Source organism: Streptomyces sp. NPDC027663, assembly GCF_055566415.1.
In genome coordinates, this window is sequence record NZ_JBVHSK010000013.1 from 1 (window position 1) to 223619 (window position 223619).

206 protein-coding genes, 5 pseudogenes and 1 riboswitch (1 of these 212 running past the window's edge) are annotated in these 223619 nt (G+C 72.7%); of the genes and pseudogenes, 122 read left to right on the forward strand and 89 right to left on the reverse strand.

All coding sequences use genetic code 11. The features are described from left to right. The 3 genes from ACZ4SF_RS28395 to ACZ4SF_RS28405 form a co-directional block, all read right to left on the reverse strand. Positions 1-773 (reverse strand): amidohydrolase family protein (locus ACZ4SF_RS28395; RefSeq protein ID WP_468389512.1); only part of this gene is annotated, 773 nt, incomplete at its 3' end. Beyond that, positions 770-1660 (reverse strand): NAD(P)-dependent oxidoreductase, encoded by an 891-nt coding sequence (locus tag ACZ4SF_RS28400; protein WP_468389515.1) that lies wholly within the window; start codon positions 1658-1660, stop codon positions 770-772. The genes ACZ4SF_RS28400 and ACZ4SF_RS28395, both read right to left, overlap by 4 nt. Further along, positions 1657-1995 carry an antibiotic biosynthesis monooxygenase family protein gene (locus ACZ4SF_RS28405; protein ID WP_468389518.1) on the reverse strand — a complete coding sequence of 113 codons (339 nt, stop codon included), beginning with the start codon at positions 1993-1995 and terminating at the stop codon, positions 1657-1659. The genes ACZ4SF_RS28400 and ACZ4SF_RS28405 overlap by 4 nt, the downstream gene beginning before the upstream one ends. Before the next feature lie 502 nt (positions 1996-2497). Beyond that, positions 2498-2711, forward strand: a riboswitch (cobalamin riboswitch). Positions 2712-2766: 55 nt separating this feature from the next. On the opposite strand from ACZ4SF_RS28405, the gene ACZ4SF_RS28410 reads away from it, so the two are divergent. The 4 genes from ACZ4SF_RS28410 (at position 2767) to ACZ4SF_RS28425 (ending at position 5151) form a co-directional block, all read left to right on the forward strand. Further along, positions 2767-3150 carry a (2Fe-2S) ferredoxin domain-containing protein gene (locus tag ACZ4SF_RS28410; protein ID WP_468390104.1) on the forward strand — a complete coding sequence of 128 codons (384 nt, stop codon included), beginning with the start codon at positions 2767-2769 and terminating at the stop codon, positions 3148-3150. A gap of 512 nt (positions 3151-3662) precedes the next feature. Next, the gene (locus ACZ4SF_RS28415) at positions 3663-3884 is read left to right on the forward strand and encodes a CbtB domain-containing protein (RefSeq protein ID WP_468389521.1); all 222 of its coding nucleotides are present in this window, start codon (positions 3663-3665) and stop codon (positions 3882-3884) included. Between the two features lie 21 nt (positions 3885-3905). Continuing rightward, positions 3906-4658: a CbtA family protein gene (locus ACZ4SF_RS28420; protein WP_468389524.1), complete on the forward strand. Its 753-nt coding sequence runs from the start codon at positions 3906-3908 to the stop codon at positions 4656-4658. Between the two features lie 145 nt (positions 4659-4803). Then, positions 4804-5151 (forward strand): hypothetical protein, encoded by a 348-nt coding sequence (locus ACZ4SF_RS28425; protein WP_468389527.1) that lies wholly within the window; start codon positions 4804-4806, stop codon positions 5149-5151. 15 nt (positions 5152-5166) lie between these two features. Here ACZ4SF_RS28425 and ACZ4SF_RS28430 read toward each other — a convergent pair whose 3' ends face one another. Next, complete coding sequence (locus tag ACZ4SF_RS28430) at positions 5167-5751, reverse strand: histidine phosphatase family protein (RefSeq protein WP_468389529.1); 585 nt, start codon at positions 5749-5751, stop codon at positions 5167-5169. Positions 5752-6023: 272 nt separating this feature from the next. Between ACZ4SF_RS28430 and ACZ4SF_RS28435 the strand changes: the two genes are divergently transcribed. Continuing rightward, positions 6024-8246 carry an FUSC family protein gene (locus tag ACZ4SF_RS28435; RefSeq protein ID WP_468390107.1) on the forward strand — a complete coding sequence of 741 codons (2223 nt, stop codon included), beginning with the start codon at positions 6024-6026 and terminating at the stop codon, positions 8244-8246. Between the two features lie 35 nt (positions 8247-8281). Here the strand turns inward: ACZ4SF_RS28435 and ACZ4SF_RS28440 are convergent, their stop codons facing one another. The 4 genes from ACZ4SF_RS28440 to ACZ4SF_RS28455 form a co-directional block, all read right to left on the reverse strand. Beyond that, complete coding sequence (locus ACZ4SF_RS28440; RefSeq protein WP_468389532.1) at positions 8282-9265, reverse strand: trypsin-like serine peptidase; 984 nt, start codon at positions 9263-9265, stop codon at positions 8282-8284. A 174-nt stretch (positions 9266-9439) separates the two neighbouring features. Further along, the gene (locus ACZ4SF_RS28445; RefSeq protein ID WP_468389535.1) at positions 9440-10408 is read right to left on the reverse strand and encodes a threo-3-hydroxy-L-aspartate ammonia-lyase; all 969 of its coding nucleotides are present in this window, start codon (positions 10406-10408) and stop codon (positions 9440-9442) included. Between the two features lie 52 nt (positions 10409-10460). Continuing rightward, a complete protein-coding gene (locus tag ACZ4SF_RS28450) occupies positions 10461-11642 on the reverse strand; it encodes an alanine racemase (protein ID WP_468389538.1) in 1182 nt (393 codons plus the stop codon). Positions 11643-11656: 14 nt separating this feature from the next. Beyond that, positions 11657-12427, reverse strand: a complete 771-nt coding sequence (locus ACZ4SF_RS28455) for a helix-turn-helix transcriptional regulator (protein ID WP_468389541.1) — start codon at positions 12425-12427, stop codon at positions 11657-11659. Between the two features lie 176 nt (positions 12428-12603). Between ACZ4SF_RS28455 and ACZ4SF_RS28460 the strand changes: the two genes are divergently transcribed. Then, the gene (locus ACZ4SF_RS28460; protein WP_468389544.1) at positions 12604-13383 is read left to right on the forward strand and encodes a thioesterase II family protein; all 780 of its coding nucleotides are present in this window, start codon (positions 12604-12606) and stop codon (positions 13381-13383) included. 106 nt (positions 13384-13489) lie between these two features. Here ACZ4SF_RS28460 and ACZ4SF_RS28465 read toward each other — a convergent pair whose 3' ends face one another. Next, entirely contained in the window at positions 13490-13990 is a 501-nt protein-coding gene (locus ACZ4SF_RS28465) for a peptidylprolyl isomerase (protein ID WP_468389547.1), read from the reverse strand. 872 nt (positions 13991-14862) lie between these two features. On the opposite strand from ACZ4SF_RS28465, the gene ACZ4SF_RS28470 reads away from it, so the two are divergent. Then, a complete protein-coding gene (locus ACZ4SF_RS28470) occupies positions 14863-15480 on the forward strand; it encodes a chloramphenicol phosphotransferase CPT family protein (RefSeq protein WP_468389550.1) in 618 nt (205 codons plus the stop codon). Between the two features lie 6 nt (positions 15481-15486). On the opposite strand, the gene ACZ4SF_RS28475 is transcribed toward ACZ4SF_RS28470, so the two are convergent. Continuing rightward, the gene (locus ACZ4SF_RS28475) at positions 15487-16560 is read right to left on the reverse strand and encodes an NAD(+)/NADH kinase (protein ID WP_468389553.1); all 1074 of its coding nucleotides are present in this window, start codon (positions 16558-16560) and stop codon (positions 15487-15489) included. Positions 16561-16981: 421 nt separating this feature from the next. Here ACZ4SF_RS28475 and ACZ4SF_RS28480 point away from each other — a divergent pair, with 421 nt between their 5' ends. Together ACZ4SF_RS28480 and ACZ4SF_RS28485 are read left to right on the forward strand one after the other, a co-directional pair. Beyond that, positions 16982-17701: a DUF4232 domain-containing protein gene (locus ACZ4SF_RS28480; RefSeq protein ID WP_468389556.1), complete on the forward strand. Its 720-nt coding sequence runs from the start codon at positions 16982-16984 to the stop codon at positions 17699-17701. A 197-nt stretch (positions 17702-17898) separates the two neighbouring features. Beyond that, a complete protein-coding gene (locus ACZ4SF_RS28485; RefSeq protein ID WP_468389559.1) occupies positions 17899-19728 on the forward strand; it encodes a sigma-70 family RNA polymerase sigma factor in 1830 nt (609 codons plus the stop codon). A gap of 235 nt (positions 19729-19963) precedes the next feature. On the opposite strand, the gene ACZ4SF_RS28490 is transcribed toward ACZ4SF_RS28485, so the two are convergent. Next, positions 19964-20158, reverse strand: a complete 195-nt coding sequence (locus tag ACZ4SF_RS28490; protein WP_468389562.1) for a DUF2795 domain-containing protein — start codon at positions 20156-20158, stop codon at positions 19964-19966. A 177-nt stretch (positions 20159-20335) separates the two neighbouring features. On the opposite strand from ACZ4SF_RS28490, the gene ACZ4SF_RS28495 reads away from it, so the two are divergent. The 7 genes from ACZ4SF_RS28495 to ACZ4SF_RS28525 all read left to right on the forward strand — a co-directional run bounded on the left by ACZ4SF_RS28495 (position 20336) and on the right by ACZ4SF_RS28525 (position 25819). Beyond that, a complete protein-coding gene (locus tag ACZ4SF_RS28495) occupies positions 20336-20623 on the forward strand; it encodes a DUF2795 domain-containing protein (protein WP_468389565.1) in 288 nt (95 codons plus the stop codon). Positions 20624-20867: 244 nt separating this feature from the next. Next, positions 20868-22370, forward strand: coding sequence for a purine-cytosine permease family protein (locus ACZ4SF_RS28500; protein ID WP_468389568.1), 1503 nt, complete (start codon positions 20868-20870; stop codon positions 22368-22370). 355 nt (positions 22371-22725) lie between these two features. Continuing rightward, entirely contained in the window at positions 22726-23124 is a 399-nt protein-coding gene (locus ACZ4SF_RS28505; RefSeq protein WP_201838029.1) for an SseB family protein, read from the forward strand. A gap of 73 nt (positions 23125-23197) precedes the next feature. After that, positions 23198-23503 (forward strand): hypothetical protein, encoded by a 306-nt coding sequence (locus tag ACZ4SF_RS28510; protein WP_468389571.1) that lies wholly within the window; start codon positions 23198-23200, stop codon positions 23501-23503. A gap of 8 nt (positions 23504-23511) precedes the next feature. Further along, positions 23512-24408 carry a pyrroloquinoline quinone biosynthesis protein PqqB gene (gene pqqB, locus ACZ4SF_RS28515; RefSeq protein WP_468389574.1) on the forward strand — a complete coding sequence of 299 codons (897 nt, stop codon included), beginning with the start codon at positions 23512-23514 and terminating at the stop codon, positions 24406-24408. A gap of 171 nt (positions 24409-24579) precedes the next feature. After that, a complete protein-coding gene (locus tag ACZ4SF_RS28520) occupies positions 24580-25215 on the forward strand; it encodes a ClpP family protease (protein ID WP_468389576.1) in 636 nt (211 codons plus the stop codon). Between the two features lies 1 nt (position 25216). Then, on the forward strand, positions 25217-25819 hold the full coding sequence (locus tag ACZ4SF_RS28525) for a ClpP family protease (protein WP_468389579.1): 603 nt from the start codon (positions 25217-25219) through the stop codon (positions 25817-25819). Between the two features lie 26 nt (positions 25820-25845). Here the strand turns inward: ACZ4SF_RS28525 and ACZ4SF_RS28530 are convergent, their stop codons facing one another. Continuing rightward, the gene (locus ACZ4SF_RS28530) at positions 25846-26244 is read right to left on the reverse strand and encodes a MarR family winged helix-turn-helix transcriptional regulator (protein WP_468389582.1); all 399 of its coding nucleotides are present in this window, start codon (positions 26242-26244) and stop codon (positions 25846-25848) included. 76 nt (positions 26245-26320) lie between these two features. Next, the gene (locus ACZ4SF_RS28535; RefSeq protein ID WP_468389584.1) at positions 26321-26671 is read right to left on the reverse strand and encodes a VOC family protein; all 351 of its coding nucleotides are present in this window, start codon (positions 26669-26671) and stop codon (positions 26321-26323) included. A 256-nt stretch (positions 26672-26927) separates the two neighbouring features. Here ACZ4SF_RS28535 and ACZ4SF_RS28540 point away from each other — a divergent pair, with 256 nt between their 5' ends. From ACZ4SF_RS28540 to ACZ4SF_RS28600, 13 genes are all read left to right on the forward strand, one after another. Next, positions 26928-27215 carry an ArsR family transcriptional regulator gene (locus ACZ4SF_RS28540; protein ID WP_468389586.1) on the forward strand — a complete coding sequence of 96 codons (288 nt, stop codon included), beginning with the start codon at positions 26928-26930 and terminating at the stop codon, positions 27213-27215. 384 nt (positions 27216-27599) lie between these two features. Continuing rightward, entirely contained in the window at positions 27600-28559 is a 960-nt protein-coding gene (locus ACZ4SF_RS28545) for an SMP-30/gluconolactonase/LRE family protein (protein ID WP_468389588.1), read from the forward strand. A 69-nt stretch (positions 28560-28628) separates the two neighbouring features. Then, on the forward strand, positions 28629-29090 hold the full coding sequence (crcB, locus tag ACZ4SF_RS28550; RefSeq protein WP_468389591.1) for a fluoride efflux transporter CrcB: 462 nt from the start codon (positions 28629-28631) through the stop codon (positions 29088-29090). Continuing rightward, complete coding sequence (locus ACZ4SF_RS28555) at positions 29087-29467, forward strand: DUF190 domain-containing protein (RefSeq protein ID WP_468389594.1); 381 nt, start codon at positions 29087-29089, stop codon at positions 29465-29467. The genes crcB (ACZ4SF_RS28550) and ACZ4SF_RS28555 overlap by 4 nt, the downstream gene beginning before the upstream one ends. Further along, positions 29464-29838, forward strand: a complete 375-nt coding sequence (gene crcB / locus ACZ4SF_RS28560; RefSeq protein ID WP_468389597.1) for a fluoride efflux transporter CrcB — start codon at positions 29464-29466, stop codon at positions 29836-29838. Before ACZ4SF_RS28555 ends, crcB (ACZ4SF_RS28560) begins: the two co-directional genes overlap by 4 nt. A 73-nt stretch (positions 29839-29911) precedes the next feature. Then, complete coding sequence (locus ACZ4SF_RS28565) at positions 29912-30748, forward strand: undecaprenyl-diphosphate phosphatase (protein WP_468389600.1); 837 nt, start codon at positions 29912-29914, stop codon at positions 30746-30748. A gap of 171 nt (positions 30749-30919) precedes the next feature. Beyond that, the gene (locus ACZ4SF_RS28570) at positions 30920-31597 is read left to right on the forward strand and encodes a FadR/GntR family transcriptional regulator (RefSeq protein WP_468390109.1); all 678 of its coding nucleotides are present in this window, start codon (positions 30920-30922) and stop codon (positions 31595-31597) included. After that, a complete protein-coding gene (locus ACZ4SF_RS28575; protein ID WP_468390130.1) occupies positions 31594-31740 on the forward strand; it encodes a hypothetical protein in 147 nt (48 codons plus the stop codon). Before ACZ4SF_RS28570 ends, ACZ4SF_RS28575 begins: the two co-directional genes overlap by 4 nt. Before the next feature lie 41 nt (positions 31741-31781). Then, a complete protein-coding gene (locus ACZ4SF_RS28580) occupies positions 31782-32798 on the forward strand; it encodes an asparaginase (RefSeq protein WP_468389603.1) in 1017 nt (338 codons plus the stop codon). 128 nt (positions 32799-32926) lie between these two features. Then, positions 32927-34336 (forward strand): aspartate ammonia-lyase, encoded by a 1410-nt coding sequence (gene aspA, locus ACZ4SF_RS28585; RefSeq protein WP_468389605.1) that lies wholly within the window; start codon positions 32927-32929, stop codon positions 34334-34336. 50 nt (positions 34337-34386) lie between these two features. Beyond that, positions 34387-35325 (forward strand): glutaminase, encoded by a 939-nt coding sequence (locus ACZ4SF_RS28590; RefSeq protein WP_468389608.1) that lies wholly within the window; start codon positions 34387-34389, stop codon positions 35323-35325. A 217-nt stretch (positions 35326-35542) separates the two neighbouring features. After that, entirely contained in the window at positions 35543-36937 is a 1395-nt protein-coding gene (mptB, locus tag ACZ4SF_RS28595) for a polyprenol phosphomannose-dependent alpha 1,6 mannosyltransferase MptB (protein ID WP_468389611.1), read from the forward strand. Continuing rightward, positions 36934-38352, forward strand: coding sequence for a glycosyltransferase 87 family protein (locus ACZ4SF_RS28600; protein ID WP_468389614.1), 1419 nt, complete (start codon positions 36934-36936; stop codon positions 38350-38352). The genes mptB and ACZ4SF_RS28600 overlap by 4 nt, the downstream gene beginning before the upstream one ends. A 59-nt stretch (positions 38353-38411) precedes the next feature. On the opposite strand, the pseudogene ACZ4SF_RS28605 reads toward ACZ4SF_RS28600, so the two are convergent. Further along, positions 38412-39245: pseudogene (locus ACZ4SF_RS28605) on the reverse strand (D-alanyl-D-alanine carboxypeptidase family protein); the annotation flags it as partial. Positions 39246-39349: 104 nt separating this feature from the next. Then, positions 39350-40498: a transcription termination factor Rho gene (gene rho / locus ACZ4SF_RS28610; protein WP_468389617.1), complete on the reverse strand. Its 1149-nt coding sequence runs from the start codon at positions 40496-40498 to the stop codon at positions 39350-39352. A gap of 436 nt (positions 40499-40934) precedes the next feature. On the opposite strand from rho, the gene ACZ4SF_RS28615 reads away from it, so the two are divergent. Both ACZ4SF_RS28615 and ACZ4SF_RS28620 read left to right on the forward strand, forming a co-directional pair. Beyond that, complete coding sequence (locus tag ACZ4SF_RS28615) at positions 40935-42188, forward strand: cytochrome P450 family protein (RefSeq protein WP_468389619.1); 1254 nt, start codon at positions 40935-40937, stop codon at positions 42186-42188. 100 nt (positions 42189-42288) lie between these two features. Continuing rightward, positions 42289-43176: a hypothetical protein gene (locus tag ACZ4SF_RS28620; protein WP_468389622.1), complete on the forward strand. Its 888-nt coding sequence runs from the start codon at positions 42289-42291 to the stop codon at positions 43174-43176. Positions 43177-43206: 30 nt separating this feature from the next. Here ACZ4SF_RS28620 and ACZ4SF_RS28625 read toward each other — a convergent pair whose 3' ends face one another. Continuing rightward, a complete protein-coding gene (locus ACZ4SF_RS28625) occupies positions 43207-43605 on the reverse strand; it encodes a nuclear transport factor 2 family protein (RefSeq protein ID WP_468389625.1) in 399 nt (132 codons plus the stop codon). A gap of 73 nt (positions 43606-43678) precedes the next feature. Here ACZ4SF_RS28625 and ACZ4SF_RS28630 point away from each other — a divergent pair, with 73 nt between their 5' ends. From ACZ4SF_RS28630 to ACZ4SF_RS28640, 3 genes are all read left to right on the forward strand, one after another. Then, complete coding sequence (locus ACZ4SF_RS28630) at positions 43679-44272, forward strand: PadR family transcriptional regulator (protein WP_468389628.1); 594 nt, start codon at positions 43679-43681, stop codon at positions 44270-44272. A gap of 283 nt (positions 44273-44555) precedes the next feature. Then, positions 44556-45017 (forward strand): hypothetical protein, encoded by a 462-nt coding sequence (locus tag ACZ4SF_RS28635; protein ID WP_468389631.1) that lies wholly within the window; start codon positions 44556-44558, stop codon positions 45015-45017. 153 nt (positions 45018-45170) lie between these two features. Further along, complete coding sequence (locus ACZ4SF_RS28640; protein ID WP_468389634.1) at positions 45171-46016, forward strand: class I SAM-dependent methyltransferase; 846 nt, start codon at positions 45171-45173, stop codon at positions 46014-46016. On the opposite strand, the gene ACZ4SF_RS28645 is transcribed toward ACZ4SF_RS28640, so the two are convergent. The 6 genes from ACZ4SF_RS28645 to ACZ4SF_RS28670 form a co-directional block, all read right to left on the reverse strand. Further along, a complete protein-coding gene (locus ACZ4SF_RS28645; protein ID WP_468389637.1) occupies positions 45994-46737 on the reverse strand; it encodes a GntR family transcriptional regulator in 744 nt (247 codons plus the stop codon). The genes ACZ4SF_RS28640 and ACZ4SF_RS28645 overlap by 23 nt on opposite strands. A gap of 152 nt (positions 46738-46889) precedes the next feature. Further along, entirely contained in the window at positions 46890-48080 is a 1191-nt protein-coding gene (locus tag ACZ4SF_RS28650) for a serine hydrolase domain-containing protein (protein WP_468389640.1), read from the reverse strand. A 142-nt stretch (positions 48081-48222) separates the two neighbouring features. Continuing rightward, a complete protein-coding gene (locus ACZ4SF_RS28655; RefSeq protein WP_468389643.1) occupies positions 48223-49191 on the reverse strand; it encodes an acetylxylan esterase in 969 nt (322 codons plus the stop codon). 204 nt (positions 49192-49395) lie between these two features. Continuing rightward, a complete protein-coding gene (locus ACZ4SF_RS28660; protein WP_468389646.1) occupies positions 49396-49980 on the reverse strand; it encodes an Rv1733c family protein in 585 nt (194 codons plus the stop codon). A gap of 451 nt (positions 49981-50431) precedes the next feature. After that, positions 50432-51187, reverse strand: a complete 756-nt coding sequence (locus tag ACZ4SF_RS28665; protein WP_468389649.1) for a ferredoxin reductase — start codon at positions 51185-51187, stop codon at positions 50432-50434. Then, positions 51180-51785 (reverse strand): sulfite oxidase-like oxidoreductase, encoded by a 606-nt coding sequence (locus tag ACZ4SF_RS28670; protein WP_468389652.1) that lies wholly within the window; start codon positions 51783-51785, stop codon positions 51180-51182. Before ACZ4SF_RS28670 ends, ACZ4SF_RS28665 begins: the two co-directional genes overlap by 8 nt. Before the next feature lie 213 nt (positions 51786-51998). On the opposite strand from ACZ4SF_RS28670, the gene ACZ4SF_RS28675 reads away from it, so the two are divergent. After that, positions 51999-52760: a GNAT family N-acetyltransferase gene (locus ACZ4SF_RS28675; RefSeq protein WP_468389655.1), complete on the forward strand. Its 762-nt coding sequence runs from the start codon at positions 51999-52001 to the stop codon at positions 52758-52760. A 12-nt stretch (positions 52761-52772) separates the two neighbouring features. Here the strand turns inward: ACZ4SF_RS28675 and ACZ4SF_RS28680 are convergent, their stop codons facing one another. After that, complete coding sequence (locus ACZ4SF_RS28680; RefSeq protein ID WP_468390111.1) at positions 52773-53168, reverse strand: MarR family winged helix-turn-helix transcriptional regulator; 396 nt, start codon at positions 53166-53168, stop codon at positions 52773-52775. A gap of 125 nt (positions 53169-53293) precedes the next feature. Here ACZ4SF_RS28680 and ACZ4SF_RS28685 point away from each other — a divergent pair, with 125 nt between their 5' ends. Beyond that, positions 53294-54394 (forward strand): hypothetical protein, encoded by a 1101-nt coding sequence (locus tag ACZ4SF_RS28685; protein ID WP_468389658.1) that lies wholly within the window; start codon positions 53294-53296, stop codon positions 54392-54394. A 106-nt stretch (positions 54395-54500) separates the two neighbouring features. Here the strand turns inward: ACZ4SF_RS28685 and ACZ4SF_RS28690 are convergent, their stop codons facing one another. Further along, positions 54501-55088, reverse strand: coding sequence for a YceI family protein (locus ACZ4SF_RS28690; RefSeq protein ID WP_468389661.1), 588 nt, complete (start codon positions 55086-55088; stop codon positions 54501-54503). A 154-nt stretch (positions 55089-55242) separates the two neighbouring features. On the opposite strand from ACZ4SF_RS28690, the gene ACZ4SF_RS28695 reads away from it, so the two are divergent. Continuing rightward, positions 55243-56160 (forward strand): RNA polymerase sigma-70 factor, encoded by a 918-nt coding sequence (locus ACZ4SF_RS28695; protein ID WP_468389664.1) that lies wholly within the window; start codon positions 55243-55245, stop codon positions 56158-56160. Between the two features lie 30 nt (positions 56161-56190). On the opposite strand, the gene ACZ4SF_RS28700 is transcribed toward ACZ4SF_RS28695, so the two are convergent. After that, positions 56191-58269, reverse strand: a complete 2079-nt coding sequence (locus ACZ4SF_RS28700; protein WP_468389665.1) for a SpoIIE family protein phosphatase — start codon at positions 58267-58269, stop codon at positions 56191-56193. Positions 58270-58742: 473 nt separating this feature from the next. On the opposite strand from ACZ4SF_RS28700, the gene ACZ4SF_RS28705 reads away from it, so the two are divergent. The 4 genes from ACZ4SF_RS28705 to ACZ4SF_RS28720 all read left to right on the forward strand — a co-directional run bounded on the left by ACZ4SF_RS28705 (position 58743) and on the right by ACZ4SF_RS28720 (position 63018). Further along, positions 58743-59621 (forward strand): hypothetical protein, encoded by an 879-nt coding sequence (locus tag ACZ4SF_RS28705; RefSeq protein ID WP_468389668.1) that lies wholly within the window; start codon positions 58743-58745, stop codon positions 59619-59621. Between the two features lie 95 nt (positions 59622-59716). Beyond that, on the forward strand, positions 59717-60088 hold the full coding sequence (locus tag ACZ4SF_RS28710; protein WP_468389670.1) for a hypothetical protein: 372 nt from the start codon (positions 59717-59719) through the stop codon (positions 60086-60088). 294 nt (positions 60089-60382) lie between these two features. Then, positions 60383-62398 (forward strand): NADPH-dependent 2,4-dienoyl-CoA reductase, encoded by a 2016-nt coding sequence (locus tag ACZ4SF_RS28715; protein ID WP_468389673.1) that lies wholly within the window; start codon positions 60383-60385, stop codon positions 62396-62398. 68 nt (positions 62399-62466) lie between these two features. Next, positions 62467-63018, forward strand: a complete 552-nt coding sequence (locus ACZ4SF_RS28720; RefSeq protein ID WP_468389674.1) for a PadR family transcriptional regulator — start codon at positions 62467-62469, stop codon at positions 63016-63018. A 19-nt stretch (positions 63019-63037) separates the two neighbouring features. Here ACZ4SF_RS28720 and ACZ4SF_RS28725 read toward each other — a convergent pair whose 3' ends face one another. Both ACZ4SF_RS28725 and ACZ4SF_RS28730 read right to left on the reverse strand, forming a co-directional pair. After that, on the reverse strand, positions 63038-63577 hold the full coding sequence (locus tag ACZ4SF_RS28725; RefSeq protein ID WP_468389677.1) for a hypothetical protein: 540 nt from the start codon (positions 63575-63577) through the stop codon (positions 63038-63040). A gap of 263 nt (positions 63578-63840) precedes the next feature. Next, a complete protein-coding gene (locus ACZ4SF_RS28730; protein WP_468389680.1) occupies positions 63841-64812 on the reverse strand; it encodes a fibronectin type III domain-containing protein in 972 nt (323 codons plus the stop codon). A gap of 416 nt (positions 64813-65228) precedes the next feature. Between ACZ4SF_RS28730 and ACZ4SF_RS28735 the strand changes: the two genes are divergently transcribed. Next, entirely contained in the window at positions 65229-65930 is a 702-nt protein-coding gene (locus ACZ4SF_RS28735) for a glycoside hydrolase family 75 protein (protein ID WP_468389683.1), read from the forward strand. Between the two features lie 31 nt (positions 65931-65961). Here the strand turns inward: ACZ4SF_RS28735 and ACZ4SF_RS28740 are convergent, their stop codons facing one another. From ACZ4SF_RS28740 to dhaK, 3 genes are all read right to left on the reverse strand, one after another. Further along, positions 65962-66372: a PTS-dependent dihydroxyacetone kinase phosphotransferase subunit DhaM gene (locus ACZ4SF_RS28740; RefSeq protein WP_468389686.1), complete on the reverse strand. Its 411-nt coding sequence runs from the start codon at positions 66370-66372 to the stop codon at positions 65962-65964. Then, the gene (gene dhaL / locus ACZ4SF_RS28745; protein ID WP_468389689.1) at positions 66365-66973 is read right to left on the reverse strand and encodes a dihydroxyacetone kinase subunit DhaL; all 609 of its coding nucleotides are present in this window, start codon (positions 66971-66973) and stop codon (positions 66365-66367) included. Before dhaL ends, ACZ4SF_RS28740 begins: the two co-directional genes overlap by 8 nt. 66 nt (positions 66974-67039) lie before the next feature. Continuing rightward, complete coding sequence (gene dhaK, locus ACZ4SF_RS28750; RefSeq protein ID WP_468389692.1) at positions 67040-68032, reverse strand: dihydroxyacetone kinase subunit DhaK; 993 nt, start codon at positions 68030-68032, stop codon at positions 67040-67042. 542 nt (positions 68033-68574) lie between these two features. On the opposite strand from dhaK, the gene ACZ4SF_RS28755 reads away from it, so the two are divergent. Further along, a complete protein-coding gene (locus tag ACZ4SF_RS28755; RefSeq protein WP_468389694.1) occupies positions 68575-68919 on the forward strand; it encodes a DUF3040 domain-containing protein in 345 nt (114 codons plus the stop codon). A 121-nt stretch (positions 68920-69040) separates the two neighbouring features. On the opposite strand, the gene ACZ4SF_RS28760 is transcribed toward ACZ4SF_RS28755, so the two are convergent. After that, a complete protein-coding gene (locus ACZ4SF_RS28760; protein ID WP_468389696.1) occupies positions 69041-69604 on the reverse strand; it encodes a hemerythrin domain-containing protein in 564 nt (187 codons plus the stop codon). Between the two features lie 685 nt (positions 69605-70289). On the opposite strand from ACZ4SF_RS28760, the gene ACZ4SF_RS28765 reads away from it, so the two are divergent. The 13 genes from ACZ4SF_RS28765 (at position 70290) to ACZ4SF_RS28825 (ending at position 83905) form a co-directional block, all read left to right on the forward strand. Then, complete coding sequence (locus ACZ4SF_RS28765; RefSeq protein ID WP_468389699.1) at positions 70290-71297, forward strand: NAD-dependent epimerase/dehydratase family protein; 1008 nt, start codon at positions 70290-70292, stop codon at positions 71295-71297. Positions 71298-71329: 32 nt separating this feature from the next. Further along, positions 71330-72967, forward strand: a complete 1638-nt coding sequence (locus tag ACZ4SF_RS28770; protein ID WP_468389702.1) for a carbamoyltransferase family protein — start codon at positions 71330-71332, stop codon at positions 72965-72967. Beyond that, positions 72964-73959 (forward strand): glycosyltransferase family 2 protein, encoded by a 996-nt coding sequence (locus tag ACZ4SF_RS28775; protein ID WP_468389705.1) that lies wholly within the window; start codon positions 72964-72966, stop codon positions 73957-73959. The genes ACZ4SF_RS28770 and ACZ4SF_RS28775 overlap by 4 nt, the downstream gene beginning before the upstream one ends. Before the next feature lie 5 nt (positions 73960-73964). Next, positions 73965-74729, forward strand: coding sequence for a D-glycero-alpha-D-manno-heptose-1,7-bisphosphate 7-phosphatase (locus ACZ4SF_RS28780; RefSeq protein WP_468390114.1), 765 nt, complete (start codon positions 73965-73967; stop codon positions 74727-74729). Then, complete coding sequence (locus ACZ4SF_RS28785) at positions 74726-75736, forward strand: glycosyltransferase family 9 protein (protein WP_468389708.1); 1011 nt, start codon at positions 74726-74728, stop codon at positions 75734-75736. The genes ACZ4SF_RS28780 and ACZ4SF_RS28785 overlap by 4 nt, the downstream gene beginning before the upstream one ends. Next, positions 75733-76695, forward strand: a complete 963-nt coding sequence (locus ACZ4SF_RS28790; protein WP_468389711.1) for a glycosyltransferase — start codon at positions 75733-75735, stop codon at positions 76693-76695. Before ACZ4SF_RS28785 ends, ACZ4SF_RS28790 begins: the two co-directional genes overlap by 4 nt. Next, on the forward strand, positions 76692-77924 hold the full coding sequence (locus ACZ4SF_RS28795) for a glycosyltransferase (RefSeq protein ID WP_468389714.1): 1233 nt from the start codon (positions 76692-76694) through the stop codon (positions 77922-77924). Before ACZ4SF_RS28790 ends, ACZ4SF_RS28795 begins: the two co-directional genes overlap by 4 nt. Next, a complete protein-coding gene (locus ACZ4SF_RS28800) occupies positions 77921-78772 on the forward strand; it encodes a D-sedoheptulose-7-phosphate isomerase (RefSeq protein ID WP_468389716.1) in 852 nt (283 codons plus the stop codon). The genes ACZ4SF_RS28795 and ACZ4SF_RS28800 overlap by 4 nt, the downstream gene beginning before the upstream one ends. After that, entirely contained in the window at positions 78769-80196 is a 1428-nt protein-coding gene (locus tag ACZ4SF_RS28805; RefSeq protein ID WP_468389719.1) for a PfkB family carbohydrate kinase, read from the forward strand. The genes ACZ4SF_RS28800 and ACZ4SF_RS28805 overlap by 4 nt, the downstream gene beginning before the upstream one ends. A 136-nt stretch (positions 80197-80332) precedes the next feature. Continuing rightward, a complete protein-coding gene (locus ACZ4SF_RS28810; protein WP_468389721.1) occupies positions 80333-81382 on the forward strand; it encodes a glycosyltransferase family 9 protein in 1050 nt (349 codons plus the stop codon). Between the two features lie 182 nt (positions 81383-81564). After that, entirely contained in the window at positions 81565-82863 is a 1299-nt protein-coding gene (locus ACZ4SF_RS28815; RefSeq protein ID WP_468389724.1) for an ANTAR domain-containing protein, read from the forward strand. 206 nt (positions 82864-83069) lie between these two features. Continuing rightward, on the forward strand, positions 83070-83264 hold the full coding sequence (locus ACZ4SF_RS28820; RefSeq protein ID WP_468389726.1) for a hypothetical protein: 195 nt from the start codon (positions 83070-83072) through the stop codon (positions 83262-83264). Between the two features lie 185 nt (positions 83265-83449). After that, positions 83450-83905 (forward strand): RpiB/LacA/LacB family sugar-phosphate isomerase, encoded by a 456-nt coding sequence (locus tag ACZ4SF_RS28825; protein ID WP_468389729.1) that lies wholly within the window; start codon positions 83450-83452, stop codon positions 83903-83905. Between the two features lie 249 nt (positions 83906-84154). Here the strand turns inward: ACZ4SF_RS28825 and ACZ4SF_RS28830 are convergent, their stop codons facing one another. Beyond that, entirely contained in the window at positions 84155-84520 is a 366-nt protein-coding gene (locus tag ACZ4SF_RS28830) for a DUF6479 family protein (protein WP_468389732.1), read from the reverse strand. 162 nt (positions 84521-84682) lie between these two features. Between ACZ4SF_RS28830 and ACZ4SF_RS28835 the strand changes: the two genes are divergently transcribed. Both ACZ4SF_RS28835 and ACZ4SF_RS28840 read left to right on the forward strand, forming a co-directional pair. Next, positions 84683-85057, forward strand: coding sequence for a four-helix bundle copper-binding protein (locus ACZ4SF_RS28835; protein WP_468389735.1), 375 nt, complete (start codon positions 84683-84685; stop codon positions 85055-85057). A gap of 204 nt (positions 85058-85261) precedes the next feature. Next, positions 85262-86440, forward strand: a complete 1179-nt coding sequence (locus tag ACZ4SF_RS28840) for an acyl-CoA dehydrogenase family protein (protein ID WP_468389738.1) — start codon at positions 85262-85264, stop codon at positions 86438-86440. A 265-nt stretch (positions 86441-86705) separates the two neighbouring features. On the opposite strand, the gene ACZ4SF_RS28845 is transcribed toward ACZ4SF_RS28840, so the two are convergent. The 3 genes from ACZ4SF_RS28845 to ACZ4SF_RS28855 all read right to left on the reverse strand — a co-directional run bounded on the left by ACZ4SF_RS28845 (position 86706) and on the right by ACZ4SF_RS28855 (position 90966). Beyond that, positions 86706-88973, reverse strand: a complete 2268-nt coding sequence (locus tag ACZ4SF_RS28845) for an ATP-binding protein (protein WP_468389741.1) — start codon at positions 88971-88973, stop codon at positions 86706-86708. A 470-nt stretch (positions 88974-89443) separates the two neighbouring features. After that, on the reverse strand, positions 89444-90259 hold the full coding sequence (locus tag ACZ4SF_RS28850) for an intradiol ring-cleavage dioxygenase (RefSeq protein WP_468389743.1): 816 nt from the start codon (positions 90257-90259) through the stop codon (positions 89444-89446). 374 nt (positions 90260-90633) lie between these two features. Further along, a complete protein-coding gene (locus tag ACZ4SF_RS28855; protein ID WP_468389746.1) occupies positions 90634-90966 on the reverse strand; it encodes a putative quinol monooxygenase in 333 nt (110 codons plus the stop codon). A gap of 128 nt (positions 90967-91094) precedes the next feature. On the opposite strand from ACZ4SF_RS28855, the gene ACZ4SF_RS28860 reads away from it, so the two are divergent. Beyond that, a complete protein-coding gene (locus tag ACZ4SF_RS28860; RefSeq protein WP_468389749.1) occupies positions 91095-91253 on the forward strand; it encodes a hypothetical protein in 159 nt (52 codons plus the stop codon). Here the strand turns inward: ACZ4SF_RS28860 and ACZ4SF_RS28865 are convergent. The 4 genes from ACZ4SF_RS28865 to ACZ4SF_RS28880 all read right to left on the reverse strand — a co-directional run bounded on the left by ACZ4SF_RS28865 (position 91237) and on the right by ACZ4SF_RS28880 (position 94648). Continuing rightward, positions 91237-92199 carry an alpha/beta fold hydrolase gene (locus ACZ4SF_RS28865; protein WP_468389753.1) on the reverse strand — a complete coding sequence of 321 codons (963 nt, stop codon included), beginning with the start codon at positions 92197-92199 and terminating at the stop codon, positions 91237-91239. The genes ACZ4SF_RS28860 and ACZ4SF_RS28865 overlap by 17 nt on opposite strands. Positions 92200-92520: 321 nt before the next feature. Beyond that, positions 92521-93609, reverse strand: coding sequence for an ABC transporter ATP-binding protein (locus ACZ4SF_RS28870; RefSeq protein ID WP_468389756.1), 1089 nt, complete (start codon positions 93607-93609; stop codon positions 92521-92523). Continuing rightward, positions 93606-94454 (reverse strand): molybdate ABC transporter permease subunit, encoded by an 849-nt coding sequence (gene modB / locus ACZ4SF_RS28875; protein WP_468389759.1) that lies wholly within the window; start codon positions 94452-94454, stop codon positions 93606-93608. Before modB ends, ACZ4SF_RS28870 begins: the two co-directional genes overlap by 4 nt. Beyond that, complete coding sequence (locus ACZ4SF_RS28880) at positions 94451-94648, reverse strand: hypothetical protein (RefSeq protein ID WP_468389763.1); 198 nt, start codon at positions 94646-94648, stop codon at positions 94451-94453. Before ACZ4SF_RS28880 ends, modB begins: the two co-directional genes overlap by 4 nt. A 568-nt stretch (positions 94649-95216) precedes the next feature. Between ACZ4SF_RS28880 and ACZ4SF_RS28885 the strand changes: the two genes are divergently transcribed. Together ACZ4SF_RS28885 and ACZ4SF_RS28890 are read left to right on the forward strand one after the other, a co-directional pair. Continuing rightward, complete coding sequence (locus ACZ4SF_RS28885) at positions 95217-96068, forward strand: oxygenase MpaB family protein (RefSeq protein WP_468390116.1); 852 nt, start codon at positions 95217-95219, stop codon at positions 96066-96068. 54 nt (positions 96069-96122) lie between these two features. Further along, entirely contained in the window at positions 96123-97691 is a 1569-nt protein-coding gene (locus tag ACZ4SF_RS28890; RefSeq protein ID WP_468389766.1) for a phytoene desaturase family protein, read from the forward strand. Positions 97692-97957: 266 nt separating this feature from the next. Here the strand turns inward: ACZ4SF_RS28890 and ACZ4SF_RS28895 are convergent, their stop codons facing one another. Beyond that, positions 97958-99790, reverse strand: a complete 1833-nt coding sequence (locus tag ACZ4SF_RS28895; RefSeq protein WP_468389769.1) for a serine hydrolase domain-containing protein — start codon at positions 99788-99790, stop codon at positions 97958-97960. A 182-nt stretch (positions 99791-99972) separates the two neighbouring features. Here ACZ4SF_RS28895 and ACZ4SF_RS28900 point away from each other — a divergent pair, with 182 nt between their 5' ends. The 3 genes from ACZ4SF_RS28900 (at position 99973) to ACZ4SF_RS28910 (ending at position 104384) form a co-directional block, all read left to right on the forward strand. After that, complete coding sequence (locus ACZ4SF_RS28900) at positions 99973-101100, forward strand: nitronate monooxygenase (protein ID WP_468389773.1); 1128 nt, start codon at positions 99973-99975, stop codon at positions 101098-101100. Positions 101101-101108: 8 nt separating this feature from the next. After that, entirely contained in the window at positions 101109-102659 is a 1551-nt protein-coding gene (locus ACZ4SF_RS28905; RefSeq protein WP_468390119.1) for an acyl-CoA synthetase, read from the forward strand. 228 nt (positions 102660-102887) lie between these two features. Beyond that, the gene (locus ACZ4SF_RS28910; protein ID WP_468389776.1) at positions 102888-104384 is read left to right on the forward strand and encodes an acyl-CoA synthetase; all 1497 of its coding nucleotides are present in this window, start codon (positions 102888-102890) and stop codon (positions 104382-104384) included. 67 nt (positions 104385-104451) lie between these two features. On the opposite strand, the gene paaK is transcribed toward ACZ4SF_RS28910, so the two are convergent. Continuing rightward, on the reverse strand, positions 104452-105756 hold the full coding sequence (gene paaK, locus ACZ4SF_RS28915) for a phenylacetate--CoA ligase PaaK (RefSeq protein ID WP_468389778.1): 1305 nt from the start codon (positions 105754-105756) through the stop codon (positions 104452-104454). A gap of 225 nt (positions 105757-105981) precedes the next feature. On the opposite strand from paaK, the gene ACZ4SF_RS28920 reads away from it, so the two are divergent. Beyond that, positions 105982-106839 (forward strand): alpha/beta fold hydrolase, encoded by an 858-nt coding sequence (locus ACZ4SF_RS28920; protein ID WP_468389781.1) that lies wholly within the window; start codon positions 105982-105984, stop codon positions 106837-106839. A gap of 77 nt (positions 106840-106916) precedes the next feature. Here ACZ4SF_RS28920 and ACZ4SF_RS28925 read toward each other — a convergent pair whose 3' ends face one another. Further along, on the reverse strand, positions 106917-108536 hold the full coding sequence (locus tag ACZ4SF_RS28925; RefSeq protein ID WP_468389784.1) for an acyl-CoA synthetase: 1620 nt from the start codon (positions 108534-108536) through the stop codon (positions 106917-106919). A 189-nt stretch (positions 108537-108725) separates the two neighbouring features. Here ACZ4SF_RS28925 and ACZ4SF_RS28930 point away from each other — a divergent pair, with 189 nt between their 5' ends. From ACZ4SF_RS28930 to ACZ4SF_RS28980, 11 genes and pseudogenes are all read left to right on the forward strand, one after another. Continuing rightward, entirely contained in the window at positions 108726-109526 is an 801-nt protein-coding gene (locus tag ACZ4SF_RS28930; protein ID WP_468389786.1) for a crotonase/enoyl-CoA hydratase family protein, read from the forward strand. Positions 109527-109541: 15 nt separating this feature from the next. After that, the gene (locus tag ACZ4SF_RS28935) at positions 109542-110492 is read left to right on the forward strand and encodes a Zn-ribbon domain-containing OB-fold protein (RefSeq protein ID WP_468389789.1); all 951 of its coding nucleotides are present in this window, start codon (positions 109542-109544) and stop codon (positions 110490-110492) included. Beyond that, complete coding sequence (locus tag ACZ4SF_RS28940; RefSeq protein WP_468389791.1) at positions 110489-111559, forward strand: thiolase domain-containing protein; 1071 nt, start codon at positions 110489-110491, stop codon at positions 111557-111559. The genes ACZ4SF_RS28935 and ACZ4SF_RS28940 overlap by 4 nt, the downstream gene beginning before the upstream one ends. Beyond that, complete coding sequence (locus ACZ4SF_RS28945; RefSeq protein ID WP_468389794.1) at positions 111556-112722, forward strand: thiolase domain-containing protein; 1167 nt, start codon at positions 111556-111558, stop codon at positions 112720-112722. The genes ACZ4SF_RS28940 and ACZ4SF_RS28945 overlap by 4 nt, the downstream gene beginning before the upstream one ends. Before the next feature lie 117 nt (positions 112723-112839). Further along, on the forward strand, positions 112840-113082 hold the full coding sequence (locus ACZ4SF_RS28950) for a DUF397 domain-containing protein (RefSeq protein ID WP_468389796.1): 243 nt from the start codon (positions 112840-112842) through the stop codon (positions 113080-113082). A gap of 140 nt (positions 113083-113222) precedes the next feature. Continuing rightward, the gene (locus ACZ4SF_RS28955) at positions 113223-114125 is read left to right on the forward strand and encodes a universal stress protein (RefSeq protein WP_468389799.1); all 903 of its coding nucleotides are present in this window, start codon (positions 113223-113225) and stop codon (positions 114123-114125) included. Between the two features lie 196 nt (positions 114126-114321). After that, complete coding sequence (locus ACZ4SF_RS28960) at positions 114322-115563, forward strand: extracellular catalytic domain type 1 short-chain-length polyhydroxyalkanoate depolymerase (protein ID WP_468389801.1); 1242 nt, start codon at positions 114322-114324, stop codon at positions 115561-115563. A gap of 160 nt (positions 115564-115723) precedes the next feature. Continuing rightward, positions 115724-117166 (forward strand): 3-hydroxybutyrate oligomer hydrolase family protein, encoded by a 1443-nt coding sequence (locus tag ACZ4SF_RS28965; RefSeq protein ID WP_468389803.1) that lies wholly within the window; start codon positions 115724-115726, stop codon positions 117164-117166. A gap of 91 nt (positions 117167-117257) precedes the next feature. After that, positions 117258-117755, forward strand: coding sequence for a hypothetical protein (locus ACZ4SF_RS28970; RefSeq protein WP_468389805.1), 498 nt, complete (start codon positions 117258-117260; stop codon positions 117753-117755). A gap of 158 nt (positions 117756-117913) precedes the next feature. Then, positions 117914-118027, forward strand: a pseudogene (locus ACZ4SF_RS28975) (dihydrofolate reductase family protein); the annotation flags it as partial. 61 nt (positions 118028-118088) lie between these two features. Further along, the gene (locus tag ACZ4SF_RS28980) at positions 118089-118982 is read left to right on the forward strand and encodes an alpha/beta fold hydrolase (RefSeq protein ID WP_468389807.1); all 894 of its coding nucleotides are present in this window, start codon (positions 118089-118091) and stop codon (positions 118980-118982) included. A gap of 10 nt (positions 118983-118992) precedes the next feature. On the opposite strand, the gene ACZ4SF_RS28985 is transcribed toward ACZ4SF_RS28980, so the two are convergent. Further along, entirely contained in the window at positions 118993-120963 is a 1971-nt protein-coding gene (locus ACZ4SF_RS28985) for an N-acetylmuramoyl-L-alanine amidase (protein ID WP_468389808.1), read from the reverse strand. A gap of 275 nt (positions 120964-121238) precedes the next feature. Next, positions 121239-122384 carry an aminoglycoside phosphotransferase family protein gene (locus tag ACZ4SF_RS28990; protein WP_468389810.1) on the reverse strand — a complete coding sequence of 382 codons (1146 nt, stop codon included), beginning with the start codon at positions 122382-122384 and terminating at the stop codon, positions 121239-121241. Positions 122385-122717: 333 nt separating this feature from the next. Between ACZ4SF_RS28990 and ACZ4SF_RS28995 the strand changes: the two genes are divergently transcribed. Next, complete coding sequence (locus tag ACZ4SF_RS28995; RefSeq protein WP_468389811.1) at positions 122718-124208, forward strand: DNA-binding protein NsdB; 1491 nt, start codon at positions 122718-122720, stop codon at positions 124206-124208. Positions 124209-124345: 137 nt separating this feature from the next. Here the strand turns inward: ACZ4SF_RS28995 and ACZ4SF_RS29000 are convergent, their stop codons facing one another. Further along, positions 124346-125776, reverse strand: coding sequence for a PP2C family protein-serine/threonine phosphatase (locus tag ACZ4SF_RS29000; protein WP_468389813.1), 1431 nt, complete (start codon positions 125774-125776; stop codon positions 124346-124348). A gap of 349 nt (positions 125777-126125) precedes the next feature. Between ACZ4SF_RS29000 and ACZ4SF_RS29005 the strand changes: the two genes are divergently transcribed. Together ACZ4SF_RS29005 and ACZ4SF_RS29010 are read left to right on the forward strand one after the other, a co-directional pair. Then, entirely contained in the window at positions 126126-126539 is a 414-nt protein-coding gene (locus tag ACZ4SF_RS29005; RefSeq protein ID WP_468389815.1) for an SsgA family sporulation/cell division regulator, read from the forward strand. A gap of 151 nt (positions 126540-126690) precedes the next feature. Next, positions 126691-128709 (forward strand): phosphocholine-specific phospholipase C, encoded by a 2019-nt coding sequence (locus ACZ4SF_RS29010; protein WP_468389818.1) that lies wholly within the window; start codon positions 126691-126693, stop codon positions 128707-128709. Here ACZ4SF_RS29010 and ACZ4SF_RS29015 read toward each other — a convergent pair. Together ACZ4SF_RS29015 and ACZ4SF_RS29020 are read right to left on the reverse strand one after the other, a co-directional pair. Further along, on the reverse strand, positions 128699-129721 hold the full coding sequence (locus ACZ4SF_RS29015; RefSeq protein ID WP_468389821.1) for a Gfo/Idh/MocA family protein: 1023 nt from the start codon (positions 129719-129721) through the stop codon (positions 128699-128701). The two genes, ACZ4SF_RS29010 and ACZ4SF_RS29015, sit on opposite strands and share 11 nt — an antisense overlap. A 304-nt stretch (positions 129722-130025) precedes the next feature. After that, positions 130026-131120 (reverse strand): baeRF3 domain-containing protein, encoded by a 1095-nt coding sequence (locus ACZ4SF_RS29020; protein WP_468389824.1) that lies wholly within the window; start codon positions 131118-131120, stop codon positions 130026-130028. 156 nt (positions 131121-131276) lie between these two features. On the opposite strand from ACZ4SF_RS29020, the gene ACZ4SF_RS29025 reads away from it, so the two are divergent. Next, entirely contained in the window at positions 131277-132056 is a 780-nt protein-coding gene (locus ACZ4SF_RS29025; RefSeq protein WP_468389827.1) for an alpha/beta fold hydrolase, read from the forward strand. Positions 132057-132329: 273 nt separating this feature from the next. Continuing rightward, a complete protein-coding gene (asnB, locus tag ACZ4SF_RS29030; protein ID WP_468389830.1) occupies positions 132330-134171 on the forward strand; it encodes an asparagine synthase (glutamine-hydrolyzing) in 1842 nt (613 codons plus the stop codon). 269 nt (positions 134172-134440) lie between these two features. Here the strand turns inward: asnB and ACZ4SF_RS29035 are convergent, their stop codons facing one another. Further along, positions 134441-134965 carry a DUF4232 domain-containing protein gene (locus ACZ4SF_RS29035; RefSeq protein ID WP_468389833.1) on the reverse strand — a complete coding sequence of 175 codons (525 nt, stop codon included), beginning with the start codon at positions 134963-134965 and terminating at the stop codon, positions 134441-134443. A gap of 337 nt (positions 134966-135302) precedes the next feature. Further along, positions 135303-136907 (reverse strand): alpha/beta hydrolase, encoded by a 1605-nt coding sequence (locus ACZ4SF_RS29040; RefSeq protein ID WP_468389835.1) that lies wholly within the window; start codon positions 136905-136907, stop codon positions 135303-135305. A gap of 310 nt (positions 136908-137217) precedes the next feature. Here ACZ4SF_RS29040 and ACZ4SF_RS29045 point away from each other — a divergent pair, with 310 nt between their 5' ends. Then, positions 137218-137850, forward strand: a complete 633-nt coding sequence (locus tag ACZ4SF_RS29045) for a chaplin (protein WP_468389837.1) — start codon at positions 137218-137220, stop codon at positions 137848-137850. 410 nt (positions 137851-138260) lie between these two features. Further along, positions 138261-139115, forward strand: a complete 855-nt coding sequence (locus tag ACZ4SF_RS29050) for a GNAT family N-acetyltransferase (protein ID WP_468389840.1) — start codon at positions 138261-138263, stop codon at positions 139113-139115. Here the strand turns inward: ACZ4SF_RS29050 and ACZ4SF_RS29055 are convergent. Then, a complete protein-coding gene (locus ACZ4SF_RS29055) occupies positions 139093-140322 on the reverse strand; it encodes an MFS transporter (RefSeq protein WP_468389842.1) in 1230 nt (409 codons plus the stop codon). The two genes, ACZ4SF_RS29050 and ACZ4SF_RS29055, sit on opposite strands and share 23 nt — an antisense overlap. Positions 140323-140381: 59 nt before the next feature. Here ACZ4SF_RS29055 and ACZ4SF_RS29060 point away from each other — a divergent pair, with 59 nt between their 5' ends. Next, a complete protein-coding gene (locus tag ACZ4SF_RS29060; RefSeq protein ID WP_468389845.1) occupies positions 140382-140768 on the forward strand; it encodes a MerR family transcriptional regulator in 387 nt (128 codons plus the stop codon). A gap of 40 nt (positions 140769-140808) precedes the next feature. Further along, the gene (locus ACZ4SF_RS29065; RefSeq protein WP_468389848.1) at positions 140809-141585 is read left to right on the forward strand and encodes a GNAT family N-acetyltransferase; all 777 of its coding nucleotides are present in this window, start codon (positions 140809-140811) and stop codon (positions 141583-141585) included. 1 nt (position 141586) lies between these two features. Here the strand turns inward: ACZ4SF_RS29065 and ACZ4SF_RS29070 are convergent, their stop codons facing one another. Beyond that, positions 141587-141850, reverse strand: a complete 264-nt coding sequence (locus ACZ4SF_RS29070; RefSeq protein ID WP_468389851.1) for a GlsB/YeaQ/YmgE family stress response membrane protein — start codon at positions 141848-141850, stop codon at positions 141587-141589. Between the two features lie 84 nt (positions 141851-141934). On the opposite strand from ACZ4SF_RS29070, the pseudogene ACZ4SF_RS29075 reads away from it, so the two are divergent. Continuing rightward, positions 141935-142469 (forward strand): annotated as a pseudogene (locus tag ACZ4SF_RS29075) (hydrolase); the annotation flags it as partial. A gap of 58 nt (positions 142470-142527) precedes the next feature. On the opposite strand, the gene ACZ4SF_RS29080 reads toward ACZ4SF_RS29075, so the two are convergent. Both ACZ4SF_RS29080 and ACZ4SF_RS29085 read right to left on the reverse strand, forming a co-directional pair. Beyond that, a complete protein-coding gene (locus tag ACZ4SF_RS29080; protein WP_468389854.1) occupies positions 142528-145239 on the reverse strand; it encodes a glycoside hydrolase family 2 protein in 2712 nt (903 codons plus the stop codon). Positions 145240-145345: 106 nt separating this feature from the next. Beyond that, a complete protein-coding gene (locus tag ACZ4SF_RS29085; RefSeq protein ID WP_468389857.1) occupies positions 145346-146530 on the reverse strand; it encodes an ROK family protein in 1185 nt (394 codons plus the stop codon). Positions 146531-146648: 118 nt separating this feature from the next. On the opposite strand from ACZ4SF_RS29085, the gene ACZ4SF_RS29090 reads away from it, so the two are divergent. Continuing rightward, a complete protein-coding gene (locus tag ACZ4SF_RS29090) occupies positions 146649-148082 on the forward strand; it encodes an APC family permease (RefSeq protein WP_468389860.1) in 1434 nt (477 codons plus the stop codon). A 184-nt stretch (positions 148083-148266) separates the two neighbouring features. Here ACZ4SF_RS29090 and ACZ4SF_RS29095 read toward each other — a convergent pair whose 3' ends face one another. Further along, on the reverse strand, positions 148267-148701 hold the full coding sequence (locus tag ACZ4SF_RS29095) for an SPW repeat protein (RefSeq protein WP_468389863.1): 435 nt from the start codon (positions 148699-148701) through the stop codon (positions 148267-148269). A gap of 89 nt (positions 148702-148790) precedes the next feature. After that, positions 148791-149471 carry a sigma-70 family RNA polymerase sigma factor gene (locus tag ACZ4SF_RS29100; protein WP_468389865.1) on the reverse strand — a complete coding sequence of 227 codons (681 nt, stop codon included), beginning with the start codon at positions 149469-149471 and terminating at the stop codon, positions 148791-148793. A 179-nt stretch (positions 149472-149650) separates the two neighbouring features. On the opposite strand from ACZ4SF_RS29100, the gene ACZ4SF_RS29105 reads away from it, so the two are divergent. Next, positions 149651-150682: a MerR family transcriptional regulator gene (locus tag ACZ4SF_RS29105; RefSeq protein WP_468389868.1), complete on the forward strand. Its 1032-nt coding sequence runs from the start codon at positions 149651-149653 to the stop codon at positions 150680-150682. Positions 150683-150727: 45 nt separating this feature from the next. On the opposite strand, the gene ACZ4SF_RS29110 is transcribed toward ACZ4SF_RS29105, so the two are convergent. Both ACZ4SF_RS29110 and ACZ4SF_RS29115 read right to left on the reverse strand, forming a co-directional pair. Then, positions 150728-150853, reverse strand: coding sequence for a hypothetical protein (locus ACZ4SF_RS29110; protein ID WP_468389870.1), 126 nt, complete (start codon positions 150851-150853; stop codon positions 150728-150730). Continuing rightward, positions 150850-152220, reverse strand: a complete 1371-nt coding sequence (locus ACZ4SF_RS29115; RefSeq protein WP_468389873.1) for a cryptochrome/photolyase family protein — start codon at positions 152218-152220, stop codon at positions 150850-150852. Before ACZ4SF_RS29115 ends, ACZ4SF_RS29110 begins: the two co-directional genes overlap by 4 nt. A gap of 167 nt (positions 152221-152387) precedes the next feature. Here ACZ4SF_RS29115 and ACZ4SF_RS29120 point away from each other — a divergent pair, with 167 nt between their 5' ends. Together ACZ4SF_RS29120 and ACZ4SF_RS29125 are read left to right on the forward strand one after the other, a co-directional pair. Further along, positions 152388-152555: a hypothetical protein gene (locus ACZ4SF_RS29120; RefSeq protein WP_468389876.1), complete on the forward strand. Its 168-nt coding sequence runs from the start codon at positions 152388-152390 to the stop codon at positions 152553-152555. A 257-nt stretch (positions 152556-152812) separates the two neighbouring features. After that, on the forward strand, positions 152813-153349 hold the full coding sequence (locus ACZ4SF_RS29125) for an HXXEE domain-containing protein (RefSeq protein WP_468389877.1): 537 nt from the start codon (positions 152813-152815) through the stop codon (positions 153347-153349). A 183-nt stretch (positions 153350-153532) separates the two neighbouring features. Here ACZ4SF_RS29125 and ACZ4SF_RS29130 read toward each other — a convergent pair whose 3' ends face one another. Continuing rightward, positions 153533-154597, reverse strand: coding sequence for an acyl-CoA dehydrogenase family protein (locus tag ACZ4SF_RS29130; RefSeq protein ID WP_468389880.1), 1065 nt, complete (start codon positions 154595-154597; stop codon positions 153533-153535). A gap of 186 nt (positions 154598-154783) precedes the next feature. Between ACZ4SF_RS29130 and ACZ4SF_RS29135 the strand changes: the two genes are divergently transcribed. The 5 genes from ACZ4SF_RS29135 (at position 154784) to ACZ4SF_RS29155 (ending at position 159920) form a co-directional block, all read left to right on the forward strand. Further along, positions 154784-156106 carry an aldehyde dehydrogenase family protein gene (locus ACZ4SF_RS29135; protein WP_468389882.1) on the forward strand — a complete coding sequence of 441 codons (1323 nt, stop codon included), beginning with the start codon at positions 154784-154786 and terminating at the stop codon, positions 156104-156106. Positions 156107-156359: 253 nt separating this feature from the next. Next, on the forward strand, positions 156360-157067 hold the full coding sequence (locus ACZ4SF_RS29140; protein ID WP_468389885.1) for a chitinase: 708 nt from the start codon (positions 156360-156362) through the stop codon (positions 157065-157067). 35 nt (positions 157068-157102) lie between these two features. After that, positions 157103-158011, forward strand: coding sequence for an aldo/keto reductase (locus ACZ4SF_RS29145; protein WP_468389888.1), 909 nt, complete (start codon positions 157103-157105; stop codon positions 158009-158011). A 402-nt stretch (positions 158012-158413) separates the two neighbouring features. Then, positions 158414-158806: a VOC family protein gene (locus tag ACZ4SF_RS29150; protein WP_468389891.1), complete on the forward strand. Its 393-nt coding sequence runs from the start codon at positions 158414-158416 to the stop codon at positions 158804-158806. A 34-nt stretch (positions 158807-158840) separates the two neighbouring features. Next, positions 158841-159920 carry an adenosine deaminase gene (locus tag ACZ4SF_RS29155; protein WP_468389893.1) on the forward strand — a complete coding sequence of 360 codons (1080 nt, stop codon included), beginning with the start codon at positions 158841-158843 and terminating at the stop codon, positions 159918-159920. Here ACZ4SF_RS29155 and ACZ4SF_RS29160 read toward each other — a convergent pair. Beyond that, positions 159902-160417, reverse strand: coding sequence for a mycothiol transferase (locus tag ACZ4SF_RS29160; protein WP_468389896.1), 516 nt, complete (start codon positions 160415-160417; stop codon positions 159902-159904). The genes ACZ4SF_RS29155 and ACZ4SF_RS29160 overlap by 19 nt on opposite strands. Before the next feature lie 118 nt (positions 160418-160535). Continuing rightward, positions 160536-161474 (reverse strand): LysR family transcriptional regulator, encoded by a 939-nt coding sequence (locus tag ACZ4SF_RS29165; RefSeq protein WP_468389899.1) that lies wholly within the window; start codon positions 161472-161474, stop codon positions 160536-160538. A 112-nt stretch (positions 161475-161586) separates the two neighbouring features. Between ACZ4SF_RS29165 and mgrA the strand changes: the two genes are divergently transcribed. After that, a complete protein-coding gene (gene mgrA / locus ACZ4SF_RS29170; protein WP_468389902.1) occupies positions 161587-162579 on the forward strand; it encodes an L-glyceraldehyde 3-phosphate reductase in 993 nt (330 codons plus the stop codon). A 29-nt stretch (positions 162580-162608) separates the two neighbouring features. Here mgrA and ACZ4SF_RS29175 read toward each other — a convergent pair whose 3' ends face one another. Continuing rightward, positions 162609-162992: a nuclear transport factor 2 family protein gene (locus ACZ4SF_RS29175; protein ID WP_468389905.1), complete on the reverse strand. Its 384-nt coding sequence runs from the start codon at positions 162990-162992 to the stop codon at positions 162609-162611. 322 nt (positions 162993-163314) lie between these two features. On the opposite strand from ACZ4SF_RS29175, the gene ACZ4SF_RS29180 reads away from it, so the two are divergent. The 4 genes from ACZ4SF_RS29180 (at position 163315) to ACZ4SF_RS29195 (ending at position 167662) form a co-directional block, all read left to right on the forward strand. Continuing rightward, positions 163315-163725 (forward strand): hypothetical protein, encoded by a 411-nt coding sequence (locus tag ACZ4SF_RS29180; RefSeq protein WP_468389908.1) that lies wholly within the window; start codon positions 163315-163317, stop codon positions 163723-163725. Between the two features lie 70 nt (positions 163726-163795). Then, complete coding sequence (locus ACZ4SF_RS29185) at positions 163796-166135, forward strand: ABC transporter ATP-binding protein/permease (protein WP_468389911.1); 2340 nt, start codon at positions 163796-163798, stop codon at positions 166133-166135. Between the two features lie 7 nt (positions 166136-166142). After that, on the forward strand, positions 166143-166685 hold the full coding sequence (locus ACZ4SF_RS29190; protein ID WP_468389914.1) for a hypothetical protein: 543 nt from the start codon (positions 166143-166145) through the stop codon (positions 166683-166685). Next, on the forward strand, positions 166685-167662 hold the full coding sequence (locus tag ACZ4SF_RS29195) for a serine/threonine-protein kinase (protein WP_468389916.1): 978 nt from the start codon (positions 166685-166687) through the stop codon (positions 167660-167662). The genes ACZ4SF_RS29190 and ACZ4SF_RS29195 overlap by 1 nt, the downstream gene beginning before the upstream one ends. On the opposite strand, the gene ACZ4SF_RS29200 is transcribed toward ACZ4SF_RS29195, so the two are convergent. Beyond that, the gene (locus ACZ4SF_RS29200; RefSeq protein WP_468389919.1) at positions 167659-168981 is read right to left on the reverse strand and encodes a streptophobe family protein; all 1323 of its coding nucleotides are present in this window, start codon (positions 168979-168981) and stop codon (positions 167659-167661) included. The two genes, ACZ4SF_RS29195 and ACZ4SF_RS29200, sit on opposite strands and share 4 nt — an antisense overlap. A gap of 180 nt (positions 168982-169161) precedes the next feature. On the opposite strand from ACZ4SF_RS29200, the pseudogene ACZ4SF_RS29205 reads away from it, so the two are divergent. Then, positions 169162-170304: pseudogene (locus tag ACZ4SF_RS29205) on the forward strand (DUF6777 domain-containing protein); the annotation flags it as partial. A 723-nt stretch (positions 170305-171027) separates the two neighbouring features. After that, a complete protein-coding gene (locus ACZ4SF_RS29210) occupies positions 171028-171480 on the forward strand; it encodes an ATP-binding protein (protein ID WP_468389922.1) in 453 nt (150 codons plus the stop codon). Between the two features lie 76 nt (positions 171481-171556). Here ACZ4SF_RS29210 and ACZ4SF_RS29215 read toward each other — a convergent pair whose 3' ends face one another. Next, on the reverse strand, positions 171557-172444 hold the full coding sequence (locus tag ACZ4SF_RS29215; protein WP_468390121.1) for an RNA polymerase sigma factor SigF: 888 nt from the start codon (positions 172442-172444) through the stop codon (positions 171557-171559). 278 nt (positions 172445-172722) lie between these two features. Between ACZ4SF_RS29215 and ACZ4SF_RS29220 the strand changes: the two genes are divergently transcribed. Both ACZ4SF_RS29220 and ACZ4SF_RS29225 read left to right on the forward strand, forming a co-directional pair. Beyond that, a complete protein-coding gene (locus tag ACZ4SF_RS29220; RefSeq protein ID WP_468389925.1) occupies positions 172723-173115 on the forward strand; it encodes a helix-turn-helix domain-containing protein in 393 nt (130 codons plus the stop codon). A gap of 176 nt (positions 173116-173291) precedes the next feature. Beyond that, positions 173292-173774, forward strand: coding sequence for a VOC family protein (locus ACZ4SF_RS29225; protein ID WP_468389928.1), 483 nt, complete (start codon positions 173292-173294; stop codon positions 173772-173774). Between the two features lie 22 nt (positions 173775-173796). On the opposite strand, the gene ACZ4SF_RS29230 is transcribed toward ACZ4SF_RS29225, so the two are convergent. The 5 genes from ACZ4SF_RS29230 to ACZ4SF_RS29250 all read right to left on the reverse strand — a co-directional run bounded on the left by ACZ4SF_RS29230 (position 173797) and on the right by ACZ4SF_RS29250 (position 179448). Continuing rightward, positions 173797-174702: an aminoglycoside phosphotransferase family protein gene (locus ACZ4SF_RS29230; protein ID WP_468389931.1), complete on the reverse strand. Its 906-nt coding sequence runs from the start codon at positions 174700-174702 to the stop codon at positions 173797-173799. Positions 174703-174764: 62 nt separating this feature from the next. Then, complete coding sequence (locus ACZ4SF_RS29235) at positions 174765-175649, reverse strand: geranyl diphosphate 2-C-methyltransferase (RefSeq protein ID WP_468389934.1); 885 nt, start codon at positions 175647-175649, stop codon at positions 174765-174767. Between the two features lie 49 nt (positions 175650-175698). Then, a complete protein-coding gene (locus ACZ4SF_RS29240) occupies positions 175699-176751 on the reverse strand; it encodes a family 2 encapsulin nanocompartment cargo protein terpene cyclase (RefSeq protein ID WP_468389937.1) in 1053 nt (350 codons plus the stop codon). A 17-nt stretch (positions 176752-176768) separates the two neighbouring features. After that, entirely contained in the window at positions 176769-178211 is a 1443-nt protein-coding gene (locus ACZ4SF_RS29245; protein ID WP_468389940.1) for a family 2B encapsulin nanocompartment shell protein, read from the reverse strand. A 214-nt stretch (positions 178212-178425) separates the two neighbouring features. Next, the gene (locus ACZ4SF_RS29250; protein ID WP_468390124.1) at positions 178426-179448 is read right to left on the reverse strand and encodes a zinc-binding alcohol dehydrogenase family protein; all 1023 of its coding nucleotides are present in this window, start codon (positions 179446-179448) and stop codon (positions 178426-178428) included. A 171-nt stretch (positions 179449-179619) separates the two neighbouring features. On the opposite strand from ACZ4SF_RS29250, the gene ACZ4SF_RS29255 reads away from it, so the two are divergent. Both ACZ4SF_RS29255 and ACZ4SF_RS29260 read left to right on the forward strand, forming a co-directional pair. After that, a complete protein-coding gene (locus tag ACZ4SF_RS29255; protein ID WP_468389942.1) occupies positions 179620-180414 on the forward strand; it encodes a VOC family protein in 795 nt (264 codons plus the stop codon). Between the two features lie 32 nt (positions 180415-180446). Then, positions 180447-181139: a ribonuclease H family protein gene (locus ACZ4SF_RS29260; RefSeq protein WP_468389945.1), complete on the forward strand. Its 693-nt coding sequence runs from the start codon at positions 180447-180449 to the stop codon at positions 181137-181139. Here the strand turns inward: ACZ4SF_RS29260 and melC2 are convergent, their stop codons facing one another. Both melC2 and melC1 read right to left on the reverse strand, forming a co-directional pair. Then, complete coding sequence (gene melC2 / locus ACZ4SF_RS29265) at positions 181140-181961, reverse strand: tyrosinase MelC2 (RefSeq protein ID WP_468389948.1); 822 nt, start codon at positions 181959-181961, stop codon at positions 181140-181142. A gap of 39 nt (positions 181962-182000) precedes the next feature. Next, complete coding sequence (melC1, locus tag ACZ4SF_RS29270; protein ID WP_468389951.1) at positions 182001-182378, reverse strand: apotyrosinase chaperone MelC1; 378 nt, start codon at positions 182376-182378, stop codon at positions 182001-182003. Between the two features lie 334 nt (positions 182379-182712). Here melC1 and ACZ4SF_RS29275 point away from each other — a divergent pair, with 334 nt between their 5' ends. The 5 genes from ACZ4SF_RS29275 (at position 182713) to ACZ4SF_RS29295 (ending at position 188031) form a co-directional block, all read left to right on the forward strand. Next, complete coding sequence (locus ACZ4SF_RS29275; protein WP_468389954.1) at positions 182713-183903, forward strand: FAD-dependent monooxygenase; 1191 nt, start codon at positions 182713-182715, stop codon at positions 183901-183903. A gap of 267 nt (positions 183904-184170) precedes the next feature. Further along, positions 184171-185664, forward strand: coding sequence for an MFS transporter (locus tag ACZ4SF_RS29280; protein WP_468389957.1), 1494 nt, complete (start codon positions 184171-184173; stop codon positions 185662-185664). After that, positions 185661-186254, forward strand: a complete 594-nt coding sequence (locus ACZ4SF_RS29285) for a TetR/AcrR family transcriptional regulator (protein ID WP_468389960.1) — start codon at positions 185661-185663, stop codon at positions 186252-186254. The genes ACZ4SF_RS29280 and ACZ4SF_RS29285 overlap by 4 nt, the downstream gene beginning before the upstream one ends. A gap of 206 nt (positions 186255-186460) precedes the next feature. Continuing rightward, a complete protein-coding gene (locus tag ACZ4SF_RS29290) occupies positions 186461-187444 on the forward strand; it encodes an aldo/keto reductase (protein WP_468389963.1) in 984 nt (327 codons plus the stop codon). 53 nt (positions 187445-187497) lie between these two features. Further along, a complete protein-coding gene (locus ACZ4SF_RS29295; RefSeq protein WP_468389966.1) occupies positions 187498-188031 on the forward strand; it encodes a DUF6328 family protein in 534 nt (177 codons plus the stop codon). A gap of 39 nt (positions 188032-188070) precedes the next feature. On the opposite strand, the gene ACZ4SF_RS29300 is transcribed toward ACZ4SF_RS29295, so the two are convergent. Then, positions 188071-189054: an aldo/keto reductase gene (locus ACZ4SF_RS29300; RefSeq protein ID WP_468389968.1), complete on the reverse strand. Its 984-nt coding sequence runs from the start codon at positions 189052-189054 to the stop codon at positions 188071-188073. A gap of 98 nt (positions 189055-189152) precedes the next feature. Between ACZ4SF_RS29300 and ACZ4SF_RS29305 the strand changes: the two genes are divergently transcribed. After that, positions 189153-189740 (forward strand): TetR/AcrR family transcriptional regulator, encoded by a 588-nt coding sequence (locus tag ACZ4SF_RS29305; protein WP_468389971.1) that lies wholly within the window; start codon positions 189153-189155, stop codon positions 189738-189740. 10 nt (positions 189741-189750) lie between these two features. On the opposite strand, the gene ACZ4SF_RS29310 is transcribed toward ACZ4SF_RS29305, so the two are convergent. The 9 genes from ACZ4SF_RS29310 to ACZ4SF_RS29350 all read right to left on the reverse strand — a co-directional run bounded on the left by ACZ4SF_RS29310 (position 189751) and on the right by ACZ4SF_RS29350 (position 198658). Then, positions 189751-190374 (reverse strand): DUF2238 domain-containing protein, encoded by a 624-nt coding sequence (locus ACZ4SF_RS29310; protein ID WP_468390127.1) that lies wholly within the window; start codon positions 190372-190374, stop codon positions 189751-189753. A gap of 120 nt (positions 190375-190494) precedes the next feature. Further along, positions 190495-190920, reverse strand: coding sequence for an SsgA family sporulation/cell division regulator (locus tag ACZ4SF_RS29315; protein WP_468389974.1), 426 nt, complete (start codon positions 190918-190920; stop codon positions 190495-190497). Positions 190921-191077: 157 nt separating this feature from the next. Next, positions 191078-192049: an LLM class F420-dependent oxidoreductase gene (locus tag ACZ4SF_RS29320; RefSeq protein WP_468389976.1), complete on the reverse strand. Its 972-nt coding sequence runs from the start codon at positions 192047-192049 to the stop codon at positions 191078-191080. A 50-nt stretch (positions 192050-192099) separates the two neighbouring features. Beyond that, the gene (locus ACZ4SF_RS29325) at positions 192100-193674 is read right to left on the reverse strand and encodes a serine/threonine protein kinase (RefSeq protein ID WP_468389978.1); all 1575 of its coding nucleotides are present in this window, start codon (positions 193672-193674) and stop codon (positions 192100-192102) included. A gap of 191 nt (positions 193675-193865) precedes the next feature. Next, positions 193866-194825, reverse strand: coding sequence for a threonine/serine dehydratase (locus ACZ4SF_RS29330; protein ID WP_468389981.1), 960 nt, complete (start codon positions 194823-194825; stop codon positions 193866-193868). A 112-nt stretch (positions 194826-194937) separates the two neighbouring features. Beyond that, entirely contained in the window at positions 194938-195963 is a 1026-nt protein-coding gene (locus ACZ4SF_RS29335) for a polyprenyl synthetase family protein (RefSeq protein WP_468389984.1), read from the reverse strand. Next, positions 195960-197000 (reverse strand): tetratricopeptide repeat protein, encoded by a 1041-nt coding sequence (locus tag ACZ4SF_RS29340; RefSeq protein ID WP_468389987.1) that lies wholly within the window; start codon positions 196998-197000, stop codon positions 195960-195962. The genes ACZ4SF_RS29335 and ACZ4SF_RS29340 overlap by 4 nt, the downstream gene beginning before the upstream one ends. Positions 197001-197185: 185 nt before the next feature. After that, on the reverse strand, positions 197186-197863 hold the full coding sequence (locus ACZ4SF_RS29345) for an AIM24 family protein (protein ID WP_468389990.1): 678 nt from the start codon (positions 197861-197863) through the stop codon (positions 197186-197188). Positions 197864-198019: 156 nt separating this feature from the next. After that, on the reverse strand, positions 198020-198658 hold the full coding sequence (locus tag ACZ4SF_RS29350) for a TetR/AcrR family transcriptional regulator (protein ID WP_468389993.1): 639 nt from the start codon (positions 198656-198658) through the stop codon (positions 198020-198022). 91 nt (positions 198659-198749) lie between these two features. On the opposite strand from ACZ4SF_RS29350, the gene ACZ4SF_RS29355 reads away from it, so the two are divergent. Both ACZ4SF_RS29355 and ACZ4SF_RS29360 read left to right on the forward strand, forming a co-directional pair. Continuing rightward, complete coding sequence (locus ACZ4SF_RS29355; protein WP_468389996.1) at positions 198750-199457, forward strand: LmeA family phospholipid-binding protein; 708 nt, start codon at positions 198750-198752, stop codon at positions 199455-199457. A 100-nt stretch (positions 199458-199557) separates the two neighbouring features. Then, the gene (locus tag ACZ4SF_RS29360; RefSeq protein WP_468389999.1) at positions 199558-201798 is read left to right on the forward strand and encodes an MMPL family transporter; all 2241 of its coding nucleotides are present in this window, start codon (positions 199558-199560) and stop codon (positions 201796-201798) included. Here the strand turns inward: ACZ4SF_RS29360 and ACZ4SF_RS29365 are convergent. Beyond that, positions 201790-202974, reverse strand: coding sequence for a serine hydrolase domain-containing protein (locus ACZ4SF_RS29365; RefSeq protein ID WP_468390000.1), 1185 nt, complete (start codon positions 202972-202974; stop codon positions 201790-201792). The genes ACZ4SF_RS29360 and ACZ4SF_RS29365 overlap by 9 nt on opposite strands. 310 nt (positions 202975-203284) lie before the next feature. Between ACZ4SF_RS29365 and ACZ4SF_RS29370 the strand changes: the two genes are divergently transcribed. The 5 genes and pseudogenes from ACZ4SF_RS29370 to ACZ4SF_RS29390 all read left to right on the forward strand — a co-directional run bounded on the left by ACZ4SF_RS29370 (position 203285) and on the right by ACZ4SF_RS29390 (position 211103). Further along, positions 203285-205069, forward strand: coding sequence for a M4 family metallopeptidase (locus tag ACZ4SF_RS29370; RefSeq protein WP_468390003.1), 1785 nt, complete (start codon positions 203285-203287; stop codon positions 205067-205069). Positions 205070-205284: 215 nt separating this feature from the next. After that, positions 205285-206490 (forward strand): ROK family protein, encoded by a 1206-nt coding sequence (locus ACZ4SF_RS29375; RefSeq protein WP_468390005.1) that lies wholly within the window; start codon positions 205285-205287, stop codon positions 206488-206490. A gap of 37 nt (positions 206491-206527) precedes the next feature. After that, positions 206528-208342 carry an alpha-galactosidase D gene (locus ACZ4SF_RS29380; protein WP_468390008.1) on the forward strand — a complete coding sequence of 605 codons (1815 nt, stop codon included), beginning with the start codon at positions 206528-206530 and terminating at the stop codon, positions 208340-208342. Between the two features lie 12 nt (positions 208343-208354). Beyond that, positions 208355-209892: pseudogene (locus tag ACZ4SF_RS29385) on the forward strand (glycosyl hydrolase family 95 catalytic domain-containing protein). Then, the gene (locus ACZ4SF_RS29390) at positions 209889-211103 is read left to right on the forward strand and encodes an SGNH/GDSL hydrolase family protein (protein WP_468390011.1); all 1215 of its coding nucleotides are present in this window, start codon (positions 209889-209891) and stop codon (positions 211101-211103) included. The pseudogene ACZ4SF_RS29385 and the gene ACZ4SF_RS29390 overlap by 4 nt, the downstream one beginning before the upstream one ends. A 16-nt stretch (positions 211104-211119) precedes the next feature. Here ACZ4SF_RS29390 and ACZ4SF_RS29395 read toward each other — a convergent pair whose 3' ends face one another. The 5 genes from ACZ4SF_RS29395 to ACZ4SF_RS29415 all read right to left on the reverse strand — a co-directional run bounded on the left by ACZ4SF_RS29395 (position 211120) and on the right by ACZ4SF_RS29415 (position 218330). After that, a complete protein-coding gene (locus ACZ4SF_RS29395) occupies positions 211120-214083 on the reverse strand; it encodes a helix-turn-helix transcriptional regulator (RefSeq protein ID WP_468390014.1) in 2964 nt (987 codons plus the stop codon). 302 nt (positions 214084-214385) lie between these two features. Further along, the gene (locus tag ACZ4SF_RS29400) at positions 214386-214736 is read right to left on the reverse strand and encodes a UBP-type zinc finger domain-containing protein (protein ID WP_468390017.1); all 351 of its coding nucleotides are present in this window, start codon (positions 214734-214736) and stop codon (positions 214386-214388) included. Beyond that, positions 214733-216184: an ATP-binding protein gene (locus ACZ4SF_RS29405; protein ID WP_468390019.1), complete on the reverse strand. Its 1452-nt coding sequence runs from the start codon at positions 216182-216184 to the stop codon at positions 214733-214735. Before ACZ4SF_RS29405 ends, ACZ4SF_RS29400 begins: the two co-directional genes overlap by 4 nt. Beyond that, a complete protein-coding gene (locus ACZ4SF_RS29410) occupies positions 216181-217857 on the reverse strand; it encodes an NAD(P)/FAD-dependent oxidoreductase (RefSeq protein ID WP_468390022.1) in 1677 nt (558 codons plus the stop codon). The genes ACZ4SF_RS29405 and ACZ4SF_RS29410 overlap by 4 nt, the downstream gene beginning before the upstream one ends. Positions 217858-217976: 119 nt before the next feature. Then, positions 217977-218330, reverse strand: a complete 354-nt coding sequence (locus tag ACZ4SF_RS29415; RefSeq protein WP_468390025.1) for a VOC family protein — start codon at positions 218328-218330, stop codon at positions 217977-217979. A 59-nt stretch (positions 218331-218389) separates the two neighbouring features. Between ACZ4SF_RS29415 and ACZ4SF_RS29420 the strand changes: the two genes are divergently transcribed. Beyond that, positions 218390-219256: a universal stress protein gene (locus ACZ4SF_RS29420; protein WP_468390028.1), complete on the forward strand. Its 867-nt coding sequence runs from the start codon at positions 218390-218392 to the stop codon at positions 219254-219256. 205 nt (positions 219257-219461) lie between these two features. Here ACZ4SF_RS29420 and ACZ4SF_RS29425 read toward each other — a convergent pair whose 3' ends face one another. Then, the gene (locus ACZ4SF_RS29425; protein ID WP_468390031.1) at positions 219462-220208 is read right to left on the reverse strand and encodes an MBL fold metallo-hydrolase; all 747 of its coding nucleotides are present in this window, start codon (positions 220206-220208) and stop codon (positions 219462-219464) included. Between the two features lie 84 nt (positions 220209-220292). Then, complete coding sequence (locus ACZ4SF_RS29430) at positions 220293-220922, reverse strand: alpha-ketoglutarate-dependent dioxygenase AlkB (protein WP_468390034.1); 630 nt, start codon at positions 220920-220922, stop codon at positions 220293-220295. 311 nt (positions 220923-221233) lie between these two features. Between ACZ4SF_RS29430 and ACZ4SF_RS29435 the strand changes: the two genes are divergently transcribed. Together ACZ4SF_RS29435 and ACZ4SF_RS29440 are read left to right on the forward strand one after the other, a co-directional pair. After that, on the forward strand, positions 221234-221854 hold the full coding sequence (locus ACZ4SF_RS29435) for a TetR/AcrR family transcriptional regulator (RefSeq protein ID WP_468390037.1): 621 nt from the start codon (positions 221234-221236) through the stop codon (positions 221852-221854). 26 nt (positions 221855-221880) lie between these two features. Then, entirely contained in the window at positions 221881-223554 is a 1674-nt protein-coding gene (locus ACZ4SF_RS29440; protein WP_468390040.1) for an FAD-binding dehydrogenase, read from the forward strand. A gap of 2 nt (positions 223555-223556) precedes the next feature. Here the strand turns inward: ACZ4SF_RS29440 and ACZ4SF_RS29445 are convergent, their stop codons facing one another. Continuing rightward, a protein-coding gene (locus ACZ4SF_RS29445) for a DUF488 domain-containing protein (RefSeq protein WP_468390043.1) crosses the window boundary here: on the reverse strand, positions 223557-223619 show its 3' portion. Its footprint extends 288 nt past the window's final position; 63 of the gene's 351 nt are visible here — the last part of the coding sequence; the start codon falls outside the window, past its right edge; it ends in the stop codon at positions 223557-223559.

Consider the following 223619-nt stretch of genomic DNA (forward strand, 5'->3'; position numbering starts at 1 on the left):
TGCGCGCATCTACTCATACTCCTCCCTCTCTTCTCACCCCACCCCCCCTCGCCTCCACCCCCCCCCTCCCCCCCCCCACCCCCCCCCCCACCTCCCCCCCCCCCCCCCCCTCCCCCCCCCCCCGCCGCCGTCTGCAGGCGCTCCGGCAGCAGCGCCATCGCGCCGCCGCCGGTTGCGCCGATCAACCGCAGCCCCGGGTACTTGTCCAGCCACCCCGCGAACGCGATCATGGCCATGCCCATCGTGACGTCACCGAACCGGCCGATCTGCTCGACGAAGCCGATCTCGTCGACCCGTTCCGTGCCGACCGGTTCGGCCGGCGCGTGCACCAGGACCGGCACCCCCGCCTCCGCGGCCAGCGCGAAGAAGGAGTCGGCCCGCTGCGAGCCGAGCAGCTCCCCGTGAACGCTGGACGTCGTGATCAGGCCGACGAAGGCGGGGTCCGCGAGGGTCTCCCGCACTCCTTCGAGGTGATCGTCGTCCCCGAACGGGTTGGCGTACACGTAGCCGCGCAACTGGTCCGGGAACCTGCGGATCAGGCCTGCCATCCAGGCGTGGAAGCCGCGCAGCCGGTCGCGTGGTTGCGCGTAGTTGTCGACGCCCGGAACCCGCGCCATCGCGCCGGCCCCGACGGGGCTGCCGATGATGGTGAGGTCGATTCCGGCCTCGGCGCGAGCGGCGAGCATGCCGTCGACGTCGGTGAGGCTCGGGGGCATGGGGAAGCGCTTGGCCGCCTCCGGTGGGGACAGGTGCCCGTGAATGTCGATGATCACGTGTCGGTTTCCGGTTTCGGTGCGAGTGCGCGGACGACCGCGGCACAGTCCTGGTCGCCCAGTCCTCGCTCGGTGGCGCGGACGTGGGTCTCCGCCGCGGCGGACGCCAGCGGCAGACTCAGGCCGACTGCTGCTGCCTGCTTGGTAGCGAGCATGAGGTCTTTCGCCATCAGCCGCAGCCGGAAGTCCGGCTCCTCGAAGCGGCCGGCGGCTATGCGCCTCGACTTGAACGCCATGACCGGCGAGGCGAAACCGCTGCCCGCGATCGTCTTCAGGACCAGCTGACGGTCGAGGCCGCAGGCCGCCGCCAGCTCACTGGCCTCGGCCAGCGCCTGCACCTCGATGCCCATCAGCAGGTTGAGGAGCAGCTTCATCCGCATGCCGGAACCGAGTGCGCCCAGATGGACGACCTCCTTGGCCAGCAACTGCAGCACAGGGCGGACGGCGTGGAACGCCTTCTCCTCGCCGCCGGCGAACAACCGCAGTTCACCGTCGCGGGCGTGGTCCCGGTTGCCGAGCATGCCGACGTCCAGGACCGAGGGGACGTCCCCCGCGATCTGGACGACCTCGTCGGGGGAGACGGTGCTGGCGCAGATGAGGACGCCCGGGTAGGGGCCCTTGGCCAGCACGCCGTCCGGGCCGCGGAGCACGTCGCCGAGGGCTTCGCCGTCGGCGACGACACAGATGGCGGCGCTCGTACCCGCGACGGCGTCGGCGGGATGTGCGGCGGCGTGGGCGCCCGCCTCGGCAAGCGGCGCGATCCGCTCCGCGGTACGGTTCCAGACCCGGACCTTGATTCCCTGGTCGAGGAGGCGACCGGCCAGGCCGGCACCCATTGCGCCGAGCCCGAGCACGGCGACCGGGCCGTTGGTGGTGTGTGGCGTCATGACGCCACCCCCTTGGTCTCCTTGATCACCCGGAACCGCAGCGACTGCCGCTGGTCGACCCACTCGCGCAGCGGCGCCACCAGCTCGCGGTGCTCCTCGCTCTGCTGCCAGGCGAAGAACTGCTCGGCGGACTCCCACTCGCTGGTGATGACCCACTGACGGGAGTCGTCGGCGGGTTCACCGAGCCGCTCGACGATGTGACCGGGGCTGCTCGCCACGGACTTCCTGAGGTGCTCGTACAGGTCCAGGAACCCCTGCTCGCCGCCCTCGATCACACGGACCGCGAAAACGACGCTCAGCTTGTCGGCCGGTCGGCCTTCATGGTTCATGCCCATGTCTCCTCCTGATGATGAGATCCGGCAGGACACGCATCCCACGGACTCATGTCCCCCGTACGGCTGCAACTCCGAATGGGGGACAAGCCAGTCGGCACAAGGGGTTCACGTTCCGTCATTAGACAATTCGGGTGAGTGGCGGGCGGTTTTGCCGGGGGAAACGGGCGAAGTCACCGGCCGCGAGGTTTACCGGCCCGGCGGGCGGCGGTCGGGCCGAGCGGTCCGGCACCGGGCGCGAGGACCAGGACGCCGGAGCCGGGCCTGGCTTCAGGTGGGGAGCCACCGGACCGCGGCGCGCGGGAACTCGAAGCACGGATCGACGGCGCGGTCGGCCGTAGTGCGTGACGGGTCGGGGTTTCCCGGCGTCAGCCGTGACGGCGCGGTCGGCCGTGGTGCGGGGTTCGGGCTTTCCCGGCGTCAGCCGTGGCGGCGCGGTCGGCCGTAGTGCTGCCATGGGAGGTGTGGTGGGGGGAGGGCCGGCCTGCCGGACCCGGTGGTGACGGACCGTGGCATGGTTTCTCGTCGCCGGTGATGGAATGATGATCGGCGACATAAGGCGACGGCGGTCCGAGGAAGCCGGTGTGAATCCGGCGCGGTCCCGCCACTGTGACCGGTGAGCGAGTTCCGGCATGCCACCGCCCCGGGGCCCGGGGCGGGAAGGCGGGGCGAAGCGATGACCCGGGAGCCAGGAGACTCACGCGGTCGCCTCCTCACGGAACACCGGGGCGGATCTCCCCGGGAGGGGAGTGGCGCGGCGTGCCCGAGAAGTCGGTGGACGAGGCAGCGAACGGGGCTGTGGTACGGAGTGGTTCGGCGCCGTGCCGGGTCGTCGTGTGCCGGGACTGCTGCTGCGGCAGTCCCAAGGTGACCGGTGTCGATCACGCGGCGCAGACCGCGCGCCTGCGGGCGGAGGTGCCGGTGCGCGTCTCCGAGTGTCTCGACGTGTGCGATCAGGCAAACGTCATCGTCGTACAGCCGTCCGCCGCGGGCCGGGCCGCCGGTGCGCGGCCGGTCTGGCTGGGGCTCGTCAACGATGCCGACGCGACCGAGGACATCGTCACCTGGGTGCATGCCGGCGGCCCGGGCGTGGCTCCCCTGCCGGACATCCTCGACCTGTACGCCTTCACGCCACCGCGGCGTCGTGTCGGTTCCTGACGGGCCGTGGACGTGCGCGGGCGGTAAGGCCCTGTACATGTGGGGGGCTTGGGCCGTGTATGTGTGGTGGCTTGGGCTGCGGACGTGTGGGGGCCGTGTGGTGGCTTGGGCCGTGGACGTGTGGGTTCCTACGCCGTGGCCGTAAGGGTTCCTACGACCGTGGTGGGGGTGAGGCCGCACGGTGAGCCGGCAGGTCCGGCCCGGCGACCTCGCTCGTGCGGCAGTGAACTCGGCATGCACCCGGCAAAGTTCCGCCACCGGTGACCCACGCGCCCCGGGCCCCTCTGCCCCGCGGGAGAGGAAGATCACGCCTGATGGGTGCGGTCTTGGCCGTGCGCGTGTCACGCGGTACGGTCTGTGCGATATCGACGACGGCGAGACGGAAGCCGGTGGGAATCCGGCACGGTCGCGCCACTGTATGCGGGCTCCGGAAGGTGCTCGTGAGTCAGACCCGTGGCCGTCGTCCTGTGCACCACCGAGATGGGACGCGAACTCCCAGAGGAGGTTCTGCCATGGCGCAGACCGTCGCCCAGCCGACAGCCACCAACCCCGCCGTTCCCGCGACGCTGCCGCTGAAGGCGATAGCTCCCTGGGCGGTCTTCTTCGGCATCCTGATGCTGGTCCTGCTGTACTTCGTCGGCGCCGAGCAGGGCGCCACCTCGGTGTTCAGCGGCACGGACGTGCACGAATGGGTGCACGACGGCCGGCACCTGCTCGGCTTCCCCTGCCACTGACGCGAGGGACTCCGTACGCTCATGAACTCCGCAACGGTAAGAAACCTTCTCGTGCGGGGCATGCTCGCCGGCCTCGCCGCCGGTGTGCTCGCCCTGATCGTGGCCTACTTCCTCGGTGAGCCGAGCGTCGACAAGGCGATCAGCTTCGAGGACGCCCACTCACACGAGCACGAGATGGAAGTCGTCTCCCGCTCCGTGCAGTCCACGGCCGGCCTCGCCACCGGTGTCCTCGTCTACGGGGTCGCCTTCGGCGGTATCGCCGCGCTCGCGTTCTGCTTCGCCCTGGGCCGTGTCGGCCGTTTCGGCCCGCGGGCCACAGCACTGCTGCTGTCGGGCAGCGCGCTGCTGGCCGTCTATGTGGTGCCGTTCATGAAGTACCCGGCCAACCCGCCGTCGGTGGGCGACCCGGACACCATCGGCAAGCGGACCACCCTGTACTTCCTGATGATGGTGCTCAGTGTGCTGCTGGCGGTCGCCGCGACCATCCTGGGCAAGCGCCTGGCGCCTGCTCTGGGCACGTGGTGGGCGACCGTGGTGGCGGTGGCGGCGTTCGTCGTCGTGGTCGGGCTGGCGTACGAGTTCCTGCCGGTCATCAACGAGGTGCCGAAGGACTTCCCGGCCGCCCTGCTGTGGCGGTTCCGCCTGTCCGCGCTGGCCATCCAGGCCGTGCTGTGGACCGGATTCGGGCTCGCCTTCGGTGAGTTGGCCGAGCGTCTGCTGAACCCCAAGCCGGCGACGGCCGCGTCCGGGCAGACGGTTCCGGCCGCGCGCTGATTCCTTCCGGACAACAGAGGGCCCCTCGGAACCATCCGGGGGCCCTCTGGCGTTCCCCGGACACCGATGCGCACGGGATCACCGCCATGGCACAGGACCCGGCTGATCCGACGCGATCCACCCCGGCGAGGAGCGGAGGAACCGAGTGGCCAGACACCCCCAGCCGCGCCGCATCACCCTCGGTGGGCGCGAGGCGGTCGCCCTCACCGTCCAGGAGTACGAGCAACTCGTCGCCAGCCGACGGCAGATAGGCGGCCAGAGCGCCCGGGTGCGCGTGCTCGCCCAGCAGGCGAAGCGGACCGAACGGCTCCTGGAGGAGTTGCAGACCCTGGTCGAGGCCCCGGCGGACTGCGGTGAACGGAACACCACGGTGCCGTCCCCATGCCCGGCGTCCTGCCCCGCGCACCGAGCGGCAGAGGCCGACGCAGGCACCGACTGCCTGCGCTGCGCCGTCGCGGCCCTGCTGCACCGGCACCGGCACGGGGCCGCCTGACGGCGGGGACCGCACTCAGGGGCTGGTGCCCGGCCCGGCCAAGGGCTGTCCGAGGCGCAGATTCCACCGCCCGGCCCGTCCGCTGAGTTCCGTTGCCGTCAGCGGGGGTACGTCGAGCCGCCAGAAGGCGGCAGCGGGCAGGTCCAGCACCTGGACGACCGCGGCCCGTACGACCTCCGGCTCGACCACGGCGAGCGTACGGCCGTCCCGGTCCCGCATGCCGTCCAGCCAGCGCCCGACCCGCTCGCACACGTGCTGGACCGACTCCCCGCCGTGTGCCGCCCAGCCGGGATCGGTGAGCCACCGGCCCACCGCCTCCGGTTCCGCGGCTCCCACGTCCTCCAAGGTGCGGCCCCGCCACCGGCCCACATCCAGAGCTCTCAAGTCGGCCGTCTCCACGGCGTCGAGGCCGAGCGCCGCCGCCGTCTCCCGGCAGCGCGCGCTCGGGGAAGCGGCCGCCCGGGCAGCGGTCGGCAGCGAACCGGCCGCCGAGCGGGCGCGGGCCGCGCCGATGGCGTCGATCGAGTCACCGCCGTAGAAGCGGGCCTGCCGCAGTGACGGGCTCGTCGCGGGCGAGACGAAGACGACTCGGCTGGTCACGTGGCTCCTCGGAGAAGTTTCCGGTGGTCGCCGGGCCATGAGTACGTCCCCTCGTCCCGTCGGCCTCGGCGGCGAACATAGCATCCGCAGACCTCGCGGTTCCCGCAGATTCGCAGGTCAGCGAAGGCGGGAGCGCAGCTGGGGGCCGGCCCGCGGTGCCCGGGGAAGGTGCCGGGGGCCAGGCGGTGGGTGATTCTGGAGGGGTGTGGGGTGTCCTAGTGAGCCGGCTGCCGGCGGCCTACGCCGCCTCCGCTCGTCGCGCCCTGCGCGTGATGCTCGCTGCCGCAACCGGCTTCTACCTCTTCCGCTACGGCTTCGGCCTCCCCGTGGCGGCGACCTACGCGCTGTTCACCGCGATCGCACTGGGCGGCCTGTCCAGGATCCCCGGCACCGGCCCGCAGCGCTCCGCGCTGATCCTGCGCCTGCTGCCGGTGTGCTGGCTGCTCGTGACCGTCGGCACCTACCTGTCCGTACGGACCTGGAGCGCGGTGACCGGCATGCTGGTGATCGGCTTCGCGCTGGCCTTCTCCGCCGTGGGCGGACCGCGCCCGGCAGGGGCGGCGCCGGGGCTGCAACTGCTCTACATCCTGCCGTCGTTCCCGCCGTACGATCCCGGCTCGCTCGCCGAGCGGCTGATCGGCACGACCACCGGGGCGGTCCTGCTGATCGCCGCGGAGGCGCTCCTCTTCCCCGAGCCCCGCCCGCCGACGTACCGGGAACGGGCGGCCCGCGGCGCGCTGACCGCGCAACGGTGCGCGCGGCTGCTGGCCGCACCCCCCTACGCCCTGACCGCCGCGGACATCCAGGCGGAGCACCGGGCGAGCCAGGCGCTGCGTGACCGCAACCAGCCGGAGGCCGAGCGGCCGGCGGGGCCCGGGGTGCGCGATCGGGCACTCACCCACACCGGCCTCACCACCCGAACCCTGCTCAGCCGGCTGGTGCAGCTGCCCGCCACGCCGGGGGAGGAGCCGGACCGCGAGGTGACCGCCGTACTGGACGCCGTGGCGCGACTGGCGGCGGCGACCGCGGCCTGCCTGCGGGCCGGGCCACCCCCCACGGCGGAGTACGCGGACCTGGTCGCGGCCCGCGCACACCTGTCCGACCGCTCCGAGGGCGCTCCTCCCGCCGGGACGGACGCCGGCCACCCGGCAGCCGAGGCGAGCGCCGGTCACGCGTCCGCCGGGGCCGGCGTCGGCCGCGGTCCGGAGGGGGCGGTCGTCGGCCACCCGCCCGACGGGTCCGGTCCCGTCGCCGGTCTGGCGCCCGCCGTGCTGCGCCGTCACGCCGCCGTGCTGGAGATCGCCGACGCGGCGCTGGCCATGGCCACGGCGGCCGATCTGGCGGTACGGGGCCGGCACACCTCGATGGAGACGGCGCCCGGCCGCTTCTGGTACGCGACGGTCCCGGCTCCGGTCCTGTGGTGGCACCGGCTGCGCGGCCATGCCGGGCGGCGGTCGGTGTTCTTCCAGAACGCGGTGCGTATCGCGCTGGCCCTGACGGCGGTCCGGCTGGTGGCCGGGGTGGACACCCTGCCCCACGGGTTCTGGGCCATGCTGGCGACGCTCACCCTCGTCCGTACCACCGTGGACCAGACGTGGAGCACCATCCGCGTGGCACTCGCGGGCACACTGGCCGGGGCCCTGGTGACCGCCGGCATACTGATCGGCGTCGGTCCGCACACCGTCGTCTACGCCGTCATGCTCCCGCTGTGGATGCTGTTCGCCTTCACGGTGGGTCCCGTGCGGGGCGTCGGCTGGGCCCAGGGCCTCTTCACCGTCCTCGTGGCCCTGGTCTTCGCCCAGCTGGCGCCGCCGACCTGGCGGCTGGCCGAGGTCCGGATGCTCGACGTGCTGATCGGCAGTGCGATCGGCGCCGTCTTCGGTGTGCTGGCCTGGCCCCGCGGTGCCCATGACGAACTGCGCTACGCGGCGGCGGAACTGATGCGCAGAGCCGCGGAGATCGTCGTCGCGACCAGTGCCACGGTCGCCGGCGGGGCGGCGGGGGCCACCCAGCAGGGGCCGTCCGGTCACCGGTCGCTGCAACGTGCCGTCATCCTCGCGGAGTCGGCTTATGCGCAGTACCAGAGCGAGCCGCCGCGGATGGAGCCCCAGAGGCACAGGACCGAGCTGCCCGACATGGACTGGCAGGCCACGCTGATCACCGGGCACCACACCCTCTGGGGGTCCGCACGGTTGCTGGAGCCGCCGCGGACCACGCTGAGCCCACCGTCGGCCGAGTCGGCAGGCGTGCTGGGGGAGCGCGTGGCCGGGCGGATGCTGCTGGTCTCGGCGGCGCTGGACCCGGGAGACGACACCCCGGCTTCGGTACCGATGATGGACCCGGCCCTCGCAGGCTTCGCAGCCGAGCCGCCCGGCGCCCCGCGACGCTACTACGCGACCGTCTCCTGGCTGGCCTCGCTCATGACCGACCTGGCCCGGATCGCGCACACCGGCCGCGCCGCCGCTGACGACGGCGGCGCGACCGCGGACGAGTGACGTGGTTCGGCGGGCAGAGCGGTCGACGGACGGTGCTAGGAGGCCTGGGCCTTGTCGTACAGGGCCTTGGCCACGTCCCCGAAGTAGGGACCGAACATACGGTTCGGCAGGAACGTGTAGCCGAAGCTGTTCACGGAGACCTGCAGACCGGTGCCGGTCGCCTCGTTGAAGCCGGTGAACCAGGGGCCACCGCTGGATCCGCCCGTCATGTTGCAGGCGAGGCTGTGATCCTGCGTGAAGAGGAAGTCCTTCGAGCTGTTGCCGCTGCAGTAGATCAGCTTCGTGCCGTCGTACGGCGACGCGGCCGGGAAGCCGAAGGAGTACATCGGCTTGTTGTAGCCGCCGTTGAACTGGATGCCTTGTGCACCGACGACCGAGGTGAGCGTCCTGCCGTTCAGGGGGCTGACGACCGCGGCGCCGACGTCGTTGTTGATGTCCTCGCTCGCTTCCCATTGCGGGGTCGTCAGCGTCTTGGCGGCGGTCCACTGGCCGTACGGTGCATTGCCGTTGTTGTAGCCCGGCACGAACACCCAGTTGGTGTGCCAGCTGCCCTGGTACTTCACACAGTGGCCGGCCGTGATGACGGTGCTGGCGTTCTGGCTGGTCACGGCGTTGCCGGTGCAGGATGCGGTGCGGCCCTGGAAGGTGAAGAACACCCGTCCCGAGGTCGGGACGACGGCACCGCCGCCGGTCCATGCGCCACCGGCCTGCGGGAAGGAGGCGAGGGCGGCGGTCGGTGCCACGGTGGTCGAACGGCCGTGGGTCACCGGGGCCTTGACGGTCCCCGCGGCCTGCTTGGTCAGTAGCAGGTCGAGGGGGGTGGCGCTGCGCATGCGCTCGGCTGTCCAGAACGTGCGGGCCTTGTGCTGTTCGGCTGTCGAGGCGGTGCGGGCGGCGGCCGACGGCCCGGACGGCGCCGCGTCCGGTGCCGCTTCGGCGGCGCCGGCGTAACCGAGGCCGCCGGTGAACAGGGCTCCTACGGCCAGCAGTATGCCCGTGGCAGTGCGATGGCGTCTCACGCAGGTCTCCTTCTGCCGTGCCGGGACTGGTCGGGTCCGGGCAGGGTGGGGGAACGAAGAGCAGTGCGAACAGACGTGCGTGAGGCAGCGTGCCACGGAATACCTGAATTGTCAGGGGCACGTAAAGATGTTTCGGTGGCGGCGCGGTCGGCCGCCGGCGCGGGCCGGGAGCGGTCAGTCGGCGACGAGTTCGCAGAAGCGACGCGTATCGATGTTGCCGCCGGACGCGATGACGCCGATCCGCCGCGGCGGGTTGTCGACACGGCCGGCCAGGAGGGCCGCCAGGGGCGTGGCGCCGCTGGGTTCGAGGACGATCTTCAGGCGTTCGAAGGCGAATCGCAGGGCGCTGACGATCTCGGCGTCGCCGACCAGGGCGATACCGTCGACCAGGCGCTGGTTGATCGGGAAGGTGATCTCGCCCGGGGTGGGCAGAGCCTGTCCGTCGGCGATCGTACGGGGCACCGGGACGGTCACGCGTGCGCCGCTCTCCAGGGAGCGCTTGGTGTCGTCACCGGCCTCCGGCTCGACGCCGATGACACGGATGCCGGGGTGCAGCGCCGTGGCCGCGACGGCGCTGCCGGCGATGAGGCCGCCGCCTCCCACGGGTACCACGAGCGCGTCCAACGGGCCCGCCTCCTCGAGGAGTTCGAGGGCGGCCGTGCCCTGGCCGGCGATGACGTGCGGGTGGTCGTAGGGCGGGATCAGGGCCAGGCCGCGATCCTCGGCCAAGGCGTGGCCGAGCGCGGTGCGGTCCTCGGTGTAGCGGTCGTACGTGACGATCTCCGCGCCGTACCCGGCGGTCGCCGCCAGCTTGGAGCGGGGCGCGTCCTCGGGCATCAGGATGACGGCCCTGGTGCCCAGCTCGCGGGCGGCCAGTGCGGTGGCCTGGGCGTGGTTGCCGGAGGAGTAGGCCGCGATGCCCTTCGCCCGCTGCTCGGGCGACAGCTGGGCTGCGGCGTTGTACGCACCGCGGAACTTGAATGCCCCGACCCGCTGGAAGTTCTCGGCCTTGATGAACACCTGTGCACCGACGAGGGAGTTCAGGGTGCGGGAGGTGAGGACGGGGGTGCGGTGGGCGACACCATTGAGGCGTGCGGCGGCCTCGCGGACGTCGTCGAAGGATACGGGCAGTGCGGCAGCCATGAGGGTCCTTTGGCGTAGTGGGGCGCGGTGGCGGGACGAAGGGGGGGGCGGCTCACCAGCCGGTGACCCGGGGCCAGAAGGCTTCGATCGTGGGGGCGGCAGCGGTGTCCTGGGAACCGTCGACGACGTGGTAGCCGTGGTGCTGGGCGGCGGTGGCGCAGGCGTGGTTGGGGAGGATGCGCAGGCGGGTGCCGATGGGCAGGTCCGGCAGAGTGCCGCCGTCGCGGGCGGTGAGGGTGCCGTGCTCCTGACTCGCGGCCGTCATGACCAGGCCGGGGATCAGGGTGCCGTGCAGATCGGCGACCAGGCCGTAGCCCTGGTCCTGCGCCTGGGCGGCGGTGCCGCGGTCGCGGGACATCGCCATCCAGCCGCCGTCGGTGACGATCCACCCGTACTCGGGGCGGTGGCCGATGACGGTGACGACGACCGACAGCGCGAGGTCGTCGAGGGCACAGACGCCGAGGCCCGCCATGACCAGGTCGAAGAAGACGTAGTTGCCGGCGCGGAGTTCGGTGACCCCGGTGAGGTCATCGGCGGCATGGGCGGTCGGCGTGGAGCCCACACTGACGGTCCGCACCGGCAGGCCCTCGGCGCGGAGCCGTTCGGCCGCGGACACGGCGGCGTCGCGTTCGTTCTTCGCGGCCAGCCGCTGTTCCTCGGGGCCACGTGCGAAGTACGACTCGCCCGCATGGGTCAGCACACCGTCCAGGCACCCCGCCTCGTGCAGGAGGCAGCCGATCCCGGGAAGCCCGGGCGCGTCGGGCTTCAGTCCGCCGCGGTGGCCGTCGCAGTCGATCTCGATCAGGGCCGGGACGGCGATGCGGGCCTCGCGTGCGGCAGCGGCGACGAACGTGGCCTGCTCGGTGCTGTCGAGCAGCACGCGCAGGGTGACACCACGACGCAACAAGGCGATGACGCGCGGAAGTTTGTGCGGGGCGATACCGACGGCGTAGGTGATGTCGGTGTGGCCGGCGTCGGCGAACGCCTCGGCCTCGGCGAGGGTGGAGACGGTGACGGGACCGGGAGCGCCGTCGTGCAGAAGGGCGGCGGCGTCGAGACTCTTGGCCGTCTTCACATGGGGGCGCAGGGCGACCCTGAGCCGGCCGGCCCTGGCCCGCAGCCGTGCGACGTTGCGCCGCGTCCGGTGCACGTCGACCACGGCGAATGGGGTGTCCGGTCCGGCCAGGGTGCGGGCGGCGGCGGAAGAGGGGGAGGGGGAGGGGGTGTTGGTCATGAGCGAGCGGCCCTTCACTTCGCGTAGTTGTAGACCGTCGCCCGGGACACGCCGAGCAGGTCGGCGATGGTCTGCGCGGCGTCGCGCGAGTCGAAGTAGCCGTCGCGCTGCAATTGGCGTACCAATGCCTTCTTGTCCTCCCGGCTCAGCGACCTGGGCGTTGCGGCACGCTCGGCGGCATGGGTCTCGACGGCCTGGCGCAGCTCGCGCGCGGTACGGTCGCGCAGGGTCTCCAGAGGCTGGTCGCGGTGCTCGGTGTCCGTCGCCACGAGGTTGGACAGCGCGAGGGTCACCGGCGACAGGACGGACACGTCCAGGTTCAGGCACAGCGCCGCGACATACTCGCCCGCGGCGTTCTTGATGCCGATGGACGTGCTCTTCGCCGGGCGGCCGTCGGGAAACCGGTTGGGGTAGTTCTGTACGACGCTCGGATAGTGCGGGTCGGCGATCCGGGCCAGGCCCAACTCCGTTGCCGCGTCGCCTACCTGACGGCCGGACAGGTTGTTCTCGATGGCCCGGATCGCGTGGCCTGGGTTCCGCAGGTCGTGCAGCACCACCTCGCACAGCCCCGGGAACATGCGGCCCAGCGCCACGGCGATCTTCTCGGCCTCCCGGATGAGGTGCTCGTCGGCGTCGGTGACGGTGGTGGCGCCGCCGTCGATGTGGGTGGTTGCCAGGGTCCCCGCGCACTCGTCGGTCTCCGCGCACTCGTCGCGGCTTTGCGTGTCGTCCGCGCGGTGGTCCATGGGCACCCTCGTCCACTCGGTGTTCGACTTTCTGTCCATCTCTGGACGATAAGGCTAGGCAGTCGTGGGGTCGCTGTCCAGCGTCCTCAGGCCGGTCGCGCACTTCCCGGCCTTGCGCCCAGGCGCCCTGCGACTGGCGCCGACCACCCAAGTACCGTGCGTACAAGCACGTATCGCACACAGCACGATCGAGAACGTTCCGCCGAGGGGGACACATGGCCGACCGGTACAGGGCACAACACACGCCGTGGCTGCGCAGCTTCCATCAGCCGGCACCGGGAGCGCCCCGGCTGCTCTGTCTGCCGCACGCCGGCGGCTCCGCGAGCTTCTTCTTCCCCGTTTCCAAAGCGCTGTCGCCGGCGGTGGACGTGCGTGCGGTGCAGTACCCCGGCCGCCAGGACCGCCAGCACGAGAACCCGGCCCGTTCCATCCAGGAACTCGCGCAGGGGGTGTTCGATGCGCTGGACGACGCGGAGGACACGCCGCTGGTGCTGTTCGGGCACAGCATGGGGGCTGTGGTCGGATTCGAGCTGGCCCGTCTCCTGGAGAACGCGGGGCGGCCGCCCGCGGTACTGATCGTGTCCGGCCGCCGGGGCCCGGCCATCGAGCGGATCGACACCGTCCACAAGGGCGACGACGCGTCGGTGCTCGCGGAGGTGGCCAAGCTCGACGGCACCGATTCCGCACTGCTCCAGGACGAGGAGATTCAGCGGATCATCCTGCCCGTGCTGCGTGCCGACTACTATGCGATCGAGACCTACCGGCGTACGCCCGGACCGCGGTTGGGCTGCCCCTTCGTCGTGATGACGGGGGACGCCGACCCCCGGGTGACGCCGGACGAGGCCCGCGTCTGGGCCGAGGAGACCGAGGGCGGGTTCGAGCTGGAGGTCTATCCCGGCGGGCACTTCTTCGTGGTGGCACAGCAGGAGGCCGTGGTGGCACGGATCGACGCCGTGCTGCGGGGGCTCGGTTCCGGCACGGGAGCGGTGGCCTGAGGCATCCGGGCGGATCGGTGCCGCGGCGCCGCAGCGGTCGGCTGCGCGAGCCGGGCGGCTTGGCGCAGGGCGGCACCGGCTGCCGGCGCCGCCCTTGCGGGGTGCGTCAGCCGAGCACCTTGGCGGACTCGATGACCACGGGCTCGTTGGGGACGTCCCCGTGGCCCTGCCGGTTGCCGGTCTTGACGCCCTTGATGGAGTCGACGACGTCCTGGCCCTCGATGACCCGGCCGAACACGGCGTAGCCCCAGCCGTTCGGGGTCTTCGACGAGTAGTTGAGGAAGGCGTTGTCCGAAACGTTGATGAAGAACTGGGCCGTTGCGGAGTGCGGGTCGCTCGTCCGCGCCATCGCCACGGTGTAGGCGTTGTTCTTCAGCCCGTTGTCGGCCTCATTCTGGATCGGGCCCTTGGTGGGCTTCTGCTGCATGTCCGGGGTGAAACCGCCGCCCTGGACCATAAAGCCGTTGATTACCCGATGGAAAATCGTGCCGTCGTAGTGGCCGTTGCCCACGTACGCCAGGAAGTTCTCGACGGTCTTGGGCGCCTCGGCGTCGTTGAGTTCCAGCACGATGCGGCCGAAGTTGGTGTTCAGCTCGACTGTCGACATCACAATCTCCTTATTCCGGTGGGGCTTGCCCACGCCTACGGTATACGGCCCTGGCGGCCGTTCTCCGGTGCGGTCGAGGGCCACGACGGCCTGCCGCTCGAGCGCACCAGGGAATATATGACCACAGGGGGCACGCGCGGCGCGGCAGCGCCCCGGGCATCGAACGGCCATCCGGGTCACCGCCGGTGCCGGCCGACCGCCCACGGATGCTTTTCGCCGGACATTCGTCATCCGAACGGCCCTCGGCCGGATGCGACTTCCGCGTCGACGGCAGTGGACCGCGACTCGGCCCGGTCGGCACGTACGCGCGGCGATGCGGGCGGTCCGGATCGGTGGCGACGGCGCTCCAGCACGTGATGGCCGGTCAGGGGGCACAGCCGTTCGCCGAGAACCGTGCCGAGAACCGTACGGAGACGGCCCGGCTCCTGCGCCGACCGGCCGGAACGTACGTGTCCGCGGGCCGCCTGCCGCAGCGCCGGCAGGCTTCACCGGTCGCCCACCACCGCGAAACCCGGCGGTCCCGCACGCGGCGTCGGTCACACGCCGTGGGCTCATCGCCGCACTCCAGGTGCGGGCGGGGTGAGGAAGCCGTTGGCGGACCGCCACCCCGACACAGTAGGTTCCTTTCCGGAACGCAGTGAACGCCGAAAGGGAACCTACTGGTCTCACCGGCCGAGCCGGAGCGGACGGAGACGACGGACACCCCGATTCCAGGGCGTTCCAGTGGCGATCCCCGGAAAGCCCGATTGCCGGGGCGTCCCCGGGTCGATCCCCGGATAACCCGATTCCCTGGGCGTCCCCCGAAACGATCCCCGCAAAGCCGGTCCCCGAGGCGCTGCCCGGATCGGTCGCCGGGAAGAAAGGACGACGAGATGACGGCCGCAGCGGCTGTGAAGCCGGACGACCCGGATCACGCGCGCATCCCCGACACGCCCGCCAAGGGCACGGTGATCCTGCTCAACGGCACCTCCAGCTCCGGCAAGTCCAGCATCGCCCGGGCCCTGCTCGACACCCTCGACGGCATCTGGTTCCACATACCCGTCGACGCCTTCCACTCGATGCGCGGTGGCACGCCCATTGCCGACGAGGACCTCCAGGCCGAGATCGACCGCACGGCCAAGGGCTTCCACCGTGCCGTCGCCGGAATGGCCGCGGCGGGCAACAACCTCGTCGTGGACCATCCGCTGACCCGCCGCTGGCGGCTGCTGGACCTCCTCGGTCTGCTGGAGCCGCAGGACACACTCCTGGTCGCGGTCCGCTGCCCGCTGCCCGAGCTGGAACGCCGGGAACGGATACGCGGTGACCGGCAGCCCGGGCTGGCCGCCCTGCAGTACGGGCAGGTCCATGCGCACGGCCCGCACGACCTGGACGTCGACACCGGCGTGCTGTCCCCGCAGGAGTGCGCCCTGCGCATCCGTGACCTGCTGCGGCAGCGCCCTCGCCCCACCGCCTTCGAGCAGCTCCGGCGGACCGTGCCCGTCCCGGGCTGAACTCTCTCAGGACAGCCCGGGCGCGTCACCGGGCGCCGCGGGCAACGCCAGGTGGGCCAGATCGTCCGGCGGGGGAGTGGTCACCGGCCACAGCGGAGCGGCGCCCCCGTCGGCGAGCGCGGCCGGTGCGTCGGTGAGGTTCATGCGCTCTCGCAGCCGGCCGTAGAAGTCCGTCGGACCGAGCCGCACCGCCTTGAGCCGGCGTGGAGCGGCGTACACACCGATCCAGTCCCCGGGGCTCAGCACGCCGCGCAACTGGCCGTCGATGCTGACCGCGGCCTGGCCCGACCGTTCGAGGACCCGTAGCGCGACGGCCTCGTCGGGTGCGGCCACGACCGAGCGGTTGAACACCATGTGCGGGGCGACCGGTGTGAAGACGAGGCCCTCCGCGCGGGGCGAGACCACCGGGCCGCCCGCGGCGAAGCTGTACGCGGTGGACCCCGTGGGCGTGGCCACCAGCAGTGCGTCGGCCGAGTAGGAGGCCAGCAGCTGCCCGGACAGATACACCGCGACCGACACCTGCCGGTCCCGGGCCAGCTTCTCCAGGACCACGTCGTTCAGCGCGGTGACGTTGAGCGCGACCCCCCAGTCCCCGCCCGCCTCGCACTCGGTGCGCACCCGGGGCGGGGGCAGCATCGGCCCGCGGCCGTACCGCAGCAGCGCCTCCATCTGTGTCGGCACCTCCAGCCGGCAGGACGCACGCAAGGTCAGAAGCATCCGGCTCTCGACGCGGATCCGCCCCTCCCGTACGGCGTCCAGCGCCTCGCGCACCGCCGCGGCCGGGACCTCCGTCAGAAAGCCGACGCGGCCCAGGTCGACGCCGAGCACCAGGGCGTCGTTCTCGGCAGCCAGCCGGGCACCGCGCAGGAACGTGCCGTCGCCGCCCAGGGTGACGATGAGATCCGGATCGTGCGCCGCGTCGACCTCCTCGCGGGCGCTGTGCCGCGCGCCCTGCCGCCACACGTCGATGTCGGTACACCCCACCGCGTGCTCGGCGCACCACGCGCGCACGGCCCGCGCGACGGCCACGGCCTCGGCACGCCCACTGTGCACGACCAGGCCGACCTGCTGCACCGTCATACCCGCACACCGCCTCTCCGCCGGCTCCGTCCGCAGGCCATCCTCGCCGTCGGCCGGCCCGCCCCGCCGCGCGCCACGCCGCCCGGCGGGTGCCCGCGGGTCTTCTTCCCGCCGCCCGGGCCGCAGCCCTGGCCGCTGCGCGCAGTCGGCTACGACGGTGCGGGACGGCCAGTGTTGCCGCCGCCCTGGCCGCTGCGCGCAGTCGGCTGTGGCGGCGTGGGACGGCGCTTCTCTCCACCGGGGTCGGCGGCTGTGCCGTACCGGGGTCGGCGGCTGTGTCGAATCGGCCATGGTCATGTCACCGCCATGTCACAGCGCGGGCCCGGGGGAACGCCATGACCCGCCGCTCTGTCTGTCCCGGTGAGCACCGGCTCCACGCCGGTCGAAGAGACCACGACCACCACACACATCGGGGGACCCCATGCAGCACCGTCACACCGGCCGCATCACCGCGGCAGCCCTGGCCGCGATCGCCGCCACCCTCTCGCTGACGGCCTGTCAGTCGGGGAGCGGCACGTCGCAAGCCGAGCCGTCGGCCACCAAGGCCCCTTCGTCCAGCGCCCCCGCCACGCAGGCCCCGGCTTCCGCGAGCCCCCGCCCCGCCGACGGCACCCGGTCCGCTTCGCCCACCCACGCTTCTCCGGCCCCTGACTCTCCCGCCTCCGCGTCCCCGGCCTCCGACACATCGGGCGGCAGCGGAAAGGCGTGCACGGCGAAGGCGCTGGAGGCGACGGCGTACCAGGCGGCCGACCGTCCCTCGGGTACCGGCACCGGAGCCGCGATCGTGGAGTTCACCAACGTCTCGGCGACGGCGTGCGTGCTGCAGGGCCACCCGACGGTGGCCGGGGCCGGCAACGGCTCGCCCCAGCACTCCGTTCCACTGAAGGTGACCCGCACGGGCGCAGCCCCCGCCGTGCCGGTCGCGCCGGGCGGCAAGGCATGGGTGAAGCTCACCTTCGTACAGGTGCAGGGCGAGGCGGACGGGTACTGCGTGTCCGGCGCGACGCCCACCGTGTACCCGACGCTGGTGGTCGGTCTGCCCGGCGCCGGTGCGCACCAAGTCGCCTTGACGGACGGCCAGTTCGCCGAGTGCGACAACAAAGTCACCGTGACCGCGGTGACGGCGGCGAAGCCGTCCTGACCCGCGCCGATCCCCGGCCGTGACCCCCGCGCGGGGGTCACGGAACCGCCCGCGTGTGATCTCCTCCATTGCGGTGGTCCGCCGTCCCTGTGAATCTCCCCTCGAACGATTTTCCGAAGAACTGTTATCGGCACCGCACCGAGCGGTCTCCCAGGTAACGGACAGCATCGTTCGGCGTCGAGGACAGGGAAGTTCTGATGAGCACACAGCACACGGTGGACACGGCGGCACTGGTGAACGCCGCCCGAGCGGGGGACCCGGCGGCCCAGGACGCCCTGGTCAGTGCCTACCTTCCGCTGGTGTACAACATCGTGGGGCGGGCGCTGAACGGTTCCGTCGACGTCGACGACGTGGTTCAGGACACCATGCTCCGGGCCCTGGGCTCGCTCGGCGACCTGAGATCCCCCGAGAGCTTCCGCTCCTGGCTCGTGGCCATCGCGATGAACCGGGTGCGCGCGCACTGGCAGGACCGGCAGCTCACCCAGGGAGCCGTCGAGGAGGAGACCGGCGACCTCGCCGATCCCGGCGCCGACTTCGTGGACCTGACCATCGTCCGGCTCCAGCTGTCCGGCCAGCGCCAGGAGACCGCGCGCGCCACGCGCTGGCTGGAGCCGGAGGACCGGGAGGTGCTGTCGCTGTGGTGGCTGGAGTGCGCCGGTGAGCTGACCCGGGGCGAGGTCGCCGCGGCCCTCGGGGTGTCGCCGCAGCACACAGCGGTACGGGTGCAGCGGATGAAGGCGCGGCTGGAGGCGGCCCGCGTGGTGGTACGGGCGCTCGACACACGGCCGGCGTGCGAGGAACTGCGCGGTGTGCTGGCCTCCTGGGACGGCCGCCCCTCCGCGCTCTGGCGCAAGCGCATAGCCCGGCACGCCCGCGACTGCGCGCGCTGCAGCGGGCTGTGGAGCGGCCTGCTGCCCGCGGAGGGTCTGTTGGCCGGCCTGGCCCTGGTCGGGATCTCGTCGGCGCTGCTCGCGACGACCCGTTCCGGGGCGACCGGCATCACCGCGGCCGGCTCCACCGCCCCGGTCCCGTCGTACGACCTGACGGCCGCCCACCCGGTCGACGGCAGCTCCGGCGCGGGTCACGGGGAGGCGAACGGGGGTCATGGGGGAGCGGACACGGACCACTTCGGGGCGGACACGGGCCACTCCGGGGCGGACACGGGCCACTCCGGGGCGGACACGGGCCGCTTCGAGGCGGATGCGGGTGACTTCGGGCCGGAGGACCACGGCCTCGGCTCCGACGCGCCGGTCGGGCTCCGCGCCTCCCGCCGGCGGGCCACGGCCCGGGACGAGGCGCGGCGCCGGCGACGGAACCAGCGCCGGGCCGTCGGCGGCGCCGTGGTGGCCGCCTGTGTGGCGGGCGGCGGCTTCTGGTGGTTCGGGGCCGACTCCGGACCGGAGAGCAGGGAGGTGACCGCCAGGCACACCGCCGGCGCTCCCGTCGTGGACCTTTCCGAACCCAGCGCCGCCGCGACCTCCTCGTCACCCTCGGCCTCCGCCTCGCCGTCCCCGTCGCACTCGAAGAAGGCGAGCCCCTCCAAGAGCCCCAGCCCCACCCGCAAGAGCACGGCACCCAAGCCCGAGCGGGCCGCGCCCACGACTCCGCGCGCCACCCCCACCGTCCAGGCCCAGTCGGCGCCCACCGGCACGGTGGCGCAGGTGATCGCGCTGGTGAACAAGGAGCGGGCGGCGGCCGGGTGCGGTCCGGTCACCGGGGATCCGCAACTGGACAAGGCCGCCCAGGGACTCTCCGACGACATGGCCGCCCGCGGCTTCTTCGACCACACGGACCCGGACGGCAACGGCCCCGGCGAGCGCATCACCGCAGCGGGCTACCGCTGGTCCACGTACGGCGAGAACATCGCCCGGGGGCAGCAGACCCCGCAGGCCGTGATGGACTCCTGGATGAACAGCCCCGGCCACCGCGCCAACATCCTCAACTGCTCGTTCAAGAACCTCGGGGTCGGCGTCCACAACGGCTCCGGCGGCCCGTGGTGGACCCAGGACTTCGGCGCCAAGCTCTGAGCCGCGCCGTCCGGGGCGCGGGCTCCGGGTCACGGTCGTGCACGTCCGTGGGCCCGGGTGTCGTACGGCCAGGCGTCGTACGGCCGGGCGTCGTACGGCCGTACGCGTGCGCCGGTCCGGGCGTGCCGCTTCCGCGGCCTGCCGGAGCCCGGCGCAGCGCGACGCCTGCCCTGTGACGACGCGGCGACCGGAGCCTTGGGCGTCCGGTCGCCGCGCGGCCTGTGTGGGGTCGCCGTCACTCGTTCCGGAAGACGGCCTTGCTGACCTCGGCGGGGTTCTGGAACTCCTTCTTCCCGAGGTGGGAGATCCGCTCGGTGATCTCCTTGGACGCGTGGTTCTCCTCGGCGACCTTCCGAAGCTGGTCGGAACTGGCCGGGTACTCCGCGCCCGACAGGGCTTTCTGCAGATCGGTGGGCCTGACACCCGCCATGGCTCCTCCAGGCGGTGAGGTGGTGCACGTCCTGTCACCGGCGCCGCATGCTGCGCCGGACTGACCAGGTACCCACCGGCCGGAAGCGGATTCAGGAATTCTGCCGGGTCATGGTCGCCGCCGCCCACGGGTACTCGGGGCCCCGGAACCGGCACGCGCCGCATCCGGGAGGACCCGATGAGTGAGAGCACCCCCTCGCAGGCCGAGGGCGACGAAGAGGCGGACGCCCCCGAGAGGGAACAGCCGCCGCGCACGACACCGTCTCAGGCGGAGGGACCGGACCCCGCCGAGGAGTACGCCGGCCGTGAGGACGTGGCGCGGTCGGTCCGCGCGGACCCCGGACCGGACCTCGGCCTCGACGCCGACCAGCCGGTGGAACAGGCACGGCACGGCGGCAAGCCGGGCCTCTCCCGGCACCTGCGGGAGGAACCGAAGACCCCGATCCAGGAGGAGTTCGACCGTTGAGCAGAGGAGTTCGACCGTTGAACACCTGACACCGGGGTGAGGTCCCGACCGCCGAACACCCGGCCGTCCAGATGTGGTCCGGTCGCTGAGCACCTCAAAGTCCCGGACGCACCGATCACCGAGCAACCCGGGGCGGCCGGGCCGCCGGGCGCTCGGCGGCCCGGGGCCGTCCGCCTTGACGCCCCTGATGCCCCGACCTAGCGTGATCGCACACGTCCGGTCAGTTAGGGCAGGGGGCTCGGCGATGACGGACCCGCAGGTCCCGCTCGGCAGCAGATCCACCGGCCGCCCCGTCCAGATGGAGACGCACGGACTCGACGTGATCGGGGACGCGGAGCGCAGGGGCACCCCGCGCACGCTGTTCTGGCCCTGGTTCGGCGCGAACGTCTCCGTTCTCGGTCTGAGCTACGGCGCCTTCGCGTTCGGCTTCGGCATCTCCTTCCCACAGGCCCTCACGGCCGGAGTGCTCGGCATCGTCGGCTCGTTCCTGCTGTGCGGCTTCATCGCGGTCGCCGGCAAGCGCGGCTCCGCGCCGACCATGGTGCTCAGCCGGGCCGCGTACGGCGTGCGCGGCAACCGGCTGCCCTCCGTCGTCTCCTGGATGCTCACCGTCGGCTGGGAGACCGTCCTCATCGCGCTCGCCACGATGGCCACCGCCACCGTCTTCAGCAGCCTCGGCTGGGGCGGCGGCACCGAGACCAAGGTGGTCGGCCTGCTGGTGGTGGCCGCGCTGACCGTGGTCGGCGGGGTCATGGGATTCGACCTGATCATGCGGCTGCAGACCTGGATCACCCTGATCACCGGCGTCCTCACGATCATCTACATCGCCCTCGTCGCCGACCACGTCGACTGGGGCTCGGTCGACGCCGTCCCGGCGGGTTCGGCTCAGCAGTTCATCGGCGCGCTGGTGTTCATGATGACGGGCTTCGGGCTCGGCTGGGTCAACGCCGCCGCCGACTACTCCCGCTATCTGCCCCGGAATTCCTCCAGCCGGGGCGTGATCGGCTGGACCGCCTTCGGCGCCTCCCTGGCCCCACTGCTCCTGCTGGTCTTCGGGCTGCTGCTGGCCGGCTCCTCCGCGGAGCTGAGCAAGGCGATCGCGGCCGACCCGATCGGCGCGCTCACGACGATCCTGCCGACCTGGTTCCTGGTGCCGTTCGCCGTGGTCGCCGTCCTCGGTCTGGTCGGCGGCGCCGTCCTCGACATCTACTCCTCGGGCCTGGCCCTGCTCTCGGCCGGTGTACGGGTCCCGCGCTACCTGGCCGCGCTCTTCGACGGCGTCCTGATGATTGCCGGCGCGATCTACATCGTCTTCTTCGCCGACGACTTCCTCGGCCAGTTCATGGGCTTCCTGACCACACTCGGCGTGCCCATCGCCGCCTGGGCCGGTGTCATGCTCGCCGATCTGGCCCTGCGCCGCCGTGACTACGACGAGGCCGACCTGTACCGCCCGCAGGGCCGCTACGGCGACATCCCCCTGCTGCCCCTCACCCTGACCCTCGCCGCCACGGCGGTCGGCTGGGGTCTGGTCACCAACAGTGCCGCGAGCTGGCTGACCTGGCAGGGATACCTCCTGGAGCCGTTCGGCCTCGACGGCAGGACCGGTGCCTGGGCCCATGCCAACCTGGGCGTCCTCGTCGCCCTCGCGCTGGGCTTCCTGGGCACGCTGACGACGGCCCGGGGCCGGGTGCGGGACCAGGAGACCCGGGCGCCGAGCACGACGCCCGGCGAGGGGGTGCACGCTTGAGCGCCGGACATCTCGCCGTCATCGGCAGGCGGCGCGTCTTCGCCGATCCGGTGAGCCCCTGAGCCGCTCCCCGCTCCGGCACCGGAGGCTCAGCCGGATCCCCGCACGGGAGGCCCTCGCCGGCAGCCGCCCGGCCGGCGAGGGAGGACGGGCGGCGATCACCACGACCGCACCCCGGCAGATGTGAGACGACCAGCGGGGTGATCACCGGTGCCTCTCGTTGCCCGTCCGTCACCGGACCTCCCGCCGATCCCCACGCATGCCCCGGACCCCACCGGGTACGCGAGGCGGGAGCCCGCCCGGGCACCAGCCTGCCCGAGCGGCCCGTACCACCACCGCTACCTGGGGACCTGCCATGGAGACACCCGCACACGACGACCTGCCGACGCCCGCCCAGCAGGCACTGGACGCGCTGGCCGTGAACGCCGAGGACCAGGCCGCCCTGGACACCCTCGCCCACAGCGACGTGCTCGTGCCGGTGCCGGACGACGCCATAGACGGGGAGGGCGCCGACGCCACGACGGTGGCCCTGCCCATCCTGGAACAGCCGGGAGGCGACCCCGTCGTCCCGGTGTTCACCTCGGAGGGCGAGATGGCCGAGCTGCTGCCGTTCGTCTCGCGCTACCGCCTGATCCCGCTCGGCGCCCTCGCCTCGCAGTGGCCCGAGGAGGATCTCTCCCTCGCCATCGACGGCAGCTCCTCCCACGGGCTGACGCTCACGTCCCAGGGAGTGCGCACCCTCCTGGCCCGCTGACCGCGTCACCACGCGCCCGGGGGCCCGCCCGCGCAACCGGTCATCCGATCCCTACGGGCGCCGGAATGAGCCCATGCAGTACATCGCGGGCGCGGCCGGGGCCCTCGTCCTCGGGCTGGTCCTCAGCAGCATCCTCCGCACCCTCGTGGTGCCACGGGGCCTGTACTCCGCGCTGGTGTTCCGCCTGTGGAGGGCGCTGCGCCCGCTGCTGCGGCTCACCGCGCTCCGCCGCGGCGGCCACGATGCCATCGACCGGTCACTCCAGCTCGCCCCGGACCGGCGGCCCGACGCAGGTCGGCCGGAACTGCCCCTGCCGCTGGGTGGTCACCGGCCTTCCGGAAGGGAAGATCCCTACGGGACGAAGGTCCGGCTAGCGTAAAGGAGCCGATGGTCGTGAGGGTCGTCCTGCTGGGCACCGCCGCCGGGGGCGGCTTCCCGCAGTGGAACTGCGCCTGCGCACTGTGTACCGCCGCCCGGGACGGGAAGCTGCCCTCCCGCACGCAGGAGTGTGCCGCCGTCACCGGCAACGGACGCGACTGGTGGCTGCTGAACGCCTCCCCCGACCTGCGGACACAGCTCGCCGCCACCCCCGCACTGTGGCCGGGACCCGGACTCCGGCAGACCCCGCTGCGCGGAGTGCTGCTCACCGACGCCGAGGCCGACCACGCCGGCGGACTGTCCGAGCTGCGCGGCGCCGCAGGACTGAAGGTCTACGCCACCTCACCGGTGCGCGCCGCCCTCGCCCCGGTCCGCGCCGCACTCGGCCGTTATGCGCCCTGGGAGTGGGCCGACAGCCTGGCCGACGGCGGCTTCGTGCTGGCCGGCGGGCTGGTCGTGACCGCCCACCCGGTGAGCGGGAAGGCACCGAAGTACATACCGGCGCAGCCCCCGGCTCCCGTCGGCCCCTGGGTGACGGCGTACCGCATCGAGAACCTGGCCAGCGGGGGAGTGCTGGTCTACGCGCCCTGCGTCGGCGCCTGGAGTCCCGCCCTGGACGACCTGTGCGCGGAGGCCGACTGCGTGCTGCTGGACGGCACGTTCTTCGCGGCCGACGAGACGGGCACGGCGGTGCGGCCGGGCCCCGGGCGGGCCGCCATGGGCCATCTGCCGGTCACCGGTCCGGGCGGGTCCCTCGCCGAGCTGGCCCGCCATCCCGCGGTGCGCCGGATCTACACCCACCTGAACGACACCAACCCGCTGCTCGACCCCGCCTCACCGGCACGCGCGCGTGTCGCCGAGCACGGCGTCGAGGTCCTGGCGGACGGGGCCGAACTCGTCGTCTAGCGCTGTGACCGCACCGGTTCGCCGCGGGCCGTCTCCCGCCTGCTGCGCAAGGCGGGCCGGGCCGTCGGCTCTGCCCGCGGCGAATCTGCGGCCGGCAGAGAAACGGCATCCGGGTGTCTGGCGGGGCCAAGAGTGAGTCGACGGCATCCCTGCCTCGACCGAGGAGACCAGATGACTCCACTCACCACCCTCCCGCCTCGTGCGGAGGACGGCACACCCCACAGCCGCTTCGACGACCAGCTGGCGGCACAACTGCTCGCCCAGCGGATCGTCCTGCTCGGCACACAGGTCGACGACGTGTCGGCCAACCGGGTGTGCGCGCAGTTGCTGCTGCTGTCGGCGGAGGACCCGCGCACCGACATCAGCCTGTACATCAACAGTCCCGGCGGGTCGGTCACCGCGGGTCTCGCCGTCTACGACACCATGCGGCTCATCCCGAACGACGTCTCGACACTGGCGATGGGGTTCGCCGCCAGCATGGGCCAGTTCCTGCTCACCGTGGGGGCGCCCGGCAAGCGGTCGGCGCTGCCGAACGCACGGATCATGATGCACCAGCCCTCGGCGGGCATCGGTGGCACCACCGCCGACATCGAGATCCAGGCGGAGAACCTGCAGTTCACCAAGAAGGCCGTCGAGCGGATCACCGCCGAGCACACCGGGCAGAGCGAGGAGACGATCGCGCGGGACGGCGACCGGGACCGCTGGTTCACGGCCGAGCAGGCCAGGGAGTACGGGATGGTGGACCGGGTGGTGGAGTCGCTCGCCGACATCCGCCCGGCCGCGTCGCGCCGACGGATGGGGCTGTGACATGGCGTCGTACGCGGTTCCCTACGTCATCGAGCGGACCGCGCAGGGTGAGCGGTCCTACGACGTCTTCAGCCGGCTGCTGAACGAGCGGATCGTCTTCCTCGGCACCGAGATCGACGACGGAGTCGCCAATGTGGTCATCGCGCAACTCCTGCACCTGGAGTCGGCGAACCCGGAGCACGAGATCTCGGTCTATCTCAACTCGCCCGGCGGATCGTTCACTTCGCTGATGGCCATCTACGACACGATGACGTTCGTGCAGTCCCCGATCTCCACGTTCTGCGTCGGTCAGGCGGCGTCGACGGCGGCGGTGCTGCTGGCCGGCGGTGATCCCGGGCGACGGTTCGTGCTCCGGCACGCGCGGGTGCTGCTCGGCCAGCCGGCCGGCGGCGGCCGGCAGGGGACGGTCTCCGACCTCAGCCTCGCGGCCAAGGAGATGGTCCGTATCCGCTCGCAGGTGGAGGAGGTCCTGTCCCGGCACACGCATCACGACGTGGCGACGCTGCGCGCGGACATGGACCGGGACAAGGTGCTCACCGCCGAGGAGGCCGTCGCCTACGGGCTCGCCGACGAGGTGCTGAGCCGACGGCTCGCGTTCGTCTGACGGCCCGGGCCGGCCGGAACGATCCCTCAGCTCTCCTGCTCGGCCAGCATCCGCTGGAGCACGGCCCGTTGCAGCGGCAGCACCTCGGTGTGCAGCGCGCGGCCCTTGGGGGTGAGGGCGACCCACACCCCGCGCCGGTCCTCCGCGCACACCGAGCGCTCCACCAGGCCGTCCTTTTCCAGCCGGCCGATCAGCCGGGACAGCGCGCTCTGGCTGAGGTGGACCCGGCCGACCAGGTTCTGCACCCGGCACTGCTCGCCCTGCTCGGGCCGTTCCGTGGCCAGCAGGTCCAGCACCTCGAAGTCGCTGGCACCCAGGCCGTGCGGATGCAGGACGCGGTCTATCTCACACATCGTGCGCGCGTGCACCGCGAGGATGCCCCGCCAGCGTTCTTCGAGCCGGGTCTCGGCCGTCGTGACTGCCATACCGGCACCGTAGCACCGATCCAGCCAATAGTTGAGTGTGCAACTAGCAGTCTGGGCGGGCGGCCCGGGGCACCCCTCAGGCCGCCGCGTCCTGGAGCAGCCCCACCAGGTTGCCGTCGGTGTCCTTGACCGAGGCGATGAGCCTGCCGCCACCGACGTCCTGCGCGTCCTGGAGCAGTTCGGCACCCGCCTCCAGCAGGGCCGCGAGCCGCGCCTTCAGGTCCGTCACGTGCCAGTACGGCACCGGTCCGGTCATGCCCTTGGCGTGCCCGTTCGGGTCGAGACCGATGTCCTGTCCGGCGGCCTTGAAACCGACGTAGTACGGCTCGTCCGCGTATGGCTCGACGCCCAGCAGGGAGCTGAACAGCGGCTTGGCCTTCGCCAGGTCCGTCACGGGGTAGATGATCGTCTGCACGCCGGCGGTCATGGAACTCACTCCTTCTGAGACACGGGGCCCGACGGCTTTCCCGTCGGTGCTCTCACGCTAGAGGCGGGGAGCCCACGGTGGCTTCTCCGATCCTGACCGCTTGCGGGCGCCCCGGGCAGTCACTTCTGCGGGGGCCGCCCCTCGGCCGCACGGCCGCGCGGTACCGGACAACGGGCGCCGAGTGCCGGACGTGACGGAGTCGCCCGGGCCACAGTGGGAACACTGCGTACGTGGGCGGGGGACGGAGGGCAGACGGATGACGGGAACTCCCTCGGGCCGGATGCGGCAGGCCATCCTGGAATGGCTCAAGGACCCGGCGGCCCATTTTCCCGCCCCGCCGCGCCGCGACCCCGCCGAGACGGGTGTCACCGCGCGGGCCCTCGCCGGAAAGCTGGGCGTCCCCCGCCGTACCGCCCGCGCCCACCTCGACCTCCTCACCCGCCTCGGTCTTCTGCGTACCCGCCGGATCCGCTGCCGCACCTACTACCGGCGTGACGAGATCCGCATCGCCGAGGTGGCTCGGTTCTTCGAGAAGGGGTGGTGAGGAGAACGGCGAACGGCTGTGAGCCGAGGAGGGGCCGTCCGGCCGGCGGCGGCGAGCATCCGCACGTCCGTGTCTCCGGCCCTGGGCGGGGCGGTGAGGGACGGCAAGGTGTTCAGGCGGCGGGTTCCGGCCCTGGGCGGGGTGGTGGGGGACGGCAAGGTGTTCAGGCGGCGTGCTCCGGCCCCGGGCAGGGCGGTGAGGGACGGCAAGGTGATCAGGCGGCGTGCTCCGGCCCTGGGCGGGGTGGTGGGGGACGGCAAGGTGATCAGGTGACGGGTTTCGGCCCCCGGCAAGGTAGTTGCGGACCACGGTGACCAGGCGACGTGCCGGTGCGGAGCGGCAGGCTGTCATCATGGGCCGACCCCGACGGTGAAGGGATCGCAGATGGACCGACCCACCGCACTCGTCCCGCTCCACCACGTCTCCCTGGGCGCCCGCGGCCCCGAGGACGTCGTGGCCGACCCGCACGGGCGTGTGCTGACGGGAGTGGAGGACGGCCGCATCCTCCGCCTCCACCACCCGGGCGACCGGCTCAGGGCCCGCGTGGAGGTGCTGGCCGAGACCGGCGGCCGTCCGCTGGGGCTCGAACTCCTGCCGGACTCGGACGTGTTGGTGTGCGACGCGGAGCGCGGCCTGCTGCGCGTCGGCACGGACGACGGCGCCGTCCACGTTCTCGCGGACTCGGTGGCGGGGGAGCGGCTCCGCTTCTGCAGCAATGCCGTCGCGCTGTCCGACGGCACCGTGTACTTCACCGTCTCCAGCCGCCGCTACCCCCTCGGCCAGTGGATCGGCGACATCGTCGAACACACCGGTACCGGCCGGCTCCTCCGGCTCGCCCCCGGCGACCGGGAACCCGAAGTCCTGCTGGACGGGCTCCAGTTCGCCAACGGACTCGCGCCGAGCGCCGACGGCTCGTTCCTGGTGGTCGCCGAGACCGGTTCCTGCCGCCTCATCCGTTACCGGCTCACCGGCCCCCGTGCCGGACACACCGAGCCCTTCGCCGACCTCCCCGGCATGCCGGACAACCTCTGGCGCGAGGGCCCCGACGGCCCCGTATGGGTCGCCCTGGCCGGTCCCCGCGTCCCGCCGCTCGACCTGTTGCACCGCACCGCGCCGGCCGTTCGCCGTGCGGCCGCCTGTGCCGCCGTACACGCGCCGTACCGCCCGAGCGGGACCATCGCGGTCGTGGCACTCGACGACCAGGGCCGGACGGTCCACCACCTCACCCGCCGCGGCTCCGGCTTCCGCATGGTCACCAGCGTGTGCGCGACCGGCGACCACCTGGTGCTCGGCAGCATCTGGGAGCCCGGCGTGGCGGTCTGCGCCCGGCCCGCCCCGCGCTGACGCGGCGGTAGGCTGGTTCCGGCCGTGATCACCCGTCGGGGCAGGGGCCGAAACAGGAGACGCACCAGCATGACAGCCCCGGAGACGGAGACCCGCGGCGTCCGCCCCGCACCGGGGCGGCGGTCCGAGTGGCGCACGCAGGCGCCCGTCGTCGCGGTCGTGGCCCTCGGCGGCGCACTCGGCGCAGTGGCCCGCTACGCGCTCACCCTCGCCTGGCCCACGCCCGGCGGCGGGTTTCCCTGGGCGATCTTCTGGACCAACGTCTCCGGCTGCGCGGTCATGGGAGTCTTCATGGTCCTCGTCACCGAGGTGTGGGCCGCCCACCGCCTCCTGCGGCCCTTCTTCGGCACCGGCGTCCTCGGCGGCTACACCACCTTCTCCACCTACGCGGTCGACGTCCGCGAGCTGGTCGGCGCCGGCCGCCCCGGGCCTGGCCTGGCCTATCTCACCACGACGCTGTGCGCGGCCCTCACCGCGGTGTGGCTCGCCTCGGCCGCCACCCGCCGTGTGCTGACCAGGAGGCAGCGATGACGTCGCTCACCGGCCGGGCCCTCCGGCTGACCGTGTACATCGGCGAGGACGACACCTGGCACCACAAGCCGCTCTACTCGGAGATCGTGCACCGCGCGCACGCCGCCGGGCTCGCCGGGGCCAGTGTCTTCCGGGGGATCGAGGGCTTCGGCGCCTCCTCCCGCATCCACACCTCCCGCCTGCTGTCCCTGTGCGAGGACCTGCCGGTCGCGGTGGTCGTCGTGGACACCGAGGAGCGGGTCCGGACGTTCCTGCCGCAGCTCGACGAACTGGTCGGAGAGGGTCTCGTGACCCTGGAGGAGTGCGAGGTCGTCCGGTACGCGGGGCGTCCGCCCGGCCCGGACGGCGGCGAACCGGAAGGTAAGAAGTCGTTGTGAACTGGCTGCTGGTCGTCGCGGGGGCCATGATCGGCGCACCCCTGCGCTACCTGACGGACCGCGCCCTGCAGGCCCGCCACGACTCGTTGTTCCCCTGGGGCACCTTCGTGGTGAACGTGGCCGGCAGCCTGGTCCTCGGTCTGCTCACGGGCGCCGCCTCCGCCGGGGCGGCCGGGCCTCATCTGCAGCTCCTGCTCGGCACCGGGCTGTGCGGGGCGCTGACGACGTACTCGACCTTCTCGTACGAGACCCTGCGGCTGTGCGAGGCCGGCTCCGGCCTCTACGCTGCCGTGAACGTCGTGGCAAGCGTGGCGGCGGGGCTCGCGGCGGCCTTTACCGGGGTCTCACTCGCCGGCGCCCTGTGGGCCTAGGCGCTTGCCGCCCGGCCGAGCACAGCAAGTACTGTCCACAGCACTGTCGACCAACTCCTCAGAACTGGATCCCATGAGCGCCATCTCCGTCGGTCAGGCCGTCGTCCTCGGGGTAGTCGAGGGGGTGACCGAGTTCCTCCCGGTGTCCTCCACGGGACACCTCAAGATCGCCGAGGGGCTCATGGACATCCCCGTCGACGACAAGTCCGTCGTCGGCTTCTCCGCCGTCATCCAGGTCGGCGCCATCGCCGCCGTGCTCGTGTACTTCTTCAAGGACATCAAGCGGATCGTCTCCGCCTGGTTCCGCGGTCTGACCAACCGCGAGGAGCGCTACCACCACGACTACAAGTTCGCCTGGTGGGTGATCGCCGCCACCGTTCCGATCGTGGTGGTGGGCCTGGCCGCGAAGCCGCTGATCGACGGCCCGCTCGCCTCGCTGTGGGTGGTCGCGGGCTCACTGATCGCCGGCTCGGGCGTGATGTGGGCCGCCGACCAGATGGGCCGGCACAAGCGCGGTGAGGACGACACCTCGTTCAAGGACGCCATGTGGGTCGGCTGCTCGCAGATCCTCGCGCTGCTCTTCCCCGGCTTCTCCCGCTCCGGCGCCACCATGTCCACCGCGCTCATCCTCGACCTGGACCGCGTCGCCGCCACCCGCCTGTCCTTCTTCCTGGGCATCCCGGCCCTGACCGGCGCGGGCCTGTACGAGCTGAAGGACGCCCTGGGCGCGGGCGTGGGCGCGGCCCCGCTGGCCGTGGGCACGATCGTGTCGTTCGTGGTCGCCTACGCCTCCATCGCCTGGCTGCTGAAGTTCGTCGCGAAGCACTCCTTCAACGCCTTCGTGATCTACCGGATCGCGATCGGCGTGCTGCTCCTCGGTCTGCTCGGCACCGGCACGCTCAGCAGCTGAGCGAACACGCTGCTCACCCACGGGGTGCGGTGCCCGCACCCGGGCGCCGCACCCCGTGACATGTGTCCTCGCTCGCCGTCTTGACACTTTCCACCCGCAACCCGCAGGATCGCACCCGTGAACCTGTCAGACAGCCAGACAGGTGGCCGGGCCCCCCGGCGCGTGAGCGCCATGGAAGCGGTCCTCGCCCACCTCCGCGGCGCCATCGAAAGCGGCGAGTACGCCATAGGCGACAAGCTCCCCTCCGAGGCGGAGCTGTGCCGCACCCTCGAAGTGTCGCGGCCCGTGCTCCGCGAGGCGCTGCGCGCCCTGCAGACGATGGGCCTCACGGTCTCCCGGACCGGCAAGGGCACCTTCGTCGTGGCCAGTGCCGTCGAGGACCCGACCTTCGGCGACTACGCGGCGAGCGACCTGCTCGAAGTGCGCCGCCACATCGAGATCCCGGTCGCCGGATACGCGGCCCTGCGCCGCACCCCGGAGAACCTGGATCACCTGGCCCACCTGCTCGACCGCATGGAGCGGGAGACGGACACCACCGCCTGGGTCGCGATGGACACCCTCTTCCACCTCGCCGTGGCCGAGGCCGCGCAGAATCCGGTCTTCCGCCGGGTCATCGAGGAGATCCGGGACGCACTGGCGCGTCAGTCGGCCTTCCTCAACGAGCTGGGCGGACGCCGTGAGCAGTCCAACCGCGAGCACCGGGCGATCGTCGAGGCGCTGGCCGACGGTTCCGAACTCGACGCGGTGGAGGCCATGAGCCACCACCTGGACCGCGTCGAGACGACCCTCACCGACATCGTGCGTCCCCAGCGGTCGGACGCCCCCGCGGAAGGCGGACCCGAGCGGTGAGCGAGCAGCAGCGCAGGTACGCCGACGGCGGCGCCGGACGCACCACCGTGCCCTGTCCGCCGCTGACCGTCGCAGCACCGGACGCAGGCCTGTACGGCATCCGCGCCCGCATATCCCGCACATCCACCGGCGGCGACGCGTGATCCGCGTACCGGCCGACCCCGACCCCATGATTCAGGCAGTGATGTACAGCAGTTCCCCCGTCGAGGCACCCCTCGTCCGCGAACCCCTCCACGCTCCCGTCGCCCACCTCATCCGCGGCGGGGTCGTCGAAGGCATCCACCACGGCTCCGTCGTCGTACTCGACGCGGACGGCCGTGTGCAGTTCCAGCTCGGCGACATCGAGGCGGCCTTCCTCCCGCGCTCCGCCCTCAAGCCCGTCCAGGCCGTGGCCATGCTGCGGGCCGGGCTGCCGCTCGACGGCGAACTGCTGTCGCTGGCCGCCGCGAGCCACTCCGGCGAAGAGCGCCACCTCGCCGGCACCCGGCGCATCCTCGAACTCGCCGGCCTCACCGAGGACGACCTGCGCAACGTGCCCGACATGCCGTTCGGTGCGGCCGTCCGGGACACCTGGATCCGCGCGGGCCGGCTGCCCTCCCGCCTCGCCCAGAACTGCTCCGGCAAGCATGCGGCCATGCTGTGGACCGCCAAGCTCAACGGCTGGAGCCTGGACGACTACCTCGACCCGGCGCACCCCCTCCAGCAGGCCGTCGCCGAGATCGTCGAGGACCTCACCGGCCAGCGTGTCGCCCGGGTCACCGTCGACGGCTGCGGCGCCCCGCTGTTCTCGGTCTCCCTGCACGGACTCGCCCGCGCCGTCTCCCGGATCGCCTCCGCGGCGCCGGGCACCCCCGAGGCCCGCGTCGCCGACGCGATGCGCGGGCACGCCGAGATGGCCTCCGGCGCCGGCCGGGATGTCGCCGCGCTCATGCGGGCCGTACCCGGACTGCTCGCCAAGGACGGCTTCGAGGGCGTGCAGGTGGCCGCGCTGCCCGACGGTACGGCTGTCGCCGTGAAGATCGCCGACGGGGCCGACCGGGCCCGGATTCCGGTTGCGGCGGCCGCGCTGGCGCGCGCGGGCGTGGACCCCGAGCTGCTGACCGGGTTCGCCGGGGAGACGCTTCTCGGGGGAGGGGAGCCGGTGGGGTGCGTTCGGCCGGTGCGGGCGCTCGACCCGGTACCGCTCACAGCCTGCGTGTAGAAGCGCCGACGGCCGACGGGGCTGCCGGCCGTCACCGGTCCACGGGCCGTTCGTGACCGGCGCAACTCCCCGCGCCCCTGTTCGGGGCGCTCTCACCTCCGTACCTCAGAAAGAGGACCCCTACCCCCATGACCGCCGCCACTCGCTGCGAACACGACCTGCTCGGCGACCGCGACGTCCCCGCCGACGCGTACTGGGGCATCCACACCCTGCGCGCGAGCGAGAACTTCCCCATCACCGGCACCCCGATCTCCGCCTACCCGCACCTGATCGACGCCCTGGCCGCCGTCAAGGAGGCCGCCGCCCTCGCCAACGAGGAACTCGGTCTGCTGCAGCCGGAGAAGGCCGCCGCGATCGTCGCCGCCTGCCGGGAGATCCGGGCCGGCAAGCTGCACGACCAGTTCGTCGTGGACGTGATCCAGGGCGGTGCCGGCACCTCCACGAACATGAACGCCAACGAGGTCGTGGCGAACCGCGCGCTGGAACTGCTCGGCCATGCCAAGGGCGAGTACGCCCATCTGCACCCCAACGAGGACGTCAATCTCGGCCAGTCGACCAACGACGTCTACCCGACCGCCGTCAAGGTGGCGACGGTGTTCGCGGTACGTGGACTGCTCAGGGCGATGTCCGTACTGCAGGACTCCTTCGCCGGTAAGGCCGTCGAGTTCCGTGACGTGCTCAAGATGGGCCGTACACAGTTGCAGGATGCGGTACCGATGACGCTCGGTCAGGAGTTCTCCGCATTCGCCGTCATGATCGAGGAGGACCGCAGCCGTCTTGCCGAGGCCGTCGAGCTGATCCATGAGATCAACCTCGGCGCCACGGCCATCGGTACCGGCCTCAACGCGCCCGCCGGCTACGCCGAGGCCGCTCGCCGCCACCTGTCCGCCATCACCGGACTGCACCTGGTGACGGCCGCCAACCTGGTCGAGGCCACCCAGGACTGCGGTGCCTTCGTGCAGATGTCCGGCGTGCTCAAGCGGATCGCGGTCAAGCTCTCCAAGAGCTGCAACGACCTGCGGCTGCTGTCCTCCGGTCCGCGCGCGGGCCTCGGCGAGATCAACCTGCCGCCCGTGCAGGCCGGTTCGTCGATCATGCCGGGCAAGGTCAACCCGGTCATCCCTGAGGTGGTCAACCAGGTCGCCTTCGAGGTGATCGGCAACGACGTCGCCATCACGATGGCCGCCGAGGCCGGGCAGCTCCAGCTCAACGCGTTCGAGCCGATCATCCTGCACTCCCTGTCGGAGTCCATCACGCATCTGCAGAGCGCCTGCCGCACGCTGGCCGAGCGCTGCGTGTCCGGCATCACCGCCAACACCGAGCGGCTGCGGGCCAGTGTCGAGAACTCCATCGGCCTGGTCACCGCGCTCAACCCGCACATCGGCTACACGGCCGCGACCGACATCGCCAAGGAAGCCCTCGTCACCGGCCGGGGCGTGGCCGAACTGGTGCTGGAGAAGGGCCTGCTGCCCGCCGAGAGGCTCGCCGACCTGCTGCGCCCGGAGATCGTCGCGGGCAGCGGGGCACCGGCCGCCTGACCTGCGGCGACACCGGCACGACTACGCTTCGGGGCCGGCCGGGAGGCACAATGGTGATCATGACAACGACGTCGTCCCTCACCTTCCTGCCGGTCCTGGAGCGCATCGCCGAGGAGATCAGCCGCACGCCCGGGCGCGGCCGTCCCGCCGACTACATCCCGGCCCTCGCGGCCTGTGATCCGCGCAGCTTCGGCATGGCCGTCGCCGAGCTGGACGGCACGGTGTACGGGGTGGGGGAGTGGCGGCAGCCGTTCTCCACGCAGTCCGTCACCAAGGTCTTCACCCTCGCCCTGGACCTGGCCCGCGAGGGCGACGAACTATGGGAGCACGTGGGCCGCGAGCCCTCCGGCAACCCGTTCAACTCCCTGGTGCAGCTGGAGTACGAGAACGGCATCCCGCGGAATCCTTTCATCAACGCGGGCGCCCTCGTCGTCACCGACCGCCTGCAGACCCGGACCGGAGACGCGGCCGGTGAGCTGCTGGCCTTCCTGCGCGCCGAGAGCGGCAACACCGGCCTCGATTTCGACAAGGAGGTCGCCGCCTCCGAGACCGCCCACGGCGACCGCAATGCCGCCCTCGCCCACTTCATGGCGTCGTACGGCAACATCGACAACGACGTGCCGGTCCTGCTCGACCAGTACTTCCGGCAGTGCTCCATCACGGCCTCCTGCGCCGACCTGGCACTCGCCACGGGCTTCCTCGCCCGGCACGGCATCCGCGCCGACGGCAGCCGGCTGCTCACCCGCAGCCAGGCCAAGCAGGTCAACGCGGTCATGCTCACGTGCGGCACGTACGACGCGGCCGGCGACTTCGCCTACCGGGTCGGACTGCCCGGCAAGAGCGGGGTCGGCGGCGGCATCATCGCGGTCGTACCCGGCCGGTGCACCCTGTGCGTGTGGAGCCCGGGCCTCGACGAACGCGGCAACTCGGTCGCCGGCGTGGCGGCCCTGGACCGTTTCACCACCCTCACCGGCCTCTCGGTGTTCTGAGGGCCATCACCTTCCGCCACAGACCAGGGGAGCCGGCCCAGGACGCGGGGCCGCGCCGGCCGGCAGCCCCGCCGCACGGCGCGACCAGCCACGACGGACCGGCAGCCGGCATCCGGCCGGGATCACACCACGCGCCGGTCACATGGCGGCCCCCGCCCGGCAGGGCCGTGGTCGCCTTCCGGCCACCCGGCGTTGACACGCTGAGCCAGTGTTGGCCATGGCATTTCCCGTCGATCTCCGCTCCTGCCAAGTGCTGGGGCTGGCAGGCACCGCCTTTCTCGCGCTCGGCGGGGAGACGGCCGGTGCTCTCCCCGTCCGGGACCTCCTGGCACCCGCGTCGGTGCAGGCGGCGCTCGGCCTGGTCGGGGTCTACTTCGGGGTCGTCCTGCTGATAGCGGCCTGGGTGCTGCTCGGCCGCCTCGTGCGCGGACCGCAGCCGCCCACTCCGCGGGCCCTGCTGCTCGTACTGGCCGTGTGGACGGCCCCGTTGCTGCTCGCCCCGCCGTTGTTCAGCAGGGACGTCTACAGCTACCTCGCGCAGGGCGCCATGGTCGACGCCCACATGGACGTCTACGCCGACGGACCGGCCCAGCTCGGCGGCCCGCTCGCCGACGAGGTCGCCCCGATGTGGCGGCAGACCGGCGCCCCGTACGGCCCGGCCTTCCTGGCCCTGGCCTCCGCGCTGTCCGGGCTGACCCGCGGCGAACTGCCCGCGGGCCTGCTCGGCATGCGCCTGGTCGCCCTGCTCGGCGTGGCCCTCATGGCGGTGGCGCTGCCCCGGCTCGCCCGGCACAGCGGCGCCGACCCGGCCGCCGCGCTGTGGCTCGGTGCCCTGAACCCGCTCGTGCTGCTGCACCTGGTCGCGGGCGCCCACAACGACGCCCTCATGCTCGGGCTGCTGGGGCTCGGCCTGGTCGCCGCGCGGGGCCGCCGGCCAGGCGTCGGCGCGGTCCTCGTCACGCTCGCCGCCCTGGTCAAGGCACCTGCGGCGCTCGGCCTCCTGGCCGTCGTCGCCCTGCAGGTCCGCTCCGGCCGCCGACCGCTGCCGGCCGTCCTGACCACGGCCGCCGCCTCCGCCGCGACGACGGTCGCCGCGACCGCCGTCGCCGGCACCGGCTACGGCTGGATCGGCGCCCTGGACACCCCTGTCTCGTCCCACAACTGGGCCCTGACCAGCCTGCTCGGCCGGGCCACCGGCGCCGTCCTGGCGCATCTCGGCAGCGGGCTGGCCCCGTTCGCCGTCCCGGCCTGGCATCTGTTCGGACTCACGGCCACCGCCGTGGCCGTGCTGCTGATATGGCTGCGGCTGCGCCCCCGGCCGGTGTACGCGCTGGGCCTGAGCCTGCTCGCGGTGGCCGTCCTGGGCCCGGCGATACGGCCCTGGTACGTGCTGTGGGGGCTGTTCCTCATCGCCGCGGCCGCCCCCAGCACCTCGGTACGGCACCGGGTGGCCGCCCTGGCCGGGGTGCTCGCCCTCGCCGTCCTGCCCAGCGGCGGCCCGGCCGACCTCGGTCAGCTGGTCCTCGCGGTCTCCGGCGGGGTGCTCGGCGTGATCGTCCTGTGGCAGGCCCACCAGGCGGCCCAGGCCCCGGCCCCGGGACGCACGGCATGACGAGGCTGCGGGGAGGGCCGGGGCTGCCCGGGCGCCTGGCGCCGCTGGGGCCGCGCACGGACCGGGGCCGGCTGCTGCTGGTCCTCCTGCTCGTGGCCGTGGTGACCGTGTTCACGGCGACCGTGCCGCTGCTGCGCGGCTTCTTCGATCTGCGGGTGTACTACGGCACCGTGCACACCTGGGTGCACCACGGCGGCCTGATCTACGACTACCGGGTCCCGGGCACCTCGTACGGCTTCACCTACCCGCCGTTCGCCGCGGTCGGCATGCTGCCGCTGGCCCTGCTCGGCCGGACCTCCGCGATCGCGGCGTCCCTGCTGGTGAACCTGGCCGCGCTCGCCACGGTTCTGCGGATCCTGGCCGGGCCGGACCGGCGACGCCACGGCTGGTACCGGTGGGCGTTGCTCCTGTGCCTGCTCGCCCTGTTCGAACCGCTGCGGGACACCTTCAGTTTCGGCCAGGTGAACCTGGTGCTGCTCGCCCTGGTCCTCGTCGACTGCCGGCTGCTGGCCACCGGCCGGGGCCGCTGGGCGGGAGCCGGCATCGGGATCGCCGCCGCCGTCAAGCTCACGCCCGCCCTGTTCATCGGGCTGCTGCTGCTCGCCGGGCGCCGGCGCGCGGCCGGCACCGCCACGGTGGTCGCCGCCGCCGCGACCGCGCTGGCCGCCTGGGCGGACCCCGCGGCCTCCCGCTTCTACTGGACGGAGGCGCTCTGGGACACCGGCCGGGTGGGCCGCCTCGACTACGTGTCGAACCAGTCGCTGCAAGGCGTGCTGGCACGCCTCGGCGATACCGGCCGCCCCCTGTGGGCGACGGCGGTGCTGCTCACCCTGTCCGTGTGGGCGTGGCGCAGCCGCCGGGCGGTCGCCGCCGGTGACTGGACGGCGGCGTTCGCGCTCACCGGCGCGGCGGCCTGCCTGGTCAGCCCGATCACCTGGGTGCACCATCTGGTCTGGCTGCTGCCGTCCTTCGCGGTGCTGCTGCGCGCAGGTCGCCGGCGGATCGCCGGGGCCCTGTACGCGGTGCTGTGCACCAGCGTGGTGTGGCTGTGGTTCGACGACGCCTCCGGTCTCGACGGCTTCCTCGGCAGCAACCTCTACACCTGGATCGCGCTCGGCCTGCTGATCGCCCTGCCGGTGGGTCAGTCGCGCGGGGCCCGGCCGCCCTTGGCCCGCAACGCCAGCGCCACGGCTCCCGCGCCGAGCCCGGAGAGCCCCGCGACGACGGCGGTGCCGGACCAGTCCGAGTCGCCCTCGGCGGCCGAGGCCACCGCGATCGGTGTGGCGGACGCCGGTGCGGGGGACGAGCGCAGCCCGTCCAGCGAGCCGACGGGATCCACCTGCCCGTCCGCGGCGAAGCCCCAGTCGAGCAGGGCGCGCGCCTCCTCGTACACGGTGAGTCCGCCGCCTGCCTGAGGGTTCAGCACGCTCACCACGAGGGTGCGCCCGCCCCGGCGTGCCGCGGCCACCAGCGTGTTCCCCGCGTCGCTGGTGTAGCCGTTCTTGATGCCGATGAGCCCCGGGTACGGCGCCACGCCGTCCTCGCCGGTGAGCAGCCGGTTGGTGTTCTCGATGGCATACGGCGATCCGTCACCGGGGAAGTCGGCCACGGCGGTGGCGCAGTAGGAGGCGAAGTCGGGGTTGGCCAGCCCCGCCCGGCCGAAGACCGCGAGGTCGTAGGCGGAGGACACCTGGCCGGGGGCGTCGTAGCCGTCCGGGGAGACGACATGGGTGTCCAGGGCGCCGAGGGAGCGGGCCTCCTTCTGCATGCGGGTGACCGTGGTGTCCCAGCCGCCGTTGAGGGCGGCGAGGACGTGCACGGCGTCGTTGCCGGAGCTGAGGAAGACCCCGCGCCACAGGTCGGCCACCCGGTAGGTGTGCCCCTCCTCGACGCCGACCAGGCTGCTGCCCTCGCCGACGTCCGCGAGTTCCTCGTACCGCACGGTGTGCTGCATGCTGCCGGGCAGGGTCGGCAGCACGGTGAGCGCGAACAGGGTCTTCAAGGTGCTGGCGGGCGGCAGCCTGCGGTGGGCGTCGTTCGCCGCCAGCACCTCGCCACTGCCAGCGTCTGCGACGAGCCACGACAGCGCCGAGAGGTCCGGCAGGCCCGGAGCGCCCCGGTGCGGCCGGACCTGGATGCCGGAGTGGTAGAGCAGGGAGGGCCCGGGCGTCGATGCTCCTGGCCGCGGCGGTGCGGGCTCCCTGGTGCGGGATCCGGCGGCGGCAGCGGCCGGCGTGAGCACCAGCAGACCGGCCACGCACAGGGAGCAGGCCGACACAGCCGCGCGATAAGAGAATCCGGTGATCATATGATCAACGTACGAACGAGGTCCCCGGAGGCCATGCTGGCCGGGCCGTTCGGCCCACCGGAGCAACCCGGATGCCGCACCCCGGCCCGTCCGGCGGCCCGGTGTCAGCCGGCCGGCAGCGTGGGCCGGATCTGCCGCAGGAACGTGGCGTTGTCGGGGGTGGCCCGCAGCCGGTCCAGGAGGGTCTCCAGGGCGGCCGGTCCGGCCTCACGGGAGCGCAGGGCGCGGCGCAGACCGTGCACGGCCGGCAACTCGGAGGCGGGGAGGAGCAGTTCCTCGCGGCGGGTGCCCGTGGCGTCGATGTCCACGGCAGGGAAGACACGGCGGGCGGCGGGCTCGCGGTCCAGACGCAGTTCCATGTTGCCCGTGCTCTTCAGCTCCTCGAAGAAGTAGCCGTCGGCGCGGGAGCCGGTGTCCACCAGGACGGTGGCGAGGATGGTGAGCGAGCCGCCCTCCTCGGCCTGCCGTGCGGCACCGAAGAACCGCTTCGGGCCGATCAGCGCGCCGGCGTCCACACCGCCGCTCAGGGTACGGCCGCCGGCCGCGGAGGCGTTGTTGTGGGCCCGGCACAGCCTGGTCAGCGAGTCCAGCAGGACGACGACGTCCTCACCGGCCTCCACCAGGCGCTTGGCCCGCTCCACGACGAGGTCGGCGAGGGCGATGTGCTCCTTGGGCGACCGGTCGAAGGTGGAGGCGTACACCTCGCCGCGCACCGAGCGGCGCATCTCGGTGACCTCCTCGGGCCGCTCGTCCAGCAGCAGGACCATCAGGCGGCACTCGGGGTGGTTGCCGGCCACGGCGGCGGCCAGCTGCTGGAGCAGTACGGTCTTGCCGCTCTTCGGCGGTGCCACGATGAGCCCGCGCTGGCCCCTGCCGACGGGTGCGAGCAGATCCGTGACGCGCCCGGCCAGGCCGGCCGCGGGGTGTTCGAGGCGGATGCGCCGGTGCGGGTGGAGCGGGGTGAGGTCGCGAAAGTGCCGTCGGGAGCGGAGGTCCCCGAGGGCACGTCCTTCGACGCGCGCGACCTCGGTCAGTGCGCGCTGCGCGCCCCGGACGCCTTCCACCAGGTCGCCCCTGCGCAGTCCGTGGCGGCGGATCAGCGCCGGTGCGAGCTGCGGGTCGGCGGGCGAAGGGAGAAGGCTCGCGGCCCTCAGATGCCCCTTCCCGTGCGCGTCGATGTCGAGGACACCGGTGATCGGCGGGGCGGCCGGGGCCTGCGAGACCCTGGCGGAGTGTTCGAGTGTGGTGGTCATCGATGCGAGTCCTTTCGCGGACCGGATGAGAGCAGAGCAGGGGGGAGAGGCCGCGAACGGGAGGCGCGTACGGCTGCCTCCGGGCGGCGGGAACGGCACCTCGGGTACGGCGCGGAGGGCCGTGACGAGGTGGTGTTGAGAAGCTGACGCGCCGGGAGCCGGACAATCGGGAGACGGCGAGCGGATCAGCCGGAGAGGGAGAAACTGGCACCGGCGCCCACGAGGGGCGTACACGAGTGCTGACGGCAGAGTACCACCCGTGGCGGTGACCTGTCCGCAACCGCACAGAACAAGGCGGGGGACAGGAATGTTCCCGGGGGAGGAGAGGCGGGCGCGCGACAGGCCCTGGACGAGGCCCGACGGAGAACCCCCTGCCGGAATCCCACGGGTGAGCCTACGATCGACCGTCTTGTCAGGGGAGTGTCAGGAGAATCCGGTGGAGACCACGCCCGCCCGCACACCGCACCGCCTGGACCCTGCCGGTGGCTGCCCGCACGCCGCCAACGCGCGACTGCTCGCCCGGGGTGCCGTGGTCCCGGTCGAACTGCCCGGCGGGATCGAGGGCATGGCCGTACTCGGGCACGAGGCGTTGAAGGAGTTCCTGCAGCATCCCGACGTCGCCAAGAACGCCCGGCACTTCACGGCCCTGCAGGAGGGCAGGATCGCCGAGGGCTGGCCGCTGCTGACGTTCGCCACCGTTCCCGGCATGACCACCGCCGACGGAGCCGACCACCGGCGGCTGCGGTCCCTCGTCAGCAGCGCCTTCACGCCGCGCCGGGTGGCGGAACTCCGGCCGCACGTCGAGGAGTTGACCGATACACTGCTCGACGACCTGGCGCGCGCCGCTGCTGCCGACGGATCCGCCGATCTGCGGCGGCACTTCGCCCTGCCCCTGCCGATGAGCGTGATCTGCGAACTCCTGGGCGTCGGTGCCGAGTTCCGTGCCCGGCTGCACCACCTCAGCGGTCTGGTCGTGGCCACCGACACCGGACCCGCCGAGGCCGTCGCCGCCAACCGTGAACTCGTCGCGGTCCTGGGGGAGATCGTCGCCGCCAGGACCGCACACCCCGGTGACGACCTCACCAGCGCGCTCATCACCGCCTGGGACGAGGGCGGCGACCGGCTCGGCCCGCAGGAGCTGATCGGCACCCTGCTGCTGATGATCATCGCCGGGCACGAGACCACCCTCAACCTGATCACCAACGCCGTACGCGCCCTGTGCGCGCACCCCGAGCAGCTCGCCGTGGTGCGCGCGGGCGGGGCGAGCTGGGCGGACGTGGTCGAGGAGACCCTGCGCTGGGACGCGCCGGTCAGCTACTTCCCGTTCCGCTACCCCGTGCGGGACCTGACCGTCGCCGGAACGCTCCTCCCGGCCGGCACTCCCGTGCTCGCCGGTTACTCCACCGCCGGCCGCGACCCGGAGGCCCACGGACCGGCCGCCGACCGCTTCGACCTCGGCCGCCCCGGTCGGCCCGGTGCCGCGCGCCACCTCTCCCTCGGGCACGGCGCGCACTACTGCCTGGGCGCACCGCTGGCCCGGCTGGAGGCCACCGTCGCTCTCGAACGGCTCTTCACCCGCTTCCCCGCACTCGAACTCGCCGTGTCCGAGGAGGACCTGGCGCCACATGCGGGGTTCGTCGGCAACAGCGTACGGAGTCTGCCCGTACGGCTCGCACCGCTCGGGTCCTGAACCGCGTACCCTTCGTCACGGACATGGAGCAGATGTCCGCAGACCGTCACCATCCCGGACGTCGGGGGACTTGACCGCCAACGTGTACTATCTTCGCGGCATGTCCACGCCACCGCAGTCCCCGCAGCCTGCCGACCAGCCTGCGCAGCAGCCCCAGTACCCCCAGCAGCCCGCGCCGCAACCGGGCATCCCGTCGCAGCCGACGGCCTACCCGTACCCGAACCCGCAGTCACCCCCGGCCGGAGCCTTCTACGCGCAGCCCACGCTGGTCGGACAGCCCGGGCCCGGAGGCCCGCAGCCGGGCAATCCCTATGCGCAGGCACCCCACTTCGGGCCCGTGCCGCCCGCTCCTTCAGCCGGGGGCGGGGCCGGCCGGGCGGTGCTGTGGGCCGCCGTCGGCGCGGTCGTGGCCTCCGCCGCATGGGCGGCCGGTGTCTTCCTCGTCGGCGGCGCGGGCGACAGCGCGCAGCTGCGCGGATACTCGGCGCCCTCCAACATGTGTTCCAGCGCCGACTACTCGTCCTTCAAGGACGAGTACACCGAGGAGGACTCCTCGCCGACCCGCACCTCCCTCAGGGACAAGGCGCTGGACGAGAGTTACTGCAGCCTGAGCCTGAAGAAGCCCGGCTCGTCGTACGCCGACGCCTACCTGACCATCCAGCTGGACCTGCACAAGACGACCGACCCGGGTCCCGAGTTCACGGCCACCTGGAAGAGGTACGGGGACAGCCACAAGGGTTACGACGTCGACCCGGTCGAGGGCATCGGCGACGAGGCCTACCTGGTCAGCCAGGACACCACGAGCGGGTCCTCCAGCGGGTCCCGGTACGCCACTCTCGCCGTCCGGGACGGCTGGGTGACGTACCTGATGAGCTACAGCACCTATCTCTCCTCGTACGACGACGACAAGGACCCGCCCGCGCTGACCGACGTCACCGACTGGCTGAAGTCCGACACCAAGGCCACGCTGCGGCAGCTGCGAGGCTGACGTCCGCCGTGCCGGACGCGGCGCGGTCGCTCAGGCCGACCGCGCCCCCGCCTCCTTCGCGATCTGGTCGAACCGCGCGCCCATGGCCTCGGCCAGGGCCTGCGCGCCCGACAGCGGACGGACCATCACCATGAAGTCGTCGATCAGGCCGTCCTCGTTCACATGCAGGAAGTCGCAGCCGGTCAGCTCCCGGTCGCCCACCCTCGCCCGGAAGACCAGCGCGTGATCCCGGGCGTCCGGGCCGCCGATCTCCCGGACGTAACGGAAGTCCTCGAACACCTCGATCACGGCCCCCAGGATCGCCGCGGTGATCGCCTTGCCGGGGTACGGCTTGAAGACGACCGGGCTGGTGAAGACGACGTCCTCGGCCAGCAGCGCCTCGACGGCCTCCATGTCCCGGGCCTCCACCGCTTCACGGAACGCGCGCATGCGGACCACCTCGCATAGTCAACTTGTTGAATAGGTGCGGATGAGATTAATCAACGCCTGCTAGCCTGTCCACATGTCGCTCAGGTACGCCGTCCTCGCCGCTCTGCTGGAGGGTGAGGCCTCGGGCTACGAGTTGTCGAAGGCGTTCGACGCATCGCTCGCCAACTTCTGGCCCGCCACCCCGCAGCAGCTCTACCGCGAACTGGAGCGCCTCGCGCAGGACGGGCTGGTCCAGGCCCGTACGGTGGAGCAGGAACGACGGCCCAACAAGCGGATGTTCACGCTCACCGGAGCCGGCCGGGCCGAGCTGGGCGCGTTCGCAGCGGAGCCGCCCAGGCGGCCGACCGCCCTTCGCGACGAACTGCTCATCAAGATCCAGGCCATGGACGGCGGCGACCCGCACGTCACACGGGCGCTGACGGAGGAGCGGATGAGCTGGGCGCGCGGCAAGCTCGACCGCTATCTCCGGCTGCGTGACCGCCTGCTCGACGGGCGCACGGAGGACGAGTTCCTGGGCACCGCCGAGCGCATCGGGCCCTATCTGACCCTGATGGGCGGGATCGCCTTCGAGGAGGCGAACCTGCGCTGGTGCGAGCGGATCCTCGCGGTCCTGGAGCAACGGCGTGGCCTCGCGCGGTCCGATGCCGAGGCCACCTCGCAGCGGTGAGGACAGCCGCATCGCCTCCGCGGTCCGGTCGCGTCCGCCGATCGCTGGTCCGGTGCGTGCGCGCCGATCGAGGGTCCGGTCCGCGTCCCCGAGTGCGGGCCGCGTCCGCTGATCACTGGCTGGTTCGCGTCCGCCGATCGCTGGTCCGGTCCGTGCGCGCCGAGCGCCGGCCGGGTCCGTGCGCGTCGATCGCGGGTCCAGTCCGTGCCCGCCGATCGCTCGTCGGAGTGGTCGTACCGCTGGGAGGCGGCACTGACCGCTCGTCGTGCAGCACAGTGTGCGGGTGCCTCGCCGACTTCTTCCCCCGCTGGTGCTGGTCGCCGCGCTCATGAGCGTCGCCGGCTGCACCACCGTCACCTCCGGCCCCGTACCGGTCCCCGCCCCTGCGCCGCGCTCCTCCGCACCGGACACGGCGGTGACGGCGTCGGCCGCCGCGGCGCCGGACGCCGTGCCCTCCGGACACGCGGCGCTCGTGCGCACGGGCGCCGGGCACCCGAAGGAGCGCCCCCCGGTGGCCGCGCCGCGGCACAGCCCCGGGCCCGGACAGCGAGCGGCGCCCGCGGCACCTCCCCGGGGCGCCGCGCCCGCCGGCCCGCTGGCGCGCCACCCGCGCCCGCACCGTCGGCCGCACAGTCGCCGCCCGGCCCCGCGCACGCCCACCACCGGGATGAGGGACCTGTGCCGCGAGGCCGACGGAGTGGCGGCCCCGGACATCGTGCGGCTCTGCCACGACACCTTCGGCTGAGCGGCAGAGCGGGACGCCTCGGCGGCTCGCGGGGGACCCCGGCCGAGACCGTCGGGGCCGCAGCGCGCTGCCGGACGAGGCCGGTGCCCTGGTGCCGGGGCTGCCGCCGGCCGGGACCGCCGGGGCAGCCGCACGTGGTCGTAGGCTGACGCCATGTTCGGTCCCGAAGGTCCCACGCTCCGCGAACTGGCCGTGCAGGCGCTGTCGTCCGTCGAGCACGGATACGACCTGCTGGCCCAGAAGTTCGACCACACCCCCTTCCGGACACCCGACCACGTCCTGGAGTCGGTGGCGAAGGCGCTGGCTCCGCTCGGCCCGTTCGAGGACGGACTGGACCTCTGCTGCGGCACCGGCGCCGGGACGGAGGCCCTGACCGGACTGTGCCGGCGCAGCGTCACCGGGGTCGACTTCAGCGCCGGCATGCTCGGCGTCGCCCGGGAGCGGGTGCGACCGGCCGGGCCGTCCACGGTCGCCCAGGACGGTGTGCCGTCGGCCGGTGCCGCCGGGGCGGCCGACGGCGGTGTGCGGTCGGCCGGGGGGCCCGGGGTCGCCTGGGTGCGGGGGGACGCCCGGGCCCTGCCGTTCACGGCCGCCTTCGATCTCGTCGTGTCCTTCGGGGCGTTCGGGCACTTCCTGCCCCGGGAACTGCCGGGGCTCTTCGGCCAGGTCCACTCGGTGCTGCGGCCCGGGGGCCGGTTCGCGTTCCCGGTGTTCGCACCGCCCGGCCCGGCACACCCCGGCTACTGGACGCTGCTCGGCTTCGACACGGTGATGCGGGTGCGCAACGCGCTGTGGCGGCCACCGTTCGTCATGTACTACCGGACTTTCCGACTCGGCGCCGTACACGAGGAGTTGACGCGCGCCGGGTTCACGGTCGAACTGCGGGTCCTGCCCGAGTTCGGCCGGCGAGCCGACGGCAGCCCGCGCGCCCGGCTGGTGGTGGCGGCCCGCAGGGCCGGCGCGCGGGCGCCGGAGGTCAGCCCGCGGCAGGAAGGGTGAACTCGTAGACCAGGGCGTCCTGTTCGGAGTTCACCACCAGGTCGGTGACTTCCAGCGGACGCGCGTACTGATCGTGCACCCGCCGGGTCACCCGCACCGATGAGGCGTCGCCGACCTGGGTGATGGCGTCCCGGTGGTGCAGAGCGAGCCCGGCCTTGCGCATCCAGTCGTAGGCCCGCCGCAGTTGTGCGGGCGTGGCGCCGTCGGCCCGCTCACGGTAGCGGGCCAGCTCTGCCACCTCGGCCAGAGCCACCGCCGAGAACGACGTCACCGCCGTCCGCAGGGACCGGCCGTCGGCCGTGACCGACTGGTAGCGGTGCACCAGCGTCGGCCGGTGCGGGGCCAGACCCAGCGCCCGGGCGTGGTCCGGCGGCGGCGCCTCCCAGGTCACCGTGGCCCGGTCGACCGCACACAGGTCCGCCGGCCGCGCGCCCACCGGGAAGGTGAGCGACTCCGGCGTCTCGACCGGCCGGCCGGGCAGCGTGGCGTGGCTGCCCCGCCGGTCGGTGGCGACCAGACCACCGCGGCGCAGCACCTCCAGGGCCTGCCGGACGGTCTCCCGGCTGACCCCGAAGTGTGCGGCCAGGTGCCGCTCGCCCGGGAGCCGTTCCCCGGGAGGTATGGTGCCGTCGCGCAGTTCGTCGAGCAGCAGCGCGGCGATCCGCCCGTACAGGGGCCGGTCGTCGCTGGGCGAGGGATCGTGCGGGGTGGTGCGGGCCATGCCGCGCCCTCCTGTCGGTGACAAGACGTAGTCGTGCGGGTTCGGTGTGCGACCACAATTAGCATTGGTCTAAACCACGAGGGAAGAGCGGCCTGACGGTTCGGCCGAAACCCACCCGCACGATCTGGGTCACCGGGCGGCGCCGCACCGGGTCACAGGGCGCGGTACAGGGCGTCGACCAGGGCCGTTTTCCGTGGATCATTGGCGATGTGCGGCCCCATCCGGTTCATCGCATAGCCCAGCGACACGCCCGCGTCCGGGTCGGCCAGGCCACAGGAACCGCCGAATCCGTCATGGCCGAAAGCCCGCGGATTCGGACCGTACGACCTCTGGGGCCCGCTCAGCCACAGACCGAGCCCGACCTCGGTCTCACCGTCGAACCCCGCACCGAGCACCAGGTCGCGGCAGCTTCCCTGCCCCTCGCGCACCCGCTCCGCCGCCTCCGGTGACAGGATCCGCCGGCCGCCGTGGCTGCCACGGCCGGCGAAGACGCCGTACAGCGCCGCGATCGCCCGTGCGGTGCCGTGACCGTTGGCCGCGGGGATCTCCGCCGCCCGCCAGCGAGGGCTGTTCGCCTCCGTCGCCCCGACCAGGGGGTTGGCCAGGGCGGCCAGCGCGGCCGGCGACAACTGGCCGCGGACGGCGGCCTGTTCGCTCGTCGCCGCAGCCGGCGGATGGACCAGTTCGGCCGCCCGGCCGGACTCCCGCTCCGGCAGGCCGATGGTGAAGTCGATCCCGAGCGGCCCGGTCACCTCGCGCTCCAGGAAGGCCCCGGGCAGCAGTCCCGAGATCCGGCGCACGACTTCACCGACCAGGAATCCGTACGTCAGCGCGTGGTAGCCGGACCGCGTGCCCGGCTCCCACCACGGCGCCGTGGCCGCGAGCCGCGCGGTGGTCGACTCCCAGTCGTACAACTCCTCCAGGGAGTGCGGCTCGCGCAGCCCGCAGAGCCCGGCCCGGTGCGACAGCAGGTGCCGTACGAGCACCCGGTCCTTGCCCGCGGCGGCGAATTCCGGCCAGTACGCGGCCACCGGTGCGTCGAAGTCGAGTTGTCCCCGGTCGGCGAGGACGTGCGCGCACAGCGCCACCGGGCCCTTGGTGGTGGACCACACGTTCACCACCGTGTCCGGCTCCCAAGGCCGGGTGCGGGCCGCGTCCGCCCAGCCGCCCCACAGGTCCACCACCGTCTCCCCGCGGACGGTGACCGCCACCGCCGCACCCAGTTCACCCCGCGTGCGGAAGTTCTCCTCGAACGCCTCCCGGACCGCGGCGAACCGGGGATCGCAGTGTCCGTGGACCTTCGGCTGGGTCTGCGGTGTCGGCTGTGTCTCCTGCGCGGACATGCGGCCTCCGTCGTCGCCGGGCAACCCGGGCCGCGGTGCTGCGGCCCGGGCGCCCCTGAACGTACCGACTGGTCGGACCGGAGGGAAGGGCGGCTCCGGCCGCCGATGGGGCTCAGGGCGATGGGGTTCAGGGCGATGGGGCTCAGGCGTACGACCGCAGCCAGCGCACCCTCTCGGCCTCGTGGAAGGGGCCACCGCCCTCGTGGTCGTTGAACTCGTACACCTCGATGGCCTTGTCCTCGTGGGCCCACGCGTTGAACGCCGCGAACACGGTCGACGGCGGGCACGTCTGGTCCTCCAGAGCCGCCGCGAACAGGGCGGGGGCCCGGCCACGGGCCGCGAAGTGCACCCCGTCGAAGTAGGACAGCGTGCGCAGCACGTCCGCCGCGCGGCCGCGGTGTGTCTTGAGGAACAGGGCGATCTCCCGGTACGGATGACGGTCCGTCAGCGTCGTCGCGCGCGGGAAGTCGCACAGGAACGGCACGTCCGGGGCGACCGCAGCCAGGTCCGGGACCAGTCCGCCGACGGCGAGCGCGATGCCGCCGCCCTGGCTGGAACCGATCGCCACGGTCCGCGCCGGGTCGGTCGTGGGGTGGGAGCGGGCGGCCTCGACGGCGCGTACGGCATCGGTGAACACCCGGCGGTAGTAGTAGTTCTCGGGTGCGTCGATGCCCCGCGTCATGAACCCCGGGTACGCGGGCGCGGCGCCCACCGGGTCCGCCGTGCCGCCCCCGCCGCCCCACGCGCTGCCCTGTCCGCGGGTGTCCATCAGGAGGTGCGCCCGGCCCGTCGACGCCCAGAGCAGGCTCTCGTGCGGCAGACCGCGCCCGCCGCCGTAGCCCAGGAACTCCACGACCAGCGGCAGCGGTCCGGCCGCCCCGGCCGGCAGCCGCAGCCAGGCCTTGACCGGGTGACCACCGAATCCGGCGAACGTCACGTCGTACACCTCGACCGTGGACAGCCCGCTCTCCACCGGCTCGAAGCGGGCGTCCAATTCGTGCTCGCGGGCCTGCTGCAGGGTCGTGCCCCAGAAGGCGTCGAAATCCTCGGGTGCGGTCGACTCACTGAGGTATGCGCGGAGTTCGTCCAGGGGCAGGTCGAACAGGGCCATCAGCAACCGCCTTTGCCGGAGGGAGACTGTCGGGTGCCGAACCGAGGTGCCGGGTCTCACCGTACGAGGGCGGTCGGATGGCTCGCCAGAGTCACGCGGAGCGGGGGGGCTTTCCGGCTGGTTCAGGGCGACGGTGTTCGCTGGTCGCCCTCCGAGTGGTCGGGTCACTTCCCGGTCAGGCCCGAGGTTCGGGTCGCTTCCCGGTCACGTTCGTGGCTGGCTCCACCGCGGTCCCGTCCGGGCCCACTCCCGCTCCCACTCGGCGAGCCGGTGGCGCAATGCGATCCGGCGCTCGACGACATGGCCGAGGAACACGACGGTCGCCGTGCCGGCCGCCGCGCAGACCCCGATGGTGACCGCGTGCTGCCAGACCGCCGCATCGTCCGGCGGCGGGACGACGCTGCGCCCCCGGGAGTCGAACCACACCGTGACCGGTTCACCGGCCCGCGCCCCGGCCGGCACCCGGGTCCACGCGGTGCGGGGGCCCTTGCCCGGCTCGGTCCAGCGGACCTGGGCGCGATAGGGGTGGGCGCGGTCGCCCTGGACGGTGGCCGGCCGCTCGGACGGTTCACCGATCACCACGGCGTGCACCTGGTGGCGCTCGGCCCGCTGCGCCACCGCGAGCGCCCGGGCACTGTGGTGGGCATGCAGACCCGCGGCGATCCCGACCAGCGGTGCGACCACGAACAGCAGGACGGCGACCACGAGCACCGTCCATGCCTCCACCAGATCCGACCGGCGCCGCAGAGGGTTGCGCCGCCAGCGCCAGCCACGCATCCGGGTACGCATGTCCACCTCCTCGCCACCGCCGGAGCCGGAGAGCCGGAGGAGCCGGTGTGCCCGGACCGCCGCCCCCGCCGCTCACGCACGCGCGTCACGCACGCGAGCGTCCACACCCGTCTCGTACCCCGTACGGCGCACCTCGCGCATGCCGTGAACCGCGAGTTCCAGCCCTCGTGGCGTACGCACGAGCCACGCGCCCCACGATCGCGCGCCCTGCCCCGTCGCGCGACCTGGCCGGTGACGTGAAGCGTACGAAGCCGCTGAGGGCACGGCGCGAGGCGCTGAGCCGGAGCCTTCGCGAGGCTCGGCCGGACCGGTCACGGTGCTCGGCCGGACCGCTCGCGATGCTCGGCCGGACCGGTCGAGGTGTTCGGCCGGAGCCGTCCAGGCGCTCAGCCGGACGTTGGAAGGGCTCGGCGCAGGCGCGTGGAGTGCTCAGCGAAGGCGCTCGAGGTGTTCAGCCGAAGCGCTCGATACGGATGCGGTCCACCGGCTGGCCCGCGGCCACCAGCAGCCGGGAGGCGTGCTCGGCGAACCCGTTGGAGCCGCACACATAGGCCTCCCATCCAGTGGCGGGCTGCTCGGCCAGGAGCGGGGCCACGTGTGCGGCCGCCATACGTCCCACCGGCGCCCCGGGTGGGGCACTGCGCGTGAACACCGGCGTCGTCTCGGCGCCCAGCTCGGATGCGTAGATCAGGTCCTGCGGACTGCGCGCGGACACCAGCATGCGCAGCGGGACGGTGAGGCCGGCGGCCCGGTGGTGCCGGATCATGGACATCAGCGGTACGACCCCGGAGCCGGCCCCGAGCAGCAGTGCGGGCCGGTCGCCCGCCCAGGCGAAGAAGCCGCTCAGCGGGCCGCGCACCTCGATGGTGTCACCGGGCCTGGCCACGGTGTGGAACCAGCCGGAGACCTCGCCGTCCGGCACGCGGTCCAGGGTCAGCTCGATGTGCCCGGAGTCGTCGGGCGCCGACGCGATGGAGTAGTGGCGCTGTGCCACATAGCCGTCCTCGGCGGTCAGCCGCAGCATCAGATGCTGGCCGGGCAGATGCCCCGCCCACTCCGGCACGGCCAGACGGAAGGTGGCCGCGTGCGGCGTCTCGCGCCGGATCTCCGTCAGTGTGGCGGTCTGCCACGCGGCTGCGGACCGGCTGTTCACGGCGATGCGCCCGGGCACCGCGAACCGTGGCAGGGAAGTCGTCGTCTCAGTCACCGGAGTACCGCTGCTCCTCCCACGGGTTGCCGCGCGCGTGGTAGCCGTTGCGTTCCCAGAAGCCCGGCTCGTCGTGGTCGAGCAGCGTGATGCCCGCGATCCACTTGGCGCTCTTCCAGAAGTAGAGATGGGGCACCAGCAGTCGTGCCGGGCCGCCGTGCTCGGGCGTCAGCGGCTGCCCGTCGTACTCCCAGGCGATCCAGGCCCGTCCGCCGGTGAGGTCGGCGAGGGGCAGGTTCGCGGTGTAGCCGGTGTGGGAGGTGGCGATCGCGTGGGTGGCGGACTCATGGGGCCGCACCACATCGAGGAAGGCGTCCAGTGAGACGCCGCCGAACCGCACGCCGAACTTCGACCAGCCGGTCACACAGTGGATGTCACCGTCGTACGCCGAGGCCGGCAGCGCGTGTGCGCTGTCCCAGTCCCAGGTGTGCGGGCGCTCGACCAGGCCGTCGATGCGGAAGGTCCAGTCGGCGGGCCGGAGGTCCGGGGTGACCTCGGCGGACAGGACGGGCCAGTCGTCGCGCGCGTCGTACTGCCCGGGCGGCAGTCCCGGGTTGTGGACGCGCGGGCGGCCCGTGAAGCCTCGCGTGACGTTCATCCGTCAACCGTACGCTGTCGCTCCGGGTGCTCCGTCCCTGGTGGCTGCCCGCCCCGTTGCGGCCGTGTGAACACTGCGCGGGCCGGGAATACCCGCCCGCCGCCGGTCCTTGGCGCTCAGTGCCGGCTGCGGTGCGCCGGCGGCAGGGCGAGGAAAGCGAGGATCGAGGATGCACCAGGCGTACGCCCCCGTGACCATGACCGAGGTGACCGCATGAGCGTGGTGAGCAGCCAGGGCGGCCCCGGACCGACCGCCGCCGGCGTCCCGCACGTCCTGGACAACCCGGCCCGGTCCTCCTTGACCGGGCCGCACGCCCACTTCGCCGAGCGGCGCGGCCGGGTGCTGCGCTACCCGGTCGATGTGTCGCCGTGGCTGGCCCTGCCCGCGGAGCCGGAGGCGCAGGACTGGGCGGACCTCGCCGAACTGGCCGGACCGGGAGCCGAGATCCCGCTGCCCGGCTTCCGCGGGGAGCTTCCGGACGGCTGGGAGATCACCTTTCGGATGGAGGGCGTGCAGCTGGTGGACGACGGGCTCGCCGCCGCACCGGACGCGGAGGCGGTCCGGCTCGGCCCGACGGACGTCCCCGAGATGCTGGACCTCGTGGCGCGCACCCGGCCGGGGCCGTTCCTGCAGCGCACCGTCGAACTCGGCACCTACCTCGGCATCCGGCGCGACGGTGCGCTCGTCGCCATGGCGGGGGAGCGGCTGCACCCGCCCGGCTGGACCGAGATCAGCGCGGTCTGCACCGACCCCGGCTTCCGCGGCGAGGGCCTGGCCACCCGGCTGATCCTCGCGGTCGCGCACGGCATCCGGGAGCGTGGCGAGACGCCGTTCCTGCACACCGGTGCGCAGAACACGGGTGCCATCCGGCTGTACGAGTCCCTCGGCTTCCGGCTGCGCCGCAGGACGGCGTTCCTCGAGGTCCGGGCGCCGGAGCGGCTGGCGGACGGCCGCGCGGCGGTGCCGGTGCCGTAGCCCGGGCGGACCTCACTCCGAGGTGCCGTCCGCCCCGGCGTTGTACCGCTCCAGGTAGGCCGCGAACCGCACCAGATCCTCCTCGGGCCAGTCCGTGAGCCGCTCCTGGAACGCGGCCCGGCGGCTGCGCGTGACCTGGGCGAGGATCTCCTGGCCGGCCTCCGTCAGATGCAGCACCTGGACCCGGTGGTCCTCCGGGTCCAGCCGCCGCTCGATCAGCCCGGCCCGCTCCAGCGCGGCCACCTGGCGGCTCACCGTGGACTTGTCCAGGGCGTAGTGCGCCGCCAGGTCCGTCGCCCGGCAGCCGCCGCTCTCCTCCAGATGGCCGAGCAGGGTGTACGACACGAGCGACAGTTCGGGGTGCATCCGGCCCGCCGAGGCTCGGGCCCGGCGGGCGAAGATGGTCATCTCGCGCTGGATCGTCTCGACGGCCGACTCCGCTGCGCTCACGGGAATACCTCCTCCGGCGTTCTAGTTGTATAGTACAACTTGAAGTGAAAGTTGTATAAGCCAACCTTTGGAGGTCGCCCGCGATGAGGTCACCGGCACTGCGCCATGTGCTCACGCACCTGATCACCCCGCTGCTGATGTGCCTGGGCATGGGGCTCGCGTACATGGGTGCCTTCGTCACCCCGGAGCCGCACCACCTGCCGGTCGCCGTCGTCGGCAGCGCCCCGGAGGCCAAGGTCTTCGCGCAGACGGTCAAGGACACCGCGGGGGAGAAGCTCGACGTCCGCACGGTCGCCACCCGCGGCGACGCCATCCACCTGCTCAAGTCCCGGGACGTGACCGGCGCCTATGTGCCGAGCACCAAGGCGCCCGAGCTGCTGGTGGCAAGCGCCGCTTCCGACATGGGCGCCACGGCCGTCGAGAAGGTCTTCACGCCGGTCGCCGCCGAGCAGGGCGCCCCCCTGAAGGTGATCGATGTGGCCCGGCCCGTCGCCGACGACCCCACCGGCCAGGGCCTGTTCTTCCTGCTGATCGCGATGAGCATCGGCTCGTACGCCTCGGTCGCCGCGCTCGGCGCCGCGGGGGCGACCCTCGCGATGCGGGTCCGGGCGCTGCTCGCGCTCGGTGTATCCGCCGTGGTGAGCGGCATCGGCGCGCTGCTCGCCGGACCGGTGTTCCACCTCGCCCACCACGACCTCGCCGGCGTGTGGGGCATGGCCTGGCTGTACTCGGCGGGCATCGTCTTCATCGGTGTCGGCCTGCACACCTTCCTGAAGCGGTGGACCACACTGACCATGATGGTGCTGTTCGTGATGTTGAACTTCACGAGTTCCGGCGGTTTGTTCCGGCCCGAGCTGCAGAACGGGCTCTTCGGCACCCTGCACGCCTTCTGGAACGGCGCCGGCTTCGTCGAAAGCGTCCGCAGCCTGCTGTACTTCGCCGACGACGGCCTCACGCGCAACGTCTGGACACTGGCGCTCTGGCTCCTGGCCGGTCTCGTGCTCACCGCCTTCGCCGCCCTGTACGAGCGCACCCGCCGGACCCGGCGGGAGGCCGTCCGCCCCGAGGCCGGGACCGGCGCCGCACCCGCCGTCACGGCGGAGACCGAGCGGGCCGAGCGGGCGGCGGAACGGGAGGCGGAGCGGGCGGCCGAGGAGGAGGTCGAGGAGACGGTCGGCGTCTGAGCCGGTGCCCTCCGGGGTCCTCGGCCGCCGGGCGGCGCCCAGACCGTTCCGCCGGGTGCGTGCAGGGCGGCGCCAAGACAGTTTCGCCCGGGGCCTGCGGCGCCGCTCAGACGGTTTCGCCCGGTCCCTGCAGGGCTGCCTCCACCTCCAGGACGATCTGGACCCTCTCCCCGAGCAGCACACCGCCGCCGGGGAGGGGGCCGTTGTATCGGAGGCCGAAGTCCGTCCGGTCGATCTCGCCGGTGGCGGTGAAGCCGGCGCGGGCGCCCGTGGCCGGGGCGGGGGCGAAGGGATCGACGCCGAAGCCGTTGACCTCCAGTTTCAGCGGGACCGGCAGGGTGACCCCCTTGAGGGTCAGCTCGCCGTCCATCGTGAAGCCGTCACCGTCGGCCCTGATGCCGGTGGAGCGGTAGGTCATCGTGGGGTACGTGCCGACCTCGAAGAAGTCGGCACCGCGCAGGTTCTCGTCGCGCTGTTTGCTGCCGGTGTCGACCGAGGCCATGTCGATGGTCGCGGTCACCTCGGACTTCAGCGGATCGAGGGCGGTGACGATCCGGCCGTCGAACCTGGTGAAGCGGCCCTTAGCCCTGCTGATCATCAGATGCCGGACCACGAAGCCGACATGGGAGTGGACCGGGTCGATCGCCCAGGTGCCCGCGGTGTAGCCGGGGATCTCGGTGAGGTCGGTGGACATGGTGACTCCCTCTCATTTCTTCCGCGTGCTGGTCGACCATGAGATGCCGGCGGGACACAAGGCCTGACACCGACGCGTTGTGTCGCGCATCACAGGCTTGGCGCGTCAGGGAACGGCGGGGTCCGGCGTCGTATGTGCGGCACATTCACATGCGATGAATCAGGAGCCGAGCATGAGCGAGGACGGCCACCGTCCCGACCCCGCCACCGAGGCGTTCGTCACCCACCGCAACCTGCTCTTCACCGTCGCCTACGAGATGCTCGGGTCGGCCGCCGACGCCGAGGACGTCCTGCAGGAGACCTGGTTGCGCTGGTCCTGTGTCGATCTGGGCACGGTGCGGGACCAGCGTGCGTACCTGGTCCGCATCGCCACCCGGCAGGCGCTCGGCCGGCTGCGCGCGCTGGGGCGGCGCAAGGAGTCCTACGTCGGCCCGTGGCTGCCCGAGCCGCTGCTCACCGCGCCGGACGTGGCCGACGACGTCGAGCTGGCCGACAGCATCTCCATGGCGATGATGCTGGTCCTGGAGACGCTCGGGCCCGTGGAGCGGGCGGTGTTCGTGCTGCGTGACGTGTTCGACCTCGGGTACGACGAGATCGCCGAAGCCGTCGACAAGAGTCTGGCGGCGGTCCATCAGATCGCCCACCGGGCGCGGGCGCACGTCGCCGCGCGCCGCCCGCGCGGTGCCGTCTCGGCGACCGAGGCCCAGGCCGCACTCGGGGCCTTCCGGTCGGCTGTGCGGACGGGCGATCTGCAGAGCCTGCTCGACCTCCTCGCACCGGACGTCGTCGCGCTGAGCGACGGCGGCGGCGTCAGACAGGCCACGCCCTGGCCCACCGTGGGAGCCGAGGCGGTCACCCGCCTGCTGGCCGTCGCTGTGGCGGTGTGGGGCCCCGCGGCAACGCTGGATCCGGCCCGGATCAACGGCCATCCCGCGTTGATCGTACGGATCGACGGCGAGATCGACCTGGTCGTGGCGATGCGGATGGACGACGGTCTCATCACCGGCATCTACTGCGTGCGCAACCCCGAGAAGCTGACGCGGCTGGCACAGGAGACCGTGGTGAGCCGCTGAGGCCGGGCGCCGTGAGGCCGGGCACGCCGGCTACGGCAGTTCCTGTGCCCGGGCGATCAGCAGGGCCACGTCGTCGTGGTTGGCGGGGTGGTGCAGCGCGCGCAGGAGAAGGTCGCAGGCCTCTTCCAGGGGGCGGGCGGGGTCGCCGAGCAGGGACAGCAGGGAGGCCAGTCGCTCGTCCAGGGAGTGGCAGCGGGTCTCCACCAGCCCGTCGGTGTAGAACACCAGCTCGTCGCCGGGTTCGAAGTCGACGGTGACGGTGGAGAAGGCCACCCCGCCCACGCCCAGCGGCACGCCCGTGGGCAGGTCGAGCAGTTCCGGCGGGCGGCCGGGCCGTACCCGGGCCGGCGGCAGATGGCCCGCGTTGGCGACCCGGCACTGGCGGCGATGCGGGTCGTGGACGGCGTACACGCAGGTCGCGATGGAGTGGTCGAGGGCCGACGTCGTCTTGTCCAGGTGCTCCAGCAGTACCGCCGGGTCGAGGTCGAGCGCGGCCAGCGTGGTGGTCGCGGTGCGCAGCCGGCCCATGGTGGCGGCCGCGCTGATGCCGCTGCCCATCACGTCGCCCACGACGAGCGCGGTCTTGTCCCCCTCCAGCGGGATGACGTCGAACCAGTCGCCGCCGACCTCACTGGTGGCCCCGGCGGGCTGGTAGCGGGAGGCCACCTCCAGGCCGGTGGTGACCGGCGGATGGCTGGGCAGCAGGCTGCGCTGCAGCGTGAGGGCGGTGTTGCGGGCGTTCTGGTACCAGCGCGCGTTGTCGATCTGCACGGCCGCGCGGGCGGCCAGTTCCCGCGCGAGCAGCACGTCGTCCTCGTCGAACGGGACCGGGTTGCGGGTGCGTTTGAGGTCGAGCGCGCCCAGCACCTCGCCGCGCGCGATCAGCGGCACCGCGAGGTACGAGTGCAGCCCGGCCCGGCCCAGCAGAACGGCCGTCTCGGGGGAGCGGGCGATGCGCGGCAGGTCCTCGTCCTTCACCTGCGGTACCAGTACCGCCTCCCCCGTGCGGACGCACTCGGTGACCAGCCGGTCGGGCGCGTACCGGGCGATCTGGCCGGGCGGGTCGGCGGCCCGTACCGCGTCCGAGTCGTCCGCCGGGCGTACCGCGAGGGCACGGATCACCGCGGCCTCCGAGGGACCGAGCGTGCTGGGCCTGCCCCCGACCACCGCGTCCAGCAGGTCCACGGCGGCGACGTCGGCCAGTTCCGGTACGGCGACGTCGGCCAGCTCGCAGGCGGTCCGCTCCAGTTCGAGCGTCGTACCGATCCGGGCGGAGGCATCGGCGATGACCGCCAGCCGGCGCCGTGCCGCCTCCGCCTCCAGGGAGGCCCGGTGCTGCTCGGTGATGTCGACCATCGAGACGGCCACCCCCAGCACGTTTCCCGTCGCGTCCTCGAGCCGGTACAGCGAGTGCGCCCAGGCGTGCTCCTCGTCCGGGTCGGCGGGGGTGCGGCCGACCAGCGTGCTGTCGATCACCGGCGCACCGGTCTCCAGCACCTGCCGGGCGCCGGTCTCCACGACAGTGGAGTCCAGGCCCGGCAGCACCTCGCGCAGTGTCCGTCCCACGTGGTCGGCGGCCGGCACCCCGTTGATCTTCTCCAGGGCCGGGTTGACGGAGACGAACCGCAGCTGGGTGTCCAGGACGGCGTAGCCGATCGGGGACTGCATCACCATCCGCTCGGACAGCGCCACGTCCTGCTCCAGCCGCCGCACGGTCGACTGGTCGACGGCCAGCCCGAGCGCGTACACGTCCCCGCGGTCGTCCAGGAGCCGCATGTTGCGGAACTCCACCAGACGGGTGCTGCCGTCCTTGTGCTGGACCGGAAAGCCCCCTGCCCAGCTCTGCCCGGTGCGCATCACGTCGGCGAAGAGCTTGCTGACCAGTTCGAGGTGCCTCTCGTGCACCATCAGCCGGGCGGCGAACTGACCGAGGGCCTCCTGCGCGGTGTACCCGAACAGTTCCTCGGCCTGAGGGCTCCACAGCACGATGCGGCCCTCGGTGTCCAGCACCACCGATGCCACGCCCAGCACGTCGAGCAGCCCGCCCGGGCGCACGGGGCCGCGCGCCGGCTCGCCGCTCTCCGCCGCCGGAGCCTCGGCTGCACTCATGCCACGCACCGCCTTCGCCCGTTCGCACGGCACGCCGTCCCCCGTGCCGACTCCCCTTGTTCTACCGCGCTCACACCCGACTCTCCGACGCCTTGGCCGTGTACCTCCACCATCTCTCAACACGTGGCGGACGTCCGCCGAGGTCGCCGTGCCGGCCGTGGCGCGGTGCGGGGCCTCCTGCCGACCGTACAGCGCGGTCCGGCCGGCCGTGAGAGTTCACGCCCATGTTGCTCCATTGGCCTGTACATGACCACGGGGCCACGCCAGACTGTCCGCCGACCGAGCGTTCCCGCCCACCCCGCACCGAGCGTTCCCCCCGCGCACCCGCACGCCCAGTTCCCGCCCACCCGCACGCCCAGTTCCCGCCCACCCGCACGCCCAGTTCCCGCCCACCCGCACGCCCAGTTCCCGCCCACCCGCACGCCCAGTTCCCGCCCACCCGCCCTGTGTCCCTCCGCTTCGAGGAGTCGGCCATGCCCCCGTCCGCCCGGCAACGTTGTCATGCAGTCCTCGCCGGACTCGTCACCCTCGCCACCGCCGCCGTCGTGTCCCTCGCCGCGCCCACGCCCGCCGCCGCGGCCGACACCTGGACCGAGACCGGCTCCGACCGCGCCGACCCGCTGACCGAGAGCCAGGGCCTGGCGTCGGTGGAGGTCCCGGTGAACAGCCCCAACCGGTACACCGGCATCGGCACCATCCCCATCGGCGTCTCCAGCCGCGGCTGGAACCACGTCGGCGATCCCGACGCCTCGTACAACGGCTACTACATCGAGCCCTACCAGCGGGACTCCGGCAACTCGAAGATGTTCCGCGTGCAGGCGCCCGGAGGCGCCTGGTCGGAGTACGTCCACACGCTGAGCCCGGGCGAGGCGCTGAACAACTCCTGGGCCGCGATCTCGCCCGACGGCCAGTGGATGCTGTCCGGCGAGTGGGGCACCATGACCCGCCTGCTGGTCTTCCCGACCCCGGGCGTCAACGCGTCCACCTCCCCCTCGGCGAACCTCCCGCAGGCCTCCACCGTCCGCCTGGACCACGCCGTCCGTGACGTCCAGGGCTGCGACTTCTCCGGTCCGGCCACCCTGCTGTGCTCCTCGGACGACCCCGAAGGCAGCCTCTTCGGCATCACCAAGCCGCTGCTCCGGATCGACCTGTCGGCCGCCCCCGGCTCGGCGGACGTCTCCGGCCGTGTCACGGCCCTGCGCCAGTTGCCGATGCGCAGTTCCTGCTCGGGCGGCTTCGAGACGGAAGGCATCGACTACGACCGCCGCAGCGGCATCCTGCGCGTGATCATGATCTCGCCCGGATTCTGTGTGCTGACGGACAGCAAGACGTACAAGTTCTCGCGCAGCTGAGGTGTGCGCGGCGGCCGGTGGTGTTTTCCTGAGGATGGACGCGGTTCGGCGGGGTACCCCGTTCCACCGCAGCGCGGCCACGAAAGGAGCGATCAATGGCACACACGGAGCGGTCGCATCCCGAAACCGTCACGGTGGAGATCAGCGGTTCCAAGGAGGACGCCCGCCTCGTCTTCGACGCACTGAGGTCCTGCTTCGCCTCCGACCGCGGCGCGGACGAGGACCCGCAGCAGCTTCACGAGACCCGCCCCATGGTGTGGCTCGGCACGTACGACGTCGCGGACGCGCGCGGAGGAGGCTGCCCGCCGGTTCACCTCGGCGGGTCCGTCCAGGCGGACATCCAGGGCGGCTACTGGGCCGTGAACCGGTTCCGCAGCACCCTGGACTCCATCTTCGCCGTGCAGGAGACGTGCACGGCCTCCGGCGATCAGGAGCGGGACCTGCACCTGCTCCTGGAGAGTCGCTGAACGACCGGACGACGCCCCCGGCCGGCTCGCCGCCGGCCGGGGGCGTACTGCGTCGGTCCGTGGCCGAAGGACCAGTCGGGGGAGCCGTTCTCGGTCCGTGGCCGAAGGGCCAGTCGGGGGGAGCCGTTCTCGTTCAGGGTGACGCTTTCGGGCGAGGGGCCGGTCGGACCTGTGTGTACATACGAGTAGGTACAGAGTGGCTGGTGTCACTCTCCGGCGGTTGTGCAACTAGTTGCATAAAGCCTCGGGCTTCCTCTACAACAGGGGGTGACGACACCCCGCACGGAGGCCTCGATGAGCCGTTACCCGCACCTGATGAGCCCGCTCGACCTGGGCTTCACCACCCTGCCCAACCGCGTGCTCATGGGCTCCATGCACGTCGGCCTGGAGGAGGCCGACCGCGGCTTCGAGCGGATGGCGGCGTTCTACGCGGCCCGCGCGCGCGGGGGAGTGGGTCTCATCGTCACCGGCGGCATCGCACCCAACGAGGAGGGGCGGCCGTACGAGGGCGGGGCCAAGCTCACCACCGAGGCGGAGGCCGAGCAGCACCGCGAGATCACCGGTGCCGTGCACCGCGAGGGTGGCCGGATCGCCATGCAGATCCTGCACTTCGGCCGGTACGCCTACCACGAGGACCTGGTCGCGCCGAGCCCGCTGCAGGCGCCGATCAGCCCCTTCGTGCCGAACGAGCTGACCGACGCCGACGTCGAGCGCACCATCGACGACTACGCCCGCGCCGCCCGCCTCGCCCGGCAGGCCGGCTACGACGGCGTGGAGATCATGGGCTCCGAGGGCTACCTGATCAACGAGTTCATCGCCGCCCAGACCAACCGGCGCACCGACCGCTGGGGCGGTTCCTACGAGAACCGCATGCGGTTCCCCGTCGAGATCGTCAAGCGGGTGCGCGAGGCCGTCGGCGAGGACTTCATCATCATCTACCGGCTCTCCATGCTGGACCTCGTCCCCGGCGGCTCGACCCTGGACGAGGTGATCACCCTCGCCAGGGCGGTCGAGGCCGCCGGTGCCACGATCATCAACACCGGCATCGGCTGGCACGAGGCCCGTATCCCCACCATCGCGACCTCCGTGCCGCGCGGCGCCTACACGTGGGTCACGAAGAAGCTCATGGGCGCGGTCTCGGTGCCCCTGGTGACCACCAACCGCATCAACACCCCTGAACTCGCGGAGGAGTTGCTGGCCGACGGCTGCGCCGACATGGTCTCCATGGCCCGCCCGATGCTCGCCGACCCCGACTTCGTCGCCAAGGCCGCCGCCGGCACCCCGGAGGCCATCAACACCTGCATCGGCTGCAATCAGGCCTGCCTCGACCACACCTTCAGTGGTCGGATCACCTCCTGCCTGGTCAACCCGCGCGCCTGCCACGAGACGGAGCTGGTGCTCTCGCCGACCCGGCGGAAGAAGAGCGTCGCCGTCGTCGGCGCCGGTCCGGCCGGCCTCGCCTGCGCGGTCTCGGCGGCCGAACGCGGCCACAGCGTCACCCTGTTCGACGCGGCGAGCGAGATCGGCGGCCAGCTCAACGTCGCCCGCAAGGTCCCCGGCAAGCAGGAGTTCGACGAGACGCTGCGCTACTTCCGCCACCAGCTCGACGCCCACGGCGTCGACGTACGCCTCGGCACCTGGGTCGGTGCCGGCGACCTGGAGGGCTACGACGAGGTCGTCGTCGCCACCGGAGTAACCCCGCGCACCCCCGACATCCCCGGCGTCGACCACCCCCGTGTCCTCGGCTACCTGGACGTCCTGCGCGACGGCGCCCCCGTCGGCGACCGCGTCGCCGTCCTCGGCGCCGGCGGCATCGGCTTCGACGTCGCCGAATTCCTCACCGACGGCGGCGACAAGGCGAGCGAGGACCCGCAGACGTACTTCAGGAACTGGGGCGTCGACATGGACTACCAGGCGCCGGGCGGCCTCGCCGCGCCGCAGCGGCCCGCTCCGCCGCGCCAGGTGCACCTGCTCCAGCGCAAGACCACCAAGGTCGGTGCGGGACTCGGCAAGACCACCGGCTGGATCCACCGCACCGAGCTGAAGCACCGGGGCGTGACCATGGTGCCGGGCGTGCGCTACGACCGGATCGACGACGCCGGCCTGCACATCACCGTCGGCGAGGAGAGCACGGTCCTGGAGGTCGACACGGTGGTGCTCTGCACCGGCCAGGAGCCGCGCCGCGACCTGTACGAGGAGCTGGTCGCCGCCGGGCGCAGCGCGCACCTGATCGGCGGCGCGGACGTCGCGGCCGAGCTGGACGCCAAGCGGGCCATCAAGCAGGGCACGGAGCTGGCGGCGGCGCTGTAGCCGCTGCCGCCGCCGGTGCCCGGTCCGGAGCCGGAGTCCCCGGACCGGCCCGTCCCTAGGATGAGTCCATGTCCCTGCCGCACGCGATCCTCACCGCCCTGCTGGAAAAGCCGTCGTCGGGGCTGGAGCTGACCCGCCGGTTCGACAAGTCGATCGGCTACTTCTGGTCCGCGACGCACCAGCAGATCTATCGCGAGCTGGGGAAACTGGAGGCCGAGGGCTTCATCCGGACGCTGCCCACGGAGCAGCCGGCCCGCGGGCAGAAGAAGAGCTACGAGGTGATGCCCGCCGGCCGCGCCGAGCTGGCCCGCTGGACCGCCGCCGCGCAGGATCCCAAGCCGCAGCGGGACGTGCTGCTGCTGCGGCTGCGCGCGGCGGCCGTGGTCGGCACGGCCGGCCTGGAGGCCGATCTGCGCCGCCATCTGGAGCTGCACCGGCGGCAGCTGGCGGAGTACCGGGAGATCGAGAAGCGCGACTTCCCGCCGGACCGGGACGGCCCGCAGGACCGGCTGCGCCACCTGGTGCTGCGGGCCGGCATCGACCTGGAGACCTTCTGGACCCGGTGGCTCACCCAGGCCCTGGCCGAGTTCGCCGAACCGCCCGCGGACGGGCAGGGCTGACGGCGGGCCGGGGCGCGCCTCAGAGCCGGTACGGCTTCGAACGGCGGCGCAGCACCCAGCCGGTGGCGACGACCCCGGCACCGACCAGTGCGGCACCGATGCCGAGGGTCAGCGGACCGTAGTCGCGGGCGGCGCCGCCGAGGCCGCCCATCACGCCCCGGGAGGGCGCTGCCTTGGACGTGGCCGAGATCGTCGGCTTCGCGGACGAGGAGACGATCACCGACTGGCTGCCCGCGGTGCTGCCGCTGGAGCAGACCACCACCACGGTGTACGTCCCCGGACTCACCGACGACCAGGCCGCGGACTGGCTGACGGACGTGCCGGACAGGGCCACCTGCCTGCCCTGGGCGAAGCTCGCCTGGCTGCTGGTCAGCAGGGCCGCGGTGCCCCAGCTGCCGTTGATCTGGGTGCACGCGCTGGTGACCACGGAGACCGTGGAGCCGGTGGTGCTGACCGAGATGCCCGAGGCCGCGGCGGACGGCACGGCGAGCGCGGCCGGGAGAGCGGCGGCGGCCGCCAGGGTCAGGCCGGAGCGGAACAGAAGTCGTGAGGTGTGCATGGGCTGGCCTCCGGCTGCACGGTCGGCGGTACGTCCCATGCGCCGCCGAGGGTCGGGAAACGGCCGTGCTGCCTCTACCGCAGCCAACGCGGTCCGGGGCGCGCCCGCACCCGGAGGGCGCCCGGTCAGGTGACGGATTACTCCGTCCGGCGCACGACGGCACACCGCCCCGGCGCACGACGGCACACCGTCCCGGTGCGCGCGTCAGCCTCCTGTGCCGACCGTCCGCTCCGCCGGCCGGTCGCCCCGGACCGGTGTGCGCGTCAGCCTCCTGTGCCGACCGTCCGCTCCGCCGACCAGCCGCCCCAGGTGCCGTCCGGCAGCCGGGCCCGCAGCCGTACCCGGTGCTCCTCGCCGGCGGTGGTGCCCAGATAGAAGCTGTGGTGTGCCCGGCCGCTCGGGGGTGTGCCGCCCCAGACGAGCGAGGAGGCCGCGGTGCCGTCCAACTGGATCCGGTACTCGGTGATCACGCCGTCCGCGCGGGGCGGATCCCAGGCGAGGTCGATGTAGTAGGCCCCGCCGGAGCGGTGCGTGCCGGCAGTGAAGCCGGTGGGTGCGGTGTCCCGCCCGTCGTCGCTGCCCGGGGTGGTGAGGCGGACCGGGGTGCCGACGGGGGAGAGGTTGTCGGCGGCGTCCCGGGCCCGGACCGTGAAGACGTATCGGCTGCCGGGGCGCAGACCCGTGACCACGGTGGCGGTCTGGCTCCCGCCTACGCTGTGGATCTTCACACCGCCCTGGCAGACGTCGTACGACAGCACACCCCGGTCGTCCCGCGAGGCGCCCCAGGACAGCTGGACCGCGCGGCTGCCCACGGCTCGCCCGGTGGTCTTCGGCGGCCGGGTCGGCGCCGAGCGGTCCGCCGCCACCGCGGCCGGCGTCCGCGCCCGCACCGCCCGGCCCGGCGGGCCCAGCCGGCCCGCGGAGTCCCGGGCCCGCACAGTGAAGGCATACATGGTGGACGGCCTGAGCCTGGTGACGTCCACCATGTGCTGCGAGCCCGGTACATCAGCGACCTTCGTGGTGCCGCGATATACCTCGTAGGAGCGGACCGCGGAGCCGGCAGGCGCCGCGTTCCACATGACGTGCACGCTCGTGGCGCTGCCCGCGGCGGCGGTGATCCCGGCCGGAGCGCCCGGTGCGCGGCCTTCTGCGTCGTCGGTCCGGTTCCAGCCGCAGGACACGACGAGCAGCAGTGCCCCGCAGACCGGTACGAGCGGAAGGGGGACGCGTCGCACGGCTCTGCCTCCCCGGGGACGGCATCGGCAATCACGATAAAGGTCCGGACCAATATGACCCGCCCGGTGCGATCGCGGCAAGGGGGCGTGTTGGCGACCCCTCCCGGACATTACGTATGCTGATCCTCTCAACGGCTGAACTGCCTGGCAGCAGTGGGAAGTTCACGCCTGTGGCGCGGACACGCTGTCGTCGCCCGCTTCGCGCCGGCGCGGGTGGCCGGAGGGGCCGGACCGACGCCGGCCCGGACCCTCCGGCCCCCGTCGTCCCCCTCTCCCGCCGCCCTGATTCCCCTTACGGGGTGTCAGGAGTGTGCTCCATCCGGCCCCTTCGGAGCGGCCTCGGCGGGCATGCGTCCGGATCCCACCGCACAGTGGGCTGAATGTCCGCAATGTCCCCTAAGAGAGGGTCCCTCGTCGTGCGTGTCCCGCACCTGACGCTGGCTGCCGCCGGCGTCGCCCTGCTCGCCCCGGCGGCCCTGCCCGTCCCGGCCACCGCCGTCCCGCCCCGGGAACACCCCGCCGCCCACAGCGAAGGCAAGGTCACCGCCGCCGAACTGCTGGCCCGGACCGGCGCGTGCGCCCAGGTCTCCAAGGGCCGGTACCGCACCGACTCGGGCACCCGCAAGAGCGTCCGCGTCTGCGGCACCCGCGGCGCCGTGTTCTGGAAGGCCGACCTCGACATCGACTGTGACGGCCGGGCCTCCACCCACTGCAACCGCGGCACCGACCCGCTGTTCGCCCCCACCACCGCCTTCCAGCAGCCCGACGGCCGTCACCTGAGCGCCGAGGGCCTGCCGTACATCGTGGTCCCGGCACCGAGCTTCCGCTGGGACTACCGCGACCACGGGGTGCGCGGCGGCTCGGTGGCCGCCGTCGTCCACGACGGGCGGGTGCAGTACGCGGTGGTCGGCGACACCGGCCCGCGCGACATCATCGGCGAGGCCTCCTACGCCACCGCACGGAACCTCGGTATCCGGCCCGACCCGCTCACCGGCGGCGCACCGTCCGGCGTGACCTACATCGTCTTCCGGGACTCTCACGTCAGACCCATCGAGAGTCATGCGGCCGCGGTGGCGGCGGGGGAGCGGCTGGCCCGGCAGTTCATCGCGAAGAAGTGACCGGCCGCTGCGCGGCCCCGCCGCGGGACCGTCACACCTTGCGGTAGCTGTACGCCTCCGCCGCCGCGGCCTCCACCGCGTCCAGGTCGCCACCGGCGGCGGAGGTGACCACCGCCGCCACCGCACCCTCGACGAACGGCGCGTCCACCAGGCGCGTTCCGTCCGGCAGTTCGTCGCCCTCGGCGAGCAGCGCCTTCACCGTGAGCACCGCGCTGCCCAGGTCGGTGAGCACCGCCACCCCGGCCCCGCGGTCCACCGCGCCCGCCGCGGCGGAGATCAGCTCGGCACTGGTGCCCAGCCCGCCCCCCTCGGTGCCGCCCGCGGGCGCCACCGGCACCGCCGTCGCCCCGCCCGCCAGGCCCTTCGCCAGCTCGGCGACCGAGGCGGCCACCTCCGCGCTGTGCGACACCAGCACGATCCCGACCAGCCGGTCCTCACTCACCGTCCGCCTCCGCCGTGTCGGCCAGCGCGGCGATCAGCAGCGCCGACGAGGTCGCCCCCGGGTCCTGGTGGCCGATGCTGCGCTCGCCCAGATAACTCGCCCGGCCCTTGCGTGCCTGCAGCGGCGTGGTGGCCTGCGCGCCCTCCTCCGCGGCGGTCCGTGCGGCGGCGAAACCGGTGCCGAGGACGTCCACGGCCGGCACCAGGGCGTCGATCATGGTCTTGTCGCCCGGTGCGGCACCACCCAGCGCCATCACCCCGTCCACGCCCGCGCGCAGCGCCTCGGCGAGCTGCTCCGCGCCCACCTCGGCGGCATCGCCGAGCGCCTTGCCGGTCCGGCGCAGCAGAGTGCCGTACAGCGGTCCGGAGGCACCGCCGACCGTCGAGATCAGCTGCCGTCCGGCCAGGATCAGGACGGCACCCGGCGTCTGCGGCGCCTCCTTGTCCAGGGCGGCCGTCACGGCCCTGAAGCCGCGTTGCAGATTGCTGCCGTGGTCGGCGTCGCCGATGGCCGAGTCGAGGGCGGTGAGCCGGTCCGCCTCGCGGTCGACGGATGCGGCGGCCGCCGTCATCCAGCGGCGGAAGAAGTCGGCGTCGAGCACGGGATCTCCTTGCGTGGTAGGGCTGTTGACCGGTGCGGCCGGCACGTGGGCGCCTGGTCCGCCGTATCACATTCCCCAGCGCAGCGCCGGGGTCCGTACCGGCGCGTCCCACAACCGCAGCAGCTCCTCGTCCGCCTGGCACAGCGTCACCGAGGCGCCCGCCATGTCCAGGGAGGTGACGTAGTTGCCGACGAGGGTGCGGGCCACGACCACTCCGCGTTCGCGCAGCACCCGCTGCACCTCGGCGTTGAAGCCGAACAGCTCCAGCAGCGGCGTCGCGCCCATGCCGTTCACCAGCACGAGCACGGGGTCGCGCGGAGGCATGTCCTCCACGATCGCGTTCACCGCGAAGTCGGCGATCTCGCCGGAAGTCATCATCGGCCGCCGTTCCCGGCCCGGCTCGCCGTGGATGCCGATGCCCAACTCCAGCTCCCCGTCGGGCAGATCGAAGGTGGGGCTGCCCTTCGCCGGGGTCGTACAGGCACTCAGGGCCACGCCGAAGCTGCGCGAGTTCTCGTTGACCTGGCGGCCGACGGCCTCCACCCGCTCCAGCGGCTGCCCCTCGGCCGCCGCCGCACCCGCGATCTTCTCCACGAACAGCGTCGCGCCGGTGCCGCGCCGCCCGGCCGTGTAGAGGCTGTCGGTGACGGCCACGTCGTCGTTGACGAGCACCTTGGCGACCTGGATGCCCTCGTCCTCGGCCAGTTCGGCCGCCATGTCGAAGTTGAGGACGTCGCCGGTGTAGTTCTTCACGATGAAGAGCACTCCGGCGCCGCTGTCCACGGCGGCCGCGGCGCGTGCCATCTGATCCGGTACCGGCGAGGTGAACACCTCCCCGGGGCAGGCGGCGGACAGCATGCCCGGGCCGACGAACCCGCCGTGCAGCGGCTCGTGCCCGGACCCGCCGCCCGACACCAGCGCGACCTGTCCGGCCACCGGAGCGTCCCGGCGGACGATCACCCGGTTCTCCACGTCCACGTTCAGATCGGGATACGCGGCCGCCATACCGCGCAGCGCGTCCGCCACGACGGTCTCGGGCACGTTGATCAGCATCCTCATCGGTATCTCCTCGTGAGCCTTGCGGGTGGGCGTGAGACCTGTGTCTCCGAGTCGGGCCGAGTTCGCTGATGGAGCTAATGGCAGTATCTGCCCTGCACCGAGGGGAGGTCACGCGCAGACGCCCGCCGTCACGGTGGGCGACCCCGGGAACACCCACCGCTCCGCGGTCCCCGGCGGCCCCGCACGACCGGGCCGCCCTGCCCTGTCAAGCCGTCAGCAGCACGTTCACGAGGACGATGACGACGGCGGCCACGACGGGCCGCGAGCACCGCCCAGGGCCGGAGCGGGCGTTCTTCGGCCGGTCCACCCGGCCGGACCTGCGCATGGGGTGCTCATGGCGAGCGGTCGACGGGCCGTACGGCGTCCGTCGCGGGCCGCGTGGGAGCACGTCGAAGTCGGGCAGACCACCGCCTGGCAGGTGGAGTTCCCCCGCCACGGCCAGTGGCCCGGCCCTTCTCCCGCTGCCCGGTATCGCATCGGCCTGGCCGTCCGGGGAACCCGGTGGCGCGGAACGGGAACCGCCGGCCGGCGGAGGAGGTGCCGTGACCGTGGACGACTGGGAGATGTGGGAGATGCACGACGACGTACGGCTGTCAGCGCATGAGCGGCTCGCGCTGCTGCAGATCGAGGCGAACCTCAGGCAGGACCGCCGGTTCGCGCGCCGCATGGTCCGGCCGAAACGCGCGCTGTGGCTGCCGGCGGCCGTGCTCCTGCTGGCGCTCGCCTCGGCGTTCGTGGCCGTCATGGGAATCCGTACCTCGGACCCCGCGCTGCTGTGGTGCTTCGCGGTGCTGTGGCCGCTGACCCTCTTCCAGACATTCCGGCTGCTGGGCCGGACGACCGGCCCCCGGCCGCGTTCCCGCGCCCGGGTCACGCCGTGGCTGTGAACCCCGAGCGCCGTGGCTGTGCACCACAGGCCCGGCGCCGCCCGGCCGTGCGGGCCGGGCGGCGCCGGGCCTGAGGGAGGCGGGCCGGGCCGGGCGGCCGGGCCACCCGAAGTGCGCGTCGTCAGCTCTGCTTGCCCCGGCCCGAGAGCGCGTCGCGCATCCGGTCGACCAGACCGGTGCCCGGTGCCAGCAGCTTGTTGGCCGGCGGAGTGTCCGGTGCCGACGGGTGCGGACGGGTCGGCGCCATCTTCTTCGCCCGCCGGACCTTGTCGCCGAGGTCCATCAGAGCGTCCGCGGCGCAGGCAGCCTCCAACTGCGGGAAGAGGTTCTGCTCCTCGTCCGTCACATGGGACCTGATCTCGCTCATCAGCTGACCCATGAGCATGTCGAACTGCGGGTCGTCCGCCTCACAGCCCTCCAGGTCCTTCATGATCTGCTCTGCCTTGGCGTGGTCCTCGAGTTCCTTGTCGGCCAGAGCGTCCCCGCCCGTCAGGTGCTCGCGCACGGCCGGGTACAGGTAGGCCTCCTCCGCGACCGAGTGACGGACCAGCTCGATCGTGGCCTGGTCGCAGAGGTTCTTGCGTTCCTTGGAGCCGGGCGGCAGCGCCTCGATGCGGCCGAAGATCTCCTCGACCTCACGGTGGTCGGTGGTCAGCTCCTGGATGACGTTTCCGCCGTGACCCATTGTCGTTACCTCCTGCGGTGAACCGCGGCGGCCCATGAGCGGCCGCCCGTCGCCGCGCCGAGTGCCCCCGGCCCGCCGCGCTACACGGCCCGCCGTGACCGTTCAGCGCATCGAGTGGCCGGCTGCGGCCGTACGGCCCGTCCGGGGCAGCGCGCGGGCCCACCCGTGGTCCAGGATGCGCGGGACCAGCGCGCCCACGGCCCCCGGTGCCGGCCACCCGCGGTCCACCCGCGGCCCGTGCCTGGGCGCTCCCCTCCGGCGGGAACCGCCGGACCACCGGCACTCCCTGGGCCGCGAGTCGCGTACAGATCCTGAAGCCGCCCTGCTGCGCAGCGCCTTGCGGCCGGTCCGCCGGAGTGCACACGAGCGGCTGCGTGCCGGCGCGCACCCACGTCCGCTTCGTGGTATGCGGCCGCCGGAGTCGCGCGAGCACCCGGTCTTTCGGACAATGAGAATCCAACGTATGGAACCAACTGGCACGGGAACTCTGCTGCCAGTGCCGTCCAGCAAGCGGCGGCCCACCAGGGCGGTCCTCCGGATCAGCGGGACCCGAGCCCTGTCCTCTTCCTCACCCAGCGGGCCGGCGAAGCCGGGCCCGGCGACGCGGGACGCGCCGAACGCCCATGCAGGAGCGTGCGCGGCCGCGTACGACGGTGGACGCAGGACGACGAAGGAATGGCCCCCCATGACTGGTGACACACCGTCCTATTGGCGCCGCGCCCTCGTGACCGGCGGCGCCGGCTTCCTCGGCTCCCATCTGTGCGAGCGGCTGCTGGATTCGGGCGCCGAAGTCGACTGTGCCGACAACCTGGCCTGCGGGCGGCGCGAGAACGTCGCCCACCTCGACGTCCGGCCGGGCTTCCGGTACGTGCACTGCGACGTCTCCGCGGCCGACTGCGCCGACGTGCTGCCGGGCCCGTACGACCTGGTCCTGCACTTCGCCTGTCCGGCCTCGCCCGCCGACTACCTGCGCATGCCCCTGGAGACCCTGGACGTGGGCAGCCTCGGCACCCGCAACGCGCTGGCGGTCGCCGAACGCGACGGGGCCCGCTTCCTGCTCGCCTCCACCTCCGAGGTGTACGGCGATCCGCAGGTGCACCCGCAGCACGAGGGCTACTGGGGCAACGTGAACCCGGTCGGCCCGCGCAGCGTGTACGACGAGTCCAAGCGGTTCGCCGAGGCGCTGGTCACCGCGCACGCCGGCACCAGGGAGACGAACGCCGGGATAGTGCGGCTGTTCAACACCTACGGGCCGCGGATGCGGGCCCACGACGGCCGTGCCGTGCCCACCTTCATCTGCCAGGCCCTGGCCGGCGAGCCGCTCACGGTGACCGGTGACGGCAGCCAGACCCGCTCGCTGTGCTACGTGGACGACACGGTGGACGGCATCCTGCGGGTGGCGCGGAGCAGGTCCGTACGTCCTGTGAACATCGGCGGCAGCGACGAGATCACCGTCGCCGATCTGGCCCGCCGGGTGGTCGCCCTCACCGGGTCCCGGTCACCGATCGCGTTCATCGACCGGCCCGTCGACGACCCCGGCCGGCGCCGGCCCGACACCACCCTCGCCCGGGAGCTGCTCGGCTGGTCGCCACAGGTCCCGTGGGAGGAGGGCCTGAAGCAGACCATCGCCTACTTCGCGGCCCTGCCCGCGGACCCCGTCCCGCGTGAGGAGAGCCCGGCACCGCAGACCTGACCCCCGCCCGTCCCCGGCCCTGGAGACAGCGCATGCACGTCCTCGGTATCAACGCACTCTTCCACGACCCCGCTGCCGCCCTGATCACCGACGGCCAGGTCGTGGCGGCAGCGGAGGAGGAGCGGTTCTCCCGCCGCAAACACGGCAAGCGGCCCGTACCGTTCTCCGCCTGGGAGCTGCCCGAGCAGTCCGCCCGCTGGTGCCTGGAGCAGGCCGGACTCACCCCGGCCGACCTGGACGCCGTCGCCTACTCCTACGACCCCGCACTCGCGCGCCCCGCCGAGCGGATGGGCCTGCACGACCCCTGGGACCACCTCCGGCAGGAGTATGCCCGCCAGGCCCCGCAGTTCCTGGCCGAGGCCCTGCCCGGACTCGACCCGGCGAAGGTGAGGTTCGTCCCGCACCACGTGGCGCACGCCGCCTCCGCCGGACCGGTCTCGCCGTACCCGGACTGTGCCGTCCTCGTCCTGGACGGCCGCGGCGAGTGCGGCTCCCACCTGGCCGGCCGCTGCACCAACCGGGAACTGACCGTGCTCGGCACCCAGCAACTCCCGGACTCCCTCGGCCTGTTCTACGAGGACCTCACCCAGCACCTCGGGTTCCTGCGCAGCAGCGACGAGTTCAAGGTCATGGCGCTCGCCTCCTACGGCACCCCGCGCTTCGCCGGCCGGCTGCGCGAATACGTCCACGCCGACGACCAGGGGGGCTTCACGGCCCGCCCGGTGCCCTGGGCCGGCCTCGTCCCGGCCCGCCCGGCCGGCGGCGCCTGGAGCCAGGACCACGCCGACCTCGCCGCCAGCGCCCAGCTCTGCCTGGAGGAGGCCATGCTGGCCCTGGCCCGGTGGCTGCGCGAGCGCACCGGTGAGGAGGCGCTCACCATGGCCGGCGGCGTCGCGCTGAACTGTGTGGCCAACACCCGGCTGTGGCGCGAGAGCGGCTTCCGGCACGTATGGGTGCAGCCCGCCGCGGGCGACGCCGGGACGGCCCTGGGCGCCGCGGCTCACGTCGCCGGGCAGAAGGACACCCTGGAGCCGATGCCGACGGCCGCCCTGGGGCGCGGCTGGAGCGACGCCGAGCTGCGCGCGTGGCTGGAGCGGGCGGCCGTACCGTACGAGGAGCCCGCCGACATCGCCGAGACGGCCGCCGAGGCGCTGGCCGCCGACGGGATCGTGGCCTGGTTCCAGGGGCGCAGCGAGTACGGGCCGCGCGCGCTCGGGCACCGGTCGCTGCTCGCCCACCCCGGCAAGGCGGCCAACCTGGAGCGGCTCAACGCGGTGAAGGGACGCGAGGAGTTCCGGCCCGTCGCGCCCATGGTCCTCGCCGACCGCGCGGCCGAGATCTTCGACGGCGGCCCGCTGCCCAGCCCCCACATGCTGTTCGTGCACCACGTGGCCGCCGACTGGAAGGCCCGTATCCCGGCCGTGGTCCACGTCGACGGCACGGCCCGCATCCAGACCGTCGACCGGGCGCAGGAGCCTGTGGTGGCCCGGATGATCGAGGGCTTCGAGCGGCGCACCGGACTGCCGGTCGTGGTCAACACCAGCCTCAACACCGCCGGCCGGCCCATGGTCGACGACCCGCGGGACGCCCTGGAGTGCTTCGGCTCGGCCCCCGTCGACCTGCTGGTGCTCGGACCGTTCGCCGTCCGCCGCGGGAAGGCGTTCGCATGAGCGACGCACCCGCCTACACCGTCGTCGTCCCGACGATCGGCCGCCCGTGCCTCGCCGAGTGCCTGCGCACGCTCGCCGAAGCCGTCGACCATCCGCCGCACGAGGTGGTCGTCGTGGACGACCGGCCCGCACGCGAGGGCGACCTGCCGCTGACGGCGGCCGGGCAGCTGCTCGACCGGGTGCGCACGCTGCGCACCGGCGGCCAGGGTCCGGCCGCCGCCCGCAACGCCGGCTGGCGGACCGTGCGTACGCCCTGGACGGTTTTCCTGGACGACGACGTCCAGGTACTGCCGGACTGGTCCCGGCGGCTGGCCGCGGACCTGCGCGAGGCCGGCCCGGACGTCGGCGGGGTCCAGGGGCGGCTGCGTGTCCCCCTGCCCCTGGACCGCCGGCCCACCGACTGGGAACGCACCACCAAAGGCCTGGAGAATGCCGCCTGGGCCACTGCCGACATGGCCTACCGCACCGAGGCGCTCAAGCGCACCGGCGGCTTCGACGAGCGATTTCCGCGGGCGTTCCGCGAGGACGCCGACCTTGCCCTGCGCGTGCAGCGCTCCGGCTGGACCCTGGTCCGGGGCGGCCGGATCACCCGGCACCCGGTCCGCGCGGCCCACTGGTGGGCCTCGCTGCCGGCGCAGCGCGGCAACGCCGACGACGCCCTGATGAACCGGCTGCACGGCCGCGACTGGTGGGACCGCGCACAGGCGCCCCGGGGCCGGCTGCCCCGCCACCTGGCGGTCACCGGTGCGGCCCTCGCCGCCGCCGGCTTTGCCCTGGTTGGGCACCGCCGGGCCGCGACGGCCTGCGCGGCCCTGTGGACCCTGGGCACCGCCGAGTTCGCCCTCGCCCGCATCCTGCCCGGCCCGCGCACCGCCCGCGAGGTCGCCGGGATGCTCGGCACCAGCGTGCTCATCCCGCCCCTCGCCGTCCGGCACTGGCTGCGCGGAGTCGTCCGCCACCGGCACGCCGAACCCCTGGGAGGTGCCGGTTGACCACCGTGTCCGCCGTCCTGTTCGACCGGGACGGCACCCTCGTGGCGGACGTGCCGTACAACGGCGACCCCGACCGGGTCCGGCTGTTGCCCGGCGCCGCGGAGGCGGTCGCCCTGGTCCGGTCCCGTGGCCTGGCCACCGGCGTGGTCAGCAACCAGTCCGGCATCGGGCGCGGGCTGCTCACGGTCGATCAGGTGCGTGCCGTCAACGCGCGTGCCGACGCGTTGCTGGGCGGGGTGGACACCTGGGTGTTCTGCCCGCACGCCCCCGACGCCGGCTGCCCCTGCCGCAAGCCCCGGCCCGGCATGATCCGCACGGCCGCCGCTCGGCTGGGCGTGCCGGCTGCCGAGTGCCTGGTGATCGGCGACATCGCCGCGGACGTGCTGGCCGCGCGTGCGGCGGGCGCCCGGGGAGTGCTCGTCCCGAACGCGGCGACGGCACCGGCGGAGGTGAAACGTTTCGCCCACCGTAGCGCCCCCGATGTGCTCACCGCCGTGCGCAGCGCGCTCGGCGCGACCGCGGCGGCCGGCGTGCCCGTGTCCCAGCAGACGGTGAGACTCGGCCTGCCGGTGGAGGCCGACCTGCCTGTGGAGTCCGACCTGCCTGTGGGGGCCGACGGGCCAGCGGGGTCCGAACTGCCGGTGGGGTCCGACAGGCAGGCGGGGTTCGACAGGCAGGCGGGGTTCGACGGGCCGGTGGGGTCCGACAGGCCGGCGGAGTCCGACAGGCCCACGGGTTTCGACGGGTCCCGGGGGAGGCCGTCGTCATGAGGTCCCTCGTCGTCCGTCTCGACAGCTTCGGCGACGTCCTGCTCGCCGGTCCCGCCGTGCGCGCCGTCGCCGCCCACAGCGCGCACGTCACGCTGCTGTGCGGACCCCGCGGCGCGGACGCCGCCCGGCTGCTGCCCGGTGTGGACGAGGTCCTGGTGTGGGAGGCGCCCTGGGAGGGCTTCGAACCGCCCCCGGTCAGCGTGCCGGACATCGACGCACTCCTCGGCCGGCTGCGCGCCGGCGCGTACGACACCGCGCTCGTCCTCACCTCCTTCCACCAGAGCCCGCTGCCCACCGCACTGCTGCTGCGGCTCGCCGGCGTCGGCCGGATCGGCGCCGACAGCGTCGACCACCCCGGCCGGCTCCTCGACGTACGCCACCGGCGGCTCGCCGGCCGGCACGAGGCCGAGGCAGCCCTGGACACCGCCGCCGCCCTGGGTTTCCTGCCGCCCCGCGGCGACGACCTGCGGCTGCGCGTCCTCCCGCCCCCGGACACCAGCAGCCTGACCGGCCACGGCCCCTATGTCGTCCTGCACCCCGGCGCGAGCGCACCCGCCCGCGCCTGGAGCCCCCACCGCTGCGCGGAGGCCGTCGCCCTGCTCGCCGACGCCGGACACCGCGTCGTCGTCACCGGCGGCCCCGGCGAGACGGCCCTCACCCGGCAGGTGAGCGGCGACCTGGCCGTGGACCTCGGCGGCTGGACCTCCCCGCGCACCCTCGCCGGGGTGCTGCGCACGGCCGACGTCGTCATCAGCGCCAACACCGGCCCGGCCCACCTCGCCGCCGCCGTCGGCACCCCCGTCGTGTCCCTGTTCGCGCCCGTCGTACCGGCCGAGCGCTGGGCGCCGTACGGCGTCCCCGTCATCCTGCTCGGCGACCAGTCGGCGCCGTGCGCGGGCACCCGGGCCCTCACCTGTCCGGTGCCCGGTCACCCCTGCCTGGACGAGGTCACCGGACAGGACGTGGTGGGCGCGGTCCACAAGCTCATCCAGGAGCGGCACTCATGAACATCCTCGTCTGGCACGTGCACGGATCCTGGCTCACGGCCTTCGTGCAGGGCCCGCACACCTACCTCGTCCCGGTCACCGCGGACCACGGGCCCGACGGCCTCGGCCGGGCCGTGACCTGGGACTGGCCGCAGTCGGTACGGGAACGCACCCCCGAGGAACTGTGGGACTGCGACATCGACCTGATGGTCCTGCAGCGCCCGCACGAACTCGACCTGGCCCTGCGCTGGACCGGCCGCCGGCCCGGCGTGGACGTGCCCGCCGTGTACGTCGAGCACAACAGCCCCGACGAGTCGCCCGAGCGGCAACTGCACCCGCTGGCCGGGCAGTCGAAGATCCCGGTCGTCCACGTCACCCACTTCAACCGGCTGATGTGGGACAGCGGCCGGGCCCCGGCCGAGGTCGTGGAGCACGGCATCGTCGACCCCGGCCACCGCTGGACCGGCACCGAGCGCCGTGCGGCCGTCGTCGTCAACGAGCCCGTGCGCAGGGGCCGTACCACCGGCACCGACCTGCTGCCCCGGTTCGCCCGGTCCGCGCCCCTCGACGTCTTCGGCATGCGCACCGAAGGACTCGCCGAACACCTCGGCCTGCCCCCCGGGCGCTGCCGCACCCGGGACCTGCCGCAGCACGAACTGCACCGCGAGATGGCCCGGTGCCGGGTCTACCTGCACCCCGTGCGCTGGACCTCGCTCGGTCTGTCCCTGCTGGAGGCCATGTTCCTCGGCATGCCCGTGGTCGCCCTGGACACCACCGAGATCCGCGAAGCGGTACCCGAGGGCGCCGGGGTGGTCTCGAACCGCCTCGACGTACTGGAGGACGCCGTACGGGCCTTCCTCGCCGAACCCGGACTGGCCCGCCGCACCGGCGACGCCGCCCGGGCCGCCGCCCGGGCCCGCTACGGAGAGCGGCGTTTCCTCGACGACTGGGAGCGCCTGATCAAGGAGGTCACCCGATGAGCCGCATTCCGCACACGGCCGGACGCGTCGCCATGGTCTCCGAGCACGCCAGCCCGCTGGCCGCGCTCGGCGGACCGGACGCGGGCGGGCAGAACGTGTACGTGGCGCAGGTCGCCCGGCAGCTCGCCAGAAGGGGATACCGGGTCACGGTGTACACCCGGCGGGACTCGGCGGGCCTGCCGGACCGGGTGACCCTGATCGACGGGGTGCAGGTGGTGCACGTGCCCGCCGGACCGCCCGCCCCCGTCCCCAAGGACGAACTCCTGCCGTACATGGACGAGTTCGGCGAGTTCCTGGCCCGCCACTGGGCGCTCAGCCCGCCCGGCGTGGTGCACTCCCACTTCTGGATGTCCGGCCTCGCCGCCCTGGCCGGCGCCCGCGATCTCGGCATCCCCGTCGTGCAGACCTACCACGCGCTCGGCACGGTGAAGAAGCGCTACCAGGGCGCCGCCGACACCAGCCCGCCCCAGCGCCTCGCCATCGAGGAGGCCATCGGCCACGAGTGCGCCCGGATCATCGCCACCTGCAGCGACGAGGTGGCCGAACTGAAGGCCATGGGCGTACCGGAGGACCGGATCAGCGTCGTGCCGTGCGGCGTCGACCCCGACCAGTTCGCCCCCGTCGCCCGACCCCGTCCGCCCGGCGCCCGCCGCCGGCTGCTGGCCGTCGGCAGGCTCGTGCCCCGGAAGGGCTTCGACCGGGCCATCCGCGCCCTGGCCGGGATCCCCGACGCCGAACTCCTCATCGCCGGCGGCCCCGAGGCCGACCTGCTCGGCGCCGACCCCGAGGCGGCCCGCCTCTACGCCGTCGCCGGCGAACACGGCGTCGCCGACCGGGTCACCCTGCTCGGCGGGGTGGGCCGGGCCCGCATGCCCAGGCTGATGTCCAGCGCCGACCTGATGCTGTCGCTGCCCGTGTACGAGCCCTTCGGCATCGTGCCGCTGGAGGCCATGGCCTGCGCCACGCCGGTCGTCGCCACCGCGGTCGGCGGCCAGCTCGACACGGTCGTGGACGGCACGACGGGCGTCCTGGTCCCGGCCGACGACGACCACGACCTCAGCGCGGCCGTCCGCGCCCTGCTCGCCGACCCGGACCGGCTCGCCCGGTACGGGGCCGCCGGCCGGGAACGGGTGCTCAGCCACTACACCTGGGACCGGGTGGCCGACGGCGTGGCCGGGGTGTACGGCGCCGTGTCCCCGCTCCGTTCGCTCTCGGGAGTCGTCCGATGAACACCGTCACCGACACCGCGCACTGCGACGACCTCGCCAAGGCCCTGGAGGCGTTCCGCGAGCACGGCCCGCTGATCGAGCGCTGGGGCACCGACCTCGCGCGGCGGCTGGGCTCCGGCTCCCGGCTGCTCGTCGCGGGCAACGGCGGCAGCGCCGCGCAGGCCCAGCACCTCACCGCCGAACTCGTCGGCCGCTACCGCGACGACCGGCCGCCGTTCTCCGCGGTCGCCCTGCACGCCGACACCTCCTCCACCACCGCCATCGCCAACGACTACGGCGTCCAGGAAGTGTTCGCCCGGCAGACCGCCGCCCACGGCCGTCCCGGAGACGTGCTGATGCTGCTGTCCACCAGCGGGGCGAGCGCCAACCTGCTGACCGCCGCCGAACGCGCCCGCCGCATGGGGATGACGGTGTGGGCGCTGACCGGGCGGGCCCCCAACCCGCTGCAGCTCGGCGCGGACGAGTCGCTGTGCGTCGACGCTCCCGTCGCCGCCACCGTCCAGGAACTCCATCTGGTCGCCGTGCACATGCTCTGCGAGTCCTTCGACCAGGCCGTGCAGCGCGGCGAGGCGAACCAGCGGGCGGCCGCACATGCCGGCCACCGGGCCGACGCGGACGCCGAGCGTCTGGCCGGCGGTGACGTCGGTGACGGGGTCGAAGGCGGTAACGGCGGCGATGGCGGTGACGGTGTCGAAGGCAGGTCGGTGTCCGGCGGCAGGCCGGTGGCCGATGGCGGGGCGGGAGCCGTGGGCAGGCCGGGAGTCGTCGGCCGGCTCGTCGGCCGCGCCCGCACCGTCGGCCGTACCACGCCCGGTACTCGGGTGGCCCCGAGGAAGGGACACACATGACCGCCGCCTCCCGCACGCCTCTCGTCGTCGTGGGCGACGCACTGCTCGACCACGACCTGTGCGGCCGGGCCGAACGGCTCGCCCCGGACGCGCCCGTACCCGTGGTCCACGGCACCCGGCGCAGCTCCCGTCCGGGCGGCGCGGCCCTCGCCGCCTGCCTCGCGGCCGCCGACGGACGCCCCGTCACCCTTGTCACCGCGCTCGGCGACGACCCCGCCAGTGACGCCCTGCGCGCACTGCTGGCCGGCCGGGTCGGCCTGGTCGAGGTGCCACTGGAGGGCGCCCTGAGCAGCAAGACCCGCGTCATGGCCGGGGGCCGGCCGCTGCTCCGCCTCGACGACGGCGACGGGCGCGCCCGCGAGGCGACGTCGGAGGCGGTGGCCACGGTCGCGGAAGCCGGCGGCATCCTCGTCGCCGACTACGGCCGCGGCACCGCCGACGTCCTGCGAGACGCGCTGACGCACACGGCCGCCCCCGTCGTCTGGGACCCCCACGTGCGCGGCGGGCCCCCGGTGCCCGGCGTCCGCCTGGCCACCCCCTCGGCCCAGGAGGCCCGCACCTTCGCCCGGCGGCTGGACCACGGCGACGACACCGGCGACGCGGCCGGGCTGCGCACCGCCGCCCGGGACGCCGGCACGCTCGTGCGGGCCTGGCAGGTCCAGGCCGTCGCCGTGACCCTGGGCGAACGCGGCGCCCTGCTCTCGCACGGCGAGACCCCGCTGCTCGTGCCGACCCCGGCCGCCGCCACCGGCGACCCGTGCGGCGCCGGCGACCGGTTCGCCGCCGCAGCCGCCGGCCTGCTCGCCGACGGCACGCTCACCGAGGCCGCCGTCCAGGCCGCCGTGCACGCCGCCACCCGCTATGTCGCCGAGGGCGGCGCCCGCGCGGTCGCCACGGCCGACCAGCCGGAGCCGGCCACCGAAGCCCCGGCCGACGGCGACACGACCGCCGACGCCGTGCGCACGGCCGCCCGCGTCCGGGCCGCGGGCGGCACCGTGGTCGCCGCGGGCGGCTGCTTCGACCTGCTGCACGCGGGCCACGTCGCCCTGCTCCAGGCCGCCCGCCGGGCCGGCGACTGCCTGATCGTCTGCGTCAACTCGGACGACTCCGTACGCCGCCGCAAGGGTGACGGCCGGCCCCTCGTCCCGGCCGCCGACCGGGTACGGGTGCTGCGCGCCCTGGAGTGCGTGGACGCGGTCGCCGTCTTCGGGGAGGACACCCCCGAACGCGTCCTCGCCGAACTCCGCCCGCACATCTGGGCCAAGGGCGGCGACTACGCCCGCACTCCGCTCCCCGAACAGCCTCTGGTGGAGAGCTGGGGCGGCCAGGTGCTCCTCCTGCCGTACCTGGACGGCCGCTCCACCACACTCCTCGCCCGCCGCGCGGCCCGTGGGCCGGCGTCGACGGGGGGCCGCGGCGAGTGAGAGCCGACCGGTCTCCGGGCGTCCCGGGCCGGGCCGGCACGGCGGTCATGGCGCGGCCCCGGCGTGTGCGGGGACTGGCTGACCGACGGGGCGGGGACGCGGTCCTCGCCCATGCACCCACCGGAGGACCGACCAGGTGACCAGTACCCCGCACCCCCCGACCGTCCTGGTGCTGCGCGCGCTGGGGCTCGGTGATCTGCTGGCCGGTGTGCCCGCCTTGCGTGGCGTCCGGCGGGCCTTTCCCGGGCACCGGGTCGTGCTCGCCCAGCCGGCCGGTCTCGCCGGACTCGCTCTGGTCACCGGAGCGGTCGATGCCGTGTTCCCGGCCGAGGCACCGGGGCGGGCGGTGCCGGATCTCGGACGCTGGCCCGTCCCGCCGCCCGACGTGGCGATCGACCTGCACGGAAACGGCCCCGAGAGCCGCGACGCCCTGGCCGCCCTGCACCCGCGCCGGCTGCTCGCGCACGCCTGTCCGGACGGCCCGCCGTGGCGGACGCACGCCAACGAGCGGGAGCGCTGGTGCGCCTTCCTGCACGGCTACGGCATCCCGGCCGACCCCCGGGACCTGCGGCTGCCCCCGCCGGCCACACCGTCCCCCGCCCCGGGCGCGGTCGTCGTGCACCCAGGAGCGGCCTCGGGCTCCCGCCGCTGGCCCGGGGAGCGGTTCGCCGCCGTCGTACGGTGCCTGGGCGCCGCCGGACACCACGTGGTCCTGACCGGCGGCCCCGACGAGGACGCCCTGGTCCGCTCGGTCGCCGAACGCAGCGGCCGGCCCGGCCACGACGTGCTCACCGGCGGCCTGCCCCTCGGCGAGCTGTCCGCGCTGGTGGCGGGGGCATCCCTGGTGCTGAGCGGCGACACCGGCCTCGCCCATCTCGCGGTGGCCCACGGCACCCGCTCCGTCACCCTGTTCGGCCCGGTGTCCCCGCGACTGTGGGGGCCGCCCCCGAGCCCGTACCACCTGGCGCTGTGGAATCCCGGCCCGCCCGGCGACCCGCACGGCCGCACGCCCGACACCCGCCTGCTGCGCATCCGCACCGGCGAGGTCGCCGCAGCCTGTCTGATGCTGCTCCGGGACGTCCGCGGCCGGCAGCGACAGACCCGGCCGGAGGAGCCGCATGCCGACGGCACCGCCGAGACGCTCGCCCGGGACTTGGCCGGCCGCGCCGGCACAGGCCCGCCGTGACTCACCCGCACGGCGGTACGCCGGCTGACTGCGCCGGCGGTACGGCACGCCCGGTGAGACGCCGGGGCGGCGGACAGCCGTGCGGGAGCGGACCGTACGGCGTCCGGCCGATGCCCCCGTACGGCGCGGCCGGCGGTGCGGTTGAGGGCCGAGGGCCTACCGTGCAAGGTGGTGCAACGGTCATGAAGAGGCCGAACCAGTACTTCGTGACGTCCTGTCTGGGTGATGCCATGAAACCCTCTTCCGGCCGGCCGGCCGCTCCGGCGCCCCTCGTCATCGAGTCCTCCGTCGTCGAGGGACTGCCCGCCGAAGGCGCCCTGCTGCTGCGCATGTCGGGCAGCCTCGACGCCCACGGTGCCCAGGCCTGGTCGGACGAGCTGCGCGGACACCTGGAACAGGCGGACCGCGCCGGACTTCGCCCCGTGCTGGACATGGCCCATGTCCAGCTCGGCGGCGCGGCCGTGCTGCGCACGCTCAGCGAGACGACCCGGTCGCGCACCGGACGCCCGGACCTGATCATCGTCCGCGCCCGGCCGGGTGTGCGCGAGGCGGTGCACCTGGCCCGGCTGGACGGCGTACGGCTGTACGCCACCCTCGACGAGGCGCTGCGCGAACTGGCCCGGGCCGCCGCCCGGGTGGATGAGCTGCCCGCCTGGCGGACCCATATGGCCGACCCGCTGCGGCCCTCGTACGAGGATCTGCACAAAGAGGTGCGCGCGCTGCGCGCCCGGGTGCGTACCGCGCCGGTGATCGGGATGGCGCAGGGCGCGCTCATGGTTCGCTACGGCCTGCCGGACTCCGGCAGCGCGTTCCGGGCGCTCCGCGAGGCCTCCCAGCGCTTCAACGTGCCGCTGCGCGTCCTCGTCTCCGCCCTGGTGGTGGCCCGGCCCCCGGACGGCCGGGTCTGGTTCCCGGGCCGCCGTTCCCTGCCCGTGCCGCAGTTGCGGATCCTGGCCCGCGGCGGCCGGGATCCCCGCTACCGGCGGCAGATGACCGACGCCGTCCTGCACGAGGCGCTGGCCATCGGCCGGGCGCCCGCCGGCTATGTGCAGTTCGTGGACCCGGCCGCGAACGCCCTGATGCCGGAGACGCACCACGGCTGCGCGGAAACGTTCCTCGACCATCTGGTACGGGGCCGGGCCGAAGGTACGGCCGACGCTGCCGCCCTGACCCGGGGCCGCCCGGTCGACGTGCCCGACGTCGCCACGGACGCGCTGCTCGCCGACGACTGCCGGCGCGTCCTGCTGAGCACCGGCACCCACGCCCTGCGGAGTGTCCCGGTGCTCTCCTCGGCCGGGTCCTGCACCGGCGTGATCACCCTGCACTGGTCCGAGGCCGGCCACCGGCCGACCACCGCGCAGGCCGAGTCGCTGGCCCTGCTGGCCGAGGACACCTCGGCCTGGCTCAGCTGGTACCACCGCACGGTGCTGCTGGACGCCCTCGAACACCTCCACCAGGCCCTGACCCGCCCGGCGCCGTGAGCCGCCCGCCGAGGGGCCCGGCGTCTCCCGCACGCCGACCCGGCCCGCGGGCGGCCTGCGTCGCCCCGGCGCCGCGTGCCGGCCTGCCGACGGCGGCCTGCGTCGTTCCCGGGCCAAGCCGATCCGTCGACGGCGGGCGTCATCCGCGCTGCCCTGGGAACCCGGACCCGGCACGGAGCACGCACCACCCGGAGGGAGTCCGGCGCATGTCCAATCCGCAGCAGCCCGAACAGCGGCGCAGTGACAAGGGAGGCGCCACCCCGCAGGACGTCGGCGAGCTGAAGGCCCGCCAGCGGGCCGACCGTGAGGCGGCCACCCGCCCACACGGCTCGGACAAGGGCGAAAAGGGTGGGGGAGAGGGCGGCGGAGTGCCTCCGGCACAGCAGCCCGACCATCCCTGACCGCAGCACCGCACACACCGCAGGCATCGGCGGACGGCCCCCCAGGGGCCGTCCGTCGTGTCCGGCGCTCGTCGTGTCCGGCGCTCGTCGTGTCCGGCGCTCGTCGTGTCCGGCGCTCGTCGTGTCCGGCGCTCGTCATGTCCAGGGCCCGGCCGGCACCGCACGCACGCGCTACGCTCCGGGGTATGCGGATCTCCGTCTCCTCCGACATGGACGAAGCCGTGGCACGCCTCCTGGTGGCGGAGCTGCGACGCCGTGGCCATGACGTCCGTGAGCACGGCGCACTGCGCCCCGGGGCCGACGCCCGGTGGGCGGTTTGCTCGGAGGCCGCGGCCCGGGACGTGGCCGAGGGCGCGGCCGACCAGGCCGTGGTGTGCTGCTGGACCGGCACCGGCGCCTCCATCGCGGCCAACAAGGTGCCGGGCGTTCGGGCCGCCCTGTGTACGGACGCCACCACGGCGGACGGCGCCCGTCGCTGGAACGACGCCAACGTGCTCGCCCTGAGTCTCAGGCTGACGTCCGAACCCGTGTTGAAGGAGATCCTCGACGCGTGGTTCACGGCCGAGCCCAGCCAGGACTCCGAGGACCGGCAGAACGTGGCCCGCGTCGGCCGCCTGGACGCCTCCAGGGAGAGTTCCTAGGGACGACGACGGTCGCGCGGGCCGGTTCGGCCGGGTTGCCCGGGCAGGTTGCCGGGGTTCGGCGTAGGCGGCGTACGGGTTACCAGGGCCGGGGATCCGGTGTGCGCGGCGTACGGGTCGCCCGGGCCGGTCGTCGGGACTCGACTCGGTGTACGCGGCGTAGGGGTTTCCGGGGCCGGAATTCGGTGTGGCTGGGCGTACGGGTTACCCAGGACCGGGACCCGGTGTACGCGGCGTACGGGGCCGGACTCAGTGGGCGCCGAGTCCGCCGCCGCCGAACGACCCGCTGGAGCCTTTGCTCCAGCGCGGACGATCCTTCGACGCGCTCGGCCGGCTGTCCATGTTGGTCAGCTCGTACGGGGTGAGCGGGCGGCCCCCCTTGGCGATCTGGGGAACGTCGGCGCACTCCCTGTTCTCCCGGACCTCGTGCACCGCCCCTTCCGGCGGAAGCGTGGGCTGCTCCTCGGGGCGTGGGCGCGGGGACTCGTTGTACCGGACGCGCGAGGTCATCCAGAAGCCGCCGGCGAGCAGCGCCAGCACGGCCACGGCCACGATGAACAGGACGAGGCTCATCAGGCCGCTCGCTGCGGCCAACTGCGTCGATGCGGTGTTCATAGGACAGGAGTACCCCACTCAGAACCGGACGAACCCGGACACTATGGGTCATCGGACGGTGCTGCACGGCGACGGGCCATGCTGTTCCGGCCGCCTCGGGCCAGTGCGCCGTAGGTCCCAGCGTTGTGGTTTGTGGCCGCCCGCCCCGGCTACCCGCATGCTGTGACACCGCCGACTTCGCAGCAGCAGCTCTATCGGTTCCTGGAGGACCGCTTCACCTGCGCGCAGGCGTGCACGGAGTGTGCCCGGGCCTGCGCCGTGCGGGCGAGCCTCGTCGACCCGGACGGCACCGAGCGCCAGGAGCGTGTCCGCCGGCTGGGCATCATGTGCGCGGAGGTGTGCGACGCCACCTGCCGGGTGCTGAGCGAGGAGAACCAGCAGGACGAGGAGGGGATGCGGGTCCGGGTGGACTGGTGCCGCTCGATCTGCCTGGAGTGCGCCCGCGCCTTCGACGACCACCCCGGCGCCGAGTCGTCCGCGGCGACCTGCCGGGCCTGCGCGGAAGCCTGCGCGGACTTCCTGGAGACGCTCGGCTGAGCCGTCCCGCCGAGGGGGCCGTCCCGCTTGAGGGGCCGTGCTTCCGAGGGGTCGTCCCGCCCGAGGGGTCGTCGCGCCCAGTCGGCCCCGCCGCGGCCGGGGCGGCCCGCGTGTGGACTCATCCCGAGCCCGGCATTCCCAATTTCTGGAACACGTTCTACGGTGTGCGCCGTCAGGACCACCCTTGGGGAGCCTGGAGGCGCCGTGCATCTCGACCACACGCCCGAGCAGCAGCGGCTGCGCACCGAACTGCGCGCCTACTTCGCGGAGCTGGTCCCGGACAACGCCTACGCGCGGTACGCCGACCCGGCCGCGCAGAAGCGGTTCTACCGTGACACCATCCGCCGCCTCGGCACGGACGGCTGGCTCGGCGTCGGCTGGCCCGAGGAGTACGGCGGGCGCGGCATGACGGCGATGGAGCAGTTCATCTTCTTCGACGAGGCTGCCCAGGCCGGCGTACCGCTGCCGCTGATGGCGCTGAACACGGTCGGGCCGACGATCATGCGGTACGGCAGCGACGAGCAGAAGGCCTACTTCCTGCCCCGTGTTCTCTCGGGCGAGATCGACTTCGCGATCGGCTACAGCGAGCCCGACGCCGGCACCGACCTCGCCTCGCTGAGGACGCGCGCCGTACGCGACGGCGACGAATACGTCGTCAACGGGCAGAAGATCTGGACGACCAACGGCGACACCGCCGACTGGGTGTGGCTGGCCGTGCGCACCGACCCCGAGGCCCCACCGCACAAGGGCATCACCATGCTGCTGGTGCCGACCTCGGACCCCGGCTACTCCTGCACGGTCATCCGCACCCTCGCCTCCCATGACACCACCGCGAGCTACTACGAGAACGTCCGTGTCCCCGTCTCGCGCCGCGTCGGCAAGGAGAACGAGGGCTGGCGCCTGATCACCAACCAGCTCAATCACGAGCGGGTCACCCTCGCCGCGCACGGCACCATGGCCATCCGGGCCCTGCACGACGTGCAGCGCTGGGCACGGGAGACCAAGCTCGCCGACGGCCGCCGGGTGGCCGACCTGCCCTGGGTGCGCCGGCTGCTGGCCCGCACCCACACCCGGCTCGACGCGCTCAAGCTCCTCAACTGGCAGATGGTGACCGCCGTCCAGGACGGCACCCTCACCCCGCAGGACGCCTCCGCGGTCAAGGTCTACGGCTCCGAGGCCCGCCGGGACGCGTACGCCTGGCTCATGGAGATCGTCGCCGCCGCCGGCCCCTTGCGGGAGGGCTCGGCGAGCGCCGTCCTGCACGGCGAACTGGAGCGCGGCTACCGCTCGGCGGTCATCTTCACCTTCGGCGGCGGCAACAACGAGATCCAGCGCGAGATCATCTCCTGGATCGGCCTGGGGATGCCACGGGTACGGCGCTGAACCGGGTGCGACCAGGCATTTCGGTCGGCACATGAGCAAGATGGTCGGCACCAGATCACGCGCCGGGATGCCTGCCTCCGGGCCCGCTGAGTTCCAGATTCTGCCTCTTCGGCAGCGATGAGCTGCTCCTTCGGCGGAGTGGCAGGCGACCGGAGGCGCCGTGCCTCTTCGTTTCCTGCCTCTTCGTCTCCTGGGCGACTGCGCCGACGAAATCGCCGGCTCGAACGGGCGGAACTCCTGCAGAACGACGACTGCCGGTGATCCGTCAGCCGTACGGGTCCTCGGCCCTGGTCCGTGCGGCCACCCACAGGGCGATCTGCGTGCGTGACCGCATGCCCAGCTTGTCGCGCACCTTGTCCAGGTGCGTGGCGACCGTATGCGCCGAAAGACCGAGCCGGTCCGCGATCTGGCGGTTGGTCAGTCCGTCGGCGACGAGCCGGACCACCATGAACTCCCTCCCGGTGAGCGCGGACCGGTCGTCGACGACCTCCACGGCGTCCGTCGTCCCGCGCTGGTCGTCGCTCCCGGTCCGCAGTGCGTACGCGACAAGCCGGTTCCCGCGCAGCCGACGGCCGCCGCTGACGGCCGCGTCCCGAGCGGCCGCCGGCAGCCCTGTCCGGGCACGAGCCGCCGTTCGTTCCACCTGGCGTCGCCACGGAGCCTCGGACACGGTGTCGAGTCGGTGGCGTGCCTGCGCGCTCGCCTCGCACAGCAGGAGGGCCCGCCGCATGTCGCCGCTCTCGGCGGCCACGAGGGCCAGGCCCTCCACCGGGTAGAGCGCGTGAACACTTGTGCCGGGGACGATCCGCAGTACCTCGGTGAACAGCGCCTCGGCACTTTCCAGATGCCCCAGAGCCAGCCGCACGGCGCCCGCTGTGTGCAAGGCAGCCGCGACCCGGCTCCAGGGGGCGTGAGCCCTGAGCACGGGCAGGCAGCGGGACATGAGTGTGTCGGCCTCCAGTTCCCCGCCCGCCTGGAGCAGCGCCCAGGCCAGGTGATGGGTGCACCACGCGGTGTCCGTGGGTGTGCCCAGCGTGGCGACGACATCCAGGCACTCGCGCAGATCGGCGACGGCCGCGCCGAATTCCCCGCGGCACAGCCGTGCCGCGGCCCGCGCGTCCAAGGCGTTGGCAAGTCCGGCGGGGTGCTTGCGCGTGCGCTCCATGGCCACCGCTCGCTCGCCGAGGGAGAGTGCCTGTGCCAGGTCGGCCCGCTGGCAGGCAACGCGCGCGGCGAGCGCCGGTACCGCCCCGCCGAGCGCCCGGCCGCCGGCTTCCTGCAGCAGTCCCGTCAGCAGCGCGCGGGCGGCTGACGGCTGTTCCTGCTCGTAGTGCACGCGCGCCAGTTCCAGTTCCAGCCGTGCGAGCGAGGCACCGTCCCGGACGGCGGGGCCGGCCAAAGCCGCCGCCAGGTTGTCCCGTTCCATGGCCAGCGGGCTGCCGGCCTGGTCGGGGAACACCTCGTCACCGGCTCGGCCGGCCAGCCCGTTCAGCCACTCGAGGACCCGGCGCCTGGTGGTGTGCAGTTCGCCGGAGGCGCGCAGACACTCCAGGGCGTAGGCGCGGATGGCGCTCAGCTGTCGGAAACGTGCGGTCTCCGCCTCCGAGAGACGTGTGATCAGGGACTTGGCCTCCAGGGCACACAGGATGCCGGGTATCTGCGCCGGTGCGATGCCGGCACCGGTGCAGACTGCCCGCGCCACGGCCATGTCGAACCCGCCGACGAGGACCGCAAGACGCCGGAAGACCGCCTGTTCGGCCGGATCGAGCAGTCGGTGGCTCCAGTCGATCGCGGCGGCCAGCCCGCTGTGGCGCCCGGGTCCGGTCCGGTATCCGCCTGTCAGGAGGGACAGCGAAGACATCTGGTCGCCCAGTCCCGCCAGGATGTCACCCAGCGGAAGGGTCCCGGCCCGGCGGGCCGCCAGCTCGACGGCGAGCGTGAGGCCGTCCAGTCTGCGGCAGATCTCGGCGACCGTCCGGCCGTTTCCGCGATGGAGCGTGAATCCTGGTGAGCAGTGCGCGGCACGTTCGACGAACAGCCGGACGGCGTCTGCCCGCAGAAGGACGACCGGGTCGTCTCCGGCGTCGGCCGACGGCAGCGACAGCTCACCGATCCGGAGCACCGTCTCCCCTGGTACGCGCAGGGCCTCTCGACTGGTGGCCACGATCCGTAGCCGAGGGCAGTGGCTCAGCAACGTCGCGATCAGTCGGGCGCACGGCTCGGCCAGATGCTCGCAGTTGTCCAGGATCAACAGCCGACGGGCGTCGCCGATGGCGTGGACCAGGACGTCGGCACCGGATCGTCCCGCCCGTTCGCCCACGGCCAGCGCGGCGGCGACGGACTGTGCGAGCGCGGCGCCGTCGTGCAGCGCGTCGAGTTCGACCAGGTCGACCCGCCCGTGGCGGCCGGGCGAATCCTTGGCGAACTCCAGCGCCAGCCGCGTCTTTCCGACGCCGCCGGCACCGGTCAAGGTCAGGAGCCGCGATGACCTCAGCAGGGTGCGCAGCCGCGACAGCTCGGCCCGTCGGCCCACGAAGGAGTCGAGGGCCTGTGGCAGGCAGCGGACCTGGGCGGCCGCGGAGTCATCGCTCTGTGGGGGCGCTGATGCAGCCGTCTGTGCCCGGCGGGGAGTCCGGCGCGCCGAGCGCTGCCTGAACGCCCTTTGTCTGCATGCGTCGGAGCAGTAGCGAGCCGGTCGACCGCGGCGCGGTCCACCGGCCAGCGGTGCGCCGCACGCCTCACATGTCATGCTCAGGTCATCCCCGATTCCCGGCCGTCCATTCCCGGGACGAGATCCTCGAGTCCGTCGTCCTCCCGTCGCGCGCAGTGCGGCCGTGGGTCGACTAGGCCACCGCTGAAGGGCCGTAGGTCTCTCCTGCGGTCGCGGTTCCTGCGACAACCCGTTCCGGCACGTGTCGACAAGCGGCGGGCGCGGGCGGCCGACCGCGCAGCGGCAGGGCTCGCCATCGCTGCGGCGGGCCGGCCACCGCTCGGCCGGGAGCGTCAGGGGACGGCGTCGGGATCGATGCCGAGCACGACGGTGCCGATCACTCCCTTGCCGAGGTCGCTGCCGATCTGTGTGAGAGTCAGCAGCGTGGAGGACCCGCCGTTGCGGTAGATGCCGTCCTTGGCGTTGAGCGTGCGGGTGGCCGTATTGCTCCGATAGGGGGCCGACGTGGCGACCCTGCTGTTGTACGTCTCCGGGAAGTAGAGCTGGCCCGTGTGGGAGACGTGGCCTCCGTGGTACCTGCCGTCGGTGACCGTGCCGCCGACATGTGTCTTGACGTGGATGTGGAGGGCACGGCCGACGTACCAGCCGGGGTAGATGGTGGTGAACTCCGCGACGCCAATGGAGTCGGTCAGTTGCACGCCGCGCAGGAAGGTCGTGTCCGGGGTGGAGCCGCCTGCCACGTATCCGGAGTAGACGCCGAGAGCGTCGCAGTGCCAGATGTCGACCGCCGTGCCGGGCAGTGCAGAGCAGGTCGCGGTGTCGATCACCTTGACGCGGAGGGTGAGGGGCACGCCGGGCTTGCCCTCGGTGATGTTCTTGCGGACCGTCTCCAGGTCCAGGTAGTAGGGCCCCTCGGTCTGCTCGGGCGTGAGGACGCAGTCGGCGGCCGGCCGGGTCGGGGGCTGGGCGGCGTCGTTCCCGCCTGCGGTCGCGGTCGCCTGCCCGGCCGTCAGTCCGAGAGCGGCCGCGCCGAGGGTCGCACCGCCGAGGGCGGCTATGACCGTTCTGCGGGTTGCGCCGGCCGGGCCGTCGGCGGTCCCGGGGCCGTGCTCGCGTTCCGCGGAAGGGGGGTGGGGGGTGTCAGTCATGCTGTGAAGAATGGCCCGTGCGGCAGCCCGTGGGATCGATCAGATGACCGGTGAGTCGGGCGCGTCACGAAACTCACCGCGCCGACGACCGCCCGGCTGCCGGACGTGATGCGGAACGTGCGTCCCGCCCTTCGGATCAGGGAGCGGACCAGATGAAGATGCCGGCGACGTGGAGTCCCGCTCGCTCGGAAGACGTTGGCGGTCTTCCTGTAGCGGGTGGCCACGCCGCGCCGGTTCCTCAGGCGGTCGATGCAGCGTCCGACGGTGCTGCGCAGTGTGAACGCCTCACGGTCGAAGGCGGGCGGCCGCCCTGGCGACCCTTGCGCCTGCGATGGGCGATCTGGTCGCCGGGCTGTGCACGTCCAGACGGAGAACTACTCCTGTCCGGGGACCGCCATCTCCCCGAGGAGCGACCAATCGTCCTGCGGAACGGTCGCGTTCACGATGCGCGGCGTCTCGACCAGATGCGGCGGCAGTGTCTGCTGTGCAGCCTTGAAGTGCGCGGACTGCACATGCGCGGCTCCCGCCTCGTCGTCGCGGAAGGCCTCGACCAGGACGTACTCCGTCGGCTCCGCCACGCTGCGCGACCAGTCGAACCACAGGCAGCCGGGTTCGGCGCGCGTGGCCCGGGTGAAGTCGGCGGTGATCTCGGGCCAGCGGTCGGCGTGTTCGGGACGGACTCGGAACTTGGCGGTGATGAAGATCATGGGATTCCTTCGCTGATGTCTGTGCGTCCTGCATCCGACAGGCGTTGCCTACGACGCGGGCAGGGACGACGAGGCGATCCATGGGCAGGCGGGGCTTCGCTCGCTCTCCGGCCGCGCGACCAGGACTCATGGCGACACGATCCTACGAGTTCGGCTTGCCGGCACCGGTCTTCGGCCCCGGCACCGGACCGCCGCGCACCACAGGCTTCCAGGTGCCGGGGCGGGTCCCGGCCTTCCGTGCGGGTGGTCCGGCCACCACCGGCTCACCGCTCAGGGACATGCCCTGAGGAATTCGACGAGTGCCGCGTTGACCTCGTCCGGGCGTTCCTGCTGGGTCCAGTGCCCGCAGTCCGCCAGCCTGAGGGGCTCCCGCCACAGATCGGGCATCAGCGCGGGGAGCATCTCGATGAGTTCGGGGGTGCCGGGGAAGGCAGGCACGAGATCGCGGTCGCCGTAGATGTACAGGGCGGGCCGGGTGACGAGGGCCCCCTGCCAGGCAGCGGTCAGTTCCCAGTTGCGGTCGAGGTTGCGGTACCAGTTGAGAGCCCCCGTGAAGCCCTGGGAGAAGCTCTCGGTGAGCGCGTCGAGGTCCTCCTCGGTGAACCACTCCGGCAGCACCTCGGGATCCGGCATGTCCGCCAGCCACCCCTTCTCGAGGTCGACCAGCGGCTGCTCGACCTCGCCGGAGGAGTGGGCGGCCCCGGAAGCGAAGTGGAAGAACTTCCGGAGGGTGGTGCGCACGTCCCTGCCGAACTCGGCGTCGGCGACTCCGGGGCGGTTGAAGTAGTTCCAGTAGAAGCGGCCGCCGAACTTCTGGTCCATCGCGACGAGCGGAGGCTCCGGCCCCCGGAAGGGGGGCGGCACGCTCAGGCCCGCCACCGCGCTCACCATGTCCGGCCGCAGCAGAGCGGTGTGCCAGGCGACCGGCGCACCCCAGTCGTGCCCGACGACGTACGCCTTCTTCTCCCCGAGGGCACGGATCAGTCCGACGACGTCGCCGACGAGATGCAAGATCGTGTATGCGTCGACGTCGGCCGGGTGGTCGCTGCGCCCGTAGCCCCGCTGGTCCGGGGCGACCGCCCGGAAGCCCGCGTCGGCCAGCGGTCCGAACTGGTTGTGCCAGGAGTGCCACGACTCGGGGAAGCCGTGCAGCAGTACCACGAGGGGGCCGGTGCCTTGCTCGGCGATGTGCAGGCGGATGCCGTTCACGTCGACCATGCGATGCTCAACCATGTGATCGAGCCTACGCGCGGTGATCTTCGGCGGCGCGTTGAGAATCCTCGCGGTCGAAACGTCGCCGCGCGGCCGGTCACCCGGCACGACCGGTGTCCCTCCGGGGCTCTTGTGTGCCGTCGGCGGCCGGCCGAGGAGCTTTTCGAACGCGGCCGTGTAGGCGGCCGGTTGTCGTAGCCCAGCATGGCCGCGACACGGGTGACGGGCACGCCCGCGGTGAGGTGCCGCAGGGAGTGCAGGACGCACGCCCGCTGCCGCTGGTCGTGATGGTGGCCGTGGGAGCCTGAGGCGGTGGCCGGCCTGCTGCCGGGCAAGGCCGCCTCAGGCGGGGTACGCGTGCGTCTGGGCCGCCTTGACCGTCGCCCAGACGGGGGCCCCGGGACGCAGGTCCAGTTCGGCGGCGGCGACCGTCGTCAGGTCCGCGGCGAGCGGCAGCTCGCCGGCGAGGCCGGCGCGGATCTGGTCGCCGTGGGTCTCCAGGCCGGTGACCTCGCAGCGCCAGAGGTTGCGGGCGCTGGAGCCGGTGGGACGGTCCCGGTACAGGGTGACCGCACCGGGCGGGAACGCGACGAAAACCGCTCCGCTGAGATCCTCGGTGGTCGTGATCTCGGGTCCCGCGTCGAGCCGCACGGTGTGTCCCGCGGCCCGGCCCCGGTAGAGGTTCAGGCCCACCAGGTCGGCGATGTAGTCGGTGCGCGGGTGCCGGGCGATGTCGGAGGGCGTGCCCTCCTGGACGATACGGCCGTCCTCTATGACGACGAGGCGGTCGGCCAGGACCATCGCGTCCAGCGGATCGTGTGTGACGAGCAGAGCGACCGCTTCGAAGTCGGCCAGGTGGTGACGGAGCTGGGCGCGGACGTCCAGGCGGGTGCGGGCGTCGAGGGCGGCGAGCGGCTCGTCGAGGAGCAGCAGCCGGGGGTGGGTGGCGAGGGCGCGGGCCAGGGCGACGCGCTGCGCCTGGCCGCCGGAGAGGCGGCGGGGCTTGGCCGAAGCGTGCGCGGCGAGCCCCATCCGGTCCAGCCATACGGCAGCCTGGGCGCGGGCCCGCGACTTCGGCACACCGTGGCAGCGCGGTCCGAAAGCCACGTTGTCCAGCGCGGACAGGTGAGGAAAGAGCAGGTAGTCCTGGAAGACCACGCCCACCGGGCGCGACTCGGGGGGCGTGCGGTCCAGCTCCGCGCCGTCGAGCCGGAGATGCCCGCCGGCGAGCGGCACGAGACCGGCGAGCGCACGCAGGGCGGTCGTCTTGCCGGCGCCGTTGGGGCCGAGCAGCGCGACGACGTCCCCGGGCGCCGCGGTCAGCGCCACATCGAGGCGGAAGGCGCCGCGCTCGACCACCAGCCGGGCGTCGAGGCCTTCGGTGACCGGCCCCGGCGTCCTGTCGTGGGGGAGCTCGCGGGTGTCGGTCATGAGGCGGTCATCCAGCGGTCCCGCAGCCCGGCCAGTACCGCGATCGACACGGCCAGCAGGACCAGGCTGAGCGCGATCGCCGCATCGGGGTCGTTCTGCAGCGCGAGGTAGACGGCGAGGGGCATGGTCTGGGTGCGGCCGGGGAAGTTGCCGGCGAAGGTGATCGTCGCGCCGAACTCGCCGAGTGCGCGGGCCCAGGCCAGCACGGCGCCCGCGGCGACACCGGGCGCGATCAGCGGGAGGGTGACCCGGCGGAATGCGGTGAAGCGGGACGCGCCGAGCGTGGTGGCCGCCTCCTCGTAGCGGGGGTCGGCGGCGCGCAGGGTGCCCTCCACGCTGATGACCAGGAACGGCATCGCCACGAAGGCCTCCGCGACCACGACCCCGGTGGTGGTGAAGGGCAGGGTGATCCCGAACCAGGCGTCGAGCCACTGGCCGATGACCCCGTTGCGGCCCAGGGCGAGGAGCAGGGCCACACCGCCGACGACCGGGGGCAGCACGAGCGGCAGCGTCACCAGGGCCCGGACGAACCCGCGCCCCGGGAACTCGACCCGCGCCAGCAGCCAGGCGAGCGGCACGCCGAGCACCAGGCTGACGGCGGTCGCGGCGGTGGCGCTGATGAGGGACAGCTGAAGCGCCTGCCACGCCTCGGTGCTGGTCAGCAGGCCGGGCATGCTCCGCCACGGGGCCCTGATCAGCAGGGCGACGAGCGGCAGCACCAGGAACGCCAGGCCGATCAGTGCGGGCAGCAGGAGGGCCGGCGGTGTTCCTCCGCGGGCGCGGCGGCGTAGCGGCCGGTTCGGGCGGGGGCCGGTCGTGGCGCCGGCCGGGCGGGGTGAGGTCACGGCTTGAGGGATCCGGCCTTGCGCAGGACCGGCTGCGCCCCGCCGGAGACGGCGGCCGAGCCCGGCGCGGGGGAGTCCGACGTGCTGCCGGAGTCCGAGCCGGACGAAGAGCAGGCGCTCAGGGCCGGCAGCGCGGTGCCACCTGCGCCGGCCATCCGAAGCGTCCGGCGGGTCCGCCGCGCGGAACGGGTCATCACGGAGCCACTCCCTCAAGATCCAGAAACGGACTTGTCCACGGTGTCTCGACGACCACGTCCGCCGACTCGGCGCGGCAGCCCGTCTCGACGACCACGTCCACGGACTCGCACGGCAGCCGGCCACAACCGTGTGCCTGCGCCGATCATACTGTCGCAGGTGCGAGGGAGAAGTCTCCTGTCGCATCGCATGAGCCGATCGTTCCCTCTGCCGGCATGGCATGTGCGTTTGTACGTGACGCAGCCGGCGGGTGGCCGGCCTTCCGCGAGCGCCCCGGATCCACCATGCGCGTGGGCTGCATCCGCATTACGGCTCCTGTGCGGCGGGCACCCTGTACAGCCACAGCACGACGTCGGCCGAGCACGGCGACCGGGACCCTCACCCTGCGCGGTGAGATCCCGCACCGGCCCGCGCGCGCCCGGACCGCGTGCCACTGCCCCACGTGAACCTCGTCGTGCTCAGCGCCCGGGACCCAGCCGTCCTCACCGTGACCCACGTCCAGCCCCCGCCCGTGCACGAGCCTTGATATCGGCCGCGGGTGCTGCCCAGACTGCCGGTGTGGACGGCATGGACACGCGCGGCGACCCGGGTCTCTTCGGCCCCGGCTCGGTGACCTGGCAGATGCACGGCGACCCCATGATGTGGATCGCCGGTGTGCGCGCGCTCTACCTCCAGGCCCTGCATCCGCGCGCGGTCCGCGGGGTACTGCAGAACTCCGACTTCCGCCGCGACGCCTGGGGCCGGCTGCTGCGCACCGCGAACTTCGTCGGCACGACGACGTACGGCACGAGCGAGGCCGCCGAGCACGCCGGGGCCCGGGTACGGAAGATCCACGAGATGCTCTGGGCGACCGACCCGGACACCGGCGAAAGGTACGGCGTAGACGAGCCCGAGCTGCTGCTGTGGGTGCACTGCGCGGAGATCGACTCCTACGTCCACGTCATGCGCCGTTCCGGCTACCCGCTCACCGACGCCCAGGCCGACCGGTACATCGCCGAACAGCGGATCAGCGCCCGCCTGGTGGGGCTCGCCCCGGAGACCGTACCCGCGAGCCGCGCCGAACTCGCCGCGTACTTCGAGACGGTGCGCCCCGACCTGGCCGCCGGACCCGAGGCGCGCACGGTGGACGACTTCCTGCTCCGCCCGCCGGCCCACCCCCTCCTGGTCCCGGCGCGCGAACTGGCGTGGCGGCGCGTGGCGGAGCTGGCGTACGCCGCCCTGCCGCCGTACGCCCACGCGCTGTACGGCAGGCCGGCCCCCGCGCCGGCCGTCGTCACCCGCCGGCTGCGCGCCACCGGCGTCCTGCTCCGCGGTGTTCCCGCCCGGCTGCGCTGGCAGCTCCCGCCGAAACACATCCTGCGCGCCATGGCACGGCTCGGCCCGCAGACGCGTCCGGCGCTGCACAAAGCGCAGCCGTGATCCGTCCCCGGCCCGCCTCTGGCCGTTCCGGATCACCGCGTGCTACGAAGAACCATGTCTGCGAACGAGGGAACCCGCGCGTACGACGCCGTCATCGTGGGCGGCGGCCACAACGGCCTGGTCGCCGCCGCCTACCTGGCCAGGGCCGGCCGCTCCGTGCTGATCCTGGAACGGCTGGACCACACCGGCGGCGCGGCCGTCTCCACCCGTCCGTTCGCCGGGGTCGACGCCCGCCTCTCCCGGTACTCCTACCTGGTCAGCCTGTTGCCGCGGAAGATCGTGGACGACCTCGGGCTGGACTTCCGGGTCCGCTCCCGCACCATCTCCTCGTACACCCCGGTGGAGCGGGCGGGACGGCCCACCGGACTCCTCGTCGGCGGCGGCGAGCAGCGCACCCGCGACGCCTTCGCCCGGCTGACCGGCGGGGACCACGAGTACGAGGCCTGGCAGCGCTTCTACGGCATGACGGGCCGCCTCGCCCAGCGCGTCTTCCCGACGCTCACCGAACCGCTGCCCACCCGTGACGAGCTACGCCGACGCATCGACGACGACACCGCCTGGCGGACCCTGTTCGAGGAGCCGATCGGCGTCGCGATCGAGGAGAACTTCACCGACGACCTGGTCCGGGGCGTCGTCCTCACCGATGCGCTCATCGGCACCTTCGCCGACGCCCACGACCCGTCCCTCGCCCAGAACCGCTGCTTCCTCTACCACGTGATCGGCGGTGGCACCGGCGCCTGGGACGTGCCCGTCGGCGGCATGGGCGCCCTCACCGACGCGCTGGCCGCGGCGGCCCGCTCGGCGGGCGCGGTCGTCGCCACCGGGCACGAGGCGGTCCGCATCCACACCGACGGGCGGACCGCCGAGGTCACCTATCGCACGGCCGACGGCGAGGGTGTCGCCGTCGGCCGGCACGTCCTGGTGAACGCCTCCCCGCAGGCACTGGCCGCCCTCACCGGAGACCCGGCACCCGAACCCGCCGAGGGCGCCCAGCTCAAGATCAACATGCTGCTGGAACGGCTGCCCAGGCTGCGCGACCCCGAGGCCGACCCGCGGGAGGCGTTCGCCGGCACCTTCCACATCGCCGAGGGCTACCGGGAACTGGCCACCGCCCACGCCCAGGCCGCGGCCGGCGAACTCCCCGTGACCCCGCCCTCGGAGATCTACTGCCACTCCCTGACCGACCCCACCATCCTCGGCCCCGGTCTCGCCGAGCGCGGCTACCAGACGCTCACCCTCTTCGGCCTGCACACCCCGGCCCGGCTCTTCGACCGGGACAACGACGCCGTACGCGAGGAACTGCTGAAGTCCACCCTCGCCCAGCTCGACGCCCACCTCGCCGAACCCCTCGCCGACTGCCTGGCCACCGACGCCGACGGCCGCCCCTGCATCGAGGCCAAGACCCCGCTCGACCTCGAACGGGACCTGCGGCTGCCCGGCGGCAACATCTTCCACCGGGCGCTGTCCTGGCCGTACGTGCAGGAGGACGAGGGCACCGGCCGCTGGGGCGTGGAGACCCGGCACGCCAACGTTCTGTTGTGCGGGGCGGGTGCGGTGCGCGGGGGAGGGGTGAGCGGGGTGCCCGGGCACAACGCGGCCATGGCGGTGCTGGAGCGCGGCTGACCGCTCGGCCCGTCCGCCTCGGCCGGCCGCGTGCTCTCACCGCCGGCCTCGGCCGGCCGCGTGCTCTCACCGTCGGTCTCGGCCGGCCGCGTGCTCTCACCGTCGGCCTCGGCCGGCCGCGTGCTCTCACCGTCGGTCTCGGGCGGCCGCGCACTCTCGCCGTCCGCCTCGTCCGGCTGGGCCACGCCAGCCGGCCTCAGCCAACCTCGCTCGGCCTCGGTCGGTCTCGCTCGGCCTCGGTCGGTCTCGCTCGGCCTCGGTCGGGCTCAGTCGGACGAGCGCTGCCAGCCCACCGCCGTGATCCGTGCCGTGTCCGCCGGGCGCGCCCCGTCGAACAGCACCGCCCTGCCCGCCTCGACGTGTACGGCATCGGCATAGGCGCCCCGGCCGACGTACAGCCGGTCGGTTGTGTACCGCCAGCGCAGGGTGAGTCGGCGGTCGGCCGGGAGGGCGGCGGTCAGGCGGTGCCAGACGCGGCCCGACCAGCCCGTGACCGTGCCGGTCGGGTGGTCCCGGGCGCCCTCGCCGTGGCGGACGGTGGTGAAGGGCACCGGCTGCCAGGCGGTGCCGCCGTCCGTGCTCGACTCCAGGGCCAGTACGTCCGCCCCGGGCTCGGTGTCCCACCACAGAGCACAGCGCAGAAACGCTTCGCCGGCCGCAGTGTCGAGCGCGGGCAGTGTGAGCGTCGCAGTGCCGGCGCTCGCCATACCGGAGAACCATGCCGTACGTCCCCGCGCCGGGCGGACCGGCACGGCACGCGCCAGGTCGTTGCCGGCGGCGGCCCGGGGAGCAGAGCCGGAGCGCCAGTTGCGCACGGGATGCACCGAGTTGCCGAGCACGACGAGGAAGGAATCGGTCGTCGGGTCGAGGACGAGCGAGGTGCCGGTGAAGCCGGTGTGGCCCGCCGTGCGCGGGGTGGCCAGCGCGCCCATGTACCAGTGCTGGTAGAGCTCGAAGCCGAGCCCGTGCGCATGGCCCGGGAACGCCGTGTTGAAGTCGGTGAACAGCAGCGCGGCGGACTCCGGGCGCAGCACCCGCGTCCGGCCGTGGACGCCGCCGTCGAGCAGGGTGCGGCCGAGTACCGCGAGGTCCCAGGCGCAGGAGAAGACTCCGGCGTGGCCGGCGACGCCGCCCAGGCCGTACGCGTTCTCGTCATGCACCTCGCCCCACACCAGGCCCCGGTCCAGTCCCGACCAGGGGACGCGGGCGTCCTCCGTCGCCGCGATCTCGGGCTTCCAGGAGGCGGGCGGGTTGTAACGGGTGCGGTGCAGCCCGAGTGGGCCGGTGATCTCGTCGTGCAGGAGCACGTCCAGGGTGCGGCCCGTGATCCGCTCCAGCACCAGCTGGAGGGAGATCATGTTCAGGTCCGAGTACAGAAAGGTGGTGCCGGGCGGGTTGAGCGGCGCCTCGTCGAAGATGAGCCGGAGCTTCTCCTCGCGCGTCGGCGCCTTGTACAGCGGGAGCCAGGCGCGGAAGCCCGAGGTGTGCGTGAGCAACTGACGGATCGTCATGAACTGCTTGCCGGCGGCTCCGAACTCCGGGAGGTACGAGGCGACCGTCGCCTCCCGCTCCAGTCTGCCTCGCTCCATCTGCTGCACCGCAAGGACGGAGGTGAACAGCTTGGAGACGGACGCCAGGTCGAACACGGTGTCCCGGGCCATGGGGATCTGCCGCTCGAGCGGTAACTCGACTCCGGTGTCGGTCTTCTCGTCGTACCCGGCGTAGCGGACCGCCATGCCGATCGGCTCGTGCAGGGCCACGGTGTCGCCGCGTCCGGCGAGCAGGACGGCGCCCGCGTACCAGGGGTGCCGGGGGGAGGGGGCGAGGAACGCCCGGGCGTCCGTGACGAGTTGCCGCAGGTGCGCGGGGAGCAGCCCGGCACGTTCGGGCGAGCCGTGGCGCAGGGTCCGGTGGGCGGGGGTGGCGGCGCCGGCGGGGGCAAGGGGCGCGGTCCGGGGCCTGGCGGGCGTGGGTGCGGCGGTGGCCGGGTGTGCCGGGAGCGCGCCGAGGGCCAGTGCGCCCCCCGATGCCAGGGAGCCCACGACCAGTCGGCGGCGCGTCGGCCCGCTCGCTCGTCCGCCTGCAACGTCGTCCGTCATCGCGCGGCCTCCCGGCTGAAAGTATCTTTCGGGGCTTGCCCTGCCGGTGAAACTTTCCTGTCAGGCGGGAGGTGTGTCAACGGGGCGCGGCCCGGTGGACCGGAATCCGACGGCTCGGCAGAATCTGACGGATCATCAGAATAGGGCTTCCGTCGTCCGGCAGGCTGCGGCATCCTGCGCCCATGCAGACGGAGCTGAGCAGGGAACTGGGAATCGAGCACGCCGTCTTCGGCTTCACGCCGTTTCCCGCCGTCGCCGCGGCGATCAGCCGGGCCGGCGGCTTCGGCGTGCTCGGCGCGGTCCGCTACACCGCCCCCGACGACCTCAAACGCGACCTCGACTGGCTCGACGCGCACGCCGGGGGCCGGCCCTACGGGCTGGACGTGGTGATGCCCGCGAAGAAGGTGGAAGCCCCGGAGAACCACACGCTGACCGAGGCGGACGTCGAAGCGATGATCCCCGAGGGGCACCGGCGGTTCGTCCGGGAGACCCTCGCCCGCTACGGCGTCCCGGAGCTGGCCGAGGGCGAGGCGTCCGGATGGCGCATCACCGGCTGGATGGAGCAGGTCGCCCGAAGCCAGTTGGACGTCGCCTTCGACTACCCGATCCGGCTCCTGGCCAACGCGCTCGGCTCACCTCCCGCCGATGTCGTCGCCCGCGCCCACGACCGGGACATCCTGGTCGCCGCTCTCGCCGGCAGCGCCCGCCACGCCCGTAAGCACCGGGAGGCCGGCATCGACGTCGTCGTCGCCCAGGGCTACGAGGCCGGCGGCCACACCGGGGAGATCGCCACCATGGTGCTCACCCCCGAGGTCGTGGAGGCAGTCGACCCGCTGCCCGTCCTGGCCGCGGGGGGGATCGGCAGCGGACGGCAGGTGGCCGCCGCACTCACCCTTGGCGCCCAAGGCGTGTGGCTGGGCTCCATATGGCTGACCACCACAGAAGCGGACCTCCACTCGGCCGCCCTGACCCGCAAGCTGCTCGCCGCCGGATCCGGGGACACCGTCCGCTCCCGCGCTCTGACCGGGAAACCCGCCCGCCAGCTCAGGACCGAGTGGACCGACGCCTGGGACGACCCGGCCGGGCCCGGCACGCTGCCCATGCCCTTGCAGGGACTGCTGGTCGCCGAGGCGGTCTCCCGCATCCAGAAGTACGAGGTCGCGCCGCTGCTCGGCACCCCCGTCGGCCAGATCGTCGGCCGGATGACCGGCGAACGCAGCGTCCAGGCCGTCTTCGACGACCTCACCCGCGGCTTCGAAGAGGCCGTGGACCGCGTCAACCGCATCGCCGGAAGGAGCGGCCAGTCGTGAGCGCATCCCTGAGCACCCCCCCTGCCGGATTCTGGGCACAGGCCGCCCAGGACCCCGGCCGGACCGTCCTCGTCGCCCCCGACGGCGAGGAGTGGACCGCAGGCCGCCTGCACGCCGCCGCCAACCGGCTCGTCCACGGCCTGCGGGCGGCCGGCCTGGCGCGCGGTGACGCCTTCGCCGTCGTCCTGCCCAACGGCGTCGAGTTCCTGACCGCCTACCTGGCCGCCACCCAGGCCGGCCTCTATCTGGTGCCGGTCAACCATCACCTCGTCGGCCCCGAGATCGCCTGGATCGTCGCCGACTCCGGCGCCAAGGTGCTCGTCGCGCACGAACGGTTCGCCGACGCCGCGCGCCGGGCCGCCGACGAGGCCGGGCTGCCGGCCGGCCACCGGTACGCGGTCGGCGCGGTCGACGGCTTCCGCCCCTACGCCGAACTCCTGTCCGGACACACGGAGTCGGCTCCCACCGCCCGCGAACTCGGCTGGGTCATGAACTACACCTCCGGTACGACGGGACGCCCGCGCGGCATCCGCCGCCCGCTGCCCGGCAAGGCGCCCGAGGAGTCGTACCTGGGGGGCTTCCTCGGCATCTTCGGCATCCGGCCGTACGACGGCAACGTCCACCTCGTCTGCTCCCCGCTTTACCACACGGCCGTCCTGCAGTTCGCCGGCGCGTCCCTGCACCTGGGCCACCGCCTGGTGTTGATGGACAAGTGGGCCCCCGAGGAGATGCTCCGTCTCATCGACACCCACGACTGCACCCACACCCACATGGTCCCGACCCAGTTCCACCGTCTGCTGGCCCTTCCGGACGAGGTGAAGGCCCGCTACGACGTCTCGTCCATGCGGCACGCCATCCACGGCGCCGCTCCCTGCCCGGACCATGTGAAGCGGGCCATGATCGACTGGTGGGGGCACTGTGTGGAGGAGTACTACGCGGCCAGCGAGGGCGGTGGTGCCTTCGCCACCGCCGAGGACTGGCTGAAGAAGCCCGGAACGGTCGGCAAGGCCTGGCCGATCAGCGAACTCGCGGTCTTCGACGACGACGGTGACCGGCTCCCGCCCGGCCGGCTCGGCACCGTCTACATGAAGATGAACACCGGCGGCTTCTCCTACCACAAGGACGAGGGCAAGACCCGCAGGAACCGCATCGGCGACTTCTTCACCGTCGGCGACCTCGGATACCTGGACGAGGACGGCTACCTCTTCCTCCGCGACCGCAAGATCGACATGATCATCTCCGGCGGGGTCAACATCTATCCGGCCGAGATCGAGTCCGTCCTCCTCTCCCACCCGGCGGTCGCCGACGCCGCCGCCTTCGGCATCCCGCACGACGACTGGGGCGAGGAGGTCAAGGCCGTGGTCGAACCGGCGCCGGGACACGAGCCGGGACCGGAACTGACCGCCGCGCTGCTCGCCCACTGCTCCGACCGGCTGGCCGGCTACAAGCGGCCGAAGAGCATCGACTTCATCGCCGAGATGCCCCGCGACCCCAACGGCAAGCTGTACAAACGGCGGCTGCGGGACCCGTACTGGCAGGGGCGCACCCGACCGGTGTGACCCGCACGGAACGAGGCAGGCGAGTGAGGGTGCGATCGCATCCACGGCAGGGGTGGCCTATGCAACTACTCGCCCGCCTCACGGCTGTTCATGTACAAGGCGACCCGCGACCACCTCCAGTGGACCGGCGACACCGGCGCATACCCCCGCTCCACCATGGGCGCGCTGTGCCCGGCCGTGTGCCCGGGTGCTTGACCGGCACGGCCGGCGGCCCGAGGATCGGCTGTCATGATGCAGGGACACGGCAGTACGGTCGACGGGGTGCTGCGGCGCAGCGCCCGCCGCACCCCGGCACGCGTCGCGGTGGAGTACGGCGAGCGCTCATGGACGTACGAGGAACTGGACGACGCCGTCTCCCGCGCAGCGGCGCTGCTGCTCGCCGAAGGACTCGCACCCGGCGACCGGGTCGCCGCCTACGGCCACAACTCCGACGCCTACCTGATCGCCTTCCTCGCCTGCGCCCGCGCGGGTCTGGTCCATGTACCGGTCAACCAGAACCTCACCGGCGACGACCTGGCGTACCTCATCGGCCAGTCCGGCAGCTCCCTGGTCCTCACCGACCCCGACCTGGCGGAACAACTGCCGCACGGGGTACAGACGTTCCTGCTGCGCGACGCGGACGACTCGCTGCTCAACCGGCTTCCGGAAGCGACGCCGTACGCCGGTCCCGAGCCGCGCACCGAGGACCTGGTGCAGCTGCTGTACACCTCCGGTACGACCGCCCTGCCCAAGGGCGCGATGATGACCCACCGGGCCCTGGTGCACGAGTACCTGAGTGCCATCACGGCGCTCGATCTGAGTGCGGGCGACCGTCCGGTGCATGCGCTGCCGCTGTACCACTCGGCGCAGATGCACGTGTTCCTGCTGCCCTCTCTCGCGGTGGGCGCGACGAACCTCATCCTCGACGCGCCTGACGGGGACCGGCTGTTCGACCTGATCGAGGCGGGCCGCGTGGACAGCCTGTTCGCGCCGCCCACGGTGTGGATCGGGCTGGCCAACCGGCCCGACTTCGCCACCCGTGACCTCGGCGGCCTGCGCAAGGCGTACTACGGCGCCTCGATCATGCCGGTGCCCGTGCTGGAACGGCTGCGGGGTCGTCTGCCGAAGCTCGCCCTCTACAACTGCTTCGGGCAGAGCGAGATCGGCCCGCTGGCCACCGTGCTCGGCCCCGACGAACACGAGGGCAGGCTGGACTCCTGCGGCCGGACCGTACTGTTCGTGGATGCCCGGGTCGTGGACGAGAACGGCGCGGACGTGCCGGACGGCACGCCCGGCGAGATCGTCTACAGGTCACCCCAGTTGTGCGAGGGGTACTGGGACAGACCCGAGGAGACCGCCGAGGCCTTCCGTGACGGCTGGTTCCACTCCGGCGACCTCGCGGTACGGGACGCCGACGGCTGCTTCACCATCGTCGACCGGGTGAAGGACGTCATCAACTCCGGTGGTGTGCTGGTGGCTTCGCGTCAGGTCGAGGACGCCCTCTACACCCATGAGGCGGTCGCCGAGGCCGCCGTGATCGGCCTGCCCGACGAGCGGTGGATCGAGGCCGTCACCGCGGTCGTCGTCCGGCGCGGCGAGGTGACGGAGGACCAGCTCATCGCGCATGTGAAGGACAAGCTCACGCCGTTCAAAGCACCCAAACGGGTCCTGTTCCTGGACGCGCTGCCACGCAACGCCAGCGGCAAGATCCTCAAGCGCGAGCTGCGGGACCGCTTCAGCGGCTAGCCGGAGCCGGTGCCGGCAGCAGCGCGTCGGCGGCGACTCGGGGTGCGGCAGCGCCGATTCGCGGGGGCTACCCGGCGTCGCGGGGCCGCAGGTCCACGATGCGGCGGATCTTGCCCACGGACCGCTCCAGGGTCTCCGGCTCCACGATCTCCACGTCGACCGACACGCCGATGCCGTCCTTGACGGCGGCGACGATGGCCCGGGCCGCCGCCTCCCGCACCTCCGGCGGCGCGTCCGGGCGGGCCTCGGCCCGGACGGTCAGGGCGTCCAGGCGTCCCTGCCGGGTGAGCCGCAGCTGGAAGTGCGGCGCCACACCGGGCGTACGCAGCACGATCTCCTCGATCTGGGTCGGGAACAGATTGACCCCGCGCAGGATCACCATGTCGTCACTGCGCCCGGTGATCTTCTCCATCCGCCGGAACACCCGGGCCGTGCCCGGCAGCAGCCGGGTGAGGTCCCGTGTCCGGTACCGGATGACGGGCATGGCCTCCTTGGTCAGCGAGGTGAACACCAGCTCTCCCCGCTCGCCCTCCGGCAGTACCTCGCCCGTGAGGGGATCGACGACCTCGGGATAGAAGTGGTCCTCCCACACATGGAGGCCGTCCTTGGTCTCCACGCACTCCTGAGCCACACCGGGACCGATGACCTCCGACAGTCCGTATATGTCGACGGCGTCGATCGCGAACCGCTCCTCGATCTCGCGGCGCATCCGCTCGGTCCACGGCTCGGCCCCGAAGATGCCCACGCGCAGGGAGGTGCCGCGCGGGTCCACGCCCTGCCGCTCGAACTCGTCCAGCAGCGTGAGCATGTACGACGGGGTCACCATGATGAGGGACGGTTCCAGGTCACGGATGAGCTGGACCTGCCGGGCCGTCATGCCGCCGGACGCCGGGACGACCGTACAGCCCAGGCGCTCGGCACCATAGTGGGCACCCAGACCACCGGTGAACAGCCCATAGCCGTAGGCCACATGTGCGATGTCGCCGGGCCGTCCACCGGCCGCGCGGATCGACCTCGCCACCATGTCCGCCCACATGGAAAGGTCGTTCTCCGTGTAGCCGACCACCGTGGGGCGTCCCGTGGTGCCGCTGGAGGCGTGCAGTCGGCGGACTTTCTCCCGCGGCACGGCGAACATGCCGTACGGGTAGTTCTCGCGCAGGTCGGCCTTGGTCGTGAAGGGGAAGTGGGCCAGGTCGGCGAGCGAACGGCAGTCCTCCGGGCGGACACCGGCCTTGTCGAAGGCGTCCCGGTAGAACGGCACGTGCTCGTAGGCGTGCCGGAGCGAGGCGCGCAGCCGTTCCAGCTGGAGGGCCCGCAGCTCCTCGGGCCCGAGCCGTTCGCCCGCGTCGAGCAGGTCCGTCGCTTCCGCCATCGGGACGTCTCCTCACCAGCCGTGCTTCCCGGCCGACCGATCATTCGGTAGATGTCGTCGAGGTCAGTAATTCAGGCCACTCCGCCTCCTCGCAAGAGGTCCCGCGGAATTTTTCCGCGCGGGAGGCCCGGCCGGGCGCGGGCGCAGGTCGAGAGGCGTGTCAGGTACGGCCGGGTGTCCTGAAATGCCTTGCGGCCGGGTGGGGTGTCTCACGATGATCGACGCATGCCGACCTTCACCGCAGCCGACGGCACCCGGCTCGCCTACCACCTGCGGGGTGCCGGAGAGCCCCTCGCCGTGCTGCCCGGTGGTCCCATGCGTGCCTCCGCCTACCTCGGGGATCTCGGCGGGCTCACCGCGCACCGCCGGCTGGCCCTGCTCGACCTGCGGGGCACCGGTGACTCGGAGGAGCCGGCGGACACGGCTACGTACCGCTGTGACCACATGGTCGAGGACGTGGAGGCATGGCGGGCCCACATGGGTCTGGAGCACATGGATCTGCTCGCTCACTCGGCAGGTGCCGCCCTGGCGATGCTCTATGCGGCCCGCAACCCGCACCGGATCCGGCGGCTGGTGCTGATCACCCCCAACCCCTCCGCCCTGGGCATGCGGGCCACTCCCGAGGACCGGCTGACCGCGGCCCGGCTACGCGCGGACGAGCCGTGGTTCGGCGAGGCGTTCCCCGCCTTCCGGGCCTGGCTCGCGGGTGAGACGGAATTCGACGACGTCTTCCTGCCGTTCTTCCACGGGCGCTGGGACGACACCGCCCGGGCGCACGTCGCAGCCGAGCTGGAGCAGACCAACGAGGAGGCGGGCGACCGCTACTTCGCCGAGGGTGCCTTCAGCCCGGACGCGACCCGGACCGCCCTCGCCGCACTGGCCGCGCCGGTCCTGGTGTACGCGGGCGAACTCGACGGCGGACCGCGCCCCGACCTCGCCCGCCGCACGGCAGCGGCCTTCCCGAACGCCGAGGTGACCGTCCAGCCCGGCGCCGCCCACTACCCCTGGCTGGACGACCCCGAGCGGTTCCGTGCCTCCGTCGCCGCCTTCCTCGCCGAGCCCGTGGGCAGCGCTCTGCCCTGAGCAGACCGGGCACCGCGGGGCAGGCGCCGCAGCCCGCAGCCCGCAGCCCGCGGTGCCCGCTGGTCCCGTCGCGGGAGCTACGGCTGCTCCGCCGCCACCGCCACCGTCCGCGCCCACCGGTAGTCGGCCTTGCCGCTCGGGGATCGCTGGATGGTGTCCGTGATCACCAGCTGGCGGGGGACCTTGTAGCCCGCCAGCCGGGTGCGGCAGTGGTGCTGGATGTCGGCCAGCGAGGGGCGCGGCGCTCCGGCGCGCAGTTGCACCACGGCGGCCACATGGTTGCCCCACCTGGTGTCCGGCACCCCGGCGACCAGTGCGTCGTACACGTCGGGATGTGCCTTGAGGGCCTGCTCGACCTCCTCCGGGTAGACCTTCTCGCCGCCGGTGTTGATGCACTGCGAGCCGCGCCCCAGGACCGTGACCACGCCGTCCTCGTCGACCGTCGCCATGTCGCCCAGCAGCACCCAGCGCCGGCCGTCCTTCTCGAAGAACGTCTCGGCGGTTTTCACCGGGTCGTTGTAGTACCCGAGCGGCACATGGCCGCACTGCGCGACCCGGCCGACCTCCCCGGCCGCGACCGGTTCGTACGTCCCCGGATCCACCACCCGCGTCCGGGGGTTGACGCGGATGCGGAAGCCGCGTTCGGGCCCGGAGTCCTCGGTCGCGGTGCCGTTGAAGCCGGACTCCGACGAACCGAAGTTGTTCAGCAGCAGGGCGTTCGGGACCAGTTCGCGGAACTCGCGGCGCACCGTCTCGGACATGATCGCGCCCGACGAGGAGACGCTGAACAGGGCCGAGCAGTCGGTGCCCTTCATCGGCCCGCTCAGCGCGTCGATCAGCGGCCGGAGCATCGCGTCACCGACGAGCGACACGCTGGTGACCCTCTCCCGCTCGATCGTCCGCAGCACTTCCTCCGGCACGTACTTGCGGTGCAGGACGACCCGCTGGCCGAAGCCGAAGCCGATGAACGCGGTGAGGGTCGAAGTGCCGTGCATCAGCGGGGGAGTGGGGAAGAAGGTGATCCCGGAGCCGCCCGCGGCGACCCGCTCGGCCAGTTCCTCCGGCGCCTTCACCGGCTCCCCGGTCGGCGCCCCACCGCCCAGCCCGGCGAAGAACAGGTCCTCCTGGCGCCACATCACGCCCTTGGGCATGCCGGTCGTGCCGCCGGTGTAGATGATGAACTGGTCGTCCCCGGAGCGCACCGGAAAGCCCCGCCCCGGTGCCCCGGCGGCCTCCGCCGCGGCGAACGGCACCGCCCCCGGCACCGCCTCGGCGGCCGGTGCGCCCACCCGCAGCAGGTGCCGCAGCTTCGGTGCCCGCGGCAGCGCCCCCGCAACCCGCTCCTCGAACTCCGCGTCGAAGACCAGGGCGACCAGGTCGGCATCCCGGTAGAGATACACCAACTCCTCTTCGACGTACCGGTAGTTGACGTTCACCGGGACGACCCTGGCCTTCAGGCACGCCAGCACCGTCTGGAGGTACTCGACGCCGTTGTACAGATGCAGGCCCAGGTGCTCCCCGGGGCGTATCCCGCTGTCGAGGAGGTGGTGGGCGATGCGGTTGGCCGCGGCGTCGAGTCCCGCGTAGGTCAGCCGGCGCTCCGCGCCCGTGCCGGGGTGGTCGAGGTACACGAGCGCCTCGCGGTCCGGGACCACGTCGACGACCGATTCGAACAGGTCGGCAAGGTTGTACTCCACCGCTTCCTCCTGACCCCGGCAGCCCTCGTGAGGAGAGGCGCATCGGTCGGTTCGCCGGTCATCAGAGCAAAGCGCACGGCAACTGTGAAGGGTCCGCGCGAAACAAATCTGACTGACTGTCAGAAAACCCTTGAAGTGCCTCCGCGCCTCCTGCAACCTGTTCTCGTTCTGACCGAGGGGAGATGGCCCATGGGTGGGACGGAACACCTCAGCGTGCAGCGAGAAGGCGCCACACTGGTGCTCACGCTCAACCGGCCCGACGCAAAGAACGCGCTCTCACTGGCGATGCTCGTCGGCCTGTACGACGGCTGGACCGAGGCCGACGCGGACGACTCGGTCCGCTCCATCGTGCTCACCGGGGCCGGCGGCGCGTTCTGCGCCGGCATGGACCTGAAGGCCCTGGCCGGTGACGGCATGCAGGGGCAGCAGTACCGCGACCGACTCAAGGCCGATCCCGACCTGCACTGGAAGGCGATGCTGCGCCACCATCGCCCCCGCAAACCGGTGATCGCCGCCGTCGAGGGCCCCTGCGTCGCCGGCGGCACCGAGATCCTCCAGGGCACCGACATCCGGGTCGCGGGCGAGTCCGCGACCTTCGGTCTGTTCGAGGTCAGGCGCGGCCTGTTCCCGATCGGCGGCTCCACCGTCCGCCTCCAGCGCCAGATCCCGCGCACGCACGCCCTGGAGATGCTCCTCACCGGACGCCCCTACAGCGCCCGGGAGGCCGCCCGCATCGGCCTGATCGGGCACGTCGTCCCCGACGGCACCGCCCTCGCCAAGGCCCTGGAGATCGCCGGACAGGTCAACGCCTGCGGCCCGCTCGCCGTCGAGGCCGTCAAGGCGTCCGTGTACGAGACCGCCGAGCTGACCGAGAGCGAGGGCCTCGCCGCCGAACTCGCCCGCGGCTGGCCGGTCTTCGACACCGCCGACGCCAAGGAGGGCGCCCGCGCCTTCGCGGAGAAGCGGCCCCCCGTCTACAAGCGCGCCTGACCCGAGGAGCCCCCGATGCCCGAAGTCCTGTCCGCGCCACTCGTCGTGGAGTTCCCCTTCACCCGCTCGCTCGGACCCGTCCAGAGCGCCTTCCTCACCGGACTGCGCGAACGGGTCGTGCTCGGCGTGCGGACCACCGACGGCCGCATCATGGTCCCGCCCGTCGAGTACGACCCCGCCACCGCCGACGAGATCCGCGACCTGGTGGAGGTCGCCCCCACGGGCACCGTCACCACCTGGGCATGGAACCACGCCCCGCGCCGCGGCCAGCCCCTGGACACCCCCTTCGCCTGGGTCCTGGTCCGGCTCGACGGAGCCGACACCGGCCTCCTGCACGCCCTGGACGCCCCCGGCCCCGACGCCGTCCGCACCGGCATGCGGGTGCGCATCCGCTGGGCGCAGGAGCCCACCGGCGCCATCACCGACATCGCCTGCTTCGAGCCGTACGACGGCGCACCGGAGCAACCGCACGGCCACCACGGCGCGTTCGGCAACCCGCTCACCGGCATCGTCGCGCACGCCCGCCTCGACTACACCTACTCACCCGGCCGCGCCCAGTCCGCCTACATCCATGCCCTCTCCGCCCAGCGGACCGTCGGCGAACGCTGCCCCTCCTGCCGGAAGGTCTACGTCCCACCGCGGGGTGCCTGCCCCACATGTGGGGTTGCCACAGCAGAACAGGTCGAAGTGGGGCCGCGGGGCACAGTCACCACCTTCTGCATCGTCAACATCAAGGCTGCCCATACGGCGAATCTCGACATCGAGGTGCCGTACGTCTACGCGCACATCGCCCTGGACGGCGCCGACCTCGCCCTGCACGCCCGGATCGGCGGCATCCCCTACGACCAGGTGCGCATGGGCCTGCGCGTCGAGCCGGTGTGGACCGAGGGTGCCCGCTTCCCCGACCACTACCGGCCCACCGGCGAACCCGACGCGGACTACGAGACGTACAAGGAGCTGCTGTGACCAGCGAAGAAGCGTACGGTCCCCGGGACATCGCCGTCGTCGCCTTCGCGCAGACCGACCACCGGCGCTCCACCGAGGACTCCTCCGAGGTCGAGATGCTCATGCCGGTCCTGCACGAGGTCCTGGCCCGGACCGGCCTGAAGACCGCCGACATCGGCTTCACCTGCTCCGGCTCCAGCGACTACCTCGCCGGCCGCGCCTTCTCCTTCACCCTGGCCCTCGACGGCGTCGGCGCCTGGCCGCCGATCTCCGAGTCGCACGTCGAGATGGACGGCGCCTGGGCGCTGTACGAGGCCTGGACCAAGCTGCTCACCGAAGACGCCGACACCGCGCTCGTGTACTCCTACGGCAAGTGCTCACCCGGCTCGGTCCGGGACGTGCTGACCCGCCAGCTCGACCCGTACTACCTCGCCCCCCTGTGGCCCGACGCGGTCGCTCTGGCCGCCCTCCAGGCGCAGGCCCTCATCGACGCCGGGCACACCGACGAAGCCGCCCTCGCGGCCGTCGGCGCCCGCAACCGCGCCGCCGCCGTCGCCAACCCGCACGCCCAGCTCAAGGGCACGGTGGCGCAGGGCGACCACGCCGTACGGCCGCTGCGCACCGGCGACTGCCCGCCCGTCGGCGACGGCGCCGCCGCCGTCGTACTCGCGGCGGGGGAGCGGGCACGGCAGCTGTGCGAGCGGCCCGCCTGGATCCGGGGCATCGACCACCGCATCGAGCCCCACAGCCTCGGCGTGCGCGACCTCACCGACTCGCCCTCCGCCCGGCTCGCCGCCGAGAAGGCGGGCGCCTTCGAACGTCCCGTCGACACCGCCGAGCTGCACGCACCGTTCAGCGCGCAGGAGGTGATCCTGCGCCGGGCCCTCCGTCTCGACGACAGCGTGTGCGTCAACCCCTCCGGCGGCGCCCTGGCCGCCAACCCGGTCATGGCAGCCGGACTCATCCGCATCGGCGAGGCGGCCGCCCGCATCCACCGAGGCGCCTCCGACCGCGCCCTCGCCCACGCCACCTCCGGCCCCTGCCTGCAGCAGAACCTGGTCGCCGTACTCGAAGGGGATCCACGATGAGCAAGGAGCCCGTGGCCGTCACAGGAGTCGGCCAGACCAAGCACGTGGCCGCCCGCCGGGACGTGTCGATCGCCGGACTCGTCCGTGAGGCGGCCCGACGGGCCCTGGACGACGCCGAAACGACCTGGGCCGACATCGATGCCGTCGTCATCGGCAAGGCGCCCGACTTCTTCGAGGGCGTGATGATGCCCGAGCTGTACCTCGCCGACGCACTCGGCGCCGTCGGCAAGCCCATGCTGCGGGTGCACACCGCCGGCTCGGTCGGCGGCTCCACGGCGCTCGTCGCGGCCAACCTCGTCGCCGCCTGCGTCCACAGCACCGTGCTCACCGTCGCCTTCGAAAAACAGTCCGAGTCCAACGCCATGTGGGGCCTGTCCCTGCCCATTCCCTTCCAGCAGCCCCTGCTCGCCGGCGCGGGCGGCTTCTTCGCCCCCCACGTCCGCGCCTACATGCGACGCAGCGGCGCCCCCGACACCATCGGCGCCCTCGTCGCCCACAAGGACCGGCGCAACGCCCTCAAGAACCCCTACGCCCACCTCCACGAGCACGACATCACCCTCGAGAAGGTGTTGGCGTCGCCCATGTTGTGGGACCCCATTCGCTACTCCGAGACCTGCCCGTCCTCCGACGGCGCCTGCGCCATGGTCCTCACGGACCGGGCCGGCGCCGCCCGCGCGCCCCGGCCGCCCGCCTGGCTGCTCGGCGGCGCCATGCGCAGTGAACCCACCCTGTTCGCCGGAAAGGACTTCGTCTCCCCGCAGGCCGGCAAGGACTGCGCCGCCGACGTCTACCGGCAGGCCGGCATCGCCGATCCGCGCCGGGACATCGACGCCGTGGAGATGTACGTGCCGTTCTCGTGGTACGAGCCCATGTGGCTGGAGAACCTGGGCTTCGCCGCGGAGGGCGAGGGCTGGAAGCTCACCGAATCCGGCGTGACCGAACTCGACGGGGACCTGCCGGTCAACATGTCCGGCGGGGTGCTGTCCAGCAACCCCATCGGGGCCTCCGGCATGATCCGCTTCGCCGAGGCCGCTCTCCAGGTGCGCGGACAGGCCGGGGAACACCAGGTGGACGGCGCCCGCCGGGTGCTCGGGCACGCCTACGGCGGCGGCTCCCAGTTCTTCTCCATGTGGCTCGTGGGCGCCGAGCCCCCCGACTCCTGACGGACCGGCCGGAGCGGTCCGGCCGGACTCCCGAAAGGTCCTCTTCACGTGCCCTGTCCGCGGTAGCGGGCGGTCGCTAGGCTGACCCGCGGACGACGAACCGGGAGGAGCACGGACGTGGCCGAGAGCATCACCCAGCAGAAGCCGCTCGTGGGCTGGGACAAGCCGGAGCTGGATCTCAGCAGGGCCGAGTGGCAGTCCAGCAGCCGAGGTCTGGGCGATGTCCAGATCGCCTTCGTCGAGGGCTTCATCGCGATGCGCAACAGCGGCCGGCCGGAGAGTCCTTCCCTGATCTTCACCCCCGCGGAGTGGGGCGCCTTCGTCTCCGGCGCCCGCGAAGGCGAGTTCGACCTGACCTGAGGCCCGACCGGAATCCTCACCTGGACCGGGGTGTTCCGGACGGATTTGCGGACACGTGACCCGGCAGCGCCCTGCTGGGGCCAGGCCTGAGCGAGGCTGGCCCCAGCAAGGGGAAGGTCGTGTTCCGGAGGTGAGGAAGGATGAGCGCTGCGCCGGTCATCGCCGCGGTCGACGGTTCCGAGGAAAGCCTGCGCGCCCTGGACTGGGCCCTGGACACCGCCCGCCGCCGTGCGGCACCGCTGCGAGTCGTGCACGTACGCCAGTACGCCGCCTGGGGCCAGGCCGACGTGCTGGTCGCCGCGCCGCCCGAGGCGGAGGGCGACCCGGTGCTCGACGAGGTCCGCGCCCGGCTCACGGACCGCTCCGACGTCCCGGAGGTCGAATACGTCGCCCTGGAGGGGGTCCCGGGTGCCGTACTGCCCGAACTGGGCACCGACGCCGCGCTGTTGGTGCTCGGCTCCCGGGGCCGCGGCGGCTTCGCCAGCCTGCTGCTCGGCTCCAACGGCCTCGCCACCGCCCGGGACGCCGAGTGCCCGGTGGTCGTCGTACCGCCACCGGGCCGCGAGGTGCACGGGGAGGGGCCCGCCGAGCCGGGGCCGCGCGTCGTCGTAGGCCTGCATGTCGACAGCCCGGACGAGGGCGCCCTCGCCCTCGCCTTCGCGGAGGCCGACCTCCGCGAGGCCCGGGTGCAGGTGATCGCCGCCTATCCGTGGCCGGTGCAGACCTGGTCGGCCCCCGGTCAGCCGGTGCCGCCCCCGGTCGACCGGGACGCGGTGGAGAACGAGACCCGCACCCTCGCCGAGGGCTTCCTCGCCCCGCACCGCCGACGGCACCCGGGGGTCCGCGCCGAAGCCGAGGCACTGCCCGGCGACGCGGCCGGCCTCCTGGTCGCCGCCTCCAGGGACGCCGAGCTGGTCGTGGTCGGCCGGCACCGCAGGCGGCTGCTCGCCCCGGCCCGCATGATGGGCTCGGTCACCCAGGCGGTGCTCCTGCACGCGGCGAGCCCGGTCGCGGTGGTTCCGCCGGCGCCGCCGGAGGAGTGAGGGCGCGGCGGAGGCGGCGTAGCAGACCGTACGGCGCCCGGCAATGCACCCGAAGCCGACTGCCGGCGTCAGGGCTGTGGTGCGCGGCGCCATGGTGCCCGGCCACACCCGGACCTACGGTTCCGCCACCCCCGGCGCTCCGGGCGCCGCCCGTGCGGGAGCGGCCGGGGCACGTGTGCCCACCGAAGGAGCCGCCATGCCCCTGCCCCCGTTCCACACGGCACCAGGAGCACCACCACGTGCCCGACTCCTGAGCCGCATCCTCGCCGTACTCGCCGTCGTCCTCGGCACCGCACTCGCCGGCCCCGCGCCCGCCGCCCACGCCTCCGTCACCCTCACCCGGGTGAGCGACTTCGGGTCCGACCCGGGTGCCCTCACCATGTACGTGTACCGGCCCGCCGGCCTGCCGGCCCACCCACCGGTCGTCGTGGCCCTGCACGGCTGCACACAGAGCGCCCAGGTCTACGCCGACAACTCCGGACTGCCCCGGCTCGCCGACCGCGACGGCTTCCTGCTGGTGTTCGCGGAGACGGGCACCGCCAACAACCCGAACAAGTGCTTCAACTGGTTCCAGACCGCCGACAACCGGCGCGGCCAGGGCGAGGCCCTGTCCGTCCGGCAGATGGTGAGCCACGCCGTCACCGCCTACGGCGCCGACCCGCAGCGGGTCTACGTCACCGGCCTGTCCGCGGGCGGCGCCATGACCGCGGTCATGCTCGCCGCCTACCCCGACGTCTTCTCCGCGGGCGCGGTCGTCGCCGGCCTGCCCTACGACTGCACGAAGGACAGCAGCCCCTACATCTGCATGAACCCCGGAGTCGACCACAGCCCGGCCGACTGGGCCCGGCGGGTCCGCGACGCCCACCCCTCGTACGCCGGACCGTGGCCGCGCGCCGCCATCTGGTACGGCGACCAGGACACCACCGTCGTACCGCGCAACGCCGTCGAGCTGCGTGACCAGTGGACGGCGCTGCACGGACTGTCCCAGACCCCCACGCGGACGGCCGTCATCGGCCCGGACGCCACCCGGCAGGAGCAGTACCTGGCCGCCGACGGCACGGTCGCCGTCGAGGTCGACCGCGTCCCGGGCATCGGGCACGGCACCCCGGTCGACCCCGGCACGGGCAGCGAGCAGTGCGGCAGCACCGGCGCCCCCTACTTCCTCGACTCGATCTGCTCCAGCCGCTGGATCGCCCGGTTCTTCGGCCTCGACACCTCCGACCCGGGCGATCCGGATCCGGGCGGCGGCGACACCTCCGCCTGCTGGACGGCGAGCAACCACGCCCACGTCCAGGCGGGACGGGCCACCACCAGCGGCGGCTACACCTACGCCCGTGGCTCCCACCAGAACATGGGCCTGTACAACACGTTCCTCACTCACACCCTGAAGGAGTCGCCCACGGGCTACTTCACCATCGCCGACTCCAGCTGTCCTTGACGACACGTCAGCCGAGGCCACCCGGAGCCGGTCACCGGCACGGGCCGCCATGGTGGCCGACGACCCCCTGAGGGCCGTCAACATGGCGGCCCCACACATGTCCGCAAGCACCACGGCACCCCTAGCCTCCAGCCCGTCACCAACCCGCTGGAGGAACCCCATGCGTTCCCGCCGCTCGCACCGCCCCACCTCACCGCTCGCCCGGCCGGCCCGGCGCACCGCACTGGCCGCGCTGTCGCTCGCCGTCGCCTGCACGCTCCTGGCCGGACCTGCCACGGCGGCACCCACGGGCCCGGGGACACCGGACGGCCACTGCGCCGGCCGCGCCGGGCTGCACGTGCCCGGCGCCGCCCGCCAGCAGTCCGACTGCCTGGACGAGCTGACCACCGCCGGCACCGTGTCCTCCGGACACACCGACCCGGCCGACTACGCGGGGCTCACCCCCAAGAACCTGCCCACCCCCACGGGCGTCCCCGGCATCCAGATCGACGGCTACTTCCCCGACACCTCCACCACCAACACCAACCACGGCTGGCAGCACGACTCCCAGTTCGTCATCCGGCTGCCCGACCACTGGAACGGCGGCCTCGTGATTGCCGGCACTCCGGGCAACCGCGAGCAGTACGCCAACGACCGGGCCATCGCCGACTGGGTCCTCGCCCGCGGCTACGCCTACGCGGCCACCGACAAGGGCAACACGGGCACGGCCTTCTTCCGTGACGGCCGCCGGCCCGGCGACGCCGTCGCCGAATGGAACACCCGCCTCACCCAGCTCACCCGTGCCGCCCGCACCGTGGTCGCCCAGCGCTACCGGCGCCCGCCCTCCCGCATCATCGCCACCGGCCTGTCCAACGGCGGCTACCTGGTGCGCTGGCAGCTGGAGAACCACCCCGAGCTGTACGACGGCGGAGTCGACTGGGAAGGCACGCTCTGGCGCTCCGACGGCCCCAACCTCTTCACCTTCCTGCCGGCCGCCCTGCGCCACTACCCCGCCTACGCCGCCGGCGGCCCCGGAGCCGCCGAGGCCGAGACGGCACTGCACCGGGCCGGCTTCCCGGCCGGCTCGGAGTTCCTGTGGCCGTACCACCACCAGGTCTACTGGGACCTCACCCAGCGCATCTACCGCGAGGAACTCGACCCCGGATACGACGGAGCCACCGAGGCAGGCACCCCGTACTGCGCCTCGGGCACCCCCGCCTGCGACGCCGACTACGACTATGCGTCCCGCCCCGCCGCCGTCCACCACGCCGTCGGCCGCATCGCCCTCACCGGCCGCATCGGCAAACCGCTGATCACTCTCCAGGGCACCCTCGACGTGCTCCTCCCGATCAGCGAGGACTCCGACGTCTGGGCGCGCATGGTCCACCAGGCCGGACGCGGTTCCCTGCTCCGCTACTACCGCATAGAGGACGGCACGCACACCGACTCGCTCGCCGACGTCTTCCCCGGCCGGCTCCGCCCGATGGTGCCCTGCCACCGCTCCGCCTTCACGGCCCTGGAGCGGTGGATCGGCGGGCACGGCCTCCCGCCCGCCGACCACACGGTGGCGCGCCCGGCCGGCGCCGACCCGGCGACCCTGCTCGCCGGCTGCCCGCTGCGGTAGGCGGCACCCCGGGCGAGCCGCCCGCCGCGACGGGCGCTCTCCCGGCCGCCCGCACGCCACCCGGCGCACCACGGGCACGTACCATGGCCGCATGTCGTTCCTCCGCCGCCGCAGCGCCACTCCTGCCGGACCCGATTTCGACGTGCTGGCCATGGACCCGGGCGACTGGCCGGGCAACCTCGGTGCGGGTCTGCTGCCCGCCCCCGACGGGACCTGCCAGGGTGTCTTCCTGCGCTACGACCTCTTCGGCGGCCGCGGCCCCGCCATGATCATCGGCAATCTGCCGGAGGGCTCGCCGGCCCGCGAGGTAGCCGAGGGGGAGATCCCCTTCGAGGTGGGCCAGCTGCTCCTCGCGCTGGAGAACGACGAGGACGTCACTGTCGTCGAGACCGAGGACACGCCCGTCCTCCAGGGCGACAACCTGCTGATCGTGCGGCGCCTGAAGCTCTCCGAGAGCCGGATCTCGTGCGTCCAGTTCGACCGCAGCGACGGCGTCCTCGTGACCATCGCCGCCTGGGACCGCCCCATCACGGACGACCTGTACGCCCTGCTGAAGCCGCTCCCGGCGGAGCTTTTCCAGCAGGGCTGAGGCACCACGCGGAAGGTCCGACAGCAGCCCGAGCACCGAGTCCCTCACCCGGCGCGCGTCCGACGTGCCGCCTCGCGCGGCGTGCTGTCGAGTTCGCATTCGCCACACGCTTCACGCACGGGCGATGAGTTCGGGCGGCGGATCGGGTCTGCCCTGGCATGACTCGAATCATCGCCGACATCTCTGACTCTCCCGACGGCTTCGTCACCGGGCCCCACCCCGGCCCGGACAGAAATCCGGGCACCGGCGGCGAGGCCCTGCACACGGGCGCAGCGGGGCGTGGTCTCGACTCGACCGCGACGCACCTGACCTACGGCGTCTCCCGGTGACCCGATGACCACTGTCAACGCCAATGACATCGCCTTGGACATCGAGTCGTTCGGTGACGACGACGCACCACTCGTCCTGCTCGCGGGCGGGACGACGATGCTCTCCTGGCCCGACGCGCTGTGCGCGCGCCTCGCCGCCGGCGGGCACCGTGTGGTGCGCTACGACCTGCGCGACAGCGGGGAGTCCACGACGACGGACCCGGAGGCGCCCCCCTACACCCTGCGCGACCTCGCCGCCGACGCGGCGGCCCTTGCCGACGCGCTCGGCGGGGGGCCTGCGCACCTCGCGGGAATCGGCGTCGGCGGGATGGTCGCCCAGGTGGCCGTGCTCGACCATCCGGGCGCGTTCTCGGCGCTCACGCTGGTCGGTACCCGCGCGGTTGCCCCTGGCCCGCCCGACGACGACCTCCCCGACCACGACCAGGCGACGATGAGCCGGCTGTTCGCGCGGCCGATGCCCGATTGGACCGACCGCGAGGCGGTGGCGGAGTTCGCCGCCGCCGGCGCGGAGATCCTCGGCAACGACCCCGTCGCCGCGCGCGCAAGCGCTGCGCGCATCTGGGACCGCACGCCCGGCACCGCACCCCCGGTCCAGATGGCCAACCAGCTGGGCATGGTGTTCTCCAGGCTCGACTGCACACCCCGCTGGCGCGAGCGCCTGCCCGGGATCGTGGTCCCCACGCTCGTCGTCCACGGCCGCCGCGACCGGTTCTTCCCCCTCGGCAACGGCGAGGCGATCGCGCGCGAGATCACCGGGGCACGGCTGCTCGTCCTCGAGGAGGCCGCCACGGCGATCCCCGATGCGGCGGTCGGCGAGGTCACCGAGGCGATGCTCGCGCTCGGACAGAGGACGGCAGGTGCCCGACCACACGACCCCACCAGCAAGATCACGATGTGAGGCCGGAGTACTAGCGGGCCTGATCCCCGAAGCGGACGTCCGCGGCCCGGACGAACCCGATCCGATGGCCGTACTGGATCTCGTAGTACAGATCCTTGCCCACCACGACCCGGTGCGAGTCGGTGGTGAAGGTGACCGCGTAGTAGTACTCGCCCGGCACCTCGTCGCCGACCACGTACTTCTGTCCGGCGGGGATCGTGTACGGCAGCGGCACCACCGGCTGGGCCGGGACACCCGTCGGGTAGGCCTCCTTCTCCGGGTAGGCGCGGCCGTAGACCGGGATGCTCGCCAGGCCGTCCCGCGGGGTCACCACGAGGCCTTTCGCGGGTACGGCCGTCGCGTCCTTGCGCGGGTTCCGGAACCAGGCCTTCTGCCCCAGGTACCAGATGGCCGTCCAGTCGCCCCAGCGGTCGGCGACCGCGTACTGCTGGCCGGTGGACACCCGCGAGGACAGATCGTTCACCCCGTCGGTCGGGTCCGTCTTCAGACCGATGTCCCTGACCAGCGGGGCGGTCACGGAATGGTCCGTGTACAGGCGCACCTCGCTGGAACCGTGCGCCGTGCAGGGCACGCCCTTCGTGGTGCAGCCGGTGTAGACGGGCCGGTTCGAGTCGTACTCCGGAAGGATCGTCACCACGCCGGAGTGCGGGCCGGCCGTGCGCCGGAGCGGGTGACCGAGCAGCCGGAAGTAGTGCCGCCAGTCCCAGTAGGGACCGGGGTCCGTGTGCATGCCCGGGATGGTGGAGGCGGTCGGCCCCGGCACGTTGCCGTGCCCGAGGATGTGCTGCCGGTCCAGCGGGATGTCGTACGTCCTGGCCAGGTATCTCACCAGCCGGGCCGAGGACCGGTACATCGCCTCCGTGTACCAGGCGTCCGGGCTGGCGAGGAAGCCCTCGTGTTCGATGCCGATCGACTTGGCGTTGACGTACCAGTTCCCCGCGTGCCAGGCGACGTCCTTCGCCTTGACGTGCTGGGCGATCAGCCCGTCGGTGGAGCGGATGGTGTAGTTCCAGGACACATAGGTGGGGTCCTGGATCAGTTTCATGACCCCGTCCCAGGCGCCCTCCGTGTCATGGATGACGATGTACTTGATGCTCTGCGCCGCCGGGCGGTCGCCGAGGTCATGATTGCCGTAGTCCTGGTCGCCGAACTCCGCGTACGGCGCCGGAACCGACTCGCAGGACACCGACCTGGGGCATTCGGTGTCGTCCGTGGGCAGCGTGCGCAGGCCGGCCCGCTGCAGCTGCGCGGTGTCGGGGGCCAGCCCGGGCAGGGCGGCCAGGGCGACCAGCTGGCCGTCGTCCGTGGTGCGTTCCTCGCCCGTGCGCAGCACGTCGTACACGTCGTCGGCGTACGCGGCCGCGGTCGCCCTGTCGTCGGCGCCCGAGAACCGGGCCACCGCGCCGTACCAGTCGGCCGGGTCGGCGCTCGGCGGCTCGCCCAGCTCCTTCTGCGCGGCGGCGAGCAGGGCGGCGCCGCCGGCCACGTTCGCCGCCGGGTCGGTACGCAGCTCGTCGGCCGGGATGCCGGTCAGCTCGGCGGCCTTCGGTAGCGTCTCGAGGCGGGCCGGCACCGCGGACTCCGCCGGCGCCTCGGGAGCGGGGTGCAGCGCGGGCCGGGCAGCGTCACCCCGGGCGTCCTCCGCCCCTTCGGCGAAGTGTTCCGTGGTGGCGATCGCGGTCCGGGCGTCGGTGAGGTGCATCGGCCCGTAGCCACCGGTCACGCTCGGCGCGCCGGCGTGCGAGTCCCAGCGGGACTGCAGATAGGAGACGGCCAGCAGCACGCTCTGGGGCACGTGGTAGTCGGCTGCCGCGCTCGCGAACGCCTGCTGCAGCCGGTCGGCGGAGCTTTCCGTGGCGGTGGGGGCCGGGGCTGCGCCGATCAGGGGCAGCAACAGGGCCGCGGAGGCGAGCGGGACGGCGGTCCGCCGCAGACGTCTGTGACCGGGTGTGGACGTGGGGTCGGTGACGGGTCCTCGCAATGCGGCCTCCTGTGACGGGCGGAGCGTGGCGGGGCTGGCGGCGCCGAGCTGGGTCAGTGGTACCGGCTGGCCGACGATCCGTCAATGATGCCTTCAGAGAAGTGATTTCCCACGTCACGGAGGGTTGAGGCGAGTTTCGTGGCGGCGGTGCGCGGGCCTGCGGGGCGTCACTGGCATACACCAGTAACTGCTCCGGGACGCGCGGGAAACGGGTCCGCACACGATGGTCCGCGGTGCGCCGCCGCTCAGGGCGCACCGCGGAGCCGTCGTCCCCGTCAGCGAGTGCCGACCGCCGCACGGACGGCCCTGCGGGCCATCTGGCAGTCGTCGTGCAGCCGCCTGAGCAGCAGCCGCTGTTCCTCGCCGGACGGCGCAGCACCTGGCTGGGCCGTGCCCGGTGCCGTCGGGGCCGGATCGTGCATCGAACGCTGCACGGCCGTCTCGTAGGTCCGGATCTCCCGGGTGAGCAGGAGCATCAGGTTCACCAGGAAGGCGTCCCGGGAGGCCGGGCCCGCCGACTGGGCGATCTGGCTGATCTGCCGCCGGGCCACCGGCGCGTCCCCGAGGACCAGCCACAGCGTCGCCAGGTCGTACCCCGGCAGATACCAGCCCGCGTGCTCCCAGTCCACCAGCACTGGACCGGCCGGTGACAGAAGGATGTTCGAGAGCAGGGCATCACCGTGGCAGAACTGGAGCATGCCGTGCCGGCCGACCTCATGGGCGATGCCGTGCAGCAGTTTCTGCAGGTCGCCGAGGTCCCGGTCGGTGAGCAGGCCCAGCTCGTGATACCGGAAGATCCGGGCCGCGTAGTCCAGGGGCATGTCGAACGTGCCCGCCGGGGGGCGCCAGGCGTTCACCCGGCAGATCGCGCCGAGCGCGGCCCGGATGTCCGCGCGGGGCGGAGCCTCCATCGGATGCCGCTGGAACGCCGCCGTCCGGCCCGGCATGCGCTCGATCACCAACGTGCAGTTGTCCGGGTCCGCCGCGATCAGCCTCGGCACCCGGACCGGCGGCCGGTGCCGGACGAACGAGCGGTATGCGGCTATTTCCTGACGGCTCCGCTCCGCCCAGGCGGGCGAGTGGTCCAGCAGACACTTGGCGACGGCCGTGCTGCGTCCCGTGGTCCCGACCAGGAGGACGGACCGTCCGCTGCGCCGCAGGACCTGCACCGGGGCGAACTCCGGGCAGATCCGGTGCACCGACGCGAGCGCGGTGCGCAGCTGCGCGCCCTGGGGACCGGACAGGTCCAGTCTTCCGCTGAGCGGTTGGGTCGCCGGCTGACCGGGGAGCCGCCGGGGCCGGCCCGTGCCCAGCACGGGACTGCCCGGACGCGCCACCGGGTCGAGGAACGGCCCGCCGCCCGCCGGGCGGGAACGCAGCGGCCGGGGCGGGGCGGACACGGAGGACGATGCTGCGTACATGGGAGATACAGATCCCTTCGTGTGCCTGCAGTGCCTGCCTGTACGTCCGCAGTCCGAACTCATGCTCCGGCTTCGGTGCCCCGTGAGCGTGGTTTCGGAAGCGTGTGCCCACCCGGCCGGGCCGCCCGGGCACACCCTGGGGAATGTGCCCGTCATATGCCGCTATGGGGCCGCCATATGGAGCTGGCGACCGGGTCGGGGTGGCTCGTTCCTACCTGACACCCGATGGCCAGTGGCACACCATCTGGCGGACCCTGGCGAACGGTGGCGAATAGTCGCCCGGCAACCTCCGCCGGGCTACTGTCAACTCAGCCGAGAACCTGGGGGCTTGACGTGAGCGGACAACCCAACACCCGCCTTGCGGACCTGTTCGGCCTGGCCGGCTGGTCCAAGGGCGAACTCGCGAGGCTGGTCAACCGGCAGGCGGCGGCCATGGGCCACCCCCAGCTGTCGACCGACACCTCCCGGGTGCGGCGTTGGATCGACATGGGAGAGATCCCGCGCGATCCGGTGCCGCGGGTGCTGGCGGCTCTGTTCACCGAGCGTCTCGGCCGTGTCGTGACCATCGAGGACCTCGGTCTGGTGCGGCACGGGCGTGCGGGGAAACGGCAGGGCGACGGGATCGAGGAACATCCCGACGGTGTGCCGTGGGCGCCCGAGCGGACCGCCGCGGTCCTCACCGAATTCACGGGAATGGACCTCATGCTCAACCGACGCGGCTTGGTGGGCGCGGGTGCCGCGCTCGCCGCGGGATCCACACTCAGCAGCGCCATGCACGACTGGCTCCACACCGACCCGGTCCTCAGGGCCGACGCCCCTGTTCTCGACGACCCCCTGCACGCCGACCCCGCCGGGTTCGACCGTTACGAGGCCGCCCCCATCGGGTCGCAGGAGATCGAGGAACTCGAGCGCTCGGTCGAGGTCTTCCGCGCCTGGGACGCGGCCCGCGGCGGCGGGCTGCAGCGCAAGGCGGTCGTGGGCCAGCTCAACGAGGTGGGCGGCATGCTCGCCTACCACCACCCACCCCATCTCCAGCGGCGCCTGTGGGGCGTCGCCGCCAATCTTGCCGTCCTGGCGGGCTGGATGTCGCACGACGTCGGTCTGGAGCCCACGGCGCAGAAGTACTTCGTCATCGCCGCCCATGCCGCCCGGGAGGGCGGTGACCGGCCGCGTGCCGGGGAAGCCCTGTCCCGGGCGGCCCGGCAGATGGTGCACCTCGGCCGGCCGGACGACGCCCTGGACCTGATGAAGCTCGCCCAGTCCGGTGCCGGCGACCGCCTGCAGCCGCGTACCAAGGCGATGTTCCACACCATCGAGGCCTGGGCACAGGCGTCCATGGGCAAGGGTCAGGCGATGCGCCGGACGCTCGGGCAGGCGGAGGACCTCTTCGTCTCCGACCGGCAGGACATGGAACCGCCCGACTGGATGCAGACCTTCAAGGACGAGGACCTGTACGGCATGCAGGCCCTGGCCTACCGCACGCTGGCGGAGTTCGACCCGAGCGCGGCCGCGCACGCCCAGTACTACGCGGAGAAGGCCCTCGCCCTGCGCATCGACGGACGCGAACGGTCGAAGATCTTCGACCATCTCTCCATGGCATCGGCCTGCTTCATCGCCGACGACCCCGAACAGGCCGACCGCTACGCACGGCTGGCCCTGATGTCGATGGGCTCGAACTCCTCCCGCCGCACCTGGGACCGGCTGCGGCAGATGTACCGGCTGACCGCCGAGTACGCCGGCTACCCGGGAATCCACGAACTGCGGGAGGAGATCAGGCTCGCCCTGCCCAAGCCGAGGAGCAAGGGAAACAGCGCACAGGCGTAGGGAGCCTGTGCGCCGCGCAACCTGGCAGGCCGCTCGCTCGGGGACTGCAAGTCATCTCATGCGTGATCGAGGGTCGGTTCAGGCGTGACCCTGGTCATGGTGGCCCTCGGGTCCCTCGACGGAACCCTCGGGTCAGTTCACGCGGTCACCTTGGCGACGAGCACGCATGCGTCGTCCTCGCGCCCGGCCCCGCCGAACTCCTCGACGACGGTTCGCACACAGTCCTGTGCCGTGCGCGCCGCGCCGAACCGTGGGGCGAGGGCGAGCAGCCGGTCCACGGCTGCCGTCCTGCTGTGGCCCGGCAGCAGGCCGTCGGTGTGCAGGAGGAGGAGGTCGCCCGGGTGGAGAGTGACGGCGGACTGGTCGTACACGGTGCCTGAGGAGGCGCCGAGGAGGACGCCGTCGGGTGTGTTCAGTGTGCGCCCCGTCCCGTTGCGGTACAGCAGCGGGGCGGGGTGTCCTGCCTGCGCCCAGACGAGCGTGCGGGTCCGGGGCCGGTAGCGGCAGCAGACAGCGCTGCCGAGGGCGGGCTGCACCGTGGCGTCGAGTAACTGGTTGAGCATCGTGAGCAGGCGGCCGGGTTCGGTATCGGCCACTGCCATGCCGCGCACGGCACCGAGCAGCATGGCCATGCCCGAGGCGACGGCCACCCCCTGGCCGGTGAGGTCGCCGACGCTGAGCAGCGTCTGGCCGTCGGACAGCTCCAGAGCGTCGTACCAGTCGCCGCCGATCAGAGTCTCCGTCGCGGCCGGCAGACGGTGGGCGGCGAGGTCGAGGGTCGCCGGCCCCTGGTGCGGGAGCCGCAGGGAGCCGCGCCATGGCGGTAGCACGGCTTCCTGCAGCTCGACCGCGATCCGGTGCTCGGTCTGTTCCTGCCGGCGGTGGCGGTGCAACGAGTCACGGGTCTCGTGTACCGTCCGCCGGCTGCGGTGCAGTTCGCTGACGTCGCGCAGCACCGCCCACATGGAGGTGGTGCCGCCGTCGGCGCCGAGCACGGGTTCGCCCATCATGTGCACGGTCCGCACGGAGGTGTCGGGCCGTACGACGCGGAACTCGCCGTCGATCGGTTTGGCGTCGACCAGGCAGTCCGTCACCATCGTGGTGAGCTTCGGCCGGTCCTCGTCCAGGACGAGCGCGGGCAGCTCGTCCAGGGTGAGCGCGGGGCGGCCCGGGTCCAGTCCGAGGATCTGGTACAGCTCTCCTGACCAGGTCGCCTCGTCCGTGAGCAGGTTCCATTCGGCGCTGCCGACGCGGCTGAGCAGCGAACCGCGCGGGGCGCCGGCCGGTGCGGGCCGGACCTCGGAGGTGACGGCGGGCCCGGCGCAGTCCGGGGCCGGCCCGTCCCGCAGCTGGGCCAGGTGGGCGTCGAGGTCGTCCAGTTGGTGCAGGGCGAGGTCGTACAGGGCGCGTTGCCAGCGTTCCTCAGGGTCCGCACCGTCGCTCCGGGTGTCCCGTCGTACAGCGTCCACGTCGCCCTTGAGCCGCCGCGTCTGCGTTATCAGCGCCTCGACCGAGCCGCGTTCCGGCGGCTGGGCGGCTGGGCGGTCCGCGGAGACTGGGGACGGCATGACGCACTCCGATGAAGGGGACGGTACGGCGGGGACGACGGGGGGACCGCTACGACTGTTGCACAGCTCGCGACGCCCCGTAAGGGCTTTGGCAACACACGATACGGTGGTGCTTTCGGCATATGCCAGAGTCTTCCCGGAGCGATCCGTGTGTACGAATCGCGTAGGCGATGTGCAGGTCAAGTCGTAGATGAACTACGCGAGTTGCCCTGCCCGGGTGGCCGATTTGCAGGACTCAGGTGCCTGTTCGACGCTCCCGCGTTCCCCTGTCGCGCGAAGCGGCCTGTACCTGCCGGTTTCTGACCGGATTTGGCGGCATGCGAAGGGCCCTCGAAGACTCCTTAATGGCATGGACATCATCGTCGAACAGTTCGCCCAAGCCCGGCTCATCACCGCCGAGGACCACGAGGTCCCGGTGTCGGCCACGCTCCGCTACCTCGCGGGCGACCCGCTCGCCGTCTTCGTGGACTTCCCGGCCGAGGCGGCGCTGCACGGCGAGGAGGTCACCTGGACCTTCGCCCGCTCCCTGCTCGACCAGGGACTGAGGGCCCCGGCCGGCGAGGGGGACGTGCAGATATGGCCGTACGGCCGCACCCGGACGGTCCTGGAGTTCCACTCGCCGCACGGCATGGCCGTCCTGCAGTTCCCGGCATCGGCGCTGCGCCGCTTCCTGGTCCGCACGTACGAGGTGGTGCCCTGCGGGCAGGAGGACCTGGACGGGGCGGTGGAGCGGGGGCTGAGCGCCCTGTTCGGCGGTGTCTGAGCCGGTGGCCGCCGGCGGCGCAGGCGCCCGGCCCCGACTTTGACTCCTGTTCATCTTTGCCTCACCGCACAGGTATGGACCCCGACGATCACCGCATGCACCCTGACGCGCGGTGTGCCACAGGGGCACCCCTGTGAAAGGGGCGGGGCGAATGACACCGATCAGCCGAAGAGGCTTCGTGGGGCTCGGCGCTTCCGTGGCGGCGGGTGTGGCACTCGGCACCGGCACGCGCACGGCTGCCGCGGCCACGGCGACCGGCACGATCAAGGACGTGCGGCACGTGGTGATCCTCATGCAGGAGAACCGCAGCTTCGACCACTACTTCGGCCGCCTCAAGGGCGTGCGCGGCTTCGACGACCGCAGCGGCATCACCCTGAGCGGTGGCCACTCGGTCTTCGACCAGCCGAACGGCCCCGGCCGTCAGTACCCGTGGAAGCTCAGCGCCACCCCGCCCGCCGGCGGCAAGGACGGCCAGACCCTCGCCCAGTGCAACGGCGACCTGCCCCACTCCTGGTCCTCGCAGCACTCCGCCTGGAACAAGGGCCGCCTCGACAACTGGGTCGCGGGCGTGGGCAACGTCCGCTCGCTCGGCTATCTGGACCGCTCCGACATCCCGTTCCACTACGCGCTCGCCGACAACTACACCATCTGCGACGCCTACTTCTGCTCCACGCTCAGCGCCACCGGCCCCAACCGCACCTACCTGTGGAGCGGCAAGGTCGACTCCGCCAGCCACGACGGCGGCGACGAGTCCGGCCTGACCTGGCAGAACTACGCGGAGGCGCTGCAGGCCGCAGGGGTGACCTGGAAGGTCTACCAGAACGCCGCCGACAACTACGGCGACAACGGCTGCGCCTACTTCAAGAACTTCACCGACGCGCGGCCGGGCAACCCGCTGTACGACCGGGGCATGTCCTCGGTGCCGAGGGTGACCGGTTCCACCCCCGACGACATCGCCGCCGCCATCAAGGCCGACGTCCTCGCGGGCACCCTCCCGCAGGTCTCCTGGGTCGTCCCGAACCAGGCCTTCTCCGAGCACCCGTACGCCCCGCCCGGCGACGGAGCCTACTTCATCAGCCTCGTCCACCAGGCACTCGCCGCCGACCCGGACGTCTTCGACTCGACGGTCCTGTTCCTCAACTACGACGAGAACGACGGCTGCTTCGACCATGTGCCGCCGCCTGCACCACCCGCCGGAACCGCCGGCGAGTTCCTGGGCGGGGTGCCGTACGGCTTCGGGTTCCGCGTGCCGATGATCGTCGTGTCGCCCTGGACGCGCGGCGGCTGGGTCTCCTCGGAGGTCTTCGAGCACACCTCGGTGCTGCGCTTCCTGGAGACCTGGACGACGGCGCTGGGCAAGCCCGCCAAGTGCCCGCACATCAGCGAGTGGCGGCGCAAGGTCAGCGGCGACCTGACCGGGGTCTTCGACTTCGCCCAGCCGGTCCACGGCCCGGTCTCCCTGCCCGCGACCAGCGTCATCGGCATGAACACCTGCGGCCCGCTGCCCAACCCGGTACCCACGGACAACGCCCTGCCCGCCCAGGAGTCCGGCACGCGTCCGGCCCGCCCTCTGCCCTACCAGCCGAACGGCTGCCTGGACCGGCTGGAGTCCGGCGCCGCCGGCAAGATCCTCGCCTGGTTCACCATGACCAACCAGGGAGCCCCGGCGACCCGGGCGGCCCACTTCTCCATCCACCCCAACGCCTACCGCGACACCACGCCCTGGCAGTACACGGTCGACGCGGACGGCACCGCCTCCGACTCCTTCAACATCGGCACCGGCTTCGGCGGCGGCAAGTACGACCTCACCATGCTGGGACCCAACCGCTTCCTGCGCCGCTTCAAGGGCGACGCGACCAAGGCGGGCAAGTCGGCGGAGGTACGCCCCCGGTACGCCGTCGAGCCGGGCACGGGCAAGCCGGCCGTCTACTTCAGGATGACCAACTCGGGCTCCACGTCGGTGAAGTTCACCATCACCTGCGACCACTACCGCACGGACGGGCCCTGGACGTACACCGTCGCCGCGGGTGCCTCGGCGGAGGACTGGTTCAACGCCGTCGCCTACCAGAACGGCTGGTACGACTTCACGGTGACCGTAGACTCCGACGCGACCTGGTCGCGCCGGTTCACCGGGCACCTGGAGACGGGCGCCGCGAGCATCAGCGGCTGACGGCGTACAGCTCCGGGCGCGGGGCGAGGTCGACGGCCACCCGGCCACCGGTCTCCAGCGCCCGGACCCCCGCCTCGGCGACGACGGACGCCGCGTAGCCGTCCCAGACGTCCGGCCCGGTGACCTCCCCGCGCCGGGTCGCGTCGACCCACGCCTGCACCTCGCGGTCGTAGGCGTCGGCGAAGCGGACGAGATAGTCCTGCGCCACCTCCTCACGGGCGCCGCCCCGGGTGGTGACCACCATGGTGTGCTCGTCGCCGATCCGGGCGCTGCCCGCCTCGCACACTGCCTCGCAGCGCACCTGGTAGCCGAAGCCGGAGTTGACGAAGACCTCGACGTCGACCAGGGCGCCCCGCTCGGTCTCGAAGAGCACGAACTGCGGGTCGAGCAGGCCGTCCGGCGCGCCCGACGACGGGGCGGGCCGCAGCACGGTGACCGCCGTCAGCTCCTGTCCGAGCAGCCAGCGGGCCGCGTCGATCTCGTGCGAGACCGAGCTGCTGATCAGCATGGCGCTGGTGAAATCGGCGGGGGAGGAGACGTTGCGGTGTGTGCAGTGCAGCATCAGCGGCCGGCCCAGCCCGCCCCCGTCCAGGAGGGATTTCAGGCGCAGGTACTCGGTGTCGTAGCGGCGCATGAAACCGATCTGCGCCAGTCGGCGGCCGAGCCGCGCCTCGGCCTCCACGATACGCAGGGCACCGGTGGAGCCCGGCACCATGGGCTTCTCGCACAGCACCGGCAGCCGGCGGTCGAAGGCGGCGAGCAGCGCCTCCTCGTGCGCGGGGCCGGGCGACGCGATCAGGACCGCCGCCACGCCCGGCGCGTCGAGCGCGGCCAGCGGATCGGTGTGCACACGGACACCGGCAAGGCCTGCCGCCGCTGACTCCGCCCGGTCGGGATCGGGGTCGGCGACGGCCGCGACCCTGGCGCCGCTGACCACCCGGTCGAGTCGCCGTATGTGGTCGGCTCCCATGTGTCCGGCGCCTAGTACCGCCACGCCCAGCAGGTCACCCATGTGTGCCCTCCCTCTCGCCGACGATCACGCCGTAGCGTACGCCGACGAGAGAGCACTCCTGCCGGTGGCCTCGGCCGGACCCGCCGGGCCCGGAACTCGGCGGCACAGGCGCGGAGCAGCACGGCCGGCCGGCAGGTCCGGGAAAGCTCCCGCCGGGCCCGGACCGCAGGGTTTCGAGGCGTTCCGGTAGGCGCTCCCGGCCGGAGCCGCAAGGCCCGCAGAGCGGGTTCCGGACAGCTCCGCCGGGCCCGGACGGCAGGGTTGCGCGAGGCCACCCGGGCCGAACCGGACGGCCCCGCCAGGCTCAGAACCGCAGCACCCCGGCGATGCCGTCCGCGTCCTCCAGCGTGCCGTCGGGTACGAACCGGACGGCGGCGCCGGTCTCCAGGCACTGCTCCACGATCTCGTCCACGATGTCGTCGCGGGCGTCCAGATCACCGGGCTCGGCCGGCACCAGATGCTCACCGAGTTCACGGACGGTCGCGCGGTAGTTCTCCTCCACGGCGAGCAGCCGTACCCGGCCCTCGCGGGCGCTCTGCCACAGCTCGTCCAGCCCGGCCGCGAAGGTCCGGTGGCCGCGGGCGGAGATCAGCTCCCGCACCACGGAGCCGGTGTCCTTCGCCGCCTCCGCCTCCAGGACCGGCCGGATGGCCTGCCACACGGCGTCGGGACCGGAGTGCGCGAGCCCGCCGCGGGGCACGTGCACGGCGGCCTTGGCCACGCTGCCCACCTCGTCCAGCAGCGACAGCGCCGCCTGTTCGCCGGTGACGTACAGCGGGCGGGGCTGCTCGCGCAGGACCGTGCTCATGGCGGTGTCCGCCTCGCGCAGGAACTGGCGGGTGCCCTCGTCGCGGAAGGTGCTCGGTATCTCGCCGATGCGCTCCTGCCGCTCGGCGTCGAAGTTCTCCCGGCCCCGGACGAGCGGGAAGCCCCCGAAACGGTCCTCGACGACCCGGTCCGGTCCGCCGCTCCACAGGGTGATGCGGTCCGCGGAGAGCGACATGACCCAGAACGGCCGTTCGGCGGCCCGCGCGGCGACCAGGTTGCGGGTGAGGAAGGTGTCCGAGAGCACCACCCTCTCAGGGACGGGGCGGGCCAGCGACCAGACCTGGTGCTCGCCCGGCGCGGCGAAGATCACCAGTCCGTCCTCGGCGTGCGTCAGATCCACCTCCGACAGGGCGCGGTCGAGTTGTGCCACGACGTCCGCGCGCCGCTCACGGGTCACGGAGGGGTCGGACTCCAGACGCCGGCGCGCTTCCGTCACCACGTTGCGCAGCCGGACCGGATCCTGGCCGCTGCCTCGTTCCCGACGGTGCGTCGGGGTCAGCACGGAGACCGCCGGGTAAGGGCGCGGACGCCGCAGTTCGGCAAGGGTTGCGGGACTCAGTGCGTGCTCCATGACAGCACGATAGGACCTATTCACCTCTACGGCATTCGGGGTAATCCGGACCTGGTGAACTCCCCAGGATTCCTTGCCGGAGTCCGGTGACGCAGGGCCGTCGGGGCGGTTACCGTACCCGTCAGTAACCGACCGTGCCGCACCCAGGAGGCCGCCATGCCGCAGTTCGACGTCGACGGAGCGACGCTGACGTACGACGACGAGGGACCCCGCGACGCGGCAGCCGTGCCCCTGGTGTTCGTGCACGGCTGGACGGCCGACCGGCACCGCTGGGACCACCAGATGGCCCACTTCTCCGCGCGGCGCCGCGTCGTACGGCTGGACCTGCGCGGGCACGGCGAGAGCACCGGGGCCGGGGTGCGGACGATCGGCGAGCTGGCGCAGGACGTCCTCGCGCTCCTCGACCATCTCGAAGTGGAGCGGTGTGCGCTGGTCGGCCACTCGATGGGCGGGATGATCGCGCAGACCGTCGCGCTCGGGCACGCCGCCCGGGTGGAGCGGATGGTGCTGGTCAACTCCATCGGCCGGATGACCTACAGCCGCGGCCGGGGCCTGCTGATGGCGGCCTCCACGCTGGCGCCGTTCAAGCTGTTCGTGGCCGCCAACATCCAGCGGGCCTTCGCGCCCGGGTACCCGCGCGAAGAGATCCGGGAGCACATCCGCGCCTCCGCCGCCACCCCGCGCGAGGTCGTCATGACGCTCTACGGCGCCATGCGGGCCTTCGACGTCCTGGACCGGGCCGGCGAGATCGCCGTACCCACGCTGATGGTGCACGGCTACCACGACCTGCAGCTGCCGGTGGGGCAGATGCTCCGGATGGCCAAGGCGTATCCCGACGCCGTCGTCCGCATCCTGGACGCGGGGCACGAACTGCCGCTGGAGAAGCCGGCCGAACTGACCGGAGCGCTCGACTCGTTCCTGACCGTGAAGCAGTAACGCGCCGGGAGTTTGATGAAGTTTTTGCGTGTGGCCGGTTCTTGTCGACCTGAGCCGGTGGCACGGCTGTTCTCGGATTGTGCTGAGGCAAAACGCGGCCGGAATCGCAGGGGCGACGGCACGGCCGTGTTGCGTCCACGTTGACGCACCCGAGTGCCTGACGGACGCTCGTCATATAGGTGCTCGATACAACCGGTTTGCCGGCCGGCCTCCCGGGACTGCGAAAGCGCAGTTCAGCGGGTCCGGCCGGGAATCGGAGGCAGGAGGTAGCGCATGTGCGGCATCACCGGATGGGTCTCCTTCGACCGTGACCTGACCGCCGAGGCCACCACATTGCATGCGATGACCGAGACGATGGCCTGCCGGGGCCCGGACGACCGCGGCACCTGGACCGAGGGCCCCGCCGCCCTCGGCCACCGGCGGCTCGCCATCATCGACCTCCCTGGCGGCCGGCAGCCGATGTCCCTGCCGACCCCCGAGGGCACCATCGCCCTGGTCTACTCGGGCGAGACGTACAACTTCACCGAGCTGCGGCGCGAACTCGCCGACCGCGGCCACCGGTTCACCACCGACTCCGACACCGAGGTCGTGCTGCACGGCTATCTGGAATGGGGCGACGCGGTCGCCGAACGGCTGAGCGGAATGTACGCGTTCGCCGTCTGGGACGGACGGCACGGCAAGCTGGTGATGATCCGCGACCGCATGGGCATCAAGCCGTTCTACTACCACCCGACCCCCGACGGCGTCCTGTTCGGCTCCGAGCCCAAGGCGATCCTCGCCCACCCGATGGTCCGCCGCCGCGTCACGACGGACGGCCTGCGCGAGCTGTTCGTCATGGTCAAGACGCCGGGACACGCCGTCTGGGACGGCATGCGCGAGGTCGAGCCCGGCACCGTCGTCACCGTCGACCGCGCCGGCCTGTCCACCCGCGTGTACTGGCGGCTCGAGACCCGTCCGCACACCGACGACCGCGACACGACCATCGCCGCTGTGCGTTCGCTCCTCGACGACATCGTCCGCCGGCAACTCGTCGCCGACGTGCCGCGCTGCACCCTGCTCTCCGGCGGTCTCGACTCCTCCGCCATGACCGCGTTCGCCGCCCGGCAACTCGCCGTGGCGGGAGAGAAGGTGCGGAGCTTCGCCGTCGACTTCGCCGGCCGGACCGAGCACTTCGTCGCCGACGAGCTGCGAGGCACCCCCGACACGCCCTTCGTGCACGACGTGGCCCGGCTCGCCGGTACCGATCACCAGGACATCGTGCTCGACTCCGAGGCCCTCGCCGACCCCGCCGTGCGCGAGCAGGTGATCCGGGCCCGTGACCTGCCGGCCGGCTTCGGCGACATGGACACCTCGCTGCTGCTGCTCTTCCGCGCCGTCCGGGAGAAGTCCACGGTGGCCCTGTCCGGCGAGTCCGCCGACGAGGTCTTCGGCGGCTACCAGCAGTTCTTCGACGAGGAGGCGCGCCGCGCCGACACCTTCCCGTGGCTGACGGCCATGGGCCGCCACTTCGGTCAGGACGCCGACGTGCTGCGCGCCGACCTCGCCAAGTCCCTGGACCTGGAGGCCTACGTCGCCGACGGCTACCGCACCGCCGTGGCCGGCATCGAGCGGCCGGCCGGCGAGAGCGACCTGGAGTACCGGATGCGGCAGATCAGCCACCTGCACCTGACCCGCTTCGTGCGTATGCTGCTCGACCGCAAGGACCGGATGAGCATGGCCGTCGGCCTGGAGGTCCGGGTGCCGTTCTGCGACCACCGGCTGGTCGAGTACGTCTACAACGCCCCGTGGGCCCTGAAGTCCTTCGACGGCAGGGAGAAGAGCCTGCTGCGGGAGGCTGCGGCGGACGTCCTGCCGCGCTCGGTGTACGAGCGTGTGAAGAGCCCGTACCCGTCCACCCAGGACCCGCAGTACGCCCGCGAGCTGCAGGAACAGACCAAAGAGCTGCTGGCCCGGCCCGACCACCGGGTCTTCGACCTGGTCGACCGGGACCGGGTCCGCGCCGCCGCCGAGCGGACCGCGCCGGTGAGCACCCAGGCGGCCCGGCGCGGCCTGGAACGCACGCTGGACCTCGCGGGGTGGCTGGACCTCTACGCACCCGAGCTGGTCCTCGACTGACCCCTGGACCGGCCCTGCGCTCAGGGGAGACTGCCGCTCCTGCGTTCAGGGGAGACTGCCGGTCCTGTGCTGAGGGGAGACCGCTGGCCCTGCGTTCATGGCGGCTGCCGGTCCTGTGCTGAGGAGCGGCTGCCGGCCTTGCGTTCAGGGGAGGCTGTCGGCCCTGCGCTCGGCGGGGACCGCCGGCCCTGTGCTCGGCCGAAGCCGACTGCCCTGTTCCGGGCGGAGCCCGACGGCCCCGTGCTCGGGCCGAGCCGATGGTCCCGTGCTCAGCCGAGCCCGATGGCCCGGTCCGCGGCCGCCGCCGACCGCTGCCACCACGTCGTCACCGGCTCCCACACCAGGACCTGGCGGCCGGTGCCGAGCTGGGCGGCGGTGAAGGAGCGGCCCCACTGCGCGGCCGACGCCGCCACCGTCACCGAGCCCACCCGGCGGGCCTCGGGGTCCGCCCGGTCGGCGATGGTCCGCACGTCGGCGTAGGCCGTGCCACCCGCCGCGAGGCGGTAGGCGCCGGTGCCGCCCTCCGGCACCGGCAGCGCGGCACCGTCCAGATCCCCGAAGGTCACGGTGGGCACGCGGTCGACGACGCAGGCGCGGGCGCCGCGGTTGGTGACACCGACCCGCAGCACGGTCGGATCGGCAGACGCGGCCTTCGCCCGCACCGACAGCGACTTCTCGGCGCAGCGGACGGGACGCTCGTGGCCGGTGGCGGCCTGGGTCTGCGGTGCGGTGAGCAGCAGGGCCGCCGCGGCTGCGGAGGCGGCGGGCACGGTGAGGGCGGCGCGGATGTGCATGATGGTCTCCCCCTGGGATGGTCTCGTACGGGAAGCGGCGGCCGAGGCGCGCCTGCCCAGTGTGACGGCCGGCATGCCCGGCGGGTTGCCCCGGATCGCCGCTGTTACCCGGTTGCACCCCGTTGCACCCCTTCGGTCACCGGTCGGTGATGGGCCTGCGCACCGGTGGGCGGTGGGCGCACGCAACAGTGGTGGGCGTACGACCAGCGGCCGGTGGGCGTGCGTACCGGCGAGCGATGGGTGCACGCACCGGTCGGCGGTGGACGTACGCCCCGGTGGTGGACGTACGTACCGGCGGGGCGGTGGGTGCGCGCACCGGTCGGTGATGAGGGGCTCGTCAGCCGGACGCGGTTCCGGTGCCGCTCCTGCCGCGCTGGTCCGCCGGGCAGGAGCTGCCGTTCGCCGGCAGTGAGCCGTACAGCAGGAAGTCGTTGACCTTGCGGTGCACGCACTTGGACGAGGTGTACCCGGTGTGCCCCTCGCCCTTGTTGTCGAGCACCACGGCCGCCGGGCCGAGCCGCCGGGCCGTCTCCATGGTCCACCGGTACGGCGTCGCCGGGTCGCCGCGAGTCCCCACGAGCAGCATCTTCGCCGACCGGACGTTCTTCACCTCGTCGCGGATGAAGTCGGTGCCCGGGGGTCGGCCGTAACACAGGAGCAGCTCGGTGAGGCGGAAGCGGCCGAAGACCGGCGAGGCCCGGTCGTACGCGGCCCGGAGGTCCTTCAGGTTCTTGGTGATCTGCGCCGCGGTGGGCCGGTCGGGGTCGTCCGCGCAGTTGATCGCCATCAGCGCGGCCGGCAGGTTGTCCGTCGGGACGTCCTGGGCGTCGACCAGCCCGCCGTCCTCGCGGTGATGGCCGCGGGGCACACGTATGCCGCCCGACGAGAAGGCCAGCACGCGCCGGGTGTCGCCGTCCTCGACCAGCGAGGCCAGCGCCTGCTGCAGGGAGGGCCACAGTTCCCGGTCGTAGAGGGCCTGCCCGACGGCTCCCACCAGGTCCTGGCCGGAGAACGCGCCGCCGAAGTCCGTGGGCACCGGGTTCTCGTCGAGCGAGCGCACCAGCCGGAGCACCTCCTCCCCGGCCGCGCGCGGATCTTGTCCGAACGGACAGGCGAGATCGCTCGTACACCAGTCCAGGAAGTCGTTCAGCGCCGTCTGCTGCCCCTCCGCGCCGGCCAGCCCCTGCTCGGCCAGCGGCTCGGTCAGCGTGTCCACACCGTCGAGCACGACCCGGCCGACCTTGCCCGGGAACTGCGCCGCGTACACCGCGCCGAGCCGGCTGCCGTAGGAGAAACCGAGGTAGTTGAGCTTGTTGTCGCCGAGTGCCTGGCGGATGACGTCCAGGTCACGGGAGGCGTTCACGGTGCCGATGTGGCGCAGCACCGGGCCCGAGTGCCGGGCGCAGTCCTTGGCGGCCTGCTGCAACTGCCCGAGCAGCACCTGTGGACGGCTGAGATCGACGTCCTCCTGTGTGACGGCCGCGACCTCGTCACTGCCCTCGCCGCAGCTGACGGGGGAGGAGCGGCCGACCCCGCGCGGGTCGAAGGTGACCACGTCGTAGCCATTGGTCAGGTCCATGAACTGCCGGCCCTCGGCGGCCAGCCCCGGGATGCCGGGGCCGCCGGGGCCGCCGAAGTTCAGCACTACCGAGCCGTGCGGCGTCCCGGTGGCGCGATAGCGGGCCAGCGCCAGATCCAGGGTGCCCGTCTGCGGCCTCGCGTAGTCGAGCGGGACGGTGACCTTCCCGCACTGCAGGTCCTCCGGCATGTCCGGGCCCTGGCAGGCGCCCCAGGTCACCTTCTGCCGGTAGAACCGGGACAGGTCGGGCTGGGGCTGATCGGCGGCAGCCGTCGGCAGTCCGGCGCCGAGCAGCGCCAGGGCCAGTGCCGAGGCACCCGCGCAGCGCCGCACGGCGGACCGTGTGGACAGCATGGCCAGCATCGATCGCCTCCCGGGGCGCGCGGCCGTCGCGGACCGGGGACGGCACCCTCGGATCACCATAAGCGGGCCCCGGACGGCACGCCTCCGGGCGAGCGGGACGGCAGCGACGGTCGTATTCTTCGCACCCGGCAAGACCGCTGAAGATCGCTAAGAGGCTTTACACCTAGTTCGATAACAGTGGCGCTCGATGGGGTGAAAGACCGATAAGGCATAACTCCGATGGTTCGCCTGCGTTTTACGAGGTGCGGGTGACTGCCCGCGACGATCTCTGGAAGGCAGGGAAGCAATGAGACGGGCTACCCGAAACAGTGTGATCGCCGTCGCCGCCGCGTCCGGCGCGATGGCCGTGGCACTCCCGGTGTCCGCCGCCTTCGCGGCCGACGGGGCCGGCGCCGAGGGCTCCGCGGCCGGCTCGCCAGGGCTGCTCTCCGGCAACGGCATCCAGCTCCCGGTGCACGTGCCGGTGAACGTGTGCGGCAACACCGTGAACGTCGTGGGGCTGCTCAACCCGGCCGCGGGCAACGCCTGCGCGAACACCGGCTCCGCGAAGCACGGCAAGGCGGCAGACCCGGGCGGGGCGTCCGCCCGGGGCGACGTCACCGACTCGCCCGGGGTGATCTCGGGCAACGGCATCCAGCTCCCGGTCCACGTGCCGGTGAACGTCACCGGCAACAGTGTCGACGTGGTCGGCGTGGGAAATCCGGCCGAGGACAACCACTCGTCCAACGGCCCCGGCGACCCACCCCCCACCCCGAAGCCGCGCGCCCCGCACCCCGCGGCCCCCGCCCGGCCCCACCCCGCCCCGCACACCCCGCGCCCGGCGGCGTCCACCCTGGCCCACACGGGAGCGGATGTGACGGGCCCGGCCGCAGCCGGCAGCGCGGCGCTCCTCGTCGCGGGGGCCACCCTGTACCGCCGGTACCGCCCGGGCCGCACCCGCTGACCCACCCGCGATCGGCCCCACCGGACGCCGCGGCGGTGGGGCCGACGCAGTGGACCTGGCGAAGGCCCCGGCCGACCGGACGGGGCACGCGGGCGGAGCCGGCGAGCACCACACTGCGTCCGGTGCCCGAACCGCGTGCCGCAGCGGGCCGTGGGACACGGTGCGCACGCACTGAACTCCTCATGGCCTGGCTTCCGTTGCACGGCATCGCCGCTGATCTCGCCGTCGCACGGCCTCCGTTGCCCGGTGCGCATCGGCTGGACCCCTCGTGGCGTGGCTTCCGTTGCACGGTGTCTATCGGCCGATCTCCCCGTGGCGCGGCCCCCGTTGATCCGGAAGGATGCTACGGGCGGCCCGGCCGAGGGCCATGCCGTACGACAGCCCGACCCCGACGGAAACGGAGCGCACCCATGACCTCTGCGGCCCCCCACGACCTCGTCGTCACGCAGGCCACCCTCGCCGACTGGCCGGTGATCAGCGGGTGGGCGGCGGCGGAGGGATGGAACCCCGGGCTCTCCGACGGACCCGCGTTCTTCGCCCAGGACCCCGACGGGTTCTTCCTCGGCCGGATCGCCGGCGAACCGGTGTCGGCCATCTCCGTCGTCAACTACGGCACCGCCTACGCCTTCCTCGGCTGCTACCTGGTCCGCCCCGACCTGCGTGGGCAGGGACACGGCCTCACCACGTGGAAGACCGCCCTGGCGCACGCCGGGGACCGGACCGTCGGTCTCGACGGAGTCGTCGCCCAGCAGGACAACTACCGCCAGTCCGGCTTCGAACTCGCCTACCGCACCGTCCGGTTCTCCGGCACCGCCACCGAGAGCGAGACGCCCGTCGGCGTCCGCCCCGCCCGAGCCGCCGACCTCGCCGCGGTCACCGCCTACGACAGCGCCTGCCAGCCCGCCGACCGACCGCGTTTCCTCGCCGAGTGGCTCACCGGTCCCGGTCACCGTGCCGTCGTCCGCGAGGACGGCGGGCACATCACCGGCTACGGCGTGATCCGCCCCGGCCATGACGCCCTGCGCATCGGCCCGCTGTTCGCCGACACCGCCGACGACGCCCGTGCCCTGTTCGCCGCCCTCACCGCGGACGCCGCCGGCCGTGAAGTCGCCATCGACGTGCCCGAGCCGAACGCGGCCGGCGTCGCCCTGGCCGAACAGGCAGGACTCCGGCCCTCTTTCGAGACCGCCCGCATGTACACCGGTTCGGTGCGCGAGCACGCCCGGGAGCGTGTCTTCGGCGTCACCACGCTCGAACTCGGCTGACTTCCACGGGCGCCTCCGGATGTGTGCCGCGCCGCCCGGCCGGGAAGGCGTACCGGCGCCCCGCCGCGACCGTCGCCAGGGCCAGCAGCACCGGTGGGAGCGCGGTCCACGGCAGCGCCCCCGGGCCCACCGCGTCCAGGGCCAGGCCGCCGGTGAGCGAACCGGCGGCGATGCCCGCGTTGTACACCGTGGTCTGCAGCGAGGTCGCCACATCGGCGTGGGCCGGTCCCGACGCGTTCACCAGCGCGGTCTGGATCAGCGTCGGCGCCCCGCCGAAGGCCACGCCCCACAGCGCCACCGCGCCGGCCAGCGGCACCGCCGTTCCGGCGCCCGGCCCCAGCACCAGGAGCACGGCCGCGAGCAGCGTGAGCGCCGCGAGCAGCGTGGGCCGGGGATGCCGGTCGATCAGGGCGCCGGTGACCCAGATCCCGGCCACCGTGGCGGACCCGAACACCACGAGCAGCACACCCGTGCGGCCGTACCCGGCATGCGCGGCGAACGGGGCGACGTACGTGTACATCACCTGGTGGCCCAGCAGCAGGAACAGCGTCACGGACAGCACCGGACGGATGCCGGGGCGCACCGCGACCCGGACGAGCGGCACGCGCGCGTGCGCCGGCTCGCCGGGGAGGCCGGGAACCCGGAGCCGTACCCACCACACGAGCAGCACCGACAGCACGGCCAGCGCGCCGAACGCCGTCCGCCAGCCCACCGCACCCGCCAGCGCGGTACCGGCGGGCACCCCCAGTGCCAGGGCCAGGGTGATCCCGGCCAGGACCACGGCGATGGCCCGGCCGCGCCGCTCGGCCGGCACCATCCGGGCCGCGTACCCGGCGAGCATCGCCCACAGCGTGCCGCCGGTCGCGCCGGCCAGCAGCCGGGCCGCGAAGGTGAGTGGGTACGACGACGAGAGCGCGACCAGCGCGTTGCTGAGCGCGAAGCCCATGAGCGCACCGCAGAGCACCGGCCGCCGGGGCAGCCCGCGCAGAGCGGCGGTGACCGGGACCGCGGCCAGGAACGAGGCGGCGGCGTAGGCGGTCACGAGAAAGCCGACCCGGGACTCGGCGACGCCGAGCCCGGGTGCCATCGCGGGCAGCAGGCCCGCCGGGAGGAGTTCGGTCAGCACGGCGGTGAACGCGGCACAGGACAGGGCCAGCAGCCCCGACCACGGCAGCGGACCGCCCTTGACCTGGGAGGACGGGGTCATGCGACCATGGTGAAAGCTTCACATCAGTGTGAAGGTCAAGTGTTGCCGAGGAGACGGCCATGCGGATCGGTGAACTGTCACGCCGTACGGGCGTTCCGACCCGCCTGCTGCGCTACTACGAGGAACAGCGCCTCCTGCGCCCGGACCGCGCCGGGAACGGCTACCGCGACTACCCCGAGTCCGCGGTCGCCGAGGTGCAGCAGATCCGCGGCCTGCTGGACTCCGGCCTCACCACCGAGATGATCCGCGCGATCCTGCCGTACCTGTGCGGGACCGGCCATCTCGTGCCGGACCCCGAGAGCGTGCCGCCGGAGACGGCCGCCCTGCTGCAGGGGCACATCGACCGCATCCAGTCCCGCATCGACTGCCTGGCCCGCAACCGCGACCGGCTCAGCGCCTACCTGGCGGCGGTACGGCCGGGTGCCGGGGCGCGCGTCCGCCGGTAATCCGATTGCCGCGCCTGGCCGTTGTTGCTGGAGTGAGGGCATGAACCGCACTGCCGTCCTCGCCCTGTACGACCGGGTCGTGCGTGAGGGCGCCCGGCCCGACGGCCCGGGGGCCCGGGTCGAGCGGTCCGGCGCGGTGGTGCGTCAGGTCGCGGATCCGCAGGGCTGGAACGGCGTGCTCTGGTCCGGCCTGGACGCGGCGGGCGCGGACCGCGCGATCCAGGAGCAGATCGCCCGCTTCACCGAGCTGGGCCAGGACTTCGAGTGGAAGCTCTACGGCCATGACGAGCCGGCGGACCTCGCCGACCGGCTTCTCGCCGCCGGCTTTCGGGCCGAGCCCGAGGAGACGCTGATGATCGGCGAGGCGGCCGGGCTCGCACCGGCCACCGCGCCCCCGGACGGCATCCGTCTCGTGCAGGTCACCGACCCGGCCGGCGTCGAACTCGTCGTGGACGTGCACGAGAAGAGCTTCGGTACCGACGGCACCCGGCTGCGGCACCAGCTGCTCGCGCGCCTGGCCGCCGACCCCGCGACCGTCGTCGCCGTGGTCGCCCTCGCCGGTGCCGAACCCGTCAGCGCCGCCCGCATGGAACTGGTTCCGGGCACCCCGTTCGCCGGGCTGTGGGGCGGCGGCACCGTCGAGGCCTGGCGGGGTCGGGGGATCTACCGTGCCCTCGTCGCCCACCGGGCCCGGGTCGCCGCCGCCCGCGGCTACCGCTACCTCCAGGTCGACGCCTCACCCCAGAGCCGCCCGATCCTGGAGCGCCTCGGCTTCCATGTGCTGAGCACCACGACGCCGTACCACTACGGAAACTGACTCACCGCAGGGCGCGGGTCCGGTCCAGCGCGGCCACACCCAGCGCCGCCAGGGCGATCTGGATGAACCACTCGATCCAGTCGGGCCCCTCGGTGTCGGCGACCCCGAACCCGGCGGCGACCGCCGAGCCCAGCAACGCGGCCACGATGCCGACCACGATGGTCCACAGGACGCCGATGTGCTGCCGTCCGGGGACGACCAGCCGGCCCAGCACACCGATGACGAGACCGATCACGACGGCGCTGATCACGCCCGAAATCTCCATGGCCTTCCCTCTTCGACGCTCCTGCTTGCCCTGTTGCCGAGGCAAGTGCCCGCTGTGGGCGGAGCCACGCCGCTCCGGCAGTGGGCCCTCAACGCCACCGAGTGGCTGGTCGGTGCGGGCGGCGGCGGGGGCGGTGGCGGCACCTGCACGGCCGCCCAGCTGCTGGCCGACCCCGGGCTTCGAGTCCGGCTCCGCCTCCTGGACCGCGTCCAGCGGTGTCATCACCGACGACACCGGCGAGGCCGCCCGCACCGGCTCCTTCAAGGCCTGGCTGAACGGCTACGGCTCGGCCCACACCGACACCCTCGCGCAGATGGTGACCATCCCCGCCGGGTGCACGAGCGCAACCCTGAGCTTCCAGCTCCACGTCGACACCGCCGAGACGACCGCCTCGACGGCCTACGACACCCTGAAGGCACAGGTCGTGGGCAGCAGCGGAACGGTGCTGTCGACCCTCGCGACCTACTCGAACCTGAACGCGGCCGGCGGCTACACCCGGCACAGCTTCAACCTCGCGAGTTACGCGGGTCAGACCGTCACGATCAAGTTCACCGGCACCGAGGGCGCCACCCTCCAGACGTCGTTCGTCATCGACGACGCCGCACTCGACGTCGGCTGAGCCACGGAAAAGAGGGGGCGAGCCACCAGGGCCCGCCCCCCTTCTTCCTGCGTGCGCGTCAGCTCGTGGGCACCGTCCGCTCCGCGGTGTTCCATCCGGAGACCCGCACGCCCGGTGCCGATCCGTGCAGGTCGGCCGTCCGGTAGGTGGCGGTCAGCGTCACCGACTCACCCGGCCACAGGCTCACCTCGTTGTCCGACCAGCGCACGGGCAGCACCGGCCTGCCCCGTTCGTCGACGAGGTGGACGTCCGTCAGCAGCGCCGGCGTCTTCCCACTGCCGGAGTGGCGCAGGGTCACCGTCGTGGTCGACGTGCCGTCCGACGTCGTCGTGGCCGCCGTCACCGACAGCTGCGCCTGTGCCATCGAGGCGAGCCCCTTGAGGTCGGCGTACTCCGTCGTCGGCGTGTAGTACCAGGTGGTGCCGTTCCAGTCGAGGGTGTCGGGGCTGGTGGAGAGCCAGTACACGTTCCGGCTCACCTCTTTGCCCGCCGCGTCCGTCAGCACCAGCCGGAGCAGATGGGTCCGCGACAGCCCGCTCACCGAGGACGGCAGGGTGAGGGCACTGCCGTGCGCCCCGTCGCCGTCCACCGTCAGCCCCGTCACCGTCTTGTCGTACTTCTGGGTGCCGTCGGGGTCGAACAGGGTGGCGCGGGCGGTGAGGCCCTCGGCGGGGGTGTGCCGGTTGTTCACCACGACGACCGAGCGGTCGTCGTAGGAGTACTGGACGTGCAGCGGCTCGTTCGCCTTCTTCGCGCCGAAGTAGGCTCCGTTCTGGTCCAGGTAACGGTCGGTCAGCTGCCAGTGCAGGGACGTCCATCCGCTGTTGAACATCCAGTGGATCACCCCGGTGGCGGGCCCGTTCGTGTCCGTCGCGTTGCGCCCGTACGCCTCGTACTGGGCGCGGACGTTCTCGTACTGCGCCAGCTGGGCCTTGCGTACGTAGTCGGCGAGGCTCGTCGGGGCGCCGTAGCGGCCGGTGAGTGCCTTGTCGTAGATGCGGAGCGTGCCGAAGGTGACGGACGGCGAGCGGTGGTACTGCTTCGCGTCGGGGTTCTTCCAGAGGGTGTCCAGTTCGGCCGGGGTCATCATCCGGCGCAGGGTGTCCAGGGTCGGGATGCTCGGGCCCGCGCTGGTCTCGGAGTTGAAGCCGGTGGCCCCGCCCTCGCGCTTGGCGTACCAGTAGCCGGGCGGCACCCAGTCGTAGGGTCCCGTCATCTTCATGCCCGAAGCACCGAGCTTCGGGGAGGACGCGTCGGACGCGGCGGGGATCACGGGGACCGGCCAGTCGGCGGCCCGCAGGGCTTCCAGGTAACCGTTCTCGATCGTCGCGTTCGGTGCGGAGTCGCTGCCGATCAGGAAGGACAGCACGCTCGGGTGCCCGCGCAGCCGGGCGGCCTCGGCGGCCATGGACGCCTTCGCGACGATGTGGTCGGTGTCCGTCCACCGCTCTCCGGAGCCGCTGGGGTTGACCTCGCCCTCCCATTTGTCGCAGCACTCCCAGCCCGGCAGGGTCAGCACGCCGTGCCGGTCGGCCAGGTCGAAGAACTCGTCCGGCTCCAGGTGGCCTTCCAGGCGGATCGTGTTCAGGCCCAGGTCGACGGCGTACTTCAGGCGGTCCTCGACATAGCCGCGGTCCCAGCGCAGGAACTCGTCCGGGGACCAGCCGCCGCCCTTGATCAGCAGTGCCCGGCCGTTGATCCGGTACTGACGGGCGCCGTCGGCGTTCAACGGGGCCTGCACGTCACGGATGCCGAAGGTCTCGTGCGCGGTGTCCGACACCGTACCGGCGACGGAGGCGGTGAGGTCGAGGTCGTACAGCGGCTGTCCGCCCATCCCGGCCGGCCACCACACCTCGGGATCGGTGAGGTGCAGGCCGGGGGTGTCGGCGGGGGAGAAGGTGACGGTCTTCGTCTCGTGCGCGGCGAGCGACACACTCCTGGTGAACCGCCTCCCGCCCACGCTGCCGCCGACCTCGGCCGTGACCGGTGCGTCCGTGTCGTTGCGGGCCCGGGCCTTCACCGTCAGGTCGGCGGTGGCCAGCGACGGCACGGCCAGCTTGGTGACCACGTGCGCGTCGCGCAGCGCCACGGGGCCGCCCCTGCGGACCAGGACGTCCCGGACGAGACCCATGTTGCGGTCGGGCGGCGGCTGGAGCCAGTCGAGCCAGCCCATGGTCAGGTTCTTGTTCGGGTCGTTGGGCCGCACGCGGAAGGCGACCGTGTTCGTGCCGGACCTGACCTCGGAGGTGACGTCCAGCTCGTGGTGGGTGTAGGCACCGGTCACCGCTGCGGCGTCGGCGACCCGGTGGCCGTTGACATGGACGTCCGCGGCCGAGACGACTCCGCTGAAGTCGAGGTACGTGCGCTTGTCGGTGTCCGCGACGGTGAAGTCGGCCCGGTACCACCAAGGCACCTCGAAGTCGGCCTTCGTGATCCGCTGCTGGTTGGTGGAGTGGAACGGGTCGGCGTAGACGCCGTTGGCGAGCAGGGCGGCCAGTACCGTGGAGCGGGGGCCCGCCGGGTACCAGCCCCGGGCTGGATAGCCGGGGGAGGAGACGGCGGCCGCGGAGTCGCTCACCTTGGCCGTGGACTGCACGGCATAACCGGAGAGCGGGGTGCTGCTGCCGGCGGCGGAGGGGACGCTGATGGTCCGGGCGGACCGGTGCTGCTCCGTCGTGTCGGGCCCGTCCCAGGCACCGGTGGCGAAGGAGGCGGCCAGGGCGAGCAGCGCGGCGGCCGTGGGGATCCGGCGGGCGGGGCGAGGGAACACGGCGGTCTCCAGCCTCGTAAAGTTAGGAAACTTTACTAACCTATGTCACGCTAGGTCGCACTGCGTGGGCTGTCAACGACCGGCGGCGCCGTGGGCGTTGCCCGGGTCAGGTTCCGGCCGTCCGGCGCTCGAACACCATGTCACGAGCGGTGTCCAGAGCCGTGGCCACCGCGCCGAGCAGGACCGCGTCCTCGCCCAGACGGCTCGGTGCGATCCGGGGACGCAGCGGCGTGAGGGTGCGCAGGTGCTCCTGGACCGGCCGCAGCAGCAGGTCGACGCTGTGACCGACACCGCCGCCGAGCACCACGAGGTCCGGGTCGAGCACCGCGGCCGCGGCCGCCACGGTATGCGCGATCCGCTCGCCCTCCAGCTGCACCGCCCGGACGGCGGCCGGATGCCCCTGCCGGGCCGCGTCGAACACGGTCTTCGCGGTGAGCTGTCCGCTCATCCCGAACTGCCGGGCGGCCTCCACCACCGCCACCCCGGACACCGCGTCCTCCAGCCGCTCCGGCTTCTGCCGGCCGGGCCAGGGCAGGAAGCCGATCTCGCCTGCCAGTCCGTGGGCGCCCGTGAACAGCCGCCCCTCGCCGACGATCCCCATGCCGAGGCCGGTGCCGATCAGGATGTAGGCGAAGAGCCGGCTCCCCGCGCCGACACCGTAGGTGTACTCGCCGAGCGCCGCCAGATTGGCGTCGTTGTGCACCTCCAGGGGCACGCCCAGTTCCTCGCTCATCCGGTCGACGATCCCCGCCCGGCCCCAGCCCGGAAGATGCATCGCGTACCGCACCCGGCGCTGCTGCTCGTCGTACACACCGGGTGTGCCGACCACCCCGTGCACCACCTCGGCCGGATCCACCCCCGAGTTCGCCGTCACCTGGCGGGCGGTGTCCACGACCAGTGCGGCCAGCGCGGCCGAGGCGCGGGCCCGGTTGCGCACGTCGGCCCGGGCGACGACCGTGCCGTCCAGGTCGACCACCGCCACCCGCAGCCAGCCCCGCCCGATGTCCACGCCGAGCGCGTACCCGGCTGCCGGGTCGGGGGCGTACAGCACGGCGGTGCGCCCCCGCTCCGGAGCGTGCGTGCCGACCTCGTGAACCAGGCCGGCCGCCGCCAGTGAGGCGAGCGCGCTGGACACGGTCGGCTTCGACAGGCCTGTCTCCCGGGCCAGCTGGGCGCGCGAGGCGGCGCCGAGGCCGCGCAGCCGGTCCAGCAGCAACCGCTCGTTGGTGCTGCGCAGTCGGCGGCGGTTCCAGGGCTGTTCCTGCTGCTCCGTGACGTCACCTGCGCGCATCGCACCATTCTCGTGCATCCGTGTCGCGTACTTGACGCCCCTAGTAAGTCTCCTTAACTATGTCGGCCAGTCGGCCCCGCCGGGTGGGCCCGCAGCGCCCGGCGCGTCAGGAGTCCCCATGTCCGGTAGCCCGCCACCCACGGGTGGCTTCGTCCGTCGGGTCGGCCTGTTCCAGGCCACGGCGATCAACATGAGCCAGATGTGCGGCATCGGTCCGTTCGTGACGATCCCGCTGATGGTGGCCGCGTTCGGCGGCCCCCAGGCGGTCATCGGGTTCGCCGCGGGCGCGGTCCTGGCGCTGTGCGACGGGCTGGTCTGGGCCGAACTGGGAGCCTCGATGCCCGGCTCCGGCGGCAGCTACGTCTATCTGCGCCAGGCCTTCCAGTACCGCACCGGCCGCCTCATGCCGTTCCTCTTCGTGTGGACGGCGATGCTCTTCATCCCGCTGATCCTGTCCACGGGCGTGGTCGGGTTCGTCCAGTACCTGGGCTATCTCGCCCCCGGCCTGGGACAGACCGCCGGCGACCTGATCGGCCTCGGTGTCATCGCCTTCGTGGTCGTCCTGCTCTGGCGCGGCGTCGAGCACATCGCCCGCATCACCGTCGTGATGTGGACCGTGATGATCGCCTCGGTGCTGCTGGTGATCGTCGCCGCCGCGACCGACTTCAGCCCGCACCGCGCCTTCACCTATCCGGCGCACGCCTTCGACCTGACCAGCGACCACTTCTGGCTGGGCTTCGCCGCGGGCCTGACCATCGGCATCTACGACTACCTCGGCTACAACACCACCGCGTACATGGGCGCCGAGATCAAGGACCCAGGGCGCACCCTGCCGCGCTCCATCCTCCTGTCGATCCTCGGCATCATGGCGATCTACCTGCTGCTCCAGATCGGCACCCTCGGCGTCGTCGACTGGCACCGGATGACCGACCCGCAGGACATCGCCTCCACCTCGGTGGCCAGCGCGGTGCTGGAGGAGACCTGGGGAAAGGGTGCCGCCGACACGGTCACCGTGCTGATCCTGGTCACCGCGATCGCCTCCGTCTTCACCGGCCTGCTGGGCGGCTCCCGGGTGCCCTACGACGCCGCCCGGGACCGGGTCTTCTTCCGGCCGTACGAGAAGCTGCACCCCCGGCACCGCTTCCCGATGCTCGGCCTCGCCACCATGGGCGCGAGCACCGCCGTAGGGTTCCTGATCGGCCGCCACACCGACCTCGCCACCCTGATCCAGCTGCTCACCACGGTGATGGTCATCGTCCAGGCGCTCGCCCAGATCGTCGCACTGACCGTGCTGCGCAAGCGGCAGCCGGCCCTGCGCCGCCCGTACCGGATGTGGCTCTACCCCGTACCCGGCGTCGTCGCCTTCGCCGGCTGGTGCGTGATCTACGGCTACGCGGACAAGAACTCCCCGGGGCGCCATCCCGTCGAGTGGTCCCTGGCCTGGGTGGCGCTCGGCTGCGTGGCCTATGCGATCTGGGCACGGCGGGAACAGGTGTGGCCGTTCGGCCCGAAGGAGATCAGCGAGGAGTACGACGGGCTGGAAATGACCTAGAGTCACGGTCGTCGAAGAGTCCGAGTTCCGCGGCGTCCTGCCCTGCGCCGACGGCGCCTTCCGCAGCGAGCGCGTGGCGTCCGCCTTCACCGGGCCCAACCGACCCCTCCGAACACGGCGTAGGCCGGTCCGCCCGGGCGGACCGGCCACGCGGTTCCTCTCTTCCTTTCCTCGGTCTTCTCTTCTACGGCCTTGGAGTGCTCTTCGCTGCCGTACCGGCGCATACCGCCCCGAGGGCGAGAGCCAGGACTCCGATGACGATGTTGTTGACGATGACGCCCGCGTCCGGGCCGCGGCCCACGATCCATGGGGCGATGATCATCCAGATGCCCATGGCGCACATGGCCCAGCTGAGGCCGTACATCCGCTCGGGGGCGCGGGTGAATCCCAGTGCGAGCAGACCGATCGCGATGCCGAGGATCAGGTTGTGGGTCGCGAGGGCGGGCTGGCTCGCCGAGTAGTGCACGATCCACGGGGACGCGGCACAATACAGGCCGACAAGGAACACCGGCCCGTCGACGAGTGCCACATCACGACCGCCGAGCATGCGAGCGTAGCGTTCCTGCATTTCGGAGACATCGGGGTGGCTCGATATGTCACCCCTGTGCAAGTTGGCCATGAGTGGTCTCCTTTGCCTTTGCAGCCCAGACCGCGTCCGGTCCGGTGCGCGGTGAGCATCGCATAGTCCAGTTTGCTCTTATTTCTTCCTTATGTGTAGAGGTGGTCCAGAGTCCGGCGCAGCTGGTGCAGCCCCCGCCGCGCATGGCTCTTGACCGTGCCCAGCGGCCACCCCGTGCGCTCCGCGATCTGGGTCTGGGTGAGGTCCTCGTAGTAGGCCAGAAGCAGCACTCGCTGCTGGGGCCCGGGGAGCCGGGCCAGTGCGTGCCGTACGACGACACGGTCCAGCGTGACCTCGGGCCGTCCGGCCGCCGGCTCGTCCTGCGGCAGGGCAGCGCCGGCCGCCGCGACCAGCTCGCCGCGGCGGGTCCGGGCGGAGAGAGCGTCGGCGATCTTGCGCCGGGTGATCCCGGTGATCCACCCGGCCACCGTCCCGCGCTCGGGCCGGTACCCCGCGCAGCCGCGCCAGACGCCGAGGAAAACCTGCTGGGTGACGTCCTCGGCCTCCGCGGCGTCGCCCAGGGTGCGCCATGCCAGCGTGTGCACCATGCGCGACCAGCGGCGGTGGACCACTGCGAGACAGGCTTCGTCGCCGGCCGCCAGCCCCTGTACGAGGTGTTCGTCGCTGAACCCCGGCAGTGCGTCGGCGGCCCGGCCTCCCGGGGCTGCCGGGCCGCCGCCTGGGGCTGCCGGGCCGCCGACCCGGGCTGCGGGGGCGCCGCCCGGGGCGGCCGCGGTACCGGGCGCTGCGGCAGTCGCATCCAGGCTCATGACGACGGCTCCTTCGCCTCGGACGGGCCGGCCGGGGCGTCGCCCTCACCGGCACGGCGGACCGGCACGGCGGACCGGCACGCTGCCGGCCGTTGCGGGGCGTCGGCCCGTGTGTGCATGGTCCGAGCCGCTGCACCGAAGCAACAACTTGCATCGCTTCTGCGTCGTATCGTCGTGGAATGGACGCGAGCGAAGCTGCGCAGGCGCCGCAACCGGGAACCACCGAGCCGGCGCTGACCACCGGCGCGCTGGCCCGCCGGCTCGGTGTCTCGCCCACCACGCTCCGCTCCTGGGACCGCCGTTACGGCATCGGCCCCGCCGCACGCACCGACGGCCGGCACCGGCGCTGGACGCCCGAGGACGTGACCGTGCTGGAGGCCATGTGCCGGCTGACCGCGTCCGGCGTGCCGCCCGCCGAGGCCGCCCGGGCCGCGCGGGAGGAGCGGGAGGAGCGGGGGTGTCCGGCACCCTTCCGGCACCCGGACGACGCGACACCCCGGCCGACGGGGCCCGCCGGCCGAGCCGCCGTCGCCGTACCGGCCGACGAGGCCCGGCAGGAGGGCCGGGGCCTGGCCCGTGCGGCCGTCCGGCTCGACGCCCCCGCCGTGGAGGAGAGACTGGAGGCCGCCATGACCCGGTACGGCCTCCTCACCGCCTGGCAGGAGGTGATGGTGCCGACCCTGCATGCCGTGGGCCGCAAGTGGGCCTCGTCGGGGGACCGGTACGTGGAGGTGGAGCACCTGCTGTCCTGGCACGTGTCCACCGCGCTGCGCCGCCACACGCGACAGCCCGTGTCCACGGCCGGGACCACGGGAGCGGGCCCCGTGCTGCTGGCATGCGTCCCCGGCGAGCAGCACACGCTTCCGCTGGAGGCGCTCAACGCCGCACTGAGCCGGCTCGGTGTCCCGGCGCGGATGTTCGGCGCGGCGGTTCCGGCGGAGGCGCTTCTGGCGGCGGTACGGCGGCTGGGGCCCGCCGCCGTGGTGCTCTGGGCGCAAGCCCGCTCCACCGCGAGCCTGCCGCTGGCCGAGCACGTGGCCGCCCTGGAGTGGGGCGTCAAGGGAGCCCGGACGCAGCCGCTGGTGATTCTCGGCGGCCCCGGCTGGACCGGCCGCCCCGCCCGCGGCATGCTCCGCCCGACCGCGCTGAAGGAGGCCGTCGACACTTTGGCGGACGCCTACGGCGCCCCACCACCCGGCACGTCCGCATGACAGGGGTACGACGCGGACTCCGCTCGGCCGGGGTTCCCGGCCCGCTCATGCGCGGGCGCGTCTGAAGCGGGCCAGTCCGTCGGCGAGGTCGATGATCGGGGCGGGGTGGGTGCCGCAGGGCGGTCCGTCCTGGCGCGGACTCCGCTCGGCCGGGGTTCCCGGCCCGCTCATGCGCGGGCGCGTCTGAAGCGGGCCAGTCCGTCGGCGAGGTCGATGATCGGGGCCGGGTAGGTGCCGCAGGGCGACCCGTCCCGGTCTCGCAGCTTCCACGGCTCGTGCACCGCCGCGCCCGCCACCTCCCTCAGTTCGGGCACCCAGCGGCGGACGTAGGCGCCGTCGGGGTCGTGCCGCTTGGCCTGGGTGACGGGGTTGAGCACACGATTCGGGCGGGTGTCCGTGCCGGTGCCCGCGACCCACTGCCAGTTGAGCTGGTTGTCGGCCATGTCCCCGTCGACCAGAAGGTCCAGGAAGTGCCGGGCCCCTATCCGCCAGTCGACGTACAGCGTCTTGGCCAGGAAGCTCGCGGTCAGCAGGCGGGCCCGGTTGTGCATCCACCCTTCGTGGAGCAACTGGCGCATCGCCGCATCGACCACCGGATAGCCGGTGCGGCCCTCTCGCCACGCCTCGATGTCGTCCCGGGCCGTCCGCTCGGACCGCCAACGGTCGTGCTTCGTGCGGTAGTCGGCGGTGGCCGCACGGGGACGGGCCGCGAGCACCTGGTGATGGAAGTCCCGCCAGGCGACCTGCCGTACGAACGCCTCCGCGCCCGGGCCGCCCGCCCAGCGCGCCCGCTGGACCAGTTCGACGGGAGACAGCGTGCCGAAGTGCAGATGCGGCGAGAGCCGGGAGGTCGCGTCCCCGGCGAGGTCGTCGTGCCGGTCCGCGTAGCCGGCGACGCCGGAGCGGAGCCAGGCGGTGAGCCGCCTTCTGCCCATCGCCTCGCCGCCCTCGGCCAGCCCCGGCGAGACACCCGGCAGCGAGACGCGGGACGGCAGTTCCTCGGATCCGATGTCCGACGGGACGTGGACGGACCGGGGTGGCGCGAGGACGTCCCGCAGCCGCTGCCCCGACCACTGCCGGAAGTACGGCGTGAACACGGCGAAGTGGTCGGAGGAGGCCGGGGTCACCGCGCCGGGCGCCACGGCGGTGACCACCGAGTCGTGGACGTGCAGCCGCCGCCCCTCGGCCTCGAGGGCGCGCCGCAGCCGCCGCTCCCGCGACTGGGCGTACGCGCTCACGTCGCCGGCCATGTGCACCTCGTCGGCATCCGCCTCCGCGGCCACCTGGCAGACCACCTCCGCGACATCACCCGAGCGCACCACCAGCCGTCCGCCACGCTCGCGCAGCCCGGCGTCCAGGTCCCGCAGGCAGTCGGCGAGGAACGCCAGCCGGTTGGGCGCCGCGAAGCCGGCGGCGGCCACCCCCCGGTCGTAGACGAACAGCGGGACGACCTGACGGCGGTCGCTCAGCGCGGCTCGCAGGGGCGGATGGTCGTGCAGGCGGAGATCGGCGGTGAACAGGACGACCGAGACGTACATGGCGCGGCTCCGGGACGAATGGTGCGGACACTGAGCACTTCCCGCCGGACCGGGCCCGCGGATGCGCCTGCTTCCTTCAGGTGGTGACATGTCCGCCGAGGTCCGGGGCAGGCGGAGCAGTACAGGACGTACCGTTCCGCCCGATCCGACCGGAGGTGTCCGTCACCATGAGTGCGAAGGTGTTGGAGCGATTCCCCGCAGGCTCTCCCCGCGGCTCATGGCCGGCGGAGGAGTACGCGGCGGCCAGGCGTGCCGAGGGAGAGCCCGTCACCGTGGTGATGGACCTGAACTCGGACTCGTTCCTCGTGGTGCTGGCGGACCAGGGCGAGGACTGAGGAGCGCTCCGGGAAGCCGGTTCGAGGATCCGCCGGTCGCGCCTCCCCGAAGACCGACGGCCCGTGGCGCAGAGCCGGCCGGTCTCCGGCTGCGCTCCGCTCCTCACCCGGAGGGGTCGTACTTCTCCGGTCGGGGCGTCCTGCCCGGTCCGCCGCGCGTGGACCGTGGCGGCACCCGAAGGCAGGACGGCGGCGGCTCCGGCCTTGCCCGGGGCCGTGTACGCGCTGATCAACTCCGTCCGGCAGACTACGAGTTCATGAGACGACAAGCGCTGGACGCGGAGGCCTCCGTCACCTTCGGGCTGCTGGCCGCCTGGGCCCTGCACGACACCGAGGAACTGGTGATGGTGCCCCGCTGGGTGCGCACCCGGGTCCCGGAGCTGCGGAAGCGATACCCCGACGTGCCGGAAGGCGTATGGCGGCAACTGGAGGCGGTGGACGGACGCGAGTTCGCCACCGCCGTCGCCGCGATGGCCGTCGTGTTCGCTGCGGCCGCCGCCGACGGGTACCGGACCGGCGGACGGTCCGCCGTCTACCAGACGGTGCTCAACGGTTTCGGCCTGCACGGCGTGGTGCACCTGGCACAGGCGGCCGTGGTCCGGGGCTACACGCCGGGCTCCGTGACCAGCCCGCTGCTGGTCATCCCCTTCACCCTGTGGGCGCGCGGCCGGCTGCGCCGCGCGGGGGTGCTGCGCCCCGCCCGGCCGCGTGACGCGGTCCAGGCACTCGCGTTCGCCGGCGCGGCCGCGGTGGGCACGCACGCGTTGGCCCGCCGGGTGCTGCACCGCCGCTGACCGGTGGGTCCGGCGTGCTCGTGCCCGCCGGGCTGCCGCTGACGGGTGGGCGCGGTGTTCACGTGCCCGCTGGGCTGCCGCTGACCGGTTGGCGCGGTGTTCCTGTTCTGCTGGGCCGGCGCTGACCGGAGGCCGTGGTGGTCACGTGCCTGCCTGGGCGGCGCTGACCGGTGGGCGCGGTGTTCAGGTGCCCGGCGCGCTCCCGGTGCTCGCCAGTGCTCGCAGGTGTGCCGCGCGGGACTCCGTCGTCTGCCCCTGCACCAGCAGGAACAGACCCTCACGGGCCAGCCGCTGGGCGGGGCTGCCCAGGCTCATCGCACGGCCGCCGCCCGCCACCACCGCGGCGGTGGTGGCGGCACCCAGCACCTCGTACGCCTCCGCCCGAACGGCCAGCCGCTCCTCCACCCGCTCCGGCGCAACGGGGTGGCCGGGGCAGTCGGCCAGGGCGTAGGCCCGGCGGCGGACGTCGGCCAGGCGGACGCGCAGCGGCACGGCCGCCTCCTCATCCAGCAGGGACAGGGCCGCCTCCGCGACGCCGAAGACCGCCGGGTTGGCGTTCAGCGTCCTGGCCCGGTCCCCGGCGGCCCACCGCTCGTACGGAGTGCGCAGCGCCACCGCGTCCGCGGGCACCCACAGGCCGTCCAGCTCCAGCGTCACCGTACGGGCGGCGGTGAGAGCGGCCAGGCGCAGCGGGGCCGAGGCCCGCAGACCCGGCTGGTCGCGGGCCTCGACGAAGGCGAACAGGGCCTCGTCCGCCTCGGTCACCCCGGCGAGCAGCATGACGTCGTTCAGACCCCATCCCGTGTACCAGGGGACGGTGCCGTGGAACCGCCAGCCCTCGCCGTCCCTGCGGACCCGCACCGGGACGCGGGGGTGCGCCCGCAGATGCGCGTACGCCACCCCGGACAGCAGCTCGCCGCGTGACAGCGGGCCCAACAGGCGCTCCCGGAGGACCGGTTCGCCGCACTTGGCGAGGGTCTGCACCGGCGTGTGGTGCTGCGTCTGCACGAACCATGTCGAGCAGCAGGCCCCGGACAGGATCTCCGCGGTCTCCCGCAGCACGGCCGGCGGTGCACCCCAGCCGCCGTGCTCCACGGGTGCCACCACACCGAGCAGCCCGGACCGCTTCACCGCCTCGATGTGGCTCACCGGCACGCCCTCCTGATCCACCCGCTCGGCCTCCGGGGCGAGCAGGTCCGTGGCGAGCCGCCGGGCGCGGGCGACGAGCGGGTACGCGGTGTCTGTCATGCGGAAGATTCTTCCGGACTTCTCCGCGGAGCCAGGGGGAGGTGCCGAGCCTCGGAAATCCGTCAGAGTGACCCTGGTCACCGGAATCGGCCATCGGGATTTACTTGGGCACCTGAAAGGTTGGTATTTACATCCGACTGACCTACGCTCGGGCCGACCCGCCCGAGTCCCACCAGCGAGGCATCCGTGAACGACTCCACCCTCGAGCAGCCCGCCGACGTCGTGGCCCGGCTGCGCGCCACCTTCCGCAGCGGCCGCACCAAGCCCGTGGAATGGCGCACCGGCCAGCTGCGCCGGCTGCGCGCGATGCTCTCGGAGCGCGGCCGGGACCTCGCCGCGGCTCTCCGCGCCGACCTCGGCAAGAGCAGCACCGAGGCCCATCGCACCGAGATCGACTTCACCATCCGCGAGATCGACCACACGCTGGAGCATCTCGCGGACTGGCTGCGCCCCGAACCGGCGCCCGTTCCGCCGCACCTCGGCGCCGACGCCACGGCCTGGACGCAGTACGACCCGCTGGGCGTCGTCCTCGTCATCGCCCCCTGGAACTACCCGGCGCAGCTCCTGCTCGCCCCCATGGTCGGCGCGCTGGCCTCCGGCAACGCGGTCGTGGCCAAGCCGAGCGAGCTGGCACCCGCCACCTCTGCCGCGCTGGCCGAACTGATCCCCGCCTACCTGGACACGGACGCCGTCGCCGTCGTCGAGGGCGGTATCCCGGAGACCACGGCTCTGCTGGCCGAGCGCTTCGACCACATCTTCTACACGGGCAACGGCGCCGTCGGCCGCATCGTCATGCGGGCCGCCGCCGAGCACCTCACCCCGGTCACCCTCGAACTGGGCGGCAAGTCCCCGGTGTTCGTGGACCGCGGCACCGACCTGGACGTGGTCGCGGACCGCCTGGCCCGCGGCAAGTTCCTCAACGCCGGCCAGACCTGCGTCGCCCCGGACTACGTCCTGACCGACCCGGAGACCGCGCCGGTCCTGGAGTCCGCGCTGGTCCGTGCGGTCGAGGGCCTGTTCGGCAGCGACCCGGCGCGCTCGCCGGAGTACGGCCGGATCGTCAACGAGCGGCACTTCGACCGGCTGTCCGGGCTGCTCGGCTCCGGCCGCGTCGCGGTCGGCGGCGCGGGTGACCGCACGGCCAGGTACATCGCGCCCACCGTCCTCGCGGACGTCGACCCGGACGCCCCCGTCATGCAGGAGGAGATCTTCGGCCCGATCCTGCCGATCGTGACCGTGGCCGGCCTCGACGAGGCCATCACCTTCATCAACGACCGTGACAAGCCGCTCGCCCTCTACGTGTTCAGCGAGTCCGACGAGACCCGCGAGCGCATCGCCGCCGAGACCTCCTCGGGCGGCCTCGGCCACGGTCTGCCCCTCGCCCATCTCACCGTCTCCGACCTGCCGTTCGGCGGAGTGGGGCAGAGCGGCATGGGCAGTTACCACGGTCGCTACTCCATCGAGACGTTCAGCCACCGCAAGGCCGTCCTTGCGAAGCCGCTGAGCTGACCCGCCCACAGTCCCCCAGACACGTCTACAGTCACCCAGACACGTCCACAGCCACCCGGGCCCGGCCGCGATGCAGCGGCCGGGCCCGAGTTCCGTGTGCCTGCGCGGTGTTCGCCGGAGCAACCGGCTCGGTGTTTGACTGGTCTACACCCTTGACTGGTACAGACCAAGGCGGTTGAGTGTGCTCGACCCCCCACCACGGCCGCTGCCCCTCCGGCCGCTGCGGCCGTGCTCCGCAGAGGAGTTGACTGTCTTGAGGCACCGCATCACCGCCATTCTGACCTCGCTCGCCATAGGCAGCTCCGCCCTGGTCCTCCAGGCGGCCCCCACGGCCTCCGCGGCCGGCTTCGTGGTGAGCCAGACGCAGTTCAATCAGATGTTCCCGAACCGGAATTCCTTCTACACCTACAGCGGCCTGACCGCCGCCCTCGGCGCCTACCCCGCCTTCGCGAACAGCGGCAGCGACACCGTGAAGAAGCAGGAAGCCGCGGCGTTCCTCGCCAACGTCAGTCACGAGACCGGCGGGCTGGTGCACGTGGTCGAGCAGAACACCGCCAACTACCCGCACTACTGCGACCGGAGCCAGTGGTACGGCTGTCCGGCGGGCCAGGCGGCGTACTACGGGCGCGGCCCCATCCAGCTCTCCTGGAACTTCAACTACAAGGCCGCCGGCGACGCGCTCGGCATCGACCTGCTCAACAACCCCTGGCAGGTGGAGAACAACGCCTCCGTCGCCTGGAAGACCGGCCTGTGGTACTGGAACACCCAGTCCGGCCCCGGCACCATGACCCCGCACAACGCGATGGTGGGCGGCGCCGGCTTCGGCCAGACCATCCGCAGCATCAACGGCTCGCTCGAGTGCGACGGCAAGAATCCCGCCCAGGTGCAGAGCCGGGTCTCCGCCTACCAGCGCTTCACCCAGATCCTCGGGGTCGCACCGGGCGCCAACCTGTACTGCTGACGCCCGACCAGGTCCCGGTGTGCGAGACTCCGCCGATGACTGCAGACAAGCCGATCACCGCGGACGCCTCCGGCACCTGGAAACTCGGCGACCTGCCCGTCCACCGCATCGGCTTCGGCGCGATGCGGCTGACGGGCAGCGCCGCCTTCCACCACGGCACCCCGAGCGAGCGGGAGCGGTCGCTCGCCGTTCTGCGCGAGGCCGTGGAGCTGGGTGTGAACCACATCGACACGGCGGCCTTCTACTTCTCGTCGCTGCGTTCCGCCAACGAACTCATCAACACCGCGCTGTCCCCGTACTCCGACGACCTGGTCATCGCCACCAAGGTCGGCCCCTACCGCGACTACCACGGGGAGTGGGGCACGTCCGCACGGCCCGACGAGCTGCGCGGGCACGTCGAGGAGAACCTGCGCCAGCTCGGGCGGGACCACCTCGACGTCGTCTACTACCGCCGCACGGGCCAGGACTCCATCGCCGAACACTTCGGCGTGCTCGCCGAGTTGCGCGAGGCGGGGCTGATCCGGCACCTCGGCGTCTCCGCCGTGCAGCCCCGGCACCTCGCCGAGGCGCTGGAGATCGCGCCGGTGGTGTCCGTGCAGAACCGGTACGCGGTCGACCGCCTCGATCCCGTGGACGACGAGGTGCTGCGGCTGTGCGGCGAACACGGCATCGCCTTCGTCCCCTTCTACGCCGTGGCCGGAGCGGCCGGAGAACAGGGCGCGACGACCGCTCACGACGACGCGGTGCTCTCCGTCGCCCGGGCCCATGGCGTGAGCCCCGCGCAGGTCCGCATCGCCTGGACACTGCACCAGGGTCCGCACGTCCTCGCCATCCCCGGTACCGGCAACCCCGGCCACCTGGCCGACAATGTCGCTGCCGGTGCGCTGCGGCTCACCGACGGGGAACTGGCGCTGCTCGGCGAAAACCGCGGTCCGGCGCGCTGACCGCCGGACGACTGTCGTGCGGCCCGTCACCGGGACTGCCGATGCCTGCTGGGGCCGCCGACGTCCACTGGGACGGCAGACGCCCGCTGGGGCAGCCGACGTCCGCTGGGGTGCCGACGTCCCCTGGGACTGCCGACGTCCCCTGGGACTGCCGACGTCCCCTGGGACTGCCGACGTCCCCTTAGACCGTCGACGTCCACTGGGCCGGCCGATTCCCTCGGGGCCGCCGACGTCCCCTGGGACGGCCGCCGCCCGCCATCCTGCGGAGATCGCGCAGAGCGGCGCGCAGCCGTGATGGCAACCCCGCCCCGGTCGAGTTGTGACGCGCGTAGAACGGGGACTGGCGCACGTCGGGTTTTACGTATAACCTCACCGGCTAACCACTCCCACCGGAAGGTCACGATGCGCCGCCTGGCCCTGGTCACCCTCGTCGTCGACGACTACGACGAGGCCATCCGCTTCTACACCGAGGCCCTCGGGTTCCGTCTCGCCGAGGACGCCCCGCGCCCCGACGGCTCGCGCTGGGTCGTGGTGGAGCCCGGCGCCCCCGGCCCCGGTACCGGCCTGCTCCTGGCCCGCGCCAAGGACGAGCCCCAGCGCGCCAGGGTCGGCGACCAGACCGGCGGGCGCGTCGGCTTCTTCCTGCACACCGACGACTTCGCCCGTGACCACGCCCGGATGACCGCCGCCGGCGTGACCTTCCTGGAGGAGCCGCGCCACGAGCCGTACGGCACGGTCGCCGTCTTCCAGGACCTCTACGGCAACCGCTGGGACCTGCTCCAGCCCGCCGCCTGATCACCCAGAAACACCTGCCGAGGAAAGCCCCGCCATGACTGCTACGCGCGTAGATGCCGATGTGATCCGCCGCCTCCCGAAGGCCGTCCTGCACGACCACCTCGACGGCGGCCTGCGTCCCGCCACCGTGGTCGAACTCGCCGCCGCGGTCGGCCACACCCTGCCCACCACCGACCCCGACGAGCTGGCCGCCTGGTACTTCGAAGCCGCGAACTCCGGCGACCTGGTCCGCTACATCGCCACCTTCGAGCACACCCTCGCCGTGATGCAGACCCGCGAGGGCCTGCTGCGCGTCGCCGAGGAGTACGTGCTGGACCTCGCCGCCGACGGTGTCGTCTACGCCGAGGTGCGCTACGCCCCCGAGCTGAACACGCAGGGCGGGCTGACGCTCAGCGAGGTCGTGGAGACCGTGCAGGAGGGCCTGGCGGCCGGTATGGCCAAGGCCGCGGCCGCGGGCACCCCGGTCCGCGTCGGCACCCTGCTGTGCGGCATGCGGATGTTCGACCGCGTCCGCGAGGCCGCCGACCTGGCCGTCGCCTACCGCGACGCCGGCGTCGTCGGCTTCGACATCGCCGGTGCCGAGGACGGCTTCCCGCCCGCCGACCACCTGGACGCCTTCGAGCACCTGCGCCGCGAGAACGTGCCGTTCACCATCCACGCCGGTGAGGCCCACGGCCTGCCCAGCATCCACCAGGCCCTCCAGGTGTGCGGCGCCCAGCGCATCGGCCACGGTGTGCGCCTCACCGAGGACATCCCCGACCTCGCGGCCGGCAAGCTGGGCCGCCTCGCCTCCTGGGTGCGCGACCGCCGGATCGCGCTGGAGATGTGCCCCACCTCCAACCTGCAGACCGGCTGCGCCACCTCGATCGCCGAGCACCCGATCACCGCGCTGAAGGACCTGGGCTTCCGGGTCACCCTGAACACCGACAACCGTCTGGTGTCGGGTACGACGATGACCCGTGAGATGTCCCTGCTGGTCGAGGAGGCGGGCTGGACGGTCGAGGACCTGCGCACCGTCACGGTGAACGCCCTGAAGAGTGCGTTCATCCCGTTCGACGAGCGCAACGCCCTCATCGAGGACGTGGTCCTGCCGGGTTACGCTGCCGCGCTCTGAATCAGCCCCCTCAGGTAGGCGGCCTGTCCGACGTGCTGAAGGTCGTCGGACAGGACGCTCACCAGGCGCACCCCGAGGGTGACCGCGGGGTCCCAGCGTTCGTCCACGACGCGTTCGAGATCCTTGGCGGCCGACGAGCGCAGGGCGCCGAGGGTCTGTTCGTGGACGGCGTCGTAGTAGTCGGCCAGCATGCCGGCCGACTCCACCCGCACCTTCGCGACCTTGGCCGGGCTGTGCCCGTAGCCGGTGTCGTGCCGGGGCAGGCCGAGACCGAACCGCTTCTCCCAGCCCTGGGCGAGCCACACCTGGTCGAGGTCGAAGGCGTCGGCGACATGGTCGTCCTGCACCCGGGTGAGATGCCAGACGAGCCAGGCGATGGAGTTGGCGTCGGGGGCCGGGCGGTGGTGCAGTTCCTCCGGTCCGAGGCCGTCGAGGGCGGCATGGACTTCTTCCTGGATACGGCCGTAGCCGTCGATGAGGACGTCCTTTGCATGCATACGGTCCACCATCGCAAACCGACGCCGCTCACGCGTCCGGAATCCGGCTTCCGTGAAGGCCCGGCGGCGCCGGTCCCGGCTGACGGGGCCCCCGGTCCGCGGTGGCGGGCGGCCGTGGTCAGGAGGGCTGAGATCCGTCCGGGACCGGTGTCAGGCCCTCTGATTCGAGGAGGGTGACCAGCGCGCGGGCGGCGGGGCTCGTGGCCCGCTCCGGCGGCAGCAGGGCGACGGTCTCGTACTCGGCCCCGATCGTGCCCTTCAGTGGAAGCGCGGTGAGCGAGGGCCGCTTGTGCCGGAAGTGCCGTGGGACGACGGCGATCCCCAGGTTCTCGTCCACCAGGTCCAGCAGACTGTGGACGTCGTTGACCTCCAGCGCGACCGTGCGCCGGACACCCGCCGCGGCGAACGCGGTGTCCGTGGTGCGCCGCGGACCCCAGTCGGGGTGGAAGTCGACGAATACCTCGCCCGCGAGGTCGTCCGGTCCGAGCACGGCCTCGGCCCCGGTCTCGGCCCCGGTCTCGGTCTCGGCGAGACGGTGCCCGGGATGGCACAGCACGGTCATCGGCTCGCTGGTCAGCGACACCGAGCGCAGCTGGTCGGTGTCGGCCTGGGTGCGGTAGGCGAAGGCCAGGTCGAGCCGTCCCGCCGCGACCTCCTCGGCCAGCGCACCCGAGCCGGCCTGCCGCAGCCGGATCTCCACGTCCGGGTGCCGCCCCCGGAAGGCCGCCAGCAGCGAGGCCACGTGCACCCCGGCGATGCACTGCTCGGTGCCGAGCGCCAGCGTGCCGCGCAGCACGCCCTGCACCGCCGCCACCGCCTCGTGCGCGGTACGCACCTGAGCGAGGATCCGCTCGGCCTCCACCAGCAGCGCGCGCCCCGCCTCCGTCAGGGTCACCCTGCGGGTGGTCCGCACGAACAACGGCGCCCGCAGCTCCCGCTCCAGCGCCCGGATGGACGCCGACAGACCGGACTGGGACACCATCAGGCGTTCGGCGGCCCGGGTGAAATGCCGGTCCTCGGCGACGGCGACGAAGTGCTGGAGATGGCGCAGTTCCATGATTGAGCAGCTTAGCCGCTGAATATCATCGGATTCTTCTGTTGGACCGCTGCACTCCGGCCGGGGAAGAGTTGGGAACGGTAGATCGTGCGCCAACCCCTCTGGAGTCGCGTTGTACACCGCACACCCCGACCGTTACGCGGACATGCCCTACCGGCGCGCCGGCCGCAGCGGCCTGAAACTGCCCGCGATCTCGCTCGGTCTGTGGCACAACTTCGGTCCCGACCGGCCGGTCGAGACCCAACGGGCCATCCTGCGCCGGGCCTTCGACCTCGGCGTGACCCACTTCGACCTCGCGAACAACTACGGCCCGCCGCCCGGCGCCGCCGAGTCCGCCCTCGGTGAGGCGCTGAAGGCGGACTTCGCCCGCTACCGGGACGAGCTGGTGATCTCCACCAAGGCCGGCTATCTGATGTGGCCCGGCCCGTACGGCGAGTGGGGCTCGCGCAAGTACCTGCTGTCCTCGCTCGACCAGAGCCTGCAGCGGATGGGCCTGGACCACGTCGACGTCTTCTACTCGCACCGCTTCGACCCGGACACTCCGCTCGAGGAGACGATGGGCGCGCTGCACTCGGCGGTGCAGCAGGGCAAGGCCCTCTACGTCGGCGTCTCCAACTACTCCGCCGAGCAGACCCGCGAGGCCGCCCGCATCCTCGGCGGCCTCGGCACCCCGCTCCTCGTCCACCAGCCGCGCTACTCGATGCTCGACCGGCGCCCCGAGGACGAGGGCCTGCTGGACGCCCTGGAGGAACTGCGGACCGGCTCCGTCGTGTACTCCCCGCTGGAGCAGGGTCTGCTCACCGGCCGCTACCTCGACGGCATCCCCGAGGACTCCCGGGCCGCGAGCGACAGCCCCTTCCTCGGCTCCGACGCCGTCACCGAGGAGCTGGTGGCCAGGCTGCGCGCCCTGCACGAGATCGCCGAGTCCCGCGGCCAGACCCTGGCCCAGCTCGCCCTGGCCTGGGTGCTGCGCGGCGGCCGGGTGACGTCCGCCCTCGTCGGTGCGAGCAGCGCACGGCAGCTCGAGGACAGCGTCGCGGCCACGCGCAACCTGGACTTCGAGGACCAGGAACTGGCGCGGATCGACGCGATCGTGAAGGGCTGACCACCCCGGCACCGGGTGGGCCCCGGTCCTCAGGCGCCGGCGGGCACCCGGTCGAGGAAGCCGAGCACCGAGCGGATGCGGCCGTCCGTGTCCAGCGTGATCACGTCGAAGCCGGCGACCGGAGCGGAGCCGTCGGCCTCGTTCACCAGCTCCCAGGAGAAGCGGGCCGTGTCGTGGTGGCCGTCGACGCCGCCGCCGGGCCGGAAGACGAATCCGGGGAACTGCTCGTGCGCAGCCGCGATCACGGCCGTGATCCCGTCGTGGCCGCTGACGTCGACCAGCGGGTCGGTGTATCCGCCGTCCTCGGACCAGGCGGCGGCCACCGCCTTCGCCAGCTCCTCCGGCTCGCCCGCGTTCCAGGCGTCGAAGTAACGGGCGACGGCGGTCTCGTAACGGTCGGTGTTCGCGGACATGGGCGATCAGCCTCCATCGAGGTGGTCATCACTGGTCAGGGTCCGGATCCCGGTTGCGGTGACCCGGTACGACAACCATGCCCGCGGCCGCCCGGGCCCGTCGATTACCCCTGGGGTAAGGGCGAGGGCCGCGGAATCCGGCCAACGGCCGGGCTGAATATGCCAAGAGAGTGGCCGGAAAGACATGGTGACAGTGATTCAGTAGTGAACATACTCAACGGGTGAGGACTTCACTTCCCGCGAGGTCCTGATCACGCACCGCACATGAGACGCATCGAGAGCGAGGCCGGACGGCAGGCGGACGACGCACCGGGGGGTGCACATGCACGACGAATTCCTGTGCCATGTCACCGCTTACGGCATGTGCGGCGGACGGCGCGTCGGGGTGCCCCTGGGCACCTACCGGGCGCCCACTCTGGCCCTCGCCCTGTGGTGGCTGCGTGACCGCGCGACCTGGATCGCCGACCGCCTCGACCCGCAGACCGGGGCCGGGCACTTCCCGCCCGGCTCCCTCGTCCCGGTCCCGGACAGCGTGCCCGACGTGCCGGCCGTACTGCGCACCTGGTGCCGCGACCCGGCACAGCAGGAGCTGGTGGCCGACGAGTTGGCCGCGGGCAGGCTGGTACGGATCGCGACCGGCGACGACACCACCGAGTACGAGCTGCTCGCCGAGTCCGTCGACGCCCTGCGGATGCAGCGCACTCTCCCGGCGCTCGTCCTGCCTGTCGCCTGACACGTGTCCACGGCCCGGATCCACCGGACCTAGGGGGCGCACATGTGAGCGAATCGGTAGAATTCTGACCATGGCGGAGCGGCCGGTCGCCCCGACGCCGCCCGAACTCGTCCTGGAGACCGACTCGGGCTTCACGGTGATGAGCCCGGGCCACGACTACCGCGTCGGACGCGACCCGTTGAGCGACATCGTCTTCGACGATGCCCGGGTCTCGTGGCACCATGCCGTGCTGCGCTGCGACCAGGACCGCTGGACCCTGGCGGACCAGCACAGCACCAACGGCACCTACGCGGACGGCCACCGGGTCCGCGAGTACGGGCTCCGGCCCGGAAGCGTGATCCGCTTCGGCAATCCCGCCGACGGCCCCCGGGCCGTACTCGCCAGCGCCCCGCAACCTGCACCGGACCGTCCCTCGATGGTGTCCCTGCCCGAGATGACCGGCACCTTCCGCCGGCCCACCACCGTCCGCCCGCTGCCCGAGCGGACCGTCCGTATCGGCCGGGGCCCCGACAACGACCTGATCGTGGACGACCTCATCGTCTCCCGCAGGCATGCCGAACTGCACGCGCACACGGACGGCACCTACGAGATCGCCGACCTCGGCAGCCACAACGGCACCTACCTCAACGGCCGGCCCGTCACCCGCGCCCCCGTCGGCCCCGGCGACATCATCGGCGTCGGGCACTCCGCCTTCTGCCTGGTCGGCGACGAACTCCAGGAGTACGTCGACACCGGCGAGGTCTCCCTCGACGTCCAGGACCTCACCGTCGCCGTCGACCGCGGCCGCAAGGTCCTGCTGGACCACGTGTCCTTCCCGGTGGGCGAGAAGTGCCTGCTCGCGGTCGTCGGACCGAGTGGCTCCGGCAAGTCCACGCTGCTGCGCGCCCTGACCGGACAGCGGCCCGCCGACCGCGGGACCGTCCTCTACGACGGCCGCGACCTGTACCGCGAATACGCCGAACTGCGCCAGCGCATCGGCCTGGTCCCGCAGGACGACATCCTGCATCCCCAGCTCACCGTCAGCGCCGCCCTCACCTACGCCGCCGAGCTGCGCTTCCCCGAGGACACCGCCCGGGCCGAGCGGCGTGCCCGGGTGGACGAGGTCATCCGGGAACTGGGCCTGGAACACCGCGCCGGGCAGCCCGTGCACAGCCTCTCCGGCGGGCAGCGCAAGCGGGTCAGCGTGGCCCTGGAACTGCTCACCAAACCTTCGCTGCTCTTCCTGGACGAGCCGACCTCCGGCCTGGACCCCGGCATGGACCGGTCGGTGATGCACATGCTGCGCGGCCTCGCCGACGACGGCCGCACGGTCATCGTGGTCACCCACAGCGTCCTCAGCCTGGCCGTCTGCGACCGTCTCCTGGTGCTGGCCCCGGGCGGCAGGGTGGCCTACTACGGGCCGCCCGAGGACGCCCTCGCCTTCTTCGGCTTCGCACAGTGGCCCGAGGCCTTCGAGGCCTTCGACCGCGACCCGGACCGGGACTGGGCAGGGGAGTACCGCGAGTCGCCCTTCCAGCGCCGCTACGTCACCGAGGCCACCACCCAGCCCCGCCACCCCGAGCCGGCCCCCGTGCCCACGGCGCCACCACCCCGCCCGCGCAGCTGGGGCGCCCAGCTCGGCACCCTGGTCCGCCGCTATACCGCCGTCCTGAGCGCCGACCGCACCTTCCTGATCACCATGATCGCGCTCCCGTTCGTGATGGGTGCCATGGCCCGCGCCCTGGGCAGCGGCGGACTCGGCCGGGACAACGTCATCGACGTGCTGCTCATCCTGTGCGTCGGCGCGGTGCTCACCGGGGCCGCGGGCGCGGTGCGCGAGCTGGTCAAGGAACGCGTCGTCTACCAGCGGGAACGCGCCGTCGGCCTGCCCAGATCCGCGTACTTCGCGTCCAAGGTGGTGGTACTCGGCACGATCACGGTCGCGCAGGCCGTCGTCCTCACCCTGGTCGCCCTGTCCGGGATCGACCTGAACACCCCCGACGGCCGGGGCGTCCTGCTGCCACCGCTCGCCGAGATCACCCTCGCCGTCGCCCTGCTGGCCTTCAGCGCGATGATGCTCGGCCTGCTGGTCTCCGCGCTGGTGAGCAAGGAGGAGGTGACGATGCCCCTGCTGGTGCTGGTCGCCATCGTCCAGGTCGTCTTCTGCGGCGCCCTGCTCCACCTGAACGGCACCCCCGGTCTCGCTCAGCTGTCCTGGCTCGTGCCCTCCCGCTGGGCGTTCGGCGCCATGGCGGGCACCGTCGGACTGGACCGGCTCGTGCCCGGCGAGAAGACCGACGATCCCCTGTTCCGGCACGCGACGGGCGTCTGGCTGCTGGACCTGGCCATGCTGCTGGTGCTCTCCGCGCTCTTCGGGCTCGCGGTCGCCCGGCTGCTGCGCCGGCACGAGCCGGCCGTGATGCGGAAGTAGGCACGCGATGAGCGCACCCGGATTCCAGCCCACGCACGTCATCCCGCCGCGCGGTCTGCCCGCCTGGGAGGCCCCGGACCCGGCCCGGCCGACCGCGCCCCTGGACCCGCTGCTGCCCGTACAGCTCGTGGAGCGGCGCGGCGACTGGGGGTACATCCGCTGCCACAACGGCTGGGGCGCCTGGGTCGACGGCCGTCACCTGGTCGCCCTGCCCGAGGACCCGCCGACCGCCGACGGCCCCGACGGCACCGCCGACCCACGGCCCCTGCTGGCCCAGTCCGAAAGGGCGTTCGGTGACTACCGGGCCGCCGTGGAGGCGCTGGCGGCGGGCGGCCTGGACAGCGAGGCCTTCGAGACCCGCACCCGGGGCCTGCGGATCGGGATCGTGGTCGACGGCGAGTCCATGTGGCTGTACGACCCGCAGGAGGAGCGCTGGGTGTACGGCGAAGGGCGGCAGCTGACCACCTACGCCACCGACCGGCCGGTCACCGACCCGCAGGACACCGGGCGCGCCCCGACCCGGCTGGTCACCCCCGAAGATGAGGGCTGATGGCACGCCAGACCAGCCTGTTCTCGGGCCGTCCCTCGGAACTGATCGGCCGGCAGGTGGCGAGCTACCGGATCGAGAGCGAGGTCGGGCGCGGCGGCATGGCCGTGGTCTTCCGCGCCCGGGACCTGCGCCTGGACCGCACGGTCGCCCTCAAGCTGCTCGCCCCGGAACTGGCCCGCAACGACACCTTCCGCAAGCGCTTCACCCACGAGTCCCAGGTGGCCGCCGCGATCGACCACCCGCACATCGTGCCCGTCTTCGAGGCGGGCGAGACCGACGGCGTGCTCTACATCGCCATGCGCTACGTCTCCGGCAGCGATCTGCGCCACCTGCTGGACGTGCGCGGCCCGCTGCCGCCGGAGGACACCGTGCGGATCGCCGCCCAGGTGGCCTCCGCCCTGGACGCCGCCCACGAACACGGACTGGTCCACCGGGACGTCAAGCCCGGCAACATCCTGATCGCCGAGGGCACGGACAGCGATCACCCCGAGCACGTGTACCTCACCGATTTCGGACTCACCAAGAAATCGCTGTCCCTGACCGGCTTCACCAGCGTCGGCCAGTTCGTCGGCACCCTCGACTACGTGTCCCCGGAGCAGATCTCCGGGCGCCCGGTCGACGGCCGCTGCGACGTCTACGGCCTCTCCTGCGTCGTCTATGAGGCACTCACCGGCCGTCCGCCGTTCCAGCGCGACGACGACATGGCCCTGCTCTGGGCGCACCAGTACGACGAGCCGACTCCGCCGAGCGAGGCCCTCCCGGCCCTGCTCCCGGCCGTCGACCGCGTCTTCGCCAAGGCCCTGGCCAAGAGCCCGGACTCCCGCTACGACACCTGCCTCGCCTTCGTGGCCGCCCTGCGCACGGCCACGACCACCGGGGCCGCCGAAGACCTCACGACGACGGAACACGACCGCACGGCAATCGTCGAAGCCCTCCCGCCGCCACAGTGGGCGGAACCGGTCTTCCGGGCCCCCTAGGGCGCCTCGTCCGGATCGCGCCGGGGTCCGCGAGGAAGGCCCTGGCCGGTACCGGAGGCGTCCACGGCACCTTTGCGGCGCACCGGCCGGGCCAGCAGGCCGCCCAGGATGCCGGCCACCAGACCCCACAGCGCGCCCAGGCCCACCGCCTGCCACAGCCGGGGTCTGAGGAACAGCTCTCCCGACAGACCGCCGCCCAGGTTGCCGATCCCGAGCAGGGACAGCCCGTAGTGCGCCGAGACGCGGCCCGTCAGACACATCGTCAGCACCGTGAGGGCCAGTGCGACGGCCAGGTGCAGCGCGTGCTGCCGGAGCCGGATCCGGGCGGGGGAGCGGACGGCCATCCGGAAGGCCACGGCGAGCAGCAGCACGGCGTCCACGACCACCAGCAGCCACATCCGGCCGTCGTACTCGGTGAGCGAGTGCAGGTTCAGCGCGGACACGTCCGGCGTGCGCAGGATCCTGTCCAGGACGTGCGGCACCGGCAGCCCGAACGGTCCCTCCACGCGGCCGTTCCAGGTCGCGCCCAGACCGCAGGTGACGGCCAGCCAGACCAGGTTGGGCAGGCCGAGCAGGATCAGCGCGCACATCGCTGCGGCGTGCCCGCGGACGGCGACCGTGATCAGTGAGGCGACGAGCCAGACGACGCAGTAGGCCAGGACCATCTCCAGCATCGCGTGCGCCGCCGGGCGCACCGACTCCTGCCGGCGCAGCAGCCGCCCCGGCAGCGGCGCCCCACGCGCCGTCAGCAACGCCAGCAGGAGCACCCCGGCCAGCCAGAGCAGCCCGAACAGGACGGTCGGCGGCACGTCCGTGGTGAACCCGATCCTCGGCGTCGCGTCGAACAGGCCGGTGACCTCGCTGAGGGTGCCGCTGCCCACGTCCACGGCGAAGGTCTGCCGGGCGGCGAAGGCCAGGCCGGTCAGCACCGCCAGCCACACCACCACGATCCGGGCCGCCCAGCCTGCCAGTTCCCCGGCCGAGGCGACCGCCCGGTGCCGCAGCGGGCGCAGGAAGCCCGCGCCGAGCACCAGCGCACCGACAAGCGTCACCGACAGCGGCAGCGCGGTGAGATCGCCCTGCGTGCCGGCGAACACACCCGCGCTTGCGAAGACTTCGACGCTGCCGCCGACCGCCGAGACCAGGGTCGCGGCCACCACCCGGGGGAAGGCGCCGTCCGGCAGGTCAGCGGCGCCCGCCGCCCACAGCCCCAGCGCCGCCACCAGCACCATGACGGCCAGACAGGTCAGCACCACGGCCACTGCGTGCACCCAGCCGTGGCGGGCAGCGGGCCGCACGGAGACGGTCGGAGGGCTCACGCTTGCCACGCTATGCAGCAGCCGGGGGTGACGCCCGCCGGGTGGGCCGTCCGCGCAGGACTTGCGAGTTGTACGGTACATCGACACACAATGGGATCAATGTGCAGGCAAATGCACTAAAGAGTGTTTAAGCGGGTTTGTCGTCTGTAGAGCCGCACATTGCGACGGGAAGAAGGGCTCGTGAGCGTGCCACCTCCCTCGTCCGGCCGTCCCACCGGGCCGCCCTCCGGCCCGTTGTCCGGCTCCTCCCGGCCCCCCTCCGGGCCACCGCCCTCGGAGCCGCCGGCCGGCGGTACCGGGCCCAAGGAGCCACATGGACCGTGGTGGAGGTCGGTACCTCGCATCGCAGCCATCACCACCGCCCTGGTCGCCGCCGTGGTCCTCGCGGTGGTCTTCGTCCGCCCCGGGGGCGGCAACTCGGCCAGAGGCGGCGAGATATTCCTGCAGTCCGCCAACAGCACGGGCCCCGACCCCTTCACGGCCTCGACGGCGAAGGAGAGCGCGGTGTCGCCGGAGGCGACCGCGACGCCCAGCCCGACGACGACCTCCCCGGGCGGGGAACCTTCCTCCCTGCCCAGCGTCAATGCGCTGCAGGGCGTGAACGGCGCCGCGCCCGGCCTGTACGGCGGCACCCGGAACGTCTCCAGCTGTGACGTGGAGAAGCAGATCAAGGCCCTTCAGGCCGACCCCGCCAAGAACCGGGCATTCGCCTCCGAGGCAGGCGTCCAGCCGTCCGGCGTCCCCGGCTATCTGCGCTCTCTCACCCCGCTGCAGCTGCGCGCCGACACCCGGGTCACCAACCACGGCTACCGCGACGGCGCCGCCACCGGCTACCAGGCCGTCCTCCAGGCGGGCACCGCCGTGCTGGTCGACGACCGCGGTGTGCCCCGGGTGCGCTGCGCCTGCGGCAACCCGCTCACCGAGGCCCAGGCCCAGTCGGGCACCCCGCGCACCACGGGTGACCACTGGGAGTCGTACCAACCCGCGAGCGTGGTCCATGTGACGCCCGCACCGAAGACCGTCAAGGTCTTCGTGATCTACGACTCCCACCGCAAGGAGTGGGTCAACCGCCACAGCGGCGACACCGACAGCCACCACGACCAGCACGCCAAGCCTCCCCAGCACCCGTGGCATCCCGCGAAGCCGCCGGCCAGGCCACCGGGCCACTGCCCCGGCAAACCGGGTGAGACGGGAACTCCCTGCCCGCCGTCATCGAATTCGGGCAAGCCGCCCTCGTCGTCCGGTTCGGGCAAGCCGCCGTCGAGCTCCGGCAAGCCGCCCTCGTCCGAGTCGCACTCCTCTGAGCCTTCGGAGGGTACGTCCGAGCAGTCCAGCGAGCCGGAGGAGGAGCAGTCCTCCGAGGAGCAGCCGTCTGAGGAGCAGTCCTCCGAGGAGCAGCCGTCTGAGGAGCAGTCCTCCGAGGAGCAGCCGTCTGAGGAGCAGTCCTCCGAGGAGCAGCCCTCTGAGGAGCAGTCCTCCGAGGAGCAGCCCTCTGAGAAGCAGCCCTCCGAGGAGCAGCCCTCCGAGGAGCAGCCCTCCGAGGAGCAGCCCTCTCAGGAGCAGCCTTCTCAGGAGCAGCCTTCTCAGGAGCAGCCTTCTCAGGAGCAGCCTTCTCAGGAGCAGCCCTCTCAGGAGCAGCCCTCTCAGGAGCAGCCCTCTCAGGAGCAGCCCTCTCAGGAGCAGTCCGAGCCCCAGCAGCAGGAGTCTCAGCAGCAGCCCGAGAACGAGCAGACCGGGGATAACCAGCAGCAGGACCAGCAGCAGGACCAGAACGGCGGCGGCGGTGACGGCGGCGGCGGTGGCGACGGCGGCGGCGGTGACGGCGGCGGTGGCGGCGGTGACGGCGGCGGTGGCGGCGGTGACGGCGGCGGTGGCGGTGGCGGTGACGGCGGCTGAGCGGTCCGGCCGTGCCCGCGACCTGCGCGGGGTGAGTTCTGCCACTGTGCGCGGAGGGCGAACGCATCGGGTGGACTGCCGGGCCGGGCTCGGGGTACGAGGACTGGTGCAACAGCGACCGGCCGGACCGGGCTTTCGAGAGAGAACAGCATGACCGAGCACCTGGGCGGGGTAGTGATACCGACTGGTTTCGACGTACCCGTGGAGCCGCTGCGGCGGGCGGCGCACTACACCGGCGAACCCGGATGCATCGCAGAGGCGCGCACCTTCGCGGCGCAGTTCCTCCAGCAGCTGCGCACCGAATGGTGCGCCCTCGCCGACGGCCGCGCGGACGGTGACCTGCTCCTGATGGTGAGCGAGCTGGTCACCAACGCCGACCAGCACAGCGACGGGCCCTACATCCTGGAGCTGGAGGGCACTGACAGCTCCGTGACGGTGTCCGTGTACGACAGCAGCAGCGCCCTGCCCCGCCGCTACCCGAAGGACCCGGCACGCGTCGGGCGGCACGGTCTGGAGATCGTGCACGCCCTCGCGTCGCGCGTCACGGTGGAGCGTGTGCCCGTCGGCAAGCGGGTCCGGGCGGTCTTCGAACTGCAGCGCTGAGGCGCTTCACATCACACCGCAAACGCTGAGGCGCTTCACCGCGAACGCCTCAGCGTGTCGTGTCAGCCGCGTCGTGTCAGGCGCAGCCGAGTTCGCCGAGCATCCCCTGGCGCAGCCGGGTGATGATCCGCTTGATCAGCCGGGAGACGTGCATCTGGGAGCAGCCGAGCCGCTCACCGATCTCCGCCTGCGTGGCCTCCTCCACGAACCGCATGTGGATGATCTGCCGGTCGCGGTCGCTCAGCTCTGCCATCAGCGGGGCGAGCGCGTGGAAGTCCTCGACGAGCCGGAGCCCCTCCTCCTCGACACCGATGAAGTCGGCGAGCACGGCCTCGCCGTCCTCGGGGCCGTCACCGGTGAGCGCGGCGTCCAGGGAGGCGGAGTTGTACCCGTTGGAGGCCAGCTGGGCCTCGACGACCTCGTCCGCGGAGATGTTCATCAGCGTGGCCAGCTCGGCGACCGTCGGATCCCGGTCCAGCCGGCTGGACAGCTCCTCCCGCGCCTTGGCCAGTTCCACGCGCAGCTCCTGGAGCCGGCGCGGTACGTGGACGGCCCAGGTGGTGTCCCGGAAGAACCGCTTGATCTCGCCGACGATGTACGGCAGGGCGAAGGAGGTGAACTCGACCTCGCGCGACAGTTCGAACCGGTCGATGGCCTTGATCAGGCCGATCATGCCGGTCTGGACGATGTCCTCCATGTCGTCGCCGCGGCCGCGGAACCGGCCGGCGGCGAACCGCACGAGGGACATGTTCATCTCGATGAGGGTGTTGCGCGCGTACTGGTACTCGCGCGTCCCCTCCTCCAGCTCGGCGAGCCGGCGGAAGAATTGACGGGACAGCTCGCGCGCGTCCCGCGGGGCGACGGACGCCGGATCCGCGATGCCAGGCAGTGATCCTCCGCCCGCCCTGTCCTGCTCGGTCCTCTCGACCTCTGCTTCCGACCGGATCCCGGCGGCGGTGTTCATTACCTCTCCCACGAAAGTCACGGTTCGACGCCTGCGGTGCGGCTGCTGTTCCGAGCCTGTACAGGTCGCGTGCGCTGCGGATACCCGGTATGCGGCGGGTCATGCATGCCTGCGTGCACGCTCACCCGGCGGGTACCCCCGGTGACGCGGCGCATGCATGCGGCGTGCCGCACTGACCGGAAACAGCCCCTCACCGCCTCGGCCCGGTCCGGGGATTTCCCTCAGGGCGCAACGCCCGGCTCTTAAGTCCCCGGCGGCCCCGCTCCTAGGCTGACGGGATGAGCAACCCGGTGAGCGACGAAGCCCGAGTGATTCCCCTGCGCCCCGAGCCCGCCCGCCCGGACGCGCCGGAGCGGGCACCCGGAACCAGGGAGCCCCTCTGGCGCGATCTGGTCGGAGAGGTCCTGCGCCACGAGCGGCAGGCCCAGGACCGCACCCTCAGGGACGTGGCCGACGCGGCCCGGATCTCCCTGCCGTACCTCTCCGAGATCGAACGGGGCCGCAAGGAGGCCTCCTCGGAAGTTCTCGCCGCCGCGGCCCACGCCCTCGGCCTGGGACTCGGGGACCTGCTGTCGCTCGCGCACGGCGAGCTGACCCGCCGCACGGCCGTGCGGCGCCGGCCGGCCGCCGCGCCGCACCGCCCGCACCAGGTGCTCTCCCTGGCCGCCTGACCGGCCGCCCGGGCGCCGGCTCCGCTCCCGGCTGCCGGCTCCGCTCCCGGCTGCCGCTGCCCGGCGACGCGGCCGACCGGATGAACCGGCGGTGCGGCCGATGAGTTCCGGGGCCGGCGACGGTCGATACGGGTGACCGTGTTCCACGCCGTGTTCCCGCGCCCCAGGAGGTGCTCATGACCACCGACGGATTCACCACGTGTCTCTGGTTCGACGGCCAGGCGGAGGAGGCCGCGCACTACTACGTGTCCGTCTTCAAGAACTCCAGCATCGGGCGGATCGTCCGGTGGACCGAGTCCGGACCCGGCCCGGCCGGTTCCGTGCTGACCGTGGAGTTCACGGCCAACGGCCAAAGGTTCGTCGCGCTCAACGGCGGCCCCGAGTTCACGTTCACCGAGGCGGTCTCCTTCCAGGTCTTCTGCGCCGACCAGCAGGAGATCGACCACTACTGGACGAAGCTCACCGAGAACGGCGGCGAGGGCGGCCCCTGCGGCTGGCTCAAGGACAGGTACGGCGTCTCCTGGCAGGTCGTCTACGCCCCGCTGATCGACATGGTCGCCGACCCGGACCCGGAGAAGGCCGCGCGCGCCACCCGGGCCATGATGGGCATGGGCAAGCTGGACGCCGCGGAGCTGGAGAAGGCGTACGCGGGCGAATAGCCGGATGCCCGGCCGGCCGCGGTCACCGCAGCCCGGCCTCGGCGAGGATCCCGGAGATCACGTGCCGGGAGTTCTCGGCCAGGGCCGGGTTGGTGTGCCAGTAGTACGGCAGCTGGATCAGCGAGATCGACAGCGCCCAGCCCCGGCCGCGCGCCCACTGCGCGTCGTCCGCGCCCACCGCCTTGCGGAAGGTGTCCCGGGCGCGAGCGGGAAGCAGGTTCCAGGCCACGATCAGGTCCACGGCGGGGTCGCCGACCCCGGCGCAGCCGAAGTCGATGACCGCGCTCAGCCGTCCGCCGCGTCCGCCGTCGACCAGCACGTTCCCGGGGGAGAGGTCACCGTGGGCCCATGCCGGCGGCCCGGTGTGTACCGGGGCGTGCAGGGCTTGCTCCCACAGGGCCGTGACGGCGCCGGCGTCGACCCTCCCGCCCAGCTCGGCGACGGCCGCACGCGTGGGCTCGTCGCGGTCGGTCAGCGGCCCGCAGCGGTAGCCGGGCGGCCCGTCCTGCGGGTCGATCCGGCGCAACGCGCGCACGAACGCCCCCAGGTCCTCGGCGAGGCGGTCCGGCTCCGCCACGGCTCCCGGCACCGGATTGCGGCCCTCCAGCCAGCGGTAGACGGACCACGGCCACGGATAGTCCTCGTCCGGCTCGCCGGTGCCCACCGGATCGGGCACCGGGACCGGCAGCAGCGGACCGAGCCGGGGCAGCCAGTGCTGCTCGTGCGCCAGATCCGGTACGGCGCCGGGCCGCCGGGGGAGCCGGACCAGCAGATCGGCGCCGAGCCGGAACATGGCGTTCTCGGTCCCGGACGACGCCAGCCGGCGCACGGGCAGCCCGGCCCAGTGCGGAAACCGGCGGGCGATCAGGCGCTGGACCAGGGGGGCGTCGAGATCGATCTCGTCCGCGTGCATCCTCTGCACGTTCATGGCACTCACCGGGCCCATCCCAGCGCCTCGACGCCCTCGCTGTCGACGGAGTTTCGCCGGGCTCAGATCCGGTCGGCCACGATCAGCAGGTACTGGAAGCTGCCGTTCTTGTACGCGGTGAGGAACGTGTCCTCGATCCCCGTCACCAGATGGTCGGCCTGCTTGCGCAGCTCCCAGTACGGGATCGTCGCCTCGGTGAGGTCCTCCACATGGACCGGTACCAGCCGGTTCTTCGCCATCGCCCGGAAGTACTCCGACCTGGGGTGGATGTCGCAGATGTAGTGCGCGTTGATCAGGGAGACCTCGCGCGAGGCCCGGCCGTAGGTGTCGTTGTAGCAGCCGGTGATCGTCACATAGCGTCCGCCGCGCCGCAGCAGCCGGGCGTGCTCGGCGAACAGCAGCTCCAGCTCCACGTACATCGTGGACTCGTTGTTCCACGAGGCGGCGTACGCACCCGTCTCGAAGCCGGTGTCCAGCATGTTCCGGTGGTGGTAGCGCACCTTGTCGTCGACCGCGCGCCTGCGGGCCGTCTCGTTGGCGAACTCGGCCTGTTTGGCGGAGATGGTGACCCCGTCGGCGTGGCAGCCGTAGCGCAGGTTCGCCACGACGCTGCCGCCGCCCCGGCCACAGCCGGCGTCGAAGACCCGGTCGGCCGGTGTGAGCGGGCCGAGGTGGCCCGCCAGCAGCTCGGCCTGGGCGTGCTCGAGGCGGTGCAGTTCGCTGGTGATCCGCTCCTTGCGCAGAGCGGCGTCGCTCTCGTCGAGCACCGACCAGTCGGCGTCCCCGATGCCGTAGTGGTGGTGGTACAGGTCGTCGATCTTCCCGAGTTCGAGGTTGACCGGGTTCTCCTCGGCGTTCCAGTACTCCGCGACGCGGTTCTGGTACGTGGACTGGGTCGGCACCGGAGCTGACGTGGTGGTCTTCCGGGCGACAGGGGCGGTGGTCAACAGTTGCTCCTTGCGGTGTTTCTGACGGTGTTTCGGTCGGGCTCGGGGGTTACCAGTAGTCGGGCAGGTGGTAGCGCCGGGTGTTGGTGGAGTGCCACTCGTGGTTGCCGGAGACCCAGGCGGCCAGGCTCTCGGCGTAGCGCGCGACCAGCGGCGAGGTGGCGGACAGGGCGGCCGACTCCTCCTCGAAGGCCTCCATGATCCGGTTGTGGATGTCGACGGACTTCAGATAGGCCGCCTTCAGTCCGCGCCGGTCGTTGGCCGCCACGACCTGGGGCAGATTGAGATGATCCGGATCGCTCGCCAGCTCCTTGGTGAAGGAGTACAGGTCGTTGACGATCGTGGTCGCGTTGCAGGCCAGCGCCGTGATCCGCTGGATCTCCGGCCGGGCGTAGACCGGTTCGGGCAGTTCGTAGCCGTCCACCGCGTCGACGATCGACAGACAGGGCCGGAAGTTGTTGAACTGCCGCATCACCAGGTACTCCCAGACCCGTGGCGTGTACCGGGTCTCCATCCAGGCCGCCTCGCCCAGATATCCGAGGTGCAGCCGGGCGATGTCGTGCACGAACCGGTCGGTCTGGCTGGGCGTGGCGAAGCCGGCGAAGTCCTGAAGTGCGTAGTGGTAGGAGCGCAGCGGACCGTCGGCCCGGATGCCCTCGCGCCACTCCTCCTCCAGCTCCGGGATGCCGTGGAAGGGGTCGAGCGCCGACTGGGCGATGATCAGCGGGCCGCCGAGGCCGCGCCGCGATCCACCCCGCCCCTCGTCCTCCTCGCAGTAGCAGGAGTCGACGATGTTCTCGGCGAGCAGCAGCTTGCCTGCGGCGGTGAGCCGGTCCAGGTCGAGGCCGCCCGGATGCTGGAGTACGACGGCCCGGCCGAACTGGAAGTCCGAGAAGTCCCCCTGCCAGGCCTCGGGGAACAGATCCAGCTCACGGGCCCAGGCCTCCAGGCGGCGGTCCAGCTCGGCGGCCTTCGCCGGGTCGGCGGGCGCGGCGGGCCGGTAGTGCAGTCCGGGGATCGCCCCGGTGCGCTTGGCCGGTCTGAGGCTCTGCGCGATGTTCGGCGGCCCGGGCAGGACGTAGGAGTGGGCGGTTGTGCTCATGAATGTGCTCCAGGCCGTCAGTCGGCGGTGCGGCCGAGCTGGACGTTCTCCAGGATCCCCGCCGCGTCGGGGACCAGAATGGCCAGCGAGTAGTAGGCGGTGACCAGGTAGTTGATGACGGCCTGTTCGTTGACGCCCATGAACCGGACGTTCAGGCCGGGCTGGAACTCCTCCGGGATGCCGGTCTGGTAGAGGCCGACGACACCCTGGTCGGCCTCTCCGGTGCGCAGCGCGATGATGCTGCTGGTGTGGTCGTCACTGATCGGGATCTTGCTGCACGGATAGATCGGCACCCCCCGCCAGGCCGGGATCTCGTGCCCGTCGACGTTCGCGGTGCCCGGCACCAGTCCGCGCCGGTTGCACTGCCGGAAGAAGGCCGCGATCGCCTTCGGATGTGCCAGGAACACCTTGGTCTTGCGGCGCATGGACAGCAGCTCGTCCATGTCGTCCGGGGTGGGCGGGCCGGTGAAGGAGCTGATCCGCTGCCCGTAGTCGATGTTGTGCAGCAGCCCGAACTCGCGGTTGTTCACCAGCTCCCACTCCTGGCGCTCGCGGATCTCCTCGACCGTGAGGCGCAGCTGCTGCTGGGTCTGGTCCATCGGGTGGTTGTAGAGGTCGGCGACCCGGGAGTGCACCCGCAGTACGGTCTGGGTGAGCGACAACTCGTACTCGCGCGGGGCGAGTTCGTAGTCCACGAAGCCGCCTGGCAGGGTCGGTTCGCCGACGTGGCCGGCCTGCACCGGGACCTCGGCCTCGCCCTTGCGGTTCATCGGCAGGCGCTGGCGGTCGACATAGGCGCGGAGATGGGCGCCCAGGGACGGGGCCCGTTCCATGAACTCCTGGACGACCGCCCAGGGCAGCGCCAGCACCACGCCCGCCGTCTCCGCCCGGACCGAGGTCAGCCAGAGCGGGTCGGACTGGCCGACCGCCTCGTCGCCCATCTGGTCGCCGTCGGTGACGACCCCGACGATCTCCTCCTCGCCGTACTTGCCGGCCGCGTACCGGGTGAACCGGCCGTGCACCACCAGGTACGCCTCGGTGACCGGCTGCCCCGCCTCGAACAGCACCTGGCCGGCGCGCACCTCACGGGCCTGGAAGCGCCCGGCGACCTCCGTCAGCACTTCCAGGTCGTCGTAGCCGCGCAGGATCGGCAGTTCGGTGAGGGTCCGCGGGATGACCCGGATGTCGTCCCCGCCGTTCTGCTCGAAGCTCACCCTGCCGCGTCCGGTGCGCAGCTGGAGGCGCCGGTTGACCCGGTAGGTGCCGCCCTTGACGTCCACCCACGGCAGGGTCTTCAGCAGCCATCGCGAGGTGATGGCCTGCATCTGCGGTTCGGACTTGGTGGTCGTGGCGAGCTGGCGTGCCGCCCGGGTGCTGAGACTGGTGAGCTGCCCGTCGGCGGTCGGGGCGGGATCGGGCTCGTCGACGGCGGAACCGATGACGCTGTCCGGTGTGGACACATTCCCTCCAGCTGAGAGGTGAACACGGGTGACCTGGAAGGCCGGTGGTGTGCGAGGTGGTGGTGCGCACCGACAAGCCAAACAGCCGTGGTGATCTTCCGGTACGGCGCAAATGGGGCGGTTGCGTGTCTTGGTTGCTCAAACCCGTCGTCCGGGGCGGAAAAGGGCGCGTTGCATGATCGCGCGCCGGTGGCCCGCTCTCATGCCCGGGGGGTCAGGGAGATGGGGCCGCGGAGAGGTCGTTCACCAGCACGGCGGCCCCGTCGAAGCGGCCGGCCTTCAGGTCCCGCAGGGCCCTCGGGGCATGGGACAGCGGGTAGGGGTGGGTGGTCGCCCGCACGCCGTACCGCTCGGCCAGCGCCAGGAACTCCCGCCCGTCGGCACGGGTGTTGGAGGTGACACTGCGCAGCTCACGCTCGTAGAAGAGCTCACGTTCGTAGTGCAGCGGCGGTATGTCGCTCAGGTGGATGCCGGCGATCGCCAGCACCCCGCCCCGGTCCAGGGCGCGCAGTGCGACCGGGACCAGGCCGCCGGCGGGGGCGAACAGGATCGCCGCGTCCAGCGGTTCCGGCGGCGGCCCGGACACGTCCCGCGCGGACGCGGCTCCCAGCTCCCGGGCCAGGCGCCGCGCGGCCGGTTCGCGGGTCAGCACGTGCACGGTGGCTCCTTCGGCGAGCGCCACCTGGGCACACAGATGTGCACTGCCGCCGAAGCCGTAGAGCCCGAGCCGGCCGCCCGGCCGCAGGCCGGCTCGGCGCAGCGCCCGCAGACCGATGATCCCGGCGCACAGCAGGGGTGCGGCCGCCACGTCGTCCAGGGCGCCGGGCAGCCGGTAGGCGAAAGCGGCCGGGACGGTGGTGTACTCGGCGTAACCGCCGTCGGCGTCCCAGCCGGTGTACTGCGAGTGCGGGCACAGGTTCTCGGCGTCCCGGGCGCAGTAGGCGCACACCCCGTCGGTCCGGCGCAGCCATGCCACGCCCACCCGGTCGCCCTCGGCGAAGTCCCGCGCCGCGGATCCGGCCGCGGCGACGACGCCCACGACCTCGTGTCCGGGCACCACCCCTGCCCGGTGCACCGGAAGATCGCCTTCCGTGACGTGCAGGTCGGTCCGGCACACGCCGCAGGCCAGCACCCGCACCAGCAGCTCGTCCGCGCCGGGCACCGGCACCGGCCGCTCCACGAGCCGCAGCGGGTCTCCCTCGACCGGCCCGGGCCGCACCACCGACCACGCGCGCATCGTCGCCGCCGTCATCGCGTCCCCCTTCCCTGGGCAGGGGCTGCCACCTCCAGTGTCCGGCGGCTCACCCGTTCGGCGCGCGGGCCGACAGTGGGATGGCTAGCGTGAGGTTCGGGACGGAACGCCTGTGGGGGCACAGTGCGCCCGGAAGAGACCAGGAGGGTCCTGATCATGGCCGTGCAACCCGAAGGAACGCCCTGTTGGGCCGATGCGATGTTCAGCGACGTCGAGGGAGCGAAGCGGTTCTACGGTGACGTTCTCGGCTGGACCTTCGGCGAGTCGTCGTCGGAGTACGGCCACTACACGCAGGCCTACGTGGACGGCAAGGCCGTGGCGGCCGTCGTCCCGCCCATGCCCGGCCAGGAGGGCCAGTCGCAGTGGTGCCTGTACTTCGCCTCGCCGGACGCCGCGGCCACCGCGGGGAAGATCCGGGAGAACGGCGGCGAGGTGCTGATGGAGCCGATGCAGGTCGGCGAATTCGGCACGATGTGCCTGGCCCGGGAGCCCAGCGGAGCGGTCTTCGGCGTGTGGCAGGCCGGCACCCACGAGGGCTTCGAGGCGACGGCCACGCCCGGCGCCTACTGCTGGGCCGAGGTCTTCACCCGTGACCCGGAGCAGTCGGACGCCTTCCTCTCCGCCGTGTTCCCGTACCGGATGAAGGAGATCGAGGACGACGCGGTGGACTTCCGGATGTTCGACGTCGGCGAGGACACGGTCCTCGGCCGGATGCGCATGACCGACGACTTCCCGCCGGAGGTGCCGTCGTACGTCAACGTCTACTTCACCGTCGACGACTGCGACGCGGCCGTCGCCCGCGCCACCAAGCTGGGCGGCGTCCTCCGCTTCGGGCCGATGGACAGTCCCTTCGGCCGGTTCGCGGCGCTCAGCGATCCGCAGGGCGCCGACTTCTCGGTGATCGACATCACGACCACCGAGGGCGAGATGCCGCAGATCAAGGACGTCTGACCGGCCCGCGACGGCGCTCCCCGCGCCATGGCATGATCGAGCGCATGCGTGAACGAGTGGTGGCCGCGTGCGACGGGGCTTCGAAGGGAAACCCCGGACCGGCCGGATGGGCATGGGTGGTCTCGGACGACGAGCGGACCCCGGCCCGCTGGGAGGCGGGCCCGCTCGGCCGGGCCACCAACAACGTCGCCGAACTGACGGCCCTGGAGCGGCTGCTCACCGCCGTCGACCCGGACGTGCCGCTGGAGGTCCGGATGGACTCCCAGTACGCGATGAAGGCCGTCACCACCTGGCTGCCCGGCTGGAAGCGCAACGGCTGGAAGACGGCCGCCGGCAAGCCGGTCGCCAACCAGGACCTGGTGGTCCGCATCGACGAACTCCTCGACGGCCGGTCCGTGGAGTTCCGCTACGTCCCGGCCCACCAGGTCGACGGCGACCCGCTGAACGACTTCGCCGACCGCGCGGCCAGCCAGGCGGCCTCCGTCCAGGAGCAGGCCGGCAGCGCGCTCGGCTCGCCGGAACCCCCGCCGTCCTCCGGCACGCCGGCGGCCGGGGCGCCGCGCAGGAAGGCGCCCCGCCGCACCGGCGGCACAGCGTCCTCCCGCACGATCAGCGCGAAGTTCCCCGGCCGCTGCCTGTGCGGCCGGTCCTACGCGGCCGGCGAGAAGATCGCCAAGAACGCGCAGGGCTGGGGCCACCCGGAGTGCCGTACCGCCGAGGCCTGATCAGGCGTCGAACGTGTAGAACTTGGTGTGGTCCAGCAGGTCCGCCGGACGCACGGAGTTCCACGGCTTCATGGTGTCGTTCAGGTCCACCACGTTCGCTGTGCTGCCCTTCGGCACATAAGAGGCGCTCGGGTGGCGCTGCTGCCACTGCGACCACAGCTTGTCCACGTAGGCGTGGTGCAGCCAGAACACCGGATCGTTGGGGGAGGCCCCGGTGGCCATCTGCCCGCCGACCCAGACGTGGACCCGGTTGTGCAGGTTGACCCCGCGCCAGCCCTCCAGGTGGTTGCGGAAGCCGTCGGAGGAGCTGTTGTACGGCGGCATGTCGTACGTCGCCATCGACAGCACCGACTCCACCTCGGCGGGCGTGGGCAGGTCGCGCACGCCGGTGCCGAGCGAGCGGCGCAGGAACGTACGGCCGTCGACGCGTACGTTGACCGGCCAGTTGCCGGTGGACGCGGCGAACGGGCCGTCCGTCACCCGGCCGTCGCTGCTGCGCCCCGTGCCGCCGAGGAAGTCCGGCGCCCACAGCGAGGCGCGGACCGTGCGGTCGGTGCTCCAGTCCCAGTACGGCAGTGCCACCGAGGAGTCCACCGCCTGCAGAGCCTCCTCGAAGTCGAGCAGGAATCTGCGGTGCCAGGGCAGGAATGAGGGGGAGCGGTGGCCGGTCCGCTCACCGCTGTCGGTGTCGGCCATGATGAACTCGTTGTGCGTGCGGACGAAGTCGTCGTAGCGTCCGCTGCGCTTGAGCTCTATGAGGGCGTCGGTGAACCGCTTCTTCTCGGTGGCGGTCAGGGCGGCCTGGTTCTTGCGTACGGTCATGGTGCGGGTGGCTCCGGAAGTCCTTGCGGGGGCGGGCGGTCAGTTGGCGGGGAACGGCAGCAGTGCTGCGCCCTGCAGCTCGTCCACCGCGGCACGGGCTGCGGCACGCGGGGTGGCCACCGGGTCGTAGTGGCTGACGACGCTGATCCAGGTGCCGTCCGCGTTCTGCATGAGGTGCAGCTGCACGCCGTCGACGAACACCGCGTATCCGCCGCCGTGTTCGTGGTGATGTCCGCCTCCGCTCGCCGGACGGCCCTGTATCCGGCGGCCCTTGTAGACCTCGTCGAACGTATCGGGCGAGCCGGCCCGGTGGTGGTCGGCAGCCGACGCGGCATGGGTGGCCAGGGTGGCGGCCGAGGCCGTCGCGGCGACGGCGGCTGCCGCGGTGAGCGCGCGGCGCCGGGTGATGTCGGGCATGCGGGTCCTTCGGGAGAGTGGTCGAGTGGTGACGAACGCATGCCTATCGGGCTGTTCCGGAGCGGAAGAAATCATCTGGAACCGGTTGGCTGAGATTCGGACAATTAGCTACATGTCGTATAGGCTTGAACTAAGATGATCTTGCTCTGGCGGCGTGCCCGCCTGGAGCGGAATGGGGAATTCCTTGCCGCGCGCCCCCGCTTTCCGCTGATCCTTTGCGGGTGCCCGCCGTCCGAGTGGCGCGGCTCACCACGGCAAACTGACGCGATCGGACGGCCCGTCCGGCCTGCTACCCTCCGGTGCCGTTCGAGCACGTCGGGTGACTGTCAGGGGTGTGCACGTGAAGGTCGTCTGTGTCGGAGGCGGGCCCGCGGGCCTGTACCTCGCCATCCTGCTCAAGCGGCAGAACCCGTCCCACGACGTCACCGTCCACGAACGCAACCCCGAGGGTTCCACCTACGGGTGGGGTGTGACGTACTGGCGTGGCCTCCTCGGCAAGCTCCAGGAGCGCGACCCCGAGACGGCGCGGGCGATCGAGGCCCATTCCGTTCGCTGGAACGACGGCATCGCCCGCGTAGGGGACATGATGACCCGTCACCGCGGCGACGAGGGCTTCGGGATCGGCCGGCACCGGCTGCTCGACCTGCTCGCCGACCGGGCCCGCACCCTCGGCGTCCGACTGGAGTTCGAGAGCGAGCTGACGGAGCCGCCCGCGGACGCGGACCTCGTCGTCGCGGCCGACGGCGTGCACAGCGCCCTGCGCACCCGCCACGCCGGGCATTTCGGCACCCGGATCACCGAGGGCCGCAACCACTACATCTGGCTCGGCGCCACCCGGGTCTTCGACTCCTTCACGTTCGCCTTCACGGAGACCGAGCACGGCTGGATCTGGGCCTACGGCTACGGCTACAGCGGCTCCCACAGCACCTGCGTCGTCGAGTGCTCCCCGGAGACGTTCACCGGCCTCGGCCTGGACCGGGCCGACGAGGGCGAGGGGCTCGCCCTGCTGGAGAAGCTCTTCGCCGACGTGCTCGACGGCCACCCCCTCGTCGCCCGCTCCGGCGCCTCCTGGCTGCACTTCCGCACCCTCACCAACCGCACCTGGCACCACGGCAACGTGGTCCTGCTCGGCGACGCGGCCCACACCACCCACTACTCCATCGGCGCCGGTACCACCCTCGCCCTGGAGGACGCCATGTGCCTGGCCGGCGCCCTGCAGGAGCACGCCGGCCTGCCCGACGCCCTCGCCGCCTACGAGCGCACGCGCCAGGCAGAGCTGCTGTCCGTGCAGAGCGCGGCCCGCTACAGCGCCCAGTGGTACGAGAACCTGCCCCGCTACATCCGGCTGCCCCCGCACCGGATGTTCGCCCTGCTCGGCCAGCGCCACTCGCCGCTGCTGCCGTACGTCCCGCCGCAGCTGTACTACGGCCTGGACAAGGCGGCCGGACAGCTGGAGGTGCTGCGCAGGCTCAAGCGCTGGCTCGGCCCCCGCGCGGCCCGTGCGCTGCACGCCCGCCGGCGCTAGGTGTCGTTCGGGTCAGGTCGGACCAGGCCGCGGCGTCCGGTGCGGTGCCTCGCAAGGCGGAGGATCTCCCGCGCACCGGGCGTGGGCGCGTCGGCGCCGGCCTGCACCCGAAGGAGCCACGCCCGGCTCCGAAAGCCTCTGCGCCTACGGCAAGAACCTGACCTGAGCCGCCCGACGCCCATTCGGCCCGGAAAAGTTGGTGAATGGCCATTCACTCGATAGGGTGAATGGCCATTCACCTCGTATTCGTGCCGCCCAGGAGTGCCGATGGACCAGTCAGCCCCGATAGCCCCGCCGCCCGGCACCGGTACGCCGGCCCCCCGACTCCGCGACCGGCTCACCATCCCGGTGCTGGCGTCGGGCGGCATCCTCATGGCGGTCATGCAGACGGTGGTCGTCCCCCTGCTGCCCGACCTGCCCCGGCTCACCGGAGCGTCGGCCGCCACCGTCTCCTGGACGGTCACCGCGACCCTGCTCTCCGGCGCCGTCCTCACCCCGGTGCTCGGCCGGGCCGGTGACATGTACGGCAAGCGCCGGGTACTCACCGCCGCGCTCGCCCTGATGACCGTCGGCTCCGTCATGTGCGCGCTCTCCTCCGACATCGGCGTGCTCATCACCGCCCGCGCACTGCAGGGCGCCGCCGCCTCGGTCGTCCCGCTCTCCATCAGCATCCTGCGCGACGAACTCCCGCCCGAGCGCCGGGGATCGGCGGTCGCCCTGATGAGTTCCACCGTCGGCATCGGCGCCGCCCTCGGCCTGCCGCTCGCCGCGCTGGTCGTGCAGTACGCCGACTGGCACACCATGTTCTGGCTGACCAGCGCCCTGGGCACGCTCGGCGTCACGGCGACCTGGTGGGCGGTGAAGGAGTCCCCGGTGCGCGAGCCCGGCCGGTTCGACGTCCTCGGCGCACTCGGTCTCGCCGCCGGCCTGGTGTGCCTGCTGCTGGGCGTCTCGCAGGGCGGCACCTGGGGCTGGGGGAGCACACGGGTCCTCGGGCTGTTCGCCGGGGCCGGCGTCGTCCTCGCCCTGTGGTGGTGGCAGCAGCTGCGCACCGCACGGCCGCTGGTCGACCTGCGGCTGGTGACCCGGCCCCGGGTGGGCCTGTCCCATGTGGCGGCCCTGCTGACCGGGTTCGCCTTCTACGCCAACTCACTCGTCACCGCCCAGCTGGTGCAGGCCCCGAAGGCCACTGGCTACGGCCTCGGCCTGTCCATCGTCGCCACCGGTCTGTGCCTGCTGCCCGGCGGCGTCACCATGCTGCTGTTCTCCCCGCTGTCGGCCCGCATCTCGGCCGCACGCGGCCCGCGGATCACGCTCGCGCTGGGCGCCGCCGTCATCGCCTGCGGCTACGCGCTCCGCATCGCCGACAGCCGCGACCTGTGGATGATCATTCTGGGCGCCACCGTGGTGGCCACCGGCACCACGCTCGCCTACTCCGCGCTGCCGACCCTCATCCTGCGGGCCGTGCCGGCCGCCCAGACCGCCTCCGCCAACGGCGTCAACGTCCTCATGCGCACCATCGGCCAGGCCGTCTCCAGCGCGGCCGTCGCCGCCGTCCTCGTCCACCACAGCAGCCCCCTCGGCGGCATCGCCGTACCCACCCTGCACGGCTACCAGCTCGCCTTCGCCATGGCGGGCGTCATCGCCCTCGCGGGCTGCGCGGCGGCCCTGTCCATCCCCGGCGACGGCCCCGCCGGCGGCACCCGGCGGGCCCGGGGCACCACCCGGGGCGCCCGTGACGAGGCGATGGAGGGAGCATGAGGACCATGACCACACCGCCCGGGCCGCCGCCCGCCCCCGCACGCCGGGACGCCGAGGCCACCAAGGCCGCCATCCTCAAGGCGGCCCGCCACCTCCTGGCCCGGCACGCGCACGCCGACATCACCCTCAAGGACATCGCCGAACGGGCCGGCGTCAGCCCGCCGTTGATCCTGAAGTACTTCGGCAACAAGGACACCCTGTTCGCCCGCGTGATGTCCTTCGACACCGACGCCGACGCCCTGCTCGACGCCCCGCTGGAGGACCTCGGCCGGCACATGGTCCGGCACGTCCTGTCCAGCCAGCGGGACCGCGGTGCCGACCCGCTGCTGCGCATCGCCTTCGCGCCGCTGCACGGTGACCACGGCGACATCCTCCGCGCCAACTTCCGCGCCCACGTGACCGAACGGCTCGCCGAGCGGCTCACCGGCCCCGACGCGGGCCTGCGCGCCGAACTCGCCGTCGCCGCCCTCGTCGGCCTCGGCGTGATGTACGGCATCGCCCGCGGCCCGCACCTGCGCGAGACCGGCACCGACACCGTCGCCGACCGCTACGGGCCGGTCGTGCAGGCGCAGTTGACGCCCGGGTGCTGAACCGCCCGGCGGCCCGCCGGGCGGGGCCCGGCCTTGAGGAAGGAAAAGTTGCCCACTGGACGATCGATCACGTGATCACGCCGGGCGGTACCGTCGGGCGGTTGCCCGTCCGCCGATGCCCCTTCGCCCGTGCGGGTGAGCAACGCACACCTTCATGCCGGAGCGGCCCGCCCGCGGGACCTCGTACCGGATGACAGACTGACGCCATGGACGAACGCGTGATGGGCAGGTCGGGCCAGTGGGCGTCGGTGATCGGCCTCGGCACCTGGCAGCTGGGCGCCGACTGGGGCGACGTGGACGACAAGGAGGCCCTGGTCGTCCTGGAGACGGCGGCCGAATCGGGGGTCACCTTCTTCGACACGGCCGACGTGTACGGCGACGGCCGCAGCGAACAGACCATCGCCTCCTTCCTGCGCGGCCGTCCCGATCTGCACGTGCTGGTGGCCACGAAGATGGGGCGCCGGGTCGAACAGATCCCCGAGAACTATGTCCTGGACAACTTCCGCGCCTGGAACGACCGCTCACGCCGCAACCTCGGCGTCGATCGCATCGACCTCGTGCAGCTGCACTGCCCGCCCACCCCGGTCTACTCCTCGGACGCGGTGTTCGACGCCCTGGACACCCTGGTGGAGGAGGAGCGCGTCGCCGCGTACGGGGTGAGTGTGGAGACCTGCGCACAGGCACTGACCGCGATCGCCCGGCCGAACGTGGCCAGTGTGCAGATCATCCTCAACCCCTTCCGTATGAAGCCCCTGTACGAGGTGCTGCCCGCCGCACGCGAGGCCGGCGTCGGCATCATCGCGCGGGTGCCGCTCGCCTCCGGGCTGCTGTCCGGCAAGTACACGAAGGACACGGTGTTCGCGGACGACGACCACCGCACCTACAACCGGCACGGCGAGGCCTTCGACCAGGGTGAGACCTTCTCCGGCGTCGACTTCGGCACCGGAGTCGAGGCCGCCGCCGAATTCGCCGCGCTCGCCCCCGAGGGGTACACGCCCGCCCAGCTGGCGCTGCGCTGGATCACCGAGCAGGACGGCGTCACCACGGTGATCCCCGGCGCCCGCAACCCGGGGCAGGCCCGCGCCAACGCCACCGCGGCGAAGCTGCCGCCGCTGCCGCGGGAGACGTTCACCGCGATCCGGGAGCTGTACGAGCGCTGGATCAAGGACCACGTCGAGCACCGCTGGTAGCCGCGGGTGCGCGGACCGTTTGAAGCGGCGGGCGCGCGGTTACACGCAACCGCATGACTGAGGCAGGACGGCGCAGGGGACGCAACGAGACCGAGGAGGAACGGGCCGACCGGATGTGGGGTGAGCTCATCCAGGAGGTCCGGGTGGCCCAGACGGGCGTACAGATCCTCTTCGGCTTCCTGCTGACCGTCGTCTTCCAGCCCAAGTACGGCAGGCTGGCGACCGTCGACCAGACGATCTACATCGTGACCGTCGTTCTGGGCGCCTGCGCGACCGGCGCCCTCATCGGACCGGTGTCCCTGCACCGCCTGGTCTCCGGCCGCAGGGTCAAGCCGCAGGCGGTACGGCTGGCGTCCCGGATGACGTTCGTCGGCCTGGTCCTGCTGCTCGCCACGATGACGTCGTCCCTGCTGCTGATCCTCCGGGTGGCCACGCACGACGGTTATGTGCCGTACCTGGTGGCGGCCGTGGTCGCCTGGTACCTGGTGTGCTGGTACGGCCTGCCGCTGTGGGCCCGCCGCAGGCACACGGCCCGCACCGACGACCGGCGACCGGAGGGACCGCCACCAGGCGGCGCGAAGCGCTAGCGGCGGACGAGCACCTCGGAGACCGCCAAGTGCATGGCCTCAGCCGTTGAGCGTGGCCATCAGCTCGGGCGTGTAACGGTCGCCGGTCACCGCCCCGTGAGGGGCGACCGCCTCGATCGCGTCGAGGTCGGCGCCGGTCAGGGTGGTCCCGGTCGCGGCGATGTTCTCTTCGAGGTAGCGGCGGCGCTTGGTGCCCGGGATGGCGACCGCACCCTGGTGCCGGACCCAGGCGAGCGCCAGCTGCGACGGGGTGACGCCCTTGTCGGAGGCGATGCGGCGGACCTCGCGGACGACGTCGAGGTTGCGGTCGAAGTTCTCGCCCTGGAAGCGCGGGTCGGTCCGGCGCCAGTCGTCCTCGGCGAAGTCGTCGGGGCTGGTGATCGCACCGGACAGGAAGCCGCGTCCCAGCGGGGAGTAGGCGACCAGGCCGATGCCCAGCTCCTGCAGGGTGTCGCGCACCCCGTTGTGCTCGATGTCGCGCTCGAACAGCGAGTACTCGGTCTGGACCGCGGTCAGCGGGTGGACGGCGTGGGCCCGGCGGATGGTCCGCGCGGATGCCTCGCACAGGCCGATGTGGCGGACCTTGCCCTGCGCGACCAGCTCGGCCAGGGCGCCGACGGTCTCCTCGACCGGCACCCCGGGGTCGATGCGGTGCAGGTAGTACAGGTCGACGTGGTCGGTGCCCAGATGCCGCAGCGAGCGGTCGAGGGCCCGGCGGACGTACTCGGGCCGGCCGTTCAGACCCACCGCCCGGCCGTCGTCGGTGAACTCGACGCCGGTCTTGGTGGCGACCACGGCGGCTTCCCGGCGTCCGGCGAGCGCCTTGCCGAGGAGCTGTTCGTTGACGAAGGGGCCGTAGCTCTCGGCGGTGTCCAGCAGGGTGACGCCCAGCTCCAGCGCCCGGTCGATCGTGGCCAGCGACTCGGTCTCGTCGGTGGCGCCGTAGAAGGCGCTCATCCCCATGCAGCCGAGGCCCTGGATGCCGACGGTCAGGCCCTGGCTGCCCAGTGCGCGGTGTTCCATGACGGTTCCCTTTCGATAACTAACTGGATAGATACCTACCGTACGCCAGGCTCCGCGGGACGTCAATAACCAGATAGTTACTTGGTAGGGTGGTGGGCATGACACGGGACTCCAGCGCCACCAAGGCCCGGCTGCTCGATGCCGCCTTCGCCGAATTCGCGGCCTACGGCATCGCCGGTGCCCGCGTGGACCGGATCGCCGAGGCCGCGGAGGCGAACAAGCGGCTGATCTACGTCTACTTCGGCAACAAGGAGCAGCTGTTCGACGAGGTGCTGCAAAGGGCGATGACCGCGGGCGCCGAATCCGTACCCTTCGACGTCGACGACCTGCCCGGATACGCCGGCGCGATCTTCGATCACCTGGTCGCGCGCCCGGACCTCATGCGACTGCGTCTGTGGAAGCTGCTGGAACGCCCCGCCGCCACGGGACTGGAGACCGAGGCCTACCGGCGCAAGATCGCCGCGGTGGCCGAGGCGCAGCAGCGTGGCCGGCTCGCCGGGGAGATGCAGCCCGACGACCTGCTGAGCATGGTCCTCGCCGCGGCCCAGGCGTGGTTCTGGGCCGCCGAGGGCGCCGGTCCGGGTGAGGCCGGCCGGTCCTGGCCGGCCGAGCGACTGGCCGTGCACCGTTCCGCGGTCGTCGAGGCCGCCCGCCGGATGTGCGAGCCGAAGGAGGGCGGCGCCTGAGCGGTCCGGCTCACTCCGTCGCGGAGGGCGACGGACGGCTCGTCAGCGCCCGCAGCTGACGGTCGTGCGGCCGGCTGAGCAGCAGCAGTGACAGCACGGCACCGATCAGCGCGCAGCACATGTCCCACTGGGTGTCCCACACATCGCCCTGGGTGGCGAGGAACGCGTCCGCGCCGCTGCCGCCGATCTCGGCCGCCAGCCATTCCAGCAGCTCGAAGCAGGCGCTGAAGGCCAGGCAGGCACACACCGTGAGCGGTGCCAGCCAGCGGCTGCCACGCAACGGCGACGTGCGGCTGAGCAGTTCCCGGACCAGCACGGCCGGTACGAAGCCCTGCATCAGATGCCCGAAGCGGTCGTACGGATTGCGGTCCAGGCCGAAGGTGTCGCGCACCCAGTCGCCCAGCGGGACCTGCGCGTAGGTGTAGTGGCCGCCGACCGCGAGGACCAGCGCGTGCACGGTCAGCAGCCCGCACAGCAGCCCCGTCAGCGGGAAGCGCCGCCAGAGCAGCACCACCAGGGGCAGTCCGGCCAGCGCCCACACGGTCTCCAGGAACCAGGTGGTGCGGTCGTGCACGCCCCACGCCGACACGGCCAGCCCGACGGCCACCACGCCGGCGAACAGGGCGGGCGGCACGCGGCGCGGGGTCGGGAGCGGGGCGGGGTGAACTGCGGTCACTGCGGGGCTCCTTGGCTCAGGATGTCGTGGAGCCCCCATCGTGGCGGCGGGCCGCGGCCGGGACATGAGTACCGCTACTCAGCCCGCGGAGAGGATCTCCTCGAGGAGGGCGTCCACCGGGATCCGTTCCTCACCCGGCGGGACGATCCGGTGGGTCTCGCGCAGGAACGCGGCGACCGCGGGCGCCCACGCGAACACCACCGCGTGATGCCGGGTGCCGTCCGGCCGGGTGTCTCCGAAGAACTCCAGCCGCAGCTCCTGCCAGAGACCGGTGGCGGCCGGCCGCAGCCGCACGTCACCGACGCCGACCGGCCCCTCCAGGCCGTCCGCGAGCATCTCCCGGTCCAGTCGCCAGGAGGCCAGCACACGGCCGTCGTGGGCGAAGACGGCGGTGACGGCGAACGGGTCGTCGGCGTCGTAGCCGAGGTGGGCCAGCACCGGACACCGGCCGGTGCCGGGTGCGAGCAACTCCACCACCAGGGTCTTGTGCACGAACGAGTTCACGCGGGGGCCTCCGGGAACGAACGGCGCGTAGAGCCCTCTAGTACCCCGGCAGAGCCCGAGATGCTCACCCGTGCGACTGATTCCCGCCGCTCCCGTCTCCCCGGCCGCCGCGCAGGGCGGCCGGGCGGCTGCCGAGGGCCTGCCGTGCGGCACGGTGTCAGCCGAAGGCCTCCCGCAGCGCGGGCAGCAGGGTCTTCGCCGACCAGTCCAGGTACGCCGGCTGCGAGTCGCCACCGATCTGCACCAGGGCGATCTCCTCGAACCCGGCCTCGGCATACGGTCGTACCGCCTCCACGAAGGCGTCCGGGTCGTCGCCGCACGGGATGGCGGAGGCGACGTCGTCCTCGGTGACGAACTGGGTCGCGGCCTCGAAGGAATCGGGGTGCGGCAGTTCGGCGTTCACCTTCCAGCCCAGGCCGAACCAGCGGAACTGGGAGTGGGCGCGCTTGACCGCCGTGTCCCGGTCGGGGTCGTAGCACACCGGCAGCTGGCCGACCCGGGGCTTGCCGGCGCCGCCGTGCCGGTCGAAGGCCTCCAGCAGGGCCGCCTTCGGCTCGGTCGCGATGACCAGGTCGGCGAGGTGTCCGGCGAGCTTGCAGGACTGTTCGCCGGACACGGCGATGCCGATCGGCGGAGCCTGCTCCGGCAGGTCCCACAGACGGGCCGACTCCACGTCGTAATGCGGCCCGTGGTGGGTGACATGGCCGCCCTCGAACAGCGCGCGGATGATCTGCACCGCCTCTTCGAGCATCTCGTGGCGTACGTCCACCGGGGGCCAGCCGCCGCCGACGACGTGCTCGTTGAGGTTCTCACCGGCGCCGAGGCCGAGCCGGAACCTGCCCTCGGACAGCAACTGCACGGTCGCCGCCTTCTGCGCCACGATCGCCGGGTGATAGCGCAGGATCGGACAGGTGACATAGGTCATCAGCGGGATCCGCGAGGTGGCCTGGGCGGCCGCGCCCAGCACGCTCCATGCGTACGAGGAGTGCCCCTGGGAGCGCAGCCACGGAAAGTAGTGGTCGGAGATCACCGAGAAGTCGAATTCGGCCTCCTCCGCCCGCACCAGGTGGTCCACCAGGTCACGGGGGCCGGTCTGCTCCGTCATCATCGTGTATCCGATGTGCACCATGGGGAGCGAGTCCCCGGCTCGACGGCCGGAAAACGGCCGGGCCGCTCCCGTCAGTCCTCTGGCGTACGGAAGGTCTGCAGGAACGTCTTCAGCGCCAGCCGGTTGGCCGCGTCGTCCCAGGTCCCTGCGGGTGTGGTGAAGCGCAGCGAGAAGCCCCGCCGGCCGCCCAGCAGGAAGCCCCGCCCGAAGGTGTGCGCCCGCTCGTCCCCGGACCCGGCGAGCCACTCCAGGTCGGCGGCCTTGCGGCCCTGGTAGGTGGTGGCCCGGATGGTGCCGACACGACGGTAGCCGGGCAGTTCCGCCAGGCCGGGCTCGACGTCGTCCCGCCAGACGGCGACCGGGTCGGGTCCGACGCGCTCGCTGTAGGTGACGGCGAGGGCGGGGGAGTCGTCGTCCCGGCCGAAGGTGACGCGGTAGGCGAGGTCGGTGACCCGGGAGGTGGTCAGCCGCTTCCAGCCCTCGGGCAGCGCCACCGCGAAGCCCTCGGGGGCGGTGTACGGGCGGTAGCCGGCCGGCAGCGCGGGGGAGGCCGGGGCGCTCGGCGTGGCGGTGGGCGTGGGCCTGGTGTCACCGCCGGTCTGACGGTCGGCGGGTGTGGCCGGGGCGGTGGTCCGGGGCGGGGCCGCGGCCGTGTCCGTGCCCGGCAGTGCCCCGGCCGCGGCCAGCACCGCGGCGGCCACGGCGACCACGCTCACCGCGGCCCCGGCGGCCACGACCCGTCTGTTCCGCCCCGGCCCGGCGTGGCGCATGCCGCGGTAGGCGCCGCGCACCCGGGGCGCGGGCACCGGCTCCCGGTCCGCGTCGGTGTCCTCGCTCAGTGCCCGGATCAGGGCCTCGCGGACCACGGGCCGGGTCAGCCGTTCCCGCGCGTTCTTGCGCAGCAGCCCCTGCACGGCCTGGCTGAGCGGACCGGCGCGCAGCGGGGTGCGCAGCGGCAGCCGGTCCACGGCCCTCAGCGTGGCGTCGGGCCGGCCGCGGTCCCGGAACGGCGGGCGGCCCTCGACCATCGTGTAGAGCAGCGCGCCGAGCGCCCACAGGTCGGCGGCCGGGCCGATGCGCTCGTCACGCGCCTGCTCCGGCGAGGCGTACGACGGTGCCGTGAGCCGCGGGACGAGCGTCGCGCCCGCCAGCCCGAACCCCGTGACGACGACCGGGCCGTCCTCGCGGACGAAGACCTGGCCGGGACTCAGTTCGCCGTGCGTGATGCCCTCGTCGTGCGCGGCCTGGAGCACGTCCAGCAGCTCCAGGCCGAGCCGGGCCGCCCGGACCGGGTGGAGTGAGCCCTCGTGGGCCAGGAGTTCGCCGAGCGGCGTGCCGCCGATCCACTCCGTGACCGTCCACAGGGTCCCCGCCTCGACCACGGCGTCCATGACTGCGGCGACCCGGCCCGGGCGCAGCAGTCGCATGGTCTCGGAGGTGCGCACGACCCGGGCGGTGACCCGGCGCGCGGTGTCCTCGGCGGCCGGCTCCGGCAGGGCGGTCTGGGTCAGCAGGCGCGGCTGCCCGGCGGTCACGTCCTCGGCGTACCACCACAGGCGGTTCGTCTCGCGGGCGAAGACCTCCAGCAGCCGGTACCGCCCGGCGACCAACTCGTGTGCGGAGACGTGCGCCTTGGCCATGGTCATCCCTCGCTGACACCCCTGCCTCGTGTTTCCCAGAGGTACGCGAGGCGCGCCCGGGTGCGTTCAAAGAATTCTCAACTCGGGGACGGCGAGGGCCTTCCATTCCGTCGTTCGAAAGGGCTTGCGGTTTGAGATGGTCGCACCGGCCGACCGTTCGACCTGATTGTTACCGAGGGTAATCCGCGGCCGAAGGCTCACAGGAGGGAGAAGCGCCCGGCCCATCCGGTGAGTTCCGCGGCTGTCGTGTTGCCCCCGCACACCACGAGCGCGATCCGGGCGCCGTCGCCGACCCGCGCCGCGACCTGCCGGGCCGCCGGCAGCAGACAGCCCGCGGCCGGCTCCGCCCACACCTTGGCGTGCTCGGCCAGGTCCAGACAGCCCCGCACGGCGTCCCGGTCCGGCACCACCAGTACCTCTTCGACGAGCGCCGAGACATGGTCGTACGTCAGCCGGGACACCGAGGGCGCGCTGAGCGTGGTCACCAGCGACGACAGCGGCACCGGCACCGGACCGCCCGCCTTCAGCGCCGCGGACATGGCCTCGGCGCCCTCGGTCTCCACGCCCCAGACGCGCACCCCGGGCCGCCGGGCGCGCAGGGCCGCGGCGATCCCGGCGATCAGTCCGCCGCCGCCGATGCTGACGACGACGTCGGTGATGCCGTCCGCGTCCTCGGCCAACTCCAGCCCCACCGTGCCCTGTCCGGCGATGACCACCGGGTCGTCGAACGGATGGACCAACGTCAGTCCCTCGTCCCGCAACCGCGTCACCAGCCGGAAGGCGCTGTCCATGCCGTCGGTCAGCCGCACCGACGCCCCGGCGTCCTCGGCGAGTGCGAGGGAGCGCGCGGGCGCGGTACGGGGCATCACCACGGTCGCCTTCACGTCGAGGGCCGCGGCCATCACCGCGAGCGCGATCCCGTGGTTGCCGCCGCTCACCGCGACCACGCCCGCCGCCCGCTCGGCCTCGCTCAGCGACAGCAGCTTCGCCGTGGCCCCGCGGGCCTTGAACGAGCCGGTGCGCTGGAGGAGTTCGAGCTTGGCGGTGACCGGTACGCCGAGCAGCTCGGTCAGGCCCCAGCTCGCCACCGTGGGGGTCCGTACGACGTGTCCGGCGATCCGCTGCGCGGCGGCTTCGATGTCCGAGATGCCGATCAAGGTGCTTCACCCTTCCGGCGCGGATCGGGAACCGCGCCGGTCGCACCTTGACCCGGCGGGACACCGCGGGTCAACGCCGTTTCGCAGCCGGGCACGATCCCAGAGCACGGGCCTACAGCTCGCGGCCCACCAGGAGGTCCAGCAGCCCGGCCAGGTCCCCGGCGGCGCCGCCGGCCAGGGGCGCGCCGGCGAGCAGTGTCCGAGCGGCGGCCGTGTGGGCGCGGGCCTCGTCCAGCGCTGCCGCGCGGCCCCCCGCGGACTCGATCAGCGCGGCGGCCTCCTCCGCACGCTCGGGCGAACCGAGCAGCGCGGGCAACTGCCGGGCCGTCGGGGAGTCCAGCGCGGCCAGCACGGGGAACGTCTTCTTCCGCTCGCGCAGATCGCTGCCCACGGGCTTGCCGGTGACGGCCGGATCGCCCCAGACACCCAGCACGTCGTCGACCAGCTGGAAGGCGACCCCCAGATGCCGCCCGGCCCGGTCCAGGGTGGCGACCGTGGCCCGGGGCGCCCCGCCGAGCACGGCCCCCAGCGCGAGGGCACAGCCCAGCAACGCGCCGGTCTTGCCCTCCGCCATGGCCCGGTACTCCTGTGCCGTCACCCGCTCGGGGCCGGTCCACGGCCGGGTGGCGAACAGCAGGTCGTCCGCCTGCCCGTGCACCAGGTCGGCGAGGGCCGCCGAGAGCAGCCGTACCGCTGCGGGGGCCTCGGGCGCGGCGGCGAGGGTCTCGACGGCCAGCGCGAACAGGGCGTCCCCGGCGAGTACGGCCGGGCCCGTGCCGTACGCCTGCCACACGGCGGGGCGGCGGCGCCGGGTCGTGTCGCCGTCCATGATGTCGTCGTGCAGCAATGAGAAGGCGTGCACCAGTTCCACCGCGACGGCCGCGGGAACACCGGCCCGCCCGTCGGCGCCCGCCGCCTCGGCGCCGAGCACCGCCAGTGCCTGGCGCACGCCCTTGCCGCCGGACGCGCCTGCGGGCGCCCCGCCGACCTCGCACCAGCCGAAGGAGTACGCGGCCATCTCGGCCACCCACGGGTGCAGCCGCCCCACCGCCTCCTCCAGCGCGGGCCGCACCAGTTCCCGGCAGCGGGTCAGGACGGGCCGCGCCGACTCCTGCACCGGCGAGGTGAGCGCGGTCATCGCACGACCTCCGCGTCCAGGCCGAACTCCCGCTGGGCCCGGGCCACCATCTCCCGCGCGTGCCGCAGCCCGCTGCGCTCCAGCGTCCGGGCCAGACCGGCGAGTTCGGCGGCCGTCTCGGCGCGGTCGCGGCCCAGCCGGGCCAGGGCCTTGGCGAGGCCGAGCCGGGACAGCGCCTCGCCGCGCGGTTCGCTCATCGTCCGGAACTCCGCCAGCGCCAGCTCGTACCTGTCCCGCGCCTCGGCGTACCGTCCGGCCCGGTAGAGGACGTTGCCCTGCATCTTGTGGTTGTAGGCGAGCGCGCTGGACAGGTTCATCTCGCGGCAGCCGGCCTCCGCCTCGGACAGCAGTTCCAGCGCCCGCTCCGTGGCGCCGTCGCGCACCGAGAGGACGTCCGCCAGTCCGCGCAGCGCCCAGGCGTGCCCGCGCCGGTCCTCGGCCCGCGCGGATATCTCCGCCGCCTCCTCGAACAGCGCGTACGCCCGGTCGTAGTCGCCGGTGTTGCGGTGCATCTGGGCGATGCCCTCCAGGGCCCACACGGTGTGCCGGGCCTCCCCGCGCCGGCGGGCCTCGGCCAGCAGCTGCTCGTGCAGCCGGCCGACCGCGTCGTAGTCGCCCTGGATCCGGCCGGTCTCCGCGAGACCGGCCAGCGAGTAGCCGCGCACCACGACGTCGCCGCCGCGCTCACCGAACTCGGCCGCGAGTCCCAGCAGCCGCCAGGCCAGCGGGAACGCCCCGCGCTGCCGGGCCAGGGTGCCGCCGCTCCACAGTGCCCAGGCCATGGCCGCCGTGTCCCCGGCGTCCCGGGCGGCGCGGTAGCTCGCCTTCCAGGCCCGGTCGGCGTCGCGCACATGGCCGAGCCGCCGGTGCGCCTCCGCGACGGCGAGCCCGCAGCGCGCCGCCTCGCCCGGGCGGCCCGCCCGCTCGGCCGCGCGCAGTTGCTCGGTGCCCTCGGCCAGCACGTCGACCAGCGAGGAGTTCACGGACAGGGTGGTCAGGGCGCCCTGGTACTCCGGGGCGAAAGCCTTGCCGTACATGCGTACCCTTCTATACACGGAGTGTATACATGACGTGTATAGCGTCTCGGAAATTTGCCCCGGCCCGAGGGCCGGGGCTCGGTCTGTTGTCGATCAAGACGTCGGTACGCCGACGGGGGTTGCCCGCACGGCACGCATCAGTTGTGAAGGTTCGGTGCCGCTGTGCCTTCCGGTGTTTCCCGGGCTCAGTGCTGCTGCGCCTTCTGGGGTGTCACCTCGCTCGGCCGCACGACGACGTATCCCTCGCCCTGGAGCATCAGCTGCACTGCCTCGCCGGAGCCGCCGCGCAGCATCGAGCCGATGGACTGCGAGCGGTGCAGTGAGGTCTGCAGGTGCGCGGTCCAGCCGACCACCGCGTCCGTGTCGACGTACACCGGCGCCTGCGCGGACACCGGAATGACCAGCGGGTTGCCCTCGCAGACCAGACCGAGCAGGCCCTGCCCGGTGAACACGCTGTTGAACAGGCCGCCGCCGGCGATGCCCGAGCCCTTCACCGTCTTGATCTCGTACGACAGAGAGGCGTCGAAACACAGGACGTTGCGGCCGTTGACGGTGAACTGGTCACCGGGCTCGACCTCCACGATGAAACAGTTCTGCGCCTCGTGCGCGAACCAGGCCTCGCCCTGACCGCGCACCGCCATGAGGGGCAGTCCCTCGCCGGTGACCGCACGCTTGAGCATGCCGCCGACGCCCTGCCCCTTGCGCTCGAACCTGAGGTCGCCGCGGTAGGCCACCATCGCGCCCTGCCGCGCGTACATCTCACCGTTCACCGCATACTTGATGCACTTGGCGTTCTCGACGGACATACCCGGCTGCACGGCCGGCTGCGCCATGTGCCGGCTGGAAAAAAGATCACCCTTCATGCGGGGCATGGTGTCCCGGAGGAAGGCATTCCGCCAAGATCGCGGACGGTACCGGTTCGGCCACCGGACCGCCGCGTCCCGTGCGAGCCGGTCCGCCCGCCGCCCGCGGAGCCGGCCCGCCTGCCGCCCACGAAGCCGGTCCGCCCGCGGTGTCCGTCACGCACCGCCGCTGCGAAGGACGGCGAACGCCTCGTGCAGCAGGTGCCCGAACTCCTCGACCGCGAGCGGCTCGGCCAGCCCGCCGTCGCGGGTCGCGAACGCGATCAGGGCACTGCGCACGGCGGCGACCGAGGCGCGGGCGAGGACCGAGGCGCGCAGGGCCCGCGCCCGGGCCGGCTCGTCGGGCGACTGCCGGGCGAGCCGGTCCTCGAGAGCCTCGGCGATGCCGTCCTCGAAGGCGGTGAGCACGCCGGTGCCCCGCGTTCCGGTGGCCAGAGTGCGGGGCGGGGCACCGACGAAGAGGATGCCCAGGCCGTCGTCGAGGCGTGCGGCGGCGGCGACCAGGCCGTTGAGGACGGCGCTGTAGGCGGGCTCGGGTGCCGGGCGCCCGGCGATCTCCTCCACGAGCAGCGGCACGAAGTCCAGGACCTCGGCGAAGACCAGGTCCTCCTTGGACGGGAAGTACCGGAAGAAGGTGCGCTCGGTGACCCCGGCAGCGGCGGCGATGTCCCTGACCGTCGTCTCCTGGTAGCCGCGTTCCGCGAACATGCGGGTGGCCGTGCGGAGCAAACTCCGGCGCGTGGCGGCCTTCTTGCGGTCCCGCCTGCCCATCTCCTGCACTTCCCGCTGCTCCACGCGCTCATCCTGACACGTCGGCCGCCCGGTCCCCGGCCGTCGGTGCTCCCGGAAAAGTGTCAGCCCTGACACTTCCGCTATCGTGTCAGTCATGACACTTTTTGGCTCGCCGGCCTCCCGGCCGCGCGCGCGTCGGCGTACGGCCCTCGCTCTGGCCGCCGTCCTCGCCCTGGCGGCCGCCCTCACCGGCACGGCCGAAGCGGTGGTCCGGGACCGGATCGCCGACCGGATCGCAGCCGTCGCCGGGAAGCGGCTCGGCACCACCCCGGACGTCGGCCTCGGCAGCACACCCGCGCTGTGGCAGCTGGCCCGGGGGACGCTCCCCGACGTCGAGCTGACCGCCGACGGGGTGGCCGCCCGGCACATGACCGGCCTCACCGTCGACGCCCACCTGCACCAGGTGCGCCGGAGCGGGAAGGGGGGCACGGTCGGTTCGTCCACCGTGACCGTCGACGCCGATGCCGCCTCCCTGGCCGGCACCGGCGGCGGCCGCCCGGCGAGCGTGGTCGTCCCCGACCCGGCGCACGGACGGTTCGTCGTCCACCTGGGCCGTTCGGGCGCCCTGACCGTCCCCGTCACACCCACCTTGCGCGGGCGGACGATCCACCTCGTCCCCGGCCGGCCCTCGTACGCCGGCACCCCTCTCCCCGACGCCCTGGCCGGGACGGCCACCGCGAGGGCCGCCCGCACGATCCCCCTGACCGACCTCCCGCTGAGCCTCCGGCCGCGCCGGCTCACCGTCACCGACAGCGGGCTGCGACTCACCCTGAGCGGCGGCCCCGCCGCCGTCTCCGCCTGACCCCGGAGCCTCCCCCCTGTACGAGGTCCTCCCCGTACGAGGGCTCCTCCCCGGACGTGCCGCTCAGCCCCCCAAGTTCCTCGCAAGGAGCCCGTTTCCCATGCCTTCACTCCTCCACCGGCTCGGCCGGGGCGCCTTCCGGCACCGTAGGGCGGTGCTCGCCGCCTGGCTGCTGGTGCTGACCGCGATGGTCACCTGCGTCATCACCGTCGGCGGCGAAACCGACGACGAGTTCACCGTCCCGGGCTCACCGGCCCAGACCGCGATGGACAGCCTCAGGACCGAGCTGCCGCCGGCGGCCGGCACCAGCGCCCAGATCGTCTTCGTCGCCCCCGCGGGCCACAAGATCACCGAACCGCGGTACGCCGAGGCCGTCAGCTCCACCATGGCCCGGGCGGACAAGGCCCCGCAGGTCGTGTCCGTCACCGACCCGGTGCACAGCAAGGCAATATCGGCGGACCGCACCACCGCGCTCGGCCAGGTCCGCTATCAGGTCTCCCGCGCCGGGCTGCACGACGGCAGCCTCACCGCGCTGGAGACCACCACCCGGGACGCCGAGGAGACCGGCCTCACCGTCGAGATCGGCGGCACCGCGTACGGCAGCGGCACGAGCACCGGCCACACGAAGGAACTGACGGGTGCCGCCGTCGCCCTCGTGGTGCTCACCCTCACCTTCGGCTCACTGCTCGCGGCCGGCATGCCCCTGCTGACGGCGATCGGCGGCGTGGCCGTCACCCTGCTCGGCCTGTCCGCGCTGAGCGGCGTCCTGACCGTCTCCAGCACCGCGCCCTCACTGGCGTCCATGCTGGGCCTCGCGGTCGGCATCGACTACGCCCTCTTCATCCTCTCCCGGCACCGCTCCCAACTGGCCGCGGGCATGGCCGCCGAGGAGTCGGCGGCCCGGGCCACCGCCACGGCGGGCAGCGCGGTTGTCTTCGCCGGTCTCACGGTGATCATCGCCCTGTGCGGCCTGGCCGTCGTACGCATCCCGTTCCTCACTGTCATGGGCCTGGCCGGCGCCGCCGCCGTCCTGGTAGCCGTCGGCGCCTCCGTCACGCTGCTGCCGGCCGTGCTGGGCTTCGCCGGGGAGCGGCTGCGCCCGAAGCCGGACTCGCGCGCCGCCCGGCGCGAGCAGGCGGCGCACGGCACCGAGCCCGGCGTACGCCGGCCGATGGGCGAACGCTGGGGCAGGGCCGCGATCCGCCGCCCGCTGCTCACCCTGGTCGCGGTGCTCGCCGGCCTGCTGGTGGTCGCCCTGCCCGCCCGTGACCTGCGGCTCGCCCTGCCCGACAACGGCTCGGCCCCGGCGGGCAGCAGCCGGCGGCACGCGTACGACCTGGTGTCCGACAGGTTCGGCCCCGGCTTCAACGGCCCCCTGCTCATCCGCGCCGACACCGCCCGCGTCGACGACCCGCGGCAGGCCACGGCCACCCTGGTCGACGACCTGAAGGCCACCGACGGCGTCGCCGCGGTCGGCGAGCCGCAGGTCGTCCGGCACGGCGACGTGGCCGTCATCCAGGTGGTGCCGACGACCGGCCCGACGGACGAGAGGACGAAGGACCTCGTCGCGCACCTGCGCGACGAGGCGAGCGGGTGGCGGAAGCGGATCGGTGCCGAGGTGTCGGTGACCGGTACGACGGCGGTGAACATCGACGTGTCCGACCGGCTCGCGAGCTCACTGGCCCCCTTCTCCCTCGTCGTCGTCGGGCTCTCCCTGCTGCTGTTGCTGCTGGTGTTCCGTTCGGTGGTCGTGCCGCTGAAGGCCGGCCTGGGCTTCCTGCTCTCGGTCGCCGCCACCTTGGGCGCGGTCGTGGCCGTCTTCCAGTGGGGATGGCTCTCGGGCCTGGTCGGGGCCGACGAGAACGGGCCGGTGGTCAGCATCCTGCCCATCCTGGTGATGGCCGTTCTGTTCGGACTCGCCATGGACTACGAGGTGTTCATGGTCAGCCGCATGCGCGAGGCGTACGTCCACGGCGCCGCGCCACGCGATGCCGTCCTGGCCGGGTCCCGGCACGCCTCCCGCGTGGTCACCGCCGCCGCGCTGATCATGTCCGTGGTGTTCGCCGGCTTCGTTCCGGGCGGCAGCACCATACTCAAGCCGATCGCCTTCGCCCTCGCCTTCGGTGTCCTCGTCGACGCCTTCCTGGTCCGCATGACGCTCGTCCCGGCCGTCCTGGCCCTCGTCGGACGGGCGGGCTGGTGGCTGCCGAAGTGGCTGGACCGGCTGCTGCCCCACCTCGACATCGAGGGCGAACGGCTCCCGGCCCCGGCCCGCACGGCGGGGCTTCCCCACGCAGGCGAGAACCCCGGGGCCCCGCTCGACGGCCCGGTGTCACGGTGAAGCGGCCGGCGCCGGGCCGGGATCCTCCGTACCTGCTCCGTCTTGCTCCGCCTTGCCCGCCGGCTTGCCGCAGAACGCCGACTCCAAGGCACCCGCCAGCGTGTCGAGGACCTTCCCGTTGTTCGACGTGTTCGCCACGGCCGTGAGGCTGCGGCCGCCGTCCTTCGTCGCGAAGGCGTACGTGTAGTAGCCCTGCACCGCGCCCGTGTGTCCGTACACCGAGAGCCCGCAGGACAGGTCGCGCCGTCGCAGTCCGAGCCCGTACGCCGTCGTGCCGGTCACCTTGACGAAGCGCTCCATCTCGGCGAGCCGCGGGGCGGACAGCAGTTTGCCGCCCAGCAGGGCGCCGTAGAAGGCGTCGAGGTCCCGTGCGCTGGAGATGACGGCTCCTGCGCTCTGCGCCCAGGACACGGTCTGTGTGGTCGCGTCGACCAGCGGTGCGCCCGCCTTGTCCGGAGTCAGGTAGCCACGGGCGTATCGTCCCGGCATGGCGGTGTCCGGGTGAACGTAGAATGTGTCGTTCAGCTTCAGCGGCTTGAAGATGCGGTTCTGGTACGCGCTCTGCACGGACCGGCCCGTGAGCTTCTCGATGAGCAGGCCGGCGACGACGAAGTTCGTGTTGGAGTACGAGTAGGCCGCGCCGGGCGCGTTGGTGCGGGGCTTCTTCAGGGAGAGGGCGACCAGTTGGCGGTAGGTGAAGACCTTCTTCCGGACCGCCTCGAAGCCGGAGACGCTGTCGGCGAACATGTCGTTCGTGTAGTCGTACAGGCCGCTGCGGTGGCTCAGCAGATGGCGGACCGTGATGCGGTCGTCCGGCAGCAGTCCGGGCAGGTAGCGGTTGACCGGCGCGTCGAGGGCGAGTTCGTGTTCGTCGACGAGCTGGAGCAGTACGACGGCCGAGAAGGTCTTGGTGACGCTGCCCACCCGGAACCGGTCGTCGGTGTTGATGACCCGCTGGGTGCTTCGGTCGGCAATGCCCTGTGTGACACGGTACGTCCGGCCGTGGTCGTCGATCCGGGCCAGCGCGCCCGGTGCGCCCTGGGCCACCACCGAACGCAGCACCGCGGCCAGGCCCGCGGTGTCCGGCGCCCCGGTCGCGGCCTGCGCGGGGACTGCGAGGAGCGACAGCGCGACCGCTCCGAGGACCGCTCCCCGCCCCACCGTTGCTGAGACCATCCCCTACCCACTCCCATCGGTACGCTTCCTGATGCGATATCGGTCACATTCCGCCCTGGGAACCTAGAGGATTGAGGCAACGTCTCCACAGCCGACACACAGTTGGTGCTCCTGTGATCACTCTGTGGCGCCCATTCGTAAAGGATTGCCATAGAAGTTCGCGAAATGGATCATTCCGGCTTTACGCGCACATGACTGATCCGCCAGGGTTACCCCCCGGGGCCGGAACAGCCCCCGTGGCGCCAACTGCGCCATGCCTCAAGGCGGTTGGGGATCCCTGCCGCCTTCGAACGAAGGAACCCTGATCAGATTGCGTAGACCGCACATACGCACCGTGGCGGTCGCCGTCGCGGTAGCGACGGCTGCCACGGGCCTGGCCGGCACGGCCTTCGCGGGTCCCTCCACCGGCGTGGAGCGGTCCGCCGCCTCCGCCGCCTCGAACGCCACGGTGGTGGTGAAGGCGGCGACCACCGCGGCCTTCGCCCACGCCTCGGCGACCGGCGTCTCGAAGGGCGATGCACTGCACGCCCAGGACGTCATGATCGACCCCGAGGGTGCCCGGCACGTCCGTTTCGTTCGCACCCACAACGAACTTCCGGTCCTCGGTGGCGACCTGATCGTCCACCTCGACCGCAAGCTCGCCTACACGGGCGTGACCCGTGCGGCCGCCCACGCCGTCAAGCCGGCCGCCACCAAGGCCAAGCTGACCGCGGGCCAGGCCGCCGCCAAGGCCGCCCAGGCCGCCAAGGGTGACGCGGGCAGCGCCCAGCTCGTGCTGGACGCCCGCGGTGGCGCCGCGGCCCTGGCCTACCAGGTCTCCGTCACCGACAAGGACGGCTCCCACACGGTCGTCGTCGACGCGATCACCGGCAAGGTGCGCAGCAACACGCCCGACCAGGACGAGTTCCTGTCGCCGAAGCTGCTCGACACCCTGCGCGAGCGCGGCGAGACCGCCGATCCCGCCACCGGTGCCGGCTCCCTCTCCGCCACGTCCGGCCTGGTCGGCTCGTCCTCCTCCGGTGCGGCGGCCTACCCGTCGGCCGCGAAGGGCACCGGCAAGACCCTCTTCGTGGGCACCGTCGGTCTCACCACCACGCAGACCTCGCGCGGGCACTACCAGCTCAAGGACCCGAACCGGTACGGCACCGAGACCCGGGACGCCAAGGGCTCGTACACGGAGAAGTTCAGCTCCGGCTCGAAGTTCACCAACACGTCCAACGTGTGGGGCAACGGCAAGACCACCAGCCGGGTCAGCGCCGCCGCCGACGCCCAGTACGGCATCACGAAGACGCTCGACTTCTACAAGAGCACCTTCAAGCGCAAGGGCATCGCGAACAACAGCAAGCCCGCGCAGGCGATGGTCCACTGGGGCAACAAGGTCGCCAACGCGTTCTGGGACCCCACCTGCAACTGCATGCTGTACGGCGACGGCGACGGCCAGATGTTCAAGAAGCCGCTCGTGGTCCTCGACGTCACCGGTCACGAGCTGACCCACGGCGTGGTGGAGGCGACCGCCAACCTGCAGCCGACCTTCGTCGACTCCGACGGCAACCAGTACGGCGAGCCGGGCTCGCTGAACGAGTCGCTCGCGGACATCTTCGGCTCGAACGTCGAGTTCTACGCCAAGAACTCGAAGGACACCGCGGACTACCTGGTCGGTGAGAAGCTGGGCCTCGCGCAGAAGTTCCTGCGCCGCCTGGACCACCCGTCGCTCGACAAGCTCGAGGGCACCATCGACTACTGGTCGGCGGACACCTACTACACCGAGGTGCACGCCGGTTCCGGTGTCTCGTCGCACGCCTACTACCTCCTCGCCGAGGGCAGCGGCAAGAAGACGATCAACGGCGTCAACTACAACTCGCCGACGTACCACAACGTCACGGTCAAGGGCATCGGCCGCACCAAGGCGACCGCCATCTACTACCGTGCGCTGACCCGCTACATGGTCTCCACGACCGACTTCCACCAGGCGCGCACCGCGACCCTGAAGGCGGCCAAGGACCTGTACGGCTCGAACAGCACCGAGTACAAGACGGTCGACAAGTCGTGGGCCGCGGTCAACGTCACCGCCGCCAACACGCCGCGCGCCCACTGACGGACGCCGGCACACACCAGCACCACCGGATGCCCCGCCTCGCGCGGGGCATCCGCATGTCCGGGTACAGGCGGGCGCGGCCGGGTGCAGGTGCGCTCCCGCAGGAGCACGCCAGCACGGGGGTACAGGGGCGCAGGCGGACGCCTCGACTGCGTCCGTAACAGCCGCTGTTTCTTTCATTGACAGCGGAAAATAAGGGCCCTAGGTTCCCGGCCATGCGCTCGACCCCGCACGCCGAGACGTTCCCGGCGCACACGCCGGCCGCCGCCCAGGTCTTCACGGCGGTCCTGTCCCACGGCCCCCTGACCCGCCTGGAGGCGGGCCGCCGGGCCGGGCTGTCCCCGGCCGCCGTGACCAAGGCCGTACGCCCCCTGCTGGCGGCCGGATACCTCGCCGAGGGCGGCGGCCCGGGGGAGGACACCGGCGAGAAGTCCCGCCCGGCACTCGGGCGGCCCGCCGGCCTGGTCCGGGTCAACGGCGAACGCGCCCTCTTCATCGGCGTGAAGGCGACCGGCGACGAGCTGATCGCCGTCCTGACCGACCTGTGCTGCCGTATCCGGCTCGCCCGCCGCACCCCTCTGCCGGACCGTGCGCCGGGCCCCGTGCTGTCCGCGACCGCGGACCTCGTGCACGAACTCCTCACCCACGCCGCCGAGTCGGCGGCCCCGGTGGCCGGCCTCGGCATCGCCGTGTCCGGCGACGTCGACCGCGCCGAGGGCGTCGTACGCTACTCGCCGTTCCTCGGATGGCGGGACGTGCCGCTCGCCGAACTCGTCAGTGCTGCCTGCGGGTTGCCGGTCACCGTCGACAACGACGTGCGCGCGCTGACCGTCGCCGAGCAGTGGTTCGGAGCCGGTGCGGGGCTGACCGGCTTCGCCGTGGTCACCGTCGGCGCCGGCATCGGCTGCGGACTCGTGGTGCACGGCCGGGTGGTCGCCGGAGCCCACGGCGTGGCAGGCGAGATCGGGCACCTCGTCGTCGACCCCGCCGGTCCCCTCTGCCACTGCGGCAACCGTGGCTGCGTGGAGGCGATCGCCGGGGACGGCGCGATCCTCGCCCGGATCCGCGAAGTGACCGGCCGCCCGGTCGCCGACGGCCGCGAGGCGCTGGCACTGGCCCACGAGGGCGTGCCCGGGGCCCGCGAGGTGTACGCCAGGGCGGGAGAGGCCATCGGCCGGGCCATCGCCACCGTCGCCAACCTGCTCGGCCCCGAACGCGTGATCATCTCCGGCGAGGGACTCGCCGCCTACGACCTCTTCGCGGAGCAGATCCGGGAGGCGTTCACCGCGGCCGCCTTCGGGTCCGCCGCCCGGTGCGACGTACAGACCCGCCCGCTGCCCTTCGAGGAGTGGGCGCGCGGTGCTGCCGCTGCCGCCATCCAGACCTTCATCACCCAGGCACCCAGCAGCGGAAAGGGCTGAGCCGCCCCGACCCGAACCCACCCAGGAGGTACGGCCCATGCGGTCACCCTCGTACCCCGTCCTGCCCGCACGCGGGCTCAGAGCCGCCCTCGTCCTGGCCCTCACCACGGGCCTGGCCACGGCACTCCCGGCCACCGCGGGCGCCGAGCCCGCGCCGGTCCCGGTCCCGGTGCTGGCCGCCAAGCCCTACATGGGCTGGTCCAGCTGGAGCATGCAGTCGTCCAAGTACCCCGGCCTCAACCCGGACGGCGACTACAGCTACCTGACCGAGGCCAACGTCCTGAAGCAGGCCGACGCCCTGGCCGAGAAGCTCGCGCCGTACGGCTACGAGTACGTCGCCATCGACTCCGGATGGTGGCGGGACAAGGACTGGAAGCCCCGGTTCGACGCCTACGGGCGCCAGCAGGCCGACCCCGTCCGCTTCCCGCACGGCATGAAGGCGGTCGCCGACCACATCCACGGCCTCGGTCTGAAAGCCGGCATCTACCTCCCGGCCGGCCTGGAGAAGGAGGCCTACGGCGAAGGCAAGGTGCCCATCCGGCACGCCGACGGCTGCACCACCGCCGACATCGTCTACGGCGACCTGCGCACCACCAACGGCTGGGACAGCGCCTACAAGATCGACTTCGGCAGGCCGTGTGCGCAGAAGTACATGGACTCCCAGGCCCAGTTGCTCGCCTCCTGGGGCTACGACTTCCTCAAGCTCGACGGCGTGGGACCCGGCTCCTCCAGAAGCGGCGACAACTACGACAACGTTGCCGACGTGGCCGCCTGGCAGAAGGCGATCGCCGGCACCGGCCGCCCCGTCCACCTGGAACTGTCCTGGTCCCTGGACATCGGCCACGCCGCCGACTGGAAGAAGTACTCGAGCGGCTGGCGCGTCGACACCGACGTCGAGTGCTACTGCAACACCCTGGTCAGCTGGGAGAACTCCGTCGACGACCGCTTCGACGACACCCCCGGCTGGACCAGGCACGCCGGCCCCGGCGGCTGGAACGACCTCGACTCCCTCGACGTCGGCAACGGCACCATGGACGGCCTGACCAAGGCCGAACGGCAGACGTACGCCACCTTGTGGGCCATCGCCAAGTCCCCCCTCTACACCGGCGACGACCTCACCAGGCTCGACGACTACGGCGTGAAGCTCCTCACCGACCGCGAGGTCATCGCCGTCGACCAGGGCAACTCCCCGCCCGCCCGGCCCGTCACCCCCTCCGACCCCCAGCAGGTGTGGGCCGCGAAGAACCCCGACGGCACCTACACGGTCGCCCTGTTCAACCTCGCCGACTCCCCGTCCTCCGTCACCGCCGACTTCTCCGCCCTCGGCTTCACCGGCAAGGCGGCCGTCCGCGACCTGTGGAACCACGAGAACCTCGGCTCCCGCAAGAACAAGATCACCGAGGCCCTGCCCGCCCACGGCTCCCGCCTGTTCACCGTCACCCCGCACGGCAGCGCCCTCACCACCACCGGCCACGAGGCCGAGGCCGGCGCCAACACCCTCGGCGGCCGGGCCTCCGTCGCCGACTGCGCCGCCTGCTCCGGCGGCAGGAAGGTCGGCGACCTCTACGCCGGCGCCACCCTCCGCTTCAACGACATCGTCGTGCGCAAGCCCGGTACGTATCTGATCCAGGTGGCCTACGTCAGCGGCGACGCCCGTGCCGTGAGCGTCTCCGCCAACTCCGGCGCCGCCACCCGCCACCGGTTCCCCTCCACCGGCGACTGGGGGACCGTCGAGACGGTCAGCGTCCCCGTGACCCTGAGGGCCGGCACCAACACCGTCACCTTCGACAGCGGTGCCGACTACGCCCCGGACATCGACCGCATCGACGTGCCCTCGTCCCCCCGTCAGTGATCGGAACCCGCCATGGACCATCCACCCAGCAGACGCGGCTTCCTCGCCCTCGCCACCACCGGGGCCCTCGCCGCACTGCCCGCGTTCACCGCCCCGCCGCGCCCCGCCGGGCTGCCCGCAGCCGATGACCGGCACCGACTGTGGTGGCAGGCCCCCGCCGACGAGCACTCGCAGATCCGGCAGGGCCTGCCCGTCGGCAACGGCCGCCTCGGCGCCCTCGCCACCAACGACCCCGGACGGGAACTCCTCCTCGTCACCGACGCCACGATGTGGACCGGCGGCCGCAACGACACCCTCCGGACCGGATGGGCGACTACCACACCGACATCAACATCCGGATGAACTACTGGATGGCCGACCGGACCGGCCTGTCCCCCTGCTTCGACGCGTTCACCGACTACTGCGTGGCACAGCTCCCCTCCTGGACCGACCTCACCCGCAGACTCTTCGACGACACCCGCAACCGCTACCGCAACTCCAGCGGCAGGAACGCCGGCTGGACCGTGGCCATCTCCACCAACCCCCACGGCGGCGGAGGCTGGTGGTGGCACCCGGCCGGCAACGCCTGGCTGTGCAACTCCCTGTTCGAACACTACGAGTACACCGGCTCCCGGGCCCACCTGGAGAAGATCTACCCGCTGCTCAAGGGCGCCTGCGAGTTCTGGGAGGCCCGGCTGCTCACCACGACCCTGCCGGACAGCGGCCGGGAGGTACTGACCGCCGACAGCGACTGGTCGCCGGAGCAGGGCCCGCTCGACGCCAAGGGCATCACCTACGCACAGGAACTGGTGTGGGCGCTCTTCGGCAACTTCCGCACCGCCGCGGCCGAGTTGGACCGGGACCCCGGCTACGCCCGCACCGTCGGCGACCTGCGCGACCGCCTCTACCTCCCCGTCGTGAGCGCAAGGACGGGCCGGCTGGAGGAATGGATGTCCCCGGACGACCTCGGGGAGACCACCCACCGGCATCTCTCCCCGCTCGTCGGCCTGTTCCCCGGCGACCGCATCCGGCCCGACGGCTCCACCCCCGCCGACATCGTCACCGGCGCCACCGCCCTGCTCACCGCACGCGGCATGAACAGCTTCGGCTGGGCCAACGCCTGGCGCGCCCTGTGCTGGGCGCGTTTGAAGAACGCCGAGAAGGCGTACCAGCTCATCGTGAACAACCTGCGCCCCTCGACCGACGGCAGCAACGCCACCGCCCCCAACCTGTTCGACATCTACGAGGCCGAACAGGGCCGCGGCATCTTCCAGATCGACGCCAACTTCGGTACCCCGGCGGCCGTCGCCGAGATGCTGCTGCACTCCAGGCCGGGGCACCTGGAGCTGCTGCCGGCCCTCCCGGACGCCTGGGCCGCCTCCGGTTCGGTGACCGGAGCCGGGGCCCGCGGCGGCTTCCTCGTCGACCTGGACTGGCGGCACGGAAAACCCACCGAGGTGCGGATCCGCAGCGTGGGCGGCACCATGACCTCCGTGGGATACGCAGGTACGTCCCGGACGGTCCGCATGAAACCCGGCGGGTCCGTCACGCTCCGGGACTTCGCCCGGTGACCGGCCGGTTCGGGCGCGGCTGCCGCGCCGCAGCAGCCCTGCTCACCGCGGTCGCCTGCCAGTCCGCGCCGCCAGCCCGGGCAGCCACACCCTCGGCGACCCGGGCCACCGGGGTCGTGACCTGGGCGGCCAGCGCTGACCGCATGGGCGAGGGCACAGCCGGCCAGGGCTACCGGCTCGTCGTCCGCACCAGCGTCGGCGGCAGCGACCTGCGCGTCCGCTTCACCAACGCCTTCGGCGACCGGCCACTGACCCTCGACGGCGTCCACGCCGGCCTGCGCAGCCGGGGCGCCGCCCTGCGGCCGGGCAGCAACCGGCCGCTCACCTTCGGCGGCGCCCGCACGGTCACCGTCCCGGCCGGCGCCGTCGCCTGGAGCGACCCGCTGCCCGGCCGGATACCGGCCGGCACCGACCTGGTCGTCAGCCTGCACACCCCGGACGCGGCCGGCCCGGCCACGGGGCACTGGATGGCCATGCAGACGTCGTACACCGGCCAGGGCGCCCACACCGCCGAGGAGAGCGGCGCCAACTGGACGCGAACGACCGGCTCCTGGTGGTACATCGACTCCGTCGCCGTGCGGTCCTCGCCCGCGGCCCACGGTGCCGTGGCCGTGCTCGGCGACTCCATCACCGACGGCTGGCAGTCCTCCACCGACCTGAACCGCCGCTGGCCCGACTATCTCGCCCGGCGCCTCGGCACGGCCGGCACGGCAGTACAGGGCGTGGCCAACGAGGGAATCTCGGGCAACAAGCTCCTCGCGGACGGCGCCGGGCAGGCCGCCCTGCAGCGGCTGGACCGGGACGTCCTCGCCCAGCCCGGCGTGCGGACCGTGTTCCTCTTCGAGGGCGTCAACGACCTCAAGGCGCACACCGGGGTCACCGCGGCCGACCTCATCGACGGCTACCGGAGCATCGCCCGGCGCACGCACGCGGCGGGCAAGTGCGTGGTCGCGTCCACCGTCGGCCCGTTCAAGGGCTGGTCCGAGTGGGACCCGGCCGCCGAAGCCGTACGGCAGGAGGTGAACCGGTTCCTGCGCAGCAGCGGGGAGTTCGACGCCGTCGCCGACTTCGACCACATCCTGCGCAGCCCGTACGACCCCGAGCGCATCCTGCCGTTCTTCGACGGCGGTGACCATCTGCACCCCAACGACAAGGGCATGCAGGCCGTGGCCGACGCCGTCGACCCGGACAAGCTGGACTGCCCCCGCTGAACCGGTACCGGCCGGGTCACCCCGACCCGGCCGGCTCGGGTGCGATCAGGCCCCGGCGGTAGGCCACCGCCACCGCCTCCGTACGGCTCGCGGCGCCCAGCTTGGCGAGGATGTTGGAGACGTGCACGCTGGCCGTCTTGCCGGAGATGAACAGCTCCTCGCCGATCTGCCGGTTGCTGCGGCCCCGCGCCAGGAGCCGCAGCACGTCCTGCTCCCGCGCGGTCAGCGGCGCCTGGTCCGCGCCGGCCGGCCCGGTTCCGAGGCGGGCCCGGCGGGTCAGCGCGTCGATCCCCTCCAGCAGCGGTGCCGCGCCCAGCCCTTCCGCCGCCTGCCGGGCCAGCCGCGCCTGATGCGCCGCGTCCGCCCTGCGGTCCACGGCCAGCAGCGCCTGCGCATACCGCAGCCGGCACCGCGCCTGCTCGTGGACATCGCCGTACCCGAACGCGGCGACCGCCTTCTCCCAGGCCGCCGGATCCGGCCCGGACGCGACCGTCGCCCACTCCGCCTCGGCGCGGGCCAGCCATGCCTGACCCTCCGGGCCCTGCGCGAAGTCCTCCTCGTCCTGCCCGGCCGTGGCCCGCGCCAGCTCCACGAGACCGGCCGCGGTCTCCGCCCAGCGGGCCGCCTCCGCGTCGCCGTCGGCGCGGCGGCGCAGCTCCACGGTCCGGTCGGCGACCGCCGTCAGACACAGCGCGGCCAGCCGGACCGCCACGCCCGGACGGCGCGTCGTGCCGTCACTCAGGGCCGCGACCGTCGTCCGCAGCCGCTCGGTGGCCGTCAGCGGGTCGCCGTCCCGCACGGCGGCATCGGTGAGCACGATGCCCGCGACGAGCGCCCCCATCCAGTCGAAGGGCCCCTCCAGCAGCGCCCGGGCCCGCTCGACGGCGCTCGCGTCGCCCCGGGCGAACGCCACGTACAGGGCCGGGCCCGTCGCGAAGGCGCCGGCCCGCGCGGGCAGGTCCGGGGCCGCCTCGGCCGCGGACCGTACGCACTCGTCCCAGCGGCCCAGCGTGTACAGCACGAGCAGCTGGAGGTAGCGCAGCTCCAGCGGATACGCCGAGGACAGCAGGCCGGCCCGGCGGGCCCCGTCCAGACCGTCGGCCAGCAGCGGCAGGCACTCCGCGAGATCACCGGCCTCGAAGGCGCCCATCGCCAGGTTGAACAGCGCGCGCATCTCCACCGGCGCATTCCCCGCGGTGCGGGCCAGCTCCCGGGCCTGCCGCAGCCGCTCCCGGCCCGCCCGCGAGCGCCGGCCGCCGTCCTCGGTCACGGCCAGCGAGACAAGCAGATCGGCCCGGGCGGCGGTCACCCCCAGCTCCTCGGCGACCCGCAGGGCCTGCCGGCCGATGCGCAGGGCGGTCTCGTCCTCGCCCACCTGCCGGGCCGCCGCGACATGCGTGGCCGCCGCCCACACCCACGTCCGCGACGGCGGATCGGCCGGGATCATCGCCAGCGCCTCGCTGCTGTACCGGAACGCCGCCGTCAGGCTGTCCACGATCAGCAGGTTCCCGGCCAGCGTGTAGCGGACCCGGGCGGCCAGCTCCCCGTCGGTGTCCTGGCCGACCCCGGCGAGCGCCGCCCGGGTCAGCGAGACCGCGCGGTGGAACTCCCCGGCATGGGCCGCCGCGGCCGAGGCGCGCAGGGTCAGCGTGATCCGGTCCAGCCCCTCCCCGGCGGGCCGGTCGGCCGCGGGCACCGACGGCCACAGGTCCAGGGCCGCCTCCAAGTGCCGCAGCTCCTCCGCGGGGGCGCCGAGCCGCCGGGCGTGGTCGGCGGCCTCCAGACGGGCCGCGAGCGCCCCGGGCAGGTCATGGCTCTCGCGGGCGTGGTGGGCGCGCTCCGCCGCCGTCTCCGGGGCCCGGTCGCGGGACGCCAGCAGCCGGGCGTACGCCCCGTGCAGCCGGGACCGCTCGCCGGGCAGCAGATCGGCGTAGACCGCCTCGCGCGTGAGGGCGTGCCGGAAGGCGTAGGTGCCCGCGTCCCCGGGGACGAGGAGCTGGTGCCCCACGGCCTCCCGCAGCGCCGTCTCCAGGGCCTCCTCGGGCAGCCCGGCGGCCTCGCGCAGCAGCTCGTGCTCTACGCGCCGGCCGGCCACGGCGGCGGTCCGCAGCACCTGCTGGGCGGTCTCGGACAGCTGCTCGACCCGGATGAGCAGCAGGTCGGCCAGACCGCTGGGCACCCCGCACGTGTCCGCGCCGGCCGCGGCGAGCAGTTCCTGCGCGTAGAACGCGTTGCCCTCGGCGCGGGCGACGATGCCGTGCACGACGGTGTCGGACAGCGGACGGTCCTCCAGGGACCGCACCAGCCGGGCGACCTCCGGATCGGGCAGGGGCCGCAGCTCCAGGCGTTCCACGGCCGGCAGCCGCACCAGCTCGGCCAGCAGCGGTCGCAGCGGGTGGCGGCGGTGCAGGTCGTCGGCGCGGTAGGAGGCGAGGACGGCGAGCCGCCGCTCCGTGCCGCCGCCGGGCCGGTGCGGCACGCCCCGGCTGAGCAGGAAGCGCAGCAGGTCCCGGGAGGACTGGTCGGCCCAGTGCAGGTCCTCCAGGACGAGCAGCAGCGGCGCCACCGCGGCCAGGTCGGCCAGCAGCCCGGCGACGTCCTCGAAGAGCCTGAGCCGCCCGTCCGCCCCGTCATCCGCGTCCGGGCCGGCGCCCAGCAGCCGGTCCGCCGCCGGATGCGCCCCCAGTACGGCGGTGAACCGCGCGTCGGCGGCGAGCACGCCGAGCATCTCGGTGAACGGCAGGTACGGCAGGCCGACGTCCCCCAGGTCCACACAGTGCCCCGTGACCACGGTGGCCCCGGCCCGTGCCGCCCGCCCGGCGACCTCGTCCAGCAGCCGTGTCTTGCCGACCCCGGCGTCCCCGGCGAGCAGCACGGCGCCGGGCGCGCCTCCCCGGGCGCGCTCCAGCACGCCCGTGAGCCGGGCCAGTTCGTCGTCCCGGCCGATCAACGGCGCTGTGGTGAAGGCGGTCTGCGGCACGGCCCCATCCTGACACGCGCCACCGACAGCGCGTCCGCCCCAGGCGCCGGCTCGGCCGCCCACGCAGCCGACGACGGTCTCGCCCGCCTTCCGGCGCCGTTGACACCCCGCACACCTCCACGCCCCGACGGCCGCCCCGCCCGCGTCCAGTAAGAGGGCGGGGCCGGGCGGCTGGAGCGAGCGGAGGGGGAGAGGACGGCCTGCCGGCGATCGCCCGCCACCTCGGTCGGCGCTCGCCCGCCACTCCGGTCGGCGCCGCCCGTCCGCTCCCGCCGTCGGTGGGCGTGCCGCGTGCCTGCGCGTCAGCGCAGCGTCTGTGCCCAGTTCTGCGGGACCCGACCGGCCGGGCCCGGGGCCGGCTGGTCGGCCGGGTGGCTCGCCGGCGGTGCGAGGTCGGGTCCGGAGGCGTACAGCTCCTCGGTGGCGTAGTTCCAGAACCAGTCCTCGCCCGGCTCGAAGCTGCGGATCACCGGGTGCCCGGTCGCCCGGTAGTGGGCGGTGGCGTGCTTGGCGGGGGAGTCGTCGCAGCAGCCGATGTGCCCGCACTGCGCGCACCGGCGCAGATGGAACCACCAGCCGCCCGCCTCGTCGCACTCCACGCAGCCCGTGCCGCTGGGCGGGACCGCCGGGTCGATCGCGTCGTCGTTGCTCATGCCGTCTCCTCGTCGGGCGTCTCGGCGGTCAGGGGCAGCAGCACCTGGAAGCGGGTGTCGCCGGGCACCGACTCGACCCGCAGACTGCCGTGGTGCTTGTTGACGACGATCCGCCAGGAGATGTCCAGGCCGAGGCCGGTACCCTCGCCGACCGGCTTGGTGGTGAAGAACGGGTCGAAGATCCGGTCCTTGATCTCCGGGGAGATGCCGGGCCCGGTGTCGCGGAACTCCACCAGCAGCCGCTCGTGGTCCAGTGCGGTCCGCACGGTCAACATGCCCTCACCGCCCTCGCTCTTCATGGCCGAGACGGCGTTGTCGACCAGGTTGGTCCACACCTGGTTCAGCTCCGCCGGATAGGCGGGCACCGGCGGCAGCGTGCGGTCGTACTCCTTCACGACCTTGATGTCCGGCCCGATCTTCCCGGAGAGCATCAGCAGGGTGCTCTCCAGGAGTTCGTGCACGTCCACCTCTCGGTACGGGGCCCGGTCCAGCTGCGAGTACTGCTTGGCCGCGTCGACCAGGTGCGAGATGCGGGTGGTGGAGTCCTCGATCTCGTTCATCAACAGCTCGGTCTCGATGGTGTAGTTGAGCCAGCCGACCGCGCCGGGCAGGATCTCCCCGTCCACCGCCGCCGCGACCTGCTCCAGCCAGTCGACGTCGAGTCCGGCCTGGACGAAGGTGGGCGCCACCTGCCAGCCGTTGTCGATGCCGTGGTCCTCCAGCCAGTCGGTGAGCACGTCCTCCCGGTCGGCGGCCTCCAGCGGGCTGAGCGCCGGGGCCTTCGCCACCCGCTCCGCGGTGCGCTCCTGGATCTCGATCAGGTTCGCCAGACAGTCGCGGGAGAAGGAGCCCTCGGCGATCATGCCGAGCTTGTGGCGCATCTTCGCGACCCGCTCGCGCAGCGTCGCGGTGGCCCGGACCGCCGCCGCGGCGGGGTTGTTCAGCTCGTGCGTCAGCCCTGCCGACAACGAGCCCAGCGCCAGCAGCCGTTCCCGCTGCCCGATCATCGCCTGGGTGTTCTTGACGCCGAAGAACAGGCCTTCCAGCAGGTGCACGGCCATCGGGAACCACTCGCGCATGACGTCCGCGAAGAGGTCCGCAGGCAGCACGAAGAACCGGGTCGGCTCCGTGACCCGCATCGAGTTGTTGTAGACCTGCTGCACCCGGTCGCCCAGGTAGGCCTGCATCGAGCCCGCGTACACCCCGGGCTGCGAGCTCCGGGTGACCTCCACGTCGTCACCGGCGACCCGGCGGGACAGCACGACCGTACCCTCGATCATCACGAAGAAGCAGGTGGCGGGGTCACCCTCGGTGTACACCGGGCCGGGTTGGAACAGCTCCACCCGCCCGTGGCTGCACAGCCGTCCCAGCTGTTCGGGGCTCAGCTTCTCGAAGAGGAACAGTGAGCTGATCTCCTGCGGACTGCACGGCATGACCTGCCCGCTCATGACTGCTCCAGATACCGGTGGACGAGCATCACGGCCATGGCTCCCTCTCCGACTGCGGACGCGACGCGCTTGGCGGACTCGGCGCGCGCGTCGCCCGCCACGAACACGCCGGGAATGCTGGTCTCCAGGTGGTACGGCGGCCGGTCAAGCTCCCAGCCGGCCGGCGGGCGCCCGTCGGCGGTCAGGTCGGGCCCGGCCAGGATGAAGCCACGCTTGTCGCGCAGCACGGTGTCGCCGAGCCAGTCGGTCAGCGGGGCGGCGCCGATGAAGACGAACACCCACTCGGCGTCGACTCCTTCGGTCTCGCCGGTCTCCAGATGACGCAGCGTCAGCCTCTCCAGCCGCTCGCCACCGTGCGCGGACTCGACCACCGTCCGGCTGCGCACCGAGATGTTCGGCGCGTCGTTGATCTGCTGGATCAGGTAGTACGACATCGACGCCGACAGGTCGGGGCCGCGTACCAGCAGCGTCACCGACTTGGCGAACCGGGAGAGGTACATCGCCGCCTGGCCCGCCGAGTTGGCGCCGCCGACGATGTACACGTCATGGCCCTGGCAGGCGGTCGCCTCGGTCAGCGCCGAACCGTAGAACACCCCGCAGCCGGTCAGATCGGCGCAGCCCTGGGCCTCCAGCTGCCGGTACTGCACGCCCGTCGCCAGGATGATGCTGTGCGCCCCGATCGCCGAGCCGTCCGCGAACCGTACGATGCGGGCCGCTCCGTTGATCTCCAGCCCGGTCACCTCGCGCGCGGTCAGGAGCTCGGCGCCGAACTTGGCCGCCTGCCGCCGCGCCCGGTCGGTGAGCTGGGCACCGGAGACGCCGTCCGGGAAGCCGAGGTAGTTCTCGATCCGGGAGCTCTGCCCGGCCTGCCCGCCGGTCGCCGACCGCTCCACCAGGACGGTCCTGAGCCCCTCCGATGCCCCGTACACGGCCGCGCCGAGTCCCGCCGGACCGCCGCCGATCACTATGAGGTCGTAGAAGTCGGCCGTCGGCGCTGTCGCCAGGCCCACGCGCGCGGCCAGCTCCGGCGCCTCCGGCTCGACCAGCACCGAACCGTCCGGGGTGATCACCAGCGGCAGCCGCTGCCCGTCCTGCCCGGCCGCGGTCAGCAGCCGCTGCCCCTCCGGCTCCTCCACCGAGTACCAGCGGTAGGGGACCTGGTTGCGGGCCAGGAACTCCCGCACGTCCGAGGACCGCGCCGACCAGCGGTGGCCCACCACCTTGGTGCTGGGCACCGGCTTGTAGGCGCTGCTGCGCCAGGCGTCCAGCAGGTCGTCCAGCACCGGATAGAGCTTCTCCTCCGGCGGGTCCCAGGGCTTGAGCAGATAATGGTCGAGGTCGACGACGTTGATCGCGTCGATGGCCGCGTTGGTGTCCGCGTACGCCGTGAGCAGCACGCGCCGCGCCCCCGGATACACGTCGAGCGCCTGCTCGAGGAACTCGATGCCGTTCATCTGCGGCATCCGGTAGTCGGCCACCACCACCGCCACCAGGTCGCCGCGCAGTTTCAGCTCGCGCAGCGCCTCCAGCGCGGACTCCCCGGACTCCGCGCGCACGATCCGGTACGACTCGCCGTAGCGCCGCCTGAGGTCGCGGGCGACGGCACGGGAGACCCCCGGGTCGTCGTCCACGGTCAGGATGACGGTCCGCGCGCTGTCGGCGGCCTGTGCCATACGTCTCCCACCCCGAGCGTCGGTCCCGGCGGCCGGTGTCGTGGGGACCACCGCACCGGTACCAAGCCATCGTATGTTCGATCGCCCGGGTTCGCTCCGGTACCAGGCAGGGGCCGTGATCAGCGCGGGCGCTCGCCGAGCACGCAGAACTCGTTGCCCTCGGGATCCGCGAGCAGTACCCACGGCTGCTCGCCCTGGCCGACGTCGGCATGCCGAGCGCCGAGCGACAACAGCCGGGCCACCTCGGCCGCCTGGTCGTCCGGGCGGAAGTCGAGGTGCAGCCGGTTCTTGATCGTCTTCTTCTCGGGTACCGCCGCGAAGAGCAGCCCCGGCAGCCGGTCCGGAGCCGGCCGGATCTCGAACTCGTCGTAGGCGTCGTCGACCACCACCCAGCCCAGCGCCTCGGCCCACCAGCGGCCCAGCGCCACCGGATCGGCCGCGTCGACGATCACTTGCTCCCATTCCAAGGACATGACCGCAGCATAGGGAAGACTGACTCCGCAGCCGATCGATTTCTCGAGGAGGCCCACGCATGACACTCCCGATCACGGCAGGGGTGGACGGTACCGCGGAGAGCCTGGCCGCCCTGGACTGGGCGGCCAGGGAGGCCGTACGCCGGGGGCTGCCCCTGCGCGTGGTGCACGCCTGGCGCTACGCCGAGGCGCTCGCGACCGCGGACCGGGACACCCAGCACGGCTGGGTGTCGGAGGGGGTGGCGGAGGCCGTGCGCACGGTCTCGGAGCGGCATCCGGAGTCCTCCGTGACCGTCGACGTCGTCGAGGGCGCGGCCGTCGACGCGCTCGTGAAGGCGGCGGCCGGCGCCGAGATGCTGGTGCTGGGTTCGCGCGGGCACGGACCGGTCATCGGGTTCCTGCTCGGCTCGGTCGGCCAGCAGGTGATCGCTGAGGCGGCCCGGCCCGTGGTCCTGGTCCGCGCCGGGGACCGGCCCGTGGCGGAGGCGGCCGGCCGGGACGTCGTGGTCGGCCAGCACGGCAGCCCCGAGGACAGTGCGGCGGCGCTGCGGTTCGCGTTCGAGACGGCGGCGGCCCGCGGCGCGACCGTACGCGCGGTGCGGGCCTGGACCCTGCCGCCGGTCTTCGCCTACAGCCCCGGCTCGCTCAAGCTGCTCGACGACGCGGGAGGTCTCGAACCGTACGAGAAGCAGACGCTGGCCGAGGCGCTCCAGCCGTGGCGGGAGCGGTTCCCGCAGGTGCCTGTCGCCGAGCACGTCGAGATGGGCAGCGCCGGCCAGGTGCTGCTGTCGATGGCCGGCCGGGCCCAGCTCATGGTCGTCGGACGCCGGGCACACCGTACGGCCGTCGGTGCCCGCATCGGCTCGGTCGCGCACGGGGTGCTGCACCACGCGGACTGCCCGGTGGCCGTCGTCCCGCACGAGTGAGCTGCTCGGGCGCGGTCGGCTCCAGGGCGGTGCAAACCCCGGGCAGGACGCCCGCCGGACACACCGAGGTGCGGGTCGGCTCCCGCCACGCCACTCCTCCAGGGACGTGTCCCGGGGCAGGACGAGCAGGAGCGCGGCGTGCCCCGGGTTCGTGGCGCTGATCTGCAAGGCCATGACACGGACCCCAGGGCCCCGCGCGCCGCTGCTAGGAGGCCCGCTCCCGGGCCTGCTCGGCCGCGGCCCGCACCGAGCCGTGGTGGACGGGGCCGTGGCCGGGCAGCAGGGTGTCGCCGTCGAGTGCGGCGATCAGCTCCAGGGATTCCAGCGCCCGCGGCCGTTCGTGGTGGAAGAAGTCGAGCAGCAGCTGCGGCCCTTTGATCCGCGAGGTGGCGTGCCCGCTGACCAGGGCGTCCCCGGAGATCACGACGCCCGCCCCGGGCAGGTGGTACACGCAGTGGCCGTTCGTGTGTCCGGGGGTGTGCACGGGCACCGGCCGGCCGGGCAGGTCGAGCGGCCCCTCGGCCGGGAACGGCTCGGGCGCGCTGACGGGATTGTGCGCGATGCCGCCCACCTTGATCACATGCACGGCCCAGGGCACGACACCGGGCCGCCAGGCGTTGCGTACGACGTCCCCGATGGTGGCCTGATGCAGGAAGTCCCGCCGTGCGTGCGGCACTTCGGCGGGATGCAGGTACACCGGGGTGCCGTGGGTGCTGCGCAGGTACTCGGCCGAGCCCAGATGGTCGTTGTGTGCGTGGGTGATCAGCACGGCGGCGACCGCCTCCGGCGAGCTGCCCACCGCGGACAGCGACTCCAGGACCCCCTGCCGGTCCCCGGGATACCCGGTGTCCACCAGCGTGACGGTGTCACCGTCCTTCAGGATCACCCAGTTGACGTGGTTGCCGCGCACCAGATAGGTGCCGTCGGCGACTTGGTGTACCTCTGCCCGCATGATCTCTCCGAGCCCTGTGCCGCGACCGTCGGGGACAGCCAACCAGATCCGCCGGTGTCCCGCAGGAGGGGCTGACCGGACGCTTCAGTTCACTCCCTGCGGCCGGAACTGGATGCTGATGCGCGGTCCCGTGGCGCGGGAGGTCTTGGGGATGCAGTGCTCCCAGGTTCGCTGGCAGGAGCCGCCCATGACGATGAGGTCGCCGTGGCCGAGGGGCCGCCGGAGTGTGCCGCCGCCTCCGCCCGCCGGGCGCAGCAGCAGATCCCGGGGTTCGCCGACGGAGAGGATCGCGACCATGGTGTCCTCGCGGGCGCCCCGGCCGATGCGGTCGCCGTGCCAGGCCACGCTGTCCCGGCCGTCCCGGTAGAAGCAGAGCCCCGCGGTGGTGAACGGCTCGCCCAGCTCCTCGGCGTAGTGCCGGGACAGGGCGGCGCGGGCCTCGGTCAGGGCGGGGTGGGGGAGCGGGTCCTGTGCCGCGTAGTAGGCGAGCAGGCGCGGGACGGCCACCACGTTGTCGTACATCTTGCGGCGTTCGGCCCGCCATGGGACGTCCGCCGCCAGCTTTTCGAACAGGGCGTCCGCGCCGCTCAGCCAGCCCGGCAGGACGTCGATCCAGGCGCCGCCGCCCAGCTCGGTCCGGCGCAGCCCGCCGAGCGGGCCGAGCCGCAGCTCGTCGGTCTGGTCGAACAGGGAGCCCTGGAGGTGCGTGGACATGAACCCAGCGTACTCCTGAATCGAAAGTACGTTCCATTCTGATAGTCCTGCGCGCCCTCCGGCCGGTCGCTCGATCTCCTGCGCGTCCTCCGAGCGGCCGCCGGGTCTCTCCGAGCCTCCGATCGACCGCCTGGTCTCTCCGGGCCTCCGGGCGATCGCCAGGTCTCCCCGAGCCTCCGGGTGATCGGCGCCCCGTCTCGTTCTCGTCCGAACCTGTCAGCCCCTTTCGATGCATCGACGTATCCGATACATTCGTGTATCGAAACGGAGAGCGGTGGCAAGAGGGAACGAGGCCGGTGGCGAGGGAAGGCATGGACGAGACACCCAAGCGCGTCACCCGGCGCCGGGTCCGCACCCGCGCCCGGCTGCTCGACGCCGCGTTCGCCGTGTTCGCCGCCAAGGGTTTCGGGCGGGTCTCCATCGAGGAGGTCTGCGAGGCGGCCGGATTCAGCCGCGGCGCCTTCTACTCGAACTTCGCCACGCTGGACGAGCTGTTCTTCGCCCTGTACCAGGAGCGCGCCGACCTCATCGCCTCCCAGGTGGCCGACGCGCTCGGCCGGGACGGCCCCGACCTGGACGTGCCCGCCTCCGTGGACCGGGTCACCGAGGTGCTGCTGCTCGACGTGGACTGGCTCCTGGTGAAGACCGACTTCCTGGTGCACGCCGCCCGTGACCCCGCCGTCGCCCGGGCCCTCCTCGACCACCGCGCCCTGCTCCGGCAGGCCATCGCCGACCGGCTCTTCCGGGCCCGCGGCCACACCGAACTCCCCGCCGTACTGGGCGACGCCGACGGCGCCGCGCACGCCGTGGTCGCCGCGTACGACGGGGTCACCACCCAACTGCTGCTGGACAGGGACGTCGAGGCCGCCCGCGCCTGGCTCAAGCAGCTGCTCACCGCGCTGCTGACGGACGGCGGCGCGGCCCCGGCATGAGCCCCCTCGGAAAGGACACAGTCGCCATGGACGCGGATGTCATCGTCGTCGGAGCGGGTCTCGCCGGCCTGGTCGCGGCGCACGAACTCACCAGCCGGGGCCGACGGGTGGCCCTGGTCGACCAGGAGAACGCCGCCGACCTCGGCGGGCAGGCGTTCTGGTCCTTCGGCGGACTCTTCCTCGTCGACTCGCCCGAGCAGCGCCGCCTCGGCATCAAGGACTCCTTCGACCTCGCCTGGAACGACTGGCGCGGCAGCGCGCAGTTCGACCGCCTGGAGGACGAGGACTCCTGGGCGGTGCGCTGGGCCCGCGCCTACGTCGAGTTCGCCGCCGGCGAGAAGCGGTCCTGGCTCCAGGGCCACGGCATAGAACTGCTGCCCACCGTCGGCTGGGCCGAGCGCGGCGACCTCCGGGCCGACGGCCACGGCAACTCCGTGCCCCGCTTCCACATCGCCTGGGGCACCGGCACCGGCGTGGTCGAGCCCTTCGTCCGGTACGCCCGGCAGGCCGCCCGGGACGGGCTGCTCACCTTTCACCACCGCCACCGGGTGGACGAGCTGGTCATCGAGGACGGCACGGCCCGCGGCGTCCGCGGCACCCTCCTCGCCCCCGACGACTCCCCGCGCGGCGTCGCCTCCAACCGCGACCGCGCCGGCGACTTCGAACTCACCGCCCAGGCCGTCGTCGTCACCACCGGCGGCATCGGCGCCGACCACGACATCGTCCGCCGCTACTGGCCCGAGCGGCTCGGCACGCCACCCGCCGAGATGGTCACGGGCGTCCCCGCCTACGTCGACGGCCGCATGCTCGACATCAGCGCCGAGGCCGGCGTACGGCTCGTCAACCGCGACCGCATGTGGCACTACACCGAGGGCCTGCAGAACTGGAACCCCATCTGGCCCGGCCACGGCATCCGCATCCTGCCCGGCCCGTCCTCCATCTGGCTCGACGCCCTCGGCCGCCGGCTGCCCGACCCCTGTCTGCCCGGTTACGACACCCTCGGCACCCTCAAGTACCTGCGCACCACCGAGGACATCGCCGGCTACGACCACTCCTGGTTCATCCTCACCCGGAAGATCATCGAGAAGGAGTTCGCGCTCTCCGGCTCCGAGCAGAACCCCGACATCACCGCCAAGGACCGCAAGGCGGTGCTGCGCGACCGGCTGCTCGGCAAGGGCGCCCCCGCCCCGGTGCAGGCCTTCCTCGACCGCGGCGCCGACTTCGTGACCGCCGGGAATCTGGAGCAGCTGGTGGGGAAGATGAACGCCCTCACCAGTAAGGCGCTGCTCGACGCGGAGGAGGTGCGCCGCCAGATCGTGGCACGCGACCTGCAGATCACCAACCCCTACAGCAAGGACGCCCAGGTCCAGGGCATCCGCAACGCCCGCCGCTACATCGGCGACCGGCTCGGCCGGGTCGCCGGCCCGCACCGCCTGCTCGATCCCGCCGCGGGCCCCCTCATCGGGGTCCGGATGCGCATCCTCACCCGCAAGACCCTCGGCGGCATCCAGACCGACCTGGACTCCCGCGCCCTCGGCACCGACGGCACGCCGGTCGAGGGGCTGTACGCGGCCGGCGAGGTCGCCGGGTTCGGCGGCGGCGGAGTCCACGGCTACAACGCCCTGGAGGGCACCTTCCTCGGCGGCTGCCTGTTCTCCGGGCGCGCCGCGGGGCGAGCGGCGGCGCGCCAGACGGCCTGAACTCAGCCCCGCAACAGCTCCACCAGCACGGACGCGTGGCTCTGCTCCGGCTTCTTCGACGCCGT

Bases quoted from the DNA above. Each gene is read 5' to 3' on its own strand.
- ACZ4SF_RS29070 (WP_468389851.1), bottom strand. From the start codon at position 141,850: ATGGAGATTTCGGGCGTGATCAGCGCCGTCGTGATCGGTCTCGTCATC.
- ACZ4SF_RS29415 (WP_468390025.1), bottom strand. From the start codon at position 218,330: ATGTCCTTGGAATGGGAGCAAGTGATCGTCGACGCGGCCGATCCGGTG.
- ACZ4SF_RS29435 (WP_468390037.1), top strand. From the start codon at position 221,234: ATGGACGAGACACCCAAGCGCGTCACCCGGCGCCGGGTCCGCACCCGC.
- ACZ4SF_RS29340 (WP_468389987.1), bottom strand. From the start codon at position 197,000: ATGTACGGCAAGGCTTTCGCCCCGGAGTACCAGGGCGCCCTGACCACC.
- ACZ4SF_RS28685 (WP_468389658.1), top strand. From the start codon at position 53,294: ATGAGGTCACCGGCACTGCGCCATGTGCTCACGCACCTGATCACCCCG.
- dhaK (WP_468389692.1), bottom strand. From the start codon at position 68,032: ATGAGGATGCTGATCAACGTGCCCGAGACCGTCGTGGCGGACGCGCTG.
- ACZ4SF_RS29250 (WP_468390124.1), bottom strand. From the start codon at position 179,448: ATGCGCGCGTGGTCGGTGGTGCGGCCCGGGCCGGTCGAGGGAGACCCG.
- ACZ4SF_RS29115 (WP_468389873.1), bottom strand. From the start codon at position 152,220: ATGTACGTCTCGGTCGTCCTGTTCACCGCCGATCTCCGCCTGCACGAC.
- ACZ4SF_RS28620 (WP_468389622.1), top strand. From the start codon at position 42,289: ATGTCCACGCCACCGCAGTCCCCGCAGCCTGCCGACCAGCCTGCGCAG.
- ACZ4SF_RS28630 (WP_468389628.1), top strand. From the start codon at position 43,679: ATGTCGCTCAGGTACGCCGTCCTCGCCGCTCTGCTGGAGGGTGAGGCC.
- ACZ4SF_RS29125 (WP_468389877.1), top strand. From the start codon at position 152,813: ATGAGACGACAAGCGCTGGACGCGGAGGCCTCCGTCACCTTCGGGCTG.
- ACZ4SF_RS29145 (WP_468389888.1), top strand. From the start codon at position 157,103: ATGACTGCAGACAAGCCGATCACCGCGGACGCCTCCGGCACCTGGAAA.
- ACZ4SF_RS28980 (WP_468389807.1), top strand. From the start codon at position 118,089: ATGACCACTGTCAACGCCAATGACATCGCCTTGGACATCGAGTCGTTC.
- ACZ4SF_RS28475 (WP_468389553.1), bottom strand. From the start codon at position 16,560: ATGACGGTGCAGCAGGTCGGCCTGGTCGTGCACAGTGGGCGTGCCGAG.
- ACZ4SF_RS28830 (WP_468389732.1), bottom strand. From the start codon at position 84,520: ATGAACACCGCATCGACGCAGTTGGCCGCAGCGAGCGGCCTGATGAGC.
- ACZ4SF_RS28655 (WP_468389643.1), bottom strand. From the start codon at position 49,191: ATGGCCCTGTTCGACCTGCCCCTGGACGAACTCCGCGCATACCTCAGT.
- ACZ4SF_RS28935 (WP_468389789.1), top strand. From the start codon at position 109,542: ATGCCCGAAGTCCTGTCCGCGCCACTCGTCGTGGAGTTCCCCTTCACC.
- ACZ4SF_RS29025 (WP_468389827.1), top strand. From the start codon at position 131,277: ATGCCGCAGTTCGACGTCGACGGAGCGACGCTGACGTACGACGACGAG.
- ACZ4SF_RS29165 (WP_468389899.1), bottom strand. From the start codon at position 161,474: ATGGAACTGCGCCATCTCCAGCACTTCGTCGCCGTCGCCGAGGACCGG.
- ACZ4SF_RS28670 (WP_468389652.1), bottom strand. From the start codon at position 51,785: ATGAACGTCACGCGAGGCTTCACGGGCCGCCCGCGCGTCCACAACCCG.
- ACZ4SF_RS28495 (WP_468389565.1), top strand. From the start codon at position 20,336: ATGAGTGAGAGCACCCCCTCGCAGGCCGAGGGCGACGAAGAGGCGGAC.
- ACZ4SF_RS28825 (WP_468389729.1), top strand. From the start codon at position 83,450: ATGCGGATCTCCGTCTCCTCCGACATGGACGAAGCCGTGGCACGCCTC.
- ACZ4SF_RS28500 (WP_468389568.1), top strand. From the start codon at position 20,868: ATGACGGACCCGCAGGTCCCGCTCGGCAGCAGATCCACCGGCCGCCCC.
- ACZ4SF_RS28570 (WP_468390109.1), top strand. From the start codon at position 30,920: ATGGAAGCGGTCCTCGCCCACCTCCGCGGCGCCATCGAAAGCGGCGAG.
- ACZ4SF_RS29060 (WP_468389845.1), top strand. From the start codon at position 140,382: ATGCGGATCGGTGAACTGTCACGCCGTACGGGCGTTCCGACCCGCCTG.
- ACZ4SF_RS29105 (WP_468389868.1), top strand. From the start codon at position 149,651: ATGGACGCGAGCGAAGCTGCGCAGGCGCCGCAACCGGGAACCACCGAG.
- ACZ4SF_RS29010 (WP_468389818.1), top strand. From the start codon at position 126,691: ATGACACCGATCAGCCGAAGAGGCTTCGTGGGGCTCGGCGCTTCCGTG.
- ACZ4SF_RS29360 (WP_468389999.1), top strand. From the start codon at position 199,558: ATGCCTTCACTCCTCCACCGGCTCGGCCGGGGCGCCTTCCGGCACCGT.
- ACZ4SF_RS29040 (WP_468389835.1), bottom strand. From the start codon at position 136,907: ATGCTGGCCATGCTGTCCACACGGTCCGCCGTGCGGCGCTGCGCGGGT.
- ACZ4SF_RS29420 (WP_468390028.1), top strand. From the start codon at position 218,390: ATGACACTCCCGATCACGGCAGGGGTGGACGGTACCGCGGAGAGCCTG.
- ACZ4SF_RS29190 (WP_468389914.1), top strand. From the start codon at position 166,143: ATGAGCGCACCCGGATTCCAGCCCACGCACGTCATCCCGCCGCGCGGT.
- ACZ4SF_RS28640 (WP_468389634.1), top strand. From the start codon at position 45,171: ATGTTCGGTCCCGAAGGTCCCACGCTCCGCGAACTGGCCGTGCAGGCG.
- ACZ4SF_RS29100 (WP_468389865.1), bottom strand. From the start codon at position 149,471: ATGAGCCTGGATGCGACTGCCGCAGCGCCCGGTACCGCGGCCGCCCCG.
- ACZ4SF_RS28510 (WP_468389571.1), top strand. From the start codon at position 23,198: ATGCAGTACATCGCGGGCGCGGCCGGGGCCCTCGTCCTCGGGCTGGTC.
- ACZ4SF_RS28775 (WP_468389705.1), top strand. From the start codon at position 72,964: ATGAGCGACGCACCCGCCTACACCGTCGTCGTCCCGACGATCGGCCGC.
- ACZ4SF_RS28855 (WP_468389746.1), bottom strand. From the start codon at position 90,966: ATGATCTTCATCACCGCCAAGTTCCGAGTCCGTCCCGAACACGCCGAC.
- ACZ4SF_RS28520 (WP_468389576.1), top strand. From the start codon at position 24,580: ATGACTCCACTCACCACCCTCCCGCCTCGTGCGGAGGACGGCACACCC.
- ACZ4SF_RS29220 (WP_468389925.1), top strand. From the start codon at position 172,723: ATGAGCAACCCGGTGAGCGACGAAGCCCGAGTGATTCCCCTGCGCCCC.
- ACZ4SF_RS28880 (WP_468389763.1), bottom strand. From the start codon at position 94,648: ATGACCCGTTCCGCGCGGCGGACCCGCCGGACGCTTCGGATGGCCGGC.
- ACZ4SF_RS28910 (WP_468389776.1), top strand. From the start codon at position 102,888: ATGATGCAGGGACACGGCAGTACGGTCGACGGGGTGCTGCGGCGCAGC.
- ACZ4SF_RS28680 (WP_468390111.1), bottom strand. From the start codon at position 53,168: ATGACCATCTTCGCCCGCCGGGCCCGAGCCTCGGCGGGCCGGATGCAC.
- ACZ4SF_RS28625 (WP_468389625.1), bottom strand. From the start codon at position 43,605: ATGCGCGCGTTCCGTGAAGCGGTGGAGGCCCGGGACATGGAGGCCGTC.
- ACZ4SF_RS29335 (WP_468389984.1), bottom strand. From the start codon at position 195,963: ATGACCGCGCTCACCTCGCCGGTGCAGGAGTCGGCGCGGCCCGTCCTG.
- ACZ4SF_RS29015 (WP_468389821.1), bottom strand. From the start codon at position 129,721: ATGGGTGACCTGCTGGGCGTGGCGGTACTAGGCGCCGGACACATGGGA.
- ACZ4SF_RS28715 (WP_468389673.1), top strand. From the start codon at position 60,383: ATGAGCCGTTACCCGCACCTGATGAGCCCGCTCGACCTGGGCTTCACC.
- ACZ4SF_RS29180 (WP_468389908.1), top strand. From the start codon at position 163,315: ATGCACGACGAATTCCTGTGCCATGTCACCGCTTACGGCATGTGCGGC.
- ACZ4SF_RS29425 (WP_468390031.1), bottom strand. From the start codon at position 220,208: ATGCGGGCAGAGGTACACCAAGTCGCCGACGGCACCTATCTGGTGCGC.
- ACZ4SF_RS28805 (WP_468389719.1), top strand. From the start codon at position 78,769: ATGACCGCCGCCTCCCGCACGCCTCTCGTCGTCGTGGGCGACGCACTG.
- ACZ4SF_RS28765 (WP_468389699.1), top strand. From the start codon at position 70,290: ATGACTGGTGACACACCGTCCTATTGGCGCCGCGCCCTCGTGACCGGC.
- ACZ4SF_RS29345 (WP_468389990.1), bottom strand. From the start codon at position 197,863: ATGAAGGGTGATCTTTTTTCCAGCCGGCACATGGCGCAGCCGGCCGTG.
- ACZ4SF_RS28540 (WP_468389586.1), top strand. From the start codon at position 26,928: ATGACGGGAACTCCCTCGGGCCGGATGCGGCAGGCCATCCTGGAATGG.
- ACZ4SF_RS28490 (WP_468389562.1), bottom strand. From the start codon at position 20,158: ATGGCGGGTGTCAGGCCCACCGATCTGCAGAAAGCCCTGTCGGGCGCG.
- ACZ4SF_RS28555 (WP_468389594.1), top strand. From the start codon at position 29,087: ATGACGTCGCTCACCGGCCGGGCCCTCCGGCTGACCGTGTACATCGGC.
- paaK (WP_468389778.1), bottom strand. From the start codon at position 105,756: ATGGCGGAAGCGACGGACCTGCTCGACGCGGGCGAACGGCTCGGGCCC.
- ACZ4SF_RS28420 (WP_468389524.1), top strand. From the start codon at position 3,906: ATGAACTCCGCAACGGTAAGAAACCTTCTCGTGCGGGGCATGCTCGCC.
- ACZ4SF_RS28565 (WP_468389600.1), top strand. From the start codon at position 29,912: ATGAGCGCCATCTCCGTCGGTCAGGCCGTCGTCCTCGGGGTAGTCGAG.
- ACZ4SF_RS28525 (WP_468389579.1), top strand. From the start codon at position 25,217: ATGGCGTCGTACGCGGTTCCCTACGTCATCGAGCGGACCGCGCAGGGT.
- ACZ4SF_RS29380 (WP_468390008.1), top strand. From the start codon at position 206,528: ATGCGGTCACCCTCGTACCCCGTCCTGCCCGCACGCGGGCTCAGAGCC.
- ACZ4SF_RS28990 (WP_468389810.1), bottom strand. From the start codon at position 122,384: ATGTACGCAGCATCGTCCTCCGTGTCCGCCCCGCCCCGGCCGCTGCGT.
- ACZ4SF_RS28900 (WP_468389773.1), top strand. From the start codon at position 99,973: ATGCAGACGGAGCTGAGCAGGGAACTGGGAATCGAGCACGCCGTCTTC.
- rho (WP_468389617.1), bottom strand. From the start codon at position 40,498: ATGACCACCACACTCGAACACTCCGCCAGGGTCTCGCAGGCCCCGGCC.
- ACZ4SF_RS28770 (WP_468389702.1), top strand. From the start codon at position 71,330: ATGCACGTCCTCGGTATCAACGCACTCTTCCACGACCCCGCTGCCGCC.
- ACZ4SF_RS29280 (WP_468389957.1), top strand. From the start codon at position 184,171: ATGGACCAGTCAGCCCCGATAGCCCCGCCGCCCGGCACCGGTACGCCG.
- ACZ4SF_RS28400 (WP_468389515.1), bottom strand. From the start codon at position 1,660: ATGACGCCACACACCACCAACGGCCCGGTCGCCGTGCTCGGGCTCGGC.
- ACZ4SF_RS29230 (WP_468389931.1), bottom strand. From the start codon at position 174,702: ATGAACGTGCAGAGGATGCACGCGGACGAGATCGATCTCGACGCCCCC.
- ACZ4SF_RS29355 (WP_468389996.1), top strand. From the start codon at position 198,750: ATGACACTTTTTGGCTCGCCGGCCTCCCGGCCGCGCGCGCGTCGGCGT.
- ACZ4SF_RS28405 (WP_468389518.1), bottom strand. From the start codon at position 1,995: ATGGGCATGAACCATGAAGGCCGACCGGCCGACAAGCTGAGCGTCGTT.
- ACZ4SF_RS29095 (WP_468389863.1), bottom strand. From the start codon at position 148,701: ATGGCCAACTTGCACAGGGGTGACATATCGAGCCACCCCGATGTCTCC.
- ACZ4SF_RS29160 (WP_468389896.1), bottom strand. From the start codon at position 160,417: ATGCATGCAAAGGACGTCCTCATCGACGGCTACGGCCGTATCCAGGAA.
- ACZ4SF_RS28800 (WP_468389716.1), top strand. From the start codon at position 77,921: ATGAACACCGTCACCGACACCGCGCACTGCGACGACCTCGCCAAGGCC.
- asnB (WP_468389830.1), top strand. From the start codon at position 132,330: ATGTGCGGCATCACCGGATGGGTCTCCTTCGACCGTGACCTGACCGCC.
- ACZ4SF_RS28720 (WP_468389674.1), top strand. From the start codon at position 62,467: ATGTCCCTGCCGCACGCGATCCTCACCGCCCTGCTGGAAAAGCCGTCG.
- ACZ4SF_RS28865 (WP_468389753.1), bottom strand. From the start codon at position 92,199: ATGGTTGAGCATCGCATGGTCGACGTGAACGGCATCCGCCTGCACATC.
- ACZ4SF_RS28930 (WP_468389786.1), top strand. From the start codon at position 108,726: ATGGGTGGGACGGAACACCTCAGCGTGCAGCGAGAAGGCGCCACACTG.
- ACZ4SF_RS28470 (WP_468389550.1), top strand. From the start codon at position 14,863: ATGACGGCCGCAGCGGCTGTGAAGCCGGACGACCCGGATCACGCGCGC.
- ACZ4SF_RS29185 (WP_468389911.1), top strand. From the start codon at position 163,796: ATGGCGGAGCGGCCGGTCGCCCCGACGCCGCCCGAACTCGTCCTGGAG.
- ACZ4SF_RS28895 (WP_468389769.1), bottom strand. From the start codon at position 99,790: ATGACGGACGACGTTGCAGGCGGACGAGCGAGCGGGCCGACGCGCCGC.
- ACZ4SF_RS29210 (WP_468389922.1), top strand. From the start codon at position 171,028: ATGACCGAGCACCTGGGCGGGGTAGTGATACCGACTGGTTTCGACGTA.
- ACZ4SF_RS28790 (WP_468389711.1), top strand. From the start codon at position 75,733: ATGAACATCCTCGTCTGGCACGTGCACGGATCCTGGCTCACGGCCTTC.
- ACZ4SF_RS29325 (WP_468389978.1), bottom strand. From the start codon at position 193,674: ATGACCATGGCCAAGGCGCACGTCTCCGCACACGAGTTGGTCGCCGGG.
- ACZ4SF_RS28450 (WP_468389538.1), bottom strand. From the start codon at position 11,642: ATGACCAACACCCCCTCCCCCTCCCCCTCTTCCGCCGCCGCCCGCACC.
- ACZ4SF_RS28505 (WP_201838029.1), top strand. From the start codon at position 22,726: ATGGAGACACCCGCACACGACGACCTGCCGACGCCCGCCCAGCAGGCA.
- aspA (WP_468389605.1), top strand. From the start codon at position 32,927: ATGACCGCCGCCACTCGCTGCGAACACGACCTGCTCGGCGACCGCGAC.
- ACZ4SF_RS29195 (WP_468389916.1), top strand. From the start codon at position 166,685: ATGGCACGCCAGACCAGCCTGTTCTCGGGCCGTCCCTCGGAACTGATC.
- ACZ4SF_RS29300 (WP_468389968.1), bottom strand. From the start codon at position 189,054: ATGGAACACCGCGCACTGGGCAGCCAGGGCCTGACCGTCGGCATCCAG.
- ACZ4SF_RS28660 (WP_468389646.1), bottom strand. From the start codon at position 49,980: ATGCGTACCCGGATGCGTGGCTGGCGCTGGCGGCGCAACCCTCTGCGG.
- ACZ4SF_RS29430 (WP_468390034.1), bottom strand. From the start codon at position 220,922: ATGTCCACGCACCTCCAGGGCTCCCTGTTCGACCAGACCGACGAGCTG.
- ACZ4SF_RS28445 (WP_468389535.1), bottom strand. From the start codon at position 10,408: ATGGCTGCCGCACTGCCCGTATCCTTCGACGACGTCCGCGAGGCCGCC.
- ACZ4SF_RS28465 (WP_468389547.1), bottom strand. From the start codon at position 13,990: ATGTCGACAGTCGAGCTGAACACCAACTTCGGCCGCATCGTGCTGGAA.
- ACZ4SF_RS28580 (WP_468389603.1), top strand. From the start codon at position 31,782: ATGTACAGCAGTTCCCCCGTCGAGGCACCCCTCGTCCGCGAACCCCTC.
- ACZ4SF_RS28725 (WP_468389677.1), bottom strand. From the start codon at position 63,577: ATGCACACCTCACGACTTCTGTTCCGCTCCGGCCTGACCCTGGCGGCC.
- ACZ4SF_RS28485 (WP_468389559.1), top strand. From the start codon at position 17,899: ATGAGCACACAGCACACGGTGGACACGGCGGCACTGGTGAACGCCGCC.
- ACZ4SF_RS28695 (WP_468389664.1), top strand. From the start codon at position 55,243: ATGAATCAGGAGCCGAGCATGAGCGAGGACGGCCACCGTCCCGACCCC.
- ACZ4SF_RS29020 (WP_468389824.1), bottom strand. From the start codon at position 131,120: ATGGAGCACGCACTGAGTCCCGCAACCCTTGCCGAACTGCGGCGTCCG.
- ACZ4SF_RS28530 (WP_468389582.1), bottom strand. From the start codon at position 26,244: ATGGCAGTCACGACGGCCGAGACCCGGCTCGAAGAACGCTGGCGGGGC.
- ACZ4SF_RS29375 (WP_468390005.1), top strand. From the start codon at position 205,285: ATGCGCTCGACCCCGCACGCCGAGACGTTCCCGGCGCACACGCCGGCC.
- melC1 (WP_468389951.1), bottom strand. From the start codon at position 182,378: ATGCCCGACATCACCCGGCGCCGCGCGCTCACCGCGGCAGCCGCCGTC.
- ACZ4SF_RS29175 (WP_468389905.1), bottom strand. From the start codon at position 162,992: ATGTCCGCGAACACCGACCGTTACGAGACCGCCGTCGCCCGTTACTTC.
- ACZ4SF_RS29290 (WP_468389963.1), top strand. From the start codon at position 186,461: ATGGACGAACGCGTGATGGGCAGGTCGGGCCAGTGGGCGTCGGTGATC.
- ACZ4SF_RS29155 (WP_468389893.1), top strand. From the start codon at position 158,841: ATGACTGCTACGCGCGTAGATGCCGATGTGATCCGCCGCCTCCCGAAG.
- ACZ4SF_RS28785 (WP_468389708.1), top strand. From the start codon at position 74,726: ATGAGGTCCCTCGTCGTCCGTCTCGACAGCTTCGGCGACGTCCTGCTC.
- ACZ4SF_RS29365 (WP_468390000.1), bottom strand. From the start codon at position 202,974: ATGGTCTCAGCAACGGTGGGGCGGGGAGCGGTCCTCGGAGCGGTCGCG.
- ACZ4SF_RS29305 (WP_468389971.1), top strand. From the start codon at position 189,153: ATGACACGGGACTCCAGCGCCACCAAGGCCCGGCTGCTCGATGCCGCC.
- ACZ4SF_RS29110 (WP_468389870.1), bottom strand. From the start codon at position 150,853: ATGAGCGGGCCGGGAACCCCGGCCGAGCGGAGTCCGCGCCAGGACGGA.
- ACZ4SF_RS29240 (WP_468389937.1), bottom strand. From the start codon at position 176,751: ATGAGCACAACCGCCCACTCCTACGTCCTGCCCGGGCCGCCGAACATC.
- ACZ4SF_RS28955 (WP_468389799.1), top strand. From the start codon at position 113,223: ATGAGCGCTGCGCCGGTCATCGCCGCGGTCGACGGTTCCGAGGAAAGC.
- ACZ4SF_RS29130 (WP_468389880.1), bottom strand. From the start codon at position 154,597: ATGACAGACACCGCGTACCCGCTCGTCGCCCGCGCCCGGCGGCTCGCC.
- ACZ4SF_RS28815 (WP_468389724.1), top strand. From the start codon at position 81,565: ATGAAGAGGCCGAACCAGTACTTCGTGACGTCCTGTCTGGGTGATGCC.
- ACZ4SF_RS28600 (WP_468389614.1), top strand. From the start codon at position 36,934: ATGACGAGGCTGCGGGGAGGGCCGGGGCTGCCCGGGCGCCTGGCGCCG.
- ACZ4SF_RS29405 (WP_468390019.1), bottom strand. From the start codon at position 216,184: ATGAGCGGGCAGGTCATGCCGTGCAGTCCGCAGGAGATCAGCTCACTG.
- ACZ4SF_RS29285 (WP_468389960.1), top strand. From the start codon at position 185,661: ATGAGGACCATGACCACACCGCCCGGGCCGCCGCCCGCCCCCGCACGC.
- ACZ4SF_RS28645 (WP_468389637.1), bottom strand. From the start codon at position 46,737: ATGGCCCGCACCACCCCGCACGATCCCTCGCCCAGCGACGACCGGCCC.
- ACZ4SF_RS29085 (WP_468389857.1), bottom strand. From the start codon at position 146,530: ATGCGCGCAGGTGACGTCACGGAGCAGCAGGAACAGCCCTGGAACCGC.
- ACZ4SF_RS28760 (WP_468389696.1), bottom strand. From the start codon at position 69,604: ATGGGTCACGGCGGAAACGTCATCCAGGAGCTGACCACCGACCACCGT.
- ACZ4SF_RS29400 (WP_468390017.1), bottom strand. From the start codon at position 214,736: ATGAGCAACGACGACGCGATCGACCCGGCGGTCCCGCCCAGCGGCACG.
- mptB (WP_468389611.1), top strand. From the start codon at position 35,543: ATGGCATTTCCCGTCGATCTCCGCTCCTGCCAAGTGCTGGGGCTGGCA.
- ACZ4SF_RS28460 (WP_468389544.1), top strand. From the start codon at position 12,604: ATGGCCGACCGGTACAGGGCACAACACACGCCGTGGCTGCGCAGCTTC.
- ACZ4SF_RS28545 (WP_468389588.1), top strand. From the start codon at position 27,600: ATGGACCGACCCACCGCACTCGTCCCGCTCCACCACGTCTCCCTGGGC.
- ACZ4SF_RS29055 (WP_468389842.1), bottom strand. From the start codon at position 140,322: ATGACCCCGTCCTCCCAGGTCAAGGGCGGTCCGCTGCCGTGGTCGGGG.
- ACZ4SF_RS29255 (WP_468389942.1), top strand. From the start codon at position 179,620: ATGGCCGTGCAACCCGAAGGAACGCCCTGTTGGGCCGATGCGATGTTC.
- ACZ4SF_RS29215 (WP_468390121.1), bottom strand. From the start codon at position 172,444: ATGAACACCGCCGCCGGGATCCGGTCGGAAGCAGAGGTCGAGAGGACC.
- ACZ4SF_RS28690 (WP_468389661.1), bottom strand. From the start codon at position 55,088: ATGTCCACCGACCTCACCGAGATCCCCGGCTACACCGCGGGCACCTGG.
- ACZ4SF_RS28795 (WP_468389714.1), top strand. From the start codon at position 76,692: ATGAGCCGCATTCCGCACACGGCCGGACGCGTCGCCATGGTCTCCGAG.
- ACZ4SF_RS28820 (WP_468389726.1), top strand. From the start codon at position 83,070: ATGTCCAATCCGCAGCAGCCCGAACAGCGGCGCAGTGACAAGGGAGGC.
- ACZ4SF_RS28970 (WP_468389805.1), top strand. From the start codon at position 117,258: ATGTCGTTCCTCCGCCGCCGCAGCGCCACTCCTGCCGGACCCGATTTC.
- ACZ4SF_RS28945 (WP_468389794.1), top strand. From the start codon at position 111,556: ATGAGCAAGGAGCCCGTGGCCGTCACAGGAGTCGGCCAGACCAAGCAC.
- ACZ4SF_RS29065 (WP_468389848.1), top strand. From the start codon at position 140,809: ATGAACCGCACTGCCGTCCTCGCCCTGTACGACCGGGTCGTGCGTGAG.
- ACZ4SF_RS28435 (WP_468390107.1), top strand. From the start codon at position 6,024: ATGCTCGCTGCCGCAACCGGCTTCTACCTCTTCCGCTACGGCTTCGGC.
- ACZ4SF_RS29410 (WP_468390022.1), bottom strand. From the start codon at position 217,857: ATGGCACAGGCCGCCGACAGCGCGCGGACCGTCATCCTGACCGTGGAC.
- ACZ4SF_RS28650 (WP_468389640.1), bottom strand. From the start codon at position 48,080: ATGTCCGCGCAGGAGACACAGCCGACACCGCAGACCCAGCCGAAGGTC.
- ACZ4SF_RS29320 (WP_468389976.1), bottom strand. From the start codon at position 192,049: ATGGTGCACATCGGATACACGATGATGACGGAGCAGACCGGCCCCCGT.
- ACZ4SF_RS28705 (WP_468389668.1), top strand. From the start codon at position 58,743: ATGCCCCCGTCCGCCCGGCAACGTTGTCATGCAGTCCTCGCCGGACTC.
- ACZ4SF_RS29150 (WP_468389891.1), top strand. From the start codon at position 158,414: ATGCGCCGCCTGGCCCTGGTCACCCTCGTCGTCGACGACTACGACGAG.
- ACZ4SF_RS28920 (WP_468389781.1), top strand. From the start codon at position 105,982: ATGCCGACCTTCACCGCAGCCGACGGCACCCGGCTCGCCTACCACCTG.
- ACZ4SF_RS29005 (WP_468389815.1), top strand. From the start codon at position 126,126: ATGGACATCATCGTCGAACAGTTCGCCCAAGCCCGGCTCATCACCGCC.
- ACZ4SF_RS28890 (WP_468389766.1), top strand. From the start codon at position 96,123: ATGTCTGCGAACGAGGGAACCCGCGCGTACGACGCCGTCATCGTGGGC.
- ACZ4SF_RS28850 (WP_468389743.1), bottom strand. From the start codon at position 90,259: ATGACTGACACCCCCCACCCCCCTTCCGCGGAACGCGAGCACGGCCCC.
- ACZ4SF_RS29440 (WP_468390040.1), top strand. From the start codon at position 221,881: ATGGACGCGGATGTCATCGTCGTCGGAGCGGGTCTCGCCGGCCTGGTC.
- ACZ4SF_RS28860 (WP_468389749.1), top strand. From the start codon at position 91,095: ATGGCGACACGATCCTACGAGTTCGGCTTGCCGGCACCGGTCTTCGGC.
- ACZ4SF_RS28710 (WP_468389670.1), top strand. From the start codon at position 59,717: ATGGCACACACGGAGCGGTCGCATCCCGAAACCGTCACGGTGGAGATC.
- melC2 (WP_468389948.1), bottom strand. From the start codon at position 181,961: ATGACCGTACGCAAGAACCAGGCCGCCCTGACCGCCACCGAGAAGAAG.
- ACZ4SF_RS28870 (WP_468389756.1), bottom strand. From the start codon at position 93,609: ATGACCGACACCCGCGAGCTCCCCCACGACAGGACGCCGGGGCCGGTC.
- ACZ4SF_RS29260 (WP_468389945.1), top strand. From the start codon at position 180,447: ATGATCGAGCGCATGCGTGAACGAGTGGTGGCCGCGTGCGACGGGGCT.
- ACZ4SF_RS28965 (WP_468389803.1), top strand. From the start codon at position 115,724: ATGCGTTCCCGCCGCTCGCACCGCCCCACCTCACCGCTCGCCCGGCCG.
- ACZ4SF_RS28480 (WP_468389556.1), top strand. From the start codon at position 16,982: ATGCAGCACCGTCACACCGGCCGCATCACCGCGGCAGCCCTGGCCGCG.
- pqqB (WP_468389574.1), top strand. From the start codon at position 23,512: ATGGTCGTGAGGGTCGTCCTGCTGGGCACCGCCGCCGGGGGCGGCTTC.
- crcB (WP_468389591.1), top strand. From the start codon at position 28,629: ATGACAGCCCCGGAGACGGAGACCCGCGGCGTCCGCCCCGCACCGGGG.
- ACZ4SF_RS29090 (WP_468389860.1), top strand. From the start codon at position 146,649: ATGTCCGGTAGCCCGCCACCCACGGGTGGCTTCGTCCGTCGGGTCGGC.
- ACZ4SF_RS28590 (WP_468389608.1), top strand. From the start codon at position 34,387: ATGGTGATCATGACAACGACGTCGTCCCTCACCTTCCTGCCGGTCCTG.
- ACZ4SF_RS29000 (WP_468389813.1), bottom strand. From the start codon at position 125,776: ATGCCGTCCCCAGTCTCCGCGGACCGCCCAGCCGCCCAGCCGCCGGAA.
- ACZ4SF_RS28415 (WP_468389521.1), top strand. From the start codon at position 3,663: ATGGCGCAGACCGTCGCCCAGCCGACAGCCACCAACCCCGCCGTTCCC.
- ACZ4SF_RS29035 (WP_468389833.1), bottom strand. From the start codon at position 134,965: ATGCACATCCGCGCCGCCCTCACCGTGCCCGCCGCCTCCGCAGCCGCG.
- ACZ4SF_RS29120 (WP_468389876.1), top strand. From the start codon at position 152,388: ATGAGTGCGAAGGTGTTGGAGCGATTCCCCGCAGGCTCTCCCCGCGGC.
- ACZ4SF_RS28700 (WP_468389665.1), bottom strand. From the start codon at position 58,269: ATGAGTGCAGCCGAGGCTCCGGCGGCGGAGAGCGGCGAGCCGGCGCGC.
- ACZ4SF_RS29050 (WP_468389840.1), top strand. From the start codon at position 138,261: ATGACCTCTGCGGCCCCCCACGACCTCGTCGTCACGCAGGCCACCCTC.
- ACZ4SF_RS29295 (WP_468389966.1), top strand. From the start codon at position 187,498: ATGACTGAGGCAGGACGGCGCAGGGGACGCAACGAGACCGAGGAGGAA.
- ACZ4SF_RS28885 (WP_468390116.1), top strand. From the start codon at position 95,217: ATGGACACGCGCGGCGACCCGGGTCTCTTCGGCCCCGGCTCGGTGACC.
- ACZ4SF_RS28455 (WP_468389541.1), bottom strand. From the start codon at position 12,427: ATGGACAGAAAGTCGAACACCGAGTGGACGAGGGTGCCCATGGACCAC.
- ACZ4SF_RS28960 (WP_468389801.1), top strand. From the start codon at position 114,322: ATGCCCCTGCCCCCGTTCCACACGGCACCAGGAGCACCACCACGTGCC.
- ACZ4SF_RS29225 (WP_468389928.1), top strand. From the start codon at position 173,292: ATGACCACCGACGGATTCACCACGTGTCTCTGGTTCGACGGCCAGGCG.
- ACZ4SF_RS28675 (WP_468389655.1), top strand. From the start codon at position 51,999: ATGAGCGTGGTGAGCAGCCAGGGCGGCCCCGGACCGACCGCCGCCGGC.
- ACZ4SF_RS28535 (WP_468389584.1), bottom strand. From the start codon at position 26,671: ATGACCGCCGGCGTGCAGACGATCATCTACCCCGTGACGGACCTGGCG.